At 62.4% G+C, this 226,943-nt stretch carries 209 protein-coding genes, 2 tRNA genes and 4 pseudogenes (2 of these 215 running past the window's edge); 66 read left to right on the top strand and 149 right to left on the bottom strand.

What is annotated here, in order from left to right; all coding sequences use genetic code 11:
• From ABIA45_RS05905 to ABIA45_RS05895, 3 genes are all read right to left on the bottom strand, one after another.
• A protein-coding gene (locus ABIA45_RS05905) for a CheR family methyltransferase (protein WP_404651354.1) crosses the window boundary here: on the bottom strand, positions 1-1,429 show its 5' portion. Its footprint begins 1,739 nt before the window's first position; the window shows 1,429 of its 3,168 coding nt (coding positions 1-1,429); the start codon lies at positions 1,427-1,429; its stop codon lies beyond the left edge, outside the window.
• Positions 1,430-1,625: 196 nt separating this feature from the next.
• Positions 1,626-1,901 (bottom strand): hypothetical protein, encoded by a 276-nt coding sequence (locus ABIA45_RS05900; protein ID WP_404540573.1) that lies wholly within the window; start codon positions 1,899-1,901, stop codon positions 1,626-1,628.
• A 10-nt stretch (positions 1,902-1,911) separates the two neighbouring features.
• A complete protein-coding gene (locus ABIA45_RS05895; protein ID WP_404651353.1) occupies positions 1,912-2,919 on the bottom strand; it encodes a chemotaxis protein CheB in 1,008 nt (335 codons plus the stop codon).
• Between the two features lie 92 nt (positions 2,920-3,011).
• On the opposite strand from ABIA45_RS05895, the gene ABIA45_RS05890 reads away from it, so the two are divergent.
• Complete coding sequence (locus ABIA45_RS05890) at positions 3,012-3,410, top strand: response regulator (protein WP_404540568.1); 399 nt, start codon at positions 3,012-3,014, stop codon at positions 3,408-3,410.
• Positions 3,411-3,755: 345 nt separating this feature from the next.
• On the opposite strand, the gene ABIA45_RS05885 is transcribed toward ABIA45_RS05890, so the two are convergent.
• Complete coding sequence (locus tag ABIA45_RS05885; protein ID WP_404540565.1) at positions 3,756-4,538, bottom strand: SDR family NAD(P)-dependent oxidoreductase; 783 nt, start codon at positions 4,536-4,538, stop codon at positions 3,756-3,758.
• A 153-nt stretch (positions 4,539-4,691) separates the two neighbouring features.
• Here ABIA45_RS05885 and ABIA45_RS05880 point away from each other — a divergent pair, with 153 nt between their 5' ends.
• The 6 genes from ABIA45_RS05880 to ABIA45_RS05855 all read left to right on the top strand — a co-directional run bounded on the left by ABIA45_RS05880 (position 4,692) and on the right by ABIA45_RS05855 (position 10,449).
• Entirely contained in the window at positions 4,692-5,867 is a 1,176-nt protein-coding gene (locus ABIA45_RS05880; protein WP_128265363.1) for a zinc-dependent alcohol dehydrogenase, read from the top strand.
• An 11-nt stretch (positions 5,868-5,878) separates the two neighbouring features.
• Complete coding sequence (locus tag ABIA45_RS05875; RefSeq protein WP_128265364.1) at positions 5,879-6,460, top strand: hypothetical protein; 582 nt, start codon at positions 5,879-5,881, stop codon at positions 6,458-6,460.
• A complete protein-coding gene (locus tag ABIA45_RS05870) occupies positions 6,441-8,045 on the top strand; it encodes an alpha-amylase family glycosyl hydrolase (RefSeq protein WP_404651351.1) in 1,605 nt (534 codons plus the stop codon). The genes ABIA45_RS05875 and ABIA45_RS05870 overlap by 20 nt, the downstream gene beginning before the upstream one ends.
• 161 nt (positions 8,046-8,206) lie before the next feature.
• Positions 8,207-8,386, top strand: coding sequence for a hypothetical protein (locus ABIA45_RS05865; RefSeq protein WP_027575113.1), 180 nt, complete (start codon positions 8,207-8,209; stop codon positions 8,384-8,386).
• Positions 8,383-9,537 (top strand): DUF305 domain-containing protein, encoded by a 1,155-nt coding sequence (locus tag ABIA45_RS05860; RefSeq protein WP_404651349.1) that lies wholly within the window; start codon positions 8,383-8,385, stop codon positions 9,535-9,537. The genes ABIA45_RS05865 and ABIA45_RS05860 overlap by 4 nt, the downstream gene beginning before the upstream one ends.
• 129 nt (positions 9,538-9,666) lie before the next feature.
• Entirely contained in the window at positions 9,667-10,449 is a 783-nt protein-coding gene (locus ABIA45_RS05855; protein WP_271540053.1) for a Crp/Fnr family transcriptional regulator, read from the top strand.
• A 50-nt stretch (positions 10,450-10,499) separates the two neighbouring features.
• Here the strand turns inward: ABIA45_RS05855 and ABIA45_RS05850 are convergent, their stop codons facing one another.
• Both ABIA45_RS05850 and ABIA45_RS05845 read right to left on the bottom strand, forming a co-directional pair.
• Complete coding sequence (locus ABIA45_RS05850; protein WP_404651347.1) at positions 10,500-11,108, bottom strand: cysteine hydrolase family protein; 609 nt, start codon at positions 11,106-11,108, stop codon at positions 10,500-10,502.
• Positions 11,109-11,501: 393 nt separating this feature from the next.
• Positions 11,502-15,512 (bottom strand): LuxR C-terminal-related transcriptional regulator, encoded by a 4,011-nt coding sequence (locus ABIA45_RS05845; protein ID WP_404651345.1) that lies wholly within the window; start codon positions 15,510-15,512, stop codon positions 11,502-11,504.
• 546 nt (positions 15,513-16,058) lie between these two features.
• Between ABIA45_RS05845 and ABIA45_RS05840 the strand changes: the two genes are divergently transcribed.
• Positions 16,059-16,850 (top strand): Crp/Fnr family transcriptional regulator, encoded by a 792-nt coding sequence (locus ABIA45_RS05840; protein WP_404540553.1) that lies wholly within the window; start codon positions 16,059-16,061, stop codon positions 16,848-16,850.
• A 153-nt stretch (positions 16,851-17,003) separates the two neighbouring features.
• Here the strand turns inward: ABIA45_RS05840 and ABIA45_RS05835 are convergent, their stop codons facing one another.
• A complete protein-coding gene (locus ABIA45_RS05835; RefSeq protein ID WP_404651343.1) occupies positions 17,004-17,276 on the bottom strand; it encodes a hypothetical protein in 273 nt (90 codons plus the stop codon).
• Between the two features lie 382 nt (positions 17,277-17,658).
• Positions 17,659-17,919 (bottom strand): annotated as a pseudogene (locus ABIA45_RS05830) (hypothetical protein); the annotation flags it as partial.
• A gap of 335 nt (positions 17,920-18,254) precedes the next feature.
• Here ABIA45_RS05830 and ABIA45_RS05825 point away from each other — a divergent pair.
• On the top strand, positions 18,255-18,506 hold the full coding sequence (locus ABIA45_RS05825) for a hypothetical protein (protein ID WP_404651342.1): 252 nt from the start codon (positions 18,255-18,257) through the stop codon (positions 18,504-18,506).
• 37 nt (positions 18,507-18,543) lie between these two features.
• Here the strand turns inward: ABIA45_RS05825 and ABIA45_RS05820 are convergent, their stop codons facing one another.
• The gene (locus ABIA45_RS05820; RefSeq protein ID WP_404651340.1) at positions 18,544-19,233 is read right to left on the bottom strand and encodes a response regulator transcription factor; all 690 of its coding nucleotides are present in this window, start codon (positions 19,231-19,233) and stop codon (positions 18,544-18,546) included.
• Positions 19,234-20,161: 928 nt separating this feature from the next.
• Here ABIA45_RS05820 and ABIA45_RS05815 point away from each other — a divergent pair.
• Positions 20,162-20,479, top strand: a complete 318-nt coding sequence (locus ABIA45_RS05815) for an H-NS family nucleoid-associated regulatory protein (protein ID WP_404540547.1) — start codon at positions 20,162-20,164, stop codon at positions 20,477-20,479.
• Between the two features lie 51 nt (positions 20,480-20,530).
• On the opposite strand, the gene ABIA45_RS05810 is transcribed toward ABIA45_RS05815, so the two are convergent.
• Positions 20,531-20,752: a hypothetical protein gene (locus tag ABIA45_RS05810; RefSeq protein WP_271540841.1), complete on the bottom strand. Its 222-nt coding sequence runs from the start codon at positions 20,750-20,752 to the stop codon at positions 20,531-20,533.
• 352 nt (positions 20,753-21,104) lie between these two features.
• Between ABIA45_RS05810 and ABIA45_RS05805 the strand changes: the two genes are divergently transcribed.
• Positions 21,105-22,202 carry a hypothetical protein gene (locus tag ABIA45_RS05805; RefSeq protein WP_404651339.1) on the top strand — a complete coding sequence of 366 codons (1,098 nt, stop codon included), beginning with the start codon at positions 21,105-21,107 and terminating at the stop codon, positions 22,200-22,202.
• On the opposite strand, the gene ABIA45_RS05800 is transcribed toward ABIA45_RS05805, so the two are convergent.
• Positions 22,183-22,581: a VOC family protein gene (locus ABIA45_RS05800; RefSeq protein WP_271540838.1), complete on the bottom strand. Its 399-nt coding sequence runs from the start codon at positions 22,579-22,581 to the stop codon at positions 22,183-22,185. The genes ABIA45_RS05805 and ABIA45_RS05800 overlap by 20 nt on opposite strands.
• A 76-nt stretch (positions 22,582-22,657) precedes the next feature.
• Positions 22,658-23,281, bottom strand: coding sequence for a GNAT family N-acetyltransferase (locus ABIA45_RS05795; RefSeq protein ID WP_271540837.1), 624 nt, complete (start codon positions 23,279-23,281; stop codon positions 22,658-22,660).
• A gap of 131 nt (positions 23,282-23,412) precedes the next feature.
• Here ABIA45_RS05795 and ABIA45_RS05790 point away from each other — a divergent pair, with 131 nt between their 5' ends.
• From ABIA45_RS05790 to ABIA45_RS05780, 3 genes are all read left to right on the top strand, one after another.
• Positions 23,413-25,287: an HAD-IIIC family phosphatase gene (locus ABIA45_RS05790; protein WP_404651338.1), complete on the top strand. Its 1,875-nt coding sequence runs from the start codon at positions 23,413-23,415 to the stop codon at positions 25,285-25,287.
• Positions 25,274-25,516, top strand: coding sequence for an acyl carrier protein (locus tag ABIA45_RS05785; RefSeq protein WP_271540833.1), 243 nt, complete (start codon positions 25,274-25,276; stop codon positions 25,514-25,516). Before ABIA45_RS05790 ends, ABIA45_RS05785 begins: the two co-directional genes overlap by 14 nt.
• 264 nt (positions 25,517-25,780) lie before the next feature.
• Complete coding sequence (locus ABIA45_RS05780) at positions 25,781-31,003, top strand: DUF4082 domain-containing protein (protein ID WP_404651336.1); 5,223 nt, start codon at positions 25,781-25,783, stop codon at positions 31,001-31,003.
• 112 nt (positions 31,004-31,115) lie between these two features.
• Here the strand turns inward: ABIA45_RS05780 and ABIA45_RS05775 are convergent, their stop codons facing one another.
• From ABIA45_RS05775 to ABIA45_RS05730, 10 genes are all read right to left on the bottom strand, one after another.
• Positions 31,116-31,952 (bottom strand): formyl transferase, encoded by an 837-nt coding sequence (locus ABIA45_RS05775; RefSeq protein ID WP_404651335.1) that lies wholly within the window; start codon positions 31,950-31,952, stop codon positions 31,116-31,118.
• Entirely contained in the window at positions 31,946-32,860 is a 915-nt protein-coding gene (locus tag ABIA45_RS05770) for a polysaccharide deacetylase family protein (RefSeq protein ID WP_157287847.1), read from the bottom strand. Before ABIA45_RS05770 ends, ABIA45_RS05775 begins: the two co-directional genes overlap by 7 nt.
• 6 nt (positions 32,861-32,866) lie before the next feature.
• The gene (locus ABIA45_RS05765) at positions 32,867-33,940 is read right to left on the bottom strand and encodes a glycosyltransferase family 2 protein (RefSeq protein WP_157287845.1); all 1,074 of its coding nucleotides are present in this window, start codon (positions 33,938-33,940) and stop codon (positions 32,867-32,869) included.
• A 361-nt stretch (positions 33,941-34,301) separates the two neighbouring features.
• Positions 34,302-35,105, bottom strand: coding sequence for a hypothetical protein (locus ABIA45_RS05760; protein ID WP_157287843.1), 804 nt, complete (start codon positions 35,103-35,105; stop codon positions 34,302-34,304).
• Between the two features lie 97 nt (positions 35,106-35,202).
• The gene (locus ABIA45_RS05755) at positions 35,203-35,724 is read right to left on the bottom strand and encodes a transglutaminase-like cysteine peptidase (RefSeq protein ID WP_333919223.1); all 522 of its coding nucleotides are present in this window, start codon (positions 35,722-35,724) and stop codon (positions 35,203-35,205) included.
• Between the two features lie 930 nt (positions 35,725-36,654).
• The gene (locus ABIA45_RS05750; RefSeq protein WP_404651333.1) at positions 36,655-37,968 is read right to left on the bottom strand and encodes an HlyD family type I secretion periplasmic adaptor subunit; all 1,314 of its coding nucleotides are present in this window, start codon (positions 37,966-37,968) and stop codon (positions 36,655-36,657) included.
• Complete coding sequence (locus ABIA45_RS05745) at positions 37,965-39,899, bottom strand: type I secretion system permease/ATPase (RefSeq protein ID WP_404651331.1); 1,935 nt, start codon at positions 39,897-39,899, stop codon at positions 37,965-37,967. Before ABIA45_RS05745 ends, ABIA45_RS05750 begins: the two co-directional genes overlap by 4 nt.
• A gap of 93 nt (positions 39,900-39,992) precedes the next feature.
• Entirely contained in the window at positions 39,993-42,422 is a 2,430-nt protein-coding gene (locus tag ABIA45_RS05740; RefSeq protein ID WP_404540520.1) for an Ig-like domain-containing protein, read from the bottom strand.
• 767 nt (positions 42,423-43,189) lie between these two features.
• On the bottom strand, positions 43,190-44,206 hold the full coding sequence (locus ABIA45_RS05735) for an aldo/keto reductase (protein WP_404651329.1): 1,017 nt from the start codon (positions 44,204-44,206) through the stop codon (positions 43,190-43,192).
• On the bottom strand, positions 44,203-45,867 hold the full coding sequence (locus ABIA45_RS05730; protein ID WP_404651327.1) for an FAD-dependent oxidoreductase: 1,665 nt from the start codon (positions 45,865-45,867) through the stop codon (positions 44,203-44,205). The genes ABIA45_RS05735 and ABIA45_RS05730 overlap by 4 nt, the downstream gene beginning before the upstream one ends.
• Positions 45,868-46,632: 765 nt before the next feature.
• Between ABIA45_RS05730 and ABIA45_RS05725 the strand changes: the two genes are divergently transcribed.
• Complete coding sequence (locus ABIA45_RS05725; protein WP_404651326.1) at positions 46,633-47,316, top strand: class I SAM-dependent methyltransferase; 684 nt, start codon at positions 46,633-46,635, stop codon at positions 47,314-47,316.
• Between the two features lie 4 nt (positions 47,317-47,320).
• On the opposite strand, the gene ABIA45_RS05720 is transcribed toward ABIA45_RS05725, so the two are convergent.
• The 5 genes from ABIA45_RS05720 to ABIA45_RS05700 all read right to left on the bottom strand — a co-directional run bounded on the left by ABIA45_RS05720 (position 47,321) and on the right by ABIA45_RS05700 (position 52,827).
• Entirely contained in the window at positions 47,321-48,046 is a 726-nt protein-coding gene (locus ABIA45_RS05720) for a polysaccharide deacetylase family protein (protein ID WP_404651324.1), read from the bottom strand.
• A complete protein-coding gene (locus ABIA45_RS05715; protein ID WP_404651323.1) occupies positions 48,043-49,209 on the bottom strand; it encodes a glycosyltransferase family 4 protein in 1,167 nt (388 codons plus the stop codon). Before ABIA45_RS05715 ends, ABIA45_RS05720 begins: the two co-directional genes overlap by 4 nt.
• A gap of 47 nt (positions 49,210-49,256) precedes the next feature.
• Positions 49,257-50,240, bottom strand: coding sequence for a glycosyltransferase (locus ABIA45_RS05710; protein WP_271540811.1), 984 nt, complete (start codon positions 50,238-50,240; stop codon positions 49,257-49,259).
• A 72-nt stretch (positions 50,241-50,312) separates the two neighbouring features.
• Positions 50,313-51,587: an O-antigen ligase family protein gene (locus ABIA45_RS05705; protein WP_404651321.1), complete on the bottom strand. Its 1,275-nt coding sequence runs from the start codon at positions 51,585-51,587 to the stop codon at positions 50,313-50,315.
• A gap of 226 nt (positions 51,588-51,813) precedes the next feature.
• On the bottom strand, positions 51,814-52,827 hold the full coding sequence (locus ABIA45_RS05700) for a glycosyltransferase family 2 protein (RefSeq protein ID WP_404651320.1): 1,014 nt from the start codon (positions 52,825-52,827) through the stop codon (positions 51,814-51,816).
• Between the two features lie 795 nt (positions 52,828-53,622).
• Here ABIA45_RS05700 and ABIA45_RS05695 point away from each other — a divergent pair.
• On the top strand, positions 53,623-54,537 hold the full coding sequence (locus ABIA45_RS05695; RefSeq protein ID WP_404655614.1) for a class I SAM-dependent methyltransferase: 915 nt from the start codon (positions 53,623-53,625) through the stop codon (positions 54,535-54,537).
• 71 nt (positions 54,538-54,608) lie between these two features.
• Here the strand turns inward: ABIA45_RS05695 and ABIA45_RS05690 are convergent.
• The 20 genes and pseudogenes from ABIA45_RS05690 to rfbC all read right to left on the bottom strand — a co-directional run bounded on the left by ABIA45_RS05690 (position 54,609) and on the right by rfbC (position 83,645).
• Positions 54,609-55,795, bottom strand: a protein-coding gene (locus tag ABIA45_RS05690; protein WP_404651318.1) for an IS3 family transposase whose coding sequence is annotated in 2 segments (ribosomal slippage) — positions 54,609-55,543 and positions 55,543-55,795 — 1,188 coding nt in all. Because the reading frame shifts where the segments join, the coding sequence is not laid out codon by codon here.
• A gap of 118 nt (positions 55,796-55,913) precedes the next feature.
• Positions 55,914-57,257 (bottom strand): glycosyltransferase, encoded by a 1,344-nt coding sequence (locus ABIA45_RS05685; protein ID WP_404651317.1) that lies wholly within the window; start codon positions 57,255-57,257, stop codon positions 55,914-55,916.
• Positions 57,258-58,415: a glycosyltransferase family A protein gene (locus ABIA45_RS05680; RefSeq protein ID WP_109143417.1), complete on the bottom strand. Its 1,158-nt coding sequence runs from the start codon at positions 58,413-58,415 to the stop codon at positions 57,258-57,260.
• Positions 58,416-58,530: 115 nt separating this feature from the next.
• Positions 58,531-59,679, bottom strand: coding sequence for a DegT/DnrJ/EryC1/StrS aminotransferase family protein (locus ABIA45_RS05675; RefSeq protein ID WP_271540800.1), 1,149 nt, complete (start codon positions 59,677-59,679; stop codon positions 58,531-58,533).
• Between the two features lie 506 nt (positions 59,680-60,185).
• A complete protein-coding gene (locus ABIA45_RS05670; protein WP_404540507.1) occupies positions 60,186-60,701 on the bottom strand; it encodes a UDP-N-acetylglucosamine--LPS N-acetylglucosamine transferase in 516 nt (171 codons plus the stop codon).
• Positions 60,702-60,871: 170 nt separating this feature from the next.
• The gene (locus ABIA45_RS05665; protein WP_271540797.1) at positions 60,872-61,729 is read right to left on the bottom strand and encodes a glycosyltransferase; all 858 of its coding nucleotides are present in this window, start codon (positions 61,727-61,729) and stop codon (positions 60,872-60,874) included.
• A 276-nt stretch (positions 61,730-62,005) separates the two neighbouring features.
• Positions 62,006-62,999, bottom strand: a pseudogene (locus ABIA45_RS05660) (NAD-dependent epimerase/dehydratase family protein).
• Between the two features lie 5 nt (positions 63,000-63,004).
• Positions 63,005-64,177 carry a DegT/DnrJ/EryC1/StrS aminotransferase family protein gene (locus tag ABIA45_RS05655; RefSeq protein ID WP_271540796.1) on the bottom strand — a complete coding sequence of 391 codons (1,173 nt, stop codon included), beginning with the start codon at positions 64,175-64,177 and terminating at the stop codon, positions 63,005-63,007.
• A gap of 90 nt (positions 64,178-64,267) precedes the next feature.
• Positions 64,268-64,795, bottom strand: a complete 528-nt coding sequence (locus ABIA45_RS05650; protein ID WP_271540795.1) for an acyltransferase — start codon at positions 64,793-64,795, stop codon at positions 64,268-64,270.
• 14 nt (positions 64,796-64,809) lie between these two features.
• Positions 64,810-66,282: a lipopolysaccharide biosynthesis protein gene (locus ABIA45_RS05645; RefSeq protein ID WP_404651315.1), complete on the bottom strand. Its 1,473-nt coding sequence runs from the start codon at positions 66,280-66,282 to the stop codon at positions 64,810-64,812.
• A 48-nt stretch (positions 66,283-66,330) separates the two neighbouring features.
• Entirely contained in the window at positions 66,331-67,395 is a 1,065-nt protein-coding gene (locus tag ABIA45_RS05640; RefSeq protein WP_271540854.1) for a Gfo/Idh/MocA family protein, read from the bottom strand.
• 284 nt (positions 67,396-67,679) lie between these two features.
• Complete coding sequence (locus ABIA45_RS05635) at positions 67,680-68,192, bottom strand: glycosyltransferase (RefSeq protein ID WP_404651313.1); 513 nt, start codon at positions 68,190-68,192, stop codon at positions 67,680-67,682.
• A gap of 689 nt (positions 68,193-68,881) precedes the next feature.
• The gene (locus ABIA45_RS05630; RefSeq protein ID WP_271540792.1) at positions 68,882-70,309 is read right to left on the bottom strand and encodes an HlyD family type I secretion periplasmic adaptor subunit; all 1,428 of its coding nucleotides are present in this window, start codon (positions 70,307-70,309) and stop codon (positions 68,882-68,884) included.
• The gene (locus ABIA45_RS05625; protein ID WP_404651312.1) at positions 70,306-72,525 is read right to left on the bottom strand and encodes a peptidase domain-containing ABC transporter; all 2,220 of its coding nucleotides are present in this window, start codon (positions 72,523-72,525) and stop codon (positions 70,306-70,308) included. The genes ABIA45_RS05630 and ABIA45_RS05625 overlap by 4 nt, the downstream gene beginning before the upstream one ends.
• Positions 72,503-72,823 (bottom strand): hypothetical protein, encoded by a 321-nt coding sequence (locus tag ABIA45_RS05620; protein WP_128265406.1) that lies wholly within the window; start codon positions 72,821-72,823, stop codon positions 72,503-72,505. The genes ABIA45_RS05625 and ABIA45_RS05620 overlap by 23 nt, the downstream gene beginning before the upstream one ends.
• A 10-nt stretch (positions 72,824-72,833) precedes the next feature.
• Positions 72,834-80,114 (bottom strand): DUF4082 domain-containing protein, encoded by a 7,281-nt coding sequence (locus ABIA45_RS05615; RefSeq protein ID WP_404651311.1) that lies wholly within the window; start codon positions 80,112-80,114, stop codon positions 72,834-72,836.
• Between the two features lie 110 nt (positions 80,115-80,224).
• The gene (rfbA, locus tag ABIA45_RS05610; RefSeq protein WP_157280437.1) at positions 80,225-81,112 is read right to left on the bottom strand and encodes a glucose-1-phosphate thymidylyltransferase RfbA; all 888 of its coding nucleotides are present in this window, start codon (positions 81,110-81,112) and stop codon (positions 80,225-80,227) included.
• On the bottom strand, positions 81,021-82,007 hold the full coding sequence (rfbD, locus tag ABIA45_RS05605) for a dTDP-4-dehydrorhamnose reductase (RefSeq protein WP_271544328.1): 987 nt from the start codon (positions 82,005-82,007) through the stop codon (positions 81,021-81,023). The genes rfbA and rfbD overlap by 92 nt, the downstream gene beginning before the upstream one ends.
• A gap of 7 nt (positions 82,008-82,014) precedes the next feature.
• Complete coding sequence (gene rfbB, locus ABIA45_RS05600; RefSeq protein ID WP_404651309.1) at positions 82,015-83,073, bottom strand: dTDP-glucose 4,6-dehydratase; 1,059 nt, start codon at positions 83,071-83,073, stop codon at positions 82,015-82,017.
• Positions 83,074-83,087: 14 nt separating this feature from the next.
• Positions 83,088-83,645 carry a dTDP-4-dehydrorhamnose 3,5-epimerase gene (gene rfbC, locus ABIA45_RS05595; RefSeq protein WP_404651308.1) on the bottom strand — a complete coding sequence of 186 codons (558 nt, stop codon included), beginning with the start codon at positions 83,643-83,645 and terminating at the stop codon, positions 83,088-83,090.
• A gap of 351 nt (positions 83,646-83,996) precedes the next feature.
• Here rfbC and ABIA45_RS05590 point away from each other — a divergent pair, with 351 nt between their 5' ends.
• The 3 genes from ABIA45_RS05590 (at position 83,997) to ABIA45_RS05580 (ending at position 90,041) form a co-directional block, all read left to right on the top strand.
• The gene (locus tag ABIA45_RS05590) at positions 83,997-86,333 is read left to right on the top strand and encodes an AAA family ATPase (protein WP_271545081.1); all 2,337 of its coding nucleotides are present in this window, start codon (positions 83,997-83,999) and stop codon (positions 86,331-86,333) included.
• Positions 86,334-86,621: 288 nt separating this feature from the next.
• A complete protein-coding gene (locus ABIA45_RS05585) occupies positions 86,622-88,424 on the top strand; it encodes a hypothetical protein (RefSeq protein WP_404651306.1) in 1,803 nt (600 codons plus the stop codon).
• A 147-nt stretch (positions 88,425-88,571) separates the two neighbouring features.
• Positions 88,572-90,041 (top strand): exopolysaccharide biosynthesis polyprenyl glycosylphosphotransferase, encoded by a 1,470-nt coding sequence (locus ABIA45_RS05580; RefSeq protein ID WP_404651305.1) that lies wholly within the window; start codon positions 88,572-88,574, stop codon positions 90,039-90,041.
• 41 nt (positions 90,042-90,082) lie between these two features.
• Here the strand turns inward: ABIA45_RS05580 and ABIA45_RS05575 are convergent, their stop codons facing one another.
• Positions 90,083-90,451: an H-NS family nucleoid-associated regulatory protein gene (locus ABIA45_RS05575; protein WP_404540485.1), complete on the bottom strand. Its 369-nt coding sequence runs from the start codon at positions 90,449-90,451 to the stop codon at positions 90,083-90,085.
• A gap of 706 nt (positions 90,452-91,157) precedes the next feature.
• Between ABIA45_RS05575 and ABIA45_RS05570 the strand changes: the two genes are divergently transcribed.
• Complete coding sequence (locus ABIA45_RS05570; protein ID WP_081493007.1) at positions 91,158-91,544, top strand: H-NS family nucleoid-associated regulatory protein; 387 nt, start codon at positions 91,158-91,160, stop codon at positions 91,542-91,544.
• 146 nt (positions 91,545-91,690) lie between these two features.
• Here the strand turns inward: ABIA45_RS05570 and ABIA45_RS05565 are convergent, their stop codons facing one another.
• The 3 genes from ABIA45_RS05565 to ABIA45_RS05555 all read right to left on the bottom strand — a co-directional run bounded on the left by ABIA45_RS05565 (position 91,691) and on the right by ABIA45_RS05555 (position 94,326).
• Positions 91,691-92,719 (bottom strand): nucleotidyltransferase family protein, encoded by a 1,029-nt coding sequence (locus ABIA45_RS05565; protein ID WP_404651304.1) that lies wholly within the window; start codon positions 92,717-92,719, stop codon positions 91,691-91,693.
• Between the two features lie 37 nt (positions 92,720-92,756).
• Positions 92,757-93,797, bottom strand: coding sequence for a serine/threonine protein kinase (locus ABIA45_RS05560; RefSeq protein ID WP_404651302.1), 1,041 nt, complete (start codon positions 93,795-93,797; stop codon positions 92,757-92,759).
• A gap of 283 nt (positions 93,798-94,080) precedes the next feature.
• Positions 94,081-94,326: a hypothetical protein gene (locus ABIA45_RS05555; RefSeq protein ID WP_271544344.1), complete on the bottom strand. Its 246-nt coding sequence runs from the start codon at positions 94,324-94,326 to the stop codon at positions 94,081-94,083.
• A gap of 695 nt (positions 94,327-95,021) precedes the next feature.
• Here ABIA45_RS05555 and ABIA45_RS05550 point away from each other — a divergent pair.
• Positions 95,022-95,237 (top strand): hypothetical protein, encoded by a 216-nt coding sequence (locus ABIA45_RS05550; RefSeq protein ID WP_074448160.1) that lies wholly within the window; start codon positions 95,022-95,024, stop codon positions 95,235-95,237.
• 997 nt (positions 95,238-96,234) lie between these two features.
• Here ABIA45_RS05550 and ABIA45_RS05545 read toward each other — a convergent pair.
• A tRNA-Leu gene (locus ABIA45_RS05545) sits at positions 96,235-96,319 on the bottom strand.
• A gap of 195 nt (positions 96,320-96,514) precedes the next feature.
• Positions 96,515-96,757: a FliM/FliN family flagellar motor switch protein gene (locus ABIA45_RS05540; RefSeq protein ID WP_018647371.1), complete on the bottom strand. Its 243-nt coding sequence runs from the start codon at positions 96,755-96,757 to the stop codon at positions 96,515-96,517.
• Between the two features lie 96 nt (positions 96,758-96,853).
• Between ABIA45_RS05540 and lipB the strand changes: the two genes are divergently transcribed.
• Together lipB and ABIA45_RS05530 are read left to right on the top strand one after the other, a co-directional pair.
• Positions 96,854-97,591 (top strand): lipoyl(octanoyl) transferase LipB, encoded by a 738-nt coding sequence (gene lipB, locus ABIA45_RS05535; protein ID WP_271544346.1) that lies wholly within the window; start codon positions 96,854-96,856, stop codon positions 97,589-97,591.
• 197 nt (positions 97,592-97,788) lie between these two features.
• Complete coding sequence (locus tag ABIA45_RS05530; protein WP_404651299.1) at positions 97,789-98,502, top strand: DNA helicase; 714 nt, start codon at positions 97,789-97,791, stop codon at positions 98,500-98,502.
• A 45-nt stretch (positions 98,503-98,547) separates the two neighbouring features.
• Here the strand turns inward: ABIA45_RS05530 and ABIA45_RS05525 are convergent, their stop codons facing one another.
• Positions 98,548-98,967 (bottom strand): 4-oxalocrotonate tautomerase family protein, encoded by a 420-nt coding sequence (locus ABIA45_RS05525; RefSeq protein ID WP_157280447.1) that lies wholly within the window; start codon positions 98,965-98,967, stop codon positions 98,548-98,550.
• Between the two features lie 111 nt (positions 98,968-99,078).
• Between ABIA45_RS05525 and ABIA45_RS05520 the strand changes: the two genes are divergently transcribed.
• Entirely contained in the window at positions 99,079-99,930 is an 852-nt protein-coding gene (locus ABIA45_RS05520; protein WP_157280448.1) for a LysR family transcriptional regulator, read from the top strand.
• A 57-nt stretch (positions 99,931-99,987) separates the two neighbouring features.
• On the opposite strand, the gene ABIA45_RS05515 is transcribed toward ABIA45_RS05520, so the two are convergent.
• Genes ABIA45_RS05515 through ABIA45_RS05505 form a run of 3 tightly spaced genes read right to left on the bottom strand, consistent with a single transcriptional unit; the run spans position 99,988 to position 102,660 of the window.
• On the bottom strand, positions 99,988-101,424 hold the full coding sequence (locus ABIA45_RS05515) for a TIGR01777 family oxidoreductase (protein ID WP_271544352.1): 1,437 nt from the start codon (positions 101,422-101,424) through the stop codon (positions 99,988-99,990).
• On the bottom strand, positions 101,421-102,086 hold the full coding sequence (locus tag ABIA45_RS05510; protein WP_271544354.1) for a DUF4166 domain-containing protein: 666 nt from the start codon (positions 102,084-102,086) through the stop codon (positions 101,421-101,423). Before ABIA45_RS05510 ends, ABIA45_RS05515 begins: the two co-directional genes overlap by 4 nt.
• A gap of 16 nt (positions 102,087-102,102) precedes the next feature.
• Entirely contained in the window at positions 102,103-102,660 is a 558-nt protein-coding gene (locus ABIA45_RS05505) for a GbsR/MarR family transcriptional regulator (RefSeq protein ID WP_404651296.1), read from the bottom strand.
• Positions 102,661-102,796: 136 nt separating this feature from the next.
• Between ABIA45_RS05505 and ABIA45_RS05500 the strand changes: the two genes are divergently transcribed.
• The gene (locus ABIA45_RS05500) at positions 102,797-104,314 is read left to right on the top strand and encodes an ATP-binding protein (RefSeq protein WP_404651295.1); all 1,518 of its coding nucleotides are present in this window, start codon (positions 102,797-102,799) and stop codon (positions 104,312-104,314) included.
• 129 nt (positions 104,315-104,443) lie between these two features.
• On the opposite strand, the gene ABIA45_RS05495 is transcribed toward ABIA45_RS05500, so the two are convergent.
• The 4 genes from ABIA45_RS05495 to ABIA45_RS05480 form a co-directional block, all read right to left on the bottom strand.
• Complete coding sequence (locus tag ABIA45_RS05495; protein ID WP_157280453.1) at positions 104,444-104,743, bottom strand: acylphosphatase; 300 nt, start codon at positions 104,741-104,743, stop codon at positions 104,444-104,446.
• Entirely contained in the window at positions 104,740-105,606 is an 867-nt protein-coding gene (locus ABIA45_RS05490) for an oxaloacetate decarboxylase (RefSeq protein ID WP_271544361.1), read from the bottom strand. Before ABIA45_RS05490 ends, ABIA45_RS05495 begins: the two co-directional genes overlap by 4 nt.
• A 164-nt stretch (positions 105,607-105,770) precedes the next feature.
• The gene (locus ABIA45_RS05485) at positions 105,771-107,786 is read right to left on the bottom strand and encodes an acetyl/propionyl/methylcrotonyl-CoA carboxylase subunit alpha (protein ID WP_271544363.1); all 2,016 of its coding nucleotides are present in this window, start codon (positions 107,784-107,786) and stop codon (positions 105,771-105,773) included.
• A 179-nt stretch (positions 107,787-107,965) separates the two neighbouring features.
• Positions 107,966-109,036, bottom strand: coding sequence for a putative zinc-binding metallopeptidase (locus ABIA45_RS05480; protein WP_271544365.1), 1,071 nt, complete (start codon positions 109,034-109,036; stop codon positions 107,966-107,968).
• Between the two features lie 217 nt (positions 109,037-109,253).
• Here ABIA45_RS05480 and ABIA45_RS05475 point away from each other — a divergent pair, with 217 nt between their 5' ends.
• From ABIA45_RS05475 to ABIA45_RS05460, 4 genes are all read left to right on the top strand, one after another.
• The gene (locus tag ABIA45_RS05475) at positions 109,254-111,731 is read left to right on the top strand and encodes a PAS domain-containing sensor histidine kinase (RefSeq protein WP_271544367.1); all 2,478 of its coding nucleotides are present in this window, start codon (positions 109,254-109,256) and stop codon (positions 111,729-111,731) included.
• 152 nt (positions 111,732-111,883) lie between these two features.
• Positions 111,884-113,134, top strand: coding sequence for an arsenic transporter (locus ABIA45_RS05470; RefSeq protein ID WP_271544369.1), 1,251 nt, complete (start codon positions 111,884-111,886; stop codon positions 113,132-113,134).
• A 145-nt stretch (positions 113,135-113,279) separates the two neighbouring features.
• Entirely contained in the window at positions 113,280-114,047 is a 768-nt protein-coding gene (locus ABIA45_RS05465) for a glucose 1-dehydrogenase (protein ID WP_404651292.1), read from the top strand.
• Between the two features lie 26 nt (positions 114,048-114,073).
• Complete coding sequence (locus tag ABIA45_RS05460; RefSeq protein WP_404651290.1) at positions 114,074-115,105, top strand: L-idonate 5-dehydrogenase; 1,032 nt, start codon at positions 114,074-114,076, stop codon at positions 115,103-115,105.
• On the opposite strand, the gene ABIA45_RS05455 is transcribed toward ABIA45_RS05460, so the two are convergent.
• Positions 115,095-115,979, bottom strand: a complete 885-nt coding sequence (locus ABIA45_RS05455) for a DUF2380 domain-containing protein (RefSeq protein WP_404651288.1) — start codon at positions 115,977-115,979, stop codon at positions 115,095-115,097. The two genes, ABIA45_RS05460 and ABIA45_RS05455, sit on opposite strands and share 11 nt — an antisense overlap.
• 186 nt (positions 115,980-116,165) lie before the next feature.
• Between ABIA45_RS05455 and ABIA45_RS05450 the strand changes: the two genes are divergently transcribed.
• Together ABIA45_RS05450 and ABIA45_RS05445 are read left to right on the top strand one after the other, a co-directional pair.
• Positions 116,166-117,548: a histidine kinase gene (locus tag ABIA45_RS05450; RefSeq protein WP_404651286.1), complete on the top strand. Its 1,383-nt coding sequence runs from the start codon at positions 116,166-116,168 to the stop codon at positions 117,546-117,548.
• On the top strand, positions 117,545-118,207 hold the full coding sequence (locus ABIA45_RS05445) for a response regulator transcription factor (RefSeq protein ID WP_157280462.1): 663 nt from the start codon (positions 117,545-117,547) through the stop codon (positions 118,205-118,207). The genes ABIA45_RS05450 and ABIA45_RS05445 overlap by 4 nt, the downstream gene beginning before the upstream one ends.
• A gap of 18 nt (positions 118,208-118,225) precedes the next feature.
• Here the strand turns inward: ABIA45_RS05445 and ABIA45_RS05440 are convergent, their stop codons facing one another.
• Complete coding sequence (locus ABIA45_RS05440) at positions 118,226-119,209, bottom strand: VOC family protein (RefSeq protein ID WP_404651284.1); 984 nt, start codon at positions 119,207-119,209, stop codon at positions 118,226-118,228.
• A 148-nt stretch (positions 119,210-119,357) separates the two neighbouring features.
• On the opposite strand from ABIA45_RS05440, the gene ABIA45_RS05435 reads away from it, so the two are divergent.
• From ABIA45_RS05435 to ABIA45_RS05420, 4 genes are all read left to right on the top strand, one after another.
• A complete protein-coding gene (locus ABIA45_RS05435; RefSeq protein ID WP_404651282.1) occupies positions 119,358-120,149 on the top strand; it encodes a DNA-binding transcriptional regulator in 792 nt (263 codons plus the stop codon).
• Between the two features lie 72 nt (positions 120,150-120,221).
• The gene (locus ABIA45_RS05430; RefSeq protein WP_271544383.1) at positions 120,222-121,745 is read left to right on the top strand and encodes a bifunctional 3-(3-hydroxy-phenyl)propionate/3-hydroxycinnamic acid hydroxylase; all 1,524 of its coding nucleotides are present in this window, start codon (positions 120,222-120,224) and stop codon (positions 121,743-121,745) included.
• 23 nt (positions 121,746-121,768) lie between these two features.
• Entirely contained in the window at positions 121,769-122,620 is an 852-nt protein-coding gene (locus ABIA45_RS05425) for a fumarylacetoacetate hydrolase family protein (protein WP_404651280.1), read from the top strand.
• A 42-nt stretch (positions 122,621-122,662) separates the two neighbouring features.
• A complete protein-coding gene (locus ABIA45_RS05420; RefSeq protein WP_271544387.1) occupies positions 122,663-123,874 on the top strand; it encodes an ABC transporter substrate-binding protein in 1,212 nt (403 codons plus the stop codon).
• A 63-nt stretch (positions 123,875-123,937) separates the two neighbouring features.
• Here ABIA45_RS05420 and ABIA45_RS05415 read toward each other — a convergent pair whose 3' ends face one another.
• The gene (locus ABIA45_RS05415; RefSeq protein ID WP_036013504.1) at positions 123,938-124,780 is read right to left on the bottom strand and encodes a hypothetical protein; all 843 of its coding nucleotides are present in this window, start codon (positions 124,778-124,780) and stop codon (positions 123,938-123,940) included.
• A 216-nt stretch (positions 124,781-124,996) separates the two neighbouring features.
• Between ABIA45_RS05415 and ABIA45_RS05410 the strand changes: the two genes are divergently transcribed.
• The 3 genes from ABIA45_RS05410 to ABIA45_RS05400 are packed head-to-tail and all read left to right on the top strand — an operon-like array spanning position 124,997 to position 128,128.
• On the top strand, positions 124,997-125,881 hold the full coding sequence (locus ABIA45_RS05410; protein WP_404651279.1) for an IclR family transcriptional regulator: 885 nt from the start codon (positions 124,997-124,999) through the stop codon (positions 125,879-125,881).
• A gap of 36 nt (positions 125,882-125,917) precedes the next feature.
• Positions 125,918-126,892 carry a Bug family tripartite tricarboxylate transporter substrate binding protein gene (locus ABIA45_RS05405; protein WP_404651277.1) on the top strand — a complete coding sequence of 325 codons (975 nt, stop codon included), beginning with the start codon at positions 125,918-125,920 and terminating at the stop codon, positions 126,890-126,892.
• Between the two features lie 21 nt (positions 126,893-126,913).
• Entirely contained in the window at positions 126,914-128,128 is a 1,215-nt protein-coding gene (locus ABIA45_RS05400; RefSeq protein WP_404651276.1) for an ABC transporter substrate-binding protein, read from the top strand.
• Between the two features lie 16 nt (positions 128,129-128,144).
• Here the strand turns inward: ABIA45_RS05400 and ABIA45_RS05395 are convergent, their stop codons facing one another.
• The 4 genes from ABIA45_RS05395 to ABIA45_RS05380 all read right to left on the bottom strand — a co-directional run bounded on the left by ABIA45_RS05395 (position 128,145) and on the right by ABIA45_RS05380 (position 130,081).
• Entirely contained in the window at positions 128,145-128,411 is a 267-nt protein-coding gene (locus ABIA45_RS05395) for a hypothetical protein (protein WP_271544396.1), read from the bottom strand.
• 129 nt (positions 128,412-128,540) lie between these two features.
• The gene (locus ABIA45_RS05390) at positions 128,541-129,038 is read right to left on the bottom strand and encodes a ferritin-like domain-containing protein (RefSeq protein WP_036013491.1); all 498 of its coding nucleotides are present in this window, start codon (positions 129,036-129,038) and stop codon (positions 128,541-128,543) included.
• Positions 129,039-129,200: 162 nt separating this feature from the next.
• Positions 129,201-129,692, bottom strand: coding sequence for an SRPBCC family protein (locus tag ABIA45_RS05385; RefSeq protein WP_128266320.1), 492 nt, complete (start codon positions 129,690-129,692; stop codon positions 129,201-129,203).
• 2 nt (positions 129,693-129,694) lie between these two features.
• Positions 129,695-130,081 (bottom strand): ArsR/SmtB family transcription factor, encoded by a 387-nt coding sequence (locus ABIA45_RS05380; protein ID WP_404651274.1) that lies wholly within the window; start codon positions 130,079-130,081, stop codon positions 129,695-129,697.
• A 280-nt stretch (positions 130,082-130,361) separates the two neighbouring features.
• On the opposite strand from ABIA45_RS05380, the gene ABIA45_RS05375 reads away from it, so the two are divergent.
• Positions 130,362-131,417 carry a serine hydrolase gene (locus ABIA45_RS05375; protein WP_404651273.1) on the top strand — a complete coding sequence of 352 codons (1,056 nt, stop codon included), beginning with the start codon at positions 130,362-130,364 and terminating at the stop codon, positions 131,415-131,417.
• 10 nt (positions 131,418-131,427) lie between these two features.
• Here ABIA45_RS05375 and ABIA45_RS05370 read toward each other — a convergent pair whose 3' ends face one another.
• The gene (locus ABIA45_RS05370; RefSeq protein WP_271544403.1) at positions 131,428-132,132 is read right to left on the bottom strand and encodes an SDR family oxidoreductase; all 705 of its coding nucleotides are present in this window, start codon (positions 132,130-132,132) and stop codon (positions 131,428-131,430) included.
• Positions 132,133-132,249: 117 nt separating this feature from the next.
• Here ABIA45_RS05370 and ABIA45_RS05365 point away from each other — a divergent pair, with 117 nt between their 5' ends.
• Positions 132,250-133,092, top strand: a complete 843-nt coding sequence (locus tag ABIA45_RS05365) for a GNAT family N-acetyltransferase (protein WP_271544405.1) — start codon at positions 132,250-132,252, stop codon at positions 133,090-133,092.
• Between the two features lies 1 nt (position 133,093).
• Here ABIA45_RS05365 and ABIA45_RS05360 read toward each other — a convergent pair whose 3' ends face one another.
• The 7 genes from ABIA45_RS05360 to ABIA45_RS05330 all read right to left on the bottom strand — a co-directional run bounded on the left by ABIA45_RS05360 (position 133,094) and on the right by ABIA45_RS05330 (position 136,644).
• Complete coding sequence (locus ABIA45_RS05360; protein WP_404651272.1) at positions 133,094-133,543, bottom strand: hypothetical protein; 450 nt, start codon at positions 133,541-133,543, stop codon at positions 133,094-133,096.
• A gap of 174 nt (positions 133,544-133,717) precedes the next feature.
• The gene (locus ABIA45_RS05355) at positions 133,718-133,999 is read right to left on the bottom strand and encodes a hypothetical protein (protein WP_271544409.1); all 282 of its coding nucleotides are present in this window, start codon (positions 133,997-133,999) and stop codon (positions 133,718-133,720) included.
• A 12-nt stretch (positions 134,000-134,011) separates the two neighbouring features.
• A complete protein-coding gene (locus tag ABIA45_RS05350) occupies positions 134,012-134,473 on the bottom strand; it encodes a curlin (protein ID WP_404651271.1) in 462 nt (153 codons plus the stop codon).
• Between the two features lie 45 nt (positions 134,474-134,518).
• Positions 134,519-134,929: a curlin gene (locus ABIA45_RS05345; RefSeq protein ID WP_404651270.1), complete on the bottom strand. Its 411-nt coding sequence runs from the start codon at positions 134,927-134,929 to the stop codon at positions 134,519-134,521.
• Between the two features lie 26 nt (positions 134,930-134,955).
• Complete coding sequence (locus ABIA45_RS05340; protein WP_404651268.1) at positions 134,956-135,348, bottom strand: curlin; 393 nt, start codon at positions 135,346-135,348, stop codon at positions 134,956-134,958.
• A 119-nt stretch (positions 135,349-135,467) separates the two neighbouring features.
• A complete protein-coding gene (locus ABIA45_RS05335) occupies positions 135,468-135,869 on the bottom strand; it encodes a hypothetical protein (RefSeq protein ID WP_036029057.1) in 402 nt (133 codons plus the stop codon).
• Positions 135,870-136,002: 133 nt separating this feature from the next.
• Positions 136,003-136,644, bottom strand: coding sequence for a response regulator transcription factor (locus ABIA45_RS05330; protein ID WP_157280488.1), 642 nt, complete (start codon positions 136,642-136,644; stop codon positions 136,003-136,005).
• 589 nt (positions 136,645-137,233) lie between these two features.
• Here ABIA45_RS05330 and ABIA45_RS05325 point away from each other — a divergent pair.
• From ABIA45_RS05325 to ABIA45_RS05310, 4 genes are read left to right on the top strand one after another with little or no spacing between them, the layout of a single operon-like run.
• Complete coding sequence (locus ABIA45_RS05325) at positions 137,234-138,658, top strand: efflux RND transporter periplasmic adaptor subunit (RefSeq protein ID WP_404651266.1); 1,425 nt, start codon at positions 137,234-137,236, stop codon at positions 138,656-138,658.
• The gene (locus ABIA45_RS05320; protein WP_404651265.1) at positions 138,655-139,380 is read left to right on the top strand and encodes an ABC transporter ATP-binding protein; all 726 of its coding nucleotides are present in this window, start codon (positions 138,655-138,657) and stop codon (positions 139,378-139,380) included. The genes ABIA45_RS05325 and ABIA45_RS05320 overlap by 4 nt, the downstream gene beginning before the upstream one ends.
• Entirely contained in the window at positions 139,377-140,600 is a 1,224-nt protein-coding gene (locus tag ABIA45_RS05315) for an ABC transporter permease (protein ID WP_404651264.1), read from the top strand. Before ABIA45_RS05320 ends, ABIA45_RS05315 begins: the two co-directional genes overlap by 4 nt.
• 42 nt (positions 140,601-140,642) lie before the next feature.
• The gene (locus ABIA45_RS05310; protein WP_198399585.1) at positions 140,643-140,963 is read left to right on the top strand and encodes a response regulator transcription factor; all 321 of its coding nucleotides are present in this window, start codon (positions 140,643-140,645) and stop codon (positions 140,961-140,963) included.
• An 829-nt stretch (positions 140,964-141,792) separates the two neighbouring features.
• On the opposite strand, the gene ABIA45_RS05305 is transcribed toward ABIA45_RS05310, so the two are convergent.
• The gene (locus ABIA45_RS05305) at positions 141,793-142,365 is read right to left on the bottom strand and encodes a hypothetical protein (protein WP_404651263.1); all 573 of its coding nucleotides are present in this window, start codon (positions 142,363-142,365) and stop codon (positions 141,793-141,795) included.
• A 393-nt stretch (positions 142,366-142,758) separates the two neighbouring features.
• Between ABIA45_RS05305 and ABIA45_RS05300 the strand changes: the two genes are divergently transcribed.
• Entirely contained in the window at positions 142,759-143,418 is a 660-nt protein-coding gene (locus ABIA45_RS05300) for a peroxiredoxin (protein WP_157280498.1), read from the top strand.
• Positions 143,419-143,540: 122 nt separating this feature from the next.
• On the opposite strand, the gene ABIA45_RS05295 is transcribed toward ABIA45_RS05300, so the two are convergent.
• Entirely contained in the window at positions 143,541-145,271 is a 1,731-nt protein-coding gene (locus tag ABIA45_RS05295) for a methyl-accepting chemotaxis protein (protein ID WP_157280500.1), read from the bottom strand.
• Between the two features lie 116 nt (positions 145,272-145,387).
• Between ABIA45_RS05295 and ABIA45_RS05290 the strand changes: the two genes are divergently transcribed.
• The 3 genes and pseudogenes from ABIA45_RS05290 to ABIA45_RS05280 all read left to right on the top strand — a co-directional run bounded on the left by ABIA45_RS05290 (position 145,388) and on the right by ABIA45_RS05280 (position 146,306).
• Positions 145,388-145,747 (top strand): deoxyribodipyrimidine photo-lyase, encoded by a 360-nt coding sequence (locus ABIA45_RS05290; RefSeq protein ID WP_404655612.1) that lies wholly within the window; start codon positions 145,388-145,390, stop codon positions 145,745-145,747.
• A pseudogene (locus tag ABIA45_RS05285) lies at positions 145,722-145,946 on the top strand (FAD-binding domain-containing protein); the annotation flags it as partial. The gene ABIA45_RS05290 and the pseudogene ABIA45_RS05285, both read left to right, overlap by 26 nt.
• Positions 145,947-146,012: 66 nt before the next feature.
• Positions 146,013-146,306, top strand: a complete 294-nt coding sequence (locus tag ABIA45_RS05280; RefSeq protein WP_404651261.1) for a histone — start codon at positions 146,013-146,015, stop codon at positions 146,304-146,306.
• Positions 146,307-146,422: 116 nt separating this feature from the next.
• Here the strand turns inward: ABIA45_RS05280 and ABIA45_RS05275 are convergent, their stop codons facing one another.
• Both ABIA45_RS05275 and ABIA45_RS05270 read right to left on the bottom strand, forming a co-directional pair.
• Entirely contained in the window at positions 146,423-147,295 is an 873-nt protein-coding gene (locus tag ABIA45_RS05275) for a DMT family transporter (RefSeq protein ID WP_271544432.1), read from the bottom strand.
• A gap of 99 nt (positions 147,296-147,394) precedes the next feature.
• Entirely contained in the window at positions 147,395-147,841 is a 447-nt protein-coding gene (locus tag ABIA45_RS05270) for a hypothetical protein (protein WP_157280506.1), read from the bottom strand.
• Between the two features lie 300 nt (positions 147,842-148,141).
• Between ABIA45_RS05270 and ABIA45_RS05265 the strand changes: the two genes are divergently transcribed.
• Complete coding sequence (locus tag ABIA45_RS05265; RefSeq protein ID WP_036041425.1) at positions 148,142-148,405, top strand: hypothetical protein; 264 nt, start codon at positions 148,142-148,144, stop codon at positions 148,403-148,405.
• Positions 148,406-148,664: 259 nt separating this feature from the next.
• Here the strand turns inward: ABIA45_RS05265 and ABIA45_RS05260 are convergent, their stop codons facing one another.
• Positions 148,665-148,940, bottom strand: a complete 276-nt coding sequence (locus ABIA45_RS05260; protein ID WP_271544435.1) for a hypothetical protein — start codon at positions 148,938-148,940, stop codon at positions 148,665-148,667.
• A gap of 257 nt (positions 148,941-149,197) precedes the next feature.
• Between ABIA45_RS05260 and ABIA45_RS05255 the strand changes: the two genes are divergently transcribed.
• On the top strand, positions 149,198-149,455 hold the full coding sequence (locus tag ABIA45_RS05255; protein WP_404655611.1) for a DUF3775 domain-containing protein: 258 nt from the start codon (positions 149,198-149,200) through the stop codon (positions 149,453-149,455).
• Between the two features lie 75 nt (positions 149,456-149,530).
• Here ABIA45_RS05255 and ABIA45_RS05250 read toward each other — a convergent pair.
• From ABIA45_RS05250 to ABIA45_RS05240, 3 genes are all read right to left on the bottom strand, one after another.
• Positions 149,531-149,607, bottom strand: a tRNA-Arg gene (locus ABIA45_RS05250).
• A 149-nt stretch (positions 149,608-149,756) separates the two neighbouring features.
• Complete coding sequence (locus ABIA45_RS05245; RefSeq protein WP_404651260.1) at positions 149,757-150,275, bottom strand: hypothetical protein; 519 nt, start codon at positions 150,273-150,275, stop codon at positions 149,757-149,759.
• Between the two features lie 162 nt (positions 150,276-150,437).
• Entirely contained in the window at positions 150,438-151,010 is a 573-nt protein-coding gene (locus ABIA45_RS05240) for a hypothetical protein (protein WP_036011161.1), read from the bottom strand.
• Positions 151,011-151,192: 182 nt separating this feature from the next.
• Here ABIA45_RS05240 and ABIA45_RS05235 point away from each other — a divergent pair, with 182 nt between their 5' ends.
• A complete protein-coding gene (locus ABIA45_RS05235) occupies positions 151,193-151,579 on the top strand; it encodes a VOC family protein (protein ID WP_271544441.1) in 387 nt (128 codons plus the stop codon).
• Between the two features lie 58 nt (positions 151,580-151,637).
• On the opposite strand, the gene ABIA45_RS05230 is transcribed toward ABIA45_RS05235, so the two are convergent.
• On the bottom strand, positions 151,638-152,135 hold the full coding sequence (locus tag ABIA45_RS05230) for a hypothetical protein (RefSeq protein ID WP_404651259.1): 498 nt from the start codon (positions 152,133-152,135) through the stop codon (positions 151,638-151,640).
• Positions 152,136-152,386: 251 nt separating this feature from the next.
• Here ABIA45_RS05230 and ABIA45_RS05225 point away from each other — a divergent pair, with 251 nt between their 5' ends.
• Positions 152,387-152,740, top strand: a complete 354-nt coding sequence (locus ABIA45_RS05225) for a GrlR family regulatory protein (protein WP_036011154.1) — start codon at positions 152,387-152,389, stop codon at positions 152,738-152,740.
• Here the strand turns inward: ABIA45_RS05225 and ABIA45_RS05220 are convergent, their stop codons facing one another.
• The 8 genes from ABIA45_RS05220 to ABIA45_RS05185 form a co-directional block, all read right to left on the bottom strand.
• On the bottom strand, positions 152,741-155,428 hold the full coding sequence (locus ABIA45_RS05220; RefSeq protein WP_275498895.1) for a PAS domain S-box protein: 2,688 nt from the start codon (positions 155,426-155,428) through the stop codon (positions 152,741-152,743). It abuts the gene before it with no gap.
• Between the two features lie 187 nt (positions 155,429-155,615).
• Positions 155,616-156,431 carry an NUDIX hydrolase gene (locus tag ABIA45_RS05215; protein ID WP_271544447.1) on the bottom strand — a complete coding sequence of 272 codons (816 nt, stop codon included), beginning with the start codon at positions 156,429-156,431 and terminating at the stop codon, positions 155,616-155,618.
• Between the two features lie 4 nt (positions 156,432-156,435).
• Positions 156,436-157,389 (bottom strand): dihydrodipicolinate synthase family protein, encoded by a 954-nt coding sequence (locus ABIA45_RS05210; protein WP_036011146.1) that lies wholly within the window; start codon positions 157,387-157,389, stop codon positions 156,436-156,438.
• A gap of 133 nt (positions 157,390-157,522) precedes the next feature.
• Positions 157,523-158,401 (bottom strand): SDR family oxidoreductase, encoded by an 879-nt coding sequence (locus ABIA45_RS05205; RefSeq protein ID WP_271544449.1) that lies wholly within the window; start codon positions 158,399-158,401, stop codon positions 157,523-157,525.
• A 152-nt stretch (positions 158,402-158,553) separates the two neighbouring features.
• Positions 158,554-159,414 (bottom strand): MaoC/PaaZ C-terminal domain-containing protein, encoded by an 861-nt coding sequence (locus tag ABIA45_RS05200; RefSeq protein WP_404540377.1) that lies wholly within the window; start codon positions 159,412-159,414, stop codon positions 158,554-158,556.
• A 214-nt stretch (positions 159,415-159,628) separates the two neighbouring features.
• A complete protein-coding gene (locus ABIA45_RS05195; protein ID WP_157280525.1) occupies positions 159,629-160,018 on the bottom strand; it encodes a Zn-ribbon domain-containing OB-fold protein in 390 nt (129 codons plus the stop codon).
• Positions 160,018-161,175 carry a thiolase domain-containing protein gene (locus ABIA45_RS05190; protein ID WP_057029662.1) on the bottom strand — a complete coding sequence of 386 codons (1,158 nt, stop codon included), beginning with the start codon at positions 161,173-161,175 and terminating at the stop codon, positions 160,018-160,020. The genes ABIA45_RS05195 and ABIA45_RS05190 overlap by 1 nt, the downstream gene beginning before the upstream one ends.
• Positions 161,176-162,099: 924 nt before the next feature.
• On the bottom strand, positions 162,100-165,591 hold the full coding sequence (locus ABIA45_RS05185; protein WP_404651255.1) for an indolepyruvate ferredoxin oxidoreductase family protein: 3,492 nt from the start codon (positions 165,589-165,591) through the stop codon (positions 162,100-162,102).
• 284 nt (positions 165,592-165,875) lie between these two features.
• On the opposite strand from ABIA45_RS05185, the gene ABIA45_RS05180 reads away from it, so the two are divergent.
• Positions 165,876-167,123 carry a c-type cytochrome gene (locus ABIA45_RS05180; RefSeq protein WP_404651253.1) on the top strand — a complete coding sequence of 416 codons (1,248 nt, stop codon included), beginning with the start codon at positions 165,876-165,878 and terminating at the stop codon, positions 167,121-167,123.
• A 54-nt stretch (positions 167,124-167,177) separates the two neighbouring features.
• Here ABIA45_RS05180 and ABIA45_RS05175 read toward each other — a convergent pair whose 3' ends face one another.
• Complete coding sequence (locus ABIA45_RS05175) at positions 167,178-167,822, bottom strand: trimeric intracellular cation channel family protein (RefSeq protein ID WP_404651251.1); 645 nt, start codon at positions 167,820-167,822, stop codon at positions 167,178-167,180.
• Positions 167,823-167,985: 163 nt separating this feature from the next.
• On the opposite strand from ABIA45_RS05175, the gene ABIA45_RS05170 reads away from it, so the two are divergent.
• On the top strand, positions 167,986-168,375 hold the full coding sequence (locus ABIA45_RS05170) for a hypothetical protein (RefSeq protein WP_157280529.1): 390 nt from the start codon (positions 167,986-167,988) through the stop codon (positions 168,373-168,375).
• 180 nt (positions 168,376-168,555) lie between these two features.
• Here ABIA45_RS05170 and ABIA45_RS05165 read toward each other — a convergent pair whose 3' ends face one another.
• From ABIA45_RS05165 to ABIA45_RS05155, 3 genes are read right to left on the bottom strand one after another with little or no spacing between them, the layout of a single operon-like run.
• Positions 168,556-169,365 carry an oxaloacetate decarboxylase gene (locus ABIA45_RS05165; protein ID WP_404651248.1) on the bottom strand — a complete coding sequence of 270 codons (810 nt, stop codon included), beginning with the start codon at positions 169,363-169,365 and terminating at the stop codon, positions 168,556-168,558.
• Between the two features lie 51 nt (positions 169,366-169,416).
• Positions 169,417-169,767, bottom strand: coding sequence for an antibiotic biosynthesis monooxygenase (locus ABIA45_RS05160; protein WP_271544454.1), 351 nt, complete (start codon positions 169,765-169,767; stop codon positions 169,417-169,419).
• A 24-nt stretch (positions 169,768-169,791) separates the two neighbouring features.
• Positions 169,792-170,100, bottom strand: a complete 309-nt coding sequence (locus ABIA45_RS05155; protein WP_036011128.1) for an NIPSNAP family protein — start codon at positions 170,098-170,100, stop codon at positions 169,792-169,794.
• A gap of 71 nt (positions 170,101-170,171) precedes the next feature.
• On the opposite strand from ABIA45_RS05155, the gene ABIA45_RS05150 reads away from it, so the two are divergent.
• The 3 genes from ABIA45_RS05150 (at position 170,172) to ABIA45_RS05140 (ending at position 172,486) form a co-directional block, all read left to right on the top strand.
• Positions 170,172-170,870 (top strand): metalloregulator ArsR/SmtB family transcription factor, encoded by a 699-nt coding sequence (locus tag ABIA45_RS05150; protein ID WP_404651246.1) that lies wholly within the window; start codon positions 170,172-170,174, stop codon positions 170,868-170,870.
• Between the two features lie 158 nt (positions 170,871-171,028).
• Positions 171,029-172,039 (top strand): alpha/beta fold hydrolase, encoded by a 1,011-nt coding sequence (locus tag ABIA45_RS05145; protein ID WP_271544458.1) that lies wholly within the window; start codon positions 171,029-171,031, stop codon positions 172,037-172,039.
• Between the two features lie 195 nt (positions 172,040-172,234).
• Entirely contained in the window at positions 172,235-172,486 is a 252-nt protein-coding gene (locus ABIA45_RS05140) for a GCG_CRPN prefix-to-repeats domain-containing protein (RefSeq protein WP_157280534.1), read from the top strand.
• Positions 172,487-172,642: 156 nt separating this feature from the next.
• On the opposite strand, the gene ABIA45_RS05135 is transcribed toward ABIA45_RS05140, so the two are convergent.
• A complete protein-coding gene (locus ABIA45_RS05135) occupies positions 172,643-172,930 on the bottom strand; it encodes a twin-arginine translocation (Tat) (RefSeq protein WP_109143375.1) in 288 nt (95 codons plus the stop codon).
• A 200-nt stretch (positions 172,931-173,130) separates the two neighbouring features.
• A pseudogene (locus ABIA45_RS05130) lies at positions 173,131-173,444 on the bottom strand (hypothetical protein).
• Positions 173,445-173,574: 130 nt separating this feature from the next.
• Between ABIA45_RS05130 and ABIA45_RS05125 the strand changes: the two are divergent.
• Positions 173,575-174,228 (top strand): glutathione S-transferase family protein, encoded by a 654-nt coding sequence (locus tag ABIA45_RS05125; RefSeq protein WP_271544463.1) that lies wholly within the window; start codon positions 173,575-173,577, stop codon positions 174,226-174,228.
• A 75-nt stretch (positions 174,229-174,303) separates the two neighbouring features.
• Positions 174,304-174,456 (top strand): hypothetical protein, encoded by a 153-nt coding sequence (locus ABIA45_RS05120; RefSeq protein WP_198399588.1) that lies wholly within the window; start codon positions 174,304-174,306, stop codon positions 174,454-174,456.
• 119 nt (positions 174,457-174,575) lie between these two features.
• Here ABIA45_RS05120 and ABIA45_RS05115 read toward each other — a convergent pair whose 3' ends face one another.
• From ABIA45_RS05115 to ABIA45_RS05105, 3 genes are all read right to left on the bottom strand, one after another.
• Positions 174,576-174,923, bottom strand: coding sequence for a hypothetical protein (locus tag ABIA45_RS05115; RefSeq protein WP_157280538.1), 348 nt, complete (start codon positions 174,921-174,923; stop codon positions 174,576-174,578).
• Between the two features lie 18 nt (positions 174,924-174,941).
• Complete coding sequence (locus ABIA45_RS05110; protein WP_271544466.1) at positions 174,942-175,304, bottom strand: hypothetical protein; 363 nt, start codon at positions 175,302-175,304, stop codon at positions 174,942-174,944.
• Between the two features lie 96 nt (positions 175,305-175,400).
• Positions 175,401-176,933 carry an acyl-CoA carboxylase subunit beta gene (locus ABIA45_RS05105; RefSeq protein WP_128264731.1) on the bottom strand — a complete coding sequence of 511 codons (1,533 nt, stop codon included), beginning with the start codon at positions 176,931-176,933 and terminating at the stop codon, positions 175,401-175,403.
• 140 nt (positions 176,934-177,073) lie between these two features.
• On the opposite strand from ABIA45_RS05105, the gene ABIA45_RS05100 reads away from it, so the two are divergent.
• The 3 genes from ABIA45_RS05100 (at position 177,074) to ABIA45_RS05090 (ending at position 178,831) form a co-directional block, all read left to right on the top strand.
• Positions 177,074-177,478 (top strand): DUF4260 domain-containing protein, encoded by a 405-nt coding sequence (locus ABIA45_RS05100; protein ID WP_271544468.1) that lies wholly within the window; start codon positions 177,074-177,076, stop codon positions 177,476-177,478.
• Between the two features lie 151 nt (positions 177,479-177,629).
• A complete protein-coding gene (locus ABIA45_RS05095; RefSeq protein ID WP_404651242.1) occupies positions 177,630-178,220 on the top strand; it encodes a hypothetical protein in 591 nt (196 codons plus the stop codon).
• 191 nt (positions 178,221-178,411) lie between these two features.
• On the top strand, positions 178,412-178,831 hold the full coding sequence (locus ABIA45_RS05090) for a hypothetical protein (RefSeq protein ID WP_404651240.1): 420 nt from the start codon (positions 178,412-178,414) through the stop codon (positions 178,829-178,831).
• A gap of 67 nt (positions 178,832-178,898) precedes the next feature.
• Here ABIA45_RS05090 and blaOXA read toward each other — a convergent pair whose 3' ends face one another.
• From blaOXA to ABIA45_RS05050, 8 genes are all read right to left on the bottom strand, one after another.
• Positions 178,899-179,717, bottom strand: a complete 819-nt coding sequence (gene blaOXA, locus ABIA45_RS05085; RefSeq protein WP_404651239.1) for a class D beta-lactamase — start codon at positions 179,715-179,717, stop codon at positions 178,899-178,901.
• Positions 179,718-179,791: 74 nt separating this feature from the next.
• Positions 179,792-180,055: an EscU/YscU/HrcU family type III secretion system export apparatus switch protein gene (locus ABIA45_RS05080; RefSeq protein ID WP_025036968.1), complete on the bottom strand. Its 264-nt coding sequence runs from the start codon at positions 180,053-180,055 to the stop codon at positions 179,792-179,794.
• Complete coding sequence (locus ABIA45_RS05075; RefSeq protein ID WP_404651237.1) at positions 180,052-181,653, bottom strand: flagellar hook-length control protein FliK; 1,602 nt, start codon at positions 181,651-181,653, stop codon at positions 180,052-180,054. Before ABIA45_RS05075 ends, ABIA45_RS05080 begins: the two co-directional genes overlap by 4 nt.
• A gap of 64 nt (positions 181,654-181,717) precedes the next feature.
• On the bottom strand, positions 181,718-182,503 hold the full coding sequence (locus tag ABIA45_RS05070; protein WP_271544481.1) for an ATP12 family chaperone protein: 786 nt from the start codon (positions 182,501-182,503) through the stop codon (positions 181,718-181,720).
• Between the two features lie 78 nt (positions 182,504-182,581).
• Positions 182,582-182,881 carry a hypothetical protein gene (locus tag ABIA45_RS05065; RefSeq protein WP_271544483.1) on the bottom strand — a complete coding sequence of 100 codons (300 nt, stop codon included), beginning with the start codon at positions 182,879-182,881 and terminating at the stop codon, positions 182,582-182,584.
• Between the two features lie 40 nt (positions 182,882-182,921).
• Positions 182,922-184,136, bottom strand: a complete 1,215-nt coding sequence (locus ABIA45_RS05060; protein ID WP_271544485.1) for an RluA family pseudouridine synthase — start codon at positions 184,134-184,136, stop codon at positions 182,922-182,924.
• 52 nt (positions 184,137-184,188) lie between these two features.
• Positions 184,189-185,526, bottom strand: coding sequence for a replication-associated recombination protein A (locus ABIA45_RS05055; protein WP_404651234.1), 1,338 nt, complete (start codon positions 185,524-185,526; stop codon positions 184,189-184,191).
• The gene (locus ABIA45_RS05050; RefSeq protein WP_198399590.1) at positions 185,523-186,929 is read right to left on the bottom strand and encodes a DegQ family serine endoprotease; all 1,407 of its coding nucleotides are present in this window, start codon (positions 186,927-186,929) and stop codon (positions 185,523-185,525) included. The genes ABIA45_RS05055 and ABIA45_RS05050 overlap by 4 nt, the downstream gene beginning before the upstream one ends.
• A 313-nt stretch (positions 186,930-187,242) precedes the next feature.
• Here ABIA45_RS05050 and ABIA45_RS05045 point away from each other — a divergent pair, with 313 nt between their 5' ends.
• Positions 187,243-188,856, top strand: coding sequence for an OprO/OprP family phosphate-selective porin (locus tag ABIA45_RS05045; RefSeq protein WP_275498933.1), 1,614 nt, complete (start codon positions 187,243-187,245; stop codon positions 188,854-188,856).
• Positions 188,857-189,008: 152 nt separating this feature from the next.
• On the opposite strand, the gene ABIA45_RS05040 is transcribed toward ABIA45_RS05045, so the two are convergent.
• Entirely contained in the window at positions 189,009-189,383 is a 375-nt protein-coding gene (locus ABIA45_RS05040) for a winged helix-turn-helix transcriptional regulator (RefSeq protein ID WP_404651231.1), read from the bottom strand.
• Positions 189,384-189,506: 123 nt separating this feature from the next.
• On the opposite strand from ABIA45_RS05040, the gene ABIA45_RS05035 reads away from it, so the two are divergent.
• From ABIA45_RS05035 to ABIA45_RS05025, 3 genes are all read left to right on the top strand, one after another.
• A complete protein-coding gene (locus ABIA45_RS05035) occupies positions 189,507-190,520 on the top strand; it encodes a zinc-binding alcohol dehydrogenase family protein (protein ID WP_404651229.1) in 1,014 nt (337 codons plus the stop codon).
• A gap of 97 nt (positions 190,521-190,617) precedes the next feature.
• A complete protein-coding gene (locus ABIA45_RS05030) occupies positions 190,618-192,111 on the top strand; it encodes an amidase (RefSeq protein ID WP_404651227.1) in 1,494 nt (497 codons plus the stop codon).
• Positions 192,112-192,136: 25 nt separating this feature from the next.
• On the top strand, positions 192,137-193,114 hold the full coding sequence (locus ABIA45_RS05025; protein ID WP_404651225.1) for a Bug family tripartite tricarboxylate transporter substrate binding protein: 978 nt from the start codon (positions 192,137-192,139) through the stop codon (positions 193,112-193,114).
• Between the two features lie 8 nt (positions 193,115-193,122).
• On the opposite strand, the gene ABIA45_RS05020 is transcribed toward ABIA45_RS05025, so the two are convergent.
• The 38 genes from ABIA45_RS05020 to rpoB form a co-directional block, all read right to left on the bottom strand.
• Positions 193,123-193,419, bottom strand: a complete 297-nt coding sequence (locus ABIA45_RS05020) for a DUF1330 domain-containing protein (RefSeq protein WP_404651223.1) — start codon at positions 193,417-193,419, stop codon at positions 193,123-193,125.
• Positions 193,420-193,428: 9 nt separating this feature from the next.
• Positions 193,429-194,217, bottom strand: a complete 789-nt coding sequence (locus ABIA45_RS05015; protein WP_404651221.1) for an SDR family NAD(P)-dependent oxidoreductase — start codon at positions 194,215-194,217, stop codon at positions 193,429-193,431.
• 189 nt (positions 194,218-194,406) lie between these two features.
• Complete coding sequence (gene rplQ / locus ABIA45_RS05010) at positions 194,407-194,823, bottom strand: 50S ribosomal protein L17 (protein ID WP_025036979.1); 417 nt, start codon at positions 194,821-194,823, stop codon at positions 194,407-194,409.
• A 148-nt stretch (positions 194,824-194,971) separates the two neighbouring features.
• The gene (locus ABIA45_RS05005; RefSeq protein ID WP_029674561.1) at positions 194,972-196,003 is read right to left on the bottom strand and encodes a DNA-directed RNA polymerase subunit alpha; all 1,032 of its coding nucleotides are present in this window, start codon (positions 196,001-196,003) and stop codon (positions 194,972-194,974) included.
• A 114-nt stretch (positions 196,004-196,117) separates the two neighbouring features.
• Positions 196,118-196,507 (bottom strand): 30S ribosomal protein S11, encoded by a 390-nt coding sequence (gene rpsK, locus ABIA45_RS05000; protein WP_007603045.1) that lies wholly within the window; start codon positions 196,505-196,507, stop codon positions 196,118-196,120.
• A 131-nt stretch (positions 196,508-196,638) separates the two neighbouring features.
• Positions 196,639-197,007 (bottom strand): 30S ribosomal protein S13, encoded by a 369-nt coding sequence (rpsM, locus tag ABIA45_RS04995; RefSeq protein WP_008549231.1) that lies wholly within the window; start codon positions 197,005-197,007, stop codon positions 196,639-196,641.
• A gap of 186 nt (positions 197,008-197,193) precedes the next feature.
• Positions 197,194-198,051 (bottom strand): adenylate kinase, encoded by an 858-nt coding sequence (locus ABIA45_RS04990; protein WP_275498945.1) that lies wholly within the window; start codon positions 198,049-198,051, stop codon positions 197,194-197,196.
• Positions 198,048-199,259, bottom strand: coding sequence for a preprotein translocase subunit SecY (locus tag ABIA45_RS04985; protein WP_404651217.1), 1,212 nt, complete (start codon positions 199,257-199,259; stop codon positions 198,048-198,050). Before ABIA45_RS04985 ends, ABIA45_RS04990 begins: the two co-directional genes overlap by 4 nt.
• The gene (gene secY / locus ABIA45_RS04980; RefSeq protein WP_157280554.1) at positions 199,256-200,587 is read right to left on the bottom strand and encodes a preprotein translocase subunit SecY; all 1,332 of its coding nucleotides are present in this window, start codon (positions 200,585-200,587) and stop codon (positions 199,256-199,258) included. The genes ABIA45_RS04985 and secY overlap by 4 nt, the downstream gene beginning before the upstream one ends.
• A gap of 148 nt (positions 200,588-200,735) precedes the next feature.
• A complete protein-coding gene (rplO, locus tag ABIA45_RS04975) occupies positions 200,736-201,221 on the bottom strand; it encodes a 50S ribosomal protein L15 (protein ID WP_036011044.1) in 486 nt (161 codons plus the stop codon).
• Positions 201,222-201,296: 75 nt separating this feature from the next.
• Complete coding sequence (gene rpmD, locus ABIA45_RS04970; RefSeq protein ID WP_025036984.1) at positions 201,297-201,491, bottom strand: 50S ribosomal protein L30; 195 nt, start codon at positions 201,489-201,491, stop codon at positions 201,297-201,299.
• A gap of 25 nt (positions 201,492-201,516) precedes the next feature.
• The gene (gene rpsE / locus ABIA45_RS04965) at positions 201,517-202,113 is read right to left on the bottom strand and encodes a 30S ribosomal protein S5 (protein ID WP_014494507.1); all 597 of its coding nucleotides are present in this window, start codon (positions 202,111-202,113) and stop codon (positions 201,517-201,519) included.
• Positions 202,114-202,160: 47 nt separating this feature from the next.
• A complete protein-coding gene (gene rplR / locus ABIA45_RS04960; RefSeq protein ID WP_024342458.1) occupies positions 202,161-202,523 on the bottom strand; it encodes a 50S ribosomal protein L18 in 363 nt (120 codons plus the stop codon).
• Between the two features lie 11 nt (positions 202,524-202,534).
• The gene (gene rplF, locus ABIA45_RS04955; protein WP_157280555.1) at positions 202,535-203,068 is read right to left on the bottom strand and encodes a 50S ribosomal protein L6; all 534 of its coding nucleotides are present in this window, start codon (positions 203,066-203,068) and stop codon (positions 202,535-202,537) included.
• A 16-nt stretch (positions 203,069-203,084) separates the two neighbouring features.
• Positions 203,085-203,483, bottom strand: a complete 399-nt coding sequence (gene rpsH, locus ABIA45_RS04950; RefSeq protein WP_024342456.1) for a 30S ribosomal protein S8 — start codon at positions 203,481-203,483, stop codon at positions 203,085-203,087.
• Between the two features lie 14 nt (positions 203,484-203,497).
• Positions 203,498-203,803, bottom strand: coding sequence for a 30S ribosomal protein S14 (gene rpsN, locus ABIA45_RS04945; RefSeq protein WP_028137018.1), 306 nt, complete (start codon positions 203,801-203,803; stop codon positions 203,498-203,500).
• Positions 203,804-203,849: 46 nt separating this feature from the next.
• A complete protein-coding gene (gene rplE / locus ABIA45_RS04940; RefSeq protein WP_025036988.1) occupies positions 203,850-204,407 on the bottom strand; it encodes a 50S ribosomal protein L5 in 558 nt (185 codons plus the stop codon).
• The gene (gene rplX / locus ABIA45_RS04935; RefSeq protein WP_011088142.1) at positions 204,400-204,714 is read right to left on the bottom strand and encodes a 50S ribosomal protein L24; all 315 of its coding nucleotides are present in this window, start codon (positions 204,712-204,714) and stop codon (positions 204,400-204,402) included. Before rplX ends, rplE begins: the two co-directional genes overlap by 8 nt.
• Positions 204,714-205,082 carry a 50S ribosomal protein L14 gene (rplN, locus tag ABIA45_RS04930; RefSeq protein ID WP_007603030.1) on the bottom strand — a complete coding sequence of 123 codons (369 nt, stop codon included), beginning with the start codon at positions 205,080-205,082 and terminating at the stop codon, positions 204,714-204,716. The genes rplX and rplN overlap by 1 nt, the downstream gene beginning before the upstream one ends.
• A gap of 84 nt (positions 205,083-205,166) precedes the next feature.
• A complete protein-coding gene (gene rpsQ, locus ABIA45_RS04925; RefSeq protein ID WP_024342452.1) occupies positions 205,167-205,415 on the bottom strand; it encodes a 30S ribosomal protein S17 in 249 nt (82 codons plus the stop codon).
• Between the two features lie 13 nt (positions 205,416-205,428).
• Entirely contained in the window at positions 205,429-205,635 is a 207-nt protein-coding gene (gene rpmC, locus ABIA45_RS04920; RefSeq protein ID WP_025036989.1) for a 50S ribosomal protein L29, read from the bottom strand.
• Positions 205,636-205,640: 5 nt separating this feature from the next.
• The gene (gene rplP, locus ABIA45_RS04915; protein WP_008136349.1) at positions 205,641-206,054 is read right to left on the bottom strand and encodes a 50S ribosomal protein L16; all 414 of its coding nucleotides are present in this window, start codon (positions 206,052-206,054) and stop codon (positions 205,641-205,643) included.
• 30 nt (positions 206,055-206,084) lie between these two features.
• Complete coding sequence (gene rpsC / locus ABIA45_RS04910; protein ID WP_036011029.1) at positions 206,085-206,810, bottom strand: 30S ribosomal protein S3; 726 nt, start codon at positions 206,808-206,810, stop codon at positions 206,085-206,087.
• Between the two features lie 17 nt (positions 206,811-206,827).
• Positions 206,828-207,214, bottom strand: coding sequence for a 50S ribosomal protein L22 (gene rplV, locus ABIA45_RS04905; RefSeq protein ID WP_008549264.1), 387 nt, complete (start codon positions 207,212-207,214; stop codon positions 206,828-206,830).
• A 10-nt stretch (positions 207,215-207,224) separates the two neighbouring features.
• Complete coding sequence (gene rpsS / locus ABIA45_RS04900; RefSeq protein ID WP_008136357.1) at positions 207,225-207,503, bottom strand: 30S ribosomal protein S19; 279 nt, start codon at positions 207,501-207,503, stop codon at positions 207,225-207,227.
• A 12-nt stretch (positions 207,504-207,515) separates the two neighbouring features.
• A complete protein-coding gene (gene rplB / locus ABIA45_RS04895) occupies positions 207,516-208,352 on the bottom strand; it encodes a 50S ribosomal protein L2 (RefSeq protein ID WP_404651210.1) in 837 nt (278 codons plus the stop codon).
• A 12-nt stretch (positions 208,353-208,364) separates the two neighbouring features.
• Positions 208,365-208,667 (bottom strand): 50S ribosomal protein L23, encoded by a 303-nt coding sequence (locus ABIA45_RS04890; RefSeq protein WP_025036992.1) that lies wholly within the window; start codon positions 208,665-208,667, stop codon positions 208,365-208,367.
• Complete coding sequence (gene rplD / locus ABIA45_RS04885) at positions 208,664-209,284, bottom strand: 50S ribosomal protein L4 (protein WP_018647243.1); 621 nt, start codon at positions 209,282-209,284, stop codon at positions 208,664-208,666. Before rplD ends, ABIA45_RS04890 begins: the two co-directional genes overlap by 4 nt.
• A 1-nt stretch (position 209,285) precedes the next feature.
• Entirely contained in the window at positions 209,286-209,999 is a 714-nt protein-coding gene (gene rplC, locus ABIA45_RS04880) for a 50S ribosomal protein L3 (protein WP_271544514.1), read from the bottom strand.
• Positions 210,000-210,051: 52 nt separating this feature from the next.
• Positions 210,052-210,360: a 30S ribosomal protein S10 gene (gene rpsJ, locus ABIA45_RS04875; RefSeq protein WP_002712302.1), complete on the bottom strand. Its 309-nt coding sequence runs from the start codon at positions 210,358-210,360 to the stop codon at positions 210,052-210,054.
• A gap of 81 nt (positions 210,361-210,441) precedes the next feature.
• Positions 210,442-211,632: an elongation factor Tu gene (gene tuf / locus ABIA45_RS04870; RefSeq protein WP_025036994.1), complete on the bottom strand. Its 1,191-nt coding sequence runs from the start codon at positions 211,630-211,632 to the stop codon at positions 210,442-210,444.
• Positions 211,633-211,672: 40 nt separating this feature from the next.
• Entirely contained in the window at positions 211,673-213,745 is a 2,073-nt protein-coding gene (gene fusA, locus ABIA45_RS04865) for an elongation factor G (protein ID WP_036027596.1), read from the bottom strand.
• Positions 213,746-213,778: 33 nt separating this feature from the next.
• Positions 213,779-214,249, bottom strand: coding sequence for a 30S ribosomal protein S7 (gene rpsG / locus ABIA45_RS04860; RefSeq protein WP_018647239.1), 471 nt, complete (start codon positions 214,247-214,249; stop codon positions 213,779-213,781).
• Between the two features lie 15 nt (positions 214,250-214,264).
• A complete protein-coding gene (gene rpsL, locus ABIA45_RS04855; RefSeq protein WP_007603006.1) occupies positions 214,265-214,636 on the bottom strand; it encodes a 30S ribosomal protein S12 in 372 nt (123 codons plus the stop codon).
• A gap of 901 nt (positions 214,637-215,537) precedes the next feature.
• Entirely contained in the window at positions 215,538-217,583 is a 2,046-nt protein-coding gene (locus ABIA45_RS04850) for an ABC transporter ATP-binding protein (RefSeq protein ID WP_404651206.1), read from the bottom strand.
• A gap of 134 nt (positions 217,584-217,717) precedes the next feature.
• Positions 217,718-219,772, bottom strand: coding sequence for an FAD-dependent oxidoreductase (locus tag ABIA45_RS04845; protein ID WP_271544519.1), 2,055 nt, complete (start codon positions 219,770-219,772; stop codon positions 217,718-217,720).
• 193 nt (positions 219,773-219,965) lie between these two features.
• Positions 219,966-224,162 carry a DNA-directed RNA polymerase subunit beta' gene (gene rpoC / locus ABIA45_RS04840; RefSeq protein ID WP_036011015.1) on the bottom strand — a complete coding sequence of 1,399 codons (4,197 nt, stop codon included), beginning with the start codon at positions 224,160-224,162 and terminating at the stop codon, positions 219,966-219,968.
• A 129-nt stretch (positions 224,163-224,291) separates the two neighbouring features.
• Positions 224,292-226,943, bottom strand: the 3' portion of a protein-coding gene (rpoB, locus tag ABIA45_RS04835; RefSeq protein WP_158668572.1) for a DNA-directed RNA polymerase subunit beta. Its footprint extends 1,473 nt past the window's final position; 2,652 of the gene's 4,125 nt are visible here — the last part of the coding sequence; its start codon lies off the right edge, out of view; it ends in the stop codon at positions 224,292-224,294.

Below are 226,943 nucleotides of genomic sequence, written 5' to 3'. Positions count from 1 at the left end.
GGCGGTCGATTGGCACGAACAGCTTTGGATGCCGCGTCACATTCTCCGAATTTCCGAGGAATAGATAGCGGTCGGGCAACAGCGCAAAGTGAAACAGCGGTATGACGCGGTTCTGAAGCTCCGCGTTGAGATAGATCAGCAGATTGCGGCACGAAACCAGGTCCAGCCTGGAGAACGGCGCGTCCTTGATGACGTTGTGCTGGGAGAAGATGCACATCTCGCGCAGCTCCTTGACCACGCAATAGGTGTCCCCCTCCCGCACGAACCAGCGCGCCAGGCGTTCGCTGGTCATGTCGCCCTCGATCGAGGTGCGATAACGGCCGACCCGCGCGGTGGCCAGCGCCCGTCCGTCGATGTCGGTGGCGAAGATCTGCACCTGCGGCAAGGAGTCCATCCGCGCCATGTGTTCGCGCAGCAGGATGGCGATCGAATAGGCCTCCTCGCCAGTGGCGCAACCGAGCACCCAGACGCGAACCTGCTGAGCGGCCCCCTTGCCCTCGAAGATCTTTGGAATGATCTGGGTCTCCAGAACCTCGAATTCGCGCTTGTCGCGGAAGAATTCGGTGACGCCGATCAGGAGATCATTGAAAAGGTGTTGCGCCTCATCCTTGTCGTTGCGCAGGAAATCCACGTAGGCGGGGATGTCCTCGATCTGGACGACCTGCATGCGCCTTTGCACCCGGCGCAGGAAGGTATTTTGCTTGTAGCCGTGAAAATCGTTGCCGGTCTTGTTACGCAGGATGTCGGCTATCCGCGAGAGCGAGGTCGCAGCGGCGGCGAGCACCTCGTCGAACCCCTGCTTTTCCTCCAGACGACGCAGATGGCGAGCATAGACATGGATGTGCTCGGGAATCTCCTCGGCCGGCAACACATAGTCGGCGATCGCCGCCGCCGTGTTGGCATCCTTGAGAGGAGCCGATTTTTCGCTGGCGACCCTTTCAGCGATGGCAAGACCGCCGTGATCTTTCAGCGTCGCAGTACCCAGCGTGCCGTCGCCGCCGGTCCCGCACAAAATCACACCGATGGATTTCTCGGCGTGCTCCTCCGCCAGTGATACCAGGAAGCTGTCAATCGTGGCTCGCTCGCCCGGTGCCTGCTCGGCCTTGCGGATCGCGAAACGGCCGCCCTGGATCGTCGTAATCATCGCCGGCGGGCACAGATAGATGTTCCCGCCTTCGATCGGTTGGCCGTGACGGGGGTCGGACAACCTGCAGCCGTTCGAGCCTTGCACGATCTGACGCAGCTGAGCCTCGTCGAACGCCTCGTGGTGCTGAAGCGCCAGCACGATCGCCTGGTCGTCGCTCAAGGTCATCTTGGCAAAGAAACGCCCGATGCTGTCCAGAGCGGCCGGTGAGGCGCCGACGCCGATCACGAGCGGGGACTTGGTCTGGCGCTCTCCTTCCGCCGCTTGCTCGCCGACTTCAGTCATGGACCTGGTAGCTCTCTCTCACTGGCCGGCACCAACGGGCGCCCGATCCTTGCAGATAGCAGAAATTAGCTCGATCCCAACAGTTGAAAGACAATGATGTCACAGAGCTTCCTTCGATCTCTCGCGAGTCTCGGCCCAGGGGGCTGCGCAGCATCTCGGCCAGCTAGGCGACGAGCGGCGTTGAACGCTGGGATCATCAACCAGCTTCCGGCTGTTCTGCAGCCAACTGCCGTTGCAGATACGTGATGCGCTGCGCGATCAGAACGCGGTGGCGCTCCCACTCGGCAAGGTTCTGCTTGAACACGTCGACCAGCCGTTCCGCCTCGCGGGTATCATGACCGCCGGCGCGAAGTTCGCGCACACGATCCTCCTGCTTGCGGATGCGCTGCGAGCCCTCTTCGATGTCCCGGTCGGCCTTGACCAAAAGGCGCTGCTCGACACCGAGCTGCTGGGCTTGTTCGGAGATGGCCATGGCAGTCCCTTCACGTCTCCCGCTTGCGGCCGGGAGCATCGAGCGATTGTAGCACCACCCGCCGGATCATATCGGCATATTCGCGATATTCGACCGCCCTCGCCTGGTACATCTCGGCGACCGCGGACCGGCCGCTGCGCCGGCCGTCGGCAGCCATGCGCTGGACCAGCTCTGCCCGTTCCTCGATGATGCGCAAGGCGACACGCAAGGCCTCGTCGACGCGTCCCTCCTGCTCCTTGGCGAGCGTATCGACCGAGAATCCATGGCCAACCTGGCAACGGAAGCGCATCGGACGCGACTCCTTCACCTCGGACAGAACGCCGCCGCAGGCCGGACAGGTCAGCGCGACGGGATCGGCGAATGCGAGCAGCTTGTCGCTGCCAATCCGGTCTCCGGCCGCGATCTCGACCTCCAGCCTGATCTCCGGCGGGATCGGCAGCGCCGCGCCGGCCTGCTCCCGGGTGAGCTCGGACAGGACGTCACCCATACTGGCGCCGGGAACGCAGAGGTCGACCGTGGTCTCCTCCATCGCGCGCCGCGGCATCTCGTCGGAGATGGCATCCGTGGGGTCCTGGACCACCGCCATCCCGCCGCAGCGTTTGATGGCGTTGAGACCCGCCGCGCCGTCGGACAACAAGCCGCTCAGGAGCACGCCAATCACCCGCGGCCCGTAAGCCATGGCTGCGGAACGAAACAGGGCGTCGATGGCCGGCCGGACCAGGTTCTCGCGCGGACCGCGCCCGAGCAACACCCGATCCCTGGACAGCAGCAAATGGTGGTCCGGGGCGGCTAAATAGATCTGCCCCGGCTCGATCTCCATGCCGTTTTCGGCCTGGCGGACCGGAAGCGGCCCGGCACTCCTGGCGACCGTTGACAGAATGCCGATGCCCTGCGCGGGAATGTGCAGAACGATGAAGACGGCTGCGGGCAAATCCGGCGGCAAGCGGCTCAGGATCTGCTTCAGTGGCTGGGTCGCTCCTGCCGAGCCACCGATCACGATGATGTCGCGGTTGCTCATGGAACCTGTTTTCGATTTGATCGTTTCGGATCAAGGCGGGGCCCCGTTTTATGTTCCTCCGGGGCCGAAGCGAAGGCTGAGGCATCATAACGATGTTGCGCACAACATCCGGTCAGCCTGCGCCTTTCACCGGGCGCAGGGTTTTCGTGGTCGAGGACGAGTATTTCCTCGCCGACGACATCAGCGAGGCATTCCGGGCGCTGGGTGCCGAGGTGGCAGGTCCTGCCGGGCACATCGAGGATGCATTCAAGATCCTGCGTGACGGCAGCACGCTGGATGCGGCGGTCCTGGACGTGAACATTCACAGCGAGAGGATCTTTCCGGTCGCTCGCGAACTAAGGGCGCGCAACGTGCCGTTCGTGTTCACCACGGGGTACGATAGGGTCACCGTCGGACCGGAATTTCAGGATGTACCGCTTTTTGAAAAACCGATCGATCTTGCCAAGATGGCGCGTCAGCTCGCGGCGCTGCTCGTTGAGCCTGGAAGCTGACGACGATCGACTACGATCAGAACAGATGCGCGAATGCGAGCCAGGCGGTCACCGCCAGGCAAAGGATGACTGCCGCATAGGGCAGAGCGATCCGCAAGACTGCCTCCTGCCCCATCAGCTCAGCATCATCCAGACGATCGCGGCCATCATCACCAGGAAACCTGTAATAGCGGTCGCCACAAAGGCTATTTCAACGCGGTCCATCGCCATTACAGCCCCGTCCTGACGAATGCAGTCTGGCCTGGCGGCGAACCCAGCGCATTAGGCTATGTGAATCAGCCGCCGCGCCTTGTCCAGCATTTCGTTGGGCGGCTGTTGGTCGCGGGGCTTGCGGCGAACTTCAGCTCACGACCTTGCCGTACCCGGCTCGGCCAACTTGCGATGCCGCTTGGCCAGCATCTCGTTCGGCGTGACATTGGCGACCGTGGTCTGGATCTTGTTCTTCAGCCCGGTGACGATGTCGGCCTCCCCGCGCAGCATGGCGTCGAAGCCGGCCTTGGCGACGTCGTAGGCGCCATCCTTCTTCTCGGTGCCGACCTTGGTGTCCATCATGTCGGCGCGGCGGAAGAACTCGGTGTCGGTCGCACCCGGCATCAGGCATGTCACCGTGACGCCGCTGTCGCGCAATTCCTCGCGCAGCGCAAACGAGAATGAATCGAGGAACGCCTTGCTGGCGTTGTAGGCGGCCTGGAAACTGCCGGGCATGAAGCCGGCGATCGAGCCGGTGATCAGGATGCGGCCGGCCTTGCGGCGGAGCATCTCGTTGCCGACGCGGTGGATCAGATACAGCGTGCCGGTGATGTTGGTGTCGATGAGGTGTTTCACTCTGGCAAAGTCCTGGTCCAGGAACGCCTTGCCGAGGCCGATTCCGGCATTGGCCAGCAGCGCATCCACCGGCCGGTCACTGATGGCGTCGCAGAGCTTGTCGACGCCCTCGGTGGTGGCGAGATCGGTCTCGACCGGCTCCACGCTGCCGCCATGCCGGCGCAGATCGACGGCCACCCGCTCGATCTGCGGCTCGTCCGCCGCGATGACGAGGTTGAACCCGGCCTGCGCGCAGCACCTTGCGAGTTCCAGGCCGATGCCGGTGGAGGCGCCTGTGACGACGGCGAGTTGATTGGCGGGCATGGCATAGGTCCTTGAGAGGAGGATGATGACGCCCAATCGCGCCGCCGCCATCTCGTTCCTATCGGGTGCGCTTGCGAAGAAATGCACGTCGATTAGCAACCATCGTTCATTCCTGGACTTAAGTGCCAACTGGTTCAGCCGAGAGGACGGAAGATGAAGGCGCTGGTTTGGCACGGCAAGGAAGATATTCGCTGCGACACGGTCACCGACCCCGAGATCCAGGACCCGCGCGACGCCATCATCAAGGTCACGAGCTGCGCCATCTGCGGTTCCGACCTCCATCTCTTCCACAATTTCATTCCGGGCATGCTGCCCGGCGACATCATGGGCCACGAGACCATGGGCGAAGTGGTCGAGGTCGGCTCCGGCGTCGACGGCAAGCTGAAGAAGGGCGACCGGATCGTGGTGCCCTTCACGATCATTTGCGGTGAATGCGACCAGTGCAAGCGCGGCAATTTCTCGGTGTGCGAGACCACCAACCGCAAGCGCCACCTGGCCGACAAGGTGTTCGGACACACCACCGCCGGCCTGTTTGGCTACACGCATCTGACCGGCGGCTATCCGGGCGGCCAGGCCGAATATCTCCGCGTGCCCTTTGCCGATGCCACGCACATCAAGGTGCCTCCGGGCATTCCCGACGAGCAATTGCTGTTCCTCAGCGACATCTTCCCAACCGGCTGGCAGGCGGCCGTGCAATGCGACATCGAGCCGACCGACACTGTCGCGATCTGGGGCTGCGGCCCGGTCGGGCAGATGGCGATCCGCAGCGCCATCCTGCTCGGCGCCAACCAGGTGATCGCGATCGACTGCCTGCCCGAACGGCTGAGCATGGCGGAAGCCGGCGGCGCCACCACGATCAATTTCGAGACCGAGAGCGTGGTGGAGCGGCTCCAGGAATTGACCGACGGCAAGGGCCCGGAAAAATGCATCGATTGCGTCGGCATGGAGGCGCATGTGATGCCGTCTCAGCCCGACACCCTGCTCGACCGTGCCAAGCAGATGGTGATGGCCGAGAGCGACCGGCCCCACGTGCTGCGCGAGATGATCTATGTCTGCCGTCCCGGCGGCATCATCTCGGTCGCAGGCGTCTACAGCGGCCTGTCCGACATGCTCCCGATGGGCGCCTTCATGAACAAGGGCCTGACGATGCGGACCGGCCAGACCCACGTCAACCGCTGGACCGACGACCTGCTCCGCCGCATCGAAGAGGGCGAGATCGATCCGTCCTTCGTCATCACCCATACCGTCCCGCTCGCCCAGGGGCCGGAGATGTACCAGGTGTTTCGCGACAAACGCGATTCCTGCGTCAAGGTCGTGCTGAAGCCCTGAAGGAGCCAGCTATGTTTCACTTCTCCAACATCGTCCGCACCAAGGGCGACCCCAAGATCGTCGAGGGCGGACCGAGCCTGAAGCAGCCGGCGGACCAGCTCGCGCGCGCACTCGGCTGGTTCAGCATCGGCCTCGGCGTCGTCGAATTGTTCGCGCCGAGGCGCGTCACGCGCACGCTGGGCATGGAAGGCCATGAGACGCTGGTCCGCGCCTTCGGCGTGCGCGAGATCCTCGCCGGGATCATGTCACTCTCCGTCGACAAGAACGCCGGCCTGTGGGCCCGCGTCGGCGGCGACGGCCTCGATGCCGCCGCGCTGCTGTCCGGACTGACGTCGGACAATCCCAAGAAGGGCAATATCGCGCTGGCGCTGCTGATGGTCGGCGGCATCGCCGTGCTCGACTACCGTGCGGCCCAGGACACCAAGCCGCGCCGTCCGCCGCGCGATGCGCGGCGCAAGCTCTATCCGAACCGCAGCGGCTTTCCCAAGGGCATCGAGAGCGCCCGGACTGCGGCAAGGCAGATCGCGGCCCATGCCAAGACACATGCCGAGACAAACGAGGTGAAGCAAGGTGATGAGCGTCGAGTCCCGTGACGAAGCTGTGTGGTGGGAATCCGCCGTCATCTACGAGATCGCGCTGATCTCATTTCAGGACTCGAACGGCGACGGCAAGGGCGACCTTGCCGGATTGATGTCACGCATCGACTATTTGAAATGGCTCGGCGTCGACGCGGTGTGGCTGACGCCGATCTACAAAAGCCCCTTCCGCGACCTCGGTTACGACATCTCCGACTATTGTTCGATCGATCCCGCCTTCGGCAGCCTCGAGGAGTTCGATCGCGTGCTCGAAGCGCTGCACGCTGCGGGCATCCGGCTTATCCTCGACCTCGTCCCCAATCACACCGCGAACGATCATGCATGGTTCGTCGAGAGCGCAAGCTCGCGCAACAGCGCGAAAGCCGATTGGTACGTCTGGGCTGATCCGGCCGAGAACGGCGGGCCGCCCAACAACTGGCTGAGCCGGTTCGGCGGCAGCGGCTGGGAATGGTGCGAGGCGCGCCGGCAATATTACTATCATTCCTTTCTGGTGGAGCAGCCCGACCTCAACTGGCGCAACCCGCAAGTGCGCGCCGCGGTCGCCGATTCCATGCGGTTCTGGCTCGACCGCGGGGTCGACGGCTTTCGCGTCGACGCCAGTGCGGTCCTGATCAAGGACCGGCTCTTGCGCGACAATCCGTCGAACCCCAACGCAGAGGGCAAGCCGCCGCCGCAGCGGCACACACCCGTGTTCACCGATGACCGGCCCGAGACGATGGATTGCATCGAGTTCATCCGTGAGGTGATCGACGCCTATCCTGGAAGGATGTTGTGCGGCGAGGTCCAGGGTAAGACCGATCGCATCGGCCACTTCTACGGCAATGACCGGCCGCGCCTGCATCTGCCGCTCAACTTCGCCCTGCTCGATTCCAAATGGGACGCCCTCTCGCTGCAGGCCACGATCGACGCCTATTTCAACGCCATCCCCGACGATGGCTGGCCGGTTTGGGTCATCGGCGGCCATGATAAGCAACGGATCGCGAGCAAGATCGGCGAGGCGCAGATGCGCGTGCTGGCGATGCTGCTGATGACGCTGCGGGGAACGCCGTTCTTCTTCATGGGCGACGAGATCGGCCGCAAGCGTGTGCCGATCCCGCCTGGCCGCGTCCGCGATCCCTTCGAGAAGCTCGTGCCCGGCTACGGCCTGTGCCGCGATCCCGAACGCGCACCGATGCGGTGGGATGACAGCCCCGACGGCGGCTTCACGGCGGGCCGCCCATGGCTGCCGCTCGAGCCGCCCGATGGTGCGGCCAATGTCGCCGCACAGCAGCGCGGCGAACGCTCGATCCTCGCTCTGTTTCGTGCGCTGATGACGCTGCGGCGCGAGCATGCCGGCCTGCAACGGGGCGGCTACGAACCGTTGCGGTCGCAGAACGATGTCCTGGCGTACAAGCGGAAGGATGGCCGTAACGAAATCCTGGTGGCGCTCAATCTCGCGGCCGAACCGCGGAAATTCCATTGGCAAGGTCGCGGCCGTCTTTTGATGTCGACGCAGCTGGATCGGCCTCCCGAGCCGGTGCCGGATGCGTCCATCCTGCTCCGGGGCAACGAAGGCGTGATCATCGCGCTCGAGCCTCGGTGACGTCAGGAGGAACCATCCGCGTCGCGAAGAGTCTGAACAACGCTTCCGGCGTCTCCCCCCGCCGCCGGAAGCAATTTGCAAGACCGCAGCCCCGGCGCCCACGCCCCTTCAGGCGCCGGGGTAGCGGCGTGAGCCACGGCAGGACATATCGGAGGCAGCTCATGGGCAAGACCAAAGGTCTGCAGCAGCGGATCGCCGGCAAGACCAAGCAGGCCGTCGGCGAGATCATCGGCGACCAGGATCTGCACGATGACGGCAAGGCGCAGGCCGAGCGCGGGCGCGACGAACAGGACAAGCCGAGCGAACTCAATCCGCTGAAGAAGCTCAAGCAGCTGACGTGAACGCGGAGCCGCGACCAGCACTCACGAGTGAGGCGCGGCGCACCACTGGCGAGCGGCGGCGTTCGCGCTGGATTGCCGCGGCCGCACTCGGCCTGATCAGCAGCACTTTTTCGACCATCGTCAGCCAGCTCTTCGCTGCCCGCATCGGCCGCGATGCGGCGGTCGACTGGATGACCGTCGCCGCAATTCCTGCGCGCGACTGGGCGATCAGCTCCGAGCCATCCTGGAGCGCGATCCTGGCCGGGATCGCCTTTCACCAATGGGCCGATTTTTCCTGGGCGTTGGTTTTCTTCGGCGTGCTCGGACGCTGGACGGCCGACTTGCGGCCGATGACGATCCTGCTGCTGGCGCTGCCTTGGGCCGTGTTCTCCTCGGGCATGGAATGGTTCGTGCTGGTGCCGCTGTTTCCATTCTGGCAACCGCTGTTCACGCTGCAACAACCCTACTGGATCGGGCTGCTGGTCCACGGCTCCTCGGCCGTGATGTATCCCCTGTTCGCGCGCCTGCGCTGGCGACGCGGGCTTGCGCCGGCGCGCGACGTGCGCTTCACCAACATGTGGACGACCGGCGCGTTGGCCGTGATTGCGCTACTTGGGGCGGTCGCATTGTTCGGCGGTCATGGCTACGAGCTGCCGTGGATGGGCCGCGACAGGGATCAAGACCAGGCCTACATCCGTCACATGACAACGCATCATGCCCAGGGCATCGAGCTGGCGCGGACGGCTGCCGAGCGCGCGCAGGATCCGCATCTGCGCAAGCTCGCAATGCTGATGGTCGCGAGCCAGAGCGGAGAGAACCGGATCTTCGAGAATTGGTGGCTGAGCTGGTTCGACACGGAGATGCCCGATTGCAGCACCGAGGAGCGGGCGGCGATGCCGGGCTTCCTGACGCCGGCCGAGATGCGCCAGGTCAAGACCGCGCCACCGGACCAGTTCGACATGCTGTTCGTCGAGGCGATGAGTCGGCATCACCGCGGTGCGGTCAGGATGGCCGACCAGATGTGGCACAGCCGCGGCGACCCTCGGCTGCGCATCATGGCGCACGCCATCCGCCACGAGCAGCAGGGCGAGATCGCGCTGATGCACGGCACGCGCGGCCTCGCCGCCGTGACCACAGGCGTCCGCAACATGCTCGGCGACAACGTCAATTGAACGTGAGGATCTTGTATCGGCAAGCGGCCTGCTGCCTCGCCGATACTCCAGACGAACCTATCAAACGTTAATGCTTTCCGCCGTCGTTATAGGCCACACTTGGAGCCGATGGGGGCCGTCGGAGATCAAATGCAGGCAGGATTTGCTTTCTCGAGGCTGGCCGACCGCCTGACGAGCCTCGTCGAACTGACCCCGGAACATCTCGATCTGCTGGCGGACATGCCGAGCAGCATCGCGCATTTCGGCGGGCATCAGACCATCCTGCGGCACGGCGATGAGGCAACGCAATGCTGCCTGGTGCTCCAGGGATATCTGTCCTGGCAGAATGACGAAAGCGCAGATGGCCAGATCACCGCGATCTGCGTGCCCGGCGACATCGCCAACCTGCAAAGCCTGTATCGCCCACGCATCGAGGGCAATCTGACCGCGCTCGGCTCCGCAATCGTCGCGCTCGTACCGCACCGCTTCTTTCGCGAGCTCGCGGCGCGTTCTCCGGCGATGTCGCACGCCCTGCTGTTGATGCTGCTTGCCGATCACGCCATTCAGCGCAACTGGACGGTCAATCTCGGCAGCCGGGACGCGTTGACGCGCGTGGCGCATCTGCTCTGCGAGATCACGGTGCGGCTGCAAACCGTCGGGCTTGCCCGGGATTTCAGGTTGTCCTCGCCCTTCACCCAGTCCGACCTCGCCGCAGCCTGCAGCATCTCCCCGGTCCATGCCAACCGCACCATCCAGGAGCTGCGCCGCTGCCATCTGCTGCAATGGCAGGGCAAGACCTTGACCATCGCGGACTGGCCGGGGCTGGTCCGGCTCGCCGGCTTCGACCCAACCTACCTGAGCATGCGGTCCGGCGCGGACGATGCTCGGCCGCCGCATGCGAGACCGGTGGCGGCAGACGTCGCGGTTGCTTGATCCGCCTCGTGGGACGCGAGGACCTTGCGCGGCTCAATGACGTCGGGAGCCTACTCCCGCCAGACCTCGGCCAGCTCTTCTGCTGTCATCAGGTCGACCTGGCCGTGGAAGCGGGTGCGGTACATCGTCATGAGCGCATCGTGGCCGACGTCGGACGAGCTGCACAGCGCGTCCTCGATGATGACGATCCTGAAGCCGAGATCGACGGCGCTCAGGACCGTCGAGAGCACGCAGACGTCCGTCTCCGCGCCCGATATCACGACGGTGCCGACGTTCTTCTCGACCAGCAGGCTCGCAAGACCGGGATTGCTGAACGCGGAATAGGCCGGCTTGTCGATCATTGCCGCCGGCGGAACGAAACGTGCCAAGGCCGGCACGAGCTCCAGAGCCGATGACGGCAGATGCCTGCGCGTCGCCTGGCGCCAGCGGCGGAAATAACTCTGCCACTGCCCCGGGCGATCCTCGGGATTCTGCGGGGTGATGAAGCGTGTGAAGATCGTTCTCTCCGCATGGCGCGCAACGACCGAGACGATCGTCGGCAGCACCCGCTCCATCCAGGGCGTCGCCCAAAGGCCATCGGGGGCGAAAATGTTCTGCATGTCGATGCACAAGTGAACGGCGCCGCGGATCTCGGCAACATCGGCCATAGCGTCCCTCATCGTCCTCCACCTTCAAGCGCATTCGGCGACCAGTTGCGAATGCGGGGCGAGGGCTTTGGTTCCGAATCGCGGCGTGCAGCGCGAACCCCGCCCAGAAAAGCTACAAAATGAAGGTGGTGCGCTCGGAGGGCGGTCGCATTTTCTGTGATTTCAATGAGTTATCGAGGACTATCAATGCATAAGGGGCATTTCAAGTCTAAGAATATCTTTCAGGAAGGCCACCCAAGGCGCGTCTTGTCGGGTGGCGTTTTTCGAGAGATCGCGCTGTCCCACGGCACGGTTTGGTCCCACGGCCGGCCACTCAAGGATCCAGGCCGCATATCAACCGACCAGTATACGGAGCAAGCTGTTCAACATCGGCCCTGCGTCCTGCTCGCGAGACAATGCAACATTTCAAATCAGCAGGTCATGATGCGCAGCTACAGGGGCGTGATGGGGACCGTTATTGCCATGGTTGGCCGCGGGATCATCCAGTCCGTTGGGCAGGATTTTGACGAGGATATCGAGGTTGGCCGCCTGACCGGGCTTGGCGCGTGGATCGAGCGGAATGTGGACCTCTCTAGGTTCAATCGTGACGATGGGAGTGAAAGGAGTTGCGTCGCTGTCGAAGCGGAACACCCGCTCTCGATCGGCGCCGCCGGCCTCGAACGCAGCTTTAGCCGGCTGTGCGGCCTCCGATGCGATTCCAGCAGGTTGCGCAGCGTGCTGCGAGTTTCCGTTCCCTGCACTATCGCCTTTTGTGGCGCTCGATTCGGCAATCTCGGCTGCTGCTGATGCCTTTGCGGAGGTCGAGTGTGACGAATGTGAATTGTATCCTGAATTACTGTGCTGCAGGTCAACCAATTTTGCCGTGGCCACTGCTGCCGACGCGCTTGCGTTCGATGCACGATGATTGTCGCCATCGCCGACACTCATCTCGGACATGAAGACAGTTTCAGCCAACTCGGTGGTTGTCGCCTTTACATGCTCCGGCTCCGCGACGTTTTGCGTACTACCGCGATCCGCGCTACCGGCCGTTGCAACACTTTCGTCAGCCTTCCGGCCGTGAGCAGAGGTCGAGTGCCCCCATTTGTTACTCTGCTCCATGCCGCTGGGCTCTGCCATTTTCGCTGGCCCAGGCGCATCGGCCAGAGTCCAGGAATGATGCTCATTGTCATTGCCGAGGCCATTGCCCGGTGTCGCCTTTGCTTCGGCCGTCTCGGTGGCCGTTGCCGCCCCCCGCTCCGACGCGTGCGAGTTGCTGTCGTCCAGACCGCCTGGTTCGGCCGTCTTCGCTAACCCCGACGAATCGTCCGAAGCCAGTGGGTCATGCGCGTTGTCCTTGCCGGCGCGATTGCCCGGCACGGACTTCGCTTCGGCCGTCTCCGTGGCTGCCTTTGCCGACCCTCGCTCCGACGCGTGCGAGTTGCTGTCGTCCAGGCCGCCTGGTTCGACCGTTTTCGCTGACCCTGACGAACGGTCCGAAGTCAGTGAATCATGCGCGTTGTCCTTGCCGGCGCGATTGCCCGGCATGGACTTCGCTTCGGCCGTCTCCGTGGCCGCCTTTGCCGACCCTCGCTCCGACGCGTGCGAGTTGCTGTCGTCCAGACCGCCCGGTTCGACCGTTTTCGCTAACCCCGACGAATCGTCCGAAGCCAGTGGATCATGCGCGTTGTCCTTGCCGGCGCGATTGCCCGGCATGGACTTCGCTTCGGCCGTCTCCGTGGCCTTTGCCGACCCTCGCTCCGACGCGTGCGAGTTGCTGTCGTCCAGGCCGCCTGGTTCGACCGTTTTCGCTGACCCTGACGAACGGTCCGAAGCCGGAGATTCATGCGCGTTGTCCTTGCCAGCGCGATTGCCCGGTATGGACTTCACGTCGGCCGCATCTCTGGCGCCGGCCATTGCAGACATTTGCTCGGGAGCGTGCTGCGTCCCTTCGCGGTCGTCCCTGTGCGCTGTCGCGAGGCTCGATTCACCAAAATCGGCTGCTTCCGGTGCGTTTTTAGAGGTTGAATGCACCGGCTTGCCATGTTCCGCGCTGCCTGTTTCTGCCGTCTTCCCTGACTTTCCCGAAGGGTCCGAAGCCGGGGATTGATGCTCGTTCTCATCACCGACATCACTCCCAGGTATGAAGCCACCGTCCGTCTGCTCCGCACCTGTTTCCTTTGCAGGCCATGGCTCCAGAACATGCTGTGAGTTACTGCCGCCCGCGCTACCGGCCGCTGCGATGCTGGGGCCGGTGCCTGCATCGTTCCGCTGACCCTTCAATGTAAGACTTTCAACTTCCGTTACCGCTGCAGCATGAGCAAGCACGATCGGTGACATGCGAGCCGCCCCCTCGGTCCCATCGACGCTCTCTTCCGTTGTGCGGGCCGGCGCGAATTCAGTCCTCAAGTCGGCATCAGCCAGACTGTCCCAAACTCCAGCGATCCCGAATGTGCTCTCTCTCGTCCCGATACTTGCATGGGCACTGTCGGTACTCAGAATAGCTTCGATTGCAATCACGGATGTCAGCGCTTCTTCGAGCTGCTCCAAGGTGAGAGCGGCCGCCGCGGCTGTCGGCTGGCCGACGACATCCGATTCTGCGATGGATACAATCCCCTGCAGATGGATTTCCAACAGGTCGCCGTCTCCGATCTCCAGAACACGATCGGTCGCATTCACATAGACGATCGTTTCATTGGTTGTGGAGTTGAAGATCCAAGCGACGGTGTGTGGCGGTATGGACTTGCTTGCTGCTGTCATATGAAGCCTGGCAAGGGCTCCGAAAGCCGCAAGATTGATCCTGCTCGGCCCAGACGCGAAGTTGAAGACAGAATCGGAAGAGGTAGAACTGGAATCGGTCGGGTCGCGATGAACAACGTTTTCAGCGACGTTGCCGCCCATCAGCTGATCATGGCTATATCCGCTACTGCCGGCATCGTGACTGAAGTGCACGAGGCCGGCAAGTTTTTGGAGAGTCTCCCCTACGATACCATCACTCGAGTGGCCCCGAGTACCTTCTCCGGCGGCGCTTTCGTTTTCAGCGGCCACAAACGCGGAAGGCAGGCGAGAAGCCTGCGCAAGGAAACCCGGGACTGAATCGTCTACATGATGATCGTCGGCATTGGTGATCGCAGCCAGTTTGGTGGCCGCATTGTATCCGGTAACGTCCACGAAGCTGTCGAGCGGCGCTTTGGCCGGGTCATGCGACAGCAATGCCAAATGGGGATCGCTGAGTGTGTAGATCAACGCACCGGTGAGAGTGGCGAAAGTACCATACCCTCCGTGAATCAACGTCGGATTGGATGTCAGCCGCGAGAATAGATGTTCCGCGGTGGAGTCACCTCCAATCTTCGCGTCGTTCATTCCTCGCAGGGATGGTATGGCCAAATCGGGCGTGCTTGATCCAACAGAACTGTAGTCCTTCCACGATTTCGAGCCTGCGGATTGCTCAGCGGTGCGAGGCGCTTCCATTGCCGATGCCGCGGTCGAGATTTGGCTCGCCCCGACAAGAACGCCTCTCTGAGTGAGCGACGGCTTTTCGTCGGAATCCGCGACGATGGCGTGACGGAGGATAGCTCGCTTCCAGAGCTCATATTCGGCATACTCCACCGCGGGGCCGGTGCTGTCGTCATGCGGAAGCATGTCGTTTGCCTCCGACGCTTTGAGTTCGTCCGCAATGGCGACCGCCAGGAGAGCCAGCGAGAGCATTCCGAACCCGGACGGGCGTTGCAGCAATGCGAGGGTGGCGAGCACCGTCCTGTTGGTTATTTCAAGCTTCTGAAATATGTTGTGCAGGTGTACTTTAACGGTTCCATCGGAAACGTTTAGCTGGTGCGCGATCTCCTTGTTCGACATTCCTTCTGAAACAAGTCGTACAACTTGACGTTCGCGCGGCGTCAATAGCTCCAGTAGGTTCTCGATTTTGCTGCTGTCGGTTTCCTCGGCGGTTGGCGTGAGATCGGACTGCTCCAAAAAGCTACGCTTCGTCATCAGTCGCAGCGATCGCAGCATAGCGTCCGGTGCGAGATCCTTCGCGATTGCATCACACGCGCCAGCAGCGATGGCCGAGGTTAGATCGCGGTCCGTCTCGGAATCGGTAAAGAACACCAGGCGCGTGGGTAGGCGCTCAGCTTCCGCAATGGCGAGAATCTCTGATGCCGTCAGATCTGGCAGCGTGTCAGCAAGAAAAGCAACGTGGGGTGCCAAATTCCGGATCGCTTGGATGCAGCTTGTCCCGTCGCTGCACGAGGCGACAACGTCGAAATCCGGCTGTGCCCCGAGTACCGACTTAAGCCCCTGCAGAACGATCGGCTGTCGGTCTGCGATCACGAGCCGGGTGCGCTTAAATATCCCCTGTTTCGCAGATGTGTCTAACATGGACCCTGCCTTGAGCCGGCCGTCTATGTCCTTCGGCATATAGCCGAGGCCGAGCGAGGGCATTAAAATACAACTAATCGAATAAAGAAAGAGATTTAATTAGTTTAACCATACCTAAAATCGCAAGTTTTCAGGCGGGAAATGCGCGCATTTGCCGAATGTGTTCATTTTGCCGAACGGAGCGACGCCATGCTGTGCTTCGAGTGGGCGTTCGACCGGGTCACAGCCGTCATCCAACAGCGTTCGATCCCTGAGACGAAACTTTCAGAGCGCGCTCGCGATCCGCACCTGGCGCTTCACCACTCGCAGCCGAACAGCTGTTCGGAGAAACGATCGGTGGCTGAGATGCTGTTCAGCCCCCGCGCAGGCTGTCATCGGCAAGTTGATCGCTTTAATTGTGCGTCCGCGACAGGTCTGCATCAGCGCAAGTTGAAGTCGAAGTCGGAGGCACAGCCTCGCGGTGCGATCTGCAGGCCAACGCATGCTCGGCCTTCTTCGCAGGAACCATATCTGTGGTTGCAAGTTAACTGCCGTTGAGCTGCACGCAAGAGAGCAACTCAACAAGCCGGCATGAGTCCTCGCGCCGGGCATCCGTCGGGGGTTGATCCCATGATGGACCACGCGACCAGGGTTGGTAATCGGTTGTTAGCAGCGTTGCCGCCGGCGGATTTTGCTTTGCTTGCACCTCATCTGCGGAAGATCGGGATCGAGCGCGATACGGTGCTCGTCCGATCAGGCGATCGGATCGAACATCTTCTCTTCCCTCTGAGCGGCGCGATAGCCACTATCATGGAGCTGCCGAACGGGCAGACGGTCGCCACGACGATAGTGGGCCATGAAGGGGCTGTGGGTCTGACATCAGCGCTTGGCGCCTCCCACTCGCCCGTGACGGCCATTGCTCGCATCGCCGGGACCGCGCTGCAGATCTCGCCCGCGCAATTCCTGACAGCGCAACATTGCAGCCCCGCCGTCGCAGCGATGGTGCAAGTGTTCACGAGATCGTTGCTGACGCAACTCCAGCACGTGGCTGCCTGCAACGCATTACATTCCGTCGAATCCCGCTTGGCGCGCTGGCTGCTTCACATTCACGATCGGGCAAATGGCAGCGATCTCCTCCCGCTGACCCAAGAAACGTTGTCGGAATTGCTGGGCGTCCGCCGCACCACCGTCACACATGTCGTGAGCACAATGCGGACATCGAGAGCGCTAAGATCCAATCGACGTGGCCAGCTTGAAATCGATCGGCCGCGGCTCGAAGCCATGGCATGCGAATGCTACAAGGTCATGAGCCGCAGAATCGATCGGATCGTCTCGCAGAGCACGGTCGGGCTCGTTCATAGGCCTCCAGCGCGGAGCGCCTCCCGCTCGCCTGGCAGTCGAATAGCCGGGACAGGCTCTTAGAACGAGTTCGTTTTCGCGAACCACCCGCATGTGCCCGCGCCATCCGGCCAACCGCGCGAAGCTCAGTCGCTGCAAACGTCCGATTCTGCGTGGCATTTTTTTCGACTTTGCGGCCGGCTCCCGGCAGAAGCGAACAATGGACGAAAATTCCTGTCATCCATTCGCCTTGGGACGCTCGTCACAACAGCCCGACTTCTTGCGAATAAGCGGTATGGCCATGAGCTTTGCCTGTGCAAAGCCGGAAGGCCCACCCGCGGTCCGAGCTGGGTTATTGGCACCACCCGCCTTACGCAGCTTGCGCTGAAGATTCTCCTCCCGACCTACCCGCTCTCTGAGTTTCTCAACTTCCGCGAGCTGCGCGACCAGCGCATCGAGACGTTCTCGAAGCAGCACCGCAGGACTCTCAGCTCCAACGCGGGTATTCATGACAGGCCTCCCGATCGAGGTCTTAAGGAAAAGTCGCTATCGATAGGCCCGGAAAACTATGTAATTCGACACATCACACTAACATTTGGCACGGTTTGCAGCCCAAACGGGCGTTGCGGCCGTGCAACAAGGGATCAGTCGCCCGGACGTTTAAGCATGGCAGGAAGATCAAGCCCTGCCAAACCATGCGGCGGCCCGCAGGCTCACGCATGGGCTGAGAACACGGCTATCCGCCGGATTCAGTCGCACTCGATATCCTCGTGTTAACTCCAGGGCAATCGACCTTGCGCTTTTCCTCATCTTCTTCTGCGCAATCGAGCCCACCTTGTGCGTTTGGAATTCCAGAGCCGCCGCCAGTTGCGAAAGGCCCTTTCGCATTGCCTCCGCCACCACCAGACCCGCCGCTACTGCCGGATCCGCCGCCGGCTGCCCCTCCTCCGGCGCGAGATGATTTAGCAGAGCCCCCGCCAGGGGCTCCCCCGCCCCCTGTTGACCCGCCGCTGGAGCTCCCCGGTCCCGATACGGACGACCGGTCGTTATCGAAGAACGACGATTGCCTCCCGTCCTTCTGCGTCACTCCACGCAGGCCCCCCGAGCTTGCAATGGCTCTTGAGGTCAGGGAAGTGGATAGAAGCAGAGTCATCACTGGGGGTGTGACGGCCGCAAATCTTCCGCAGGTTTTCAAGAACGCCCGCCGGTCGTCATCTTCGTTGCCGTCCCGGGTCACAATACGCTCTCCTCGGTTTAAAATATTAATTTATGGTATTATACATTAAATGTATTTTCAACCGATAATTTTCTTTATGCGAGTGGCGTTGCTTGACGTGCGCTGTCAATTGATCGTGGCAATTTCCGTACTCGTTCCTGTACTTCCTGGCCTTTCGGGCGCAGCTTCGGAGTTGCGCTCGCCATTTAATATGATTAATTTGCGTTTTAACGGACGTCGAGCGCAGGGCTCGATTGCAACGGATGATGACGATGCCACTGCAATTCCACCGGTCTGTCCGCGACATGGAGATCTGGAGCGCAACCAGCGAGGGCTTCTCGTTCGTGATCAGCTTCGGAAGCCCGAGAGGCCCCGGCTTTCATGGCCGCGCCGGCTATTTGGCGAGTTGGCGTCCGCTCCACAAAAACCAGGCCGCAATCAAGATCGGCGGTTCGCCCTTTCAAACGTTAGAAGAGGCCGAAGGGGCCTGCAGCGACATGGCTGGGCATCTGGCGCCACGATAACCCCCGCGCACTCCGGAGAAAGCCAGACGCCCCCCGGTCATTTCACGCCCGCCGGATCCTGACGCAACAGATCGGGGGAATCCATCTCACGTGACGTGGCATGTAGTTCGTTTCGCGAAATCGCCAATGCCGCGAGAACCGTGCGATTGCTGATGTCCAGCTTTTGGAAGATATGATGAAGGTGGACCTTGATCGTGCCGTCGGCAAGGTTCAACCGACGTCCAATTTCCTTGTTCGAAAGGCCCTCCGACACGAGCCGCATGATTTGCCGCTCCCGGTCGGTCAGTTGTGCCAGGGGCTTCTTATCGGGGTGCGCCTCATCATTGGCTTGCCAGGCGCCCGGCGCGGCCGCTGCTTGGCCCTGGGCGGCTTTCCGCAGGGTTGAAACCAGGATCTCGGCATCAGAATCCTTCGAAAGGACGATGCAGGCGCCGCTCAAGGCTAGCCTTTGCAACTCACAATCGGCCGCGATACCGGCGAAAAAGACCACCGCGGGAGCTGGGCCTGAGGCGTTCGCAGGAGCGAGGATCTGCTGCCGGCTTACATCGGGCAGTGCAGCATCGACAAGCGCGACGTCCGGCACAAGAAGTCGGATTGCCTCGTTGCAGCTTGCACCATCGCTGCAGGACGCAACGATCGCAAAATCGCGCTGCGCTGCAAGAACGCTCCTGATCCCTTGCAAAACGATCGGATGTCGGTCCGCGATGACAATTCTGGTGCGGTGCATGCTTCCCCTGCCTATCGCTAAAAACCCCCCGTGCAGCCGTTTAATCCAACAATTTCTTCGAAACGCGAGGATGACCAGTCCGCTCGGCCACAACGTCACACTGCCTCAAAACCATGACAGCCCAACATTCGGCGACCGCGCCACCGTAACTTGATGGGCAAGTATGCGCAGCACCGTAAGAATGCGGTCAAGATTCGAGGCCGCAAGCTCGACTAAACCGGCGTTCTTACGACAACGTCTGATAGATTCAATCAGCAAATTCTCCCAAAGAATGTCATCGGCGCGGGGATAGACTGCTGTGTTATGATGGTCAACATTCAATTAACTAGGGTGGCACTGTTATTACCAACGATATATTGGGTCATTCACGATTCAAATCTAACATTCGACGAAATTTCGACGAACGCGAGACCGTTCAACAAGCCGCGCTTCTGAAAGGAGGAAAAGTAATACTATTCACCAAGGCCGAGCTGGGTAAAAACGGCTGCGTCGCGCAGCCAGTGTAGCAGCGATGAAAACCGGTCACCCAAATTGGAGCTGCATCTTCGTAATTCAGCAACTTCAATGAGCGGTCATGGAGGGCATCGTTGGCAATGAGTAGGTGGTCACATGTATTCTTCAGCAGTTTTGCGTCAAACTCATCAGGCTCTCATCGTTCAATTCACTGAATTGCAGAACTTGCGTAACCGCGTGTTGAAGGCCGAGCACCGATTGCTTGCGCCGAAACGACGAGCCCGGGGGCGGGGGAAGCGACCGCTCGTTCGGAGGTACAGCCTCAGCCGGTAACTCCATTACCGCGTTGCACAACTCACGAAGCTGCGCGAGTGGATCGTGCTTGCCGGACCCCGGTTTGACCTGATAATCCCCCTCCTGATTTGGTTCGGAGGTAGTGGGGACGGCTTCCATGGGGAATGAGGACTGGGGATCCATGACCACAGCAGAGCTGTGGCAGCTCTATGATGAGGTCACGGCTGTTCTCAGTCGAAGGATGACCGCGGAAAAAGCCAAGCTTGAAGAGCGGCTTCGCAGGATTGAGGGGAAGGCCGGGGGGCAGAACGAGGGGCGTGCACGTCGCCCCTACCCTCCCGTGCTACCGAAGTATCAGAACCCTAAGAACCCGTCCGAAACCTGGTCCGGCCGTGGTAAGCAGCCTCGATGGCTGAAGGCGCAGCTTCGCGCCGGCAAGAAGCTGAACGATCTCCTGATCGACCGTTCGTCCGCACAACGGCGCCGCCGGGCCGGCTGAACCTCGGGCGGTCAACGCGGCAGCCTTCAGGACTTGGCCGCGGGCGCCACTCTAGCGAGTGCTATCTTCTTTCCCGTTAGGACTGCCGTCGCCACCACGGTTGCCCTTGCCATTGTTGCCCTGCACAAGTTTTCCGCCAGAACTAGCGATGGCGGTTGAGGTCAGAGAGGTCGAAAGCAGCAGCGTCATCACGGGAGGAGTCACGGCGGCAAACTTTCCGCAGCTCCTCAAGAACTCACGACGGTCTTCACTATTGGAGTCGAGTGGATTCATCGGCGCTTTCCCTGCAATGGTCGAGGACAGAAAATAAGCGGATTTGGATGCGCCGCAAGTTAAATATGTTAATCTCGAATTTTAAATTCCCCGCAAACGACACCTCGAGTGCTATTGCATGCCAGCATCCGTCACGACATCGGTGAAGTCCCGCGCAAAGCGAGATCCAGAGGCACTTATACCGAACGCATTATATGCACAGGGCGCGTTTGTAACTATTGTAATTTCAACTGCATTAAATGATGCGATATCGCTCTTTAGCCGCCGCTTCGGCACAGAACGGGGCTAGAGCAGTCGCCGCACATGCGCCCAAACGGCCGCTTTCCCAACTGGCGAAAACGAGAGGCGATTCATGATCGGGGCCGAGTCCGGTGCAGCATTCGGCCAATTGCGGTCTCGCCTCGACGCCACCTTCCGACCAGGCTTCTCATTGCCACGTTTGGGCGCCCTGATGAGCCGCGCCCTCACCGAAACTCTCTTAGACCTTTCGGAACTGACGGTTCTCACCGAGGCTGCGACCGGGGCGTATGCCGTGACGGCCGTTCTCGCAGCGATGGCCGGAGCCAGGCACGTCTATGCCTTTACGAAAACTACGCAGCACGGCACCTCAGCTGAAGCCAGGGACCAGACCCTCAAGCTCGCAGATTCCGTCGGCGTGGCCCATCGCATCGAGATCCTGGAGCAGATCACCCTCGATATCATCCATCAGACGGATATCGTAACCAACAGCGGCCATCTTCGGCCTCTTACCGCTTCGCTTATTGATGAGCTACCGAGGGAGGCCGTCATCGCCTTGATGTTCGAGGCCTGGGAATTTCGCTCCGAGGACCTCGACATGGACGCATGCTTGCGGCGCGGAATTCCAATCGTCGGCGTGAACGAACGTCACCCGTCAGTCGATATCTTCTCGTTCCTCGGTCCGCTGTGCGTGAAGCAACTGCACGATAGCGGCTTATCCGCTTACAAGAATCGCATTGCCCTGCTGTGCGACAACGACTTCATTGGCTCGCTTCGCTCCGGTCTCGTGAGCTCCGGAGCGAGCGTGGTCGTCTTCGAGGACGTCCGGACCTTGTATCATGACCAATGGGACGCAATCATCGTTGCGCTGCGACCGGCGGCTGAGCCTCGCATCGGCTCGGCTGAAGCAGCTCACCTCGTTGCGTGCGCGCCCCCTGGCGCCATTGTCGTGCAGTTTTGGGGCGACATGGATCGAACCGCATTGTCAGCAAGCGGGTTGGGTGTTTGGCCAACAACGCCTCCGGAACTGGGGCACATGGGCATTCTGCTGTCCGACCTCGGCCCCGAGCCGGTCGTGAGACTGCAGGCCGGCGGCCTGCGCGCTGCTGAATGGGTTCGGCGTAGCAGAGCTGTGTCGTCTGACGGACTCGCGCAAATCGTTACCCAGCATCGGGATCAATCGCCAATTCGCGCTAGGTCCTCGCCTCGATGAGCTCAACGAGCGTGAGCGTGGCGGAGGCAAGAAACACTATGCGGCGCATGTCGAACGCAACCGCCGGCGCGGGTGACGATACAGGAAGATATTGCTGCGCCCTAAAGCAAGCGATCGCGTCGTCGAAGCGAGCCGCCTCGTAAGCAAGATGATAGAATTTGCTGCCGCGCTTCAAGATACCCGCCACCGGCGATTGTGCGCCGGTCGGCTCAATGAGCTCCAGGCGCGGACCGCCGCCCGACACAAACTGAATCCGAACCTGCTGGATAGGGTCCTCAAACATGGGGCCTTCAGGACTGTAGCCAACGACCGCGAGTTCGGGCAGCTCCGCCACGATCTTTCGACACGCCATTCCCACGTGATGAAAGTGCAAATCCATGCGCTGCTCCTCCCTTCCCTGGCAGCCTAGGGAGACGGGCGGCGTCGAACGGAATCTGGCTGGTTGCTCCAACAGTTTAACCTTCTCGTGCATCGAGGAGCAGCGCGGACCAGACCTGTTTTAGCCGTGGATAGTCTGCGCGCGACATCCGAAACGTAATCACGTCGTCGCCGTTCCACCAAGCTTTCGGCGCAACCTTTTCAGTTTGGAAGCCGAGGCGAATATGAAAGTTCTTCGCGGCTTTATTCCTGCCTTGAACATTGGCCACGACGGCCGAAAGCCCCAGCTGCTCGAATGCGAATTCAAGTAGAAGGTCGAACATCTCTGCCAGAAAAAGGCGCGCGGCAGGATCAACGATCAACCGCGCAACTTCGCCCTGTCCCGCCGCGAAATCCAGGTTCGCAAGCGCGATGCTGCCAGCCGGCTTCTTCGAGCGCTTGAATTCGGCAATGAAATAGTAATCGTCGACCCTCGCCTGATAGTTCCGGAAAAACTCTTCCTGCTGAGCCAAGGTCAGCTTCTCGCGGGTCAGGAACTTGCCGAGAACGGGATCGTTCCGCCAGGCGATGACTTGCGCGGAGTCCTCCAGCCGAAGTTCTCGGAGAAGCAGGTTGTTTCCTGCGGGAAGCCGCTTCAGATTCTCAGCTTTGGTGGAAGGCGTACTTGGGTTCACCGGCTCCGGCCTGATATGCACCATCATCTATTTATTGTACCTTAATTTGCGCTTTAAATTCATTTAATTGACCCAAGCCATATCATCATTTAATGTAGGGGACAATCACATGATGTCGCTGTCCTGAATGGAGGCTCGCCATTCTAGCTGCAGTACCCGTGCCGGACCGGCCCATCAATGATGCCGAACTCAAGTCCCTGGCGTTGTCAGGCGATGCCACGTTCTGGGGGCATCTTGTCGCCCGCTCGCGGCAAGCGACGAGCTTCTCCGAGCTGTTCTTTCTGTCGACGCTTCGAAAAAAGACGAAGCTTTATGCACCCGGAAGCCTCCAGCCAAGACTCCGCCTCGCCCTGATAGGCGGCTACAACCTTTATCCGTTGCACGAACTGGTTGAACATCTCCTGGCCATTCGTGGAATCGAGTGCGAACGTTTCCTCGGCGAGTACGATAATTTCGTCTCGGAGATTCTAGACGGCTCGAGCTCACTGTACGCCTTCAGGCCGGATCTCGCCTTCATACTGCCGAACGCGAGCCACTGCCGGTTTTCCGGCTCGCTCCTCGATGCCGTCGAACATCAGCGCGAAGCCGCAGTCTGCGCCGCTGAGCACCTCCTCAACCTCGCGCGGACTTTCACCGCGCGCTCCGGCGCGGCGGCGATCCTCGCCAACCTTGCGCTGCCCGGCGACCTCGATCTCGGCTCGTTTCGTTCACGCACGCTTGGCACCGACTGGAGTTTCCGAAAGGCGGTCAATCTCGAGCTCGGGCTTCGGGCCCCAGCTGAGGTGCAGATCTGCGACGTCGAGTTCCTCTCGGCGCGGCGAGGGATCTCAGCCGCGGCGGATGCGCGAGCGTGGTATGAATCGAAGCAGCTCGGCTCACCTGACTTTCTCGTCGACATCGCGCAAGAGCTAAGCCACCTGATCGCCTCCCGGAAGCAGAGTCCCAAGAAGGTCCTGGCGATCGACCTCGATCACACGCTATGGGGCGGCGTGATCGCGGAGGACGGTATCGAGGGAATCGAACTTGGCGACTCGTCCCCCCGTGGTGAAGCGTTCAAGGCTTTCCAGAGATACCTGCTTGGACTTTCCCAACGCGGCGTCCTGCTTGCGGTATGCAGCAAGAACGATCATGCACGCGCAATCGAGGTATTCGAGAAGCATCCTGAGATGGTTGTCCGGCTCGAGCATTTCGCGGCCTTCAAAGCCAATTGGGACCCGAAGTCCGACAACCTGCAGAGAATCGCGGAGGAACTCCGCCTTGGCCTGGACAGCTTCGTGTTTGCCGACGACAACCCGGCGGAAATCGAGATCGTGCGCCAGTTTCAACCGTTGGTGACAGGTGTACTCCTCGGGCCGGACCCCGCCGAATTCATCGTTCGCATCCAGGCCGGACGTCATTTCGAGCCACGGACCGTCACCGAGGAGGATCTCGAACGGACTGCGCAGTACAGGCAAGAACGGCGACGCGCAGAACTCGCAGCGAGCGTCACCGACATGCCTGCCTACCTCGCCTCGCTTGAGATGCGAGGCACGATCAAAGAATTCGATTCGCTCGACGTTCCTCGCATCGCCCAGCTGATCGCGCGCAGCAACCAGTTCAACCTGACGACGACGCGTCGGTCCGAGACTGAGATCAAGGCACTGCTGGGAAGGCCGGACTACCGGTGCTTCACGATGCGGCTCGAGGACAAGTTCGGTGATTCCGGGCTCATCTCCGTAGTCATTGCAAAGGTCGATGGCGGCGTCTTCGTTCTCGATACGTGGCTCATGAGTTGCCGCGTGCTGAAGCGCCAGGTCGAGGACGAGATCATGAATGAGATTTTTCGACTCGCAGAGGTGGCCGGTTGCACGACAGTGCGCGGCATTTATCTTCCGACAACCAAGAACGGTATCGTCGCGGAAGTTTACGAGGAGTTTGGTTTCGCGCGCACGGAAGACTCCGCAACTCGAAAAGAGTTCGAGCTGGAGGTGAGGAAGTATCAGGTGCGTTCGACAAAGATAGATGTTGCCCGGAGAGCTTATGAAGCAGGCTGAAATATTGGCGAAGTTGCAGGAAGTATTCGACGGAATCTTCCTCGAGAAGGTCGCGGCCACCCCCGAGCTCTCGGCGGCGGACGTCGATGAGTGGGACTCGCTCATGCAGATCTCGCTCGTCATCGCCGTCGAGCAGAAGTTTCGCGTCCGATTTCGCGTTGGCGAGGTCGAGGCGGCGCGGAATCTGGGTGAGTTCGCCGACCTGATCGCGAAGCGGATGAAACCATAAGAGTTGGACATAGCGAGTGCGTTCGAAGCTGCGTCCCGCTGAGTGCACGAGATCCGCGCGCCGGCTTCTTCAAAGCTCAAGAGAAATTGACGAACGGCGCTACTCCCAAGGCAAAAACCGCTTTTGATTTAATATTTTTAATGGTATTTAATATTATCAATGTGAATAACATGACAGCCGCGACCGAAACTACAACCCGCACAGTTGGCGTTGCTACGTTAGATAGCATTTGATCACGCTGACTAGCTGGGGAGTGCAACTGACGTGCCGGTGAAGTCCAATAACCGCCCCGGTGTGGTAAGCGTCAGCGGGACGCCGACGCAGAACCAGACCTTGACCGCGACCGTGAGCGATGCGGATGGAGTGCCGGGCACCGTCTCCTATCAGTGGCAGCAGAGTGCGAACGGCAACTCGTGGAGCAACATCAGTGGCGCGACCGCGAGCACGCTCGTCCTCGGGCAGGCCCAGGTCGGCAGCTTCATACGGGCCACCGCCAGCTACACGGACCTCTCGGGCAGCACCGAGGCCCCGGTGAGCACCGCGACCGCCACGACAGTGGCCAACGTCAACGACCCCGGCGCTGTCACGATCAACGGCACCGCCGCCCAGAACCAGACCCTGACGGCCAGCGTCACGGACCCCGACGGCGCGCCCGCCAGCATCACCTATCACTGGCAGAGCAGCCCCGACGGCACCACTTGGACGAACCTGGCCGCCACGACCTCGAGCCTCACCCTCGACAGCAGCCTGGTCGGCAAGCGGATCCGCGTGAATGCCACCTACACCGACCTGCTCGGCGCCAGCGAGAATGTGACCAGCGCGGCCACGGCGACGGTTGCCGCTGCGAGTGCCACCACTACGCTGTTCACCACCCAGACGCCTGTCATCACCAATGCCAACGACGGAGTAGGTTATGAGCTGGGGATGCGCTTCACCAGCGACACCTCCGGCTCGATCCAGGCAATCCGGTACTACAGGGCCCCGGGCGAGACGGGCACGCATATCGGCCACATCTGGTCGGCCACCGGCCAGGAGCTGGCGACGGTCACGTTTACCAACGAAGGCGCATCGGGCTGGCAGCAGCAGGCGCTCGCCACGCCGCTGACCATCCAGGCCGGCACGACCTACATCGTCTCCGTCAACATCAACAGCTCCTACGTCTCCACCACGCAGGGCTTCGCCTCACCCATCAGCAATGGCGGCCTGAACGCCCCGGTCGGTGCCGGCGTCTTCGACCTGTCCAAGGGCGCCTTCCCCACCAACGTCTATCAGAATGCAAACTATTTCCGCGACGTCGTGTTCGCTGCGGGCTCGTCACAGCCCAATAACCGCCCCGGTGCGGTAAGCGTCAGCGGGACGCCGACGCAGAACCAGACCTTGACCGCGACCGTGAGCGATGCGGACGGAGTGCCGGGCACCGTCTCCTATCAGTGGCAGCAGAGTGCGAACGGCAGCTCGTGGAGCAACATCAGTGGCGCGACCGCGAGCACGCTCGTCCTCGGGCAGGCTCAGGTCGGCAGCTTCATACGGGCCACCGCCAGCTACACGGACCTCTCGGGCAGCACCGAGGCCCCGGTGAGCACCGCGACCGCCACGACAGTGGCCAACGTCAACGACCCCGGCGCTGTCACGATCAACGGCACCGCCGCCCAGAACCAGACCCTGACGGCCAGCGTCACGGACCCCGACGGCGCGCCCGCCAGCATCACCTATCACTGGCAGAGCAGCCCCGACGGCACCACTTGGACGAACCTGGCCGCCACGACCTCGAGCCTCACCCTCGACAGCAGCCTGGTCGGCAAGCGGATCCGCGTGAATGCCACCTACACCGACCTGCTCGGCGCCAGCGAGAATGTGACCAGCGCGGCCACGGCGACGGTTGCCGCTGCGAGTGCCACCACTACGCTGTTCACCACCCAGACGCCTGTCATCACCAATGCCAACGACGGAGTAGGTTATGAGCTGGGGATGCGCTTCACCAGCGACACCTCCGGCTCGATCCAGGCAATCCGGTACTACAGGGCCCCGGGCGAGACGGGCACGCATATCGGCCACATCTGGTCGGCCACCGGCCAGGAGCTGGCGACGGTCACGTTTACCAACGAAGGCGCATCGGGCTGGCAGCAGCAGGCGCTCGCCACGCCGCTGACCATCCAGGCCGGCACGACCTACATCGTCTCCGTCAACATCAACAGCTCCTACGTCTCCACCACGCAGGGCTTCGCCTCACCCATCAGCAATGGTGGCCTGAACGCCCCGGTCGGTGCCGGCGTCTTCGACCTGTCCAAGGGCGCCTTCCCCACCAACGTCTATCAGAATGCAAACTATTTCCGCGACGTCGTGTTCGCTGCGGGCTCGTCACAGCCCAATAACCGCCCCGGTGCGGTAAGCGTCAGCGGGACGCCGACGCAGAACCAGACCTTGACCGCGACCGTGAGCGATGCGGATGGAGTGCCGGGCACCGTCTCCTATCAGTGGCAGCAGAGTGCGAACGGCAACTCGTGGAGCAACATCAGTGGCGCGACCGCGAGCACGCTAGTCCTCGGGCAGGCCCAGGTCGGCAGCTTCATACGTGTCACCGCCAGCTACACGGACCTCTCGGGCAGCACCGAGGCCCCGGTGAGCACCGCGACCGCCACGACAGTGGCCAACGTCAACGACCCCGGCGCTGTCACGATCAACGGCACCGCCGCCCAGAACCAGACCCTGACGGCCAGCGTCACGGACCCCGACGGCGCGCCCGCCAGCATCACCTATCACTGGCAGAGCAGCCCCGACGGCACCACTTGGACGAACCTGGCCGCCACGACCTCGAGCCTCACCCTCGACAGCAGCCTGGTCGGCAAGCGGATCCGCGTGAATGCCACCTACACCGACCTGCTCGGCGCCAGCGAGAATGTGACCAGCGCGGCCACGGCGACGGTTGCCGCTGCGAGTGCCACCACTACGCTGTTCACCACCCAGACGCCTGTCATCACCAATGCCGACGACGGAGTAGGTTATGAGCTGGGGATGCGCTTCACCAGCGACACCTCCGGCTCGATCCAGGCAATCCGGTACTACAGGGCCCCGGGCGAGACGGGCACGCATATCGGCCACATCTGGTCGGCCACCGGCCAGGAGCTGGCGACGGTCACGTTTACCAACGAAGGCGCATCGGGCTGGCAGCAGCAGGCGCTCGCCACGCCGCTGACCATCCAGGCCGGCACGACCTACATCGTCTCCGTCAACATCAACAGCTCCTACGTCTCCACCACGCAGGGCTTCGCCTCACCCATCAGCAATGGCGGCCTGAACGCCCCGGTCGGTGCCGGCGTCTTCGACCTGTCCAAGGGCGCCTTCCCCACCAACGTCTATCAGAATGCAAACTATTTCCGCGACGTCGTGTTCGCCGCGGGCAACGTCATCTCGCTACTTAGCAGTTCCACTGTCTATGTCAGTGAGACGGGAGGGATGGCTACTATCACCGTCGTACGCTCCGGCGACCTCCAATCTCAAGCGACCGTGGAGTACACGACGAACGAAATCGGCACCGGTGGCACAGCTACGGCGGGCCAGGACTTCATCCAGCCCTCGTTTAATGGCCGGTCGAACACCGGTCAGGTCGTCTTCAACCCCGGGGAGAGCACCAAGAGCTTCACTATCCCAATTGTGAACGATCAGCTCACCGAGGGTAACGAGACGTTCGCGGTCGGGCTTCAGAATCCCGGTTCCGGCTCCCTCGGGACCCCGCGCACAGTGCTCGTGACCATCATCGACAACGACTCGCCCGTCGCGATCTCAATGGCGGACGCGGCGATAAGCTTTACCGAGAATACACAGACGGCAACGATTACGCTGCTGCGCAGCGGCAGCACCAGTCAAACCGCTACTGTCGGCTTCACGACAAGCAACGGCAGCGCCCTCGCGGGTTCCGACTACAGCGCCTCGTCAGGCACGGTGACTTTCGCTGCTGGCCAGGTGACCCGGACGATCACGGTCCCGATCATCAACGATGCGACGCCGGAGAATGACGAGACCTTCACGGTCACCTTGAGCAACCCGACCGGCGCCACTCTCGGCGCCGAGACGACGACGACCGTGAAGATCCTGGATAATGACAACCCCGATCTCGGCAATCTGGCGGGTGAGACGTACGTGACGGGACTGGGCCAGGGGTATGCCGGCGGGCCAACGGCGATCGATTGGACTCCAGACGGCCGCTACATGCTGGTTGCCCAGAAGGACGGCGTGGTGCGGGTGGTGGATAACGGAGAACTTCGATCAACTCCGCTGATCGACATTTCGAGCGAGGTAAATGGCGTCAATGATCGCGGACTGCTGGGTATCGCGGTGAACCCGAATTTCGCAACGAACCACTATGTCTACCTGCTCTATACCTACGATCCACCCGAGACGGCGGGCCAGCCCGGCCTTGCCGGCCCCGATCAGGCCGGCAACCGACCTGCTCGCCTGGTGAGGGTCACCGTTGACCCAACCACAATGATTGCCGATCCGGCGAGCGAGGTAGTGCTGGTCGGAAAGAACAGCATCTGGGCCTATACGAGCCGTCCAGACGTAAACAGCACAGGCGATCCGAGCATCGCCCCTTCCGGTATCGTCAACGGCACCACGATCACAGCTCCGGCGAGCCACATCGAGAGTGGATCGCAGGACAACGATCCGGACCGGACCGGCATCCAGAACCAAAACATTCGTGACTATCTGGCGACTGATAGCGATTCGCACGGCGTAGGCGCTGTTCATTTCGGCCCGGACGGCTATCTCTACCTCACCGTCGGCGATGGCGTGTCGTACAACTTCGTCGACCCCCGGGGAGTGCGCGTCCAAGACATCCACAATCTATCGGGCAAGTTGTTGCGGATCGATCCCGTTACAGGTGAGGGAGTGCCCGGCAATCCGTTCTATCAGGCAAGCGATCCAAACAGCAATGCGTCGAAGGTGTTCTACTACGGTGTTCGCAACGCGTACCGCTTCAGCTTCGATCCAGTTACCAATCTTCCCGTGCTCGGAGATGTGGGCTGGAACAGCTGGGAAGAGCTGAATACGGGGCCAGCCGGCTCGAACTTCGGATGGCCCTATCTCGAAGGCCCCGACAGGACCGGCAGCTACCAAAATCTCGCGCAGGCGATCACCTTCTATAACAATGGCAATCGGAACAATACGTCAGACCCGCCCGCCGTATTTCCGATCCTGTCTCTAAGCCACGGGGCTCCCGACAATGCCCACGTGATTACCGCGGGAGATTTCTACAATCAGAACACCATTTTTTTCGACGATGTCCAAAACGGAACGATCTTCGCTGCGACCTTGAACGCAAGCCGGCAGGTCACCAGCGTCCAGTTGGTGGACAACGTACAAGGCATCGTCGACATGCAGAAGGGTCCCGATGGCTGGATGTACGGGGCCAATTTGATTGATGGCACTATCCGACGTTGGGTCGACCCCTCAGCGGTTACGGCGCTGGGGCTCGCAGCGTCGTCCTAGTAGACGCCGGTCACGGCTTTCGTTCATCGATGACGATCTGCTGGGGCGGCTAGTCGGCGCCGCCCTCAACGACGACTTCGGCCGGTAAGGCGAGTTTTTGCACGATCGCCCGTCAGCGAACTGCCCTGTCGTTTTGACCAATGATCGAGGTTTCGGCGATGGACCTCAGACGGGCGAGCCGGCATCGCGCCACCAATTCCGGACCAATGGTTAAATCGGCTCCACGGTACTCGCGCCCAAGATTGAGATCTTGCGAAACTCCGCTCAAGGTGCCCGCCACATAGCGTTGAACCACTCGTACATACGCTTCGGCACCGACCATCACGGCTCGGCCAAAAATCGTATGCAAGTCGTCCCCTGGTTCGTATCTCGAATGCACTGTCTCAAAGATCGGCCCGCTGTCGACACCGGACGTGCATTCATGAATGGTCGCACCGAGCATGTCCAACTCGTCGTTGACTACAGGCCAAAAGCTGCACGCGGTTCCGCGATACTGGGGGCTAATACCTGTATGCAGGTTGACACACATATCGCTTGCAGAGTCGAGGACCGCATTCTTCACGACCGACGTGCCGTAAATAAGAATCGCATCGGGGCGCCTCTGCCGCAGGACTTCCAAGCTTTCGGCGCCGTTTATGCCTTCGACATAGTCGATTCGATCAGATGCATAGAATGCTTGAGCCTTTTGCCCCAACAGACTTTCAATTGACCGAGTTCGGGCCTCATCGTCTCGAATCAACTTGAGAAACACAGCACGGGTTGCTTTTCCTAAGAAGTGCACTAACCCTTTCCGTACGGCGCGCCGCAGTCTTGTCCTCCGTGTCGACCGGTCCACAATGATGCGGTCAATGGAGAGTCCAGCGCAAAGCATGTTTGCGACATAGCGATGTTCTGGGCCATCCCGCGTCAGAATCACTATTCTCTTTTGTTCGGGCTGCGCAGCTACCATAGCCAATCTCTCGCACACCGCAGTACAGGCATAATCCGGAGCTTGAAGGGAATCTCTTCTGGCGCGGCGTTCCCCAGGCTAATCCGATAGAAAATGTCAGCCGCCGGTTTAAAGCGGTTGCTTTTCGCATGCACCAGAAAGATCGCCTTGTGATTGCGCCGTGCGGCGCGCAGCGCACCTTCGGTCGCGTCCAATGCATTCCCATAAGGAATACTTAGGCATTGAACCGTTTGTCCGGATAATTTCTCCAGAAGCTCTCGGCTTTGCACGATCTCGGTCTCCAACTCGCTCGATGAAAGCGAACGGAAGAACGTGTGGCTCATCGAGTGGTTTCCTACTTCAATCCCTAAGCTCGCAAACCGCTTGATGTCGGTGATATCAAGAAAGAGCTTCGATGTACGCCGGAGCTCCAATTCGTTGGTGCCCATTGCGGTACACAGCTGCTGCTTCGCCTCCGCAATTTGCGCCTGAGTCCATTTTGAAATCACGTTGGCGATGAGCCTAGAGACTGATGTTGTTCCGGTTTCGTTGATGTTCAGGAGAGCTATCAGTTGCTGTTTACCGAGCACCACCGCTGCCAACGAAAGGATGTTATCCACTGGCAATCTGCTTCCGAGCAACGTTGTCGGATTGACGAAGAACAGCGAAGGTGCGTTTGCCGCTTTCAAGACAGTACTTGCGGTATCGAGGACCGAGCGATATGCGTCATCGAAGGTGATCAGCAAAGGTTTACGCGGCAGAGCGCCGCTTACAAGGTCCGATCCGCTCACCACGTCAAAATGACGCACGAAATACTTGACGTGCTTCTCAAAAACCTCTGGCCTTGTAACAACTCCAAGCTTGCTGGTTAACGGGTCTTCATAGTCCGCGATATGATGATAGACCACAATGGTAACGTCGCGCCGCATCGGTGGCTATCCCTGGCGCGAGCGGGATAACGCGTCCCCTGACGGACGTTCCACAGCAGCTATCTCCTCTGACAGGTTGTTGCGCGGATTGCCGCGCGCGCTCCTCACGCCGACATTGCTCCAGCCATTCACCCAGCGTTGACGATGCTGCCAGACATAGCGCCAGTTTCGCGCCTTTTCACGCAAATCACTTCTGCCGGAGACTAGGCCGGCCGTTCCGTACGCAAGCAAGCGCAGGAGGGGAAGCATCATGTACAGTGACTTGCCTGCGAGAATCGTCGCAGCGGAATTGTGACGCCGCAGCAGCGTGATCCGGCCGGCAAGGACCTTGATGCGTTGCTCTGCTTGATCGGGCTCGGAAGACTGGCCGTAGTGAATGATGGTAGCTGCAGGCGTGATGGTCGGGGATGCACCAAGCTTGCGCGCCCGGCGGCACAAGTCCGCTTCTTCACCGTACATGAAAAACTCGGGGTCAAAGCCGTCAAGTTGCTTCCAAAGTTCGCGGTCTATGAGAAGAAAGCAGCCCGTGACAATGTCGACTGCACGAATGCTGTCACGCTTCCAACCACCGTATCCTTCGGGATTGAAAACCGCGCTGCTGCGCTTCAAGCTGGTCAGACCAGTAGTAAAACAGAAGATGCTCCATAAGGTGGCATCTCCCCAACAGGAGCCAGGATTCAAACGGCCGTCAGACAGCACGGTGCGCCCGCCCCAGATCCCAAAGCGCGGATTCGCATCGGCGAACTCATGCAGATGATCGATTGCGTGATCCAAGATCAGGGTGTCCGGGTTGAGCAGCAGAAACCGGCGCCCCCGCGCCCTCATCGCGGCGATGTTGTTGGCGCCGGCAAACCCAAGATTTTCTTGCGACGCGATGAGCTCGAGCTGAGGGAAGTTCGCGCGAATGGCTTCCGGAGATCCGTCTGTTGAAGCGTTGTCGAAAACGATGACTTCGTAGAGTACCGTCGTTGTTTGTGCCAAGATCGATCGAATACATTCGAGCGTCATGGTGCGCGTGTTGTAGCTCACGATGATGATCGAAATGTCGGGCTCAGCGGCTCGATAAATGGCATCCGGCATGGGATTCAGTCTCGTGCGATACGTCAGGACCCACTCCCGCTCAATGTTCGACCGAACCCATCTTCGACAACCAACTTGCTCGAGCGCGACTTGTCAGCTCGTCCTTCCGAAGGTCGCCAACGCCGCGCGCGACCCCGGATCGCGTACCATTTTACCACGCGCCTCCACTCCAAATCCCAGCTCAAATGGAAACGACAGCTCTCCGTCTTCTGTAAGGCATAACCTACCGGAGCTCACGAATTAAACATTTATATTATTAAATTGGTTTAATTTGCAAGCTGATATTTCATAACGAGCGACCTTAATCCGAGGATGCAAGCCGCGAGCGTCCAAAAGCGCGGGGGCCTGGCAGGAAAATGGATCAGCGGATCCGAGGCTGAGGAAGCAAACTGCCCGGGACGAGCCGGCCATTGACGATGGTTGCACTCCTGACGTTCTCCCATTTGGTGATCGTCATCGTTCCGCCGCCCGCATTGTTGATCAGAAATGCGCCGTATAGGAACGGGCCAACGAAATACACATCCTTCAGGGAGACGGCGACGTTCATGCCATCGGGATGCATTCGCAACCCATACGGTCCACCCCAGAACAAGACGTTCTCAAAGCTAACTGAGCCCCCTAGTCCATCAGCATAGAAGAATCCGGCCGTTGCATTGGTGTTGTTATAGGTCTTGAATGTTGTATTGCGAACCGTGATGGTGTTGGTTTTGCCAGGATCATAACACTGAAGCCCGTCTGCGTGATCGCCCGGCAGACCTTTGGTCTCGATGTAAACGCCATCAATCTTGATGCCGCCAGCACCGTCGGTGCCAATACACCGGAATCCCTCGTTGGATCGAATCCGCGAATTTTTCAGAGTGCAATCGCCGCAAACGACCGAGCTTCCATCGTTGTTGTGATCCCAGGAACGATGCTCGACGACTTCACCGTTGCTGAAGAACTTCCCGTAACGGGTGTATGGCTCGGAGGCATTTCCAGCAAAGCGGGCGTCATCAAATGAGAGTGGAGGAGTCGACGCCGGAGCAGGAAAAGGCGAAGGCGAGGAGGCAGGACCTGGCGCTTGGCTGGTGGAAAGTGATTGATCCGCCAGTGCGGAACCGGCGTAACACAAGCCGGCGATTATCTGCGCCCAGCCAAAGCCTCGCCAACGCGTTACTTTCTTCACGGATTTCCCCTTCAAACGATTGCGACCATGCGGATTGCGCGTGCCAGAGACCGCAGGCGATCTTAACCAGAGACATTTCATTGAATGGCTGTCGGGCTCACGCTCCCTTCCCGTCGGTTCTCGCCCAAAGAATGTGCCGTGGCATTTGCACCCGAACCCAGCGATAGCGAACTTGCGACCATGGTTTGATTTCGGGTGAGAGATTGTCGAGGACGAAATCGCCATTTCGCGTGCGCACGAGAAGCACGAGGTGGTGCTCTCCAGAACTGACGACGACTTCGCTCAATAGCAGGACTCGCGCAGGCCAGCCGCGCCGAAGCAATTCGTGGCGCTTGCTCACCGCGTAGTCATTGCAATCGCCATGCTTGGGGTTGATGACCCATTCCTCGCCGGCAAGGCCGAGCTCGTTGCGCGCCGGCACGATGGCGAGATTGACCGCGCGATTGACCTCCTGCAGAGCCGCCCAGCGGTCCTCGGTCAGCCGGATCGGCCCGCCGCGGAACGAGCGCGGCGGAGGACATTCCGCCTCGTAGCGGAGGCAGAACACGGTGTACGCAAGGGGCGGCAGCGTCGGGTTTCCCAGTTCGATGTGCTGCACTGCCCGCGGCGTCGCCGGCAAAGACAGGCGCCCAGCTCCTGCCCATTGAACTCCTCCGAGCATGATAGCGACCGCCACGACGGAGCCGAAGGTTCGATACATCTGCCGATCCCCTCGCAAACGCAAGACTGAGGCTCGGATCCGCTGGCAGGGCTGACATTGTCAGCCCCGCGGCAACCACATTTCTTCTTTAATTTATTTAATTTAATTGTCAATTAAATATAATGGCCGAGCCAAAATAATCCGTTTTGCGCATTATCAATACGGCCACACCAGATCCCCCGCAGACGCATGCCGTTGCGGGCGCATCGCCGGCCGCTATGAGTTGCTCGGCTGCGCTCAGAATTAAGGCGACAATTTAACGATTCCGACGAATTAATCGTTGATTCAATGCGCCCCTCGGCAGATCGTATTCCGAACGACCCTCCCCCCTCACGATCGAGATTGCGCGCGCATGCCGGAAGAACTGCTCGTCATTCTGGGGGCTGAAGCCATCCTGCTTGTCTTCGTCACAGCGATGACTCTGCACAGCAAACGAATGGATGTGCTGAGCGGGCTGCATCGCCGGGCGGTTAGCAGGTCCGCCGGCCGACACAGCAAGCCTGCGCCATACTCGGTCCGTGCGCGCGCAGGGGCTTTGCTGCCGCCGCTGACGACGTGGGTCGGTACTGCCAGGCTCACCCCAGCCAATCTCTCGCGGCTGCTCAGACACGCCCAATCAAGCCTGACGAAGGTGCGAAAACTGTCCACCCTCGTGGCTCGTTCCTGGCGGCCAGAGGCCCCTCAAGCCACGCCGTCCACCTCCAGGCGCATTGCAGGGGCTCGTCGTCAGCTCGGTGCTCGTTGATGCGGCCAACGCATCACCTTTTTTGATCGCGACCTCGGTGGTCGCTGATCTGCAGCCCCGAGTGCGCGTGCACTCGGGGCTGTGTCATTTCACCCAGCAAGGGCTCAGCGCTCTTTGAATGCGCGCTGCGCCTGATCGTGTAGCGGCTTGAGCAGGTAGGACAGCGCGGTCCGCCCTGCCGTCTTGATGAAGACCTCGACGGGCATGCCGGGCAGCAACTTGGCCGAGCCGAGCTTCGCCAGCTCTTCCGTCTTCAGCAAGACGCGGCCTGTGTAGTAACTCGTGCCGGCACGCTGATCCTGCGTGATGTCTGCCGAGACCATGCTGACCTCGCCGTCGATTTCGGGCGTGGTCTTCTGGTTGAATGCTGCGAAGCGCATTGTCGCGGTCTGCCCCACGTAGACCTGGTCGATATCCTTCGGTGCGATCTTGACTTCGACCGCGAGCGAGTCCGCGTCAGGGACAATCAGCATGATTTGCTCGCCCGGAGAGATCACCCCCCCGACCGTATGGACGCTGAGCTCGTGGACCCGACCGGATTGTGGCGCCCGGATATCGACCCGATTCAACTGATCCACCGCCGCAGTCTTGCGCTCGCCCAGCTCGGAGAGTTTCGAGCGGGTTTCGATCAAGTCCTTGCCGACCTCGGTTCGGAGGTCCTGGTCGACCTGAATGATCTGGAGTCCGATTTCGGAGATCTTGCCCTTCGACTGAGCGATCATTCCTGCGAGCTGGCTGCGCTCGCCCTCGATGCGGGCGGAATCGCGCTCGAGGGAATTGAGCCGGGTGATCGGCACCAGGTTCTTCTGCCAGAGGCTGCGCACGCCCTCCAGCTCCTGTCGGATGAATTCTACTTCCTTCTGCTTGGCCTCCGTCTGCCCCATATAGCCCTTGATTTCGTTCTCCAACTGCGCACTCTTCTCCTGCAACTGCGCTTTTTGGCCGCTCCTCGCCTGACGACGCAGATCGAACAGCTTCCGCTCCGCGGCGATTGCACGGCTCGCCTCGGAGTTGCTTTCTTTGGCCCGGTCGAGCAGTACCTTTGGAAACACGACCTGCTCGGCACTATCGCGCTCGGCCTCGAGACGGGCCTGCCGCGCCAGCAGTTCGTCAATGCTATTCGTGACGATCGTTGCATTCGCGAGCGTCTGCGTCTCGTCGAGGCGGATCAGGATGTCGCCTGCATTCACCCGATCGCCCTGGCGCACGCGCAACTCTCCGACGATTCCACCCGTGGCGTGCTGGACCTTCTTGACGCTCGAATCCACCACGACCACGCCCTGCGCGATCACCGCGCCCGACAACTGGGAAGTCGTCGCCCAGCCGCCGACCCCAAAGGTCACCATAGCGAACATGATCATTCCGACGATCATGTAACGTTGGATGGACTGCAACGCCGGCGCTACCTGACCGTTCATCGGCCGCCTCCTTGAGCTTCCGCGACGACCTTCAGCGGCACCGGATTCCGCAGCACCCTCTTGAGAACCTCCTCTCGCTTGCCGAAGGACTGAACTCTGCCTTCGCCGAGGCACAATACGTGGTCCACACCTTCCAGCGCCTTCGGCCGATGAGCGACAACGGCCACAATCCCTCCGCGGCGTCGCACGTTCAGGATCGCCTCGGTCAGGGCCTCCTCGCCCTCCGCATCGAGATTGGAAGAGGGTTCGTCAAGCACGACCAGGAAGGGTTTGCCGTAAAAGGCGCGCGCAAGCCCGATACGCTGCCGCTGCCCCGCCGACAGCGCCAGCCCTCCCTCGCCGATCTTCGTGCTGTACCCGTCCGGCAGTGAGAGCACGAGGTCATGCGCGCCCGCGGCACGGGCGGCTTCCAGAACAGCGGCGGCGGTTGCGTCCGGGTCGAAGCGTGCAATGTTCATCGCAATGCTGCCGTCGAACAATTCTACGTCCTGGGGCAGATAACCGATGTGCTTGCCGAGGTCGTCCGAAGACCAGTGATCGAGGGCGGCGTTGTCGAGCCGGATCCTGCCTCGAATGCACGGCCACACCCCAACCAGCGCACGCGCCAGCGTCGACTTGCCGGATCCGCTCGGACCGATGATTCCGACCGCCTGCCCACTCCGCAGCTGGAATGACACGTCGCTGAGAGTGGGTCTTTCGGAGTTCGGAGCACCGATATAGAGGTTCTCGGCGCTAAGGGTTTCAACAGGCGCAGGCAATGCCAACCGCTCCTCCTCCTGAGGGAGAAGTTTCAGCAAGTAATCAAGCCGTTGTCCCGATTGGCGCGCCGCGACGAACCCCTTCCAGTTCGCAATTGCCATTTCGACAGGCGCAAGGGCCCTCGCGGTGAGGATCGATCCGGCAATGATGATGCCGGCCGTCGATTCCTGGTTGATGACGAGGACGGCGCCAACGGCAAGAACCAGCGATTGCAAGATCGCGCGGAAAATCTTCGAGGCACCACCGAGTCCGTTTGCGACATCGCTGGCCCGTTCATGGGCTGCGAGGTACTTTGCGTTGGCATCCTGCCAACGCAAAGCCGCTTGTTGCCGCATACCCATGGCCTGCAGAACTTCGGCATTGCGCCGTCCCTCAAGCGCGAGGGCCGTTCGCGAAATGGCAAGACGCGAGCTCGCCTTTGCCGGACCTCGGGTACGCGTTTCCGTGAGCATCGTAATGCCGACCAGCACCAACGCACCAGCCAGCGCAGTGATGCCAATCCAGAAGTGAAAGAGGAAGCAGACGCCGAGATAGATCGGCATCCAGGGCAGATCGAAGAGCGCCGTCGGCCCTCCGCTCGACAGGAAGCTGCGGACCTGATCGAGGTCCCGCACCGGCTGCAGGCCGTCGCCATCCGCTCGGGTCTTCAAAGGCAGGCGAACAAGAGCGTCGAAGATGCGAACCCCGAGACTTTCATCGAAATACCGTCCCACCCGGGCGCTGATCCTGCTCCTGACGAGGTCGAGACCGCCCTGAAACAGGTAAAGCACCGTCGCCAGAGCCAACAGGGCGACAAGAGTCGGTATGCTGCGTCCGGGCAGCACCCGATCATAAACTTGCAGCATGAAGAACGAGCCGGTGAGCATGAGTAGGTTGCTCATGCCGCTGAAGGCCGCTAGCGCCCAGAAAATCCGGCGGCAAGACCGCAGGAACGCCGACAATTCTGACTGCGACTCGTCATAGTGATCCACTGGCCGGGGTCGACCAGGGAATATCCGTGGCCGCAGCACTTCGATCAGGCCCTTTGCCCGGCCGATCAGTTGCGACGTCCGCCGTTGAGCGTTTTCCGCCCACTGCCGTCCGGCTGACCAGAGTCCTGATATGTGAAGAAATGGAATTCGATAGAGATTTGCGGGCGGGGGGAATACCCCCCGCCGTCCAAAGTCAATCATGGCTTCTGCCCCTGAAACGCGCCTTTGTTGGAAGATCCCTCAAGAGATCCCCCAAGGCAGTTGTTGAAGATTGCTCTCTGTGGATGCCGTCCCCTACGCGAAGTGGAAGTCGTTGCTGGTCAACGAGCCGAGCTTGGCGTTCTTCAGCGTGAGCGTATCGCTCCCCGTCGCGATCACGACATCGGTGCCGGACTGGGTCGCGTGGGAAAGAACGCTGGCAAAACTGTCGAACACACTCTTGCTGAACTCGATCGTGTCGTGAGCAGGTCCGCGGGCAACGAAGCCCTTGATGACGTCGTTGCCGAAGTTCGCGCCAAACACGAAAGTATCGGCCTGGCTGCTGCCAACGAAGGTGTCATCGCCGGAAGTGCTGGTCAGGGTCGTGTTGCCCGGCGAAGCGATGAACGTACTGCCCGCAATAGCCGCGTTGCTACCGGTTGCAGTGGACGACGTAGCTACGCTGGACGTACCGATCTGCCCGTCACTGTTCAGGTCCTGATGGAAGCTGGTCTCCAGCGTCTTGAGGCCAGAGTCCGTACCCGACACCGAGCCACCGTCTGTGGAGCCGGTCAGGGAGCTGACATGAGACACGTAGTTGCCGTTATTGTCGGTATTCCACGCCGTGTACTGACCGGTGCTCGTCTCCTTCCAGGCAACTTGATAGCCCGTCGCCGTCTTCTCCGCGCCAATGGGAGTCCAGGTGCCATCGGACCCGCCCACGAAATCCACGCCGTTATCCTTTAGCGTCGGGCCAGTGCCGGTGCTGCCGTTGAGGTAGTATTTTCCGCCACTCTCAACGAGACTTGTCACACCAGCCGATTCGACGACCTTGCCAGTCGTCGGGGTTGGCGACGTCGGGATGGTCGCAGTGGAAGTACCTACCTGCCCGTCACCGTTCAGATCCTGATGGAAGCTCGTCTCGAGCGACTTAAGGCCAGAGTCAGTACCCGACACCGAGCCACCGTCTGTGGAGCCGGTCAGGGAGCTGACATGGGACACGTAGTTGCCGTTGTTGTCGGTGTTCCACGCCGTGTACTGACCCGTGCTCGTCTCCTTCCACGCAACCACATAGCCCGTCGCCGTCTTCTCCGCACCGATGGGAGTCCAGGTGCCATCCGACCCTTTCACAAACTGCACACCGTTGTCCTTCAGCGTGGGGCCCGATCCGGTGCTGCCATTGAGGTAATATTTGCCGCCGCTCTCAACGAGAGTTGTCGCGCCAGCTGACTCGACCACCGTGCCGGCAGTCGGCGACGTCGGTGACGTCGGCGAGGTCGGTGTGGCTGGCGCCGAGGTGCCGGTGATGCTGGCGGTGAACGCAGTGGACGCCGGGCCGGTATTGCCTGCTGCATCCGTTGCCGTCGCGGTAAGGCTGTGCGAACCGGCCGCAAGGGCGCTGGTTGTATAGCTCCACCCGCCGGTGCTGTTGGCAGTCGCGGTCCCGATCTGGGTCGTGCCGTCGAACACCTTCACGACGCTGCTCGCTTCGGCACTGCCCGACATCACCACCTGATTGGCGGTGTTCACGGTATGGCTGGCAATGGTCGGCGCAGTCGGAGCCTTGGTATCGACAGTGATTGCCAACGCAGACGACGCCGCGCTGGTCTGACCCGACGAGCTGGTCGCCGTTGCGGTCAGCGTATGTTTGGCGTCGGTCAGGACCTTGGTGATGTAGTCCCAACTGCCGCTCGAGTCCGTAGTCGTCGAACCAATTTGGGTCGTACCGTCGTAGATCTTGACCGTGCTGCCGGCAGCCGCGGTGCCCTTGAGCTCGATGGTATTGTCGTTGGTAATCTTGTCGCCAGCGGTGCCGCTGTCGGTCGAGAACGACGCGATAGTCGGAGCATCCGGCGCGGTCGGCGTGCTGGGTGCGGTCGGTCCTTCTACCGGAAGGGGAGGCGGGATAAGATCGCCGGGGATGAGTTGACCGTCCACGATCGTGGCGTAACGAACATTCTCCCATTGCGTGATGTGTATGTTCGCATTGACCTCCTCCAACCAGAGCGCGCCATACGCAAATGGCCCCACAAAATACACGTCCTTGAGGGCGAGGTAGTCATCGTGACCGGCTCCTGCGTCCGCGGCAATGCGCAGACCAAATGGGCCACCGTCGAACACCACGTTATTGAAAGTGAACGTTCCGCTATAACCATCTGCGATGAACAGCCCAGCAGTGGCATTCTGGTCGTGCGATACAATCGTCGAGTTTGTAATGGTCAGATTCCCGGTGGCGCCGGGAGCATAGGCCTGAATTCCGTCGGCGTGATCGCCCGACAGTCCCGTTGTCTCGATGTACGAATTGTTGATGGTGACATCACCGCTGCCCCCAATGCGCACGCCTTCCCTTGAAGAAATACGGACGTCGTCGATGGTGAACGAGCCGCTCCCTCCGACGGCGACAGTGTCGCTCTGGTCGGAAATGCTCACACCCGAAATCGTCTCTCCATCTTGAAGCCAGACCGTCCCCGAATTGGTCTGGTCGCTAAACATCGGATCATTCCATGTCAGAGGAATGGATGCCATCTAGTTTTCTCCTGTTAATTTCAATCTAGTTTGCCCCTGGTACGCGCCCAATTGTTTCCCCAAGCGACGCGACCCCAAGTGCGACTCTGCTGGCGCAGCGCCGTTGGAGTGCGTCTTCCCGGCGGGTGGAGGCTTTTTTGCGACGACACGACGGCTCACCCAAGGTAATTTCCTGAGCTACCCTAGACACATTCGCATCGTGCGAATTAAATGCCGGAAATTTCTTCAGTCCGATCAACCACTCGTGCACCGCATTGAACGAGTGCCACACGGAGCGATCGAAGATATACAAAAGTATGCCGGAATCGATGTTACGCCTTCGCCACTCGACAACAGCTTACTAGGAGCGTCGTCGACGGCGCCACAGCAGAAAACCAATTAAATAGTTCGATCCACAAGATTATCTGCCGCTAAATGCGACATAACTTTTGTCTCGGACAATCAAGAGAGCGACCGTTCAGGAAGGGCATTTGAGCACACATCGCGCTGCGAACAATCCGAACCGTATGGCACGATTCAGGTAATGGCCCATCCAGCGCCATCCGCAAAGCGCCAAGCAAAGCGAATGCCGTTGCGGACACACCACTCAGATCGAGAGTTACGAGCGCGCGCCGATTATCCTGATCGTTGATGTCCCCGAGCCCAGCACACAACCACCTGCTGCCCCGGCAAAGTCGCAACGCGCGGACGTTCGATCAGGTCCCGCCGGCGACTACCGTCGCGTCCGACTGATGCAAAGTCAGGCCACTGTCGCCGGTCTGCACCGATCAGAAGCTCAGATCTCGGAAGCTCGCGTCAAGGAACTCGGCAACGTGCTTTCTCGCCAATAATGCGTTCAAGCCCGCGATCTGCTTCTCATCGATAGCTCGACTGCTGACAGATTTCACGTTTGCCACAACATTCGACGGATTGGACGAGAAAAAGATGACGATCCCGTTTTGATTTGCATTCAGCGCATGAGCCAGCAGTAGATGAGCCAGTTCTGTCGAATCGCGTGGATCTACCTGCGTCAGCGAACGCCATTCAGCTGCCATCCGCTCATCGGACAACAATCTATCGAGCAGTACTTTAAATCGGCTGGTAAGGGACGAATGCGTAATCACGAGGCGGTTGGTTGCCGGAACTTTCCTAACGTTCATATTCCAGATGGCACTTGGAATCTGCACAACGTCGAACAGGGCTGCATTCCTTTGGAGGATGGACATCGTCTCCTCCATGCCTGTCGCTATGCCAACGGCGCGAACCTTCCCTTCACGCTTGAGATCATCGAGAAAACGGATCAGGTCCGTTTCCTCTATGTCGGCAGCGCTGCACTCGTGCAGGAGTAGAATATCGAGATAGTCTGTACGCAATTCCTTGAGACTGGTCTCGACACTTCTTCGGAACTCCACGAGTCCAAAGGCTCCGAAACGCGGCAGATAGTTGGACGGCACAGGCAGGTAGTTCTTTGAACTTGGTGCGACATTGTGCAGAAGCCGAATGCTGCGACCCATTGCGCGGACATGAAGTGCGCGACTTTGTGGGACAATGCCCGCCTTGCTTGCCAGAACCAGGCGCTCCCGCTTTCGCGCCGCCAACTCTCCCAGAATGCCCTCTGCGCGACCGGCACCATACATTCGCGCAGTATCAAAATATGTGACCCCACAATCCATAGCTGCTTCGAGCAACTTAAGAGCCTCACGGCGGGTTCGTCGCTTGCTCAACAGTGCGCCGGATCCAAAACCTAGGGGGAGCATGTTTCGCGGAAGGATTTCTCGAAACGGCGCGGCAGCATCCACCGTCATGACGCGCCTCCGGCTAGTCCGAATGCAGCTTCTCGCCTTGTTTGGGCGACGGTGCTCACCGCGTGATGGCATGCGCGCGCGGTCAGAGCGAGGATGGTCAACGTGGGATTTTGCGTACCCTGGGACGGGAAACAGGCACCATCCGTAACGTACAATCCCTGTGCGTCCCAGCACTGGTTATTTGGATCGAGCACGGAGGTCGCGGGGTCGATACCCATCCGGGCGGTCCCGCACTCATGAATCGCGGAGCCAGGCGGGGCCGGCCGTTCATTGACGCGGCTCAACGTCACGCCAGCTGTTGCGGCGATCTCGCGTATGGCAGCTGCCTGATCGCGGGCACGCGCCAAATCCGCTTCGCTATAGCGGCAGTCGATATGCAATACGGGGATTCCCCATATATCCCGTCGTGTAGGATGTAGCGCTACTCGGTTTTCGGCACGAGGAAGCATTTCACCGAAGCTAACCGCAGTAAAATGGGAGCGCCCGTGCCCACCTGGAAATTGATACAACTGCACGCCAAAACCTCGCCCGCCGAGGGGCGCGGGCCTGTCGCGCGCATCGAAGCGTGGAAGGTAAATCGCGCACCCATCTTCGAGCACTGGGCTGGGCTTCAGCGGCGCACCTCCACCCCACCCAGTTACGACAATATGGTCCATCAAGTAGCGCCCCAGCGCGTCAGATCCTGCACCGAGCCCCTGGCCCCCTTTGGATGAACGCGAAAGCAAGAGTATTCGTGTCGACTCTAACGAGGACGCGCACAGAAAGACCAACGGAGCGCAGGCGTGTACGTCGGTTCCACTTTGTTGATCGAACCAGACTACGCCGCGTACGCGACCTGATCGATCAACATCGATTTGCCGTACGACTGCGCCCTCACGGCATCGAAGGCGCCCTGTAAGAGCAGCAGTTTCCAAGGCATCCAGCGGTGCGGCAAAGCGCGTGAGCATCGGCCGCGAGTGAGGCCACCGTACGCGGATAGCTGCCATCAGCGCGAACTGATTCAGTGAAGGTTCAAGTTCTCGCGAGAGGTGACTGTCAGGCTGCCATGGTACGCCATCCATGGCACCGGCAAGCGCTAGCCGTCGCTCGACCTTCGAATACCAGGGGTCCAACTCACCCGGCTCTAGCGGCCAAGGCGCGCTCAATCCATCGCACGGCGCAAGATCGGAGGAGTTCAGCCGATAGTATTGCCGGCCGTGCCCTGGAAGGCCCACGCGTCCGCCGAGCGTTCGCGCTCGTATCCAGACAAAAGGTTGGCTCCGTGGCGTCACGTAAGGCAGGTCATGATCGTCAACAAACGAGTCCGGTGCTCGGCCCCAGATGCTGCAGCGAGATTGGATGGGCTGGCGCAACATGCCGAGGCCTCTCAAGGCCATCTTGCCAAAGGGAACAACCGCAGGAGGGAGCAACCGAAGTGTCGCAGGGTCCGCGAGCCTACGGCTCATGCTGGCTATAGCTCGGCGTATCCCGGTCGTTCGCGGCGAATTCTGCCACCCGGCCTCAAGCACAAGCACGCGCAGGCCAGCCTCGGCGAGTAAGAGCGCCGCCAATCCCCCGGCGGCTCCCCCGCCGATCACGATCGCATCCTGCGCTCCCGGGCGCCGCAACTCCTCAATCGTCGTGGTACCTAATACACCTGAAAGCGCCGGCCCGATCTGCATGACAACTCCCTTCAGGCGAAAATTGGTCGAGGGCTAGCATGCCAAACGGATAGCGATGGGCCACCAGCTGTAAGCAGCGACTTAAGACAAATGCATCGACGAACCCGGTAACCGAGTGCCCCGGGTCTAAGCCTTAGGCGCAACCGCCCCGGCAATGCACGCAGTGAAAGGGAAATTATCGCTTGGGCAAGTTCAGCAAAACCATTGCTCATGGCTTTGATTTTCTGTGACAAATTGCAAAAACAAATAATGATAGGCGCAATTAAATATATCCGTCAACCGTTAATGGCATTTAATTTCTGCATTGCACAACCCGACCCGTTTCTCCGAATATCTGGGGTGTGTAGCTCCTGCCAGAAAGAACTACCTTTTCGCAGGCAATATTCCCGGTCGGCCATCAGCTAGAGGCAATGGTTGAGACCTGAATCCGCGGCACCGGAAGTCCCGATGTGGCAGCGTCCAGCCACTACCTAATGATGCTCGCGTGTTGGCAGCGGGGGCGAGTTACTGGGGACGTGCCGTGATTCTGCGGGCGTGGTACTCTCGATCCGATCACGGAGCGATACGAGCGCAAGACGTTCACGGTAACCGTTCCTTGGCGGCTCACGGACAAAGGTCCGAGATGCGCCAGCGAATTGGCCGAGCGACAGCTCACCTCACAGGACTATGAAATCTGCAGTTCTCGCCCGCCGTATACTCTTGATCTATCGATAACTTCACCTGTATTAAACTATCTGACGTCGAATACGCGTTGGCAGGTTGGGAATGCTCGCAGCACTTCACTACCACGCATGGCGCCGGGTGCGCGCCGCGTACTATGCCTTCGGATTGGCCCGGCTGCCTTTTGGCGACGCGCTGGGGCGCGCCGTTAGCGAGTGGGAGACTGCGCAGGGGTTCGGTGACAGCCCAAAAGCGAAATCCACTTGGGACGCCGAGTACAGCGATGGTCTCTGGACCTACATGCAGCGCGAAGTAGCTCGCTACTGGACACTCATTGGTTTCATGGACGCTTTTAGACGTGGCGGCGAGTACCTGGAAATCGGCTGCGGAGACGGCATGCTATTCGAGCGCTTCAAGCAGCTTGGATATGAACGCTATGTCGGAGTGGACATCTCTGACGTGGCAATCGAGAAGCTCCGTCTGTACAACGACGATCACACTGACTTTTCTCAGGCTGACGGCGACGTGTACGAGCCCGACGGCCGTTTCGATGTCATCGTCTTCAACGAGTCACTCTTCTATTTGCGCGACCCCGTTCGGTCGCTCGAGCGCTACGCACAATCACTCAAACCGGGGGGCTGCATCATCGTCTCGAACTACACCGCATCGCGGCGATCATTGGCAGTGTTGCGGGAGGCAAAGCGCGCATTCGAGGTGGTCGACGAGGCCAAGACGACTCAACGAGCGATGTCCTGGCTTTGCACAGCACTGAAACCGCCCAAATACTAAAGCGCTAGTGATACCGCAAGCGCATCAGTTGGCGATAGAGCCCGAGCTTTGTGCTGATTTTCCAGGAAACACCGCGCATCGCATCCGGATCGCGCAAGTGGCGGCGCATGTACTCCGCATCCATGTTGTTCGTCAGACAAAGGCGGGAGTACAGAAAAGATTCGAAGCCGCGATGATATCCAAGCTGGATTGTAAAGAGGTGTGTGTAGCCAGCCCTCAACGCCGCCTCCCAGACCCGTCGGGAAAACCGTCCATATGGGAAAGCGAAGAGAGCTACCTGTCGGCCAAGGCGATCCTCGAGCATCGACTTGGACACACCGAGCTCGCGCTCTAGCTCTGCGTCCGAGACAGTCGTCAAATCGACGTGGGCCATGCCATGTGAGCCGATTGCAACACCCCCCTTTGCAAGCTCTTCGATCATATCCCAACTCATACGTCCCGGCGAGCCTACAAAATCTACCGGGATAAAGGACATGAAACCCGGAATACGACCGGCCGTCATGTAACGGGCGTAGACATGCGTATAATCCGAAAGAAATCCATCGTCGAAAGTCAACAGGACCGTGCCGGTGCCGTAGGATGTCGGATCGGAGCAGTGCTCCAGAAAACTCCGAGGCGAGACCAGCGCTTCCCCGCAAAGTGCGAGATGCGCTTCGAACGTTTCATGAGTCAGGCACCACGCGTTCGACGGCGAGGCTTCCACCAGCTCATGATAGTTCAAGACGATCATAGAGTTTCTATCAGATCTGAAACCCGCCGGGCCCAAGCCTGCCAGTTCAATCGGGCCTCGAAGGCGTCGCGGCTTGATTGTCTCAGGCGTGCCAGCCGATCCTGGTTAGCAAAGGTCTCGAAGATGACCGCCGCATAGTCCGCCCTCGTCGCTTTCGGTGGCAACAACAAGCCCGTCTCCCCGTTTCGGATCGCGCAGGGGACGCCGCCAGTGGCCGGCGCAATGCTCGGTACTCCATGGGCCGCGGCTTCACAGAACACGATTCCATAGCAATCCGCCCGGGTTGGCAGCAGAAATAGATCCGCGTCCCGATAGAGTTGATCCAATCGGTCGCGCTGTTCGCGATCACGCTTGTCGAGATAAGGGATGATCGTCAGGCCATCCTGAGCGACTGGCTTCGGCGGAGTACATCCACAAATCACGAGCTCCGCTTCCATGCCCCTCTTCCTCAGTTCAGCGAGGACGCCGACCGCGATGTCAGCGCCCTTCTCCTCCCAGTTGGCGCCAATGAAGAGGAGACGGCAGGGACCCGGCTTGCGGCGACCTAGCACGGAGGCACGATCCGGCGCTTCTTCGAGGTTGGCGCCCCAAGGAATGACATGCACCCGGCTACGGTCGGCACCGTAGTCCCTGATGGCAGATTCGGCTGCCCATTCCGACGGGTAGAGGATCAGATCCGCACGCGCGATCGTGTCCCGCTCCACGCGTTCAGCGACGTCCCGAGCACCTCGCGACAAGTTTCGATAGTTGGGATGGTAGTTCTCAATGAGCCGAAAGGTCGCGTCGGACGCATAGACGAGCGGAACGCCGTTAGGCACACTCCATGCAAAGGTAGACCCGGCCGGCGCGAAGACGATATCGGGCGACACCGCTCGGATTTTACGCGCTGAGTCCGCTGCATATTGTGCAACGACCGCCCCCGCATGCAAAGGGGAACGACCGCGCCCGCGAAAGGCACGGCAAAGCCTGGAATACGCCTTGTAGAGAGGCAGTATCGGTGCGCTCAACGGACCGATATGGACCACCTCGTGACCCTCACCTGCGAGCGATCTCGACATGTGAAACGGGGTACCGGACCAGAACCTGACCAGGCGCCCATCCCCGATCGTGGCGAATGCAATCCGCCGTGCCGCCGGCCTGTCGGAAATGTGTTTCTGAGTCATTCTATTCCCGCACACACGGCCATCGACCACTTCGCCGGAAAGATCTCTCATGGAGCGAGCGAGCGATCGCTGGATAGAAGTAGCTTTTTCAAACCCGCAGTAAGCGACAGAGGTATAAGAGCCACGCCGGCTCTCATAACGAGAGGTACGTGCCCCGTTTCGGCAAATCCTCGAGCGTAGGTTGAGATCGATTTCATTCGTCTTCCCGAGTGCAGATAGATCCATCCCAGATCCTTGCAATGCCGAGCGATTGCACGATTTGCCGCCTCGAGTGCTTCGCGATCTCGCCGAAGCCCCTTCTTCTCGCTCACTGCCAGCTGCAGCAAGGACAACTTATCCTCCTCCTGGAGTCTCGATAGGGTTGAATCCTCGAGCACCCGCATAACTGCAAGCTTGCGATCGACGTATCCAAATCCGTAATGCTTCGAGATTCTCAGGTACAGTTCCCAGTCCTCGCCCGAACACCATGATTCATCATAACCTCTAAACTCATCCAGAACAGTACGCCGGATCAATACCGCAGTCGGTTTGATAGGCACTTCTTCCAACAAACACAGATACATCTCACGGCTGCTGAAGAGAACAACATCGAAATCAGAGCGCGCGCGCGATGCGAGCAGTTTCGGAAATGCACGCATGCTTGAAACAATTGACGAGACGGATTTGCCGCGATCGACCTCAACGTCACAGAACACCGCGCCAACCTGACGATGACGCAGCAAAACATCGACGAGACTGCTGAGCATCTCCGGCTTCCACAGGTCATCCGAATCCAGATGAGCAATGATATCGCCGTTGGCGGCCTTTATGCCCGTGTTGCCTGCCGCACTGACCCCGCGATTGCGATCGTGCCGAATGTAACGCACTTTATCGCTTCGAAACTGTTCCACCGCCGCGGCCGTGCCGTCTGTAGATCCATCATCAACGACGATTATTTCAAAATTCCCATACGTCTGATTCAAGGCACTCTCGATCGCTTCGCCGATGATGTACGCACGATTGAAAGTTCGTATGATAATGGAAACTTTCATGCTTTAGTCCTGCGCAGCGAGAAATCCTGATCGGCATCCCTGCCAGCGTAATGACCTCGCGGTCCACCGTCCTCAAATGCCTCCGCTAATGGGGTCGCACCTCGTTTGCGCCGCTGGTGCGGCTCTATCGCGCAATATCGCGGTCTCCGCGAGGTTCGCTCGCATTCCGGTAAACACGGCGATGAGGATCCAACAGATGCCCCAAAAGTGCACAATGAACCCTAGAAAAGCGATCGTCGTTATTACAATTCCGAGCGCCACTGATAGCCGTCGCTCTTCGGAAGTAAGACTAGGCGATTTGTCGATCGAGCCGAGCCAGCATGCGCTGGCAATTGTCAGAAGGATCAACGCGCTCCCCGGAATTCCATACGACATTGCGGTGGCAAGCCAAAAGGCATCCACGCTCGAACTCACGAGCGCGCCATGCGACTGCCAATTCCAGTCGCCGTTCAAACCAATTCCGAAGATCGGCGAACCGAGGACCACAGGCCCTCCCGTGTCCCAAATTGCTTGACGGGCCCAGGCCGCCTCCGGGCTTACTCCGCTGAGTCGCACAAGGGTTGCGACCGGGCTGCCCGAGAAAGTGAAAACAACAAGGAGTAGAGCGGTCACACACAACCCGACTAACTTCCATCGGGCAGTGAAGCGAGGGCTTGCAGCATAGAAACTCGCCAGCGCAAACCCGATCAGATAAGCCAGCAATGGACTGCGCGCCTGCGAAAACCACACACCGATGAGGGCGATGCCTGCCACACCCCAGCCGAGTGCCTGGTGCCTGAACGTAGTGAAGGCCACGACCCCAAACCAAACGCAAACAGCACCGAACAATATGGAATGCTCGAGCGGCCCCATGGCGCGAGCGACACCATCCCGGTAGAACGTGTCAGCCCTGATTGCCAATGGTCCATCGTAACTGAGCTTCGTATAGCCAGTAATACCTTTGATGAACTCATAGGTGAACAGCTTATCACTCAGCGGGTCGAGAAGCGCTATGCCGACGATCAGAATCATCAGCTTGCAGGAGAACCGTGCTATTCGAACGGAACTATCGACCGGACCGAGGAGAAACCGGAACGTCAAGTATGCGCCCACAAACGTAAGCGCCTCGATTCCGGCCCCTTTAAAACCCGCCGGACCATCAGTGACTGTGGCAGCCAACATCATCCAAACACCCGCAAGCGGGGCCAAGATGTCCGATGGGACGCAGACGACGGTTCGCGCGCCCAGACGCTGTCCAAGCTGCTGTAGCGCGGCGATGAAGGAACAGAAAATTAGAACTCGAGCGACCGAGAGGCGAAAATCGCCGACGAAGAAAGACAACCCTTCGGGCAAAAAAATCGCGACCAACAGTAGCTTCAGATACAGTTCGGTCCCCCAACGCGACGCCCCCGCCGCGCGAACAACTGGACTCCGCTGCCGACCGTACAGATACGTAAGCTGAGAACCCGGCTCCAATTCTAAGCTTTTGCGAGTCAACGCGAGTACCTCAAATATCTGAGACGTTTCTGCAAACAGCCAACGCGCTCGAAGCCGAGGCGCCGCACAAAGGGACGGTTCCTCGCTACGAGGCGCTTCATTTCGTCGTCTCCAGGGGAGTCGCCAGGAAGTCACGACGCAGGCGGCTCGCTACGCTGGGTGAAATCAAGGCGTAAACCAGCGCCTTATAGTAGTGCGGATCCGCTGGGTGCAAACACGCGCATTGCCAACCCGTCTTTAATGCAGACAACCGACGGTTCGACTTACGCCAATCCAGCACGCTCTTGATGAAATGGGCGGCGATGTTGTTGTCTAGTAAACTGTTGTTAGACCGTCTGTAGCCGCACATCGCATCCGCGCACCCCTGCTCAAACCGCAAACCGCGCCGCTCGCATGCTCGCTTGAAGACATCGACCTCAAACTGCTTCCGCCAGGTTGGCGCCCGCCGGCTGAGGGAATTGGGAAGAATGCGGTAGGCATAGAGGCACTCCCCCAATACGATCATCGGATGCACCTCCCCGATTCTCCATATGTAATCGCAGGTCTCGGCAACCATTAACGACGGCTCGAACCGGATATCGCCAACCAACGACATTCGAAACATTCCCGTGGGATCGAGAGCCGGCATTTGAAAGGCTCTGATCTCGGACTGGCAGTCGCTCTCGCTTTTCGGCGAAAACACGGGTGCCATGAATCTCTCGTTGATGATGAGCTCGTTACCGCAAAATACGGCAGCCAAATGCGGGCTGTTGAGCAGCGCACGAACCTGCTTTTCTATTCTTGTTGGATAGCTGATGTCGTCCGCGTCTTGAATTGCGTAAAACTCGCCGCGGATCTGATCGAGCGCTCGATTGACAGCAACAGGCTTGCCTGAGTTCGCTTGATGGATCACGCGAACGCGCTCATCTACCAGCAAATCCTGAACTGAGCTGAAGCAGCCGTCCGAACTACCATCGTCGACGATAAGAATATCGAGATTCCTGTATGTCTGATTAATTATGCTCAACAGCGACGGTCGAAGATACTTGCCGGCGTTGTACACGCACATCACGACCGTAACCAAGGGGCCTTCGGCCATTCCTCCAGCCTTGGGCGGATGTGCCTTGGACATCACGAAATGCTCCTGGTCAGTCGAGCCTGACACGCCAGCGCCATCTGCAAGACCTCCCGGTTCGCTGGCCCAGACTTTTGCAATGCTTCAGCGCACAAGCCAAGAATGCCTTTCTCGGGTTCCGCCGGTGACGCAGTCCGCAAGCACATCAAACTTCGCCTACTCACCGCTTTGTCTGCGCTCAAGAATGAACCTCGGCGTCACCTCGGGAGGCATGGCATACCGCCTGTCAGACCCGGAGCCCCTCGGAAGGCCCCCTCGCCGCCCAACATAATTAAATCGATTTTAAATTTCAATCGCCTTCTGATTAAATGCAGCAAAGCGTCTTTGGTTATATTATAACAGGGGGCTTCGACTGAAGTACCGGCCCCGCACCCCCGATCACGCTCCACATTCACGGGGTGCGGCCGGCGAAGCCCACGCCGGCGCAGCCTAATCCCCGGCAGCGCGGGCTTCGGTTGAACTGTAGCGAGAGTTCTCGGGTTAAAACATACGATCTCTAACGATTTAATTTGGACAACCTTCATTTTACTTATTATATTCATCGCAAATACAAGAAGGTTTGACCCGGGACACCAACGGAGTTCCGATTGATTGCCCGCGGGCCGCGACCCGGCGAGAACGACAGGCGGGGCCTGCAAAGTGACAGCCCAGTCAAAGCGTTGGACGGAGCGATCAGGCCGAAGGCATAGGCAAGTTCGTCAGTCTCGCATCATAGTTAGGACACTGCACCTCTACGGCCTCACCCATCGCTGAGCCGCAATTCGATCCGCCGTCGTGGCTAGGTACTTGAAGATGATTTGTAAAACTTGCTTGTCAGACCGCGAACACCGCCATCACGTGTTTACTGAGATGATGTTTGGCACAAGAGAGCAGTTTGAGTACCAGGAATGTAATGATTGTGGGACGATCCAGCGCCTATCGGATGTAGCCGATGAGAGCCGCCTTTACCCCGATGGGTATTACTCATTTTCCAAACCTTCGCGAAACTCGCGTATTGCCGCCCTCAGGGACGCGCACGCACTTGGCACCAAAAGCATATTGGGAGCCGTGACGTCCTTTGTGAGGTACGACCCCATCGTAGCGGTCATCGGATGCTTTGGAATTGATCCCAGTTCTCGGGTGCTAGACGTAGGCTGCGGGTCCGGGAAGCTTCTCTACAGAATGTCTGCGGCAGGGTTCAAGAACCTTACAGGGGTCGATCCCTACATTGTCGAACCAACAGCAGGTGCCGTGACGATCCAAAAATCGGATCTTCAGAGTATGTCCGGCGAGTTTGACTTCATCATGTTCAATCATTCACTAGAACACGTGCCTGAGCCGGACCACAGTCTTAGCAATGCAAGAAGGCTACTTGCCGCCGGCGGCCGCATTCTGGTTCGCATTCCAACCTCATCCTCGCATGCGTGGAGAGAGTACGGCCCGAACTGGGTGCAACTGGATGCGCCACGCCACGTTGTGATACCCTCTCGCAAGGGAATGAATGCATTGGCGGAACGCTGCGGTTTGCGCGTAAGGCAATCAATTGACGATTCGACTGCATTTCAGTTCTGGGGAAGCGAGATGTACAGGAACTCCAAGCCGCTCGCGTCATCCAGACCAAATGATGTGTTCAGCCGGCGGGAAATGAGAGGGTTTGCCAAGAGAGCGGCAAAGCTGAATATTGAACAACAGGGCGACCAGGTAGCTTTCCTGCTGAACGCTGCCTAGGGCCGGATCACCGTAAGTCCAAGCCGAGGCTCAGGCCTGAAGTGCAAGGGCATTGACCTGCCACTGAATTTTCATCCAGCGGGAGTTAGAGTCTCGGGGTTTTGTACGCCAAACGGCGCGGGTGGAGCAACGGACGATCGGCGGAGCTGGTCGGGGTTGCGCGGCCGATCGTCCGTTGCGGTGAGGTGGGCGGCATAGGCCGCGGGGGTCAGGTATTTCAGCGACGAGTGGGGACGCTGGAGATTGTAGTCAGCGATCCAGGCAACGATCTTGGCGCGGGCGTCGTCGAGATGGAAGAATAGGGTCTCATTGAGCAGCTCATCGCGCATCCGGCCGTTGAAACTCTCGACGAAGCCATTCTGCATCGGCTTTCCCGGTGCGATGAAGTGCCAATCGATGGCTGCGTCCTTGCACCAGGCGAGCATGGCGTTGCAGGTGAACTCGGTGCCATGGTCGGACACGATCATTCCTGGCTTGCCGCGTCGCTCGACGATTGTCGTCAGTTCGCGGGCTACGCGCCGCCCCGAGATCGACGTCTCCGGAATGGCGCCCAGGCATTCCCTGGTGACGTCGTCGACGATGTTGAGGATGCGGAAGCGTCGACCATTGGCGAACTGGTCGTGAACAAAGTCCAGCGACCAGCGTGCGTTGGGCCTCGCCTCCACCAGGATCGGAGCTCGGGTCCCCACGGCCTTGCGGCGAGCGCGCCGCTTGCGGACGGTGAGCCCTTCCTCGCGATAAAGCCGGTAGATCCGATTGATCCCCGACGGCTCGCCCTCCCGCCGCAGCAGGACGAACAGCCGGCGGTAGCCAAAACGTCGCCGCTGGTTGGCGAGGTCGCGCAGCCTGCCACGGAGAGCCGCTTCCGGAGGACGGCTGGAGCGATAGCGGATCATCTTCCGATCCGCGCCCACGATCGAACAGGCCCGCCGTTCCGACAGGCTCATGACGGCCTGCAGATGCGCGACCGCAGCGCGCTTGGCGGCGGGCCCTACCATTTTTTTGAAAGGAGCTCGCGAAGGGCGGCCGTATCAAGCATCTGCTCGGCCAGAAGCTTCTTCAGCTTCGCGTTCTCCTCCTCCAGGGCCCTCAGCCGCTTCGCCTCGGAAACGTCCATGCCGCCGAATTTGGCCTTCCAATTGTAGATCGTCGCTTCGGATATCCCATGCTTGCGAGCCAAATCGGCCGTCTTCGCCCCGGCCTCATGCTCCTTCAGCACCGCGATAATCTGCTCTTCCGTAAACCTTGCTCGCTTCATTTGTCCGTCCTTCGTCAGGTCGGACTCTAACTCCTTCTGGAGGAATTACTCAGTGGCAGGTCAGGTCCCATTGATCCGCACCAGGGCAGTGGCGCTGTGGACCGATGAGACCTCGTAGCTAATTGAAAGCTTCACCGGAAGGTTGCCCTGCGGAGGCGTGAGACCTCGGCGAGGACATTTTGGCCTTCCTTGAATCGATATATGCAACCACCTTGCTCATTGAGGCAAAAAGAGCACTGTTTGAATATTTTTCTAGAACGATGCTTTCGGCGCTTGCCACAAGCGCGTCATAAACCGTTTCGTTGCTTAAGGTTCTATACGCCTCGCAAAAGCTACGATCATCACTGAACTCCAAAAAATGGACGCCAGACACCACATCCAGCCCTTCTACACCTTTCCTTGTAGACATAATGGGCCTCTCCAAGAGTGCCGCCTCCAGAACCTTTAACCGCGTCCCGCTACCCTCAAGCAACGGCACAATAACCGCTCTACATTTCTTGTAATACTCGATCACATCAGGGACATCGGGATGCAACTCGACTCCCTTTGAGCGAGCGCAAGCTTCGATCACCTCTGGCAATGGCTCACGTCCAACAACCAAAAGAACGGCATCGGGGTACATATCCCTATAGAGCGGATACACGTTCTCCAAAAACCAAAGCAAGCCGCTGACATTAGGCTGATAGTGAAGCGCACCAATGAACAACAAAATGTGTCGCCTGGCGAACCCGCTCCCCATGGGGAGTTTTCCTGAACCTCTCATCCCCAACGTGTTTGGCACAACGAAGATACTTTCAGAGGCCTTTTCACCCCACAGATCTGATTTATCCTTCTCGGAACATACCAAGCAGGCGCCAAAGCCGGTCACACAACGCGTTTGATAGTAGGTCAGAAGCACCTTGTTTACGGCGCGGAACAGTTTCCTTAAGGCATTATTCGTCGGAGCAAAAAGCGTATCATAGAGCGAAAGGGTCAAGACATCATCAATATCAACGATGACCTTCATTTTCGCCGTCTGTGACAACCCAAAAAACCCGGCGGTATTCCGGAGGTATCGCACCAGCACAAAATCGTAGCCGCCAAACTCTATTAGCGCGACCAACTTCTCCATCGAGGCTTTGCTATACTCTCTAACGGGATACGGAAAGCCACGAACCGAAATTCCGAACCGTCCCCGCAAGGTTCTAGGGTACTCCAGCTTCTGTAAACAATACTTCCCAGAGAATACGTCATCCTTTTCGAGATGTTCCCCCGCTCCTGCCATCTGTCGCAGACTGGAGGGCAAATCCGAGAGATACGCAATATCGACGGGCCCAAGGCCGGCAAAGTAACGTGCGAGATTCATAGTTCTGATGTCAGCGCCAAACTTCTCAGGCAGAGGAAACCTGTCGCTGATCACTAGGGTCTTCTTCATCGAACTTACAGCAAAAGAGTCGGTTAAACTCGGAAACTGATCCTTCAATCAGCCTCGCACCAAATGCTCTCGAGCGGTTCGCAGCAACTCGCGAACCTGCCGGCCTGGACCACCGAATGAAAGAACAATCAACTTCAAGAACACCGGCAGCATGAAAGGCTTCAGCTTCAATCCCTTCAAATAATATGATCTCGCTGATACAGAATCGCCCTCTGAATAATAGATCTCAGCCAACGCCACCATGATGCGTGAACGGATCCACGCCTTCTCCTGCTCGGTATAAGGGCTGCGATCGAGTGTCGCTTCCACCTGCTGAAGATCTATAGTGGACCAGGATGTCTGCCCCATCCACGAATAGGGTTTTGAGGCACAATGTTTGGCATAGAAGTTGGCGAGCGCACCCAAGCAAGCCTTATATACTGTCAGGGCGCCTTTCTCCTTGGCAGCCTGCGATATCATCGTGATGACGGCCAACTCGGAGTGCCAGCAGATATCGATCTTCTCTTGAGTGATGGCGTTTGTCATACTGAGTTCATGTTCACGGTAACACACCATCGGCTCTGCAAAGTATGCGACGTGATAGTTCAAGGAGAACAATAGCCACATGTACCAATCGCCGCCCCATATGAAATCGACCGGAATTCCGGCCCATACCACGTCGACCGGATAGAGGCTCAGTTTCTCGTAACAGTCACGTCGAACAAGCACCGACGCAGCCAGAATCGCATTTCCTTTTACTTTCAATGAGTGCTTGATGATCTCCTCTCCCCTGACGATCGTATCGACGTCTCCATAGGTCGAGTAATCTATCACTGCACCTTCTTTTCCACGTCTCAGGCTAACCCCGGGGCAGAAGGCAAGGCCGACCTCCGGATGATTTTCCAGGGTTTCGACGTATCTTTGCAGTATGTACGGTCGGCGCAAGCGATCATCGGCCGATATAAGCCAAACGTACTTCCCTCGACTTAAAAGTATTCCCTTGTTGTAATTCCGGAGCGCTCCCAGATTCTGCTCGTTCCTGACATAGGTAACTCGGCTATCTGTGAATGTTCTGGCAACTTCTTCCGTGTTGTCCGGAGAGCAATCATCCATGATGAGGATTTCGAAATCCTCAAAGGTCTGCGAGAGGATGCTGTCGACACATTCTGGCAGGAAAGCAGCCAGTCGGTAGCAAGGGACGACAAAGCTAACAAGCGGCTTTTGCATTTGGAATAACTCGCCTATTGTGGATCCGCACTTTGAAGAGCCTAAGCCGTAACTTGCTCGATGACGCGCCATGAAGAGCGCACAGGGCGTCTTGGGCCTTGAGGAACGCGGCCTATTACAATGCAGAGGCTTGGAGCTCCCTTCGCAACGCGCAGGCGACCCGCTCCTGATCTTCCTCGTTCATCTGCGCGTAAATTGGCAACAGAATCGAATTGTCCTGCGCGAACTCGGAGTGCCGCAGATCATGGCGGTGCTTGTCCTTGGCGTAGGGCGCTTCCCGGTGCGAGCACATAATGCCGCGTCGAGTCGCGATGCCCTGATCGAGCAGGCTTTGCATGATCTTGAGCTGGTCGACGCGGTCCGGCAGCCCAACGCAATAGCTCTGCCAGTTGGACCGCGCCCATTCGGGCTCGATCGGCAGTCTCAGGCCTCTGAAATTGCCGAGCATTTCTCGATAGCGGGCCGCGATCGCGCGGCGTCGAGATACCAGTGCAGGCAGCCGCTCGAGCTGCTCGCGTCCGACCGCGGCCTGTATATCGGTCATGCGGTAGTTGTAGCCGACTACCAGATAGTCCTCGAAGATCACCTGCTGTGAGCCGTGCCGCACGATGTCCGGAACGCTCATGCCATGCTGGCGCAACAGCCTGAACTTATGGTCGAGCTTCGGATCGGAGGTGGTGAGCATCCCACCCTCGCCGGTCGTGATGACCTTGCGGGGATGAAAGGAGAAGCATGCGATCCGCCCATGCGGCTTGCCGACGCGCTCCCAGCCGCCATCCACTCGGATCTGGCTGCCGGCGGCGCAGGCCGCATCCTCGATCAAGATGATGCCCTGGCGATCGGCCAGCGTGGCGAGGGCTGTCAGATCGCAGGGCATACCCATCTGGTGGACGGCGATCACCGCGCGTGTGCGCCGAGTGATCGCTTCGGCAACCCGCTTAGGGTCGATATTGTATGTACCGGGATCGATGTCGACAAAGACCGGAGTCGCGCCGCAATACCGGATGCAATTGGCCGTGGCGATAAACGAGTGGCTGGCCGTGATGACCTCGTCGCCAGGCCCAATCTCCAGGGCGACGAGCGCCAAATGCAGGGCGGTTGTGCAGTTGGAAACGGCGCAGGCATAAGGCGCACTAACCAGGGCCGCAAAATCGCGCTCGAAGGCTGCCACCTGTGGGCCCTGCGAGACCCAGCCGGAGAGTACAGCTGCGCGAGCTGCGTCGGCCTCCTCCTCAGCAACGAACGGTAATGCGATTGGAATCATGGGATTATCGCCCTCCTGCTGGCGAGCCGCCCAGACCAACCCCCGCCCCCGGACCTGGCGCTACATCGATCTCAGAACTGGCCCGACGATCTTGAGCTTTCAAACCTGACAAGGGCATCAAGGACTATTCCTATCCTGGAGCGCGATGCGGTGTGGCGATTTATTTGTCATAGATTATTATATTAAGTCAATTAACCCAAAGATAATAAATCAATCTAATGTAGATGTCCGCCACTGTCGGGGGCAGCTTCAGGCGCCAACCTGCCTTCCTTGCAGCCGACGCGCACGCACTACGGTCGCCTAGCCGAACGTCACGCGACACCACCGCGTCAGCGCAGATGGTCGCCCGGGGGCAGCCGCGATCCAGTCCCCCTCGAGGAGGCATGACTATCATCCACTTTCAAGCTTGAGGTAATCATGCAAGCAATGCCGTCACGAGAAATCACGGTGCGCGAAGACATGGAGCTGCTGGTCCAGCTGCGACGGCATTCCGACCGCCAGGAAACTCATAGCACCGCGCCTGTGTAATGAGGTCCCTCAGGTCGCGCCAGATGGGGCCACTGCGTCAGCCAGAGGTCGGCGCAATGACCAATACGGTCGCCCGACATCGAAAGCTGCTCGATGTTGGCGATGCTGTCGAGCCAGATAGTGCGCGCACCCATCATTTGTCCAAACCGTAGTGCCAAATATCCCGGAGCGGCACCCGTCGAAACGACAATGTCCGGCCTTTCATTCCAAACGATCCAGGCCATTCTGCGCGCCGCCTTCAACAGCGCGAGTTTGGTCAACCGGTTAGCATCATTGACAAGGTAGAATTTGTGGTCGGGCACCTGCGCTTGATAGGAGTCGTGGACGGTAACGAACGTGACTTCGCAATGCTCGAAGGCGGGTTTGATTCGCAACAGCTGCACCCAATGGCCCCCACCCGAAGAGACCGCCAGCAGTTTCGGCCGAGTGCCGGGTGACCGCGGCGTGTTGTTCTTGAGCAACGGCTTGCGGTGAAAGACCGGGCTGAGAAGCATGGGCTGGCCTCCCTCGAACGCTGCAGGCTCGCAAGCTCCCATGAACGGATCGGGTCCTCGACGCCTGCATTTAATATTTAAATTTAAATTAACAGGCCGCCATTTATAATCAAGTGATTTATATGCCCGCAACGTCCGATTCCCTGCAATGCGGCCACTCAACTACAATCCTATTTGATTGAATCTGGTAGCATCGCGCGGGAAGTTTCGTCGCGCTGCCAAGGATGAGCTCCACGTCGGGAGCCCAGGGTAGCCTTACAGCGAGCAGCAATGTTGACCCCACAATAAATCAAGAGTCCGGCCCATAAGCGAGGTTCCTTGAACAGCGCAATGAGGGCCCGGCCATTCGCCGGTCCTTTGTTGACGCGCAATTCAGGAAAGCGCCGGGCGAGCTCGAATGTTCCCCTGTAGGCACGAGTTCTGACGGCGATAAGCTGCAGCAGAGTGCGTGGGGCGAATACCGTGGACCTAACGCGGGGCAGTGTCTCCCGCTCTTCTGGTCTGAACTGAAGTCGAACAAAGGTGTCATCAGCGGTGATGTCTGGAAATTGGCCGAACCGCTTGCGTCCCGCCTCAGATAAGGCATAGACGCCAGAACCGCCGATACCTTCCCGCGAAGATGGCAGCCGTGACCGGATTCCGAAGTATTTACGGACGAGCCAGGAACACCCTGCCAGATTGATGTCGGCTGTAGGCGCAACCGCCAGAACGTCACCTTCATCGAGGCGTCTTGCCAAAGCCAGAATGGCATCAACGGTAATCAGAATATCGGCATCAACATAAATCCGCGGAAAAGCGTCCGCGATTTGATCGCCAAGGTTCAGAGCGTGGGTCTTCCTTGCGATGTTCGATTCCACAACATTGACGGCTGGGCCGAAACGCCGGGCGACGTTCGCAGTGTCGTCTGAGCACCCGTTGCAGACGACGACCACACGGATCTGGTCCGAAGCTGGGTTGCCAACCCATTGCCTCAACGTCCGTGCGATCACAGAACTCTCATTGTGGGCTGGGACGACGATCGAAATCATGAATGGTCCGGTCGAGATCGATCAAATTTGCGTACCTCTCTGAGGCTGCCACAGGTTCGATCAGCCTCATGGGGTGGTTCAGCCTCACAGGCGATGGCTTTGCGGGGGCGCGGCACAGGCATCGACCGAGCCGACAACAGGGGCGAACCCGTGCTCACCCCCGTCTGCGGACTCTACCTAACCTAGCCGGATGGCAGGGCCGCGCGTTCCGCCTCGCCCTCGAACGCTCCGACGCCCAAGCAGAGAGAACGGCCGGGCGCGCCGCTGCGATCGGAATCACGATGCCGCCGCCTGCCGCTGATGATCCGAAGCGAGCTCGCGCTCGGATCGCCACCATTTCACGAGATCTGCGAGCCCCTGCTCCAGCGATACCGTGGTGCGGAAGCCCAGCAAACGCTCTGCCTTACCCGTCGAGGCCAGCCGTCGCGGTACCGGATTGACCGAGCGCTCCGGCGCGAATTCGGGCGTGAGGCCGCGGTGCCCCATCACCGAGGCAAGCACCTTGGCCAGCTCGGTCAGGCTTGTTTCAGTGCCGCTCCCGACGTTAAAGACCTCATCGGTAATCTTTGCCCTGGCGGCAAGGATGTTGGCACGCGCGACGTCACGGACGTGGACGAAATCCATGGTCTGACGGCCGTCGCCAAAGATAACCGGAGGCAATCCGGCTTCCAGCCGCTCCATCCAGCGGATCAAGACCTCGGTGTACCGTCCGTGGATGTCCATCCGGCTGCCATAGACGTTGAAATACCGGAATGCCACATAGTCGAGGCCGCATGCATCGTTGAAAGCCCGCAGTAGCCCTTCGTTAAACGCCTTGGCGGCCCCATAGAGGGTTCGGTTATTGTAGGCATTCTGCCCGCTCTGTCGTCGGAAACTCCTCGGCCATTCCATATACCGATGCCGAAGAGGCCGCGATGATCTTCTCAATATCGTGCTTGATGCACAGCTCCAGCAGGTCGTAGGTGGCATCCACCATGACCTCCTTGGCCAGGCGCGGTTCGGCCGCACAATGAGTGATGCGGAGCGCGGCCTGATGAAAGACGATGTCGGCAGCCTTGACTAACGCTTCCATCAGCTTGCGATCGCGAATGTCGCCGTGAACCAGCCTTACGGGCCCACGCCCGAGCGCCCGCCGGAGATTTTCCGGGCGGCCTCTGATCATGTTGTCGAGGGCAACAATCTCGATGCAGCCCTCGTCGCAGAGCAAATCAACGATGTGGGAGCCGATAAATCCCGCCCCGCCGGTGACCAGAACGCGTTTACCCTTGATATCGATCAAAACGCTCTCCTGTTGTGGGACCATGTGAAGCTTTGTGGATGCTCCGACCGGGTGCTGATGGCCGCGCTAGGCTGCAGCGCCCCACTCCTCAATATTCCGACAACCTCGGCCGTCCGTTCCGGCGGCAGCTCGGGATAGATGGGAAGAGAGAGGAAGTCGTTCGCGAGCATCTCAGTGACGGGGAGATCACCGGCCCGATAGCCGAGTTCTGCATATGCCCTCTGCAGATGCACCGGGACGGGATAGTGAATCCCGGCGCCAATCCCGGCATCACGCAATCGCTTCAGCGCGTCGTCGCGGCGCTCCGATCTGACCGCATAGACGTGATACACGTGGCGGGCGTACTGGGGCGGCTGGGGACGCGCGAATGGAAGACCAGAAAGCAGTGCATTGTATCGCTCAGCCAGCGACCGACGTGCATCCGTCCAATGCTCAATATAGTCCAGCTTGACATTCAGTACCGCACTCTGGATTTCGTCCATGCGATAGTTGTATCCGGCGATGACGTGGTCGTACTTCGCCTCCTGCCCCCAATCCCGCAACAGGGATACGCGGCGTGCGAATTCAGGCCGGTCGGTGACGACCGCCCCACCCTCGCCAAACGCTCCGAGGTTCTTGCCCGGATAAAAGCTGAAACATCCCAGATCGCCGATCGAGCCTGCGCGACGTCCGCGATATTCCGCGCCGTGCGCCTGCGCGGCGTCCTCAATGACCACCAGCCCGTGACGACGCGCTATGGCCATTATCGGATCCATGTCGGCCATCAGCCCGTGGAGGTGAACTGGCAGAATCGCCTTGGTTCGCGGCGTGATCGCAGCTTCGATCAAGCTGGGATCCATCGTCCATGTTACCGGGTCAACGTCGACAAATACCGGCCTGGCGCCGCTGTAGAGAATAGCTGCGGTTGTTGCGACGAACGTCATGGAGACCGTGATGACTTCGTCACCGGATCCGACGCCGGCCGCCAGCAGAGCAAGGTGAAGCGCCGAGGTGCCACTGTTCACCGCGCGACAAGCGGTGGTCCTGCAATAGTCTGCAAAACGTTCCTCGAAGGCTGTGACCTCGGGTCCGAGCACAAAGTGCCCGCTACTGACGACCCTCGCCACTGCGGCGTCGATTTCCGGCTTGATCTGGCTGTACTGCGCTTTCAGGTCCAGGAAGGGTATCAAGATTCAAAGCCTTGATTTGACCGAGATTATATTGGCCATTTAAATCCACCTATTAAATTTAATCAAGCGTTAATTCAAGCGGAATATATATTACCGGTGATAGTCTTTCTGAAGCGACTCTGCTGAGCTACGACCGCTTGGCACCCCGTCTTCAGCAGCGGACAGAATCCGAGCGGGCACGCCGGCCACGACTGCGCCGGGGGGAATGTCCTTTGTCACGACCGCTCCCGCACCTACGGAGGCCCCCTCTCCGATCGTCACGCCGCATAGAATGGTCGCGTTCGAGCCGATGGAGGCTCTCCTGCCGACGTGAGTGCGCTGAAGTGTCCAGTCCGAAGCCAGCTGAGGACGACCATTTGCGGTTGTCGCCTTCGGATATTTGTCGTTCGTGAACATCACGCCGTGACCCACGAAAACTTCGTCTTCGATCGTGACGCCCTCGCAGACGAAGGTATGCGACGAAATCTTACAACGCGCACCTATCTTTGCCCCCGCCTGAATCTCGACGAAGGTTCCAATTTTGCTCTCGTCGCCAACGGTGCAACCATACAGGTTGACCAACTCGGGATGAAATATCCTGACGTCACGGCCGAGCTTTACATCCTTCGTTATGGGCATGGTTGTTCTCCAGATTATGCCGGACGTGATCGACGCAGCCTCGGCGCACTCCGGAGGAGCCCGTCTACAAGGTGGCGAAGCTGATGCAGCAGCGGATGGTCGGTCATTATCAATCCGCACCACCAGCCGAGGCCGGCAATGGGGAACGAGAGTATCAGGCCGGTCAGGGAAGTTAGCATGCCCACTTCGATCAACGCGGCGCAAGCCAGTACACCGGGGGCCATAGTGAACGTCACCAGGCCGCTCTTCAGAGAGGCGCGGAAAAACTCCCCTGAACTGAAGGCCAGATGACGTTTGACGAAATATATCACCACGGCTGCCTGGAACGGCAGTGTTGCGAGGGCCGCGCTTGCGACAGCCTCTACGCCGAAAAACGACGCGCACAGAACCACCAGAAGCGAAGGTGGTAGCGAGATGAGCGAAGACACCAAGGCGTCGCGCACGCTTCCGACCGCGAGGAACACGGGATAGGTAAGGCAAGCCGCGAATAGCGCGAGATTTGCAATGCAGAGAATGCGGACCAAAGGAACTATTTCCAGCCACGTCTGCCCGAGCCAAATCAGAACGATCGGCCGAGCCATGAGCGCGACAAAAATCAAGAACGGCCACTGCACAGCCGAAAGGAGTTCAACGGCCTCGAGATAGACGGCCTTCAGATCCGCCCCTGCCCTGCGTTGTGCGACAATCGCCGGCATGATGACAGGACTTAGAGCCTGCGCGACGAGCCGGTCGAACATTTGTGTCAGATTGGTAGCCCGGGTGTACAGACCGACAGATCCAAAATCCAGGATCTTGGCGAGCAGCAGCTGCGGCGCCAGATTGTAGATGAGATTGATGACGCTGACCGCGCTGGAGTAAAGACCGAAGTTGACTACCTCGCGATGCCCGAGCAGCGATGGACGCAACGCGCCCCAGTCACGATGATTGGCTAGCAGCATCACGGTGAATACAATGCTCCCCGCCAATCCGCCCCAGATCGGCGCCATGTAGCTGAATCCCGCCATCGCAAGCACGATCGATGTGAGCGCAGTCGCCGCCCCGGTTGCCAGGTTGCACACGGCCAGCGTGCCGAATTTCATGTCGCGGCGGAGCAGAGCAGATATGGTTCCGTGAAACGGGACTAGAACGAAATTCAGCGCTGACACCTGTATGCCCTTTCTGAGACTGTCCTGGGCGAAGAGCTCCGAGAGCGGGCTCGCAAGCACGAACAGCAGAAGCGCAATTGCTACCGATATTCCGAGCGTGATGGTGAACGCGGAGCGAACGTCCGCCGTGGATAATTCACGCTTCTGAATCAGGTAGTTTCCGCCCCCGAACTCAAAAAAGGATGCGCCAATCACCGTCGTGATGGCAGTGACGACTGCGTAGACCCCGAATTCTGCCGGCGAAAGCAGACGAGCGAGGATAGCGGTGGCAACGAAGACCAGGATAAGGCTGCCATAGCGATCGGCCGCTGAAAACAGGATGGAACGTTCTACCGAACTCATCGCGAGACCGTCGCGCTGTTCGCGGATAGCGTGTCGCCTGCCAATGCTTCAGACCGTCGCCGTCGCACGATCCGGACTCCTGTACTCCTGCCGCTTCAGTAGGACTGGCTTGCCGTGTTCGGCGATCGACCGAGATGCAGCCTCCAGGACCTCGATCACCCGCAGTCCGGACATGCCGCTCGAGATCGATGGCGTCCCATTGCGCACACAAGCGACGAAATGCTCGACCTCGACCTGCAGCGCTTCCTTAGGGGCGACGTGGGGGGCCCACATATCGCCAGCCCGATAACCGATCCGGAATTGATGGGCGTGGTCGGAGGGGCCGTCCACGGTGATACCCTTGTCATACACCTTGATCTTTTCCGTCGGTTCAAGGTCGTCATAGACGATCATCTTCTTGCTGCCTCCAATGAACGTCTGGCGGACCTTGATTGGCGAGAGCCAGTTGACGCTGATATGGGCAACGCATGCGCTATCGAAGAACAATGTGATATGGGCCATGTTTTCCGGCGAGCCGGCCACATGGCACGATCCCGTCGCCGAAACTGCAACAGGCTTCTCATCCAAGATATGGTGGATAATCGAAATGTCGTGCACCGCTAAGTCCCAGATCACATTGACGTCGCTCTGGAACAGGCCAAGGCTGGCCCGCGTGCTGTCGTAGTAATAGACTTCACCGAGCTCTTTCTTAAGCAAGAGCTCGCGGATTTTCCGCACGGCTGGCGTATAGACGAAAGTGTGATCCACGCTCAATATCAGACCGCGCCGAGCCGCCTCATCGATCAGGCGTCGGGCCAAATCTGAATTCTGTGCCAGCGGCTTTTCAACCAGAACGTGCTTTCCTGCCTTGAGCGCGGATAGCGCCAATTCATAATGTGTATGAACCGGCGTAGCGATGGCCACGGCATCGATGGCCGGGTTCTTGAACAGTTCGTCGTAACAGGACGTCGTTATCGCTCCCGGATAGAGACGCTTGCTGGTCGCGAGCTTCTCCGGATCAAGGTCGCTTATGCCGATTAGACGTACCGAAGGATGAGCAGCGAAATTGCGGACCAGGTTCGGTCCCCAATAGCCGTATCCGATAACCCCAATTCCAACTGTATCGCTCGACATAATTGCACCAGTGATCAAAACTCGCGTGAGGTTTTCAACTTGCTTGGTTAGTTCGATAGTCCTGGCGATGGCCACACCGGTGGCCTACGCGGCCAAATGAACGCGGACAGACGCTCAGTGTGTCTAGGACATTCCAGCTCACGGTTGCCATGGCGACGCCGAGCATGGCTGTGCGCTTTTTCTGGCAATCTTCGTTGCTGGCTTAGGCGGAGGTCTCCGTCATCGTTACGGCACGACTGGAGAGGAGAAGAAGCTCGGCCGTATTGTAACTTCATATCCACCGCCTAAGCTGAAGCGCTGTTAGGTCCGGAACGAACATGTCCCGTTTCGATGAAAGTCCGAATTGCCATGATCAGCTGCGGCGATGCTTCACCACCGAGGCGTTCGCATCGACTGACGATGTCCAATTGATCCAATTTCTCCGTTAATTCCCGTTCTTCGAAAGCGACTTCGATACGGCCTTGCGCAGCGAACTGTTTTGCCGTTGCGATCTGATGATCGTTTCGGTGTTCACCCAGGCACGCACGACGTGGCATGACAATGATTCGTTTTCCGAGCTCGAGGGCGGTGATAATGGAGCCCATGCCTGCATGAGCGATCACCACGCTTGCCGCCTCGACGCAACTTTTGAATCGACTTGGGTCAATGAATCGTTCGGTACGGATGTGCCTGAATGGATAGTTTGATGGCCCGATCTGAGCGAAAACATCGCTTCCTGCGTGTGCACCGGCCCATTCGTCGACCGTTCGGATCAGACGGTCGAATTGCACTTGCGTACCGACTGTTACGAAGATCATAACGCGGATCCTTCATAGATGCGTTTGACATGCGAACGAGGAGACGTACCTCCACCACACGCGCCTTGGCTCCTGACAAATGCGGTCCCGCCATTCGCGGTCGAACTACATACGAGGCGACGCCCTCTGCGCCTGCGAAGATGTCGTACGCCGGCCAGCCCACAACCGCGCTCGCGAGATCGACCGTGCCGGCCATACCTTGAGTATCGAAGGACCATCGCACCATCCACGCACGCACCGCAGCCTCGCAGAAAACTGTTTCATTCAATTGAATTTCAGTTTAATTATTATTTTATAATACCGCGCGAGAGGCTATTTTCAAGAAGATAAATAATAATAATTTTAAATCTAGCCTGGACAGCGTGCGGCGCTCTTGCCGCAGCCGCCGCGACTCGCTCCGTCGGTTCGATGCAAGTTCCGACCACGCGCTCCCGACGCGCGCGCAGCATTCTTCGACAATTGCCTGTAACGCCACCCCGAAGGCATGCTTCGACTCCTGAAGTGGAGTCCAGCTGAGGGACGTTGGACGAAGTATTGCTAAGGCCGGTGCTCTCAGGCGGCGGGTAGACAGACAAGCAACACATTGAGCGTTTGGAGATCACGCTTCTGTGCGAGGGATTTTATTGGGCGAGGAACATCCATCCAGACGATGGACGTGCGACCGGCGGCCGGCATCTACGCTGAATTGCCTAGTATTCCCGGATGCTTTCATCCAATCCGCGCAGCAATGGGTAGAGGAAGTAAGAGATCACGGTGCGCTTGCCGACTTTCAGTTCGGCCGTCACCGCCATACCCGGAATCAGTTGAATGCGTTCAGCCGGCAGCCGAAGGTGCGTGTCCGACAAATCGACCAGTACGCGGTAATAGGGAGCTGGCGCGCGGCGCGCACCTTCGGCCTTCGTATCCGGCGAGAACGTATCCTGACTGATGACGCGGACTTCTCCCGTTGCGGTTCCATACTTCTGGAACGGAAACGCTTCGAACTTGATCCGAACCGACTGTCCGAGCGCCACCTGACCGATATCCCGCCCCTCGACGTTGACCTCCGCCTGAAGCGGCACGTCGCGCGGAACCAGCACAAACAGCGTTTCGGCTTCGCGAACAACCGAGCCGACTGTCCGGTTCGCGATATCCAGCACCACGGCATCTGCCGGCGCCTGCAGTACGATCAACTGTCGACGGAGCTCGGCCTTCTTCAACTCCTCTGCTGCGCTATTGCGCTTCGGCAACGTCTCCACCAGTTCCTGATAAGTGGTGCGACGCAACTCCTCGGCGAATACTTTTCGGTCGGCGCGGGCCTTCTCCAGCCGATGGGTACTATCGGCGATACTGCCGCGAACACGCGCCAGATTGCTTTCGACCTCGAGTCGTGCATCGCGAGACAGTAGGAAGTTCAGCCTCGAACCGACCTCCTTATCCATCAGCGTGGTTCGCATCGCTTCAATCGAACGCATCGTGTCGAGCCGCTGAAGGAGAACCGCCTCTTCATTCTGTGCTGTCTTGAGATTGGCTTGCGCGGAAGCGATCTGTGCGTCGTAGTTCTGGATCTGCGCCTCGTAGGCGACTCTCCTCTGCAGGAACAACTTGCCTTGCAGGATCTGATCCGCATTCGTCAGCTCTTTGGCGGTATACTCGATTCCATTCAATTCAGCGCTCAGACGATCGATCGACGCATCGAATCCAGCCACTCTGCCGCGCAGTTGGTCGAAATCCGCCTGCGAGAACGTCGGATCGAGGGTCGCCAGAACGTCGCCGCGGTTGACGCGATCACCGGCCTTGACGTGGATCTCGCGTATGACCGACGTTTCCAACGGCTGCACGACCAGGTTGGGACGCGTCGTGGTGAGTTTTCCCTGCGCCGTGACGATCATCTCCACCTGCGAAACGGAAGCCCAGATGACCGCGAAAGCAATCAGTGCAAGTACGCTGTAGAGGGTGAAACGCGCGAGCCGCGGTGGCGCTTGCTGCTCGAGTTCGGTCGCATCGGACTGGAATTCGGCGATGACTGGCGCTCGCCTCGGTCCTGGCCTGAATAGCTTGCGGCGGCGCTCGACAGATCTGGCCGGAACAAGTCCGTTCGGCTTCACATCCGCGCGTGATGGCCCTGTCTCCCTCATGCAATCTGCTTCATCTGTTGATTCCACAAATGCCTGTAGATGGTGCATTTCGATAGCAGGTGGTCGTGGCGATCCAAATCGACGATTCGGCCGCGGTCCATCACCAGGATCTGGCTTGCTTCGGTCAGCATCGACAACCGATGCGAAACGACGATAACGGTACGTCCTGCCGCCAAACGGCGGAGATTGCGCCTGATGATCATTTCGCTTTCGGCATCGAGGGCACTCGTCGCTTCATCGAAGATCAATATCCTTGGATTGACGATCAGAGCTCTCGCGATCGCGAGCCGCTGCTTCTGCCCGCCGGACAGGTTCGAGGCATCCTCCTCAAGCGTGGTGTCGAAGCCACGCGGCAACCGTTCGATGAACTCGTCGGCGCCTGCGAGCTGCGCTGCAGCGACGACCTCGGCAAAGGTGGCATCACGTTTCACGCAGGCGATATTGTCGCGAATCGTCCCACGAAAAAGGAAATTGTCTTGCAAGACAATCCCAAGGTTTCGGCGCAGATGCGCGAGGTCGAGCTCCCGCGAGTCATATCCGTCGATGCGCAGCAGTCCCTGCTGCACCGGATACATGCCCGAAATCAGCCTGGTGAGAGTCGTCTTGCCTGAGCCGCTCCGTCCCACGATCCCGAAGATCGATCCTGGCTCGACAGTGAAGGAGACATCATCAAGCGCCGGCGATCCCTCGGATCCGTAGCGAAAAGAGACACCTTCGAACTCGATTTTGCCGGCAAGGTCGGGCCGCAGCCCATCTTTCCGACCGTCGCGCTCAGGCTTCTGATTCATCACCTCGCCGAGCATTTTGACGGCAAGAGCCACTTCCTGGTATTCGTGCACCATGGTCACGAGCTGAACCAGGGGTCCGGAGACCCTGCCGGCCAGCATATTGAAGGCGACCAACGCGCCGATTGTCATTTCGCCGGCGAAGACATCGAGTGCCCCGACGGAGATGATTCCGAGCGTCATGATCTTCTCGAGAAGCCCGGTAAGTGCCTGAGCGCCTGCGGAGATCTTCTCGACACCGAATCGCATGGTCACGGACTGCGCGCAGCGGCTATCCCAAACCCTGCTCTGCGCTGGCTCCATCCCCAGCGATTTCACGGTGCGCATGCCGTGAACTGTTTCGACGAGGAGAGCCTGCCGCGCACCTTCCGCTTGGTACAGATCGTACAGTCGTCGCCGAAATGGACCCATAAGCAGGCCGACGACGGCGCCGCTCATGGCGGTGAAGGCCAGGACCATCAAAGTCAATTTGACGCTATAAAGCGCAAGGACCGGCAGGAAGACAAATAGCGAAAGCGCATCGAGGATCGTCAGAAACAAGCGCCCGGTCAGAAACTCACGGATCCTCGCCGCCTGCTGCATGTGCTTGACCAGGACCCCGGCAGCCATGTGCTCGAAAAACGTGACCGGCAGCCCGAGGAGATGACCGAACGTCTTCGTAGCAACGCGAATGTCGACCCTGTTGGTCGCATATAGCAACAAGTAGCGCCGCAGAAAGCCGAATATCGCGTCAAAGACGAGCGCTACGGCCGTTCCTGCCGCGAGTACGTACAGAGTGGTGAAGCTCTCGTGAACCAAAACCTTGTCGATGACGAGCTGGAAAAATATCGGGATGACGAGGCCCAACGCATAGAGCAGGATGGCGGCAATGGCGACGTCCCTGAACAGCCGCCATTGAAGAAGCAGTTCCGGCACAAACCACCGGAGGCCGAAACTCCCTCGGCCATCCTGTGTCAACTGCTCGCGCTTGATCAGGATCGTGTCACCGGCCCACTGCGCACAGAATCGATCGCGCTCGACAACCAAGACCTCGTGCTTGCGGTCGGCGAGCGGGTCGAAGATGCTGACGACCTCGGTGCCATCAGTTCGCCGTCCCGCACCAAGGACAGCGATCCAGTTGCCATTGGCGAGCCTCGCCAGCGCCGGATAGGCCTCACCAAGACCAATCAGCGCGCCCCAATCCAACTTCGTGCTCCTCGCGCGCAGGCCTGCATCCTTCGCCATGCGCAGCAGGAGATTCAACGAGAGCGGGCCGGCTACCGCATACGCATGCTTCAAGCGTTCCACCGGCAGATCTATGCCATGGTGACTGGAAACCTTGGACAGGCATTCCAACGCCGTCTGGGTCGACAATCCGGGCGCGGGCGCCTCCGCAACCCGGTCCTTCGGGCCGCCAGCGGCATCGATGTCAGCGGAAATTCGAAGAGACATTCAGAGACCGTGTGTTGGGCGCCAGCGCATCACGTACTCCCGACGCACCGTTGTGCGATTGAGCCGGCTGGTTCCGCCGGACCACGCCCGCATCAACCAGGCCCTGAAGCGCCTTCTGCATCACGTCGACCGAGTTGGCGAAAGATTCGACCGAAAAGATCAGCCGCTGAGAAAATACGCGCTTCGGGGCGTTGTTGGCGTCACGCTCCGTCGGTGAAAGACTGACCAGATCGACGCGGACGATGGTTCCGCTGACGGTAATTTCTTCGATACCATCGGTATAAAGTTCGGCGTGCATCTTACGTCTCCTATGCTGCTAGCTGAGGTCTGAATAGAACGTCTACGGCGTAACTCGTCGCGTTGAAACTGCTCGTCGGGAACAAACTGTCGGTCCCATACGCGTAAACGCCGTTGCCGCCGCTCGACGATGAAGACGGAGCCGTTAGCGGTCCACTAGTGAGGGAGCTGGCGAAGAGGTTTGGATCCGCAGAATAGCCTCCCGCACTGTGGTAAGACGCAATATACGTGGTCCCCGCCGCGATCGTGACCGGAGTGCTGAAGTTGACCTGCTGCCAGCCACTCGCCGTTTCGTTGGTGAACGTGGCCGTCGCCAGAAGCGTGCCGGTACTGCTCCACAGATCGGCAACGTGCGTCCCCGTGTTGGACGGTCCCTTGTAGAAACGTAGCCCGATGATATCACCTGGGGTGGAGGCCTGGAATTTCATACCAACCTCGATCGCCTGGCCATCATTGGCCGATACAACACTCGGCGTGGGATTGGAGCTGAACAGGCTAACGACGTTGGACGATGGGGCATGCACCGTCACGTTGACGGAGGCGCTTGCAGTGCCGCCCCGGCCGTCTGAGATGGAGTAGTCGAAAGAAGTCGGCCCGGTAAAGCCGCTCGCTGACGTAAACGTTACCGAATTGTTCTGGGCGTTGAAGCTGGCGGTCCCATTGGCGGCACCGCTCACGCCAGTGATCGTCAGAGCGTCTGCGTTCGGATCGGTATCGTTGGCAAGCAGTGCCGCCCCGTCGATAGTAAAAGGGACGCCTTGAGTGGCGTGGAAGCCGCTGTCCGTCGTAGCCACCGGTTGCTCGTTGCTGCCACTGGTTCCGTTGAAGACGACGTCGACCCAGTAGTTGCTGGCGTTGTACGTGCTGGTCGGGAACAGGTTACCGGTGCCGTAGGTGTAGACGCCGTTGGTGCTCGCAGGAGCCGTGAGCGGACCGCTGGTGCGCGCGGTGGTAAAGTAGTTGGTGGTGGACGCATAATGGCCATTGCTGTGAAAGCTCGCCACGTAGGTCGTGCCAGCCGAGATGGACACGGGATTGCTGAATGTGACGGTCTGCCAGCCACTGCTGCCCTCGTTGGTGAATGTCGCACTCGCCAGCAGCGTGCCGGTGCTGCTCCACAACGAGCCCGTATGAGTCCCGAGATCGTTTGCACTCTTGTAGTACTTGACGCCAGTGATCGTGCCGGCCACGGAGGACGTGAATTTCACGCCGAGATTGACTTGCGACGCATCGGAATCCGACAGGATGGCCGGCGTGTCCGAGCTCGAGAACAGGCTCACGGTTGAGGGCGTTGTCGTCACCGTGAGATCAAACGTCTCGCTGGCTGACAGGCCGCCGAGATCGGTGGCCGAGGCCTTGATGCTGAGGGTGCCAACATTGCTGGACGTTGGTGTACCGCTGAAGGTCCGCGTCGAGGCATTGAAGGTCAGCCATGCGGGAAGTGCCGTGCCGTCGGCGGCTGTCGCCGTGTAGGCGAGCGAATCCCCGGAATCGACGTCGGTGAAGGTACCCGCAGGCAGCGTCAAGGAGAATGGCGTACCGACCGTTGCGGTCTGATTGCCGGTCTGGGCGGCCAGCACCGGCGCGTCGTTGGCGCCATGGATTGTGACGGTGAGCGTGGTCGATGACGTGGCGCCGGCGGCATCGCGCATCGTGTAATTGAAGATATCGCTGAGCGTGTCGGTCGACTGCCGCAAGGCCTGCACGGCCGCATCCGTCTCGTTGACCGTATATGTGAAGCCGCCCGAGGCATTGAGCACAAGGCTGCCGTGGGCTCCAGACAGCGCTGAACCGAGTGTGCCGCCGGTCGAGCCGAAGCTGACGGCGGTGACCGTCTTGGTATCGCCCGCGTCGGGATCGGTATCGTTGGTCAGCACGTTGCCAGTCGCCGCCGTGCCACCGACGCTGTTGCTCACGCCGCCCTTTTCGGTGGCATCACCGCTGTCGGCGACCGCGGTTGGCGCCGTATTGTTCGGACTGGAGGAGCCGTTGAAGACGACGTCGACCCAGTAATTGCTGGCGTTGTACGTGCTGGTCGGGAACAGATTGCCGGCGCCGTAGGTGTAGACGCCGTTGATGCTCGCAGGAGCCGTGAGCGGACCGCTGGTGCGCGCGGTGGTAAAGTAGTTGGTGGTGGACGCATAATGGCCATTGCTGTGAAAGCTCGCCACGTAGGTCGTGCCAGCCGAGATGGACACGGGATTGTTGAATGTGACGGTCTGCCAGCCACTGCTGCCCTCGTTGGTGAACGTCGCGCTCGCCAGCAGCGTGCCGGTACCGCTCCACAACGAGCCCGTATGGGTTCCGGGGTCGTTTGCACTCTTGTAGTACTTGACGCCAGTGATCGTGCCGGCCACGGAGGACGTAAATTTCACGCCGAGATTGACTTGCGACGCATCGGAATCCGACAGGATGGCCGGCGTGTCCGAGCTCGAGAACAGGCTCACGGTTGAGGGCGTTGTCGTCACCGTGAGATCAAACGTCTCGCTGGCTGACAGGCCGCCGAGATCGGTGACCGAGGTCTTGATGCTGAGGGTGCCAACATTGCTGGACGTTGGTGTACCGCTGAAGGTCCGCGTCGAGGCATTGAAGGTCAGCCATGCGGGAAGTGCCGTGCCGTCGGCGGCTGTCGCCGTGTAGGCGAGCGAATCCCCGGAATCGACGTCGGTGAAGGTACCCGCAGGCAGCGTCAAGGAGAATGGCATACCGACCGTTGCGGTCTGATTGCCGGTCTGGGCGGCCAGCACCGGCGCGTCGTTGGCGCCATGGATTGTGACGGTGAGCGTGGTCGATGACGTGGCGCCGGCGGCATCGCGCATCGTGTAATTGAAGATATCGCTGAGCGTGTCGGTCGACTGCCGCAAGGCCTGCACGGCCGCATCCGTCTCGTTGACCGTATATGTGAAGCCGCCCGAGGCATTGAGCACAAGGCTGCCGTGGGCTCCAGACAGCGCTGAACCGAGTGTGCCGCCGGTCGAGCCGAAGCTGACGGCGGTGACCGTCTTGGTATCGCCCGCGTCGGGATCGGTATCGTTGGTCAGCACGTTGCCAGTCGCCGCCGTGCCACCGACGCTGTTGCTCACGCCGCCCTTTTCGGTGGCATCACCGCTGTCGGCGACCGCGGTTGGCGCCGTATTGTTCGGACTGGAGGAGCCGTTGAAGACGACGTCGACCCAGTAATTGGAGGATCTGAAGGTATTCGTCGGGAACGTGCTTCCGGATCCGTAGGCATAGACCCCGTTGCTGCCAGCCGGAGCCGTTAGCTGCCCGTTGGCAAGCGATGTCGTGAAATAGTTCTGGGTACCGGAATAATTGCCGTTGGTGTGGTAGGATGCGACATAGGTGGTGCCTGCCGTAATCGCCACAGGCGTGGAGAAGTTGACCTGTTGCCAGCCGCTGGCTGTCTCGTTCGTGAATGTCGCAGTTGCGAGCAGGGTTCCGGTCGAGCTCCAGAGATCCGCAATATGGGGACCCGTATTCAACGATCCCTTGTAGAAGCGCAGGCCGGTTATCGTCCCGTTTACCGATGCGGTGAACTTGACTCCGACTTCGACGGAGCTGGTATCCCCGGAATTGGGGACGCTTGGCGCATCATTGGTGCCGAACAGGCTCTGCGCGAAGACCGGATAGTTGACCTTGAGGGACACTTGGCCGGAACCACTTTGGCCGCTCGTGTCTGTGATCGTGTACGTGAAACTCGCCGCGCCGGCATAGCCATTGGTAGGAGCAAAGGTCACCGTCTGGTTCTGCGAGTTGTAGCTTACGCTTCCGTTGACCGGGTTACCGACGCTGGTGAGCGAGAAAGCCAGCCCGGAGGGATGGGTGTCGTTCGCAAGCAACGTCGATGCCGCAATATTCAGCAAGCCATTCTGGGTAACCGTGAAGCCACTGTCGCCATTAGCTTGTGGCGAAGCCACGCCTGAATCATCGAAAACGACGTCTACCCAGTAATTCGGGGCTTTCGTGGAGGAAACGTTGCCGGGGAAGGTCGGGCCGCTGCCATAGGCATAGACACCGTTAAGGCTGCTACCCGGCGCGGTGAGCGCACCTTTCGTAACGCCTCCATAACCGATGAAGTAGAAGTCGGTTGCGGAATAGTGACCGGTGTTCGCGTGGTAGGAAGCAACATACGTCGTGCCAGCGTTCACACTGACAGGCGTGGCGAAATTAACCTGCTGCCAGCCGCTCGCGGTTTCGTTGGTGAAGGTGGCGCTCGCAAGCAGCGTGCCGTTTGCGGTCCAGAGATTTCCGCTGTGGGTGCCAGTATTCTGAGGCCCTTTGTAGAAGCGAATGCCGGTGATTTTCCCCGACACGGCCGGGACGAATCTGACGCCAAGCTCAACCGAGGCGGAGTCGCTGTCTGAGAGCAACGCAGGCGTATCGGTGCTACTGAAGAGTGTCAGGTTGGAAGATGGTGTGACCGTGTAGGTTGCGCCCGCACCGGATGTTTCCAGGTTCAGGCTGTCGTCCACCGCCCTGGTTTTGAGATTATAGGTCCCTTGGGCCCCTGTGACGAACGTGTATGACCAGGTCACGGTCGCCGCGCCGACATTGCTGTTGGTTGGGTGCCAGGTGCTTCCACCATCTGTAGAAATTTCGACGCCGGCAATCTTTCCGCCCGCGTCATTGGCCGTTCCCGTCACCGTGATCGATTGCCCCTCGACAACGCTGGCGGCGGAGAGATTGCCGATACTAGACGTCGGCGCCGCTGTGTCGGTCGACCGAATCGCGGCCGTCAGGTTTGCTTGCAGCGTCGCCGGCTGAACGCCCATATCAGCGAAAAGGTTGACCATCGCCTGCTGGACATTAGGGTCTACCGGAGTCGCAGGTCCGTCGTGGTCGCTTGCAAGCGCCCACGGCCAGTTGATCGAACCTGCCGAGAATATCAGTGCGCCACTGACGGGATCCCGATGCAGCACGAGATTGTGGGTTGCCGTGCCGTTTGCGAACGAGTTGCCATAATCGAGGAGAAGCTGTCCATTCACCTGCAATGTGGTAGATGAGACACTCATCAACCCCGCTGGGCGAAATCCGTTGTCCGGCGCCGTGTCCCATTCAACGCCTAACAGGCCAGGTACCAGCGAGGCGGTCTGCCCGGGTGACGTTTGCGCGACGGCCGTATTGCGCCAGAAGCGCAATTGGGTCATCGGATACGGTATCGTGATCGTATCATACCGGAATGCATTGACCGCGAACAATGTACCGGTCAACTCGTTCGAAGGGAGAGGCGGACCGAACCGCGGGTCAGAGTAATTACCGGTCGCCTGTCCTGTTGGATCAATCAACGCATTTGCGTGCGTATCCTTGTAGCTAATGAGTGTGCGATTGGCTGATCCGCTGCCATCGATGCTGGGTGCCAACCTTGTTTTCCAATAGATCTCGTTGCCCGTGAGAAAGGCAAGGTTCACGCCAGCATGCGCTGCGGCCTGTACGTTGGCACGCTGAGCTTCGGTCCAATACTCGTCATGCCCCGCGTCCATGAAGACTTTGTGATTGAGCAACAACGAGCCGTTCGTCGCAGCATCGATTCCCGAAATGTAAGAAACGTCGTACCCGTTTTGCTCGAGCCACTGAATGGCTGCAAACTCAGCCGTGAACGGGGAGTCTCCCCCCTCGGAAAAGGTTCCCTCGCCGTCACGCGTTATGAGGGGGCGATTGTAACTGACCGCGTAGGCTGATCCACGGACGCCCGGACCATTCCCGAAATATAGGTTGGCCCCTCCCCAGCCGTTGTAGGCTTGCCAGTCCTGATCACTTGTCTGGAGGACGATGTCGCTGTGCGATGCGTCGTTCCTTATGATGAATGGGATCTGGAAGATCTCGTTGCCGTTGACGACGCTGGCGATGTAGACGCCCGAGACCGCATCGCTCGGTACGCTCCAGGAATCGGTCACGCTCCAATTGCCGGCATCGACGAGGCCGGTCGACGGATCGCGCAATGGATCGGGTTGGACGACCGCCGTTGCGGCCTGATGCTGCAGGCTCGTAACCAGCCTGGCACCATCGCCGCCGTAATAGCCCAGCCGGTAGACATCGACGCGATAGTTCGGATTGCCGGTCAAGTTGTTGATCTTGAATTGGACCGTCCCCCCGACATTGGTGCTGATCGCTGTCGCAAACCCTTCGGTCAGAGTTGAATTCTCGCCCGGCTGAATCTGCCAGACACTCTTCGGCGTACCTGGCTTCTGGTTTTCCAGCACGATGGGATTCGTGGGCGGATCGGAAACAATGGTGCCTCCCTGCCCATTGCTTTCAAACTTCCAGTTCGAGTCCATCCCCGAGAACAGCAAGGAGACATTGGCCGCACCATTGCTGAAATCGACCGTGCTGATATTCGAGCTATTGTCGTAGTGGACGGTCGCCGACATCGACGATGTAAAGGGGAGATCCTTCAAGTCGATGAGGTTGCCTGGCGCGAGCGGCGCTCCCGGCGACGGACCCGCGATCAAGCCGTGGAAGTTGGCCGACTGATCGAGGACAAGCGTGCCAGTTCCCGTTTCGAACGACACCGTTATGCCGGAGAACGATCCATTCAAGAATCGGCCGGAAACCGAACCCCCGATATCCAGGATCGCCTTGTCAGCAATCTCGAAAGATCCAGTACCGCTGACGTCACCCCTGAACTCCCCGGTCGGAATGCGATTGCCGAGGAACGCTCCTACCTCGACTGTCCCATTGTTCAGCACATCGCCTTCGACGATAAACGGCGAGCCGGCATCCAACGAAAGCGTCGCACCTGCATCGAGGATCAGACTCCCAACATCAACACCGGCCGAGCTCGTGACGACATACGTTCCTGCCGCATCGAGGAAGGCAGCGTCGATGGCGCCTGGGAGCCCGGCGCTCCAGTTCGCTGCGACATTCCAGGCGCCGTCAGTCGGATGGACCCAGTGAGTGGCGCCGGGAGTGGAAGCCGATTGTGATTTCTGCGCCGCTTCGCCCGCCACAGATGAGAACGTTGGCGCCAGGCCATTATGACCGCTCGTCAAAGACGTCGAAGATAGCAGCGCGGGCAATCGCGACCTGGAAGGTGCAGCGAAGAGAGCGGGCATAACGCCGCGCAAGCCCGCCGAGTCGGTCCGATGCGCCTGTTTGAAGAACGCGGCGTCACTCCCTGGAGCGAATGATCCGCTTACTGATCGATCAACAACCCGCGGAGCCCAGAGGCCAAGTGCGTCGAAACCCGCGAAAGCGCTCGCGAACGCCGATTCCTGCCAAAGGGCTGGAATATCCTGCTCCCAAAAAACGTGCCGAGTTCCCCGGCCGAAGGCGGTCGCCTTTTGAATCAGCATGAGCATACCGATTAAATTATTAATCGCCTCTTAATATTTTAATTGCATTTTAAACCACGGTCAATTCAATACATATAATTTAAGCCGGCATCGATATCGGCCGAGTGGTGCTAACGCGAGGCAAACTGCGGCAGTCGCGTGATTTCGCTCAGATATTTGCCGTAGCCGCTCTTCTCCAACGGTTGAGCCAACGCTAGAAGTTGATCGCGATCAATGAAGCCAAGTCTGAACGCGACCTCCTCGAGGCACGCAATCTTCATTCCCTGCCGCTTTTCCAGGGTCTGGACGAACGTCCCTGCGTCGATGAGAGATTCGACCGTGCCGGTATCCAACCACGCAAATCCCCGCCCCATGCGTTCAACGTGGAGCGTATTGGCCGAAAGGTAACGCATCTGAAGATCGGTAATCTCGAGCTCGCCGCGCGCCGATGGCTCGACACGGCGAGCGTAGCGGACGACGCGGTTGTCGAAAAAATACAGCCCTGTGATTGCCCAGTTCGAAGCCGGCCGTTTGGGTTTCTCTTCGATCGACACGGGGCGGTCCGCTTCATCAAACGCGACCACGCCGTACCGTTCTGGGTCTCGCACGTGATAGGCAAAGACGGTTGCGCCTTCCGCGCGACCTGCCGCCCTGGCAAGCAACTCGCTCAGGCCATCGCCGAAGAAAATATTATCCCCAAGCACCATCGCCACGCGATCGCTTCCGATGAAATCGGCCCCGACAATGAACGCGTCTGCCAGACCAGCGGGTCGGGTTTGTTCGGCATAGCTAAGCTTGATCCCCCATTGGCTGCCGTCGCCTAGCAATCCCTCGAACTGAGACCGATCCGAAGGCGTGGTAATGATCAGAATTTCGCGGATCCCTGCTAACATCAGCGTCGACAGGGGATAGTAGATCATGGGCTTGTCATAGATCGGGAGCAACTGCTTGCTGACCACTCGTGTGATCGGATAGAGGCGCGTTCCGCTGCCGCCAGCCAGCACGATTCCCTTCAGCATCGGTTTCTCCTCCGACCAGCTGGTCCAGACAAGCTTGGAGTGAATGGCGCCAAGGCGCCAGGCGAATCCCGAACACGCGTTCGGCCTTGGATGAGTCCAGGCGCGAGTTCCGAGGCCGACGCGCAGCGGTCGGAAACTCCTCAGTCGTTATCGCCTCGAGCGCCCGAATCCGCGCTCCACGACGGGAACACTCGTGGAAGATTGCCTGCGCAAAATCGTGCCAGCTTGCCTCACCTTGGCCACCGAGATGAAAGATCCCGGCGGTGGCCCTGCGATCTTCCGTTACTGACTGTTGTGCAATCCGGAGGACGGCTTCCGCGAGGTCGAACGCGTAAGTCGGGTTACCATGTTGGTCGCTGACAACCCTCACGACCTGCTGCGTCTCGCATAGCCGCAGCATCGTTCGGACGAAGTTGCTGCCATAGGGACTGTAAAGCCAGGAGCATCTGATCACGGTCGCGAGCGGGTGCGCTGCCAATACAGCAGCCTCCCCAGCAAGCTTGGATGCGCCGTAGACGTTCAACGGCGCCGGAATGTCGCTTTCGTCGTACGCCTCGGGTTTCGCACCGTCGAATACATAGTCGGTCGAGAGATGGATGAGCGGAATGTTCATTTGCCACGCGACATCCGCCAGCGCGGCCGCGCCATCGCGATTGATGCTGAAGGCCCTCGCCACTTCAGATTCGGCCTGATCTACCGCCGTATAGGCGGCCGTGTTGATGATCGCAGACGGCCCGATCGACGCAATGAGCTTGTCGATGCCTTCCCGGTTCTCTAGATCGAGTTCTGGGCGCCCGAGAGCGATCGCAGGCAAACCGCGCCTTGTGGCAAGATCACGAAGGCACATTGCCAGCTGACCATTCCGTCCGGCAAAGAGGATTGGTCGATCTGTCATCTCGACCTCAGCTTTGGGCGGCCAGGAGACCCAGACGCGAGCCGTCATAGACTCCGCTGCGAGCACGCTCCCACCAGGCACGGTTCTTGAGATACCATCCGACGGTTTCGGACAGGCCGTGTTCGAAGGTTCTGATCGGTTTCCAGCCGAGCTCGCGATGTGCTTTCGATGCGTCTATTGCATAGCGGGTATCATGCCCGGGTCGATCCGGCACGAACGTAATGAGAGAACGTCTGCACCCTGCGCCCGGAGATAAGCGATCCACAACGTCACAGATCCGGGTGACGACCTCCAGGTTGGATCGCTGGGCATCTCCGCCGAAGTTGTATTTCTCGCCGGGCCTTCCTTCGTGCAAAAGTCGTATCAAGCCCGCGGCATGATCATCGACGTGAAGCCAGTCGCGGATATTCCTTCCGTCGCCATAGACCGGCAGAGGCTTCCGGTCGATCGCATTGAGAATCGTCAGCGGGATGAGCTTTTCCGGAAACTGATACGGCCCGTAATTGTTCGAGCAGTTCGACACGATCACCGGCAGGCCGTAGGTCCGAAACCACGCGAGTGCGAGATGGTCCGCGGCGGCCTTACTCGCCGAATAGGGCGAGCTCGGCCTGTAGGGCGTATCCTCGCGAAATAGATCATCTGGTCCCAACGAGCCGTAGACTTCGTCTGTGGACACATGGATGAATCGAAAGTGCTTCCGCCTCGAAGGTGGTAGACGTTCATAGTAGGCTCTGGCCGTCTCCAAGAGCGTGTAGGTGCCAACCACATTGGTATTGACGAAGGCGTCGGGTCCGTTGATGGAGCGGTCGACGTGGCTTTCGGCGGCCAGATGAATGATCGCGTCCGGCTCATAGTTGGCGAACGCAAGATCCATGGCCGCGCGATGGCAGATGTCGGATTGCAGGAATGCATAAGTCTCCAGCTTCTCGATGCTCGCGAGCGAAGTCAGGTTGGCCGCGTACGTCAACTTGTCTATGTTGATCACTGCGGCACCAGTCTGTAACACCAAACGGCGACAGACCGCAGAACCGATAAAGCCCGCTCCGCCAGTCACCAAGATACGCATTCTACTCGTCTCCACTAGTCGAAAACGCAACCGAGCTGGCTGAGCGTAGGAAGAGTCTGGTCCTTTGGCGACACGTGGGCTTCTGAGGGCGTCACCGGCCACTCGATCGCTAACTTTGGATCAGCCCAATAAACGCCACCGTCATGACTTGGGGCATACACCTGGTCGACTTTGTATAAGATGACGGTCTTGGGCTGCAGCGTACAGAAGCCGTGCGCGAACCCCTTCGGAATGAACACCTGCTCGCCGCCTTCACTATCCAGCTGTATCGAGATGTGCTTGCCGAAGCTGGGCGATGAACGCCGAAGGTCAACTGCAATATCGAGAATCGCCCCGCTCAACACCCGTATCAACTTCGCCTGGGCGAAGGGCGGCCGCTGGAAGTGCAGGCCGCGCACCGTGCCGATCCAATCCGAGCTGGACTGATTGTCTTGAACAAAGTCATGGAGAATTCCCTTCTCTGCAAACGCTGATCGCTGGAAGGTCTCAGAGAAGTAACCGCGGGCGTCGGAAAACCGATCTGTGCGAATGACTTTGACATCAGGGATCGCCAAGGATCGCAGCTCCAACATTGGATACCCTTCTGCCCGCTCTCAATTCAGATCGGCTTCGATGAGGTCGACCATAATCCCCGTCGAGATTAATTCTCCACCCTCACAATCCACCGCGAAACGGTCGCACGATTTCGGCGAAGGTCATTGGATCAGCTGCAAGTCACGGAAATCGTTTGGAATATCAAACGCACCCTCGAACAAAACTGCCGCACTTGCATTTTTCATCTCCACTTCGATTAATATATTGTTTATTTAATTTGGCAAGCGGGTTTTTATAAGGTATATAATTTCATACTATCTCGCAGAACGCTTTAAATGACGCCTTCGGGCGGGCGGGCGCAACGTGACCAATCGTCGGACAGGTACGTGATGCTTCAGAACAATCTTCAACATGCGGATAGAATGCGGCTGCCGGTGAACGGACCGGCTCAACCCGCGCAGGCAGACGGCGGAGGGATCACCGACATCATCAATTTCGGCATCGGGCTTCTACGGCGCCAGTATCTCGTAATCCTTGTTACCGCCGTACTCGCCACTGCGGCCAGCTTGCTCTATCTCCGTTTGGTGTCCCCAACCTATACGGCGCAGGTTCAGATCCTGTTGGCCAATCCCAGGCCTCAATTTGTCCAGCAGCAATCACTCCTTGCCGAACCGGCCTTCGATCTCAGTCAAATCGAGACCCAGCTTCAGCTCCTGAGGTCAAAGGCCAATGCGGTTGCGGTAATCGACAAGTTGAAACTGGCCGACGATCCGGACTTTAGCGCGTCCGGCCTCACTTTGCAGGCGATCTGGCAACGAATTTGGCCATGGCCGTCGATCAGATCGAAGAAGGATGCGCCACACGAGACGAATGGCGAACCGTCGGACACTCTCGTAGACGCATTTCTCAGTCGGCTTTCCGCTGGACGTGTCGGGTACAGCCGGGTCATTGAGATCAGCTACAGTTCGAGCAACGCAGCTCGAGCCGCGGAGATCGTGAATGCGATAGCCGACACTTATGTTGCAGACCAGCTCAATGCAAAATTCGACGCCAATCGCAAGGCAACCAGTTGGCTGCAGGAGAGGCTGCGTGATCTCGGCGACCAAGCCCTCGCCGCGCAACGTGCCGTCGACGTCTACAAGGCTCAGAACAACATTGTTTCTCTGGGTGGAAAGCCCATCGACGAGCAGCAGATCACGGAGATCAACAATCGACTGGCCGCCGCACGTGCTCAGACATCTGAAGCCACCGCCAAGTTGGCTCGTTATGAAACTCTCCTTGCCGTCGACCCGAAAAGGCCGTCCTCGATAGACAATCTGGATGCTATCGGGACGGATGCGCTGAACAGCCAGATTATTACGGGGCTGCGCCAGCAATATCTGGAGCTCACCAGGCGTGAGGCCGAGTTGGCCGCGAGAGTCGGTCGTGACCACTTGGCAGTCGTCAATATCCGGAACCGCGCACGAGAGTTCCGCGTCTCCATTTTTGACGAGGTCAAGAGACTTGCCGAGGTCAGCCGAAGCGAATTCGAACTGGCTAAACAGCGCCAGGAAGAGATCGAAAAGCAATTGACCAAAGCCGTTTCGCAATCCCGTTCGGTCAATTCTGCTGAGCTGACCATCAAGGACTTGGAAAGCAGGGCAAAGGGCCTGCATAGCTTGTACGAGACCTTCCTTCAGCGTTACATGGGCTCTACACAGCAGGAGACGTTTCCCACCTCGGATACGCGGGTACTTTTTCCGGCTTCGCCGCCGGCGAGCAAGAGCAAGCCGAAAGCAAGGTTGATCCTGGCGTTTGGTATTCTCGGCGGCCTCGCGCTGGGCATCGGCTTGGCGCTCCTCAGAGACCTCATGGACCGCGTCTTTCGGACCTCTTCACAGGTGGAAACCGTACTGGAGTTGCCTTGTCTATCTTTGGTCCCGTTGCTGCCGGCCCGCAAATCTCCCAAACCACCAATCCGCCTTCAGAAGACCGATGATGATGTTCAGCGACGAATAGCCTCGTCTCCAACCGCAATTCATCAGACCGTGGTCGGGATGCCACTATCTCGATATACGGAGGCCATTCGTTCCATCAAGCTAGCCATCGACCACAACCCGGCGAAAATTTCCTCCCAGGTCATCGGCATTACCTCTGCGTTACCGAATGAGGGGAAGACCACGATTGCAGCCTCGCTCGCACAGTTGATCGGGCACACCGGCAAAAGAGTTATCATCGTCGATTGCGACCTCAGGAATCCCTCACTGACCGGCATCTTCGCGCCCAAGGCGGCCTGTGGGATCATCGAAGTTGCAAACGGTAGCCGGTCGCTCGCCGACGCTGTCTGGAGGGACCCGGCGACCAATCTTGCATTTCTGCCCGCCGTGCGCCGGGGACCTTTGCTTCACACCAGCGAAATTCTTTGTGCGGACTCGATAAGCAAGCTCTTCGACCGTTTACGGGCCGAGTATGACTACATCATCGTCGACCTTCCGCCATTGACACCGTTGGTGGATGTTCGAGCCACGTCATCCCTGATTGACTGCTACATTCTCGTTGTTGAATGGGGCCGGACCAAGATTGATGTAGTGCAACACGCACTGCACACGGCACCGAACATTCACGAATCTCTGATTGGGGCAGTTCTCAGCAAGACCGATACCAAGGCGATGGCTCGATATGACGGGCATCGGAGCTACTACTACCATGATAGCCATTACATCCGTTATGGCCTTTCTGGCTCTTGAGGCTGGCTCATAGCGGCCTGCCCCTTTAGCTGGCCTGAGGGACCAGCGGAGTGGCCGCACAACACCACGGGTGTTCACATGATGGTCCGGCTTGTCATATTGGCCGAGTTGGTGGCGATTGCCGCGGCGTTCGCAATGCCGGAGAGCCTGCAGGCCTGGGTATTGATATCGGTGGTACTCGCAACCGCGGCGCTAATGGTCGCGATCTTTCCACCGCCCTCCTCCCTCGGGCTCGCTAAACTACTCCGTCCTAGTCTCGTCGTTGTACTCGCGGCTCCGGCGCTCTGGATGGCTTTGCAGGCGGTGCCGATGCCGATTGGCAAACTCGGCAATCCCATTTGGGCAACTGCATCGGCGACCTTAAACGAGCCCCTCGCCGAAAAAATCACAGTCGACACCACGGCGACCATGGTCTCGCTCGTGCAGTATTGCGCCGTGCTTGCTGCAGCTCTCGCTGCAGCAGTCATCGCGCTTGACCGGTATCGCGCAGCGCAACTGCTACATATTCTGCTGTCGATAGCCACAATCGTTACCGCCTTGTGGTTCGGCAGGGAAATAGCCGGTGTGGCTGGGCCCGATGGCTCGACCGTCGCGGTGCTCGGTGTGTTGCTCTCCTGCGCAACGGCAATTCGTGCGGTCGATCAAATACTCCGACGCAGTCGACCAGGGACAATTGCGCTAGGCCCGCTCCCTGCGCTGTCAGTCGCGACCATCGCATTGATTGTCTGTATGGCGGCGCTGCTCATTCGGGGCAACGCGACTGCAGTCGTCTCGGCCATCCTCGGCTTAGAAATCTTGCTCTCGGTGTTCGCGGTTCGCAGGTGGTTCCCGGGATTGTGGGGTACTGCTGGCGTCCTTGCGACTGCCACGATTGTCTTCATTGCCACGGCTACGGTCATTCCCTTCAGAACGAACACCGACCTGACGATCGTCTTGTCAACGAGCAGTCAGGCCGCAACAGAACGGATGCTGCAGGACGTCGCGCCGGCAGGATCCGGTGCGGGTGCTTCGACGGTACTTTTGCCGATTTACCAGGACGCCGGCGTTGGCGACTCGCCAGAGAGACCAACCGCCGCCGCCACAATCGTTATAGACATGGGATGGGCTTTTCTTTGCGCCGTCGTGGTTGCTGCCTTGCTCTGCGCTACTGTGCTGATCCGACGTGCTCTGTTACGTGCTTACGATTACGTCTTCCCAGCGCTGGGCGCCGGCGCTTTGATTGCAGTGACGATACTCGCGTTCTCCGATCATGGAATTCTGGGATTGGGAGCATCGCTTTTGGTCGCTGCGCTTATTGGTCTGGCGTTCGGTCAAAGCCTCTCCGACGCAGCACGTGACGCCATCTCGTCTGGGTCGAAAGCGACGTCTGACCAAATTGCAGATCAAGCACCTGCGCCTCGCCGAACGTTGACCCCAACGCTAGTCGCCATTTGGCCCCGCGTTAGCCTGATGGTACTTGGTATTGTGCTGATCGTGGAAGCAGCGTGGATGGCTCTTCCTGAGCGGTATCTCGGCGCAAGATCGTCTTTGCCGTCAGTTCTGTCGACTGCAGCAGCAGGGCCGAGCGCGATGTCAAAGACGAGTTCCCTTGCGGCAGCGCGTGAAGATCTATGGATCCGAGGGGGATCAAGATTCAACCGGGATTCGGCTCTGGCTGCCGACGAACAAAGGACAGCTCCCCCCATGACTTCGGACGAGTTTGCCCGCGCATTGCGCTCTTCGCCACTCCGCGGTGACATTTGGCTCTTGCTCGCGGCGACGTCGAAGCACAGTTCGCCTCAGCCCAACACGGCAGCGATGCTTAGAATGTCATACTATACTGCGCCGAATGATTTGGACCTGCTTCCGTTGCGCGTATCGGTCGCACTCGCCGCAGATGTCATGGTGCGGGAGCCCGACCTGCGTGAATTGATCAAACGGGACGTCAGCCTCGTCGTTAGACATCGGCCTGCCCTCAAGCCAGCCCTTGTGACCGCGTACCGGTTAGCCTCGGCTGATGGGAAGATCTATTTCGAAGGCCTGATTTCGGAACTCGATCCGGCGTTCCTCGACCAGGTGCACGCGCAGAGTTCGCGAAGGGGTTCTCGCTAACTTCAAGAGCGCGCCTTCAGCCCAAGCCGCGATCGCAGATCGGCGACAAAGGGGCGCACGCCATTAAATGCGCGGAACCGGGGTTTTTGCTTGATAAGAGCGATTAATTAATAAATAATTAAATATTAAATAGCAGAGCCCCGGCACATGAACTTCGTGAACCGACATTTCCCCAATCGGGAGGTTACGGATCGTCTCAGTCCCGAACCGACGGTATCCCGCGAGCCCAAATGGCCCCTCCGTTATGACGCGGTCGAGCACGTGGTGCTCGGTGCTGATGTTGCGACTATTCTGTTTGCCAGCCTCGTCTCTACATTGCTTTACCAAGCTCAGTATGGGCAAGCCGCGGCCAACTTCGCCAACGCGCTTGGCCTGGCGCTGGTTAGCGCAGCTTATCTCGTTTGCCTGCTGAAGACCTACGGCCTTTATCAGCCGGTTGAGCTCCTCGTCCTCCGGAACCAGATGCGCGCGGTCTGTTTGGCTTGGATGTCCTCAGTACTTTTCATCTTGGCGGTGTACGGCTTCGCAATTCGCCCGGACACCTCTCAGCACCCAGTCCTGCTCTTCGCCGTCTTGGGCCTGAGCTTACTTTTGGGCGAACGGTGGGGAGTCAAGGTGCTTCTCGGAAGGGCCCTGAGCGGCAGGAGGTTCGCCACTACAAACATTGTTCTGATCAGCGATCAACCATTGGCGAAGAACGTGGGATTGTCCGAGACCTTGTCGATGCACGGGTATCTCATCAAGGGACGGTTCAGCTTGCCTCCGTTAGGCTTCGGTCCTGCCTGCCGAAGGCGGCTCACGACGCGCGTCATCGACTACATCCGCACCTGCAATCTCGATCAGGTGGTGGTGGAAGCTGAACCGGAGCGATGGCCCGAACTGCGAGCCTTTGTTGCCGATCTGCGCGTTTTGCCCTTCCCGATTATATTCGTGCCCGTTGGCACGACATCCGAATTGCTTCGACACCCCAAGCGGAGTCTTGGAAGCGCCGTTTGTGTAGAACTCCAGCGTGGCCCCCTCACACCGCTGGAGTGCGCGATCAAGCGGACGATTGACGTAATCGGTGCGGGCCTCGCATTGGTGATGCTCGCCCCGCTGCTTGCGCTCACCGCGGTGGCGATCAAGTTAGATTCCCCCGGGCCTGTATTCTTTCGGCAGCAACGCTGTGGCTTTAACGGCCGAATCTTCTTGATCCGTAAATTCCGGACCATGCGTGTGCTCGAGGACGGACCCGTAATCCTTCAGGCCAACCGCGCCGATCGACGCGTTACCCGCGTCGGCAAATGGCTGCGCCGAATGAGCTTCGATGAATTGCCGCAACTGTTAAACGTTCTCGATGGCAGCATGTCGCTCGTGGGCCCACGTCCTCACGCCGTGGCTCACGACAGTGAATTTGACAAGCTTGTGCGAAACTACGCGCTTCGGCATCGGGTCAGGCCAGGATTGACTGGCTGGGCTCAAGTCCATGGCTGCCGGGGCGCCACTCCCACAGCAGTCATGGTCGAAACACGTGTCCAATATGATCTCTGGTACATCGACAACTGGAGTCTTGGGCTGGATCTCGCAATCCTCCTGCGAACTCCGGTAGAGGTCTTGCGAGGGCGCAATGCCTACTAGAGCACAGATCATGCGAGTAGCGCCTGCCAATCGCCGACTAGTCACGCCCGCTGGCGAAGCTTCGGACTTGCTGCGCCAATGCGAAACTCTTCAATTCTCCGGCCAGACTTCATTGCGGCAACCAACCAGCGCGGCCGCTTACCACGTCCCGACCAGGTCTCGGCCGTCTGCGGATTCCGATACTTCGGCAGCACCCGAGGATATTTGCGTCTCGGCTTGCCGGTCGAAGACGCGCCTGCCGGGCTCGAATCCGCCAAAACAGCCATCCCGCCCCCAAGTGCCGCTAAGCGCTTTTCCAGCTCGTTCTTTTCCGCCTTGATCCGGTCAGACAGGATCCCGCTGATTTCCTCATGAAGCGACCAGAGATCGTCAAGGGACATCGCCTCTAACTCAAGTTTCTTAGCCGACATGGTCTCACCGTGTAGTTGCGCCCAATCAAATATCGCCTCTGTCCATATATTAATCAAGACAGAGAATCCCGATTATCCCAAGAGAATGTGGGGAACCGAACTGGAACTGTCGCTCCAGATAACTGGGTCCACGTTAATAATCAAGCCGGGAAAATGAGCGATCCGCACAATTTAACTACGGACAGGACATGAGCACATCTATTTGCTTAATCGCCGTGCGGGAACTGCTCAAGCCCCATCAGAGATGGCATATGAGCCGATCCCGTCAGGGACCTGCCACGCCGCAGCATTAGATGCTGACGCGCCGGACTGCTTTTTGTTAAGCCTCGGCTTGCCTACCGCCTTGCGGCCTCCCCCGAGACGCAAACGGCAGCTAATAATCCCAATCTCCTTCAGCGCGCGCCGTCTGAGCTCGATTTGGAAGCTCAGGGCCCGGATATTGGACAACACGGTCGGCGGAGCCGCAAACCGGCCGACTGAATCCTGAAGACGTTCAAGAGGATACTCTATCAAACCATGCCTCCTATACGCATCTTCGCAAGATTCTTTGCCACCGAGATCAATTAATAAAATAATCGTCGCAATAATTATTAAATAATATATAATAGATTTATTGCATGGTCAATTTGAGCACTGATTTGGTCAAACATTCATTCGTCACTGACGAAGAATGGCTGGATGACGACGGGTCAGTCGAGAGATGCTAATGCGAAGGCAAGATCTCGAAGCCATGGATTTTGAGGAACTTTGGCTCCTTCACGAGGAGCTGACAAAGATTCTCGCCGAAAAGATCACCGCCGAAAAGCGAGAGCTAGAAAAGCGTCTTGCGCAGCTCAACCAGCCGGATCAACTCGGTGGAGCTGAAAGCGGGGCGACTGAGGCGGGAACAGGCCAGCCGCCCCGTCGCAAATACCCGAAGGTCGTGCCGAAGTACTTCAATCCGCTCCAGCCAACAGAGACTTGGTCTGGACGTGGTAAGCAGCCCCGCTGGCTCGTTGCCGCCCTGCAATCGGGCCACACGCTCGAGGAGTTCAAGATCCCCGAGAACGGTGAATCGTCCGAACGGAATGCTGGTGGCCGAGAGCATTCCTAGATGCGCGAAAGTCGGACACACCGCATCGAGCTGGGAATTTCCACCGTGCGTCCCGAGCGGCGAATTCCGCCTCGAACAGGCGGCGGATCGAAAACCCGCTTGGCCAACCGACGCCTCAATCGCGAAAGCGCTGACGTTCGCTGGCCTTAGACCTTGCCCGCACGAGCTGCGGTCGTCGCGTTCAAAAGAAGTCGTAAGGTGCTAGCTCTTGGCACAGTCCACAATCCCCGTCGGTTCGCCCCTGTTTTTGTCGAGATGATAGTTGCCTCTCTGCGGTAGTTTCTGAAGTCCAGAAGGCTCATCGCCAGGAGAGGCACGCGCGTAGCCGGAAAGCGTGCTTGCATCAACTGACGCATGAACTGCAGGCGAGGAATCAGTCGGGAGCGCAACGCGTGTGGAATATCGACGCCAAGCAGCTCGGCAACGGCGATCAGCTGGGTTTCAACCGCGTTCTTCATCAAGTCGCCCGAGACACGAGAGGTAAGCTTCTCCCAATCGACAGGCTCGGCTGAATGGCTTAGGTCGCGCAATTCAACAAGGTGCCGCAGGTCGAGGTCGCCGAGCCAATAACCATAGTCTTGAAACTGGTCATGGATGATCAACATCAGCGCTTGGAAGGTTGGCGTAGGGATATATACGCGTGCCCGTCCGAGCGGCGCAGGAATACAATGGTTCAGCGCATGCCCGAAGTTCTGGTAGAGGTACGCAGGACCTGGAGCTGCCTGCTGCAGGTCGATGGACCCGACATCCTGGGGGCGATTCAGATCGGCATACCATCTATGGCTTTCGGGAGGGGTCTGGTTATGGATATCGTAACCAATTCCAGATAGCGCGGCGACAGCCGTTCTGGCCTCGTCCGGCATGACCATGATATCCAGATCGGACATTATCCGAACACCTCTTCGCGCCTCGGGCGCGGTCGCCAGTGTCGAAGCTCCCTTGAGTAGGACCGGCGTAATGCCATGACCGTTCAGCGCAACGACGGCCTCTTCGAGTTGAGCGACGAGGCGGTCATTGCGCAGCCCGTTTCGGCGGTGGATATGGCGAATATAGGCGCAGACGTCCTCCGGCAGCACCGACGCGAATTTGTCGACAAAGTCGATGAGCGCCGGCGTCGTCAGGGTCTGATTTGCGAGCCCGATGACGGAGGTCCACTCTACGTCGACGGGCGGCATGCCTCGCAAGCAGTTGCAGAGGCTCCTGACCGCGCTGCTATGCCTTGCCATTGCACAGATCCACAAGCAGGCGCCGAGCCTCTCCGGCCTCGCAGTAGGTGAGTTGAAGCGATCGCGCACCGGCGACAATCCGCCTTAAAGCAAGAAAGCCAGTCTGCGACAGTCTACCATCGCCGGCGAATGCGTGCTCGATGAGCCGCTTCATCGAATCCACACGATCTATTTCGGTTAGTTCGGTCGGACCGCTCGCGACCCGGTTCAAGAAGATGATCCAGCCTGCGGAGAAGCTTTCGTTCTGCGCATCAGGAATGGGTACGTACCGCACCCGAACGCCGTCGGAGCGGCAATGCGTCGCATCGTAGCGGTCGCCATGTAGTCGCGAGAGCAAGTCCCACGATCCTTCCTTGAGGGTGAGCGCAAACGGCACTCCGCAGATCGTTCCGTCACCGCCAACAAGCGCGACGTCATCGCCAGCGTACCGAAATCCGGCGTCCACCAGCTGCAGTGTGAGGGTAGACTTTCCTGCTCCCGGATGGCCGCATAACAACAGGCCCATGCCGTCGTTCACGAGAGAAGCGGCATGAAGGGAGAACACCCAACGAATGTTTCGAATAAGCCGCTCGGTGACGTGAGCTTTGATCGTAGGGGCTAGTGCATCGACTTCGCATCTGGAAATGCTGGAATCCTCTGCGCGCAAGAACACTTGCTCATCCAGTATCATTGCCTCGATCGCGATGTCGCCGTCGCCGCCGGCACTCTGGTCCGACACACTGAATGGCGACAGCAGCCGCCTCAAGAGGTCCGGATTTGCAGCCCGGATGTCTATTCTGTGGCGACCCAGATGAGCTGAGAAGCCGCAATCGGTCGGCATTCGCCAATCGACTTCGAGCAACGCTCGATCGATCCAGACATCTACGACCTGTCGCGTGAACTGGCGTGCCGTGTGCTCGTCAATGCCTTGCGCGGCAAGCCCCCGATAAATGTCTCCAAGCGAGGCGCCTTCCCCTAACTTACACCAGATGAATGCCCCTACTCGGTCGAGTTCAAAAATCTTCTGCCCCGCTTCGCTGAAGATCATTGGTCGACCATCCAACAGCGCGAATACTGCATCCGGAGCCGGTCTCAACACTATCTCTGCCGACGATCTTTCCAGCACGGCTTCCACCAATGTGAACCATTCTGCCTCGCCTGTACCGGCGAGGCGGCGACAGCCTCCGGGATGCGATGTTGTCGCGGCACCGGACAACCGGACCGCCGTCACCTGCGAGACTCAATCTAGCCCGGCCTGCGACGCCTGCGATTTCGTTCACACGAACACACACGACCCGGTCCGGCTCGTTTGGACATGTCAATCCGGCTGGTCATGCCGCGAGCTGACCGTCCTTGCCCCCGTCTTGAGGAGAAATGTTCAACCCCTGCTCTCCCATGAGGTTCGGCCTGGCGATCAACCGATGAGCATCCAATAGGTACCGATAAGCTTCGCGATCGGCACTCCGTTCTCTTAGAATGCGCTCCTTCTCGCCAATGCTGACCAATTCTGCGCGCATCTGAGCCAGCTGCAGCGTCTCCGAGGTGAGGTTGCACTGGTTAAGAATTAATTCCCACATTGTCTCCTCCAGCCGAAGAAACCTGGACGAGTGTACCTTACGTGATCGGCAGCAATTAACCAACGGATTTACAGATTTTGCTTATAATCAAAATTTGTTTCATATTTGAACCTCGGGCGAGCATTCAATACCGTGACAAAGCGCAACCACGTGCCGAACCGACTTGAATGATGGCCTGCAGAAGCCTACGAGAAAAGGGACTGACGTTTTTCGGTAATGCATCGCGCCGCGCAAAAAAGATAAATCAGCCGAGAGTCGTAAATCAGACCGACAAGGCGAGTTTTAATTTGCACAAATAATAAAAAAGAGAATAGTTAACGGACTGCACCGAGGGGAGTGACACCAGTGATGCGGTTGGCTGATCTGTCCGTCGAGAGGAAATTGATGGTTTCGTCGCAGGGGGAACGTTCGACACGAAGTCGCGGGTATTTCGACATGACGGTTATTAGGCGCCTCCCAGAAGCGTTCGGTTGAGGTCGGACATTATTCAGAGTTGCGGCGAAAGCCCGCAGCTATCCCAAGAATTCGCCAAGCAGGAATCCGGTCGGTTGGAGAAGCGTCGTCACGAGCAAGCTGCCCTTTTGCTCGAACAACGACCCCAGGTGCGATGCCCCCCAAGTCACCCGCACCGACGAGAGCGCACTCCAGCCGGCCGGCCCTTTTACCCGACAAATACGTGTTTCAGGGAGGCTCGTATGGGCATGATCATGGTCAAGTGTCCGCAATCCGGCCGCGCGATTCCGACCGGCATCAAATCCGATCGTGAGACTTTCCTGCGAAGCATCGTGTTTTTCGGCAATACTCTTTGTCCGGACTGTCGGGCCAATCACAACTGGTTTGCCCGCGAGGCCTGGGTCGAGGAGCCGATCGTCAGAACAGTAGAGGTAGCTCGTACAGCGCCAACGTGCTGATGCAAATGACGCGCGCGCTTCGGAGTGTGTGTCGATATTCCCCTTCCGATAGCGCGTTGCTGTTGCAACGCATTGCAACCATTTAGAATATTTTCGCGCATTGTCGTAAAACGAACCGACGCCCTCGGTGGCCATCGCTTAGACGTTGTTGGCACGTCGCCACAAATCCGAGCTTCCGTCACGAATTCGGCAAAGGCCTGTTTGGGGGTGTTGTAGTGAGTAGTGGGATTTCCAGCCTGGCTGTTCTGCGTGACACAAGAATCGAGCTCGTCAGCCTGCTGGCTCAATTGAGGCGGCTCCGCGAGAGAGTAAGAAGGGCGGAAGCACGGCGCTCGGGACAAAGACGATCAGCGTCGGCATCGCGCGCCCGAGGCCGCCGAGCATGAGACATCGCACGCAAGACATCCGCAGTTCAGGGCATTTGTGACGACTATGCTCCCTGGAGTTGAAGGCCAGCATGGAATTGCAAGCGCTCTTCTGGACCCCGTTAGTGTAGGACCACTTCATCGATACCCAACGGCCGAGGAGAACATTGGTGGCCCCCGGTCGATAACAAGCGACGGTATCGCCTCTTTCGTTGCCATTCTGTTCTAATTGGTATGTCTGACCGACCCGCGAGCTGGCGCATGCCCAACCCGCAACTGACAACCCCTCGCCAGGCACCTTCCGGAACCTGAACGTGTGCAACCTCTACTCGATAACGAAGAACGTGGACGCGATCCGCCGCTTGTTTGGCGAGCTCAACAGCAGCGTCGGCAACTTGCCGAGCATGCCAGGCATTTTCCCGGATTACCCCGCCCCCGATTGTCCGCAACGTGCCCGAGGGCGTGAGGTCATTGCGGCCAGCTCTCCGCTGAAACTCATCATTACTTAGGATGGGGGTGAAATCTTGAAGGCAACGAGCAAGCCACACAGTGAGCTTGCGTTCACTTTCGACAGCTCTGGCACACTCGTATTCACCGCCGCGGTGGGCAACCCGCCATCGATTTGCAAATTATGGTGCGCTCGGAGGGACTCGAACCCCCACGGTGTTACCCACTGCCACCTCAAGGCAGCGCGTCTACCAGTTCCGCCACGAGCGCTAGGAGATGCCGGCCTGAGGTCGTTCGGGCGGCCGGATCAGCGGCGCCGATCTAACAAATCCACCAGGGGGATACAAGCCTGCAAAAGCCCTGAATTCCACAAGCTTGGCAGGAAAAACGCCGCCCTCCCCCAGGAGATCGGCCTTATAGGATACCCTGGCCGCTACCGCTTGCCCGGTCCGTGTGACCCGGGGCCTACCGCGTCCCCGGCGAGCGCGGCAGCATCTGCTTGACCTCGACCGCGATTCTGTTGCGGTCGACCAGCACAACGCCGGAGGCGACCGGCAGATTATTGGCGAGCACCTTGACCTCGTCGGCCTCAGTTGCGTCCAGCTCGATGATGGCGCCGCGGGAAAGACGTAATACCTGATGGATCGGCATGGTGGTCGTCCCGAGGACGACCATGAGATCCACGGTGACTTTGTCGAGAGTGGGCACTGTCAGGACCGCCGTAACTTGAGACTTGGGACTTGGGACTTGGGACTTGGGACTCTTCATTTGCTCCAGAGATCATCACCACGTTATGGTTAGCCAATGGTTAATTCCCCTGAAAGCCACCGCCAACACCTCGATTTGACGTCGTTTTCCGCCGCAGGCGGCGAGGTCGTCGAATGGCGGATTTCGGACGCACCGGTGCCCTATCCGGAGGCCGTGGCCGCCATGGAGGCGCGGGTCGCGGCGATTGCCGCGGGCGAGGCGCCGGAGCTAGTCTGGCTGCTCGAGCATCCCCCCCTCTACACCTCCGGCACCTCGGGCAAGGAAGGCGACCTGCTCGAGGCCCGATTCCCGACCTTCGCGACCGGGCGCGGCGGGCAGCTCACCTATCACGGGCCCGGCCAGCGCGTGGCCTACATCATGCTCGACCTCAAGCGCCGCCGGCCGGACGTGCGGGCCTATGTCGCGAGCCTGGAAGAGCTAATCCTGAAGACGCTCGCCGCCTTCAACGTCCGCGGCGAGCGGCGCGAGGACCGGGTCGGCGTCTGGGTCAGGCGGCCCGACAAGGGACCTGAGCACGAAGACAAGATCGCGGCGATCGGCGTCCGCCTGAAGCGCTGGGTCTCGTTTCACGGCATCGCCATCAATGTCGAGCCGGAGCTGTCGCATTTCGCCGGCATCGTGCCCTGTGGTGTCGTCGATCCCCGTTACGGCGTCACCTCGCTGGTCGATCTCGGCCAGCTCGTGACCATGGCCGATCTCGATATCGCGCTCAGGCAGGCGTTCGAAGAGCTGTTCGGACCGACCCGCGCGCTGCTGCCGGAAGCGGCAGTCTAATACTTTTTTGTTTGAGCCGACCGCGCCGCTCTCCGCCCGCCGCGGAATCAGCTACGCTTCATTTCGGTGCCGCCCACGCCTCCCCCCTCCGCCGGGAAAGCAGACCTCATGCCGGGCGAGTTGATCATCGGCCGACTGTTCGAGCGCCAGGCATCAGGAGGGGTTGCGATCCATGCTCGCAATGGGAGGTTTTGACGATGAAACTGTCTGCGCCCATCTACCATCTGAAGCGCAAGGCCAGGCGCCTGTCCCGCGAGGCCGGCATTCCGCTCCACGACGCGCTTGACCGCATCGCTGCGACGGAGGGCTTTTCCGCCTGGAGCATGCTCGCGGCGAAAGCAGCCGCACTGACGCCCGCGAGCAAACTGTTCCCGCAATTCCGGCCGGGCGATTTGGTGCTGGTCGGGGCCCGTCCCGGACTGGGCAAGACGCTGATGAGCCTCGAACTTGCCGTCGAAGCCATGAAGTCCGGCCATCGCGCCGCGTTCTTCTCGCTCGAATATACCGAGAAGGATGTGTTGGACCGCCTCCGTGCGATCGGCGTGGAGCCTGCACAGTTCGTCAAGCTGTTCGAGGTGGATTGCTCGGACGCAATCAGCGCCGATTACATCGTCAAGCAGATGGAAGCGGCGCCGCGCGGCACCTTCGTCGTGATCGACTATCTGCAACTGCTCGATCAGAGGCGAGAAAACCCCGACCTGACGGTGCAGGTGCGCGCGCTGAGGTCGTTCGCGCGCGACACGGGGCTGATCGTCGTCTTCATCTCGCAGATCGATCGATCCTATGATTCCGCAGGGAAGCCCTGCCCCGATCTCAGCGATGTCCGCTTGCCGAACCCGCTGGACCTGAAGCTGTTCGATAAAACATGCTTCATCAACAACGCCGAAGTGCAATTCCGCGCGGCGAGCTGATGGCTGCAGGCCGCGGGTGAGATGGCTCACCCGCGGCCTCTCGCATCACGCCTGCAGCGAAACCTCGAGCTTGCCTGCGATGTAGCGCCGCTCCTGAGACAGGCCGCCAAAGCCGTAGGCGTCGCCCTTGACCTCGTCGACATGCAGATAAGTCTCGGGATGCAGCGGCCCCAGGATCTCGGCCATGCGCTTGAACATGGCGGCGAGATAGGTTGCCTTCTCGTCCTTGGTGTTGGTGCCTTCGGTGACGTGGATATCGATCCAGTAGCTTGCAAGCTTCTGCTCGGCGAGCGACTTGCCGCCAGCGAACCAGTCGCCTGCCTCGACCGACTTCACGATGATCGCGGTCACCTTGGGATCCTTGTGCAGGATACTTGCTGTGAGCGCGGATACCGCGCTCGCGATATCGGCCTTCAGCGAGGGGGACTGGCGGGACGTGGTGTAAGACACGGTGATCAGGGGCATTGTCGTTCTCCTCGATATGCCGCGCAACTTGCGCGGCGTCGGGAAGAAACTAGACCTGCCGCTGTCATTTTGGTATCTTATCAATATTGATAGCAGTGATAACAGATTATAATGACCGCCACACTCGACATCGCTACCGTCCAGGCCTTCCTTCTGGTCGCCGACCTCCAGAGCTTTACGCGTGCGGCCGAAGCACTCGGCACGACGCAGGCCGCGGTTAGCCTGAAGCTGCAGCGGCTGGAGACCGTACTGGACAAGCGCCTTGTCGAGCGCTCGCCGCGCGCAGTCCGCCTTACCGCCGATGGCGCCGCGTTCCTCGATCGCGCCCGCGCGCTGATCGCGGCGCACGATCTCGCATTGTCGGGCGGCGCGCCGGCCGCGCAGTCGCTCTCGCTCGGCATCTCCGATCACGCCGCAGGGCCCGAACTGGTGCCGCTACTTGAGCGCCTGCATGCGATGTCGTTGAACCTCACCCTCGCCGTCACCATCGGCTTCTCACGCGAGATGCAGGATGCCTACGATTCGGGCGAGCTCGATGCGGTAATCGTGCGCCAGGAAGGCAGCCGCCGCGGCGGCGAGAAGCTGGCTGAGGACGAGTTCGGCTGGTTCGCCGCACGCCGCTTCACGCTGCCGAAGGGCGAACCATTGCCGCTTGCGACCCTCGCCCCACCCTGCGGGGTGCGCGCCGTCGCCGTGCGCGCGCTCGACAAGGCCGGCATCGCCTGGCGCGAGCGCTTTATGGGCGGCGGCGTCACGGCCGTGGTCGCAGCCGCACTCGCCGGTCTCGCCATTGCGCCGCTGGCGCGACGGATCGCGCCACCTGGGTTGATCGACATCGGGCCCACGCACAAGCTGCCGAAGCTCGGCAGCTCGAAGGTGATGCTGCATTCGAAGGTCAGCGATCCCGCGAAACTTGCCGCGCTGCGTGCGGTGGCGGCGACATTCCGGAGCCTGGCAGCTTAGGGCGCCAAGCCAACCTCGCCTTGTTCGTGCGCAAGTCGCGCAAGGCATATCATCACCTCACAGGATCGCCTCGAACGCGCTGCGCAGCGTCTCGTGGCGGAACACGAAGCCGCGGCTCAGCGCCTTGTTCGGCAGCACGCGCTGGCCGCCAAGCAGAAGCTCGTCGGCAAAGCCGCCGCCGATCCGGCGCAACAGGCCGCCGGGAATGCGGAACACGACCGGCCGGTGCAGGCGGCGGCCGAGCTCTTCGGTGAATTTCGCATTGGTGACGGGGATCGGCGCCGTGGCGTTGACGGGACCCGACAGATCCGGCGTCGCGATCAGATAGGCGATCAGCCGGATCAGATCGTCGCGCTCGATCCAGGACATCCACTGCCGCCCGGTGCCGAGCGGGCCGCCAAGGCCGAACTCGAACGGCGTCAGCATGCGCGTGACGAAGCCGCCTTCCGTGCCGAGCACGAGGCCGATGCGCAAATACACCACGCGCACGCCGAGCTCCTCCGCCGGCCGCGCCGCTGTCTCCCAGGCCGCGCACAGCTCGTGGCTGAAGCAGGCATGCGACTTTGCCGATTCCGTCAGCACCTGGTCGGCCCAAAGGCCGTACCAGCCGATCGCGGAGCCGCTGATCAGCACCTCTGGCTTGCGCGCGAGCCGCGCGATCAGCCTGACGACCTCACCGGTCGTGTCGATGCGCGAGCCGACGATCTTCGCACGCTTCGCATCGGTCCACAGGCCGTTGCCGATCGGCTCACCCGCGAGATTGACTATGGCGTCGATCTGTGTGTCCGAGGCGAGCTGATCGAGGCTGGTGATCAGCGTCACCGGCAGCGGCAGCATCTCGGCTTTCGCAGGATTGCGGATCAGTGCGATGACATGGTGCCCTGCCCCGCTGAGGCTTGCCGCAAGCCGGCTGCCGATGAAGCCGGTGGCGCCGGTGATTAGCACGGTCTTGCGGCCTGGTAGCTGTTCGACAAGCCCGGCCGCCGGCGCGCTTCGCATGCGGCCGAGCCGGCGCATCGCCGCAAAATCCCTGATGCCGCACAGTGCCGCGCCGACTGCGCAGGCCGTCGCGGCGATGCTGAGCAGACCCTGATAGACGACGATCACGCCGACGGGCTGCATCGCCCAGGCGATCAGGACGGGCATCAACAGCACCAGGATGGCGCCGTAATTGATCGCAAGCAGCGTGTGATTGATGCGCTCGCTCGGCGGCAGCTTGCGGCTCAGATCCTCCTCGACGAAATCCATCAAGGTGATGACGATCTCGGCAACCAGCACCGCGACGATCAACAGCGCCAGCACGCCGTGCACCTCGAGCCAGCCGAGCACCAGGAACAGCAGCGCATAGAGCATGTTGCGGATGCCGTGCAGCTTCAGCTCGAAGCGCTGTGATGGCCGCCAAGCCAGGCGCTCGGTCAGTTCGTGATGATAGAAGGTGTCGAACACGCCCATCACGATCTGGATGGCGATGAGTGTCCACAACAGCGGCGTCATGATACGGCCTCCCTGAACAGGACGGATTGATGGATCAGCGCGCCGCGACGCGGGTGAGTGACATCGAGGGTGAAGCGGAAGGCGCCCTCGCCGAGATCTCGATGTGTCACGATGAGCTCGCCCGGCGTCAGCCAGCGCGGCACCGGAAGCCACAGCCGTCCAAGCTGGAGGCCGTAGCCGGCGCTGCGAAAGATTAGCACCTGATCCTCGACCGCGATGCGCAGCGCCATCGACACGCCGAAGCCGACATATTCCTCGAGCCCGGTTGGGCCGGCAAAACGCTTTGCGGAATGGATCACCTGAGGAAAGCCGCGCTTGCGCGCGCAGATGCGTGTCCAGGTCTGGCCGCCGGTCGCGCCGTCCTCGGTGACCGTGACGATCAAGGGCATGCCGATATCGCGGCCGGTCGGCAATGGTCCGCCGATCAGGCGTGCGGCCTGCGCAAACCACCAGCCGAAATCGCTGAAGGCGATCTCGTCGACCACGCCGACATAGACGATAGTGTCGCCGTCGGCGACGCGTTTCGAGAAGCGGCGCCAGGTCGCGAGCGGCAGGCGGCCCCAATCCTCGTCCGACAGCAGCGTGCGGAAACGCCGGTCGTCGAGCAGTCTTACGTGAGCGGAGGTCGATGCGTTGGAGCCCGATAGTCTTGCCGACGTCATCGCAACCTCCTCGATCCTATTTGACCTTGCCGATCGGCAGCAGGTTGGCGATCTTCTCGCCAAGCCGCATCAAGGCGACCAGCCGCGGCCGCGGCACCTTCAGCATCTGCATGAACCAGTGGTCGGCGAGTTCGGTGAACGCCAGCATCTCCTTCAGGCGCTTGGCAGCGACGGGACTGATGCCGGGATCGTCCGTGGCATCGGACACGCAGGCGCGAAGCGCCGCGATCGCCGGGTCGATCTCCCGCTCCTTGCGCCGCGCCGCGATCCTCGCGGCGATCTCCCAGATGTCGGTCTCAGCCTCGTAATGGTCGCGGCGGTCGCCCAGGATCGGCACCCGCCGGATCAGATTCCAGGCGAGCAGCTCCTTCAGCGAGTTGGAGACGTTGGACCGTGCCATGCCGAGCGTCTCGGCGATGTCCTCGGCCGTCATCGGCGCCTCGGCGAGATAAAGCAGCCCATGAATCTGGCTGACCGAGCGGTTCACTCCCCACTCGTCCCCCATGTCGCCCCAGTGCAGGATGAAGCGCTCGACGGCAGCAGGGAGTTTCTTCTTTCCGGATATTTCTGTCATGACAGAAATATCTGACGAACTCGCCTTCTTGTCAAGACGCCTTGCATGCCGCCCGTCAGTCCTGCCTAAAAATGTCCCACAGAGCGGGAACCATCCCGCAATTGGCGCGTTTGCTCCCGTCGAGGCGGGGTCCGGAATGGCCGAAAAGTTCAGTCAACAGAGAGACCTGTTCGAGAGCGAGCGCAGTTTCCGGCTGTTAGTTGAGGGGGTTGCCGACTACGCCCTGTACATGCTCGACCCCAACGGGGTCATTACGAGCTGGAACATCGGCGGCGAACGCATCAAGGGTTATTCCCCCGAGGAGATCCTCGGCCAGCATTTTTCCCGTTTCTACACCGAAACCGACCGCGCCAACGGCAAGCCGGCGCGGGCGCTCGGAATCGCGCGCGAAAAGGGCCGGTACGAGGAGGAAGGCTGGCGCGTCCGCAAGGACGGTACGTTCTTCTGGGCGAGCGTCGTGATCGACCCGATCTACGAGGACGGCAGGCTGATCGGCTTCGCCAAGATCACACGCGACATCACAGAGCGCCGCAATGCCCAGCTCAAGCTCGAGGCGATGCAGAGGCAGTTGGCCGAGTCGCAGAAATTCGATGCGCTCGGGCAGCTCACCGGCGGGGTCGCCCACGACTTCAACAATCTTCTGATGATCATCAGCGGCAGCCTTCACATCCTGAAGAAGGGCGCTGCCGACGATCCCAAGCTCGAGCGAGCCATCTCGGCGATCGACACCGCGACCAAGCGCGGCGCAGCGCTGACCAACCAGCTTCTCACCTTCGCGCGGCGACAAAGCGTCAACCCGCAGGCAATTGATTTTAGCGAACGCATCGCAGCCATTCGCGAGGTGCTCGACGCGGGCGTCGGCAGCTCCGTGCGTCTCGCTTTCGAGATCGACTCCGACACCTGGCCGATCAAGGCCGACGTCTCCGAGCTCGAGACCGCGCTGCTCAACCTCGTCATCAATGCGCGCGACGCGATGCCGGACGGCGGCACGGTGACGATAGGTGCGCGCAACATCATGCTGAACGAGGCCCCCCTCATCGGCGATTTCGTCGCAATCGACGTCCGCGATACCGGGCTCGGAATTCCTTCCGATGTTCTCGACAAGATCTTCGAGCCGTTCTTCACGACCAAGCCGATCGGAAAGGGCACCGGCCTCGGCCTTTCGCAGGTCCACGGCTTCGCCCACCAGGCCGGCGGCACGGTGAAGGTCGCGAGCGAGCTCGGCAAGGGCACGACATTCACCATCGTCCTGCCGCGCGGCACAGATGTGCCGTCGCGGGAGGTACCGGAAGTGGCGTTCCGCGGCAGCGGCACGGTGCTGCTGGTCGAGGACAATCCCGACGTCGCGCTGGTCAGCATCGGTCTTCTGGAGCAGCTCGGCTACCGGGTGCGCCGTGTCGCCGATGCCGAAGCGGCATTGCGCGAGCTCGAGAGCGATGGCGTCGATTTCGTGTTCTCGGACATTGTCATGCCCGGCAAGATGGACGGCCTCAGCCTCGCCCATCACCTCCGTCAGATCCGTCCCGGCCTGCCGATCCTGCTCGCCACCGGCTACAGCGAGGTCGCCGCCGGCGTCCGCGGCGATTTCCCGATCCTGCGCAAGCCTTATGAGATCCACGAGCTGAGCGAGGCGATCGCGAAATTGCCGAGGTGAATGTTCACCGCTTACCAAGGCCAACTCGCCGTCATGGCCGGGCTTGTCCCGGCCATCCACGCCTGGACACGTGCACCAAGAACGTGGATGCCCGGGACTAGCCCGGGCATGACGATCGCTTGTGAACTATCACACCGTCGGCAGCACCGAAAATGCTTCCCCTGCCCTGCGCAAATTCAGCTCATCCACGCTTGCCGTCTCGCTGGTGACACTGTCGACGCGCGAGGATGGCGGCCCGTGGCGGCACAGCGCGACCATGTCGGCAACGTGCGTCGGCGCGCCGGCGAACAGCGCTTCCACGCTGCCGTCACGGCGGTTGCGGACCCAGCCTTCGAGGCCATACGCGGTGGCCTGAGACTCCACCCAGGCTCGATAACCGACGCCCTGCACGCGGCCGCGGACCATGACTTGGAGAATCGCCCGGCTCATGGCTTCGATCCGAGCAAATCGGCGCTGCGCGCCTTGACCGCGGCCTCGCGCGTAACGCGGGCCATCAGCTCCGACGATGCCAGGCCCTTGAGGCTTTTTGGCGCCATACCCTCGCGCAACGCCTTCTGCGTCTCGTAGACGGCTTGCGTCGCGGCGGCGATCGGCGCATGGCCCTGCAGCGCGATGCGCACGCGCTGGCCCTGGAGATAATCGAGCCCACTCAATTCCTCCGGCGCGCCGCCGAGCACGATCGGCAGCCGCGTGGCGGAGACGATGGCCTCGAGCTCGGCGCGCGACTTGATGCCGGTGAAAAACAGCGCATCGACGCCGGCGGCCTCATAAGCCTGGGCGCGGCGCACCGCATCCTCGATCGAGGTGATCGCGGCTGCGCCTGTGCGGCCCATGATGACCAGCGAGGGATCGCTGCGGCCCGCGAGCGCCGCCTTCATCTTGCCGACGCCTTCCTCCAGCGAGATCAGCTGCGCCTTCGTCTCACCGAATGCCGCGGGCAGCAGCGTGTCCTCGATGGTGAGGCCCGCCGCGCCTGCCGTCTCCAGCTCCTGCACCGTGCGGCGCACGTTCAGTGCGTTGCCATAGCCGTGATCGGCATCGACGAGCACCGGCAGCGCCGAGGCCCGCGACATCCGCCGCATCTGCTCGGCGAGCTCAGTGAGCGTGATCAGCGTGACATCGGGATCGCCGAGCACCGCGAGCGAAGCCACCGATCCGCCGAACATGCCGAGCGGAAAGCCGAGATCCTCGGCAATGCGGATCGAGATCGCATCATAGACCGAGCCGGGATGGACGCACGTCCCGCCCGACAGGATCGATCGCAGTTTCTCGCGGCGGGAACGAAAGGCCATGGTTGCCCTCCCAATTATTGCGACGCAGCCGCAACGTACTCCGTCATTGCGAGCGCAGCGAAGCAATCCAGTGTCTTTCCCTAGCGGCGGTCTGGATTGCTTCGCTGCGCTCGCAATGACGGTGAGCTTGGGGCCCGGCAAGACCCCCACTCACATCTTTTATCTTACGCAAACTCCAGGATCAGCGCGTCGACCGCGAGTGTCGCGCCGGCGCTGGCGTGGATCTTCTTCACGGTTCCGTCCTGCTCGGCGCGCAGCACGTTCTGCATCTTCATGGCTTCGACCACCGCCAGCGTCTCGCCGGCCTTGACCTCCTGCCCCTCGCTCACCGCGATCGAGACGACAAGGCCCGGCATCGGGCAGAGCAGCTTCTTGCCGCTGTCGGAGGCCGTGGTCACCGGCATCAGACGCGCGGAGGCCGCCTCGGCCTCGGTCCAGACATAGACCGGCACCTCGACGCCCTGATGCGCGAGGCGGATGCCGTTGGCGATCGGGCGGGCCTGCACGGCCACGAACTGACCGTCGATGGTGCCCTGCCAGACCGGATCGCCCGGCTTCCACGGCGACTGCAACAGATGCGTGTTGCCGGCCTTGCCGTCGGCGTCGATGAAGCGGATCGCGATCGCCTCGCCTTCGCGCGCGACCTCGAGCAGGATCTCCTGGCGGTCGAGCCAGACCGCGCGACGCCGCTCGCGCTGCACGACGCGGCCGCCCATCTGGCCGGAAATCTGCCGCTTGCGCGCTCCGAGCACGTGATCGATCGCGGCGCCGACCGCGGCGATGCGACGCGCGACCTCGCCCTCGGGCACACGCACCGCAAAACCCTTGGGGAATTCCTCGGCGATGAAGCCGGTCGAGAGCCGTCCCTCGCGCCAGCGCGGATGATGCATCAAGGCCGACAGGAACGGGATGTTGTGGCGGATGCCATCGACATAGAACGAGTCCAGTGCAGTCGCCTGCGCCTCGATCGCCGCCGCGCGCGAGGGCGCATGGGTAACGAGCTTGGCGATCATCGGATCGTAGTGGATCGAGATCTCGCCGCCCTCCTGCACGCCAGTATCGTTGCGGATGGTGATGCCGTCGTGGCTCGCTTCCGCCGGCGGACGATATTTCACCAGGCGTCCGATCGAGGGCAGGAAGTTGCGGAACGGATCTTCGGCGTAGAGGCGCGATTCCACCGCCCAGCCGGTCAGCGTGACGTCCTTCTGCGCGATGGCGAGCTTCTCGCCGCTCGCGACGCGGATCATCTGCTCGACGAGATCGATGCCGGTGACGAGCTCGGTGACGGGATGCTCGACCTGGAGGCGAGTATTCATCTCAAGGAAGTAGAAGCTCTTGTCCTGGCCTGCGACGAACTCGACCGTGCCGGCGGAATCGTAGTTCACGGCCTTGGCCAGCGCGACCGCCTGCTCGCCCATCTTGCGGCGGGTCGCCTCGTCCAGCAGCGGCGACGGCGCTTCCTCGATGACCTTCTGGTTGCGGCGCTGGATCGAGCATTCGCGCTCGCCGAGATAGATCACGTTGCCGTGCTTGTCGCCCAGCACCTGGATCTCGATGTGGCGGGGATCGACGATGAACTTCTCGACGAAGACGCGGTCATCGCCGAACGAGGCCTTCGCCTCCGCCTTGGCGAGGTTGAAGCCCTCGGCAACCTCGGCCTTGGAGTGGGCGATGCGCATTCCCTTGCCGCCGCCGCCGGCGGAGGCCTTGATCATGACGGGGTAGCCGATCTCGTCGGCGATCCGCACCGCGTGCTTGTCGTCCTCGATGACGCCGAGATAGCCCGGCACGGTCGAGACTTTTGCTTTTGCGGCGGCCTTCTTGGACTCGATCTTGTCACCCATTGCGGCGATCGCGCCGGGATTCGGGCCGACGAAAACGATTCCTGCGGCCTCCAGCGCCCGCGGAAACGCCTCGCGCTCGGACAGGAAGCCGTAGCCGGGATGCACAGCCTCGGCGCCCGTCTTCCGGCAGGCCTCCACGATCTTCTCGATCACCAGGTAGCTCTCGGCCGCGGCCGGCGGGCCGATCAGCACCGCCTCATCGGCCATCTCGACATGGAGGGCATCGCGGTCGGCCTCGGAATAGACCGCGACCGTCTGAATTCCCATCTTGCGGGCAGTCTTGATGACCCGGCAGGCGATTTCGCCGCGATTGGCGATCAGAATGCGTTTGAACATGCTTTTCTTGAGTCTCGACCTTGGGCGGGACCCTTCCCTGGCCGTTGGGGCCTTTGGGAGGGGCCGTGTGGCTCCCGTGGTACATCAAAATGGGCCGGAGGCAACGGTCTAAATCGGGCCGCCTTTGGCGTACCAGCGCAAGACCGAAATGCGCCGGGCGCGCCCGCCGTGCGGCATCCCTAGGGCTTCCCGACCTTGGCCGCGTCCCGGACCAGGTCATGAATGAAGCCCAGCTTGCCGACCACCGCGGGCGACAGGATGAAAGGATAGAGGTCGCGCAGGCCCATGGCGCGGTTGACGCTGTTCATGGCGAAGGTGAAGGGCAGCCATGCGTTGACCAGCACCTCGACATCTCTCGCCTCGTACGGGTTGAAGCGGATGCGCGCCGTCAGCTCCCCGTCGCGGTCGACCTTGGGACGCACCTCCATGCCGAACTCGGCGGCCATTTCCAGGGCATCGACGATGTGGAGGTAATGCGCCCATGTCTCGGCAAAATCCTCCCACGGATGCGTCGTGGCATAGGCCGAGACGTAGTTCTGCTGCCAGTCCGGCGGCGCGCCCTCGGCATAATGGCGCTGCAGTGCCTGGCCGTAATCGGCGCTATCGTCGCCGAAGACGGCGCGGCACTGGTCGAGCTTGCCGCCATCGCGCACCAGAACATCCCAGAAGTAATGTCCGACCTCGTGGCGGAAATGCCCGAGCAGCGTCCGGTAGGGCTCTCCCATCTCGAGCCGGCGCCGCTCGCGCTCGATGTCGTCGGCCTCGGTCAGCGCGATCGTGATCAGGCCGTTGTCATGGCCGGTCATGACCTTCTCGCCGCTGTGCGGATCGTCGGCGAGGAAGTTGAAGATCAGGCCATGCTCGGGATTGTCCTGGCGGGTCTGGAGCGGCAGCTTCCAGCGGATCAGGGAATAGAACAGCCGGTGCTTGGCCACCTCCAGCTCGCGCCAGCCGGCGAGCTGCGCCGGATCCGAAAGGTTTGGCACTGTCCCATTGTGGCGGCAGGCGCGGCAATAGCCGGTGCTATCGCCTGCGTCGGTCAGCCAGTTGCAGGCGTCGTACTCGGCATTCCGGCACAGCATCCGGCTCTCGCCCTTGTCGGCGAGGATGCTCCAGGCCTCTCCGTCGGCCTCAATCGCCGACATCGTCTCCTTCTCTGGCAGGAAGGCGATCCGATGGCCGCAGCGTTCGCAGGCGCGGTTCTCGAAATAAAGGACGTTGCCGCAGGCCTGGCAGATAAAGAGCTTCAAGATTTAGCCTCGTGGGAAAGGAAAGCTTATGAGCGCGCTGGTACGTCGCGACGACGCCTCAATCCGCCGATCGTTCCAGTATTCGGAACAAATTGCCATACCGGACGTTACCACCGCGTACTTCTCCGCGTTCAGGCGCGCGCCCCCATTTCCCGGCACCACCTGCCCTCTAAACAATGGCCATCACGCTCCGTCTGTGTGAATATCGGTCCGGCACGTGCGCACCTGCATGACAACGGCCGATGCCTTGAACGATCCCTTGCCCGAGACCATCGCCGCCGAAAGGTTGCGCCAGCACCTCGAAGACGTCGCGCGCGAGCGCGACAACGCCTATCGCGCGCTGCAAGAGCGCGAGGCCGAGCTGGCGCGCATCCAGCGCATCGGCAAGGTCGGCGGCGTCGAGGTCGATTTCCGCGAAGGCTTCAAGAACCGACGTTCGCCCGAATATCTGATGATCCACGGCCTTCCGCCGGAAGCCGCCGAGGAGTCGCACGAGGATTGGGTCAACCGTATCCATCCCGACGACCGCGACGCCACCGTCAAGCATTTCTTCGAAGCGCTCGCCGGAGCGAGCGAAGACTATAGCGCCGAATACCGCATCGTCCGCCCCAGCGACGGCGAGACCCGCTGGATCCGCGTAGTCGCAAAGATCGAGCGCGACAAGGACGGCCGCGCCATCCGGCTCGTCGGCGCTCATATCGACATCACCGATCAGGCGCTGGCGCGCGAGACGCTGCGCGAAAGCGAGGAGCGCTTCCGGCTGATCGCCGACAGCGCGCCGGTGCCGATCTGGGTCACCAAGCTCGACCGCAAGCGGTCCTTCGCCAACCAGGCCTATGTCGATTTCGTCGGCCTGCCCTACGACCAGGCCATCGACTTCGATTGGCGCAAGGTGCTGCATCCCGACGACCTGCCGCACGTGCTGCAGCAATCCGTGCAGGGTGAAGCGTCCCTCAAACCCTTCGTGCTGGAAGCGCGCTACAAAAACGCCGGCGGCGAATGGCGCTGGCTGCGCTCGGAATCGCAGCCGCGCTGGGATGCGACAGGCAAGCATATCGGCTTCATCGGCGTCGCCCACGATATCACCGTCGCCAAGCAGGCGGAGATCGAGCTCCGGCAACTCAACGAGACGCTGGAAGAGCGCATCGCCCAGCGCACCGCCGAGCTCGAAGCCAACGAGGCGCGGCTGCGCGCGATCCTGGAGACCAGCAATCAGTATCAGGGCCTGGTCAATCTCGAGGGCCAGCTGGTCTACGCCAACAAGACCGCGCTCGCCGGCATCAAGGCGAATTCCGCGGACGCGGTCGGAAAGCCGTTCTGGGACACACCCTGGTTCACCGGCACGGAGGGCATGAGTGCCGCCGTGCGCGAGGCCTTCGACACCGTGCTCAAGGGCGAACCCGTGCGGCTGGAGATGCGCCTGCGCCTTCCGATCGGCGAGCGCGATTTCGACTTCGGCATGCGCCCCGTGCTCGACCGCCACGGCAACATCACCGGCGCCGTGCCCGAGGCGGTGGACATCACCGAGCGTCGCCGCGGCGAGGAAGCGCTGCGGCAGTCGCAGAAGATGGAGGCGATCGGCCAGCTCACCGGTGGCGTCGCGCATGACTTCAACAATCTCCTCACCATCATTCGTTCCGCGACCGATTTCCTGCGCCGGCGCGAGCTGCCGGAGGAGCGCCGCCGACGCTACGTCGATGCCATCTCCGAGACGGTCGAGCGCGCCTCCAAGCTGACCGCTCAGCTTCTGGCCTTCGCGCGCCGGCAGCCGCTGAAGCCGCAGATCTTCAACGTCGGCAGCCAGGTCGAGGGCGTGGCGCAGCTGGTGCGGCCGCTGGTCGGCGCCCGCATCGATATCGCCGTGGAGCTTCAGGATGCCGATTGCTTCACGGTGGCCGACATCGCCCAGTTCGAGACCGCGCTGATCAACCTCGCCATCAACGCCCGCGACGCCATGGATGGCGAAGGCCGCCTCACCATCGCCGTGCGCAAGGTCTCGGGAATACCGAGCCTGCGCGCACAATCGGCGCGCCGCGGCGACTATGTCGCGATCTCCGTCACCGACACCGGCAGCGGCATCGCGCCGGAACATCTCGACTCGATCTTCGAGCCGTTCTTCACCACCAAGGAGGTCGGCAAGGGCACCGGCCTCGGGCTCAGCCAGGCCTTCGGGTTCGCAAAGCAGTCCGAGGGCGACATTGCGGTGACGAGCACGCAAGGTGAAGGTACCACCTTCACCATCTACCTGCCGCAGGCGCAAAGCCCCATCACGGAGAAGGAAGCCGCGGCCCTGAGCCACGAGGCGGCCACGACCGGGCGTGGCTATCGCGTGCTCGTGGTCGAGGACGACGACGAGGTCGGCCGCTTCTCCACCGAGCTCCTGGAGGATCTCGGCTATGTCGTCCGTCGCGTCGCCAATGCCAACGCGGCGCTGGCGATCCTCGGCGAGAATGAATTCGCCGTGGACCTCGTGTTCTCCGACGTCATCATGCCCGGCATGAACGGGGTCGAGCTCGCCGGCATCATCCGCGAGCGCTATCCGGGCCTGCCCGTGGTGCTCACTTCCGGCTACAGCAACGTGCTGGCCGAGAACGCCCACCGCGGATTCGAGCTGATCCAGAAGCCGTATTCGGTCGAGTCGCTCTCGCGAATCCTGCGCAAGGCGATCATGGAGAAGTTATCGGTGGCAAGGTGAGCGTGGGGTTCTCGCCAAGGTGCCACATACTCCGTCATTGCGAGCGCAGCGAAGCAATCCAGACTGTTACCGCGGCAAGACTCTAGGGGAAGACAGCCGTTCCCGCATCGGTTATCGATGCCGAATGACTGACCGAATCTCAAGGACTGACCGTGCCGTCTGACGCCATCTGGGCCTGGAGCATCATCGCCGTCGCGACCGCCTGCGTCATCATCCGGCCCTTATCCCTGCCCGAAGCGATATGGGCCGCTATCGGCGCGAGCGCCCTGGTGCTATCAGGCCTGCTGCCATGGCAGGACGCGCTTGTCGGCATCGAGAAAGGCCTCGACGTCTATCTCTTCCTAATCGGCATGATGCTGATCGCCGAGCTCGCGCGGCTCGAAGGCTTGTTCGACTATCTCGCCGCGCTTGCGGTGGAATACGCACGTGGCTCGCCGCAGCGGCTGTTCCTGCTGATCTATCTCGTCGGCACGCTCGTGACCGTGCTGCTCTCCAACGATGCGACCGCGATCGTGCTGACGCCGGCCGTCTATGCCGCAACGCGCGCAGCCGGCGCGAAGCCGCTGCCTTATCTGTTCGTCTGCGCCTTCATCGCCAATGCCGCGAGCTTCGTGCTGCCGATCTCCAACCCCGCCAACCTCGTCGTGTTCGGCGCGCGCATGCCGCATCTGACGGAATGGCTGCGCCTGTTCGCCTTGCCCTCGGCGGCGTCGATCCTGCTGACCTACATCGTGCTGCGCCTGACCCAGCACCGCGCGCTGAAGGAAGAGACGATCGCGCACAGCGTGCCGCATCCCAAGCTCAGCCGCGGCGGCAAGCTCACCGCAATAGGCATCGTCGCGATCGGCGTCGTGCTGGTCACCGCGTCTGCGCTGGACAAGCAACTGGGCCTGCCGACCTTCATTTGCGGCGTGGTGACAGCCGCTCTCGTGCTGCTGCTCAGCCGCCAGTCACCACTGCCTATGCTCAGGGGCGTATCGTGGAGCGTGTTGCCGCTCGTCGGCGGGCTCTTCGTCATGGTGGAGGCGTTGATCAAGACCGGCGTGATCGGGCAGCTCAGCGCGTTGCTGCACCAGGCGGTGGCTCAATCGGTCCCGCAGGCGGCCTGGAGCGTCGGTATTGCCACCGCGCTCGCCGACAACATCGCCAACAACCTTCCGGTCGGCCTCGTCGCCGGCTCGGTCGCCGCCAGCGATCATCTGCCCGCGCCCGTGGTCAGCGCCATCCTGATCGGCGTCGATCTCGGCCCCAATCTGTCGGTCACCGGCTCGCTCGCAACAATCCTCTGGCTGGTGGCGCTCCGGCGGGAGAAGATCGAGGTCGGTGCCTGGCCGTTCCTCAAGCTCGGCTTCCTGGTGACGCCGCCGGCCCTGATCGCGGCATTGGCGGCTGCAATCTGGTGAGAGATCGCCCGTGCGCTCGAGCCCTACAAGCCGGCCTGGTACCAAAACCCGATGGAAGGACCCGGCCTTGGCGTCGACCTCCTGCTTCCGTTTTCGAGCGCACCGATCTACCGTGCGCCGCTCCAACGTCTGAGGAATTCTTGAGATGAGCACTTCCCTCTTCGATCTCTCCGGCCGCACCGCGCTCGTGACCGGCTCGTCCCGCGGTCTCGGCCGCGCCATCGCCGAAGGCATGGCCAAGGCCGGCGCGAAGATCATCATCAACGGCGTCGATCCTGAGCGAGTCGAGCAGGCCGTCGCCGAGTTTCGCAGCGCGGGCCATCAGGCCGAAGGTGCCGCCTTCAACGTCACCGATGAGCCCGCAATCGTCGCCGCCTTCAACGAGTTCGACAAACAAGGCCTCGCCGTCGATATCCTCGTCAACAATGCCGGCATCCAGCACCGCAAGCCGCTGGTGGAGTTCACCACCGACGAATGGCGCAAGGTGATCGAGACCAATCTCACAAGCGCCTTCGTGATCGGCCGCGAGGCGGCCAAGCGCATGATCCCGCGCAAGCACGGCAAGATCATCAATATCGGCTCGCTCGGCAGCGAGCTCGCCCGCCCCACCATTGCGCCCTACACCGCGGCCAAGGGCGGCATCAAGAACCTGACCCGATCGATGGCGGTGGAATGGGCCCAGCACGGCATCCAGGCCAATGCGATCGGCCCCGGCTACATGCTCACCGACATGAACGAGGCGCTGGTCAACAACACCGATTTCAACAATTGGCTGATGGGCCGCATCCCCTCCAAGCGCTGGGGCAAGCCGGATGAGCTGGTGGGCGCCGCGATCTTCCTCGCCTCGGATGCCGCCACCTACGTCAACGGCCAGATCATCTATGTCGATGGCGGCATGATCGCCGCGATGTGACCGCCAAGACTATGAAGGAGCAAGCCATGCGCGCCGTCGTCATCCACGCCCCGAAGGACCTACGGATCGACAACTATGCCGATCCCGCCCCCGGCCCTGGCGAGGTCCGCGTCAAGATCGCCAATGGCGGAATCTGCGGCTCCGATCTGCACTACTATCATCACGGCGGCTTCGGTGTCGTGCGGATTCAGCAACCGATGGCCCTGGGTCACGAGATCGCCGGCATCGTCGCTGACGTCGGTGACGGCGTCGCCAATGTCAGGCCGGGCACGCGCGTCGCGGTCAACCCGAGCAAGCCGTGCGGGGCTTGCCTGCATTGCCAGGAAGGCATGCGCAACCAGTGCCTCGACATGCGCTTCCTCGGCAGCGCGATGCGCTTTCCCCATGTGCAGGGCGGCTTTCGCGAGTTCATCACGATCGACGCGACGCAGGCCGTGCCGATCTCAGACAAGCTGTCGCTGGCGGAAGCCGCGGTCGCCGAGCCGCTTGCGGTGTGCCTGCATGCCGGCAAGCAGGCCGGTCCCCTGCTCGGCAAGCGCGTGCTGATCACCGGCTGCGGTCCGATCGGCGCGCTGATGATTTTGGTCTCGCGCTTCGGCGGCGCGTCGGAGATCGTTGTCACCGATGTGGCCGACGCCCCGCTCGCGGTCGCGAAAAAGCTCGGCGCCACGCATGCCATCAACGTCGCGACCAATGCCACTGCGCTCGATTCCTGGCGCGCCGGCAAGGGCGTGTTCGACACGCTGTTCGAGGCCTCCGGCAACCAGGCCGCGCTCCGCACCGCGCTCGACGTGCTGAGGCCCGGCGCGACGCTGGTGCAGCTCGGCCTCGGCGGCGAGATGACGCTGCCGATCAACTCCATCGTCGCCAAGGAATTGCAGCTGCGCGGCACATTCCGCTTCGATCCCGAGTTCGAGCTGGCGGTGCGCCTGATGGGCGAAGGCCTGATTGACGTCAAGCCGCTAATCACGGCCACCATGCCGTTCGAGAACGCGGTCGCCGCCTTCGAGCTCGCCAGCGACCGCGCGCAGTCGATGAAGGTCCAGCTTACCTTCTAGGCGCGTCGTTGGCCTGTTGCCCCTCGATCAGCCGGTCGGTGACCAGCCGCACGGCCCCGCGCTTCCACGAATAGTCCGCGCCCATGCGCAGTCCGCTGTCGCCGCGCGCCAGCACCGCGCCTGTCCTGGCATCGCGCACCTGGAAACCAAGCGTGTATTCGGTGCGGCTGACGCGGCGCACCACGCCGATCAGTGATTGGTCCGCGCCGAGCTTGCGCGCAATGGAGGCCTCGCAGCCGCCGCAATCCCGCAAAGCGCCGGCCTTCCCCGCCTCTGCGCCGACCTCGACGATGCGGTAACGGCCGGATTGGCCGAGCGCCTCGCGCACACCGCCAGTGACCTCTGCGAGATAAGACGCATCTGACGCAGCAGATGCCCCCGCTGAGGCGGCCGTCATGTCCTCGAGCTCGAAATCGAACACGGCCAGCGCGACCGGCGCAGGCGCGCCGAGCGCGGCCATGATCTCGCGGGACACGAACATCTGGGCGCGCTCCCATGCTTGGTCATTGTCGCCGCGGAAGCTGTAGAGCTTGTCCAGCACGAGCGTCTTGGCGCCGACGTCGATCACGGCGACCTTGGCCCATTGCACCAGCGTGCTCGTCTTCTGAATGCCGCCGACCACCTTGAACACCGCTCCGTCCTGGGCGGATCGCACCAAGCGGTAGCGCTGGTCTGCCTCAATGTCCCTTCGAAGCGCGGCCATGAACGCCGCCAGCCGCCGCTCGTGGGCCGCGGTCTGGTCGGTCGGCTCGCCCGAAGTATCGGTGTAGCTGAAATCGTCCATGGCGACGCCGATGGCGGCCTGCGCAGCGAGGGGCGAGCAAGAGAGGACGAGGAGGAGACAGGCAGAGAGAACCAGCCGGCAGCGGTGCATGAACGGACCTCGTGGATGCAACGCAAATCTGGATGGGCCGCCTGAGGCCCCGCAGCTGCCACTATCCCGACCAATGCCGGGAAATTTTCACGACATTGCGGTGCGGCAAGTCGGGAACGCTTCCCGCCGCCGGCGTTCTGCCCTTTAATGAGGCGCGACAAGCCCGTTCGCACCAGGTGCAAGCCGATGTGGAATCGCCCGAGATTCGATCTCAAGGTCCGTCTGACGCTGCGCGTGGCCGCGATCTCGGCTGCCTGCTTCGCCGTGATCTCGACCTATTTCCTCGTCGCCGCCGATAACGCCGCGCATGCGCGGATCGACGGGATCGCCGCCATCGTGGCCAAGACGCTGGAGCTGCAGCAAGGCAAGGTGCAATGGGGGGCGAGCGCCCGCTCGGACTTTCCGGACCTCGACCCGGTGTCGGCCCATGTGATGACGCCCGGCCTCTGCCTCGGCTTCCGCAGCGCGAGCGGCGACATGCTGCAGCGCTTCTGTAGCGGCGCGCCTGCCCCGGCGAGCCCGCCGCCGCAAGCCTTCTCCGCCTTCTATCGCAGCCTGTTCGACCCCGGCCGCGAGGCGGCGCGGCCCGTGATCGTGCGCGGAACCAAGCTCGGCGAGACCGTGGTCTCGATCGATCCGGCGGTGCAGACGGCGGAGGCCTGGCACGAGGCCGGCCGCCTGATGATCGCGCTTGCGATCGCGCTGCCGCTGCTCTGTGCGCTGGTCTATGCCGCACTGGCCCGCGCTCTGCGGCCCACCCGCATGATCGGCAGCGGCCTCGAACGCATCGCCGCCGGCGACCTCACCACGCGGCTGCCGCCGTTCGATCTCGCCGAGCTCTCCGCTATCCGCGACGTCTTCAACCACCTCGCCGAAAGCCTCGACACGGCGCTTGCCGAGCGCAACGAGCTGACGCGGAAGCTGATCGCGCTCCAGGACGAGGAGCGCCGCCATCTCGCCCGCGAACTGCACGACGAATTCGGCCAGTCCCTCGCCGCGATCCGCGCGCTGGCCGCATCCGCCCGCCAGACTGCGGCGCAGGACTGTCCCGACCTGCTCAGCGAATGCGACAGCATTGCCCGCACCGCGACCGGCATGATGGAGACGCTGCGCGGCGCACTGTTCCGGCTGCGGCCGCCCGATGTCGACGAACTCGGCCTCGTCGCCAGCCTCGAAGGTCTGGTCTCGGGGTGGAACGGCCGCAGCCGCGGCCAGCCCCGCTTCGAGATCCGGTTCGACGGCGCCTTCGACAGCGTGCCCGCCGACGTCAGCGCCAATCTCTATCGGATCGTGCAGGAGGCGCTCACCAATGCGGCCAAGCATGCCGGCGCAACAAGGGTCAGCCTGCATCTGACGGCGACCGGAAGCGAGATTGCCCTCGTGGTCGAAGACGACGGCCGGCCGAACGAGGCTTCGGCCAAATCGGGCATGGGCCTGCTCGGCATGCGCGAGCGCGTCGCCGCGCTTCGCGGCCGGCTCAGCTTCGAGACCAGCCCAGAGGGCTCCTCGCTGCGCGTATTTATTCCGCTCGCGGCTGCCGCGTCTGAGGCCCTGGAGCACGCGGCATGAGTGCGGCGGATGCGACCATCCTGCTGGTCGACGACCATTCCGTCGTCCGCGAGGGCTATCGCTCGGTGCTGCAGAAGCAGCCGGGCCTGCGCGTCGTCGCTGAGGCGGCCGACGGAGCGGAAGCCTATCGCCTCTACAAATCCGAGACGCCCGATCTCGTCATCATGGACCTCAGCATGCCCGGCATCGGCGGCATCGAGGCCGTCAGGCGGATCCGGCAGTGGGACAAGGCGGCGCGAATCCTCGTTTTCACCATGCACGAGAATGCCGGCTTTGCCGTGCAGGCGATCCGCGCCGGTGCACGGGGTTACGTGACCAAGACCAGCCCGCCCGAGACCTTGGTGCGCGCGGTCAAGGACGTGCTCGCCGGCAAGATTGCCATCAGCCCTGACATCGACCACGAGCTTGCGCTGAGCCGCATCAGCGGCGAAACCTCCGCCGCCGACGTCTTGACGCCGCGCGAATTCGAGGTGCTGCGGTTGCTGCTCGCCGAGAACACGACGGAGGAGATCGCCGAGACGCTGCATGTCAGCCCGAAGACGGTGGCGAACCTGCACTCGCTGATCAAGGACAAGCTCGGCGTCGGCTCCGACATCGAGCTGGTCCGCCTGGCGCTGCGCCAGGGCATCTTGACCGAGGTCGATCTCGGCGAAGCCTGATCGCGGCGTCGCCGCAGATCACTCACGCGCGACCACCGAGTCCAGCCACGCGCAATTGAGCGGCGGCACGCGCGGATCGGCGACGCGCACGCCGCGGGCAGCCGCGTCGAGCCGCATGTCGCGCAATCGCGTGCGCTGCTCTTCCGGCATATGCAGCCGCTCGTGGCCCCAAAGGGAGGGCCCATCAAAGGTCTCGTGCGGCTGCCAGTTTTCGGGATCGATGACGCGTCCGCCCCAGCCATATTCGATGAAGAAGCCGGACGGCGTATTCACGTAGAACGAGGTCATGTGGTCATTGGTGTGCCGGCCCAGTGTGTAGGCGATGCGTCCCTCGTCCATCTGCGCGAGGTCGTAGCCCTGCCCGACATCATCGAGGCAGCCGAGCTCTACCATGAAATGATGCATCGCCTTCCGTCCCGAGCCGACCATCGCAAAGGAGTGGTGGCGGCCGTTGACGTGGAAGAAATAAAGCCCGTAAGGCTTCAGCGCGAAATCGGAGACGTGAAAGCCGAGCACGTCGCGATAGAACGGCAACAGCATCTCGACATTCTCCACGTTGAGCACGACATGCCCCATGCCGAGCGCCCCGGTGCGGAAGCCCGAGATCGGACGGCCTGGCCTGAACGGCTCGCTCGCAAGCTCCGGCTTGCAAAAAGCCTCCAGCCGGTTGCCGGCGGGGTCAGTGAACGCGATCAGCTCGGCGACATGCCGCTCGTCAGCGAGTGCGCGCGAGCCCTTCGCCACCTTGATGCCATGGCTTTCGAGCCGCCCTGCCAGCTTATCCAGTTCGGCGGTCGAAGGAACTTCCCATCCCATCACCGCAAGACCGGCATCGCTGCCACCGTCGACGATCAGCCGCTGCTTGCGGTCGTCCATGCGGAAGGCCCGCATCTTGCCGCCGCGATCGACCTGCTGCATGCCGAGCAGGCCGGTCGCCATCCGGCTCCACTGGTCGAGCTGGGATGAACTGATTCCGATATAGCCGAGCGCTGCGATTTCCATCGAATTCCTCCCGGAGGCATCGCGGTCGCCGTACTGCGGCGAGCTTGATACCGGCCGCGCGCGATCCTACGGTGGCGTTCCGCAATCGCCTCGCGTTCGCAGGCGACAATAAGCGCGCCGCGATGTGCCACAAGGGAGGAAATAGGAAGTGTCCAAGGAGCGGACGCGGAACGGCCAGCCTCGGCAGTCTGAGGGCGTCCGCGCCTTCAAGCGCGGGCTCGACGTGCTGCACGAGGTCAACCGCTCCGGCGGCATCCGCGCCGGCGACGTCGCCCGCGCGCTCGACCTGCCCCGACCCACCGTCTACCGCCTCCTCGAAACCCTGGAGGAGCTCGGCTATATCGCCCGCAGCGCCAGCGACGACCGGTTTCGGGTCACCCGGCGCGCATTGAGCCTTGGCGACGGCTATGATCCCGGCGTGGTGATCTGCCAGGCGGCGGCGCCTTATCTTGCCGATCTCAGCAAGAAACTGGTCTGGCCCGTTGATCTCTCGACTTACGAGAACGCGGCGATGGTGGTGCAGGAGACCACGCACTCTCGCAGCCCGCTTTCGATCGATCGCGGCATGATCGGCAAGCGCCTGCCGATGCTGCGCACGTCTGCGGGCCGCGCCTATCTCGCCGCCTGCCCGGCGCGCGAACGCGATCTCATCATCAATCATCTCCGCCGCATCGATGAGGCCGACGACCGCCCCTTCCTCGACCAGGGCCGGCTCGACCGCATGATCGCTGAGACCGCCGCGCGAGGCTACGCCATCCGCAGCGAGGGCGAATACAATCCCAAGACGGCGTCGATCGCCGTTGCCATCGTGCGGGACGGCGTCGTATTCGGCTGCATCTCGATCATCTGGATCCGCTCGGCGCTGGGGATCGAGGAAGCGGTCGCGCAGTTTGCGAGCCAGCTGCTGGAAACGGCGTCGGCCATTCCTGTTGCGGAATAGAGGCCGTCCGCTGGGCGGACACTTGCCACGCCGGCGTTGAAGCGCTGGCCCTGCTTGGGGAAGAGATACCCCATGCAAGATAAATCCACATCTGAAGAGTTTGACGTCGTGATCGTCGGCCGCGGGCCGGTAGGCGCCACGCTCGCCAACCTGCTCGGCCTGTGCGGCGTGCGGACGCTGGTGCTGGAGCGCGAGGCGCGGACCTATCATCTGCCGCGCGCGGTGCATTTCGACGATGAATGCATGCGCGTGTTCCAGACCATCGGGCTTGCCGAGGCGATCCTGCCGCACGTCATTCTCAGTCCCGGCATGCTGTTTCTCGATGCAGCCGGCCGCATGCTGCTGGACTGGTCCCGTCCGCAAACGCTGACGCCGATGGGCTGGCATCTCAGCTACCGCTTCCACCAGCCGGATCTGGAGGACGTGTTGATCGGCGGCCTCGCCCGGTGGCCGCACGTCACCTTGCGCAATCGCTGCGAGGTGTTCGCGCTCGATCAGGACGAGCACGGCGTGCGCGTCCGCTGTGAAGACCTCTCCAACGGGAGGCTCAGCGAGGTCCGGGCCGGTTACGTGATCGGCTGCGACGGCGCCCGCTCGCTGGTGCGCCGCTTCATCGGTTCTGGCATGGACGACCTCGGCTTCCACGAGCGCTGGCTCGTGATCGACGTTCTGCTCAAGCGCGCGCGCGACGACCTCGGCGACTACAGCCTCCAGCATTGCGATCCCCGCCGGCCCGCAACCTACGTGCGCGGCACCGGCACGCGGCGGCGCTGGGAGATCACGGTTCTCCCGGACGAGGATTCGCAGGAGGTCGCGCAACCCGCGAAAGTCTGGGAGCTGCTGTCGCGCTGGATCACGCCCGACGATGCCGAGATCGAGCGCGCTTCTGTCTACACGTTCCATTCGGTCATCGCGCAGCAATGGCGGAACGGGCGATTGCTGCTTGCCGGCGATTCCGCGCACCAGACCCCGCCCTTCCTCGGCCAGGGCATGTGCGCCGGCATCCGCGATGCCGCCAACCTCGCCTGGAAGCTGGCGAGCGTGATCCGCGAAGGCGCCGCGCCCGATCTGCTCGACACCTATCAGAGCGAACGGCTGCCGCATGTGCGCGAGTTCATCGCGCTCGCCATTCGCCTCGGCGGTGTCATCAACACCAAGGCGATCGAGGCCGGCCTTGCTGCCGGCGAAGCGCGCGAGAACGCGCCGGTCAAGCTGGACGTGAAGAAGCCCCTGCTCGGCCCTGGACTCGCGTTCGGCGACCCGCCGCTCGCCGGACATCTCGCGCCGCAGTTCACGTTGACCGACGCCAGCCGCAGCGATGACCGGACCGGCTACAGCCACGTGCTGCTCGTCGAGACGGCGGCGGCACTCTCATCGCGTCTCGCGCTGTCGCAGACGGAGATCAAGATCCTGACCAGCGACGATACCAACGGCCTTGGGCCCTGGCTGCGCGAGCACGGCATCATTGCCGCACTCGTTCGCCCCGACCGTTACATCCGCGGCTCCGCCCGCAACGAGACCGAGCTCGACCGCCTCATCGCCGCCATCGCGCCTCCAACCCAAATTCCCTCAGCCCAAGCGCCCTCCGCGGCCTGACCGAACCCTCTCAAGGACATTTCATGAAGCTGCTCTCATTCAGTGTGGATGGACGCCCCACCTTCGGCGCCGTCAAGGAGAATGGTGTCGTCGATCTCGGCGCGCGGATGGCGGGGTGCGCCACGCTGCGGCAGCTGTTCGAAACCGGTCGGCTCGCCGAGGCGGCAAGGCTGGCCGCCTCCGCGGCCCCTGATCATCCGCTCGACAAGATCAGCTTCGCGCCCGTGATTCCCGATCCCGGCAAGATCATCTGCGTCGGCCTCAACTATCGCGATCACGTCGCCGAAACCGGCCGCACCGTCACCGAAAAGCCGGCGCTGTTTGCGCGATTTGCCTGTAGCCAGGTCGGCCATCTCCAGCCCATCGTCAAACCTGGGGTGAGCGACGACTTCGACTACGAAGGCGAGCTCGCGCTCGTCATCGGCAAAGCGGGCCGTCACATCCCGGCCGACCGCGCGCTCGATCACGTCGCCGGCTATTCCTGCTACAACGAAGGCAGCATCCGCGACTGGCAGCGCCACACCAGCCAATTCCTCGCCGGCAAGACCTTTGCCGAGAGCGGCAGTTTCGGTCCGTGGCTGGTGACGACCGACGAGATTCCGGATCCGTCGAAGCTCACCTTGCAGACAAGGCTGAACGGCAATGTCGTGCAGGACACCACGACGGATCTCCTGATCACCGCCATCCCCGAGCTGATCGCCTACATCTCCACCATCTGCCCGCTCGTGCCCGGTGACGTCATTGTCACGGGCACGCCGGGCGGTGTCGGCGCCAAGCGCACGCCGCCGCTGTGGATGCGCCCCGGCGACACTGTCGAGGTCGAGATTTCCGGCATCGGCATCCTGCGCAACACGGTGATCGCCGAACCGGCCTGACCGTCAACATCGATCAATCAACGATAACATCAAGGAAACGCCATGGGCACGACCCGCACCACCTCCGTCGCCACCCTCCTGATCGCACTTGCGCTCGCGCCCCTCCCCGCGCGGGCCGAGATCAAGGGCGAGGCCATCCGCATCGGCGTCCTCACGGACATGAACGGCGTGTTCGCGACCGCCATGGGTCCGGGCTCGGTCGAAGCGGCGCGAATGGCCGCCGAGGAGTTCGGCGGCAAGATCAACGGCAAGCCGATCGAGATCTTGCAGGCCGATCACCAGAACAAGCCGGATCTCGCCGCATCGCTGGCGCGAAAATGGTTCAGCGACGGGGTCCAGGCCGTCGCCGATGGCGGCAGCTCCGGCTCGGCGCTGGCGGTGCAGGAGTTGGTGCGCAGCAACGGCAAGATATTCCTCATCTCCGGCGCCGGCGCGAACCAGCTGACCGATGAAGCGTGCGCGCCGACCAGCGTGCAATGGACCCAGGACGCCTATTCCACCGCGACCGCCGTGGTCTCCGGCATCATGCAGACCAGCAAGGAGCCCTGGTTCTTCATCACCGGCGACTACGCCTTCGGCCATTCGATCGAGGTGACCGCACGCGAGCGCATCGCCGCACTCGGCGGCAAGGTCGCCGGCAGCGTCAAGGCGCAGCTCGGCACGCCCGATTACAGCTCATTCCTGCTCCAGGCGCAGTCGTCGGGCGCCAAGATCCTGGCCATCAACGTTGCCGGCGATAATGCAACGGCGATCAAGCAGGCCGAGGAATTCGGCCTCGCCAGCCAAGGCATGAAGATCGTGCCGATGTCGTTCCAGAACGTCGACATCGAAGCGGTCGGGCTCAAAGCAACGCGCGGCGATCTCATCGTCACCTCCTTCTTCGAGGATGTCTCGCCGGCCGCCCGGAAATTCTCCGATGCGTTCTATGCTCGCCGCAAGGCGATGCCCTCGCAGATCCAGGCCGGCGTCTACTCCGCCGTACGCCACTATCTGCAGGCTATCAAGGACACCGGTTCCGACGAGAGCGCCATCGTGATGGCCAAGATGAAGGCGACGCCGGTGTCGGACGCCTACACCCCCAACGGCCGCATCCGCGAGGACCAACGCATGGTGCACGATCTCTATCTGGTGCAGGTCAAGACACCCGAGGAATCCAAGGGCCCGTGGGACTTCGTCAAGCTGGTCGCGACGATCCCGCCCGACCAGGCCTTCCGCCCGCTCGATCGCAGCAAATGCAGCCTGGTCGGCAAGTAAGCCCTCTGATGCGAAGTGGATACCGCTTCGCTTCAAAGAACGCGTCAAGTTGGAATCTGACCGTCAGGCGAGATAGCGCGTCAGATAGCCTTCCATCGCGTAGAGCGCGCAGAGCGCGAGGCTCGACCACACCGCCGCGCTGAAATACAGGAACATCCAGGTCAGCTCGCCCTTCCAGTGCGCGATGTCGTGGGTCACCACCCAGCGCGTCGAGACGTCATGCAGCCCTTCGAGGAAGCCGAGGAATGTGTTGCCCTCTTCATGCCCTGCCCGCCAGCGGCTGAGATACATCGGCACGTCGACTGTGATGAGGAAGGCAAGGAAGCAGGCGATGCCGACGATACCTGACATCAGCGCCCAGCGCACTACGCCCTGGAATTCCGGCATCAGACGGCACAGCGCGATGCCGGCCAGGAAGAAGGTCACAGCCCACAGCGAATTCTCGATCGCGTTGTAGAGGAAGTTGGTCGTCACCACCGCGTACCAGGAGAAACATTCCGCGATGATGATGATCGGCACGATCACGAGCGCGATGTTCACCGCGGTCTCCGCGCCCGTCATCTTGCCGAGCTGATGCAGGATGATGGCCCATTGCGCGGCGAAGCAGAGCTCGGCCACCGTCGCCACCGTCCGGCCGACGGCGACGCTGGAGAGCCAGGTGTCGAACAGGCAGATGCGCTGCACGTCGGCGCGCGGCAGCACCGAACGGAAGGCGCAGCCGAACACATAGCCGGCGCACAGCAGGAACATCAGCCCGATGTCCGAGCCGCCACCGAGGCTGGCCGAAGGCGTCGGATAGAACTCACGATAGAGCATGAACCAGACGAGGATATTGGCGCTGCTCACAAGCGTGAGGGATCCCCACCACCACGCCAGGGGATTTGACCGCGCCTGCCACTGCAACATGAACCGCTCCGCAAAAATTATCGATCTGACACGTCGTCGTAATAATCCTGTCAAAGAACGGCATGCAATCACGACAAAAATCTGTGTGCCCAGTCGTTCCAGCGGTGCCCGGAAGGCGCAAGAAGCGCTGCGAGCCGAGTGTCCACATATCGGACAATTTTGTCGCAGATGGCGAATCTATTGGACATTCGAAATCTGTCCGTCTGATATTCCGGGATGGCTCCGACTGACTCACCCAAGCCGCAGCGCCCGCTCTCCTCTGCCGCAGCCGTGCTGGCCGAGAGCGCCGATGACGCCGCTTTCGCCACGACGCTGGCAAAGGGGCTCGTCGTGCTCGAGGCGTTCAAGGCCGGGAGCACGCTGCTGGGCAATATGGAGCTGTCGACGCTGACCGGCATCCCGCGCCCGACGGTGGCGAGGCTGACCCATACCTTGGCCGAGCTCGGCTATCTCCGTTACGACGCCGAGCGGTCGAAGTACCGCGTCGGTGCACGGGCGCTGCGGATGGCGCATCCCCTGCTCGCCGGAATGCAATTCCGCCAAGTAGCGCGGCCGATGATGCAGGAGCTGGCGCACAGCGTCCGCGGCACGGTCTCGATCGGCCTGCTCGATGCGACATCGATGATCTATGTCGAGACCGCGCGCTCCGGCGATGTCGGCCCGCACGTGCCCGACATCGGCATGCCCATTCCCGTCGTGATGACCGCCATGGGCCGCGCTGCGGCGGCGAGCCTGCCGCCGGCCGACGCAGACCGGCTGGAACGCAATCTCGCCGCCGAGGATGCCGGATTGTGGTCGGCGCTCCGCGACAAATACCGCGCCGGCATCGCGCAATGCAAAAGCCGCGGCTTTTGCACCTGCTGGGGCGAGTACATGGCCTCGATCCATGCCGTCGCCGCGCCGCTGTTTCACATCAGCGAAGCGAAACAATCATTCTCGATCAATTGCGGCATCCCCGCCTTCCGGCTCCAGCCCGGGCAGCTCGAGGGCGAAATCGGTCCGCGCATCGCGGCGCTCGCCGATAGCATCCGGATCATGGTCGACGCGGCGATGCCGACGGCCGAGACGCACAAGCAAAACAAGAAGAGCGCCAGGACATGAACAAACAAGCTGGCGCCCCATCCCCGGGAGGCCGTCATGACCATCACACGCCGAGCACTGCTGGGCGCCGTCGCCGCCGGCGTATCGGCCTCACCATTTTCCTTGCGCGCTGAGGAGGTCTGGCCGTCGCGGATGGTGCGGCTGATCTCGCCTTACGGGCCGGGCGGCTCCAACGACATCTCGCTGCGCTTGCTGGCCGAGGAGTTCGGCCGCAGCCTGCGCCAGCAATTCATCGTCGAGAACAAGCCCGGCGCCGGCACGCGCATCGCTAACGACATGGTCGCCCATGCGCCGGGCGACGGCTATACCATCCTCTATGTCGCGGCGCCCTACGCGACCGCCGAGGCGCTGTTCGGCAAGCTGACCTATGAGCGCAAGGATCTGCAGCCGGTGGCGATGGTGGTGATCGCGCCGCTCTTCCTCATCATCAGCGCCGACGCGCCATTCAAGACGCTTCCCGACCTGATCGCCTACGGCAAGTCGAAGCCGGACGGACTGACTTTCGCCTCCCCCGGCGCCGGCTCGCAGCCGCATCTCGCCGGAGAGCTCCTGTTCCGCGATGCCGGCGTCAAAGGCCTCAACATCCCGTTCCGGGGCGATGCGGCTTCTTACACCGAGTTGCTCGCGGGCCGCGTCGACGCCACGCTGACCGCGCTGCCGACCGCCTTGCCCTACATCCAGAGCGGCAAGTTCACCGTGCTCGGCGTCGCCTCGGCCGAGCGCAGCGCGCTCTACCCGCAGGCGCCGACGCTGCGCGAGCAGGGCTTTCCCAACGTCGCCGCCGCCGGCTGGTACGGCTTCATGGTGCCGTCCACGACGCCGCGCGCCATCGTGGACAAATTTCAGGCCGAGGTTTTGCGCGCGCTCGCCGAGCCTGCGATCAAGGACACGCTGACCGCGCAGGGGCTCGAAGTGCGCCCAGGCACCGCCGCCGAGTTCGGCAAGTTCATCGACGCCGAAACGCAGAAATGGACCAAGTTGATCCGCGACGCCGGCCTCAAGGGCGAATGAGGATTGCTGGGGGAGACCGACATGAAAAACGTCGTCACAAAATTCGTCGCAGCCTCCGCGCTTCTCCTCTCGGTCGCGGCAGCGCAGGCACAAAAGAAATACGATCCCGGCGCGTCCGACACCGCAATCAAGGTGGGCCAGACCGTCCCGCTCAGCGGCCCGGCCTCGGCCTATGCGGTGATCGGCAAGACCCAGGCCGCCTATATGAGGATGATCAACGACCAGGGCGGCGTGAACGGCCGCAAGGTCGAGCTGATCCAGTATGACGATGCCTATTCGCCGCCAAAGACGGTGGAGCAGGTCCGCAAGCTCGTCGAAAGCGACGAAGTGCTTTTGACCTTCCAGATCATCGGCACCGCGCCGAACGTCGCCGTGCAGAAATATCTCAACGCCAGGAAGATCCCGCAGCTCTTCGCCGCCACCGGCGCCGCACGCTTCACCGACCCGAAGAACTTCCCCTGGACCATGGGCTTCAACCCGTCTTACCTCGTCGAGGGCCGGATCTACGCGCAGTACCTGCTGAAGAACCATCCGAACGCCAGGATCGGCGTGCTCTACCAGAACGACGATCTCGGCAAGGATTATCTCGCTGGCCTCAAGGCGGGCCTCGGCGACAAGGCGAGCATGGTCGTGGCCGAGACCTCCTACGAGATCAGCGAGCCGACGATCGACTCGCAGATCCTGCGGTTGAAGGATGCGGGCGCCGACGTGCTGTTCAGCGCGACGACGCCGAAGCAGGCGGCGCAGGCCATCAAGAAGGTCGCCGAGATCGGCTGGAAGGCGCTGCACATCATCGACATCAACGCCTCCTCGCTCAGCGCCGTGCTGAAGCCCGCCGGGCTCGACAATTCCAAGGGCATCATCAGCGTCGGCTACGTCAAGGATGCCGCGGATCCCGAATGGAAGGACGACCCGGGCATGAAGCGCTATCTCGCCTTCATGGCCCGGTACTATCCCGAAGGCGACAAGGATTCAAACCTGAACGTCTACGGCTACATCACCGCGCAGCTCCTGGTGCAGGTACTGAAGCAATGCGGCGACGATTTGACCCGCGAGAACGTGATGCGACAGGCGGCCAACCTCAAGAACATCGAGCTCGACCTGACGCTCCCCGGAATCTCGGTGACGACCACGCCAACGGACTATCGCGTCAACAAGCAGTTCCAGATGGTACAGTTCGATGGCGTGCGCTGGCAGAAGCTCGGCAACATCGTCACGGACGAAGCCAGGGAGTGAACCCGCTTCGCGGCGCTCAACGCCCTTCGGCGTAACGGCCGCCGCCACGGATGATATCGTCGCGTTCCGCGGCATGGCGCTGAAATTCGGAGATCGCGCGGTTCGCCATGCGGATCCGATTCGTGTGTCCCTCCTCGACCATCACGGTGATACGCTGCGCCAGGAACACGCAGGCGTCGAATTCGTCGCTGATGGCGCCCGTTCGCACCAGAAAGTCCCAGGCGATCTCGTAGGCTTGCTCCGCCGCGGGGTTGCGGTAGTCGCTGAAGATGATGTGCGTCATCACTGCCAAAGCCTGATCGCAGCGATCGTTCCTAGGCTCACGCGCAGATGGCAGGGAACCCGGCGGAGCAAAAAAGCCACCGGCCGCTGTGCGTGCCGGTGGTTCGCTGTCGGCGAGGAACGCGAAGAACTACGCGGCCTGGCGCTGATGCGTCAGATACTCCATGGTGACCTTCTCGACATTGGAATCGATCCAGGCGGCCATGCGCTGCTCCTCCTTCAATGACGTCTCGAGCGGCTCCTTCGCCTCCGGCATGCCGGCGGCGCCGCACAGCGCGAGCAGCGACTTGTAGGCGGCGATCTCGAAATTCTCGAAGGCGTTGTTCGCGAAAGTGTTCTTCAGAATCTCGTCGCCGGCAACCGAATGCGCCATGGCCATCATGTTGGCCATCACCGACTGCGCCGTATCCTTCAGGCTCGACGTACTCTCGCCACAGGCTTCCAGGCACTTTTCGAGGCGACGCAGTTGCTCATTGGTCTCCTGAAGGTGCGCCGTGATCTTCGCCTTGACCTCGGGATATTCGTCCAGCCGCTCCGACTGGCGCTCCATCAATTCTCGCGCCTGCACTTCCATCGCATGCGCATTGCGTAGTCCCACCACGAACGTATCGCGGGCTGCATTGGCCATTTTCCTGTTCTCCATTTGACTGGCGTCGTTCGCGCAACCGGCAAGCACAGGCGATTGTTCCTAACAATGCCGCGCTGATTGCCGCAGGAGAGACGACCGTCTTCATCGCCTGTTCCGGCCGAGGGATCCGGCGCTAACCTGCGATAGTAACGATCACCCGTATCACCGCTTCATGCCCGCCACATAGGCCGCCAGCTTGTCGAGCGTCTGGTAGCCGTATTCGACGGCGCCGAAGCCGATCATGCCATCGCGCTGCTCGGTGCTCGAGGCCAGCTGGCGCATCATCAGCACGGTCTTGCCGTTGCTCTGCTCGGCAAAGGTGACGGTGAAGCGGAACATGCGGGGATCGTCATCCTGGTCGGTACCGTGATCCATCTCCATCAGCGACGGCCGCTCGATGCGCCGGAAGCGCATCCGGTTCGGATAGACCGTGCCGTCGGGCCCGATCATGTTGAAGCGCCAGACGCCGCCGACACGAACGTCGATCTCGAAGGTCTCGACCTTGAATCCCTTCGGGCCGAACCATTGCGGCAGATGCTTCGGGTCGGACCATGCCTCGAACACCAGATCGCGCGGCGCGTCGATCACGCGCGACATCACGATCTCGCGGTCGAGCGACCATTGCGACAGAGCGGGGTTGGCAGAACTCGTCATTGTCAGGAACCTTTCCGTTTGGTTGTTCGGGCCGGCCGCTTGGCGGCCGCCCTTTCCTTCTCTTTCTTGAGCTTCATCACGTAGGCCTCGAACCGGTCGAGCCGCGCTTCCCAGACCGCGCGCTGCTGCTGGAACCAATCCTCGGCGCCGACAAGCGCATCCGCGCTGAGACGGCAGGTGCGCACGCGTCCCGATTTCTCGGACTGAACGAGCCCGCTCGTCTCGAGCACGTGGATGTGCTTCATGAAGCTCGGCAGGGCCATGTCGAAGGGATCGGCGAGCTCGCCGACCGACGCCTCGCCCGCGCACAGCCGCATCACGATCGCCCGCCGCGTCGGATCGGCCAGCGCGGCGAAGATATGGTCGAGATTGGATAATTGGTTAGCCATGAAGCTAACTATACACGCCGGGTCCCGGACGTCAACAATTGTTAGCCGAACGGCTCAGTTTTGTGATCTGGATTGGCGGGAACCCACAACGCGCAATCGTGAATTGGGACCTCGCGCCCTCCTCGCTAAAACCATCCCGGGGGCGCATCAGCATGATCGATCAGAGCACGTGGCGCCTGTTGTCATCTCATCCCCGATCACCCGGCGAGTCTTCGCCCAGGCCGCATCCATTGCTATGGCGATGGCGCTTTGCCCCCGCCGCGCCTCGGCCGATTCCGACATGATTGCGCAAATGCGCGACATCGTCGCCGGCGAGCTGGCGCCGACCGCGACGGCGGACCATGCGGGCGGCCTCGCCGCAGCCATCTATGCCGGGCGCCATGTCGAATTCTTCAGCTACGGTTTCGCCGATGATGCCACCAGGCGGAAGGTGACGCCCGACACGCTGTTCAACCTCGCCTCGTTGCGAAAGCCGTTCGAGGCCACGCTCGTGGCGCTCGGCGTGCTGCGCGGCGAGCTGCGGCTCGACGATCGTCTGCCGAAATACCTGCCTGAGCTGAGCGGCAACTACATCCGCAACGTCACTGTGGGCCAGTTAGCAACGCACACTTCGGGCCTGCTGCTCCCAACCGATCATCCGCCCTGGCCCAACGAAGAGTATACGCGCGAGCAGTTCATCGCGATGCTGAACGCCTTCACGCCGGCGCCTGGCGTCGCACCCGGCCGGCAACGCGTCTACACCCATGCCGGCTATGTGCTGCTTCAGCTCGTGCTCGAGCGTTGCTACGGCAAGCCGATCCATGCGCTGATCCAGCACCGCATTCTCCGCCCCCTCGCCATGGGCTCCACTTTCGTCCCCGAGCGCGGCCCGGACAATCGCGCCGTCATGGATGCGGCGGCGATGCAGCGCGCGGTCCAGGGCTATTCCGACCAGGGCATGGCGATCGGGCCGATCGGCAATCAGCAAAGCTACTTTGATTTTCCCGGCACGGGCCAGATGTTCGCCTCCGTCCGGGACCTTGCCGCCTTCGCGGCCGCCTGCGTCGATGGCCGCGCGATCGATCCGCATCTGCGCGAAGCCCTGCGGCTGACGCAGCGCGAGGCCTTCCGCGTCGACGAAAAATTCGGACAGGGCCTGGCCTGGGAGACCGTGCGCCTTCCAGGCATCACCATCGTCGACAAGCCGGGCGGCCTCAACAACGCCTCCGGCTATATCGGCCTGGTGCCGGCGCGGCGGATCGGCATCGTCCTGCTGGCCAATCGCGGCGAGTATCCGCACGAGATCGCCCGCTACAAGATCCTGCCGGAGCTGGCGCAGCTTATCGCCTCACATTGAGGCGGCCGCCTCAGACCGAGCGCGTCAGCCCGCCGTCGACGCGGATGTTCTGGCCAGTGATGTAGGCGGCGCCGTCGGAGGCCAGGAACGAGATTGTCGCCGCGACCTCTTCGACCTTGCCGTAGCGCTTCATCGGCACGCTGTCGCGCCGCGCGTCCTGTTGCGGCAGGCTGTCGATCCAGCCCGGCAGCACGTTGTTCATGCGGACATTGTCGGCCGCGTAAGTGTCGGTGAAGATCTTGGTGAAGGCGGCGAGCCCTGCGCGGAACACCGCCGAGGTCGGGAACATCGCGCTGGGCTCGAACGCCCAGGCGGTCGAGATGTTGATGATGGCGCCGCCCTTCTGTGCCTGCATCAGCGGCGTTACCAGCCGGGTCGGACGGATCACGTTCAGGAGATAAGTGTCGAGGCCGGTGTGCCATTGCTCGTCGGTGATTTCGGTGATGGGGGCACGCGGCCCGTGCCCGGCGCTGTTGACGAGAACGTCGATCCGTCCCCACTTCGCCAACGCAGCCTCGACGAGGCGCTTCAAGTCGTCGTTCGACTGGTTCGAGCCGGTAACGCCGAGCCCGCCGAGCTCGGCCGCCAGCGCCTCGCCCTTGCCCGAGGACGACAGGATCGCGACGCCAAACCCGTCCGCCGCCAGCCGCCGCGCAGCCCCCGCCCCCATGCCGCTGCCGCCGGCGGTGACGAGCGCAACCTTCTCTACTGCCATGATCCGATGATCCCTTCAGTTGAGGCGAGCCGCAGGCTCGGCCTATCATGAGGCCTTCTACAGCCAGACCCGTCGTCAGGTCCATGGCCGAAGGCATCCATCATGAGGCGCTTGAAAATGAGTGATTTGCAGATCCGCAATTTGCGCCCCGACGAAATCGCCCTCGCCGTCGACTGGGCCGCGGCGGAGGGCTGGAATCCGGGGCTGGCGGATGCCGCCTGCTTCGCGATCCCCGACGCCCGAGGCTTCTTCGTCGGCGAGATCGAGGGCGAGCCGGTCACGACCGTCTCCTGCGTCAATTACGACGACCGCTTCGCCTTCCTTGGCTTCTACATCGTGCGCGAGCGCTTTCGCGGCGCAGGCCATGGCCTGCGCATCTGGAATGCCGCGATCGCGCATGCAGGCGCGCGCGTGATCGGCCTCGACGGCGTCGTGGCGCAGCAAGAGAATTACAAGAAGTCGGGTTTCCAGCTCGCCTACGCCAATATCCGCTATGGCGGCACCGTCGCGGGATCGGTGAAGCCGCCCGCCGATGTCGTTGCGCTCGACAAGGTCCCGTTTGCGCTGGTGGAAGCCGATGACGCCCGTGTATTCCCCGCCGCGCGCAGCGCCTTCCTGCGCGCCTGGATCAACACGCGAGGTCATGTCGGCCGCGCGTTGCTGCGCGAGGGCAGGCTCGCTGCATGGGGCGTGATCCGCCCCTGCCGGACGGGCTACAAGATCGGCCCGCTCGTAGCCGACGATCGCGCCGCCGCGGATGACGTCGTGCAGGCCCTAATGGGAAGCGCGGGCGCCGGCGAGGTCTTCCTCGACGTCCCCGCCGTCAATCCCGCCGCGATCGCGCTCGCCGAGGCGCTCGGCCTCGAGCCGGTGTTCGAGACGGCGCGGATGTATACGGGGCCGATCCCGCCGCTGCGGCTCGACCGCGTCTTCGGCGTCACCAGCTTCGAACTCGGCTAGCTCAGTAGCACCGCATGATGTTGACGGTGTGCTCGCTGCCGCCGCGGCCGGGCACCGTCACCTGCTCGGTCGGGCAGCTCGGCACGTAGGGCCGATTGGACGGCACGACGTTCGGCGGATAGCGATGCGTCCAGTCCCAGGGCACATCATACGTGTAGGTGTAGCGCACATCGGCGGAGAGCGACTGGTTCACATCGGCGAAGTGCTGGCTGTAGCCGGCGCCGTCGTAGAAGTAGCTGCCGCCGCCCGGCCAATAGACCCAGGGAGCGCCGCGGCGGTGGAACCTGGCGCCCGGCCCAACGTGCGGACGTGCCGCAGCCGGCGGGGCAGCAACGGCTGCGACGCCGGACGCTGTGGCGCCAGCAGGTCCGGCAGGACTGTCACTGGAGCTAAGCAGCAGCGCAGCTGCGCTGAGCGAGGCGAACAACGCCCCATATGATCTGGCAATCATGATACGCACCACACTCGTTTGGCTTCGCGATAGCGGCTCCCCGGAAGGAGGCTAGGCCGGGCTGTCGCCCACCCGCAAACGTATAATTAATTATTGGTTAAGGCACGCGAATAACCGTGAACAAGGTGCGGCAGAACGCCCGGAATTCCTCTCTCATTTCAATGGCTTCGTCCGTCAGTGGCCCTGCAGCTTGCGCAGCCAGTCGAGCATGTCCTGCGGGCTTGCGCTGCCCTGTGTCACGATCGCGGTGTTGCCGCCGCTGCGGCGAGTGACCGTCGTGCGCCCGGGCTCCTTCTCGATCTTGACCTCGGCCTCCGCCGGATCACCGCTCTGCGTGATCACCGAGGTGCCGTTCTCGTCCTGGACCACGGTGGTGTGACCGTCGCCGGCGCCGGCCGGCGCCATTGCAACCACGGTCATGAATCCCAGTCCGGATGCGAGCAGAAGCAGCTTCATGTTACACCTCCATCATCGGCCGAACTGGAAGATCGCCAGCCAGTTGAAACGCCCGAACTGCCTCACCGCTCCCGTGTTCATGTCGCCGATCTGGAGCAGGAGCGCATTGGTGGAATTGCCGATCTGGGTGATCTCGGCGGTGTTGCTTACACCGGATTGACCGATCGCCGCATTGGTGGTGCCGCCGACCTGGATCACATTGGCATAGTTGCGCGTGCCGTTCTGGATGATGGTCGCGTCCACCGTGCCGGTCCCGCCGATCTGGATCACCCGCGCGATGTTGATGCGGCTGTTCTCCTCGATCGTGACAAGCTCAACATTGTCGCCGAACTGCACGACCGTTTGGATGCTTACGTTCCGGTTGGTCACGCTGCGCTGGACGGTTCCCGCGCTTGCCGGCGTCGTCGCACCGACGGCGGCGAGCATCGCCGCCAGGGCCAAAGCCCGCCTCAGAACCTGTCTGCCGCCTCGCATCGCGCTTCCCCGTTCGTTGCCGATACCGACGAGACCGCTCGCGCGTCAGGGACCGGTCTGGACGATGGTCGAGGCGTTGACGGTGCCGAACTGCGCCACCGTGCCGGCATTCATCGTGCCGAGCTGCGATATCAGGCTGGTCGCCGACTGGCCGGCCTGGCCGACATAGGCGAAGTTGTTGACGCCGGCCTGCCCGATCGATGCGGAATTCGTTCCGCCGAACTGCAGCACGCCGGTGGCGTTGTTGGTGCCGTTCTGGGTGACCGTCGCGCTGGTCGTGCCCCCGATCATGAACACGCCCGCCATGTTGAGCTGGCTGTTCTGATTCAGCACGACGGGGGGTCCGCCGATCGACACGATGGTCTTGATGTCGGCCGTCTGCGCTTGCGCCGAAAGGGCGCCGGCCAGGTACAGAGCGAGCGTTGCGGCACATGCGCCGCCCAGATGACGTTTCATGACATGCCTCACCACTTCGGACCTGCTCACTGAGCCTGCTGGAGGACAGTCGATCCATTCAGGATCCCGAGCTGTCCGACGCCGGCGGTGTTGTTCGCGCCGATCTGGCCGATCAGGCTTGAATTGGAGCCGCCGACCTGGCCAGCCAGTGCGGTATTGGTCGCGGTCGCAGTGGTGCCGCCCTGCCCGATCACGGAGGTGTTGACGGTGAGCAGCGAGCCCGTCTGCAAGGTCGTCGCGGCATTGGTGGTGCCGAACTGCATCGTGGTGGCGCTGTTGCTGGTGCCGCCGCTCTGCGAAATGAACGAATTGTTGGTCGTGCCGAATTGCAGCACGCTAGCCGAGTTGCCGGCCCGGGCATCGGCTGCCGTCAGTGCACCGAATGCTGCGAGAGTTGCAATGAAATAGGTGATCCGCATGTCCTGTCCTCCGCGAGAATGAGCCGGCGTCGCAATTGACCGTCCTGCCCGGTAGCGGTGCTCTAGAGAGTGGCCCGGACGCACCAACCTGGGTGCGTCCGACCCAAACCAACCGTGGCTCAGTTCGCCGTCTGCGAGACGGTGCTGCCGTTGATGCCGAACACGCTGAGCTGGCCGACGGCGGCGGAGTTGTTCTGGAGCGCGGCAGGCCCGAACGAGTTCTGGGTGATCGCGCTGCCGTTGTTGCCGAGCGCCACCTGGCCGGTGGCCGCCGTGTTCTGCACGCCGATCTGGTTCACGGTGCTGCCGTTGTTGAGCGAGGCAGCACTGGTGCCCTGCATCGTCGTCGCACCGTTGATGATGCCGAGCTGGCTGGTCGACGAGGTCGAGTTGGTGAGTCCCTGCTGGGAAACGCTCGAAGAGTTCACGACGCCGACCTGCACGGTGGTGGAGGTGTTGGCGGCCTGAGCTGCGGAGGACAGAGCGAACACGGCAACGGAAGCAAAAAACAATTTACGCATGGAGTATCCCTTTCTGGCCAAGTTGTCTGACTGGTTTCGGATGCCTTCCCGGAAACAGGCCGACATCGTAGGGGTGAGACTGAACCGATCGCGGCCGGCGCGACAGACTGCAGTTCATGCTAGTCGCTACGGACTAGACGCTGCGTGTCGTCTCGGCTTGGCGCCCCATGCTGTCGACCAGCCGCACCACCTCGATCGGCGTACGCAGCTGCAGCTTTCGCATCATCCTGGCACGATGAACCTTCGCCGTCACTTCGCTCACGCCGAGTCTCGCGGCGATCTGCTTGGCGACGAGCCCTTCCGCCATCAGCAGCATGATCTCGCGCTCTCTGGCCGTCAGCGTCTCGACGCGCTGGCGGGCTTCACGGACGCTATCCTCGCGTTGCAGCCGCCTGCGGTCGCGCTCGATGCCGTGCCTGATCGCATCGAGGATCTCCTGCTCGCGAAACGGCTTTGGCAGAAACTCGACCGCGCCTCGCTTCATCGCCTCGACCGAGACGCGGACGTCGGAGTAGCCGCTGATGAAGACGATCGGAATGGATACGCCCGTCTCGGCCAGCCGGCGCTGAAGCTCGAGCCCGGTCGGCGACGTGCCGGGAAACCGCACGTCGAGCACGAGGCATGACGGCCCGGGCGAAACGGTCTCGGTGAGGAACTCGTCGGTCGAGGCGAACAACTTCACCTGATGCCCGGTCTCCTCGCAGAGACTTCCGATCGCGGCTCGAATCTGGGCTTCGTCGTCAACGACATAAACTGTGGCTTGGTCCGAACTCATGGCAATGGGCTCCCCGGCTTGGGGCTCGATGAAAAGACAACGAGCTATCCATTCTTCTTGCAAGCGAGATCAAGGTGCTTGGATGATTCGCGCAGATCGAGCCAAGCGCGTCGGTCTGCCGGTTCGATGTCATAGGGCCAACACGCTCCGGAGGCGAGTGAAGGCGTTCACATATCGGGCTTCGTGATGGGAGGGCGTCGATCTTGCCGCCGGCGGCATCGGGGCGCACCGACATCGAGAATGCGGCACTGCTGCGTCGTGGTCTCGCCGGCTGCATCATGGCATCGCCACCCATGTGTCGGCTCGACGCCAGCTGCTGGCCGCTCCGGCCGGATCAGACGGGACGTTCAGTCAGCTTATCGAGTTCGATACCGCGCGCCTCATATCGATACGCTCCGTATGCATCCTGATCAAATCACGAAAAGTAGCACCCCACCTGCTTTACCACTGGATGATGCGCCACGCCCGACCGTCAGCCCGGCGAGGACGACATACTGACATTCGATACAACCTTAGACGTTTTACAACCATAGCGAGCTTGCCAGTTTTTCCTGATTCCCCGAAATCAATTCAATCGGCGAGTTTTGATATGCGATTTGTGCCAGCATTTGCCTTGCTCGGAGCTTCATGCGGCCTCGCTGCGATCCTCTACGCCGGTCCGGGCACGATCGCCGGCGCTGCCGGGAGCGCGGCGGACACGGCGGCTCGCGCCTATGAGCAGACCAGGCGGCTGCTCGTGCCCGGCGGCCACGAAGCGCCGACCTTCGAATCGGATGCCCCCTTGTTCCGCTATGCCTCGATCCAGCGCGGCAGCATCGAGCAGACCGTCACCGTCACCGGCGCCCTGCAGCCGGTCAAGACGATCGAGGTGGGATCGCAACTGTCGGGGCAGCTCGCCCGCGTCTATGTCGACTTCAACGACGCCGTCGCCAAGGATCAGCCGCTCGCTCTGATCGATCCGCGCAGCTTCGCGGCCAAGGTCGACGAGGCCCGGGCGTCGCTGGCCGTCGCCAATGCCCTGGTCGACATCGCCAGGGCCAAGCTCGACCGGGCCAGGATCGATCTGCAGAACGCGAGGGGCAGCCGCGACGTGCTCGCGGCCAAGCTCGAGAGCGCGCAGGCGGTGAAGTCCTCGGCTCAGAAGACGCTGCAGCGCAAGCTGGCGCTGCAGTCGCAGAACGTGGTGGCGACGACCGCGGTCGACGACGCGCAGACCGAATTCACCGCGCGCCTCGCCCAGGAACGTGAAGCCGAGATCCTGATGTCCCTCAACTCCTATTCGGTGGAGGGTGCACAGGCCGACGTCCGCCGCATCGAGGCGGAGTTGCAGCAAGCGCGCATGGCGGTGCCGGAGAAAGCCGCCGTTCTCGCCGCAGCCCAGGCCGATCTCGACCGCACCATGATCCGTTCACCGATCGACGGCGTCGTGGTTGGCAGGTTCGTCAACGAGGGGCAGACGCTCGCGGTCGGACTTGAAGCGCGCACCACCTTCATGGTGGCGCACCGCCTGGAGGACATGGAGATTCACGCGCAGGTCGATGAAGCCGATATCGGCCGCATCGCGCCCGGGCAGCACGCGCATTTCACCGTCGACGCCTACCCGGACCGCCGCTTCGAGGCCGTGGTGCGCCAGGTGCGCAAGGCGCCGCAGACCCAGCAGAACGTCGTCACCTACACCGTGGTGCTGGCGACCGCCAACCTCGACGGCGCGCTGCTGCCGGGAATGACTGCCCTGGTGAAGATCGTCATCGAACGCCAGGACGACGTGCTGAAAGTGCCGCTTGCAGCGCTGCGATTCCAGCCGACCGGCACGCGGCCGGACATCGGACGCAGCGGCGTGTGGGTGCGCACCGCCAGCGGCGCGCTGCAGCGCGTCACGGTCACGGTCGGCGCCGCCGGCACCGAGCAGGTCGCGCTCCGGAGCGGAGACCTCGTCGAGGGCAGCGAGGTTGCCGTCGGCCAAGCCATCCGCCCGGCGGGCATGGAAATTCTCGGAATCAGGTTCGGGTCATGACCGCCGCTGCGCCCCTCATCAGCCTCCAGTCGGTCAGCAGGACCTATCGCACCGAGGGCGTCGCGGTGGCCGCGGTGCGCAATGTCAGCTTCGACATCGCGCAAGGCGAGATCGTCGCGGTGATGGGACCGTCCGGCTCCGGTAAGTCGACGCTGATGAACATGATCGGATTGCTCGACCTGCCGAGCGAGGGCGCGGTCTATCTTCAGGGCGCCAACGTTGCCGATCTCACGGAAGATCGCCGGTCGTCCCTGCGCGCTCGCAGCATCGGCTTCGTGTTCCAATCCTACAATCTGCTCGCGCGCCACGATGCCATCGAGAACGTCGCATTGCCGCTGGTCTATTGCGGCATCGCGCGCAAGGAACGCCTGGCGCGCGCGGAAGCGAGCCTTCGGGCGGTCGGCATGCTGCAACGGGCCCATCACTTCCCGCGGCAGCTCTCCGGCGGCGAGCAGCAGCGCGTCGCAATCGCGCGGGCACTGATCGCCTCTCCCCTGATCGTGCTCGCCGACGAGCCGACCGGCGCGCTCGACAGCCGCACCGGCGCCGAGATCCTGTCCCTGTTCGCCGCGCTCAACCGGACCGGCCAGACCATCGTCATGATCACCCACGATCCCGGCATCGCGGCCCAGTGCCGGCGCACGATCCACCTGCATGACGGCGAGCTCGTCGGCGACGAAACGCAGGCCCCTGCTCTGCCGAAACGGAGCGCTGTGTCATGACGATGCTGCAGGGCTTCCAGATCGCATTGCACGCCCTGCGCCTCAATCCGCTGCGCAGCTTCCTCACCATGCTCGGCATCGTGATCGGCGTCGCCTCGATCGTGACGGTGTTCGCGATCGGGGCCGGCGCGCAGCTCCGCCTCCAGGAGCAGATCCGTTCGATCGGGGCCAACGTGCTGATGATCACCCCCGGCGCGGTCTACCAGGGCGGCGTGCGTCTCAAGGACGGCAGCAAGCTGACGATGACCGAGAGCGACGTGCAGGCCATTCTCGAGCAGATCCCGGAAATCCAGGCCGCAGCCGGCTCCATCGCGGGAACGGCGCAGGTCATCCACGAGGGCAAGAACTGGAACACGACGATCAACGGCACGACCACCGGCCACTTCATGGTGCGCGACTGGCAGCTCGCGGCCGGGCGCTATTTCTCCGCCACCGAGGAAGCCGGCGCCGGCAAGGTCGTGATCCTCGGAAGCACGGGCGCGCGCGAGCTGTTCGCACCCGGCGACGATCCGATCGGCGCGCAGATCAGGATCATGAAGGTCCCGCTCGAGGTGGTCGGCGTGCTCGACCGCAAGGGACCGGCTCAGGACGACGTCGCCTTCGTGCCGCTCACCACGGCCAAGCTGCGCTTCCTCGGCAGCGCCAGCAAGATCAACCGCGACGCGGTCGCCTACATCATCGCCAAGGTGGCCGCAGACGGTCAGATGGCGGGCGCGCGCGCGGAGATCGCGAACCTGCTGCGGCAGCGCCACCGCATCCCCGCCGGCCAGGACGACGACTTCAAGGTCCAGGATCCCGCCGCCGCCATGGAGGCGCAGCAGGGCGCGATCCGCACCGTCGCGCTGCTGCTCGTCGCCATCGCCTCGGTTTCGCTGCTCGTCGGCGGCATCAGCATCATGAACGTCATGATCGTGTCGGTCACCGAGCGCACGCGAGAGATCGGCATCCGCCGGGCGCTCGGCGGGCGAATGCGCGACATCCGTCTGCAGTTTCTCTGCGAAGCGCTCGTCCTCTGCCTGCTCGGCGGCGCCATCGGCGTCGCCGGCGGCATCACGCTCTCGATGACGGTCGCCCGCATGGCCGGTTGGGTCACCTCGATCGACGGCCAGGCGATCGGCCTGTCTCTCGTCTTCTCGATCGCGACCGGCCTCGTCTTTGGCTTCTATCCAGCCCACAAGGCGTCCAAGCTGAGCCCGATCGAGGCGCTCAAGACGGAGTGAGAGCATGCCGGGATGTTCGCAAAGGCCAGGGAGGCATCAGCCATGAGCTCGGATCCGAAGGACTTGATCGCACCGACGCCGCGCGAACGGGAGCTGATGACGCTGATCGCGCGGGGGATGCAGAACAAGAACATCGCCTACGAGCTCAACATCTCGGAGAACACGGTGCGGGCGCATATCGGCAACATCATGCGCAAGTACCGGCTTCAGAACAGAACGCAGATCGCGATCGCCTTTGCCCTGCACACCGCACCATCGTCGCTCCGCCGTGATCTCGCCAAGACCGAACTCTATCCGGCCGCGACGAAGCCGGCGCAGGCGCTTGCACCGAATCCACCGGCGGCGCAGACCGCGCCGGATTGAATGGTTGCAGCTACCATCCCTTGCGTTGCCCGACGGGCAAAACATTCAATCTATGGGTCAACGCACGCGGCCTAAAATATTCCACTTTACCGAAATTCGGAAATCACATATGTGTCGCGCAACCCGGCCCAAGGAAGAGGGGCGTATCGCGATCGTCACGAACGCGGGCCGGGGGGCGGTGGACGCTGATGGCGTTGGCGCGAAAGGGTTTGCAGGGCGGAGAGCCGTGAGCAAAGACCTCGCGCATACGACCGGTGTCATCGGCGTACGGCAAAATCGTGTGGTCCTGGCGCCCGGGGTCTGTGCGCCAAGTCTTGCGGTGATGTGAGCGGCCCAACCGGGCCCACGCATCAGCCATCCGCAAGGCGACGGGGGCAATAGTGCATCGCTCCCCGGGGAGAGCACGACATAAGCCGTAAAGCAACTGCGCAGGGAAGGCCGGATGTTTGGCTTCACCTGTATGCCGCTGTGCAAATTCTTCGTTGCCACCTTTCGCACAGTGGACCGTGGGTGCCCGGCCGGCACCCGGTCTTCCCTGCGCCCTCTTTCAATTGAGGGTGAGCAAGAAGCAAAGCTCGGGCGAGTCCGCCGCGAGGATGCGAAGGCGTGTCCACGAGCAAAATGCGAATTGAGGAACGCGCTTCCCACCGCACACTCCGTCATTGCGAGCGCAGCGAAGCAATCCAGAGTCTTTCCGCGGAGGGATTCTGGATTGCTTCGCTGCGCTCGCAATGACGGTGTTGAGACAGCGGTGTCACAATGCAGTAGTCTCGTGCGCTGGACACGAGCGTGAAACGAAGCTGCGAGCCGCGACCGCGGCCCATTTGCCTTACATCCCGATGTCGAACACGTTCGGCAATTGGCCCGCCAGAGGCAGTGCGGTGGCGCCGAGGAAGGTCGCCACCATCGCCATCAGGCGACGGTTGTTCTGGCGCTTGCCGCGCATCTGGCCGGCGATCCACTCCAGCATCTCGCTGTTGACCTTGGAAGCATAGGACGGCGCCCAGCTCTCGATCTCGGTGTCGGCCGACAGCGCAACGCTGCGCGGCGGCACCTTCAGGCCCGAGGCGCTCGCGGCATAATGGGCGACCGCCTTGGCAAGCAGGTCGTCGAACCGGCCGCCATCGGTGCGCTCGGTCGCGGCCTCGTTGATCTCGAACAGAACTTCGGCCTCGGCGCGGCTGACCGGCTGGTCGTTGACGGCGGTGGCGGTGAGGATGCGCATGCACCAGGCGGTGTCATCAGCGTCGAGCGAGCGGGAGAAATGCACCCGTCCCTTGGTGGTCGGGCCTTCGCCCGTGATCACGCCGTCGCGCACGACGGAAAGGGCATGAGCTGCAGTATCGCGGCAGGACGGCACGAGGGACGACGACTCGGTAGGCTTAGGCGCAGCGGCGGACATAGTTCACTTCCAGACTTCTTCTGATCGACCAGCATTTCCATGCCGGCGTAAAGGGGTGGTTAACGATTCGATACGGGGATCGCGACTTTTCTAGATGGTTGCCAATTGGTCGCTATCAGGACCAATCTGGTTCTAGAACGCGCCGGGCGAGCGTGATGAAAGTCATAAAAGGCATTATCGGGGCGAGCGAGACCGTGTGACCCCGGGTGGAGCTGTTTCGCCGCAGCTGCCGCTGTAACAATAAGTTGCTAGAAAATCGGCCCTTCAAAGAAGAAATTCACATTCTACTTGAGCCGGTTCAGTTGGCGTTCACTTAGGCCGGCGAAGCCCTTATAATGGATGTGACGGCCGGAGACGAATTCTCGATTAGATTCAATGAGATGAGGTAAGATCATGACACTTCCGATCGGCGCCACCGCCCCTGACTTCGAAGCCGAAACCACCGAAGGGAAGATCAAGTTCCACGACTGGATCGGCGACAGCTGGGCCCTCTTGTTCTCACACCCGAAGGATTTCACGCCGGTTTGCACCACCGAGCTCGGCGCCCTCGCCAAGCTGAAGCCGGAATTCGACAAGCGCGGGGTGAAGCTGATGGGCCTCTCGGTCGATCCGGTCGACCGTCATGCCAAATGGTCGGAAGACATCATGGAGACCCAAGGCGCCGCGCCAAACTACCCGATGATCGGCGACACCGATTTCAACGTCTCCAAGCTCTACGGCATGCTGCCGGCCTCGACCTCTGGCGATCCCCTCACCCGCACGCCGGCCGACAACCAAACCGTCCGCAACGTCTTCATCATCGGCCCGGACAAGAAGATCAAGCTGGTGCTGGTCTATCCGATGACGACGGGCCGGAACTTCCAGGAGATCCTGCGCGTCATCGACTCGCTCCAGCTGACCGCCAAGCATCGCGTCGCCACCCCGGCCGACTGGTCGCAGGGCGACGACGTCATCATCGCGGGCTCGGTCTCCAACGACGAGGCCAAGACGATCTATCCGCAGGGGTGGAAGGAGCCGAAGCCCTACATCCGCATCGTCCCGCAGCCCAGATGACTTTTGGCGGTCGCGGATAGCGGCCGCAAAAAGTCATCCCGGGGCGATGCGTCAGCATCGAACCCGGGATCTCGAGATCCCGGGGCTGGTCCTTAGGACCATCCCGGGATGACGACCCAGAATCACGCCGCGTGCACGCGGTCGAGGAAGCTCTCGACCTCGGCCTTCAGATGCAGGCTCTCGCCCGACAGCGCCTGGGCGGAAGCAAACATCCGGCTCGACGTTTCGCCCGTCTCGCTGGCGCCCTTGGCGGCGTGACGGACATTGACCGCGACATCGGCCGTGCCTGACACCGCGGCGCGCACGCTGGCCACGATGTTGTGCGTCGCGCTTTTCTGTTGCTCGACCGCCGCCGAGATCGAGCCTGCGATGCCGCTGATGCGCTCGATGGTCTGGCTGATCGCCTTGATGGCTGCGACCGATTCCTCGGTCGCAAGCTGCATGCTCTCGATCTGGTTCGAGATCTCGTCGGTCGCCTTCGCGGTCTGGCCGGCGAGCGTCTTGACCTCCTGAGCCACCACCGCGAAGCCGCGGCCGGCATCGCCCGCGCGCGCAGCCTCGATGGTCGCATTCAGCGCCAGCAGATTGGTCTGCTCGGCGATCGAGGTGATCAGCTTGACGACGTCGCCGATGCGCGAGCCGGCCTCCGAGAGCTGCGCGATGCGCTGGTCCGTCGCTTCGGCCTGCCGCACCGCCTCGGCGGAGATCTCGTTCGATTCCTGCACCCGGCGGGTGATCTCGGAGATGGATTGAGACAGCTCGTCGGAAGCGGACGCGGCCGAACGCACATGCTCGGAGGCGCTTTCGGAAGCTCCCGCCGACTGCGCCGACAGATCTGCCGTGGAGCGCGCGGCGTCGGTCAGTTGTCGCGCGGCGCGCTCGAACTCGCCGGACGATGCCAGCACCTTGTCGAGAATGCCGCCGACGCTGCCGCGGAACCCCTCGACGAAGTTGCGCAGCTCGGCCTTGCGCTGCTCGGCTGCGGCAGCGGTTGCCGCCGCCTGCTCGGTGCGTAGGCGCGCCCGCTCCTGCGAGTTGCTCTTGAACACCGCGAGCGTGCGGGCGATCTCGCCGATCTCGTCGGCACGGTCCTCGCATTCGATCGCGACGTCGCCCTGGCCGTTGGCAAGCGCGGTGAGCGAATGCGTCACCGAGGTCAGCGGCCGCGTGATGCGGCGGACGACCAGCAGGGTCAGGACCAGCACCAGAAGCGCGGCAAGGCCGGCAGCGGCAGCCATGCTCTCCATCGCCTGGGACAGCATGCCCTCGAACTGCGTCATGGGGATGCCGACATAGAGAATGCCGGCGACCTTGCCGGTGGCATCCGCGATCGGGAAATAGGCGGTCATGAACGTCTTGCCGAATAGCGTCGCCGGCCCCTTATAGGGCTCGCCACGGCGCAGCGGGGCCTGCCCCGGATGATCCGCGGCCAGCTGGGTCCCGACGGCGCGGTCGCCGTTTTCCTTTTTCACGTTGGTCGAGCGGCGGATGAACTGCCCGCTCGCCGCGTCGAACACGAACAGCGTCGCGTTGCCGCCGACATAGGACACCGCCCGGTCGACGATGGCGTGATCCCTGAAGTCGGGCATTTTGGGGATCTCGGCGCGGACCACCGCGCCATCCCGGATCGTGATCTTGGCTTCGGGAACGGTCTCCGCAAAGGCCAGCCCCAGCGTGCGCAGATTGACCTCGATGTCGCGCAGGGCGCGGTCATTGAAGGCGGATGTCAGTGACCAATAGCCTGCGCCGACCACGAGCGCCGTGTTCATTGCGATCAGCAGCACCGCGCACAGGACCGCCTTGGTGCCGAGCTTGAAACGCGGCAGGAACTTCGCCGTTAGAAGATTGGACATGGATGGAATGCCCCCCGTAATTCCTGCATATTGGTGCAATTGACTTACAGCCCGATTAACGACGGTTCCCGCGGGCAGCACGCGGGATGGTTTCCAAGTGGTAAACGCGGCCTTCCCTGACCCCGCCCAGTCAGCCGTCCATCATCGTCTGGTTTCGCGACGATCTCCGCCTGTCCGACCACCCCGCCCTCCACGCCGCCGCCAAGTCCGGAGCGCCGGTGCTTTGCCTCTACGTACTGGACGAGGCGGCGGGGCGAGCGCCGGGCGGCGCGGCACGCTGGTGGCTGGCGCAGTCGCTGCGGGCGCTCGGCGCCGAGATCGCCGCGCGCGGCGGCTCGCTTGTCCTGCGCAGAGGGCCCGCGGCCAAGGTGATCCCTGAGGTGGTGCGACAGAGCGGTGCCCGCGCCGTCTATTGGAAGGAGATCGCGCAGGCGCCTCATCAGGCGGTTAATCCAGGGCGAGAAATTCGATCCTGACGGAGCCTATGTTCGACGCTGGGTTCCGCAACTGAAGGCCCTGCCGGCCAAGCTGATCCACCGGCCCTGGCAGGCAACGCCGATCGAGCTTGCGAGCGCGGGCATCACCATCGGCAAGACCTATCCGCAGCCGATTGTCGATCATGCCAGCGCACGCGAACGCGCGCTCGCCGCCTACGCAAAGATCCGCAAAGGTTGAGCGGCGCTTTGACACGATTTCGAAACCCGCTATCGTCATCGCTCCATGCAAACCGTGGGGGACGATATGGACGACGAGAAGCCGATCACCGAACAGGCGATGGAGACGATCACCACTGCCGTGGAAACGACCAAGGACGCGGCAGTCGCCGCAGTCAAGCAGGTGAAGAAAGCCGCCAAGAAGGTCGCGAAGAAAGTAGCGCCGAAGAAGGCGGCCAAGCAGAAAACCAAGAAGGCTGCGAAGAAGACGACGAAGAAGGCCGCAAAGAAGTCGTCCAAGAAGGCCGCGAAAAAGTCTGCGAAAAAGGCAGCCAAGAAAGCCGGCAAGTCGAAGAAGAAGGCCAAGAAGGCCAAGCGCTGATCGCACCGGAAGACGTCTCCGGGTGCGGGCGCGCCCGGAGACAGCCCGCATCTATCCTCGCCGCTTGCTCGGCGTTGAAGCACTTCCGCGTTTCCGGCGAGCCGAACTGCGTGCCGTCAGGACCGCCAATTGACCACAAAGACCGCCGCGGCGCAGAGCGCCATGCCTGCAATGGCAATCGCGTCCAGCGTTTCTCCGAACAGCAGATAGGCCATCAGGGCCGTGACGGCCGGAACCAAATAGAACAGGCTTGCGACCGAGGTCGCCGCGGCGTGGCGGATCAGCCAGTACAACAGCCCGATCGATCCGATCGAGAGCGCGACGGCGAGCCAGGCGAGTGCAAGCACGAACTCCCGCGTCCAGTGCACCACGCGATCCTCGAACAGGAAGGCGCCGACCGCGAAGAAGATGGTGACGGCCACATACTGCACGAGATTGCCGGCGCGCCAGTCGATGTGATTGCAGTAGCGGCGCTGATAGAGCGTGCCGAGCGTGATGCTGACCAGCGAGACCACCGAGGCGAGCCAGCCGAGCCCAGCTTCGCCGGTCATCGGGCGGTTGTGCAGAATCAGCACCACCCCACCGAGGCCGAGCACGAGCCCGGCCCATTGCAGCGGCGTGACCCGTTCGCCGAGCCAGCGATTGGCGATGGTCGAGGTCAGAATCGGCTGCAGACCTGGAATCAGCGCCGACAGGCCGGCCGGAATCGAATGCGCGATCGCAATCGCGGTGCCGCCGAGATAGAAGCCGTGGACGAGGATGCCAGCGACCGCGCTGTGCGCGATGCCGGCGCTATCAGGCCATTTCGGCCGCGCGATGCCTGCGATGATTGCCATCAGCCCGACCACGATCGCCATGCGAATGGCGAGATAGGTCAAGGGATCGGCATTGTTGACGACGTATTTGGTCCCGATGAATCCGGTGCTCCAGAGCAGCACGAACAGGATCGGCGCGGCGCGGGCCGCCAGGGTTTCTTGATTATGGTTCATTGCCGCCCTCATTGCCCGACCCTCGGCCATGCGGCAATGCGAATTTCGTGGTAACAATATGCTGCGCTGCGACGGACGATCGCGGTGCGTCTCAGCCGCTCACCATTCTTCCGGGCAGGGATTGACGATCTTCCAGAGCTCGACGCCGTTCTTGATCTTCTTCATGTCGGTGGTGAGCCCGCCATTGCGGCGAATCCAGTCCTTCACCGTGTCGGGGTAGTAGGACATGAGATCGGAGGTACCCTCGGCGCTGGTGACCTTGATGCCGAAGGTGAACGCCTTGTCGTAATAGGCCTGGTGGAAGCCGAGGCTCGCGCGCGGCGTCACGCAGATCTTGTTCATCGGCACGATGCCGAGCACGAGCGTGCAGGCCGAATTGCAGATGCCGTCGATGATGACCCGCTCGCCCTTTTCGCGCACCCGCTTGTACTTGGCCTTGTACTCCTCGACATAGCCGCCGTGGTCGCGCGTGATGTGCAGCTCGGCGCGCGCGGGCGTGGCGGCGGCGAGGCAGAGCAACAGCAGACTCGGAAGCGTGATGCGCATGGCGAGACGACGACGAAGGCCTTCAGGAATGTACCGGACTCGAGGGGCCGGCAAATGATCCCCCGGGGCCGGCGGCAGAATTCTTAACCGAATAGTCTTTGGTCATACTTGTGTGGGGAATTCGTTAAGCATCCCGAAAAGGCCAAAAATGGGCAGCTTTCGCCGCATGTCCGGCAATTCTGTCACACCCACCCGGAAATCTGCGGGATTGGCCGTGATTTCGGGCCTCCGGAGCGATGCTTGGCCGCTCGAAATTGCTATAACAGGCTGACCTATTCGAGCGGGTTCCGGAGAATCGAGATGAGCAAGTTGACGCGTGTCGCCGCGGTTGCGGCCTTGACGGCTGCGGTCTTGGCCCCCGCCCTCGCGGAGGCGAACGGCCGCCACCGGTACCACCGCTCCTACGCCAACCCGCTGCCCTACCCGATCAGCTACCTGCACAATTACGGCCCGGGTATCACCCCCGGCACCTTCGCCTACTATGACGGCCCGGCGACCAACCACTGCTACCGCAGCGCGGCCGCTTATATTGGTCAGGACGGCCGGCGGCACCCCTGCTACTGAGGGGCCGCGGCCGCTGCTGCTCCTCTATTTGGCCAGCGGCAAATTCGCCGGGATGATGGAAGCCTTGGGCACGTGCGCAGGATGATCGTCGGATCATGGCCGGCTCGAGATGTTTGCACTTTCATGTTGATGGTACCGGTCAAGTCACGACAAGTGGCCTTATCCGCTGACCTCATCTTTTGATGCTGCAGGCCAGTGATCATTGCGCAAGACATGACCTCGCAAAAGCGAAGGGGCCCCGAGGGGCCCCCTTCAAACGTTACCAGCGGCGATAGCCGTAGTACCCATAAGGGCGCGGACCGTAATAGCGCGGCGCGTAATACCGCGGGCCGTAATATGGCCGCGGCCTGTAGTAGCCATAGTAGCTTGGCCGCCACCAGCACCGTCCCCAGGCGTCGCAAACCATGCGGACCTGCTCGATGCCGGAGACCTGCGGTGTCGCAGGCGCAGGCGCGATGGGCATGGCGGATGCCGTCGATGACGCAACGAGAGCGCCGAATAGGGACGTAGCCAATCGGCCAGTATTGAGTTTCATGATGTCTTCCTCCGCTTGCGCGATGCAGGATATCGAGGTCGTTCTGATCAAATTGTGGCCGAACCGAAATGTAATACAGATGAACAAACCTTCGGCGAGCTGACCGGGACATCACGGCTCGGCAGCCGCTGAATGCCAGTCATCCATATCTGTCGATCTCGCCGGAGAAGGTCTTCTTCATCATCTCGAAATCGAGTGATCCCACCGCGAAGCGGGCGGAGTGGCGTCGTTCTGGACATCGGTGACGACGACTTGAGCTGCGGCGGCGGTGGGCGCGGCGAAACCACCGTGCGGAGTTCGCGAGCTTCATCCACACGCTCTCAATGTTGAGATCAATCTGGGTGGCGCTGACCCGGATTGGCCACGGCGACGGTGATCTCTCCGATTGGCGTCGACTGCGCGCTCAGGCCGCGCAGACGCACAACCAGGGGGACCGCCTCTCACCGAACTACGAGATCGAGAAGCAATTGCTGCGGTCGGGCGCGCGGCGGCAAACCGGCATCCCGGCAAGCTGATGCACGCGCGCCGCGGGCCCATCGGCGTGATCCGCCGCCCGCGCCGCTTTAGAACATATATGGAACAAAGAAGATTGGCGCGCTCGGAAGGATTCGAACCTCCGACCCTCGGAATCGAAATCCGATGCTCTATCCAGCTGAGCTACGAGCGCCCTGGCCCGAGTAGCGAGCCACCGAGATCCGCCGGCCGGCGCTGGCGAGGAGCCAGCACACCCGACAGCGGTCGGATTGGTTCGAATTAGCAGAGAGGCCGGCCAATAAAAAGCCCTTCCCGCCTCGATCGAGGCTACCGAAGGCGCTGTTACCAGGTCGTGTTGAAGAGGCCGAAATGCGGCTGCTGAGCGACCAGCATCATGGGGCGGCCCGGCTGATGCACCGAATAGGTCCTGACGATCTTACGCTTGGGCTGGGCCTGGACCGGAGACGCTTGAGCCGGGGACGTCTGCGGCTGAACGGCCTCGGACTTCCTGGCTGCGGCGGTCCCGGCCCTCGGCTCTGGCGTGAACTGGGCGAAGGTCTCGCGCACCCGCGTCTTGGCCGACATCTCGGCCAAAGCCGGCGACAGGCTCTCCTGTACCGGTGGCTGGGGAGCCGCAACTGCGGCAGTCTGAACCGCGGGTGCGGCAATCGTCGGCTGGCTCGTGTCGAGGACGACGCGCTCAGGCAGATGACGATCGGACCGGATTCGGATCAGCGGCTGGTCGTTGCTTGCGGTCGCAAAGGCCTGCGCTAGGGGCGCCGCCGGGAAAACGAAATCCGCCGCGAACAGCAGTGTGAGCAAAGCTCCACCGACAAAGATGAGATACCTAAAGATGGGCATTGGCCGCGCTCCGCCCCCCGCATCCCCGCGTGGGCTCTGCTCGCCTCAACAGGCGATCTTCCAATTGGTTCCTGGCCCAGCCGTTCGGTTCAAATGGTGATGCATGGTTTTTCGGCCAAGGACCGCAGAAGGTAACTTTTCAGCTACCGGGACAGGCCGCTTTCAAGCGCGGCGTGCTGCAACCGGGGAACATTTTGCCTGATCGGCATTCACGTTAACGAAGCCGATTGGGATACGCACGAAGGTCTTGCGGCTCTTCATGCTGACCGGATCCGCCAGCACGCGGCTGCGGTCGGTCAGATGACTTCCGTCGCGCCGCGTGAAGGCACAGACGATCTCGACATCTTTTACGGCATAGTCGTTGTCGTTTCGCAGCGTGAACGTCACCAGGGCTTTGGAGCCGAGGCCGCCGCGACGCCAGGTCTGTGATGAAATCCTGAGACGACCAAGTTCTGCTGTCGCCGGCACCTGAGCTTCGGACACAGGCGAGGCCACTTTGGACGCATCGCCGGAGGGAGGCGCTTCAACAGCCGCCAGCTCAGGCCTCACCGGCTCAGCACTGTTGCCCTTGGAGAGAGGTAGCAGCATCCAAATGCCGCAACCGACGATGATTGCCGCCAGCAGCCATAGAAGGCTTCGGCCAAATGAGACGCTCGCAATCGTCACGGCCCGCGCCAGTCGTTCGCCGGTGCCGGCCAAGCGCCCCAATCCGAGTCGGTCGAGCCTCGCATTCATGGTTGCACACCGATCGCGACCGCAAGCAGCATCGAAGATGGACTCAGTCACAGCTTACCTTAATTCGGGCGACGAACTAAGGTTCCCCCAACTTCATGCGAGTCGGCAACGGCGGTGGTGACCACCGGCGATACTGCTAGCATGCGCCGTAGCATCGAATAGACCCGTTGGGAGATTATGAAATGCCGTTCGCCGTCGCTTGGGATCACGTCCATCTGCGCAGCCCCGATCCGGAGGCCACCGCGGCCTGGCTGCGGGACATCCTTGGTGGCGAGATCGTGCACGCGCCAGGACGAATCGACGTGAACCTCGGCGGAGCCAGGATCTTCATCGCGCCACTCGAGGGCGACAGCGCCGTCAGCCCGCCACCTCCGCACCCACATCAGGGCCTTGACCATTTCGGCTTGACGGTGAAGGACATCGACGCGGTCGCCGCCGAGATCAAGGCCAAGGGTGTCACGTTCACGCGCGAGCCGACGACCATTCGTCCCGGCGTACGCATCTGCTTCATCCGCGGGCCCGAAGGCATCTCGATCGAGCTGCTCGAGCGCGACAAGAAATATACCTGACGCGACGGGGCGCCCCGCCGTCCAGGCACCGAGCCGGCGACGACGTCACGCCCGAACGCTAAGTCATGCTACCGGGCATAAAGCAGCGGATGGTGACACCCATGTAGCCGTAGATCGGCCAGACCATGGTGCGTCCCACCCGGTTCGGCTCCGAGATCACGGCCTCCGCGGGCACGTCGAGCCAGACGAGCTCCTGCTGCTGGCCATCGAGCGCATAGCCATAGCGCGGGACGCGGACGCGATAATGCCCGTCCTTGCTGTCCCAGTCAGAGTCCGAGAGCGCCGAACCGTCGGCATCGGAGCAGCAAGGCCCCTTGCCGCTGCGCAGACTGTCGAACCAAGCCTTCAATTCGGGATTGGTGTTGGCGAACTGCCCGCGGTCGCGCGCGTGCCCCGAGGAGGCTGCGAGCGCGATCAAAGCCAAGGCGGGCGCCAGCCTCGTCAGGTTTGCCCGGCGTATCGCATCGCCAATCCGCCGTTGTTCGCTTCTGCAATTCGTGGGACGCGCACTGTACAGACGCGGCTCATTGCCGCCGGAATCGATCCAGTTGGTCACGTTCGTCTTGCTCCAGCACCCCGCGGCCAGTGCAGCAATGGTTATGCATTTCGCGGGCCAACTCTGATTCGCAACGTCGGGCCTCGCCTCACCATCAGAGCGTCACGACGGTGTCATGGACAAGCCGGAACAACTACGGCTCGCAGGCCGCCGCGACCGGCAAACTGCCTCGTTGCGCGCAGGGATGGGCTTTGGCATAAAAGCGGGACCGGTTGCGCCATTGGGCGATGGCGGCCGGCCTACGGGACGTTATGAAAAACGGCCTCTATTCAATTCACGTCACCCTGCTCGATGGTCGAGTCGGCAAGGGCAGCGGCGTGATTCTCTTCCGCGACGGCAAGATTCTCGGGGGCGATGCCTACCTGTATTACACCGGCAGCTACACGGTGAAGGACAACAACAGCTTCAAGGGCGAGGTGCTGGTGCAACGGCACACCTCGCCTCGAGGCGATGACAATCCGCTGTTCGGCGGCCCTGCCCCGGTCGGCATCGGCGTCACCGGCACGTTCACGGACACGCGCGGACAGATGACCGGCACCGCGCTGGTCGGCAAGGCCAGCCAGATCTTCGGCGCGACGCTGCACAAGCTTGCAGACGTCGATTAGCTATTCCGCGGCCTGTTCGAGCGGCGCCACACGCGGCAGGATCATCTGGATGCGCGTACCGCCACCCGGTTCGGAATCGAGATCGAGCCGGCCACCGAGCCGGTTGGTGACGATGCTGTAGACGATGTGCAGCCCGAGGCCGGTGCCGCCTTGGTCGCGCCGCGTGGTGAAAAACGGATCGAAGGCGCGGCGACGGACGTCGAGCGACATGCCGCAGCCATTGTCGGAGAAGATGATCTCGACGTTGTCCTTGCCGGACTCGCGCACCTGGATCTCGATCGTTCCGGGCCGGCCGTCCGGGAAGGCGTGCGCCACCGAGTTCAGAAACAGATTGGTCAGCACCTGGCCGTACGGGCCGGGATAGCTGTTCATGGTCAGGTCCGGCTGACACTCGACGTTGAGCGTCAGATTGTGCTTACGCAGGCCCGGCCGCAGGCTCATCACCACCTGCTCGGTGAGGTCACCGAGATCGAAAGTGCGCTGATCCGAATAGTTGCGGTCGGCGGCGACCTGCTTGAACGACTGAATCAGCTCGGCGGCGCGGTTGAGATTGGAGACGAGCTGTGAGGACGCATCGCGGCTGGTGCTGAGGAAGTCGTTGAGCGTGGAGCGGCGCAGCTCGCCGCGCTCGACTTCGGCAGTGAACATGGCGGTCTTGCGCTCCAGCGCGGAGGCAACCGTGAGGCTGATGCCGACGGGATTGTTGACCTCGTGGGCGACGCCGGCGACGAGGCGCCCGAGCGCGGCCAGCTTCTCGGCCTCGATCAGGGAGGCCTGGGTCTCGCGGAGATTGCGCAGCGCGGTTTCGGCGGCTTCCTTGGCCTTGCGCATCTCCTGCTCGCCGCGCTTGCGCTCGCCGATATCGAGCGCAACGGTCACGATCCGCTCGATCTCGCCCTCGGCGTCGAGCAGCGGCAACTTGTTGACCAGCCATTGCCGCATGTTGCCGGAGGCGTCCTGATACTCCTCCTCATAGAAACCGAGACCTTTTCGAAGCTTGAGCACCCGCTTGTCGCTCTCGTCGGACTTGGATGCGCCGTAGCGCGACATCAGGTCGGCCGTGGTGCGGCCGAGCGCCTCGCCGGGCTCGATGCCGAAGATGCCGGCCATGTAGCGGTTCATCAGCACGTAGCGCAGATTGCGATCCTTGACGTTGATCACCGCCGGCACGGTGTCGATGACCTGCTGGAGCAGGCGCCGGCCTTCGGCGATGGCTTCCTCCGCCCGCTTCTGGTCGGTGATGTCGCGCAGCGTGCCCTCGTAGCGGATGATGTTGCCCGCTTCGTCTCGCACGCCCGTGGCGCTGTCGGAGAGCCAGAGGATGTCGCCGCTGCGCTGGCGCACCTGATACTCGAACTCGCGCACCATGCCGTCGCGCGCCATCAGCCGCTGGTATTCGGCGCGCGCCTCGGGGTGGACGTAGATCGTGTGGGCGATGTCGCTGATGCTGTCGATCAGCTGCTGCGGGCTGTCGTAGCCCATCATGCGCGCCAGCGCGGGATTGGCGTTGAGGAGGTCACCGGCCGGCGTCGTCACGTAGATGCCGTCGATAGAGCCTTCGAACAATTTTCGATAGCTCTCCTCGGCGAGCCGCTGCTCGGTGAGCGCGCGCACCGCCGCCTCGCGCGCGGTGTCGGCCTCCTCCAGCGCGCGGCGAAACACTTCGGCCGCCCGCGCAATGTCGCCGATCTCGTTGCCGAGGTCGGCGGACGGAATTGAGACGTCTTTCCGGCCGGCGGCAAGCGCGCGAATGGATCGCGCGATCTGGGCGAGCGGACGCACCGTCCTGCGCACCACGAACCAGGCAGCGCCGATGCCGATCAGCACGCCGACCGTGCCGAGCACGATGCTCTGCCATCGCGCCTCGGTCAGTGTCCGGGCGAAGTCGCGCGACAGCACGTGGCCGCGCCGGGAGCTGACCTCGCGCAGCAATTCGGTCACGCGGCCGATCAACCGGCCTTCGGTTCCCAGCACCTCGCGATCGATGTCGGCGATCTGCCGCTCGCGGACGGCGACGGCCATGATCGCCTCTGCATAGTCGTTCACCGCCGACTTCAGCTTGGCATCGGCAATATCGAGCCCCCGCATTCCCTGTGCAGCCTGCTCGGCTGCGGACGGGTTGCGCGCGAGCAGCCCGATCGCGATCCGGCCCTGTGCCTCGGACAAGCGGGACGCCAGCTCGCGGTCCGCGGTGCCTTCAACCGCTGCGTCGAATTGTTCGCGCAGCGGCGGCAGTCCGGCGAGCAGCTGGGCGCGGCGGTCGATCAGCGTGGAGATCCGCTCCAGGCCGGAGCGATAGGTTGCGAGCCGCTCGGTGACCCCGTCGAGCATGTCCTGCTGCTCGGGCGCGAGCTCGATGCGGGTCTTCTTCAGGATGTCGCTGAGCGTCGAGGCCGCCTCGCCGACCTGCTGGAACTGGATGCCGGCACCGGGATCCGTGACGAAGTCGCGCGCGGCAAGACGCAGTTCGTTCATGCGGCGATCGATGTCCTCGGCGAGGTCGCCGACGCTCTGCAGCCGCTGCAGCTCCGCGAATGTTGTATCGATGTGCCGGATCGCGATCACGCTCGCAGTCGAGGTGACAATGATCACCGCCAGCACCAACAGGAAGCTACCGAAGGTGAGCTGGCCGATGGAGAGCGAGAAGGTTCGCCTTTTCTCAGGGGACGGCGTCAATTCGGCGGACATTGGTGGTTTGAGGACCGGACTGCTGGAGGTCCAATATACGACGTATTCCTGCCCGGGGGGAACATGCCTCGGGACGCGGAATATCGTTAATATCAGGACCTGCCGCCCGCTTCAGGTTTACGACAGTTTGACGCTGGCTGCCCTGCGGGCCGGGATTCGTCGATACTTCGTTGCGTGTCGAAGTGTACTAGCCGACGGCCCCGACCTCGAACACCTCGCCGTCATAGCCGGCCTCGCTGGGGATGCGGAGCTGACGGCCGGTTTCGGTCTTGGTCATCACCGGCATCACCGTGACGATCGAGAGGCCGCGGGCGTGCTCCAGCGCCGCGCTCACGCTTCCCTGCTTGGCGAGCCGGATCAGGTTGCGTGTGGTCGGGAACGGCAGCTTGAAGCGGCCGCTCTCCCCGCCCTCCACCGCCTCGCGCGGCGAGACCCAGATCGAATCGGTGGATTCCCGTCCGTCATGGGCACCGAGCTGGTCGGGCGGTGCCGCGGCCAGGAAGAACCAGGTGTCGAACCGCTTCGGCATGCCCTCCGGCGTGATCCAGTGCGCATAGGGCACGAGCGTGTCGAGCGCGAGCTGGAGGCCGTTGTCGTCGAGGATCTTCAGGAAACTGATCTTGTGCTCGTTGAGGGCGACGCGGTGAGCGTCCGCGATCTCGCCGGCGCGCTTGGCGTCGATTGGCGCGCCGGTGTCCTTCGACCGCGCCAGCAGGATGCCGCTTTCCTCAAAGGTCTCGCGGATCGCGGCGATCCGGAAGCCGCGGTCCGCTTCGCTGAGGCTTTCGCCGCCCGAATAGAGGTCGGCGCGAGCAACGATCTCGTTGTCGCCGGCATCGACGCTGCCACCGGGAAACACCAGCGCGCCCGAGTTGAACTCGATCTGATGATGGCGGACCATCATGAAGACTTCGATTTCGCCGCGGCTCTTGCCATCGGCCTTCGCGCCGTCGCGCAGCAGGAGGATCGTCGAGGCCGGGCGTGATGCTGATGATTCGGCCATGCAACTAGCCTGCGGCGCTGGATTGCGGGCCGAGATTGGCGCGCTTGTCGAAACGGGCGACGCGCGACAAGAGATAATCGACCTCGGCCTTCGCCGTCGCCGTCATGGTCGCACCGGGCTTGCGCTGCGCACTGGAAGCGATGATGCCACGCTTCTGCAGCACGTATTTGCGCACTGTGAGGCCGACGCCGGGCTGCTGCTCGTAGCGAATCAGCGGCAGATGCGCGTCGAAGATGTCATGCGCGGCGTCGCGCTTGCCGGCCTTGGAGAGGTTCACGACATCGATCAGGAGCTCCGGGAAGGCGTAGCCGGTCATGGCGCCGTCGGCGCCCCGCTCCATTTCGAAGTCCAGGAAGGTGCCGCCATTGCCGCAGAGGATCGAGAGCGGACGGAGCGAGCCGTCCTTCTGGAAGCCGCGCAGCGTCGAGATCTTCTCCAGGCCCGGCCAGTCCTCGTGCTTGAGCATCACGCAGTTCGGATTGTCCATGACGATCTTGCGGATCACGGCGGGGGTGAACACGACCTGCAAGGTCAGCGGATAGTCCTGGAGCACCCAGGGCACATCAGGGCCGATGGCTTCCGCCGCCTGCTTGAAATAGCCGATGATCTGGTCGTCGGTGCGAAGCGAGGGCGGCGGCGCGATCATGACGCCGGCCGCGCCCGCATCCATCGAGGCCTTGGCCAGCGAGCGCATGGTGGCAAAGCCCGGCGCGGAGACGCCGACGATCACCTGCATCTTCTTGGCACGCTTGACGTAGCGCACCGCCACCTGCTCGGCCTCGGCGGCGTCGAGCTTGGGGGCCTCGCCCAGGATGCCCAGCACCGTGACGCCGTCGCAGCCGACCTCCTCGTAGAAATCGGTCAGGCGGTCGATCGAGCGCTCGTCGATCCGGCCGTCGTCATGGAACGGCGTCGGCGCGATTGCGAAGGTGCCCTTGGCATCGGCGGTGAGTTTCATTGGGTCTCTCTGTCCTATCAATTGTCGTCATTCCGGGATGGCCCGAAGGGCCAGGCCCGGAATCCATAACCCCGGCTAGTGGTTATGGATTCCGGGTTCGCGACTTCGTCGCGCCCCGGAATGACAGTTTTGGCTAAAACCGCCGCGCCCCCATCTTGATCTGCTCCTCGGAGAAGAAGATCTCCTTGGCGTGATCGACGATGTCCTGGGCCTTCCAGCCCGAGTGCGGCGGCTTCCAGCCTTCCATTTCCATCATCCGCATCTCGCGCACGCCGCGGGGCCCGGACACGCCCAGCACCTTGCCGGTCTGGTCGCCCGACAAGTCGCTGACCATGTATAGCACGGCCGGCGCGATGCCGTCCGGCCCGAGCGCGGCGCCGGGGTTCTCCTTATAGCGGGGCAGGTCTGCGGTCATGCGGGTCAGGGCGCCCGGGGCCAGCGTCCAGATCCGGATGTTGTACTTGCGGCCCTCTATCGCGAGCACGTTGGACAGGCCCCAGATGCCGCCCTTGGCCGCGCCGTAATTTGTCTGGCCGAAATTGCCGATCAGCCCCGACGTCGAGGAGGTGTTGACGATGACGCCGCCGCCGTTTTCCCGCATCCAGCGAAACACCGGCAGGGTGCAACAAAAGGTGCCCTTCAGATGGACCTTGATGACCTTGTCCCAGTCGGCTTCCGAGGCTTTTGCGAAGGTCTGGTCGCGCAAAATGCCGGCATTGTTGACCAGGATGTCGGCGCGGCCAAAGTGCTTGATGGCATCGTCGAACACCGATTGGCCGCCCTCCATGGTGGAGATGTCGGCGCCGTTGGCGACCGCCTTGCCGCCCTCGGCCTTGATCGCATCCACCACCTGCTGCGCCATGGACTTGTCGGCGCCGGAGCCGTCGCGGGGACCGCCGAGATCGTTGACGACGACCGAGGCCCCTTCCCGCGCAAACAGCTTTGCGTAGGCCTCACCGAGCCCGCCGCCCGCGCCGGTGATCAGCGCGACCTTGCCGTCGAGTAGTCCCATGGTGGCGTCTCCCTGTTTTTGTTTCTTGCTCCGTCATGGCCGGGCTTGTCCCGGCCATCCACGAACTTGAGCGCCAACTGCACGAAAGAACGTGGATGCCCGGGACAAGCCCGGGCATGACGAAATAACTCAGAGCCGCGCAAGCGGCCCTATCACCCCAGCACCGTCTTGCCGTTCTTGATCACGGTGACCCCGCGCGACTTCACCTTGGCTTCGAACGAGATCACGTTGCCGTCCTTCCAGAGGTCCATGGTCACGGTCTCGCCGGGATAGACCGGCGAGGAGAACCGCGCGACGTGCTGACGGAAGGCGCTCGCATCGTAGTCGGCATAGGTCTGGAGCACGCCGCGGCAGGTGATGCCGTAGGTGCACATGCCGTGCAGGATCGGACGCGGGAAGCCGGCTTTCTTGGCGAACTCGGGATCGGAGTGCAGCGGGTTGCGGTCACCGCAGAGGCGATAGACCAGCGCCTGGTCGGGGCGCGTGGTGATGTCGATGGTCATGTCCGGCTCGCGCGATGGGATCTTGTGCGGATCCGGCTGGGTCAGGTTCGGCCCGCCGAAGCCGCCGTCGCCGCGGGCAAAGCGCGAGGCGACCAGGGTTGCGAGCTTCTCGCCCTTCTCGTTCTTCAGCACGGTCTGGTGAACGATGACCACGCCCTTGTCCTTGCCCTTGTCGTAGACTTCGAGCACCGAGGAGTCGGCAGTGATGTTGGCGGCGACCGGCAGCGGCTGGTGGAAGGTGATGTCGCGCTCGCCGTCGACCACCATGACGCGGTTGAGGTTCATCTCGCCGGGCCCCGAGCCCCAGGCAGCGACAGAGGCGAAAGTCGGCACCACCTTCAGCGGCCGCGGCGTGAACGCGCCCTCGTTGACGAAAGCGAGCTCCTTCTCGTCCATGGGATCGGCGCCGAGGCCGATGCCGTAGGCGTAGAGCATGACTTCGCGATCGGTGTAGGCGTATTTCTGGCCGAGATTTTTCAGGCCTTTGAGCTCTTCGTATCTGGCGGACATTCTTCTGGTTTCCTCTCCGGATTCTTGTGCGCCGCTGCCAGTCGAAGTGCCCTCTCCCCTTGTGGGAGAGGGCTGCGAGAGCCGTGCGGCAAACTCGTTTGGGTGAGGGGTTGGCTCCGCAGTGACACTTCTCGTGTGGAGAGAGACCCCTCACCCGGCAGCCTTCGGCTGCCACCCTCTTCCACAAGGGGAGAGGGTCACATCTTGCTTCGCGTCAGGCGATCGTGAAGAACGGCAGCGGGGCGCCGTCGGTCGGCTTGAACACCACCTTCACCTTCAGGCCGATCTTGAGCTTCTCCAGATCGCAGTCGACGAAATTGGTCTGCACCGACGGCCCCTCCTTCAGCGTGACGTAGCCGATGGCGTAAGGGCCGGTCGGCGATTTCCGCATCAGGCTGTAAGTGTAGATCGTGCCCTCGCCCGATGCCTGTTCCCACACCGTCTTGTCGGAGTAGCAGAACGGGCAGATCGAGCGCGGGAAGTAATGCGCTTCGCCGCAGGCGGTGCAGCGCTTGATCATGAACTTGCCCTCTTTCGCGGCGTCCCAGAACGCTGATGTCTCGGGATTCGTCACCGGGGCCGGATACTTTTTCACTTCGCTCATCACACGCGCTCCAGAATGGCGGTCGAGGCGGCGTGGCGAACACCCAAGAGGCCGCCGGTGCCGTGGGCGATGGCAAGATCGCAGTTCTTGACCTGCACCTTCGGATGCGCCTCGCCGCGCAGCTGCCTGACGGCCTCGAGGATCTTGGTCATGCCGCCGCGGTTGACCGGATGGTTGCTGCACAGGCCGCCGCCGTCGGTGTTGAACGGCAGCTTGCCGACGCCCGAGATCAGATTGCCGTCGGCGACGAACTTGCCGCCCTCACCCTTCTTGCAGAAGCCGAGGTCTTCGAGCTGCATCAGCACCGTGATGGTGAAGCTGTCATAGATCGAGGCATATTTGATGTCCTTCGGCGTGATGCCGGCTTCCTCGAACGCACGCGGGCCGGACCACACGCCGGCGGAGTACGTGAGATCGAGATCCTTGCCGCCGCGCGGGCCCTTCATGGCCTCGCCATGGCCGATCAGGCGCACCAGCGGCTTCTTCAGGCTCTTGGCGATCTCCGGCGTCGTCACGATCAGCGCGCCGCCGCCGTCGGAGACGACGCAGCAATCCATGCGATGCAGGGGATCGGAGATCATCGGCGAGTTCAGGACGTCCTCGACGGTGACGACGTCCTTGAGCATCGCATGCGGATTGTACTGCGCGTGATGCGAGGCCGCGACCTTGATCCAGGCGAGTTGCTCGCTTGTGGTACCGTAGTCGTGCATGTGGCGCATGGCACACATGCCGTAGGCATTGTGCGTGGTCGCCCCGTAAGCGGTTTCGAAATCGACCTCGGCGCCGGCGGCGCGCGGCGGCATCGCGCCGGTGCGCGGCTTGCCAGCGAGCGTCACGAGCGCGATCGAGCATTTGCCCGCGGCGATCGCCTCGGCGGCATGGCCGAGATGGATGATGTAGGAGCAGCCACCGGTCTCGGTGGAATCAATGTGGCGAAGCTTCTTGGTGTTCAGGCCGAGATAGTCGACCATCGGCCAGGCGCCGCCGGGCGCGTCGCCCGCGCAAAAATAGCCGTCGATATCGTCCTTGCTGATCCCGGCATCCTCGATCGCGCCCTTGGCGACCTCGGCATGGAGCTGGGCGGTGGATTTGTCCGGCGCATGCCGGGTCGGGTGTTCGTAGATCCCGGCAATGTAGGCCTTGCCCTTGATGGTCAAACTTCAGTCTCCGCTCGCGTCTCGTCGTGGCTCTTTTTTTGGCTCTTTTTTCTGAACCGCACCGGGCTGATTGGCAAGCGCGGAAATATTCCGCCGGGCGAGAGGGTGGCGGGTTGGTGCCAGGGAAGGATACTCTCGTGTCCCGGACGCGCTGCAACGCTTAAGCGTTGCTGCGTAGAGCCGGGACCCAGGAGGCCGCGGACTCAGTGCGACATGGGCCCCGGCTCCGCAGCGCATCACTTCGTGCTGCGCAGCGTCCGGGGCACGAGGCTTTAACTTGCAGCCACAGCGCCGCGTCCCCGCGGCGTATCTCGCCCGAGCTTTGCGTCCGTCTTGCTACCCTCCCAAAACAGAGGGCGCAGGGAAGACCGGGTGCCGGCTGGCACCCACGGTCCGCTGTGCGCGAATTGCGCGAAGAACAGATGCACAGCGGCATACAGGTGAAGCCAAACATCCGGCCTTCCCTGCGCAGTGGCTTTACGGCTTATGTCGCGCTCTCCCCGGGGAGCGATGCACTATTGCCCCGGTAGCCTTGCGAGCGACCCGCAAGACTTGACGCACAGACCCCGGGCGTCAGGACCACACGATTTTGCCGTACGCGAGACCGCGCCCGTCGTGCACGAGACAACCGCTCGCGCGACGCAGCCCGCGTCCACCGCCGCTCACCCCGCGTTTCGTGACGATCGCGATAAGCCCCTCTGAGAGGGATGAGGTGGCGGACAGATACGATAATTCCGAATTTCGGTAAAGCGGAATGTTTTTGCGTGCCCGGATTGACCATGGCGTGGGTGTTTCGCCCGACGGGTAGCGCAAGGGGTGGTGTCGTAGGGTGGGCAAAGCGAAGCGTGCCCACGTCTTCTGGCTCGACTTGGAGAGATGGTGGGCACGGCGCAAGCGCGCCTTTGCCCACCCTACGAGACCTCCCTACTCCGCCGCGATCTGCCGTGGCGCCGGCGGCGGATTGGCGAGGTCCGCGGCGAGCTGGGCGTAGCGGGCCTTGGCGTCGTGCACCGCCTTCTCCTTCACCGGGCCGTAGCCGCGAATGCGGTCGGGCAGCGAGAGCAATTCGACCGCGGTGTCGATCGTGAGCGGCGACAACAGGCCGAGCACGGTGGCGACGTCCTTCTCGTAGCCGGCGATGAGATCGCGCTCGAGCTTGCGGTCGGCGCTGCGGCCGAAGATGTCGAACGGCGTGCCGCGCAGGAACTTGAACTTGGCCAGGACGCGGAAGACCTTCAGCATCCACGGGCCGAAGGCGCGCTTCTTGGGACGGCCCATGGCATCGACACCGCTGCTGAGGATCGGCGGCGCGAGATTGAAGTTGAACTTGAAGTCGCCCTCGAACTGGTCGCGGAGCTGCTGCTCGAAGGCGCCGTCGGTGTAGAGGCGCGCGACTTCGTATTCGTCCTTGTAGGCCAGGAGCTTTGCATAATTCACGGCGACCGCGCGCGGCAGTGCGTCGCCATAGCCGCCCTTCGCGGCGGCATCGCGGACCTGGTCGACCAGCTTGCGATAGCGCTTGGCGAGACGAGCGTTCTGGTAGGCGGTCAGATGCTTGGCGCGGTGCTCGATGACCTCGTCCAGCGTCATGGCATCCAGCGCCTTCGGCGCGACCACTTCGTCCCCGCCCTTCAGCATGTCGGCCAGGCGCTTGGGATCGGCGACTGCGAGGCGGCCGAGACGGAAAGCTTCCTTGTTCATCTTGATCGAGACGCCGTTGACCTCGATCGCCTGCTCGATTGCTTCCGCGGAGAGCGGCAACAGACCCTTCTGATAGGCGTAGCCCATCATCATCATGTTGGTGGCGATGGCATCGCCGAGCAGCTGCTCGGCCGGCTTGGTGAAGTCGAAGAACACCGAATCCTTGTGCAGCGCCGTTTCCAGGAGCCCGTTCAGCTTGCGGGTCTGGAAATTGAAATCGCGATTGAGGATGAAATCGGCGGTGGGAATGACGTGGCTGTTGATGATGCCGTGGGTGCGGCTGCTGTCACAAAGGGTGATCGTGTCCTTGGCGACTGCGACGACTTCGTCGGCGGCGAGCACGAGATCGGCCGTGCCGGTGACGATGCGCGAGCAGGTCACCTCGGCCGGATGATCGGAGAGGCGGACGTGGCTGAGCACCGCCCCACCCTTTTGCGCGAGGCCCGACATATCCAGGATCATCGAGGCCTTGCCCTCGATGTGGGCGGCCATGCCGAGCAGCGCGCCGATGGTGAGCACGCCGGTGCCGCCGACGCCGCCGACGGCGATGTTATAGGGCTTGTCGAACGTCGGGCGCGAGGCCGGCTCGGGCAGCGCGCCGATTTCGGCGAGCTCGGCTGGCGCGCGGTGGCGCGGAGCGCCGCCGTCGATGGTGACGAAGGACGGACAGAATCCCTTCAGGCAGGAATAGTCCTTGTTGCAGGACGACTGATTGATGGCGCGCTTGCGGCCGAACTCGGTCTCCAGCGGCTCGACCGAGATGCAGTTCGACTGCACCGAGCAATCGCCGCAGCCTTCGCAGACGGCCGGATTGATCATGACGCGGCGCGCCGGGTCGTCCATCAGGCCGCGCTTGCGGCGACGGCGCTTCTCGGCGGCGCAGGTCTGCACGAACACGATCGCCGAGGTGCCCTTGAACTCGCGGCACATCTTCATGACGTTGTCGAGTTCGTCGCGGTGATACTTCTTCACGCCGGGCGCGATGGTATCGGCGGGGTAAGCGTCGGGGTTTTCCGAGACCAGATAGAGCTCGCGGATGCCTTCGGCGTACAGCTGCTGGGTGATCTGCTGCGGCGAGAGATCGCCGTCGTGACGCTGGCCGCCGGTCATGGCCACCGCGTCGTTGTAGAGGATCTTGTAGGTGATGTTGGCCTTGGAGGCGATCGCCTGGCGGATGGCGAGAATGCCGGAGTGGAAGTAGGTGCCGTCGCCGAGATTGGCGAAGATGTGGTTCTCGTTGGTGAAGGGCGCGATGCCGACCCAGGGCACGCCCTCGCCGCCCATATGCGTGAACGTCTCGGTCGAGCGGTCCATCCACAGCGCCATGAAGTGGCAGCCGATGCCGGCAAGCGCGCGGCTGCCTTCGGGGACTTTCGTCGACGTGTTGTGGGGGCAGCCGGAGCAGAAATACGGGGTTCGGGAGACAGGAGCGACCGCCTGCATCTGGGTCGCCTGGCGGCCGTTGAACCAGTCGGCCTTGGCGCGGAGCATCTCCGCGATTTCAGGGTTGAGATCAAGTCGAAGCAGGCGCTCGGTGAGCGAGGTCGCGAGCGAGGCGACGGTGAGTTCGGCGGCGAAGGTCAGGAAGCGCTTGTCGTGCTCGTCCATCTTGCCGACGATGCGCGGGCGCACGTCGTCGCGCCAGTTGAACAACACCTGCTTGACCTGGTTCTCGACGATCTCGCGCCGCTCCTCGACGATGAAGATCTCTTCCAGGCCGACGGCGAATTCATGCACGCCTTCCGGCTCGAGCGGCCAGGGCATGCCGATCTTGTAGAGACGAAGGCCGATTCGAGCGGCGACCTCCTCGGTGATGCCGAGCTCGCGCAGCGCCTGGCGCACGTCCTCGTAGCTCTTGCCCGAGGCCATGATGCCGAAGCGCGCATTCGGCGAATCCATGGTGACGCGGTTGACCTTGTTGGCGCGCGCAAAGGCGATGGCGGCGAAGCCCTTGTAGTCCTGCAGGCGGCGGTCCTGCTCGAAACGGTCGTCGGGCCAGCGCAGGTTGAGGCCGCCGGGGGGCAGCTCGAAATCGGTGGGGATGATGAACGGCTTCATCTCGTCGGTGAGGTCGATCTCGGCGGTGGTCTCCACCGTCTCCGTGATCACCTTCATGCCGACCCAGCAGCCGGAATAGCGCGACATCGCGATGCCGAGCAGGCCCATCTCGATCATCTCGTGGATGCTCGAGGGATAGAGATACGGCATCAGCGCGGACATGAAGGCATGGTCGGACTGATGCGGGACGGTGGAGGATTTCGCACCGTGGTCGTCGCCGGCAAGGCAGAGCACGCCGCCGTTCTTGGCCGAGCCCGCGGCGTTGCCGTGACGGAACACGTCGCCGCAGCGGTCGACGCCCGGGCCCTTGCCGTACCAGATGCCGACCACGCCATCGTATTTGGCGCCGGGCGAGAGGTTGAGCTGCTGCGAGCCCCACACCGCGGTCGCGGCGAGGTCCTCGTTCACCCCCGGCTGGAACTTGATATTGTATTGCTCGAGATGCTTGCGGGCGGCGAAGAGCTGCTGGTCGTAGCCGCCGAGCGGCGAGCCGCGATAGCCGGAGATGAAGCCCGCGGTGTTGAGGCCGTTGGCGCGGTCGCGCCGGATCTGGGCCATCGGCAAGCGGACCAGAGCCTGGATGCCTGTAGTGAAGACGTGTCCAGTCTGCTGGGTGTACTTTTGATCGAGACTGATCGGACCCTGGTTGATGCCCATGCTGTCCTCGCTTCGCGCCCTGTTCAGGTCTTCCTGACTTAAGTCGTTGCCTGCCCGTTGGTTTTAGCTAGGGCGCGCCGACCACCTCCGCCACTCTATGTCGGATATTTCATGATCCGCATCACAATTCTGGACCAAAGGAGGCCTCGGGTAAAAATCGCAATTTCGTGGCCTGAAACACGTTGGCGATTTTCAGTTTGTGTCACCATACCCCCATCGTTGCGAAATGAATCGACGCTTCCCTTCACGCAGGTAGGGTCGATGGGTCGCAGGAGAGGCTGTCGATGCGGACGATTCTGACGGGCCTGGCGCTTGTGGGCCTGGCATTGTGCAGTGCGGTTGCAAGTACGGCCGCAAGCGCGGCCGGCGCCGCCGGACCATCGCCCGAGCTGATCGCCTATGGCAAGGCGCTGGCCGAGGCTGGCGACTGCGCGGGCTGCCACACCGCCGATCCGGCAAAACCGTTCGCGGGTGGCAAGCGCATCGACACGCCCTTTGGCGCGATCTATGCACCGAACCTGACGCCGGACCGCGACACTGGCATCGGCGGCTGGACGGATGCCGATTTCACCCGCGCCCTGCGCTATGGCATCGCGCCCGACGGCTCAAACTATTACCCGGCGTTTCCCTACCCCTACTTCACGAAGATGACGAAGGACGACACGCTGGCGATCCGCGCCTATCTCGGCACGGTCGCGCCTGTCGTGAACCGCAACAAGCCGCCGGAGCTGCGCTGGCCGTTCGGCTATCGCGGCCTGATGCGGCTTTGGAACGCGATGTACTTCAAGCCCGGCCTGTTCGCGCCGGACCAGACCAAGAGCGCGGCCTGGAACAGAGGCGGCTACCTGGTCACCGGGCTCGGCCATTGCGGCGCCTGCCACACGCCCAAGAATTATTTCGGCGCCGACCGGGATGCGCAGGCGCTGTCCGGCAACGCGGTCGGCGGCTGGTTCGCCCCGCGGCTCGACGGCGCCCCGCGCACCGGGCTGAAATCCTGGAGCGAGGCTGATATCACGGAGTACCTGCAAACCGGGCGCAATGCCAAAAGCCACGCCGGCGGGCCGATGGCGGAGGTCGTCGTCAACTCGACCTCGAAGATGAGCGATGCCGACGTGCGCGCGATCGCGATCTATCTGAAGAGCCTGCCGCCGGCCCGGCGCGAGACCATCGTGACGCCGCCGGACGCAGCCGAGATGAAGGCCGGCCAGGCGGTCTACGCAAAGCTCTGCATCGCCTGCCACGAGGCCGACGGCACGGGAGCGCCACGGATCTATCCGCCGCTGCCGGGCAATGCGCTGCTGCAATCGAACAATCCGTCCTCGACCTTGCGCATCATCCTCGACGGTGCTCACACCGTGACGACGCCGCGCGCGCCGAACACCGGCGAGATGCCGGCTTACGCCAAGCAGCTGTCCGACGCCGAGATCGCCGCGGTGACGAACTACATCCGCAATTCCTGGGGCAATGCAGGCCCGCTGGTGACACCGGCCCAGGTGGCGAAGGCGAGGAAGCGGGAGGCGAATGGGGAATAGCGAGTGGCGAATGGCCCAGAACCATTCGCTATTCGCCATTCGCGCGCGACAGCGCTACCGCTCTTCATCCCCCGTGAACACGAATTTCGGCATCTCCCATTTGTAGCGCACCGCAAGCAGGCGGAAGCTGATGCCGAGGACGAAGGTCAAAATGGTCCAGAGCTCCGCGTTGAGCTTGAGACCGAATGCGGTCGCATAGAACAGTCCCGTCACCACCGACACGCTGGCATAGAGCTCGGAGCGAAACAGCAGCGGCACGTCGTTGCAGAGCACGTCGCGAAGCACGCCTCCGGCGCAGCCCGTCACCATGCCCGAGACGATGACGATCGGCAGCGAAGCACCCATCTGCCAGGCCACGTCGCAGCCGGTCATGGTGAAGACGACGAGACCGATGGCATCGAGCACGATGAAGGCGACCTTCAGCCGGTGCACAAGACGCGCAAACAGGATGGTGAGGAAGGCGGCGCCGCCGGCGAGCGCGAGATAGATGGGGTTCTGCACCCAAGCCAGCGGATAATGTCCGAGGAAGAGATCGCGCAACGTGCCGCCGCCGAGCGCGGTGATGCAGCCGAGGAAGCAGACGCCCAGCCAATCCATGCTGCGGCGTCCCGCGGCGAGCGCAGCCGTCATGCCCTGCGCGGCCACCGCGACCAGGGACAGGAAATGCAGCACGCTATCCGTAGGCGGCAGGCTCCACATCGCGAGTTCCCTCCTCCGCGTTCCTCGAACTCAGGCGCGGGTTCCCATGGAACAGGTTCCCGATTCCCCACACGGAGGCAACATGCGACGAAAGCATTAAGGAGGCGGAACAGAATCTCGCACCTGAGGGTTGTCCCGGGGTCACAACCGAGGAGACCAATCGATGGCAGACGACCGTTTTCCCAACGATCCGTACCGCCCGAACCTCGCCGACGATGAGTATTCTCGCGCGGCGCGCCGGGATGCCGACCTACAGGCCGATCCCGAGCTCGGGGAAGGCCCCGCTTCCAGCGGCAAGATCGCGATGTTCGCGGTCGCAGTCGCCCTGGTGCTGGGCGCGGTGTTCTACGGCTTGAATAATTCCAGCACCACCAACGAGGCCAGCAACACTCCGGCCTCACAGACTGCGCAGACGCAGCCAACCAATCCGGCCGCACCTCCCGGCATGCGTGACGTGACGCCGCGTAGCAACACCGAGCCGGGCGTGACCACGGGTGCAGCGCCGAGCAGGCCGGCCCCGAATACGCCAGCTCCCTCTGACGGCGCGAAGTAACATTGCGCAATGAAGCGCGAGAGCGGCGGGATGCAACATCCCGCCGCTTTTCGTTTGGCTAGCGCGCGATGGGATTAGGATGAATCGTCATCGCGCTTTAGGTTATTGTTTGAGCATGATCTTTTCGGAAAACCGCTACGCACTTTGCGCTAACGCGGCCCTTCGGATCCGGATCATGCTCTAGCCGAACATCTTGTTGAGCTCGCCGCCGGGATAGCCGCCGCCGAGCTCGGTGAAGGTGCCCTTCTCCGCCATCTCCTTGGCCGCGCGCATGAAGCCGCCCCAGGCGGCGCGGGCGAGCGAGCCGCCGACGCTGATGCGGCGCACGCCGAGATCCTGGGCTTCCTGCAGCGACAGGCCGGAGCCGCCGATCAGAAGATTGAACGGCTTCGGTGCGACCGCCTTGACCACCGCCGCGATGTCCTCGCGGCTCTTCAGACCCGGCGTATAGAGGCAGTCGGCGCCGGCATCAGCGTAAGCGGTGAGCCGGTCGATGACGAGCTTGAGATCTGTCACGCCCCACAGATGCGCCTCGCAGCGGCCGACCAGCAGCGTGCCGCTGTCGCCGATCGCCTTGCGCGAGGCCTTGATGCGCTCGACGGCGAGGGCACGATCGTAGAGCGGCTTGTCCTTGTCACCGGTGGAATCCTCGATCGAGAGGCCCGCAACGCCGGTGCGCACACCGCGCTCGACATTGTCCGCAACCTTGTCGGGCTCGACCGCAAAGCCACCCTCGAAATCGGCGTTCACGGGGATGTCGACAGCCGAGCTCAATGCTGCCAGATGCTGACAGACGTCCTCGACGGTGACCTGATTGTCGGCCTTGCCGATGGTCCAGGCAAAGCCGGCACTCGATGACGCGATCGCCTTGAAACCGAGATGCTGCAAGGCTTTCGCACTGCCGACATCGACCGGATTGGGCAGAATGAAGCAGCCGCTCTCGTGCATCTTCTTGAACGTCGCGCGCTTGTCAGCGGTCGTCACGTGCATGTTTCTCTCCCTTGTTGGCCGCGCAGAGATAAGGCTGCGTTTTCGAGTCCGCTAGTGCGCGTCGTGCACGACGCGGCTGTCCTTCGGCGCCTCGTCGCGATCGTTCATGCCGTAGTCGCGGATGACGCTGGCGATGCGTAAGTGATAATCGGCGAAGATCTGCGCCCTGCCCCTGGCCTGGGTGCGGCGGTGCTCCATCGTGTTGCGCCAGGCCTGGACGGCCGTTTCATCCCGCCAGAACGACACCGACAGGATCTTGCCCTTCTCCGTCAGGCTCTCGAAGCGCTCGACCGAGATGAAGCCGTCGATGGTCTGCAGCAGCGGCTTCAGGTCGGCTGCGAGGTCGAAATAGGTCTGGCGGTGTTCCGGCTTGGGCCAGACCTCGAAGATCACGGCGATCATGGGCGTCTCCTGCTGTTGGTGGGCCTACAATACCACCTTGCGCAGGAAGGTGCGTTCTTCGGCGAGGATGAATTTCTCCGCCTCGGCAAAGTTGAAGTTTGCCATGCCGTCGAGATCGGCGCGCAGCCGTTTGCGATAGGCCTCATAGGCGGCCAGGCTCTCGAACGAGATCAGGGCGGACGCGATGTTGTTGGTGCCCTCATGCGGCATGAAGTAGCCAATCAACTCGCCGCCACATCTCGGGATGATGGTGAGCCAGCGCTTCGAATATTCCTCGAACTGCGCGCGCTTGAAGGGATCGAGCTGGTAGCGGATGAAGACGGTGACGGACATGACGGCTCCTGTGTTTCGCCGTCCTTGGTTACGCCCTTGCCCGACAGCAACGCTTCGGTTACCATCGAAGCATGAAATCAGGACCCGACATCGCCATGGTCGCCTCGCTGGTCGGCGATCCCGCCCGCGCTAATATGCTCACGGCGCTGATGAACGGCCGTGCGCTCACGGCGAGCGAGCTTGCGCAGGAGGCCGGCATCACGCCGCAGACCGCGAGCTCGCATCTGTCGAAGCTCGAGGCCGGCGGCCTGATCGAGCCGGAGAAACAGGGCCGCCATCGCTATTACCGCCTCACCGACGACGACGTCGCCGGCGTGCTCGAGGGGCTCGCCGGCCTTGCCGCGCGGACCGGCCATATGCGCGTGCGCACCGGTCCGAAGGATCCGGCGCTGCGGCGCGCGCGGATCTGCTACGACCATCTTGCCGGCGATCTCGGCGTGCAGATGCTGGACTCCTTGCGCGAGCGGCATCTGGTCAGGCAGAGGAAGCAGGAGATCGAGCTGACGGCCGAGGGCGAGCGCTTTCTCGCCAAGCACTTGCAGATCTCGCCCGACATGCTCAGCCATCCGCGCCGCCCGGTGTGCAAGGCCTGCCTCGACTGGAGCGAACGGCGGCACCATCTCGCCGGCACTTTGGGGGCCGCCATGATGCAGCGCTTCGCCGAGCTGAAATGGGCCGCGCGCGATCCCGCGCCCGGCAGCCGCGTCGTGAATTTCACCCGCACCGGCGAGAAGCAGTTCGCCGCGCTGTTCGGCGGCGGCAAGGACTGATCACACTTTTGCGTGTGTCCTCTCGCTTCGGTCATGGCCGGGCTTGACCCGGCCATCCACGTCTTTATTGCGGCTGGCATGTGGATGCCCGGGCCTTCCCTCGCCGAAGCGGCTTCGGCCGCGCAGGCGGGACAAGCCCGGGCATGACGGAGACTGTGATGAACCGCATCTTCCTGGCCGCGCTCGCCGCCGCCCTTCTTACTTCCCAACTCACCTCGACCCACGCCGCCGATGCCGCGCCCCGGGAGCCCTATGGCATCGCGCTCGAAGGCTTTGCCTATCCCTACCCCGTGCACATGCTCCCCATCGTCAACGACGGCGAGCAGCTCAGCATGGCCTATATGGATGTCGCCGCGGCGCGGCCGAACGGCCGTACCGTCGTGCTGCTGCACGGGCGCAATTTTCCGTCGAGCTATTGGGCGCCCGTGATCAAGATGCTGAGCGAGGCCGGCTTTCGTGTCGTGGTGCCGGACCAGGTCGGTTTCGGCAAGTCTTCCAAGCCGGCGGGCGAGCTGCATTTCGACAATCTGACGCGCAACACCATTGCGCTGCTCGATCACCTCAAAATCGACAAGGCCGAGATCGTCGCGCATTCGCTCGGCGGCATGCTCGGCGTGCGCATCGCTCGCGCCTATCCCGACCGCCTCGTCCATCTGGTGCTGACCGCGCCGATCGGGCTCGAGGACTACCGCCTCTACGTGCCGCCGACGCCGACCGAGAAGATGATCGAGACCGAGGACAAGCTCACCGCCGACGGCTATCGCAAGCAGCTCCAGACCAATTACGCAATCAAGCTGCCGGCCGAGGCGATCACGCCGTTCATCGAGGCCCGCTTCAATATCAAGGGCAGCCCGGACTATCCGCGCTGGCTGCGCGCCTTCGTCTCTTCCGGCCAGATGATCTATCGTGAGCCGGTGGCGCACGAGATCCCCCTGATCGCGACACCGACTCTGTTCATCATGGGCGCGGACGACCACAACGCGCCGGGCCGGCCGCTTGCGCCGGAGGCGCTGCGCGCCAAGATGGGGCAGAACGCAGAGCTTGCGAAGCAGCTCGCCGCGAAGATGCCGAACGCGCGGGCCGAGGTGATCCCCGACACCGGCCACCTCGTCTTCCTGGAGGCGCCGGAGACGTACAGGGAACTGGTGCTGAACTTTCTCGGCCGCTAGCGACACCTGCGTGTCGTCCGAGGCAGGACGCGGGGAACGTTCATGCCGCATTCAGGTCATGATTGGCAGGTTTGGATCGCGACGTATCGGCACGAGTCTCCCAGATTTAACGTGTCGAATCGTGTCTGTTGATTCATTGTGCGTCTCAAGCGCCGTGCCCCAAGAATCTGCCCCAAGGACGAGAAGGAAGATCAAATGAAATATCTCTTCGCTGCCGTGATGCTCGCGAGCGCGGTCGTCGGTTTCAGCGAGGTGGCAAGCGCCGCCGGCGGTTGCGGCCCGGGCTGGTATCGCGGCCCCTACGGCAGCTGCCGCCCGATGCGCGCCCCTGTCGTCGTTCGCCCCGCCCCGGTGGTGGTCGCGCCGGCGCCGGTCGTCGTCGTACCCCGTGCGCGCGTATGCCCCTACGGCTTTCGCTGGTACGCCGGCCGCTGCCGCCCGTACTGATCTCCTCCATTCCGTTGCAAATGGCCGCGCGGCGAAAGCCTGCGCGGCCGTTTTTTATTGCTGATGATCCATCCGCCGCGGAACCCGAGCGCTCCCCAAAATCGAAACGGGGATCGGCAGTGGCGATCCCCGTCGAGTCCGCGAATGGTCGCGAGCTTACCAATAATGACGGCGGTGCCAGCGCCGGCGATGCCGGCGCCAATGACGGCGGTGCCAGCCCCAATGGCGGCCACGCCCACGCCAGTGGACCTGCTCGGGAGCGAGCTGCGCAGCTTCCTCGCTGGTGGTGACGGCGGGATGAGCGTCGGGATTGCCTTGCGGCGTGCGGGCGGGATCAGCGAGCGGCTGCGGTGACAGCGGCGCGGCCTGCGCGGCAGTCGCAGCGAAAGCGGCGGCGCCCGCCGTCAAACCCAAAGCAAGTTTCAAAAAGTTCCGGCGCTCCATGGCTCTTCCTTCTTGGATCATCGTGCTTGTGATGCAGAAGGAGTGTCGCCGCGACGCCATGAACCGAGGCTGAATCCGGCGTTCAGATTAGGCGAGCCCAGATGAGAATTTCGTAACCTGGATGGAGCGCAGCGCAATGCGGGATTTGTGCGCGAAGACCCCGGATTACGCTTGCGCTCCATTCGGGCTACAGGACCTCGCTACGTCGCGAACTCCTGCGCCAGCACCAGCGTCTCGCGCGAGCGCCTCACGTCGGGCCAGTCGCGGTTGAAATCGGCGACGAGCTTTTTCAGCGCGTCGCCTTTCAGCATCGCGTTCAGCTTGGCCTCGTCGTCGAACTGATACATCGCCTGATGCAGCGAGGGATCGTCGAGACTCCAGAACCGCCACGCCTTGCTCACGCCGAAGGCTTCACTGCGTCGGGCAAGTGTTCCGTCTCGTACCACCGGTCGAACGCAGCGCGCTTTTCGGCGTCGGAGACGACGGCGCGAACGACGAAGAAGGCTGCTGGCATCGGATTTCCTCCTGTTGTTTGGGGCGAGCCTAGCCGGTTAAGCCGCCGGCGACAAAAAGAGTTGGCTTGGGTGTCGGAATGAACGACCTTCGTTCGTCCTTTGCATCGAACCAGGACACGGAGACAGCAAATGGCCAACCTGACCCTGACCACCTTCGATTGGGTTCCCGCAGCGCCGCGAGGCTTCGTGCGTGACTTCCGCGTGCGTTGGGCCCTCGAAGAAGCCGCCTTGCCCTATCGCGTCGCCAGCGTGCCGTTCGACGACCGCGGGCCCGCGCACTTCGCCCACCAGCCGTTCGGCCAGGTTCCGTGGCTGACCGACGGCGACCTCTCGATCTTCGAGACCGGCGCGATTCTGCTGCATCTCGGCGGCCTCAGCGAGAGGCTGATGCCAAAGGACCAGCGCGGCCGCACTGAAGCGGCGGAATGGGTGTTCGCGGCGCTCAATTCGGTGGAGATGGCCAGCCTGCCATGGGGCATGTCGAAGTTCATGGGACATCCGACCGACACGGCAGCATGGAAATTCGTGGACGACTTCCTCAAGCTTCGGCTCAAGCATCTCGAGCCGGTGCTGGGCAGCCGCGAATGGCTGGCGGGCTCCTTCTCCGTCGCCGACATCCTGATGGCGGACGTGCTGCGCGTCGTCGATGGTTTCAACGGGCTGACGGACAGTCCTGCCTGCCGCGCCTACGTCGCGCGCGCCACCGGACGTCCGGCGTTTGCCAAAGCCCACGCCGACCAGCTGGCGCATTTCGCTGCGGCGGACAAGGCGCGCGGGGCGTGATGTGCCTCACATAGTCGATCCCGTGCTTGGCGTACAGTCGCCACCATCGGAACGATTCAATTCGACAGGTGACCCATGGTCCGCATCGAATATCTCAAGCGACAGATCGCCCGCGCCGAGCGGCTAGCCAAGGCCATCCTCGACCGGCAGACCGCCGAGCGGCTCCAGGCCTACGCCGCCGAATGCCGCGCCGAATTGTCGGAGCTGACGCTCAAGTCCGCCGCGTGAGGCGCGCTGGCGCTGGAGGCGTCTGATGCGTAGGGCGGATGGCGATAGCGTGATCCGCCACTTCTCCATCCGATGACGCATACCTTGGTGGATTACGCTTCGCTAATCCACACTACGCCTCACATCAGTTTCAGCGGCGCATCGGCGACGAGGCGCAGATCGATGCTGCCGATCAACGCCGCCCGCCGCGCCTCCGCAACACTGATGGCCTCCTCTGTCTGCCGCAGCGTGCTGATGTTCGAGCCGAGCGAGACGATCCCGCCCAGCACCAGGGCGATTGATCCAAGCGCTGCGGTCTGACCGAATCCGAACACACCGAGGATCGTCACGAGCAGCAGCGCCGCCCCGCCTCCGACGGCGATCTTGGACGCCAGGATGTACTTGCGGCACCGCTCGGCGGTCTCGGCGAGCGCCTCAATTCGATCTTCGATATCGGAGATTTCGTCGGTCGGATCGTCTTCGGTCATCGTGTCTCAACCGGGACGCTAGCGGCGATAGGGAAAAGGCTTGGCCATGCCAGCGTCGACCAACTGCAAATACTCTCGCTGCAGAATTGGACCCAGCAACTCCCATGCCCATTGCGCGTTTTGCAAGTTCAGGTGCTCGAGGAAGGAAACGCCGATGGCATTTTGCAAATGATCATTCCCATCCCTGAAGTACTTCTCGGCAAGCTTGAAGCACGAGGCGACTTCCTTTGCATTTCTCGCGGCGATGCCTCGCTGCACGAGGTCGGTAAACACGTGCATCTCTAGATTCAGCAGGCCGTGCTGCGCGTCAATCTCGGGCCTTAAGTCCGGAAAGGAGTCCTTCAGCTCCTTCAGGAAGACACTTCGATGAAGATCGCCCACTTGGTATCCTTAGCGAGTAGCCCGCATGAGCGAAGCGACATGCGGGACCTGGGCAAATACCCGGATGTCGCTGCGCTTATCCGGGCTACACTTCGCTCACAACGGCAAATTGTCGTGCTTCTTCGCCGGCATTTCCGTCTTCTTGTCCTTCAGCATCGCCAGCGCCCGCGCGATGCGCTTTCTTGTCGAGTGCGGCATGATGACGTCGTCGATATAGCCGCGCTCGGCGGCGATGAACGGCGACAGGAAGCGGTCCTCGTATTCCTTGGTGCGGGCGGCGATCTTGTCGGGGTCGCCGATGTCGCTGCGGAAGATGATCTCGACCGCGCCCTTGGCGCCCATCACCGCGATCTGGGCGGTCGGCCAGGCGTAGTTCATGTCGGCGCCGATCTCCTTGGAGGCCATGACGTCGAAGGCGCCGCCATAGGCCTTGCGGGTGATGATGGTGACGAGCGGCACGGTGCATTGCGAGTAGGCGAACAAAAGCTTGGCGCCGTGTTTGATTAGGCCGCCATATTCCTGCGCGGTGCCGGGCAGGAAGCCCGGCACGTCGACGAAGGTGACGATCGGAATGTTGAAGGCGTCGCAGAAGCGGACGAAGCGTGCCGCCTTGCGCGATGCGTCGCTGTCGAGCACGCCGGCCAGCACCATCGGCTGGTTGGCGACGAAGCCGACGGTGCGGCCCGCAATGCGGCCAAAGCCGGTGACGATGTTCTTGGCGAAGGCTTCCGCAATCTCGAAGAAGTCGCCCTCGTCCACGACCTTCAGGATCAGCTCCTTCATGTCGTAGGGCTTGTTCGGATTGTCCGGGATCAGCGTGTCGAGCGACATGTCGACCCGCTCGATGTCATCGAAGCTCGGCCATTCCGGCACGCCGTCGGTGTTGTTGGAGGGCAGGAAGTCGATCAGGCGACGCATCTGCAACAGCGTTTCGACGTCGTTCTCGAAGGCGCCGTCGGCGATCGAGGAGCGCGTCGCATGCACCGAGGCGCCGCCGAGCTCCTCGGCAGTGACGACCTCGTTGGTCACGGTCTTCACGACGTCGGGACCGGTGACAAACATGTAGCTGGTGTTCTTCACCATGAAGATGAAGTCGGTCATCGCAGGCGAATAGACGTCGCCGCCGGCGCAGGGGCCCATGATGACGGAGATCTGCGGGATCACGCCCGAGGCGAGCACGTTGCGGCGGAACACGTAGGAATAACCGGCGAGCGCGGCGACGCCTTCCTGGATGCGGGCGCCGCCGGCGTCATAGAGGCCGATGATTGGCGCCCTCGCCTTCATCGCCATGTCCTGGAGCTTCGTGATCTTCAGCGCATGCGTTTCCGAGAGCGAGCCGCCGAACACCGTGAAGTCTTTGGCAAACACAAAAGTCTTGCGGCCGTTGACGGTGCCCCAGCCGGTGACGACGCCGTCGCCCGGCACCTTGCTCTTCTCCATGCCGAACTCGGTGGAGCGGTGCTCGACGAACATGTCGAACTCCTCGAACGATCCCTTATCGAGCAACAGCTCGATACGCTCGCGCGCCGTCAGCTTGCCGCGGGCGTGCTGCGCCTCGATGCGCTTCTCCCCGCCGCCGAGCTTTGCGCCGGCACGACGATCTTCAAGGGCGTCCAGGATGTGTTTCATTTGCTCCCGCCAGTTCTTAAGTGATGGGCGGGTTCTAACACGGCATTTTGCGGCCCGGAAAGCCGGTTTCGCGGTCGCAGGGCTGCCCTGCCGTAGCGGGAAAGCGCAAGGAATTACAAAGTTTTGCCCGGGAGGCAAGCGTGAGCGAAGGAACGGCCGAGACGGGCGCTGCGACAGGCGGCGTCAACATCCTGCTGCGGCTGGAGGGCCTCACCCTGTTTGCTGGGATGGTGACGCTCTATGCGGCCTGGGACGGGTCGTGGCTGGTGTTTGCGCTGCTGTTCTTCGTACCCGATCTGAGCTTCCTGGCCTACCTGTCCGACACCAGGTTCGGTGCGATGGTCTACAACGCCGCCCACAGCTACATGGCGCCGGTGGCGCTGCTGACGCTGGGCTTCGCCCTCGCCTCGCCCCTCACCCTCTCCATCGCCTTGATTTGGCTTGCCCATATCGGCATCGACCGGGCGCTCGGCTACGGCCTGAAATATTCCGCCGGATTCGGCTTCACCCACCTGGGGCGGATCGGGCGGCAGAAGGACTCCTGACCTCAAATTTGGCAGCCCGGCAGGTTGACCGGGCCGACCGATTCAGGCTTGCTCCGAGTCAGATCAGGCGCCGAATGTTGCGTGAGCCCAGTCGGTACGGCGGTGATCATCATGCCCTAGCTCCAGCATCTACCTACTGGCATCACGCAAGATGTCCGCGACGGTCGTCCCCTTGCCGCCGAACCCAGCGTCCGAAACGATCGACTTCCTGCGTCGCATGGCCGGCATGGTGTCGGGGCGGAACGGCGAGATGCTGCTGCGTGCGGCCAGCATGATCGAGCAGCTCGGCCAGCGGGCGATGTCGGCCGAGCGGCTCTATCATGAGGCACAGGAAGAGAGCACGCGCAACGCCGAGCTGCGCGAGTCCGCCGAACTCGCCTCCGACGCCATGGTCGGCCAGATCGCGGCGCTGCGGGCGCAGCTCGCCGAGTTCACCACCGCGACCGCAGCCGAGCGCGCCGCCTTCGATGCCGAGCGCGGCAAGCTGCTCGAGCTGATGCAGCATGCCGAGAGACATATCGGCAAGCTCACGACGGAGCTCGACAGCTTGCGCGCCTCCGTCGACAGCTTCAACGAGAGCGCGGTCTCGGTGCCGATCGAGGTGCTGCGGCTGGCGCGGACGCAGTTCGATTATCTCTCCAGCGGTTTTGCCCGGCGCGGCGATCCGATCTCGCAGGCCATGAGCGAGATCGGCGGCTTTGCGATTGACCGGGCGCTCACGGCAAAACCCGACAACGCCTGAACTCCGTCCTCGAAATCGTCGACTTTCAGCTCGAGCTGGACCGCCGGGTTGGCGCTCAGAATTGCCGAGGAGTTGCCGATGGCTGCGTGGTGTTGCCATGACGTCATCATAGCGGTGACACCGAAACCACTACAAGGCCGGCCGTTCGAAAGCGATATCAGCACAGCAAGAACCCACGACCGGAGAGAACAATGTTCGTCGATATCGATCATGCATCACTCGCGATGGCAGGCTCGAGCCTGCCCGGAGATCAACCCATCTTCATGATCAATCTTCTCCGTTATCGGGATGAGGCCTTGTACCGGGACAAGTCCGAGCTTCCGGCCTGTAGCGGCCGCGACGCCTATTTCACGCGCTATGTCCCCGCATTTCGCAAGATCGCGACTCCGCAAGGGGTCAGGCCAACTTGGCTTGGATCTGTCGGAGCTCTGCTGGTGGCCGCGCAAGGCGAAGCCTGGCACGACGCCGCAATCGTCCGTTACCCTGACTTCGCGACCTTTCGAGCGATCGTCTCGAGCTCCGATTACCGGCGTGAGGCCGAGCCCCACCGTTTGGCCGCGCTCGCCGATTGGCGCCTGATTGCGACGACCGAGGTTCAGGTGCCGGCTTGATCTGCAACCGCGCGCTTAAGCTGACCGTGTGGGATCGGGTTGCTTCTCCATCAACCACACGGTCGCGCTAGATCGCGCCGATCTCGGCAAGGCAGGCTTGGGTCAGCGTCATACGAGCCTCGATGTGGCGCGGCTCCTTGCAATCCATGTTGAGCGCGAACACTGTATGTGCCTCGCCCTTCTCGGCCCAGCCGACCATCCAACCGAGCGACGGCTCGCCGCGCTCGGCGCCCAGGAGACCAGACTTGGCGCGAATGACGGCGTCGCCGACCTTCGTCGCCGGCAGGATATCGGCAACGAGATCCTGGCTGCGCTTTGAGATCGGCAGCGTACGGCGGCGCAGCCGGTCGACGAAATCGATCTGCTCGACCGGATCGATCCGCAAGGCCCCGGTGAGCCAGAACTGGTCGATGCCGCCGCCGATGTCGCGATTGCCGTAGTCGAACGCGTCGACATATTGCTGCATGCGCACCTCGCCGATGCGGCGCGCGATCTCCTGATAGACCGGCACCGCGCTCACGAGAATCGCGCTGCGCAGCGTGTGATCCTTGTTCCAGGCCTCGATCGGGCGCTTGACGCCGTCCCAGACAAACACGTCCTTGTCGGGGTCAGTGACGACACCGGTCTCGAGCGCAATCAGCGAGTTGGGAATCTTGAAGGTGGAGGCCGGCAATTTGCCCTCGCCCGAGCGCTCGTTGTCGCTGGCGACGATCAGATAATCCTCGACCTTGTAGCCGACGAAGGTGCCCGACGTGCCGAGCTCGGTGAAGCGCTTTGTAAGAGCGTCGCGGATTTCATTGCGCGGCGGCGCGACATGGGCGCGCGCGCGTCCAGGCAGGATCGCGGTTGCGGCGAGGAGGCCGAGGGTGGAACGGCGGGTCAGCAAAAGCGATATCCGTGAGCAGCGAAAACCAGCGCGACCATGCAGCCGCTAAGTGTTGAAACGATGACAGGTTGTTTTTACCGCCCCCGGCCCGACAGCCGTAGGACGAACACCAGCACCTCGGCGACGGCCTTGTAGAGATCCGGCGGAATCTCGTCGCCGAGCTCGACCTTCGACAGCGCGCCGGCCAGAACCTCGTTCTCCTCGATCGGAATATCGTGGGCCTTGGCGATCTCGACGATCTTTTCGCCGATCGTGCCCTTGCCTTTGGCGACGACGACGGGCGCGCCGGATCCCTTCTCGTAATGCAGCGCGATCGCGAGCTTGGAGGGATCGCTCATGTGGCGCGATCCAGGAAGTGGCCGGCGCGGGCCGGCGCCGGTGGCGGCGGCGTGCCGTCGCGGACCACGATATCGCCGGGCTTGAGCTCGGCCTTCGTCAAGGCCTGGCTGAGCTCACCGATGCCGGCGCGGAGCTGCTGCGCCGTGGCCGGCCGCTCCGCCCACATCCGAACGAAGGTCTTGTCGCCGTTCAGCGTGATCAGCGCATGCACGGGTCCGGCCGGCTCGACATCAAGAGAGAAGCGTGCGCGCCAGGCGCGCTTGGCGAAATCGGCCGATTCATTGCCGCCATCGCGCGAGATCTCGAACTGCGCCATCGCGGTGCCTTGCGGAGTCGCGAACGGAATCTCGAAATTCCACTGCGGCGCGGCCGGATCGATGCGGTGGCCGCTGGCGTCGCTGCGATCGGGAAGCGATGCGATTTGCAGCAAAGTCTGCCGCGCGATCGCCGCATCGGTGTCGTCGAGCAGACGATGCACGGTCGCAGCCAGCGGCGCGTCCGGCGCGAGCGCCGGCGCGGCGATGGACTGAGGCGCCGGCAGCGCACCGCGGACCGGCGGAGGTGTCGGATGTGCGGCCGCCTCGAAGATATGAGCGTCCGGCACGGACTTGTTGGAGCCCGGCACGTTGCCGGTCAGGCGCGGCAGATTTTCCGTGACCTCCTGCAGCAGGCTCGCGGCAAGACCCGCGGACATGGTGCGCGACGTCAAAGCTTGCGGATTGTTGCCCGCCACATCGGCCAGCAGAGCGGCAGCAAGTGCACCGCGCGACGCTTGCGCCGGCCGGGCCAGTTCCGGCAACGCCGCTTGGGCCGTTTCGCCCGCCAGCGCGGAGGCTGCGGTCTGCGTCGTGGCCGCAGCACTCGCCGGCAGCGCCACACCTTGCGCAGTTGCCTGCGGCGCGCCGGAGGTCGATGCCAGAGTCTGGCGCAACACCAGCAGTGCGGCCTTCAAGTCCGGGATCGCGCCGGAGGACGGCGTTGTGCCTGCGGCCAACGAGGCCTCGAGAAACAGTCCGGACTTCTGGAACGCGGATTCGATATCGCCGCCGTCGAGGGCTGCGTTGAGCGGCGTCTGCTGCGCCAGCACATCGAGCACGGCCTGCTTCAGCCCAGCGGGCAGATTGCTGCTCGTCACCACGGAGGCCAGGTTGGCGAACAGCGGCGCCTGGCTGCCCTGCTTGGTCGCGGCCTCGGCGGAGGCCGTTGCAACGGCGACCTGCTCGGACGGAGTGAGGGTGTTCCGTGCCGTGGCCACCGGCGGCGCCAGCGGCGGGCTCTCCACCAGCGAGGCCGCCCGCGGCGTCAGCGTGACCTGATCTCCCGCCGCCTCGCCTGCCCCGCCCATGACCGCGAGGCGAATGGTGCCGTTGCTCTGCGAGACCGCGAGCTGGAGATTCTGCCCCGGCGTCAGCGCCACCTCCGACATCACGTCCATCGAGAGGTTGGCGATCGCGATCCGCACCAGATTGTCGGCGAGCACGCTGACCACCCTGGCATCGACCACACTGCCGGCCTGAAGTACGAGATCCCGCGTCGCCGCATCAGCCGGGCGGCTGGCAGCGTTGACGGGAGCAATGGAGGTGACCGGCGTCGGCATCTCGGCAGCCTTAGGGAATGCCGGCCACCGTAACCGCTGCGTCGTAAACCTCTCGTTAAGGACCTCAGATGGCCGGCTGCTTCACCGCCGCCAGAACCGTCACGGCGGCCTGGAAATCCTTCAAGCGGGCGGCGCGGCGGGCGGCCGCCTCCTCGTCCACGCCCCATTGCTCCACGTTCCAGTCCTCGTCGACATGGGCGGCGGCCCAGACCTGGTCGGCATCGCGCACGCCCTGGTCCAGCGCCAGCGCGAGCAGCGCCGAGCCGGTCAGGGTGGTCACCATGTGGAGCGCGGCGACCGACCAGGGGTCGCCGGGCAGCGCGGCCCGTGCGGCCTTCACCGCCTCGTCCGGCTGCTTCACGTGCATGACGCCTTCGGACAGGATGAAATGCGCACCCAACGTCTGCGCCGCCCAGAACAGCACGGGATCCCAATGCGCGGCCTCGCGGGCGACCAGTCCCTCGGGATGGCCGGCACGATAGAACAGCAGGTCAGACTCGAAATATTTGGCGAGGTCGTCGCTGACGAGCTCGACGCGATCGACGACGCCCTCGACCACACTGTTGGCGATGCGCGTCAATGGCATGGTCACCGGATCGATCGTGTCACCTTGGGCGGCCCATTCCGCTGCGACGCAATCTGCGAGCGCGCGCGTCGGGATCACCACCTGGCGGCCGGAGGGCGTGCGGATCGGCTTGCCGTCGAGAGTGATGGCGAAGCCGCCCTCGGCATCGGCGATGCCGGCTTCCTTGTAGAAGCGCTTGCGCAGCGGCGTGCGCGCGGACACGCGCGCCGATTCCCGGGGATCAGGCGGGGGCTGACTTGCTGCTTCTTCGAACAATTCGCGCATGTCGGATTTTGGTTCCTGTCGTCAGTCGAATTACCAGTGTCGTCACGGCCTCGCCAGTAGGACCAGGAGTGCTGCTAGCTAGTTCGCACACATGCGCGCGTACGTGCCGCGATCGGCCGGGCCCAGTCCTGCGGCTGCGCCGTCGTGGAGACATTTCGTGACCCGATCGCTGAACGAATTGCGCGGGAGCGGCTGGTAGTTGTAGCGCGGCGGCGCGTCGAATTGCGGAACCTTGGGCACCGCGATCTTGGGCGGCGGTGGTGGCGCAGGCAGCGGTGGAGCAAGCCGCGAAGCGCCCGGCGACACATACTGGGCGTGGGCAGGCTGGCCTACGAACAGCGCGGCCAACAGCGCAAAGCAGATCGACACTCGTCTCATGGGGGAGATGTCGTACGCCTGCCACCCCTATTCAACCTCACTATTCTTCCGGCGCGTTCTCGATCGGATCAAATCTGGTTGCGTCCAGCCCGAGCAGGTTCCACGACTGCTGCATGTGCGGGGGCAACGGCGCGGTGGCGTCGATCACGCCGCCGCGCGGATGCGGAATGACGATGCGGCGTGCGAGCAGATGCAGCCGGTTCTGCAGGCCGCCCGGCAGCTGCCAGTTCTCGATGTTGAAATATTTGGGATCGCCGACGATGGGATGGCCGATATGGGCCATGTGGGCGCGCAGCTGGTGGGTGCGGCCCGTCACCGGCTTCAGCGACACCCAGGTCAGCTTGTTGCCGGCGGTCTCGACCACGGCGTAGTACGTCACCGCGTGACTGGCGCCCTCATCGCCATGCTGGGCGATGCGCATGATGGTGTCGTCCTCGCCCTCCTCCTTCGCAAGGAAGGTCGAGATGCGGCCCTGCTTCGGCTTCGGCAGGCCCGGCACCAGGGCCCAATAGACCTTTCGCGCCGAGCGCGAGCGGAACGCGCCGGTCAGGTGTGAGGCAGCGAAGCGCGTCTTGGCGATCAGCAGACACCCCGAGGTCTCGCGATCGATGCGGTGCACGAGGCGCGGCTTCTGGCCCTTGGCATCGCGCATCACCTCAAGCATCTGGTCGATGTGCCGCGTCATGCCCGAGCCGCCCTGCACGGCAAGGCCGGCAGGCTTGTTCAGGACGAGAACGTCGTCGTCCTCCCAGATCGTCATCTCCTTCAGCGCCTTCAGCGTCTTCTGCGCGGCCTCCGAGAGCTCGCCGGCGACCTTCGGCGAATCGAGCTTGAGCGGCGGAATGCGGACGCTCTGTCCCTCCTCCAGCCGGTCTTTGCTGTCGACGCGCTTGCCGTCGACGCGCAGCTCGCCTTTGCGCACGACACGCTGGATGTGGGAGAACGACAGGCCGGGAAAGCGCGCTTCCAGGAAACGGTCAACGCGCATGTTGTTCTCGTCCGCCGTGACCGTGACGGTCTGCACCTTGGTCGGCAGCAGCGCCTCGACGGACTTTTCAGGCGCAGGCCTCTCCTGGACCGCTTTGGGCGGACGCCGCTCGGCGCGCTCGCCGACAAAGCGCTGCGGCTTCCCGCCGGGCTTGCCGCCCGGACGCGGCCCGGCCCTCTTCGCGCTACGCGCCTGATGCGCCTGCGAGTCGTCGCGTTCGTCACGCGACCGCGGCTTTGGGTTCATTCTCTTGATGCGGCGGCTCATGGTTGCCTGCGTACCCTAAAAGCGGCCTTCCGTCACGACGAAATGGCCGCTTCTAGGGCGAGCCGCCCCGTTCCTTGCGCAGCTTGGCCCAGTAATCCAGCCGTTTCCTGATCTCGCGCTCAAAACCGCGCTCGGGCGGGTCGTAGAAGGTCTGACGTCCCAAGGCCTCCGGGAAGTAGTCCTGGCCGGAGAAGGCGTCCGGCGCATCATGGTCGTATTCGTAGCCGGAGCCGTAGCCTTCGGACTTCATCAGCTTGGTCGGGGAATTGAGGATGTGCTTTGGCGGCAGCAGCGAGCCGGCCTGCTTGGCGACCTGCATCGCGGTGCCGAAGGCAGTGTAGACCGCGTTCGATTTCGGCGCGGTGGCGAGATAGACCACGGCCTGGGCGATGGCGAGCTCGCCCTCGGGATGGCCGAGGAAGTCGAAGGCGTCCTTGGCGGCATTGGCGATGACGAGCGCCTGCGGATCGGCCAGCCCGATGTCCTCGACCGCCATGCGCACGACGCGGCGGGCCAGGAACAGCGGGTCCTCGCCGGCGTCGAGCATGCGCGCGAGGTAATACAGCGCGGCATCGGGATCGGAGCCGCGCACGGATTTATGCAGCGCCGAGATCAGATTGTAGTGGCCGTCGGCCGATTTGTCGTAGATCGGCGCGCGGCGCTGCAGGATCTCCTGCAGCTGCACGGCATTGAAAATCTCGTCCGCCCGCGCCGAGCGCCAGACCTCTTCGGCGAGCGTCAACGACGCACGGCCATCGCCGTCGGCCATGCGCACCAGCACCGCGCGCGCCTCCGCATCGAGCGGCAGCTTCCTGCCCTCGACGGCTTCGGCATGCAGGAACAGCTTTTCGATCGCGGCGGCATCGAGCGAGCGAAACACCAGCACGCGCGCACGCGAGAGCAACGCCGCATTGAGCTCGAAGGACGGGTTCTCGGTGGTGGCGCCGACCATGACGACGGTGCCGTCTTCCATCACCGGCAGAAAGGAGTCCTGCTGGGCGCGGTTGAATCTGTGCACCTCATCGACGAACAGCAGCGTGCCCTTGCCCATCTCGCGGCGGGCGCGCGCGGCATCGAACGCTTTCTTCAGGTCGGCGACGCCGGAGAACACCGCGGAGATCTGCTCGAAATGCAGATCGGTCGCGTCAGCCAGGAGCCGTGCCACCGTGGTCTTGCCGGTGCCGGGCGGGCCCCAGAACACCAGCGAGCCGAGCGTGCGCGTCTCCAGCATGCGCGTCAGCGCACCGTCCGGGCCGAGGATGTGATCCTGGCCGACGACTTCCGACAGCGTGCGCGGGCGCAGCCGGTCCGGCAGCGGATGCGGAGCATCGTGATCGAGCCCCGCCGCGGCGAAGAGCGTCGGTGTCTCCGTTGGTCGCTTCGGACTCATCCGCCCAGTGTGACGTTGATCTGCTGGCCGCCGCGGACCAGCGTAATGCGCCAGATCCGTGCCCGTTCACCTGCGGCCTTCTCGAGGTCACCGGTCTTGCTGATCTTCTGGTTGTTGACGGCCAGGATGATGTCGCCCTTCTGGAAGCCGACACTCGCAGCCGCGGTATCGCCGCCGATATCGGTGATCACGACGCCTTCGGTGTCGGCATCCAGACGCAGCTCATCGGCGACGGCCGGCGTGATGGTCGAAACCTTCGCGCCCTGGAACGGCGAGCGCGCGGTGACGACGAGCTCGTTGCGCCCGGTGTCGGGCGCGGTCTCCAGCGCTACCGTGAGCTTCACCGACTTGCCGCCGCGCTGCACGTCGAGCTGCGCGGTGCCGCCGAGCGGACGGGTTGCGAAGCGATAGTCGAACGCGTTGGGATCATCCACGATCTGGCCGTCGATCCCGGTGATGAGGTCGGAGGATTTCAGGCCGGCTTTCGCCGCCGGACCGTTCGACACCACGCTCGCGACCAGCGCACCGGTCGGCGAGCGCAAGCCGAGGCTCTCGGCGATGTCGGGCGTCACCGCCTGCAATCTCGCACCGAGCCAGGGCCGCTTCACCGCCTTGCCGCCGCTCTTGGCGGAGGCGACGACGACACGCACCATGTTGGCGGGAATCGCAAAGCCGATGCCTTGCGAGCCGCCGGAGCGCGAATAGATCGCGGTGTTGATGCCGGCGAGCTTGCCCCCCATGTCGACCAGCGCGCCGCCGGAATTGCCGGGATTGATCGCCGCATCGGTCTGAATGAAGAACTGATAGTCGGTGATGCCGACTTGCGTGCGCGCCAGCGCTGAAATGATACCCTGGGTCACGGTCTGGCCGACGCCGAACGGATTGCCGATCGCGAGCACGACGTCGCCGACCAAGAGCTCATCGGAATTGGTGAAGTCCAGCGTCGGGAACTTCTCCTTGCTGTCCTTCAGGCGCAGCACGGCAAGATCGGTCCGGGAATCCTTGAGCAGGATCTCGGCCTCGAACTCGCGCTTGTCCGACAGCGACACCTTCACCTGGTCGGCACCCTCGATGACGTGGACGTTGGTGACGACGAGGCCGGAGGCATCGACGATGACGCCGGAGCCGAGCGAGCGCTGCATCTGCTCGGGCTGCTGGCCCGGCACACCGAAGAAGCGGCGGAAGATCGGATCGTCCAGTAGCGGATTGCGGTTCTGCACCACCTTTGCGGCATAGACGTTGACGACCGCCGGCTGCACCCGCTGCACGATCGGCGCATAGGACATCCGCAGCTCGGCCGGCGACGACGGGACCCGACGGTCCTGCGCAGCAGTCGGATTGAAGGTGGCCGAAAAGGCTACGCACAGCGCCGTGAGGGCCGCAGTCCAGGTCGCTCGAAACATTCCTACCTCTTGGAAATGACGCCGGAATATAGGCGCGTTCGCCTCCCAATAGAAGAGCGCCGGAGGGCAATATTCGGCCGCCTCGAAGCCGTGTCCGGGATGCAAGGGTGCCGTGCGACTCGGCAATTTGCCCAGCGGCGGATTGGCATGATGTGCGTCATCTTGCATGGTGGTGTGAGGCGGATTCGGTTGCGGCGAATTTGCATCAGTAGGAACCGACGCAACCGCTCGCAGCGTCGCGGGGCAGTCATCGATCACACCTAGGCTCTCCGTTCGCGACTTGGGGAAAACAGTCAAACGATGGAGGCGTAACGTGAGCAAAAAAAGAATTGCGGCCGCAGCGATTGGTCTCGCCGGCGCGCTGGCGGCCTCGCAGGCCCAGGCCCAGTCGGCAAGCAGCAGCGAGCAGGAGATCGCGCTGTTGAAGCAGCAGTTGAAGATGCTCGAACAGAAGCTCGACAAGCTGCAGAGCCAGACCGCGGCGAACACGGCCGCCGCGGCAAAGGCGAAAGCCGAAACCAAGGCAGAGGCCAAGGCCGAGGCGCGCGCGGAGGCAAAGGCCGCGGTGGCCAATGCCAACGCGGCAATCCCCGTCAAGGGGCCCGCGCCGGCATCCGGCGTCGTCGTGACGATGCCGAACAACCGGCCGACGATCTGCACCGCCGACCAGGCCAACTGCGTCGCCATCACCAGCCGCCTGCATTGGGATGTCGGCGGCTACGACTATCGTCCCAACACCGCGGCGACGGTGCCGCAGAAGCTTGACAGCGGCCAGAACGTCCGCCGCGCGCGCATCGGTGTCACCGGCAAGTTCTTCCACGATTGGAACTTCGCCCTCGTCTACGATTTCGGCGGCTCGTCCGACGGATTTGGCGGCGCCGCGCCGGGATCGCTGCCCGGCGGCGGCGTCTCCGGCGTCGAAAACGCCTATATCAGCTATACCGGCCTGAAACCGTTCGGCGGCAAGATGGCGATCGAGGCCGGCATCATGGATCTGCCATACACGCTCGACGAAGCGACGAGCTCGAACGACATCATGTTCATGGAGCGCGCCTCGCCCGGCGTGATCGCGACCAACATCGCTGCCGGTGACTTCCGTTCCGCGGCCGGTGCGCGCTGGTTCAACGACCAGCTCTGGATCGGCGGCTATGTCACGGGACCGACGACCGGTGCGATCCATTCCGCCTCGAGCGCGGCGCCGCCCGGCACCAGCGAGCAATATGGTGCCGTGGCGCGCGTGGCCGGCAATCCGATCAGCACCAAGGACTACTCGGTGCATATCGGCGCCAATGCGCAATGGCTGATCCAGCCGCCGCGCAATCTGATCGCCAACACCCAGACGGTCACGCTCAGCGATCGTCCGGAATTGCGGCTCGACCCGACCACGCTGATCTCGACCGGCGCTATCGCCAATGCCTCGGGCGCGCAGGTCTACAGCGTCGAGGCGGCGGCGACCTACGGTCCGTTCATCGTCCAGGGCGAGTATTTCTGGTACAATGTCGATCGCACCGCCAACACAGCCGTGCCGCTGACGGGTGCACCGAGCCTGAAATTCCAAGGCGGCTACGCGCAGGCCGGCTATGTGCTGACCGGCGAAGGCCGGTCCTACAATGCGGCGAACGCGGCCTATAGCGGCGTCAAGCCGGCGCATCCGTTCTCGCTCGACGGCGGCGGCTGGGGCGCGTGGGAGATCGCAGGACGGTTCTCGACGATCGACCTCAACGATCAGCTCGCGACGGCGAGCGGCGTCGCAGGCGGCCGGCAGACCGTCTATACGCTCGCGCTCAACTGGTACGTCAACGGCAACGTGCGCTTCATGCTCGACTATCTGCACGGCACGGTGTCGCGACAGGCCTCGCCGATCTCGACCGCCGACGTCGGCTCGAAGTTCGACGCGGTCGCGATGCGCACGCAGTTCGCGTTCTAAAATTTACACCTCTCCCGCAGGGAGAGGTCGCGCCGAAGGCGCGGGTGAGGGGTTACGCTCCACTGAGGATGCCGCGCCCCCTCACCCGAATTGCTCCGCAATTCGACCTCTCCCCGTCGGGGAGAGGTGACGGCACCGCCCCCTCACCTTCATCACGCCGCGCGCTTCTTCTTCACGACCATGGGCGGCGGCGCGCAGGACAACCGCTCCTGGTGGCTCTCGCCCCAGGCCTTCAGGATGTCGATCACGGGCCTCAGGCTCTCGCCCAGCTCGGACAGGCAATACTCCACGCGCGGCGGCACCTCGGCATAGACCTTGCGGATGACGAGCTTGTCTTCCTCCAGCGCGCGCAGCTGCTTCGTCAGCATGCGCTGGGTGATGCCGGGCATCCGGCGGCGCAATTCGCCGAAGCGCTGGGTGCCGCTCTGCAGGTGGTAGAGGATCACGCCCTTCCACTTGCCGTCGATCAGGTCCAGCGTCGCCTCGACCGAGCAGCCTGGACGGCGGGCGAAATTACGGCGTTTCATGCAGCTTTTTCCCAATAGTATCCAAACAGGGACTATATCCCCGAATTTACAGTACTTGCCAAATCGGAGCCAGAGCGACAGTTAGGGCAGCGGGCGAACAAAGCCATCTGATGGAGACACGCCATGAAAGCCGTCGGCTACAAGAAATCGCTTCCGATCGAGGACGCGGAATCACTGTTCGATTTCGAGACCGCTAAACCCGACCCCAAAGGGCGCGACATCCGCGTCGCGGTGAAAGCGATCTCGGCCAATCCGGTCGACTACAAAGTGCGCAAGCGCGCCGCCCCACCCGAGGGCGAGACGAAAATCCTCGGCTACGACGCGGCCGGCGTAGTCGATGCGGTCGGGCCCGAGGTCACGCTGTTCAAGCCGGGCGACGAGGTTTTCTACGCCGGCTCGATCCTGCGTCAGGGCACGAACGCCGAATTCCACCTGGTCGACGAGCGCATCGTCGGCAGCAAGCCGAAGAGCCTGTCGTTCGCGCAGGCTGCCGCCCTTCCCCTCACCTCCATCACCGCCTGGGAATTGCTGTTCGACCGGCTCGGCGCAGTGCCGGGCAAGAGCGTCGATCCGCGCACCCTCTTGATCATCGGCGGCGCCGGCGGCGTCGGCTCGATCCTGATCCAGCTCGCCCGGCGCCTCACCGGGCTGACGGTGCTTGCCACCGCCACGCGGCCGGAATCGCAGAAATGGTGTCTCGATCTCGGCGCGCATGCGGTGATCGACCACGGCAAGCCGATGAAGGAGCAGATAGAGAAATTGAAGCTGCCGCCGGTCGCGCTGGTCGCAAGCCTGACCTTCACCGACCAGCACTACAAGGCGATTGCGGAATTCATGGCACCGCAGGGCAAGTTCGGCCTGATCGACGATCCCCCGGAGTTCACGATTGCCGCATTCAAAGGCAAGGCGATCTCGGTGCACTGGGAATCGATGTTCACGCGCTCCTCGTTCCAGACGGCGGACATGATCGCGCAGCATCATCTGCTCAATGATGTGGCCGACCTCATCGACAAGGGCGTGTTGCGCACCACGCTGGACCAGACCTTCGGCACGATCAACGCCGACAACCTCAAGCGCGCGCACGCGCTGCTGGAGAGCGGCCAGTCGCGCGGCAAGATCGTGCTGGAGGGGTGGTAGGCTTGGCACTCCGCATCAATTGAGGCATCATGCATCTGCGGTCCCGGAAAAGAGGGTCGCCCCCCGCCCTCCGGGACCAGCAACAAGCAGATTGATGATGACCGAACCATGCGACCTGTCGGCGGTCGCGGCACGCGCGCTGATCGGCCAACGCAAGCTATCCCCCGTCGAGCTCACGGATAGCTGCATCCGCCGCATCGAAGTGGTCGATCCGGCGGTCAACGCCGTCGTTGCGCGCTCGTTCGAAACCGCGCGCAAGTCGGCGCGCGAGCGCGAGGCCGCCGTGATGCGCGGTGACACCCTCGGCGCCGTGCACGGGTTGCCGCTCGGTGTCAAAGACCTGATCGACGCCGAAGGATTGCCGACCAGCTTCGGCAGCGTGCTGTTCGCGGACAATGTCGCCTCGCAGGACGAGGCCATCGTCGCGATGCTCAAGCGCGAGGGCGCGATCGTCATCGGCAAGACGAACGTGCCGGAATGGGGCGCCGGAGGCAATACGCGCAACGCCGTCTATGGCGCGACCGGCAATCCCTTCGATCCCAATCGATCCGCCGCCGGTTCGTCGGGTGGATCGGCCGTCGCACTCGCCACTGGGATGGTGCCGCTCGCGACCGGATCCGATACCGGCGGCTCGGTACGGAATCCGGCATCCTTTTGCGGCGTGGTCGGATTCCGGCCCTCGCCAGGACTGATCGCCAGCAACAGCCGCAACATGGCCTGGCTGCAGATCTCGCAACTCGGACCGATGGCGCGAACCGTGTCGGACGCTTGCCTCATGCTGTCCTGCATGCTGGATCGTGACGCCCGCGATCCATTATCGGCGATCCTTCATGCGGGCGGTGCGCCTACGCCGGTGCTCTATCGCAATCCGCTGCGCGTCGATCTCTCCGCGCTCCGCATTGCTGCGACCACCGATTTCGGCTTTGCGCCGACCGAGGGGGCGGTCGCCCGCGCCTTCGCGCAGAAGCTCACTTCGTTCGAAACTGTATTTCGCGGAGTCGAATGGACCCATCCTGATTGCACCGGCGCCGACGAGGTGTTCAGCATCCTGCGCGCCGTCGCATTCCTCGGCCGCCACCGCGAGCTCGTGGAGAAGTTTCCGGACAAGGTCGGGCCCAACGTTCGCGACAATGTTGCGGAGGGGCTCGGCTATTCCGCTGCCGACGTGGCGCGTGCGCTCTCGATGCAGACCGACCTTTACCGGCGCTGGCAGACCTTCTTCGCGGATCACGATTTCATTCTCGCGCCTGCGGTCACCATCAGCCCACGGCCGTGGTCGGAGCTCTATCCAGCGGAGATCGACGGCCGGCCGACCAAGAGCTATTTCCACTGGCTCGCGCTCGCCTATGCCGTCACCAATGTCGGCCATCCCACCGTCGCAATCCCGGCCGGACGGGACGAGGCCGGCCTGCCGTTCGGCGTCCAGGTGATCGGCCCACGCGGCGGCGATCTCTTAACGCTCGCGGTCGCGCGCGAAATCGAAGCGGTGCTTGCCGCCAATCCGGACACCGCCCGCCCCGTTCCCGACATTGCATGGCTTGCCAAACAGCCGCCAATTGCGGGCAAGCCGGGATTTCTCGCCTTCGATTGAACCTCACCTGCGGAAAAACGACACGATGAAAACAACCTTCCTGGCGCTCGCGCTCGCCGCCATCGGCTCGATCAGCGTCAACTCGCTAGCAACCGCGCAATCGACCTATCCCGAGAAATCCCTGCAATTGATCGTCCCGTTTCCGCCGGGCGGAGCCTCCGACGTGGTGGCCCGCATCATCGGCGGCGAGCTCGAAGCGCGGCTCGGCAAGCCCGTGATCATCATGAACCGTCCCGGCGGCGGCACCACGATCGCCGCCAAGGAGGTCGCGCGCGCGGCGCCCGATGGATACACGCTGTTCTTCAGCTCGAATTCGAGCTTCACTTTGCCGGCCGCCGTGAAGGAGAGCGTTCCTTACGACGCGGCCAAGGATTTTGAACCGCTCGGCCGGGTCGGCAAGATCACCCTGGCGCTGGTCACCTACAAGGACAATCCGGTCAAGGATCTGCCCGCGCTGGTCGCGGAGGCAAAGGCCAATCCGGACAAGCTGTCGCTGGCCTCCTTCGGCGTCGCCACGGTGTCGCATTTCGCCGGCGAGTTGTTCAAGTCGAATGCCGGAATCAAGATGGTCCACCTGCCCTACAAGGGCAGCGCGCCGGCCATGAACGATCTCATCGGCAAGCACATTCAATACCATGTCGACACCGTGATCGCCGTTAAACCGCAAATCGAGGCCGGCGCCGTCAAGGTGATGGCCGTGTTCTCGAGCCAGCGCACACCATTCCTGCCCGACGTACCGACATTGGCAGAGCTCGGCTATCCCGCCATCGACTTCTCGTCATGGGGCGCGGTGGTCGCACCCAAGGGGCTGCCGCCACCGGTTCGCGACAAGCTCACGGCGACGCTGGAGGAGATCATCAACAGCCCCTCGGTTGCCGAGCGCTTCGTCAAGGTCGGTTTCGAGCCCGGCTTCGCACGCTTCGACGACTGGGCCGGTGCGGTGACCAAGGAGACGGCCAAGATGAAGGAGATCGCGCAGAAGGCCGGGATCAAGGACGAGTAGCCGATCGCCTACGGCGTCAATACGCCTTCGACAAGCAGCAGCCTGCGCTCCAGTGCGCTCGCGCGCAGCTTCAGGGCTTCAGCATACTCGGAGGAGGCGTACCACTCCTTCAGCCGCGCCATCGTCGGGAACTCCGCGATGACGATGGCGTCGGGTGGTGGACCGCCCTCCAGCAGCTCGGCCTGACCGCCGCGGACGAGATAACGCCCGCCGTACTGCGTGATCGTCTTGGCAGCCAGCGCGCGATAGGCTTCGAATGCGGCGGGATCGCGCACCTCGACCTCCGAGATCACATAGGCGGCCATGCGCATCTCTCAGGCGATCGTGTTGACGATGCCGCCTTCCGCGCGCAGCGCTGCGCCGTTTGTGGCGGATGCCTCCTTCGAGGCGACATAGACCACCATGTTGGCGATCTCGTCGACGCTGGCGAAGCGCTGCAGCATCGAGCTCGGGCGATGCTGCTTGACGAAGTTGGCGGCGGCTTCATCCACAGACTGGCCGTTCTGCCTGGCGAGATCCTTGACGAACGTCTCGACGCCCTCCGACATGGTCGGGCCCGGCAGCACGGAATTGACGGTGACGCCGGTGCCAGCGGTGAGCTGCGCCAGGCCGCGCGCGACCGAAAGCTGGGCCGTCTTGGTCATGCCGTAGTGGATCATCTCGACGGGAATGTTGAGCCCGGATTCCGAGGAGATGAAGACGATGCGACCCCAATTGCGCACGAGCATGCCCTTCATGTACGCGCGCGACAGGCGCACGCCGCTCATCACATTCACCTCGAAGAATCGGCTCCAGTCCTCGTCGGGGATGTCGAAGAAATCCTTGGGCTCGAAGATGCCGGCATTGTTGATGAGGATGTCGACCTCGGGCAGCGCCGCAACGAGCGCCTTGCAGCCTGCCGCGGTCGAGACGTCGGCCGCGATGCCGCGGACCTTGGCGCCCGTCCCTTCCAGCCTGCGCACCGCCGCATCGACTTTGTCCTGGCCGCGGCCGTTGATCACGACGCTGGCGCCGGAGCCGGCGAGACCCCTGGCGATGGCGTGGCCGATGCCGGCCGTCGAGCCGGTGACGAGGGCGGTCTTGCCGGAAAGGTCGATGTTCATGCGTTATCTCCATGGATGTGGCTGGAGATATCGGAAGCGGCTCCTTCAGCCGCAATCAGGGCTCACCGACGCGTGAGGAGCGTGAATGCCGGGCACGGCGCGCGAAGAGCGCGCCTTTGCCAACCCGACCGTTCCAACAAAAAAGCGGCGTCGAAGACGCCGCTTTTGAAACTTTCACGCCGGTCGGGCTTACGCCGCCTCGGCTTCCTTCTCCTGCACCGGGCCGGAATCCTGGCCCTTGGCATCGACATCGCGATCGACGAACTCGATCACGGCCATCGCGGCGTTGTCGCCGTAGCGGAAGCCGGCCTTGATGATGCGGGTGTAGCCGCCCTGGCGGTCCTTGTAGCGGGTCGCGAGCGTATCGAAGAGCTTCTTGACCATGTCGACGTCGCGCAGCTCGGAGATGGCCTGACGGCGCAGCGACAGGCCGCCCTTCTTGCCGAGAGTGACGAGCTTCTCGACGATCGGGCGAAGCTCCTTGGCCTTGGGCAGCGTGGTGACGATCTGCTCGTGCTTGATCAGCGCGGCCGCCATGTTGGCGAACATCGCCTTGCGGTGCTCGGCCGTGCGGTTGAGCTTCCGATGAACCTTGCCGTGACGCATGTGTGTAGTCCTTCTTCGATTGTGTCGCGGTGGTTCAGCGACTGGTTTTCAGGTGGGCTTCCTGCGTTCGCCCTAGGCTGCGAGTGGCGAATGGTGAGTAGCGAATAGATCTTCTTCCCCTATTCGCCACTCCCACCTCGCCATTCGCTCAGTAATGATCCTCGAAGCGCTTGGCGAGCTCGTCGATGTTCTCCGGCGGCCAGCCCGGCACTTCCATGCCGAGGTGCAGACCCATCTGAGCCAGCACTTCCTTGATCTCGTTCAGCGACTTGCGGCCGAAGTTCGGGGTGCGGAGCATTTCCGCTTCGCTCTTCTGCACGAGGTCGCCGATGTAGACGATGTTGTCGTTCTTCAGGCAGTTGGCCGAACGCACCGACAGCTCGAGCTCGTCCACCTTCTTGAGGAAGGCCGGGTTGAAGGCGAGGTCCGGGATGATCTCCTGGGCGACTTCCTTGCGCGGCTCTTCGAAGTTGACGAACACGTTGAGCTGATCCTGCAGGATGCGGGCGGCGTAGGCCACCGAATCATCCGGCGTGATCGCGCCGTTGGTCTCGATCGTCATGGTCAGCTTGTCGTAGTCGAGGATCTGGCCCTCGCGGGTGTTCTCGACCTTGTAGGAGACCTTGCGGACCGGCGAGTACAGGCTGTCGACCGGGATCAGGCCGATCGGCGCGTCCTCGGGACGGTTGCGCTCGGCGGGCACGTAGCCCTTGCCGGTCGAGACCGTGAACTCCATGCGGATCTCGGCGCCCTCGTCGAGCGTGCAGATCTGCAGATCGGGGTTGAGCACGACCACATCGCCGACGGTCTGGATGTCGCCGGCGGTGACGACACCCGGGCCCTGCTTCTTCACGACCATGCGCTTGGGGCCTTCGCCCTGCATCTTGATCGAGATGTCCTTGATGTTGAGCACGATGTCGGTGACGTCCTCACGGACGCCCGCGATGGAGGAGAACTCGTGCAGCACGCCGTCGATGTGCACCGACTGCACCGCCGCACCCTGGAGCGAGGAGAGCAGGATGCGGCGCAGCGCATTGCCGAGGGTCTGGCCGAAGCCACGCTCGAGCGGCTCGGCGACGATGGTCGCGAAACGCGAGGGATCGCTGCCGGGCGTGACCTGGAGCTTGTTCGGCCGAATCAGTTCTTGCCAATTTTTCTGGATCGTCACTGTTTCACCCATACAGGCCAGTCAATTTGACGGTGCAAATACTGGCGTTGGAGAAAGGCCGCAGATCATTCCCGCGGCTTCTTGCAAAGTCGCCGCGGGCGCCGACGCGCCCGCAGCTCGTCAAAATCAAACGCGCCGACGCTTGCGGGGACGGCAACCGTTGTGCGGGATCGTGGTCACGTCGCGGATCGAGGTGACGGTGAAGCCGGCGGCCTGGAGCGCGCGGAGCGCCGATTCGCGGCCCGAACCGGGACCGGCGACCTCGACTTCCAGCGTGCGCATGCCGTGCTCCTGCGCCTTCTTGGAGACGTCCTCGGCGGCGACCTGCGCGGCATACGGGGTCGACTTGCGCGAGCCCTTGAAGCCCATCGTGCCGGCCGAAGACCAGGCGATCGTGTTGCCCTGCGCGTCGGTGATGGTGATGGTCGTGTTGTTGAACGACGAGTTCACATGCGCGACGCCGGAGGCGATGTTCTTGCGCTCACGACGACGAACGCGGGTGGCTTCCTTGCCCATTGAGTCCCTTTCCTGAAGATCTCAAACGCCGCCGTAATGCCAGCGGCTACACCTATGGAAGCGAATAGCGAGTAGCGAGTGGCGAACAGGGAAGCCCCCTACTCGCCACTCGCCACGTCCAATTCGCCAGTTTACTTCTTCTTGCCGGCGATGGCCTTGGCCGGGCCCTTGCGCGTGCGCGCATTGGTGTGGGTCCGCTGACCGCGCACCGGCAGACCGCGACGATGACGCAGGCCGCGATAACAGCCGAGGTCCATCAGACGCTTGATGTTGATGCCGACCTCACGACGCAGGTCGCCCTCGACGAGATAGTCGCGGTCGATCACTTCGCGGATCTGGAGCACTTCGGCGTCGCTGAGCTGATTGACGCGACGATCCACGGGGATCTTCACCTTCTCGAGGATCTCACCAGCGATCTTCTGGCCGATGCCATGGATGTACTGGAGCGCGATCAGCACGCGCTTGTTGGTGGGAATGTTCACGCCGGCAATACGGGCCACGGCCTTCTCTCCTGTTGCCGATCCCTCGTCAGGGACCGGGCTTTAAGTGCTTGCTTTCTCGGGCAGGTGTTCACAAACGCGAACACGACGCCCACCCCGGTCTTCCTGGGGCCCGGCATCGTCTGAAACTATCCGACTTGGATGCGGGGCTTATTAGGGGATTCCGGGGGCTTTCGTCAACCGCTGCTAGCGCTTGGCTCGCTTTTTCGTGACCTTTTTTGCGGCCTTTTTGGCACCCTTTTTGACCGTCTTCTTGGCTGCTTTCTTGACGGTTTTCTTGGTGGCTTTCTTGGCCGCCTTCTTTGGGCCTTTCACCGCCGATTTGGTGGCCTTTTTTACCGATTTTGCGCCCTTTTTGGCCGTTTTTGCCGGCCTTGCCGCCGCCTTCTTCCCCGCCTTGGCCTTTTTGGCCGGCGCCGCCTTGGCGGCGCTCCTAGCATGCGTCTTGGGCTCGACCGCCCCCAGAGCCAGCAGCTGGCGGTGGATGGCGCGGGTGACCTCGTCGATCGTCATCATGCCGTCGATGGTCGAGAGCTTCCGCCGCTCGGAATAGTAGTGAATCAGCGGTTCCGTCTGGCTGCGATAGCTGGCCAGCCGCTTGGTCAGGACCTCCGGCGTATCGTCGAGCCGGACCTCCTCGCCGCGCTCCCGCATCTGGGCGACGCGGGTCTCGACGCGGCTCAGAAGCGCGCTCTCATTGACCCGGAGCTCGATCACGGCGTCCAGCTTGAGGTGCTTGCGCTTGAGCAGCTCGTCCAGCGCCTCGGCCTGCGGCACGGTGCGGGGGAAACCGTCGAGGATGAAACCGCTCTTGGCGTCCGGCTGCTCGATGCGGTCGGAAATGATTCCCACCACGACGTCATCGGGCACGAGGCCGCCGCTCGCCATGATCTCCTTGGCCTTCAACCCGACCGGGGTGCCGGCCGCAACCGCGGCACGCAGCATCTCGCCAGTCGAGAGCTGGACGATGCCATAGCGCTGCACCAGGAGCTGGGCCTGGGTCCCCTTGCCCGACCCCGGCGGTCCCAGAAGTATAATTCTCATCGGCGTACGCCCCCCGGATTGGTGAGCGACACCTCGCGCACCTGCGTTTTGATATCAAGAACGGTGCAAACCACAACCAGCACTGCACCACCATTGACGACCATACTATAAGGCAGCCCGATCCCGTAAAGCTCGAACACCTCCGGAATCAACTGCAACGCCGTCAGGTAGACGGCTCCGACGACTGTCGTCAATGACACGACGCGATCGAGATAGTCCGCGGTGGCCTCGCCGGGAGCGACACCGGAAATTGCGCCCTCGTGGCGGCTCAGGGATTTGGCGGTGTATTCGGGATCGATCACATAAGCAGTGTAGACGAAGGCGAGCACGAACACGGCGATCGACACGAGGATGAGGTACGCCGGCTGCCCCAGCTGGAGATGCCGGTAGGTTGCGGCAACCAGGGGATGATCGCCTCCCAGGATGAAGCCCGCAAAGGCAAGCGGCAGATAGAATATCCACGGCGCTACGGTGACGGGAATCACGAACCCGGCGCTGTTGAGCTTGATCGGCAGCATTGCATCGCGCACAGGCAGTTGCCGCGTACCGACACTTTGTGCTGCGAACTGGACCCGGATATCTCGCCGCGCACCTTCGACAAGCACGATCACGACGACGATCGCGATCCAGAACACGACATGGCCGAGCACAAGATTGCCCGAGATCGTCCCGCTCCGCACGAGATCCGCGATACCGCCAATGTTTTGCGGAATGGCGACGATGAAGCCGGCACTCAAGATCAGCGCCAAGCCATTGCCAATGCCGTAGCGGGTCATCTGTTCGCTGAGCCACACCAGCACGAAGACGCCGCCGACCATCGAGGCCGTAGCCGTCGTCACGAACCAGCCGTCGGGATTTTTGACGAGGCCCGGGATCGACGTCAGTGCCGAGGCGATGCCGTAGGCCTGGAAGGCCGCAATTCCGAGTGTAAGCCCGAGCGTGGCACGCGCGACCTTACGCCGTCCGCCCTCGCCGGACCGTTCGAGCGAATTCGGGCCGCGCCACACCACGGCCAGCAGCCGGATGAGGATTGCCGCAGTCAGATAGGGAATGAGGCCGAGCGCAAAGATCGAAAGCCGGGAGACGATATCCAGCGTCGGCGAGACGGCGGGGAGATTCAGTCCCGCAATCGGGATCTGCGTACCGAGCCTGAAAAGGAGCAGCGCGCCGATCGTGAAAGCGATACGGCGCGCGAGCTCCCTGCTCATCTACGGCGGCCTCGCAGCTTGGACTTGCGGATCAGACCTTCATACTGGTGCGCCAGCAGATAGCCTTGCACCTGCGCCACCGTGTCCATGGTGACGCTGACGACGATCAGCAGCGAGGTGCCGCCGAAATAGAACGGCACCGAGGCGTAGGAGATCAGGATTTCCGGGATCAAGCAGACGATGGCGAGATAAATCGCACCCAGCACGGTGATGCGCGACAGCACGTAGTCGATGTATTCCGCGGTGCGTTCGCCCGGGCGAATGCCGGGAATGAAGCCGCCATGCTTCTTCAGATTGTCCGCGGTCTCGGTCGGGTTGAACACGATCGCGGTGTAGAAGAAGGCGAAGAACACGATCAGCGCCAGATACATGATCAGGAACAGCGGACGGCCATGGCCGAGCTGGGTGGTGATCCACTGGAACCATTCCGGCCCGCTGCCCGTGTTGAAGTTCGCAACCGTCGTCGGCAAGAGGAGCAGCGAGGATGCGAAGATCGGCGGGATCACGCCGGACGTGTTGAGCTTGAGCGGCAGATGCGAGGACTGGCCCTCGAACATCTTGTTGCCGACCTGGCGCTTCGGATACTGGATCAAGAGGCGGCGCTGGGCGCGCTCCATGAAGACGATGAAGGCGATCACGACGACGGCCATGATGATGACGACCAGGATCAGGCCGGTCGACATCGCGCCCTGACGGCCAAGCTCGAGCATGCCGGCGAGCGCCGCGGGCAACTCGGCGACGATGCCGGCGAGAATGATCAGCGAGATGCCGTTGCCGATGCCGCGCGAGGTGATCTGCTCGCCGAGCCACATCAGGAACATGGTGCCGCCGGTCAGCGTGATCGCCGTGGACAGGCGGAAGAACATGCCGGGCTCGCTGACGACGTTGCCGGCACCTTCGAGGCCGACGGCGATGCCGTAGGACTGGAATGCGGCCAGGATGACGGTCAGATAGCGCGTGTACTGGTTGAGCGTCTTGCGGCCCGCCTCGCCTTCCTTCTTCAGCGCCTCGAGCTGCGGCGAGACGGTGGTGAGGAGCTGGATGATGATCGAGGCCGAGATGTACGGCATGATGTTCAGCGCGAAGATCGCCATGCGGTGGATGCCGCCGCCGGCGAACATGTTGAACATGCCGAGGATGCCGCCCGCCTGGGAGCGGAACACCTGCTCCCAGATGTTGGGATCGATGCCCGGCAGCGGGATATAGGTCCCGAGCCGATAAACGAGCAGCGCACCCAGGGTGAACCAGATGCGCTTCTTCAGTTCGTCGGCCTTGGCAAACGCGCCGAAATTGAGATTGGCTGCCAGTTGTTCCGCTGCAGAGACCATCTTGGACTTTCTCCCGCCGCCTGTTGCGCCGTCATGCCCGCGGCCGGGCTAGTTTAGCGGACGCCGGACATTATCTGGGGCTCGGCTTCGATAAGTCCACGTCCCGCATGCGTAAAGGCCCGCGCGCCGCGGGCCAATGACGCAGTTGTTACGCCGCCTCGCCTTCTTCCTTGGGCTGGGCGAGGATCTTCACCGAGCCGCCGGCCTTCTCGACCGCAGCGATCGCGGTCTTGCTGGCGCCGTGCACTTCGATGTTGAGCTTGGACTTGAGCTCGCCTCGGCCGAGCAGCCGCAGGCCGCCCTTGGCGCGGCGCAGCACGCCGCCCTTCACCAGGGCCTCGACGTTGACGACGCTGCCGGCGTCGATCTTCTTGGCGTCGACCGCTTCCTGGAGCCGGTCGAGATTGATCTCGGCGAACTCGACGCGGAAGATGTTGTTGAAGCCGCGCTTGGGCAGACGGCGATGCATCGGCATCTGGCCGCCTTCGAAACCCTTGATGCGCACGCCCGAGCGCGCGGTCTGGCCCTTGCCGCCGCGGCCGGACTGCTTGCCCTTGCCGGAACCGATGCCGCGGCCGACGCGCATACGCTTCTTGCGCGAGCCGGCGTTGTCGGCGATATCGCTGAGCTTCATCGCCCTTCTCCTTGTGTCTTGCGCACGATCTTCACCGAAAACCGCTTCCCGCTCTCCGGGACCGTGCGCCTTTGCTTACTTCTCGTCGATGATGCGGACGAGATGGTGAACCTTCTCGATCATGCCGCGGACCGCCGGGGTATCCGGCAGTTCGCTGGTACGGCCGATCTTGTTGAGCTTGAGCCCGATCAGGGTCGAACGCTGCGAGTGATGGCGGCGGATCGCGCTGCCGGTCTGCTCGACCTTGATCGTCTTTGCGGCCTTGGCCATGGGAGTCTACTCCGAAAAGCTTCCGTTAGTCGGCGGCCGCCTCGGCATCGCCGCCGATACGACGGGACTGGAGGGTGGACACCTTGATGTTGCGGCGGGCTGCGACCGAACGCGGCGAATCCTGGTGCTTCAGCGCGTCGAAGGTCGCGCGCACCATGTTGTACGGGTTCGACGAGCCGATCGACTTCGCCACCACGTCCTGGACGCCGAGCGTCTCGAACACGGCGCGCATCGGGCCACCGGCGATGATGCCGGTACCGGCGGGAGCTGCACGCAGATAGACACGGCCCGCGCCATGACGGCCGGCGATGTCGTGATGGAGCGTGCGGCCCTCGCGCAGCGACACCCGCGTCAGGTTGCGCTTGGCGGACTCGGTCGCCTTGCGGATCGCCTCAGGCACTTCGCGCGCCTTGCCGTGACCGAACCCGGCGCGGCCCTTCTGGTCGCCGATCACGACCAGCGCTGCGAAACCGAAGCGCTTGCCGCCCTTGACGACCTTGGCCACGCGGTTGATGTGGACGAGCTTGTCGACGAACTCGCTGTCGCGCTCCTCGCGCTCCCTGCGTTCACGTCCGCCGCCGCGTTGATCGCGTCCACCACGTTGTTCGCGTTCAGCTGCCATGGTTTTTCCAATCCTTCAGAGGCTTACGCCCCAATCCTCAAATTCTGTTAGAAGCTCAGCCCACTCTCACGCGCTGCATCGGCAAGAGCCTTGACGCGCCCGTGATAGAGATAGCTGCCGCGATCGAACACGACTTCCTTGACACCCTTCTCTGCAGCGCGCTCAGCCAGCAGCTTGCCGACCGCCTTCGCCGCATCGATGTCGGCGCCGGTCTTGCCGCCGTCGCGCATCGACTTCTCGAGCGATGAGGCAGAGGCCAGCGTCTCGCCCTTCAGGTCGTCGATGACCTGGGCGTAGATGTGCTTGGACGAGCGGAACACCGACAGGCGCGGACGGCCGCCGGCGGAACGGCGCAGCTTCAGCCGCACACTCCGCTTGCGCCGGGCATTCGTAACCTTGGCTTTCGACATGACCGGCTCCGTTACTTCTTCTTGCCTTCCTTGCGGAAGATGAATTCGCCCACATACTTCACGCCCTTGCCCTTGTAGGGCTCCGGCGGACGATAGGAGCGGATCTCGGCGGCGACCTGGCCGACGCGCTGGACGTCGCTGCCCGCCACCGTGATCTCGGTCGGCTTCGGGACGGTGATCGTGATCCCCTCGGGGATCGGATAGATCACGTCATGGCTGTAGCCGAGCGCGAGCTGCAGGTTTTTGCCCTGCATCGCGGCGCGATAGCCGACGCCGGTGATCTCGAGCTTCTTCTCGAAGCCCTTGGTGACGCCTTCGACCAGATTCGCGACCTGGGCGCGAGCGGTGCCGTACAGCGCCCGCGCGCGGTTGGTCTCGGCCCGCGGCTTGACCTTGACCTGGCCGTTCTCGAGCTTCACCTCGACGTCGTCGTGGACGATGAACTGAAGCTGGCCCTTCGGCCCCTTCATCTTGACGGTCTGGCCGTCGACGGTCGCGGTAACGCCCGACGGCACCGTCACAGGCTTTTTGCCAACACGTGACATGGATGAAAAATCCTTCTCAGAACACCGTGAAGAGGACTTCACCGCCCACATTCGCGTCGCGCGCGCTGTGGTCGGCCATGATGCCCTTCGGGGTCGACAACACCGAAATGCCGAGACCGTTGTTCACCCGCGGCAGGTTCTTCACCGAGGCGTAGACTCTGCGCCCGGGCTTGGAAACGCGCTCAATCTCGCGGATGACGGGCTCGCCGTCGAAATACTTCAGCTCGATCTCGATCTCGCTGCGGCCCGAGGAGTGCTCGAGCGTGGCGTAACCGCGGATGTAGCCCTCGGCCTTCAGAACCTCGAGCACGTTCTCGCGCATCTTCGAGCCGGGCGTGGAGACCTTGGTCTTCGAACGCATCTGCGCGTTGCGGATACGGGTGATCAGATCGCTGATTGGATCGTGCGTAGACATCTAAACGACCCTCCTTACCAGCTGGACTTCACGAGGCCCGGGACCATGCCCTTGGAGCCAAGTTCGCGCAGCGCGATACGGGACAGCTTGTTCTTGCGATAGTTCGAGCGCGGGCGGCCCGACAGCTCGCAACGCAGGCGGATGCGGGTCGCCGACGAGTTGCGCGGCATTTCCGCCAGCTTCAGGGTCGCGGCGAACCGCTCCTCCATCGGCAGCGTCTTGTCGGCGATAATCGCCTTCAACCGCTCGCGCTTGGCGGCGGCGTTCTTCACCATCCGCTTGCGCCGGTTGTTCTTCTCGACTGAACTCTTCTTTGCCATGCTTGGCTCCTGGGTATCCGCGTTTGAGAGGCTCTAAGTCAGCGTCTCACTGCCGGAACGGGAAATTGAAAGCGGTCAACAAGGCCCTCGCCTCTTCGTCGGTCTTGGCCGTGGTGCAGACGGTGATGTCCATACCGCGGGCTTCCGTGACCTTGTCGAAGTCGATCTCGGGGAAAATGATGTGCTCCTTGATGCCGAGCGAGTAGTTGCCGCGGCCGTCGAAGCTCTTCGGATTCAGGCCGCGGAAGTCGCGCACGCGCGGCAGCGCGACGTTCACCAGGCGATCGATGAACTCGTACATGCGGGCCTTGCGCAGCGTGACCTTGCAGCCGATCGGCTGGTTCTCACGCAGCTTGAAGGTCGCGATCGCGATGCGCGAATAGGTCACGATCGCCTTCTGGCCGGCGATCTGGGTCAATTCGGCGGCGGCGGTCTCGGCCTTCTTGCGGTCGTTCACGGAATCGCCAACGCCCATGTTCAGCACGACCTTGTCCAGGCGCGGAACCTGCATGACGTTCTCGTAACCGAACTTCTCGGTCAGAGCCGTGCGGATCTTCGCGTCATATTCCGCGCGCAGGCGCGGCGTGTAAGCGGCCTCAGCCATCGATCTCAGCTCCCGAGCTCTTGGCGATGCGGACCTTCTTGCCGTCCGCCAGAATCTTGAATCCGACGCGGGTCGGCTTCCCGTCCTTACCGACATACGCGATGTTGGACAGTTGGATCGGCGCCTCTTTCGAGATGATGCCGCCCTCCTGGGCCTGCGTCTGCTTCTGGTGACGCTTGACCATGTTGATGCCACGCACCAGCGCAGTGCCGGCGTCGGGGCGAACCTCGAACACTTCGCCGGTGCGGCCCTTGTCGCGGCCGGTCAGCACGACGACCTTGTCGCCCTTGCGGATCTTCGCAGCCATCACAGCACCTCCGGCGCGAGCGAGATGATCTTCATGTGGTTCTTGGCGCGCAGCTCGCGCGGCACCGGCCCGAAGATACGGGTGCCGACCGGCTCGGACTGGTTGTTGATCAGCACGGCGGCGTTGCGGTCGAAACGGATGACCGAGCCGTCGGCGCGGCGGATGTCCTTGCGGACGCGCACCACGACGGCCTTCATCACGTCGCCCTTCTTCACCTTGCCACGCGGAATGGCTTCCTTGATCGACACGACGATGATGTCGCCGATCGTGGCGTAGCGGCGCTTGGAGCCTCCGAGCACCTTGATACACATGACACGGCGTGCGCCAGAATTGTCGGCCACGTCGAGGTTGGTCTGCATCTGAATCATTGATGCACCTCGTCCTCTTTCTCTTTGCGCCAGCCCAGCCGGCGCTCAACATTTCCCTGAAGTCAGTCGGCTAAAGCCAACAGATCAGGCGCTTTTCTTGTGTTCGCCCCGGATCACGACCCAGCGCTTCAACTTCGAAATCGGCTTCGTTTCCTCGATCCACACCATGTCGCCCGGCTTGAACTGGTTGCTCTCGTCGTGCGCGTGGTAGTTCTTCGAACGGCGGATCGTCTTCTTGTAGATCGGGTGCGTGAAGCGGCGGTCGACGCGCACCACGATGGTCTTGGCTTGCTTGTCGCTGACGACCACGCCCTGCAAAGTACGTTTCGGCATCTTCGTAAGCCTCTTACTTCTTCTTCGCGCGCGTCTGCGCGGCGATGGTCTTGATCCGGGCGATGTCACGGCGGGCCTCGCGCAGGCGCGAGGTGTTCTCGAGCTGCCCGGTGGCGCGCTGGAAGCGCAGGTTGAAGCGCTCCTTCTTCAGGTTCAGGATGGCCTCATCCTGCTGGTCGGGGCTCATCGCGCGGATGTCTTCGATCTTCATCTGTGCCATGGCCATTACTCCGCAATGCGCTCGACGAAGCGCGTCTTGATCGGCAGCTTGGCGGCCGCCAGGGTCAGCGCCTCACGCGCCGTCTGGGTGTTGACGCCGTCGATCTCGAACAGCACCCGGCCCGGCTTGACGCGCGCGACCCACAATTCCGGCGAACCCTTGCCGGAGCCCATGCGGACTTCGGCCGGCTTCTTCGACACCGGAACGTCGGGGAACACGCGGATCCAGACGCGGCCGGCGCGCTTCATGTGGCGGGTCAGCGCGCGGCGGGCGGCTTCGATCTGGCGCGCGGTGACGCGCTCAGGCTCGGTCGCCTTCAGGCCGAACTGGCCGAACGCCAACGTCGCGCCCGAAGACGCAACGCCGTGGATGCGGCCCTTATGCGCCTTCCGGAACTTCGTTTTCTTAGGTTGCATCATGGCTTTAAGCCCTCAAATTCCTATCTGGCCTTAGGCAGCGGCCGTCTCGCGGCGCTGACGGCCACCGCGATCGCCACTGCCGCCGGTCTCGCCTTCGGCCATTCTCTTGTCCTGGGCCATCGGATCGTGCTCGAGGATCTCGCCCTTGAAGATCCAGACCTTGACGCCGCAGGTGCCGAAGGTCGTGAACGCGGTCGCAACGCCGTAGTCGATGTCGGCACGCAGCGTGTGCAGCGGCACGCGGCCTTCGCGGTACCACTCCATGCGCGCGATTTCCGCACCGCCCAGACGTCCCGAGCAGTTGATGCGGATGCCCTCCGCGCCGAGACGCATCGCCGACTGCACGGCGCGCTTCATGGCACGGCGGAACGCCACGCGGCGCTCGAGCTGCTGCGCGATCGATTCGGCCACCAGCGTCGCATCGAGCTCCGGCTTGCGGATCTCGACGATGTTGATGACGACGTCGGACGAGGTGATGTCCGCGACCCTCTTGCGCAGCTTGTCGATGTCGGCGCCCTTCTTGCCGATCACCACGCCCGGACGGGCCGAGTGGATGGTGACGCGGCACTTCTTGTGCGGACGCTCGATCACGATGCGGGCGACGGCCGCCTGCTTGAGCTCCTTGTGCAGGATCTCGCGGATCTTGACGTCCTCGTGCAGCAGCTTGCCGTATTCCTGCTTGCCGGCGAACCAGCGGGAATCCCAGGTCCGGTTGATGCCGAGACGCAGACCGATCGGATTGATCTTTTGACCCATCGTGTTCTCCTGCGCCCTTAAGCGGCGGCTTCAGCTTCGACCTGACGAACGATGATCGTCAGCTGCGAAAACGGTTTGTAGACACGGCCCGAGCGGCCGCGGCCGCGGGCGGCGAAGCGCTTCATCACGAGGCCGTTGCCGACAAAGGCCTGCGCCACGACGAGATCGTCGACGTCGAGGTCGTGGTTGTTCTCGGCGTTGGCGATCGCCGATTCCAGGCACTTCTTCACGTCGACCGCGATCCGCTTGCGCGAAAACTGCAGGTCGGCGAGCGCGGCAGACGCCTTCCGGCCGCGAATGAGCTGGGCGACCAGGTTGAGCTTCTGCGGGCTCACCCGCAGCATCCGGGCGACCGCCTTGGCCTCGTTGTCGGCGAGGCTCCGTTCGCGCTTAGGTTTGCTCATCGTTTAATCCTCAAGCCTTCTTGGCTTTCTTGTCGCCGGAGTGGCCATGGAAGGTCCGGGTCGGCGAGAACTCGCCGAACTTGTGACCGACCATTTCCTCGTTCACGGCCACCGGCACGTGCTTCTGACCGTTGTAGACGCCGAAGGTCAGGCCGACGAATTGCGGCAGGATCGTCGAGCGACGGCTCCAGATCTTGATGACGTCGTGACGGCCGGACGCGCGCGCGGCATCTGCCTTCTTGAGCAGAGAACCCTCGACGAACGGGCCTTTCCAGACTGAACGAACCATGTCCGGCGTTCCTTACTTCTTCCGCTTGTGGCGGCTTAGGAGAATGAATTTGTTGGTCGACTTGTTGGTGCGGGTCTTCTTGCCCTTGGTCGGCTTGCCCCACGGGGTGACCGGGTGGCGGCCGCCCGAGGTACGACCTTCACCACCGCCGTGCGGATGGTCGATCGGGTTCATCGCAACACCGCGGTTGTGCGGCCTGCGGCCCATCCAACGCTTGCGACCGGCCTTGCCGATCGAGGTGTTCATGTGATCCGGGTTCGACACCGCGCCGATCGTGCCGCGGCAACGACCGTGCACCAGGCGCTGCTCGCCCGAGTTCAGGCGGATGATGACGTAGTCCTGGTCACGGCCAACGAGCTGGGCGTAGGTACCGGCAGAGCGCGCCAGCTGGCCGCCCTTGCCGATCTTGACCTCGATGTTGTGGATGATCGTACCGACCGGCATGTTGCCGAGCGGCATGACGTTGCCCGGCTTCACGTCGACGTAATTGCCGGCGATGATCGTGTCGCCCACCGCCAGGCGCTGCGGCGCCAGGATGTAGGCCTGCTCGCCGTCCTGATACTTGATCAGGGCGATGAAACCGGCTGTGCGATTGGGATCATACTCGAGACGCTCGACGGTCGCGGGCACGTCGATCTTCTCACGCTTGAAGTCGACGGTACGCAGCGTCTGCTTGTGACCACCGCCGCGGAAGCGCACGGTGATGCGGCCGGTGTTGTTGCGGCCGCCCGAGGACTTCTTGCCCTCGGTGAGCGCCTTGACCGGCTTGCCCTTGTAGAGGGCCGAACGATCGACCATGACCAGCTGGCGCTGGCCCGGCGTCGTGGGATTGAATGTCTTCAGTGCCATCGTCGTACGACCTTACAGACCGGTGGTGACGTCGATCCGGTGACCCTCTTCGAGGGTCACGATCGCGCGTTTGCTGTTCGACTGCGAGCCGATGGTGCCGCGGAAGGCCTTGACCTTGCCCTTGCGGACCAGCGTGTTGACGCTCTTGACCTTGACGTCGAACAGCTTCTCGATCGCTTCCTTGATCTGCGGCTTGGTCGCCTTGGCGGCCACCTTGAACAGCACCTTGTTGTGCTCCGAGGCGATCGTCGCCTTTTCGGTCACGACCGGCGACAGGATCACGTCGTAGTGGCGAGGCTCGATGTTCTTGCTCATTTGAAGCGCGCCTCCAGCGCATCGATGGCGGCCTTGGTCAGAACGAGCTTCTGACGGCGCAGGATGTCATAGACGTTGATGCCCTGGATCGGCAGCACGTCCATGTTCGGGATGTTGCGAGCCGCAGCGGCGAAGCCGTTGTTGAGCTCGGCACCGTCGATGATCAGCGCGTTGGTGAGGCCGAGGCCCGAGAAGTGGCCGAGCAGCGCCTTGGTCTTGGCGGCTTCCAGCGCGGCCTTCTCGATCACGACGAGATCGCCGTCCTTGGCCTTGGCCGAGAGCGCGTGCTTCAGAGCGAGCGCACGAACCTTCTTCGGCAGGTCGGTCGCGTGCGAACGCACCACCGGACCGAAGGCACGACCGCCTCCGCGGAACTGCGGCACGCGGGCCGAGCCGTGACGAGCACCGCCGGTGCCCTTCTGCTTGTACATCTTCTTGCCGGTGCGCCAGATCTCGGCGCGGCCCTTGGCCTTGTGCGTGCCGGCCTGGCGCTTGTTGAGCTGCCACTGCACGCAGCGCGCGATGATGTCCTCGCGCGGCTCGAGGCCGAAAATGGCGTCGGACAGCTGGACGGAGCCGGCTTCCTTACCTTCGAGGGTGGTGACCTTCAATTCCATCTCACGCCTCCTGCGCAGCCGGAGCGGCTTCCGCGTCGCCAGCAACCTTGAACTTGCCGGGCTTCGGGGCTTCCTTCGGCAGCGGCTTCTTGACGGCGTCGCGCACGCGGATCCAGCCGCCCTTGGAGCCTGGAACGGCGCCTTCGACGAGGATCAGGCCGCGCTCGACATCGGTCTGGACGACGCGAAGGTTGAGCGTGGTGATGCGGTCGACACCCATGTGGCCGGGCATCTTCTTGTTCTTCCAGGTCTTGCCGGGGTCCTGGCGGCCACCGGTCGAACCGATCGAGCGGTGCGAGATCGACACACCGTGCGTGGCGCGCAGACCGCCGAAGTTCCAGCGCTTCATGCCGCCGGCGAAGCCCTTACCGACCGAGGTGCCGGTGACGTCGACGAACTGGCCGACGACGAAGTGGTCGGCCAGGATCTCGGCGCCGACCGGGATCATGGCGTCCGCGGTGACGCGGAATTCCTCGACCCGGCGCTTCGGCTCGACCTTGGCGACCGCGAACTGGCCGCGCTCGGCCTTCGGCATGTAAACGGTCTTGCGGCTGCCAGAACCGAGCTGGAGCGCGACGTAACCGTTCTTCTCTTCGGTGCGGTGGCCTACGACCTGGCAATTGCCGAGCTTCAGCACGGTCACGGGGATATGTTCGCCGGCCTCCGTGAAGACCCGCGTCATCCCGACCTTTTGTGCGATCACTCCGGAGCGCATCGGCTTGCTTCCTGTTCTCTTTGTCCGCTTTTGGCGAACGGGATCCAAAATCTTAGAGCTTGATCTCGACGTCGACACCGGCGGCCAGGTCGAGCTTCATCAAAGCGTCGACGGTCTGCGGGGTCGGATCGACGATGTCGAGCAGGCGCTTGTGAGTGCGCATCTCGAACTGTTCGCGGCTCTTCTTGTCGACGTGGGGCGAACGGTTGACGGTGAACTTCTCGATGCGGGTGGGCAGCGGAATGGGTCCGCGGACCTGCGCGCCGGTGCGCTTCGCCGTGTTCACGATCTCACGGGTCGACGTATCGAGGATACGATGGTCGAACGCCTTGAGACGGATACGAATGTTTTGGCCGTTCATTGCCGAATCTTTCTTAGTGAGTGGCGAGTAGCGAATAGCGAATAGAAACTATTCGCCACTCGCCATTCCCTATTCGCGTTGTTACTCGATGATCGAGGCGACGACGCCGGCGCCGACGGTGCGGCCGCCTTCGCGGATCGCGAAGCGGAGCTTCTCTTCCATCGCGATCGGCACAATCAGGTGCACTTCCATCGCGATGTTGTCGCCCGGCATCACCATCTCGGTGCCTTCCGGCAGGTGCACGACACCGGTCACGTCGGTGGTGCGGAAGTAGAACTGCGGACGGTAGTTGGTGAAGAACGGGGTGTGGCGACCGCCCTCTTCCTTGGTGAGGATGTAGGCCTCAGCCTTGAACTTAGTGTGCGGCTTGACCGAACCGGGCTTGGCCAGAACCTGGCCGCGCTCGACGTCCTCGCGCTTGGTGCCGCGGAGCAGCGCGCCGATGTTGTCGCCGGCCTGGCCCTGATCGAGCAGCTTGCGGAACATTTCGACGCCGGTGACGGTGGTCTTCTGGGTGGCGCGGAGACCGACGATCTCGATTTCCTCGCCGACCTTGACGACGCCGCGCTCGACACGGCCGGTCACGACGGTGCCGCGGCCCGAGATCGAGAACACGTCTTCAACCGGCATCAGGAACGGCTGGTCGATCGGACGCTCGGGCTGCGGGATGTACTCGTCGACGTTCTTCATCAGCTCGAGGATGGCGTCGTGGCCGAGCTTCTTGTCGGAGTCTTCGAGAGCGGCGAGCGCCGAACCCTTGATGATCGGGATCTTGTCGCCGGGGAATTCGTACTTGGAGAGCAGCTCGCGGACTTCGAGCTCGACGAGCTCGAGCAGCTCCGGATCGTCGACCATGTCGCACTTGTTGAGGAACACGACGAGCGCGGGCACGCCGACCTGGCGGGCGAGCAGGATGTGCTCGCGGGTCTGCGGCATCGGGCCGTCAGCGGCCGACACAACCAGGATCGCGCCGTCCATCTGGGCAGCGCCGGTGATCATGTTCTTGACGTAGTCGGCGTGGCCGGGGCAGTCGACGTGGGCGTAGTGGCGGTTCGGCGTCTCGTACTCGACGTGCGCGGTCGAGATGGTGATGCCGCGGGCCTTCTCTTCCGGCGCCTTGTCGATCTGGTCGTACGCGGTGAACGTCGCACCGCCGGCTTCGGCGAGAACCTTGGTGATCGCCGCGGTCAGCGACGTCTTGCCATGGTCGACGTGACCGATGGTGCCGATGTTGCAGTGCGGCTTGGTACGTTCAAACTTTGCTTTGGCCATTTGACTCTCCGTTCAATCGTCAGCTTTCAACCGACGACAATCAGGCAAACTTCTTCTGGACTTCTGCCGACACGTTGGCCGGCGCTTCTGCGTAGTGATCGAACTGCATGGTGAAGGTCGCGCGACCCTGGCTCATCGAGCGCAGATTGTTCACGTAACCGAACATGTTCATGAGCGGCACCATCGCGTTGATGACGTTGGCGTTGCCGCGCATGTCCTGCCCCTGGATCTGACCGCGCCGGGAATTCAGGTCGCCGATGACCGAGCCGGTGTAGTCTTCCGGCGTCACCACCTCGACCTTCATGATCGGCTCGAGCAGGACCGACTTGCCCATCTGCAGCGCTTCGCGGAAGCAGGCGCGCGAGGCGATTTCGAAGGCGAGCGCCGACGAGTCGACGTCGTGATACTTGCCGTCGACGAGCTGCACCTTGACGTCGACCACGGGGAAGCCCGCGACCACGCCGGACGACAGCACGCTCTCCAGGCCCTTCTCGACGCCCGGGATGTATTCCTTCGGCACCGCGCCACCGACGATCTTCGATTCGAACTCGAAGCCCTTGCCGGCTTCGTTCGGCTCGACGATGAACGACACCGCCGCGAACTGGCCGGTACCGCCGGTCTGCTTCTTGTGGGTGTAGCTGTGCTCCACCCGCTTGGTGATGCGCTCACGGAACGCCACCTGCGGCGCGCCGATGTTGGCGTCGACCTTGTAGGTGCGCTTGAGGATGTCGACCTTGATGTCGAGGTGGAGTTCGCCCATGCCCTTGAGGATGGTCTGGCCGGACTCGTGGTCGGTCGACACGCGGAAGGACGGATCCTCCGCGGCGAGCTTGGCCAGCGCCACGCCCAGCTTCTCCTGGTCGGCCTTGGACTTCGGCTCGATCGCGATCTCGATGACCGGCTCGGGGAATTCCATCTTCTCCAGGATCACCTGCTTGTCGGGATCGCACAGCGTGTCACCGGTGCGCGCTTCCTTCAGGCCGGCCAACGCGACGATGTCGCCAGCATAGGCTTCCTTGATGTCCTCGCGGTTGTTCGCATGCATCAACAGCATGCGCCCGATCCGCTCCTTCTTCTCGCGGGTCGAGTTCACGACGCCGGTGCCGCTCTGCAGAATGCCGGAATAGATGCGGCAGAAGGTGATGGTGCCGACGAACGGGTCGTCCATGATTTTGAACGCGAGCAGCGCCAGCGGCTCCTTGTCGTCCGCCTTGCGCACGACCTCGTTGCCCTTGTCGTCGGTGCCCTTGATCGCGGGCACGTCGAGCGGCGACGGCAGATAGTCGACCACGGCGTCGAGCAGCGGCTGCACACCCTTGTTCTTGAAGGCCGAGCCGCACAGCACGGGATAAAACGCGCCGGTCAGCACCGCCTTGCGGATCAGGCGCTTCAGGGTCGCCTCGTCCGGCTCCTTGCCGTCGAGATAGGCGGCCATGGCATCGTCGTCGAGTTCGACGGCGGCTTCCACCATCTTCTCGCGGTATTCCTTGGCCTGGTCGGCAAGGTCTTCCGGAATATCGACATAATCGAACTTGGCGCCGAGCGATTCATCGTTCCAAACGACGCCCTTCATCTTCACGAGGTCGACGAGACCCTTGAAGTTGTTCTCGGCACCGATCGGAAGCTGGATTGCGACGGGCTTGGCGCCCAGACGGTCGACGATGTCCGCCAGACACTTGAAGAAGTCGGCACCGATCTTGTCCATCTTGTTGGCGAAGACGATGCGCGGAACCTTGTACTTGTCGCCCTGGCGCCAGACGGTCTCGGTCTGAGGCTCGACGCCCTGGTTGGAGTCGAGCACGCAGACGGCGCCGTCGAGCACGCGGAGCGAACGCTCGACTTCGATGGTGAAGTCGACGTGACCGGGCGTGTCGATGATGTTCAGGCGCTTGCCGTTCCAGAACGCGGTGGTCGCAGCCGAGGTGATCGTGATGCCACGCTCCTGCTCCTGCTCCATCCAGTCCATCGTCGCGGCACCTTCGTGCACTTCGCCGATCTTGTGGCTCTTGCCGGTGTAATAGAGGATGCGCTCGGTCGTCGTGGTCTTGCCGGCGTCGATATGCGCCATGATACCGAAGTTACGGTAGTCCTCGATGGCATGTTGGCGGGGCATAGGGTGTTCCTTGCGAGTCCGTTTGTTTCGCCGTTACCAGCGATAGTGCGAGAAGGCGCGGTTGGCTTCCGCCATCCGGTGCACGTCTTCGCGCTTCTTGACGGCGTTCCCCCGGTTGTTCGATGCGTCCAAAAGCTCCGCCGAGAGCCGCTCGGTCATCGTCTTCTCGTTGCGCTCGCGCGCAGCCGCGATCAGCCAGCGAATGCCGAGCGCCTGCCGGCGGGTCGAGCGGACCTCGACCGGAACCTGATAAGTCGCGCCGCCGACGCGGCGGGAGCGAACCTCGATGGTCGGCATGACGTTCTCGAGCGCCTGCTCGAACACGCCGAGCGGGTTCTGCTTGGTCTTGGATTCGATGATGCCGAACGCACCATAGACGATGCCTTCCGCAACCGACTTCTTGCCGGCGTACATCACCGAGTTCATGAACTTCGTGACGATGATGTTCCCGAACTTCGGATCCGGAAGAACTTCGCGCTTTTCCGCAGAGTGGCGACGAGACATAGGCTTGGTTCCCGCTTACTTCGGACGCTTGGCGCCGTACTTCGAACGACGCTGCTTACGGTTCTTGACGCCCTGGGTGTCCAGAACGCCGCGGAGGATGTGATAGCGCACGCCCGGCAAGTCCTTGACGCGGCCGCCGCGGATCATGACCACCGAGTGCTCTTGGAGGTTATGGCCCTCGCCGGGGATGTAGCCGATCACCTCAAAGCCGTTGGTCAGGCGCACCTTGGCAACCTTACGAAGCGCCGAGTTCGGCTTCTTCGGGGTCGTGGTGTAGACGCGCGTGCAAACACCACGCTTCTGCGGCGACTGCTGCAGCGCGGGCACCTTCTTGCGCGACTTCTGCACTTCCCGCGGTTGAGCGATCAGCTGGTTGATCGTCGGCATACTGGCCTTCACCCTTTTTCTGCCGCGGCCCCTCGCGGGTCCGCTGTCTTGCCGCGGCCCGTCACCGGGTCCGCAAATTCTGCTCGAGCTACCCGCCCGAACGGGCCGCCTGGCGCGAATGACCCGCGCAAAGCGAAATTGCGCCAACCGCTCCATCAACGAGCGGAAAGCGCTTCGACGCCACAGAGGACCGCAGTCTCGAAGCCGTTCAGCCTAACGCCGCGGCCCGCGCACTGAGGTCATGCATCCGAATTCGATCTCAAGAGAACGTGCTCGAGAGAACTAAAGTCGCACTGGCATTGCCTAGCTATGATCGACAGCGTTTGAGCGGCATTCGTCGAGGTTGGTGCCCGTCTTTGCGACCCCTGGCAGATCTAGTCTTTGGGGATCAACGGGTGGCCCGTTCCGACGCTGGCGATGCTCACCGCCTGTCGTTAAGTGAGGCGCTTTCTATAAGTGAGAATCGGTCAAGTCAAGGTGAAACGACAGTCACAAAGCGCTTCATGCGCCTGCAAAAAATAGCCTCTTGGCCGACTCCCCGCACCTGCCTGATATGGGATCGAGGCGATTGACCTGCCAGATCTGAAAACAATTATATCCGGGCTTAATGTAGTTTTATTACCAGGCTCAGGGGTTTTTCTCCTGCCTGCGCTCAGTTTGCTGGCTGGTGGCCGGTCAACCAGGCCTTCCCGGCCCGCCGCGATGCCCGGTGTGACGGGGCTTCAGCCCGGACTGGTCGATCCGCGAATGGCTCTTGCCCCAAACCATGCGTGCGAAAAGAAACGCGGCGTCGCGGCGGCCGAACGCCTTGCATCAGAGAATCGACGAGTCGGCGCTGAACCGCGCGTTGCCTGTGAGACGAGACGATCAGACGCGGCCCCTCGAAGCTGACCGCCCGCGGTTACTCCTCCTCGTCGTCCTCATCGTCATCGAGGTCTTCGTCCTCGTCGTCATCATCGCGGTCGGCGTCGGCGTGAGCTGCCGCGGCATGGGACTGGTGGATCTGGTCGTTCCACAGCTTGCGATAGGTGCCATTCTTGGCGAGCAGCTCGGCATGGGAACCGCGCTCGATCGCCCTGCCCCCTGAAATCACGATGATCTCGTCCATCTCGACCACCGAGGTCAGGCGGTGGGTCGACCAGATCATGGTGCGACCCTTGGCGACCCTGAGCAGCGTACGGTTGATCGCAGCCTCGGTGGTCTGGTCCAGCGCCGAGGTGGCTTCGTCCAACAGCAGCACGGAGGGGTTACGGATGATCGCGCGCGCGATCGCGATGCGCTGGCGCTGGCCGCCCGACAGTGTGTCGCCGCGCTCGCCGACCGGCGTGTCGTAGCGCTGCGGCAGGCTCATGATGTAGCGGTGGATCTCGGCCTTCTTGGCCGCCTCCTCCACCTCCTCGTCGGTTGCGCCCTCCTTGCCGAGCCGGATGTTCTCGCGGATCGACATGTTGAACAGCATGTTCTCCTGGAACACCACCGCCATGCTCCGGCGCAGCGAGTCCAGCGTCACCTTGCGGACGTCGACGCCGTCGATGGTGACGCGGCCTTCGTCGGGCACGTAGAGCCGCAGGATCAGATTGAGCAGCGTGCTCTTGCCGGAGCCGCTCGGACCGACGATCGCGATGCGCTTGCCGGCATCGAGCTTGAGGCTGAGATTGTCCAGCACCGGCGCCTGACTGCCCTCGTACTGGAAGGTGACGTGATCGAAGGTAATGTCGTGGGTGATGCGCGGCAGATCTGGCGCGCCCGGCCGATCGGCGCTGCGGGTCGGCTCGTCGAGCAATTCCTGGATGTGGCGGATCGCGGCGGCCGAGGAGATCGACACCGGGATGAAATGCATCACATGGGCGATGTTGTAGGAGACCTCCCAGAACGCGCTCTCGAAGGTGACGAAGGTGCCGATGGTGATATGGCCCTTGGTCGCCAGATACGCGCCGATCGCGAGCACCACAAGGTGCAGGAGGAGCACCGAGATGGTGACGGTCCGCTCCACCATGGTCGAGAGGAATGTGGCCGAGGCCATCTTGTTGCGGGTCTCGTCGTTGCGCAAGCGGAAGAAGCCGAACATCTTGCGTTGCAGGCTGAACGCCTTGATGACCGCCTGGGCGGCCACGTTCTCCTGGACTTGGCCCAGCAACGCCGATTCATTGAGCTTCTGTTCGTAATTGGCCTGCACCGCCTTCGGCGTCAGGATCCGCGGGCCGATCAGCGTGATCGGGAACACCAGCAGCGCGACGACGGCGAGCTGCCAGTTGAGGAACAGCATCAGGATGATGCCGGCGATCAGCTCCAGGAACGGCAGCGCGGCACTGTTGGCGAACGTCTTGACCGAGCCTTCGAAGGCCGAGAGATCGACCGAGAAGCGCGATAGGATCTCGCCGCGCCTGGTGCGGCCGAAATAGGCGGCGGGCAGGTCCTGGACGTGCTCGAACAGGCGTTTGCGAACATCGGAGATGACGCAAGCGGCGAGTCGCGCGTCCCAGCGTTCGTACCAGACCGCAACGATCGAGGTGAAGATGCCGGCGACGGCGAGCACGCCGAGAATCTTGTAGAGCGCCTGAAAATCCTCCTCGCCGAGTGCATCGTCGATCAGGAACTTGAGGCTGAGCGGCATGATGACGTTGAACAACGTCTCGACCACGACGCCGAATGCCACGAATGACAGCATCCGCTTGTAGTTGGAGAGATAGGGCTTGACGAACCCGACAATGGTCGCAAGGGCCCCGGCGGCTTCGCGCGCGGTAAAGACGACGAGGTCCTCGTCCTCATCGTCCTCGTCGAGCTCCAGCTCGTCATCCCCCTCGTCTTCGGCGTCCTCGTCGTCCTTGAGATCCGGCTTGGCAGCGTCGGCGAGCTTGCCATCGAGCCCGGCCGCCTCCTCCGCGGCGAGCTTCTGTTGATCGGGAGATAGAGGCTTGTCGCCAGGCAAGAAAGGCTTGGATGCCATGAAACCAACCGATGCTGACGGCCGGCATGACCGCAGAGAACGCAGGAAATAGCGGCAACCGCTATTGCACCGATTTTATGCGATCAAGATGAATTCGGCAAAACAATTGGCGGATTCGGTTGGCGTCCCCCAGGCTAGTCCTCGTCCTCGACCTTGTCGAAGAAGGAATAGCGCAAGCTGTCCGCGTCGGCGTACCACTGCCCCGGCCCCTTGTTGGCGGCGAGCGTCGCCTCCCACAGCGCATCGGTGCAATCCTTGCGGTGCATCGACAGGTCGAAGCCGTTGCCGAAAAACAGTTCGGACCATTCCCACCAGGTGCCGAGCTTCTTGACTCCGCGCAAGAGGTCGTAGCGGTCGATCAATGCCGGCGCCATGTCCGAGGTGATGGAGCCGAACACGAGGCCGGTCTTGACCACGCGGTTGAGCTCGCGGATCGCGCGGACCACTTGCTTCGGGGAAACGTGGCAGAGGCTGGTCTCGAACACGAAGTCGAACGTGCCGTCCTTGAACGGCATGTCGGTGATCGTGCCGAGCTTGTTGTACTTCTTCAGCGATTTCGGCGTCCTGGCGTGGATCGCGCGGTTGTTCTCGATTCCCCATGCATCGATGCCGCGATCGCGCAGGGCGCCGACCAGTTCGCCGCTGGCGGAGCCCGCGACCAGCAGCTTGGCGCCCGCCGCCCTGCCCCAGACAATGCCAATCAGCGTCGTCAGGTAGTCGGGATCGGTGAAGTGCCGCCACGCCTGGTGATAGGGGCCGAGACCGCGATAATTCTCGAAATATTTGCGATCGATCTTGTCCGAGAGCGGCTTGTCGTCCTGCGCGCGCTGGCGGCGCAGGCGCATCATCTCGGTCAGGATGATGTCGGTCGCCGCGTCCGAGGAATCGAGCAGGCCGTTGAGCGTCGAATCGAACAGATAGTCGCCAACCACCACGATGCCGGGGTGCTCCTTCGGCTCGGGCCGGTGATTGGTCATGACGTCGCGCGCGGGCAAACCACCAGGCAGCGCGTTCACCGAGGACAGCCAGCGGTGGATCTTGCCTTCCATGAAGTGCAGACGCGCATCGCCGAGAGAAGCCGGCAGCGATTTCAGGGCGGCCTCGATCAGCTCCTGGTCCGACAGATTGGCAAAAGCCAGCGCATCGGAGCCGGGAATGAGCCAGTTCAGAACACCATGCTTGCCGACGTCGTGACGTGCGCCCTCGTTGTAGACGCAGCAGCCGCCGAAGGCTTCCGACATGAACCAGGCGCCCGGAATCTTGTCGCCCCAGAACGGCTCGTCGAACAGGATCGAGACGCGCAGATAGTGCGCGGGCCGGTCGAAATAGGCGACGTGCTTGACCATCGACCTGCGCAGCTGCTCGCCCTCCCACCCGAGAGTGGCGAGCCAGGAATGCGGCAGGCAGACCAGCACGAGATCGAAGTCACGGGTCTCCGGCCCCTTGCCGTTCATCATCTTGAGCTGATACCGGCCGGTCGGCGCCTTGCCGACGGTGAGCACGCGGTGATTGAGCTGGATGTCGGCATTGACTTCCGACTGCAGGCATTCGATCAGCTGCTCGTTGCCGTTCTGGATGGAATAGAGGCCGATATAGCCGTCGACGTCCATCAGATAGTTCTTAAGCGCGTTGAGCCCGTTGGTGTTGTGGCTCTCGGTCGCGATGTCGGAACGCGCCATCACCTTGAAGAAGCGCTTTGCGGTGATGTCCTCGACCTCCTCGTCGAGCACCTGCTCGGCGGTCTTGTAGGCCCAGGGATGTTCGTTGTCGTGCGCGCCGACGCCCTCGTAATATTCCACCGGCGACATCACCTCGGCGCAGCGCTTGCGGAAGGCTTCGATCGCGGCGGCAGTCTTGGCGCCGTATTTGCGGCGCATGCCGGGAACGTCGTTGAGCAGCTCACCGCCGAACTGCACCTGCTCGGCATCCATCGGAATGGTCTGAAGGCCGAAATGCTGGATCAGCTCGCGCAGAGGATCCGGGCCTGTCATGGAGTAGTCGTAGATCTCGGCAACGCCGGCCTCGTACATCGCGGGCGCCGAATCGAACTTGCGGGTGACGATCTTGCCGCCGAGCCTGTCGGAGGCCTCGTAGATGGTGACGCGGCAGAGGTCGCCGAGCTTGCGCTTCAGGTACCAGGCGCTCATCAGCCCGCCGGGGCCGCCGCCTACGATTGCGAGATCAAGCATGAAAGTTCCGTGGTCTTCCGGCCCTGCCCCCTTGGCGGGACCACCGGTCTAAGGCGCCATAGCACAAGCGCTTTTGCGGCTGAAGGAAAGATGAACAAAGGTTGATCCCGCATCGCAACAAGCAAACAAAGCAGCAAAAAGGCCGGCGAAAGCCGGCCTTTTCATTGTCCTCGGTATTCCTACGGATGACCGATCATTCCGCCGGCGGCAGCGCAGGAAGCTCGGCTTCCGGCGCCGGCGACACGACGGCGGCCTGCTTCTCGCGCTCGTCCAGGATCAGCTTGTCGCGCTTCATGGCGACTTCGCGGATCTTGGCCATGGAGGCGCCGGTGCCCGCCGGGATCAGCCGGCCGACGATGACGTTCTCCTTGAGGCCTTCGAGCGGGTCGATCTTGCCGTTGACCGCCGCCTCGGTGAGGACGCGGGTGGTCTCCTGGAACGATGCCGCCGAGAAGAAGGAGCGGGTCTGGAGGCTCGCCTTGGTGATGCCGAGCAGAACCGGCGTTCCCGTGGCGGGCTTCTTGCCCTCTTCCTTGGCCTTCACGTTGAGCGCGTCGAACTCGATCTTGTCGACCTGCTCGCCGGAGATCATGTCCGTGTCGCCCTGGTCGGTGATTTCCACCTTCTGGAGCATCTGACGGACAATCACCTCGATGTGCTTGTCGTTGATGAGCACGCCCTGAAGCCGGTAGACCTCCTGAATCTCGTTGACCAGATAGGCCGCGAGCTCCTCGATGCCCTTGACCGCGAGGATGTCGTGCGGCGCCGGGTTGCCTTCCACGATGAAGTCGCCCTTTTCGACGACGTCGCCGTCCTGAAGGTGGATGTGCTTGCCCTTCGGGATCAGGTACTCGCGCGGCTCGTCGGTCTTGTCCATCGGCTCGATCGAGATGCGACGCTTGTTCTTGTAGTCGCGCCCGAACCGGATGGTGCCCGCGATTTCGGCGATGATCGCCGCATCCTTCGGGCGCCGAGCCTCGAACAGTTCCGCCACCCGCGGCAGACCGCCGGTGATGTCACGCGTCTTGGCGCTTTCGGTCGAGACACGGGCGAGGATGTCGCCCGGCTGGACCTTGGCTCCGATGTCGACCGAGAGAATGGCGTCGACCGACAGCATGTAGCGGGCATCGCCGCCACGGGCGAGCTTGAGCACCTTGCCGTCCTTGCCCTTCACCACGATGGCCGGACGCAGGTCCGAGCCGCCGCGCGTCGAGCGCCAGTCGATGACCACACGCTTGGCGATACCGGTGGCCTCGTCGAGCGTTTCCGAGATCGACTGCCCCTCGACCAGATCCTCGAAGCCGATGGTTCCTTCGACCTCGGTGAGCAGCGGACGGGTGTAGGGATCCCACTCGACAATGCGCTGGCCGCGCTTGACCATGTCGCCCTCGTCGACGTGCAGACGCGAACCGTACTGGATCCGGTGCGTCGCACGCTCGGTGCCGTCGGCATCGACGATCGCGACAACCATGTTGCGCACCATCGCGATCAGGTGACCTTCGCTGTTGCGGGCGATGGCCTTGTTCCTGATCACAATCTTGCCGTCGAAGTTGGCTTCGACGAAGGACTGCTCGTTGAGCTGCGCCGCACCGCCGATGTGGAAGGTGCGCATGGTGAGCTGGGTGCCCGGCTCGCCGATCGACTGCGCCGCGATGACGCCTACCGCTTCGCCGTGGTTGACCGGCGTGCCGCGGGCGAGGTCGCGGCCGTAGCACTTGCCGCAGATGCCGTTGACGAGCTCGCAGGTCAGCGCCGAGCGGATCTTCACCTCCTGGATGCCGGCCTGGTGGATGGCATCCACGTGGCTCTCTTCCATCAGCGTATCGCGCTTGACGATCACCTGGCCCGAGCTGTCACGCACGTCTTCGCAGGCCGTGCGCCCGAGGATGCGCGAGCCGAGCGAGGCGACCACGGTACCGGCGTCGACGATGGCGCGCATCTTGATGCCGAGCTTGGTGCCGCAGTCGCTCTGCGTGATGATGCAATCCTGCGCCACGTCGACGAGACGACGGGTCAGGTAGCCGGAGTTCGCGGTCTTCAACGCGGTGTCCGCGAGGCCCTTGCGGGCGCCGTGGGTCGAGTTGAAGTACTCGAGCACCGAGAGGCCTTCCTTGAAGTTCGAGATGATCGGCGTCTCGATGATCTCGCCCGACGGCTTGGCCATCAGGCCGCGCATGCCGGCGAGCTGGCGCATCTGGGCCGGCGAACCGCGGGCACCGGAGTGAGCCATCATGTAGATCGAGTTGATGTCGGCGTCGGCTCCGCTCGCCGTCTTCTTGGTGGCGGAGATCTCCTTCATCATCGCCTTGGCGATTTCTTCCGTGGCCTTCGACCAGGCGTCGACGACCTTGTTGTACTTCTCGCCATGGGTGATCAGGCCGTCGTTGTACTGCTGCTCGAAATCCTTCGCCAGCGTACGGGTGGTGTCGACGATCTTCCACTTGCCGTGCGGCACGACCATGTCGTCCTTGCCGAACGAGATTCCGGCCTTGAACGCGTTGTAGAAGCCGAGCGCCATGATGCGGTCGCAGAAGATCACCGTCTCCTTCTGGCCGCAGTGGCGGTAGACCTGGTCGATGACGCCGGAGATCTCGCGCTTGGTCATCAGCTTGTTGATGATCTCGTAGGAGATGCGCGGGTTCTTCGGCAGCAGATTGCCGAGCATGACGCGGCCCGCCGTGGTCTCGATCCAGCGCTTGGAGACCTTGCCGGTCTCGTCCATGCCTTCCCACCGGTACTTGATCTTGGTGTGGAGGTGGATGACCTTCGCGTGCAGCGCATGCTCGAGCTCGGCCATGTCGCCGAATACCTTGCCCTCGCCGGGCAGGCCTTCGCGCATGATCGAGACGTAGTACAGACCGAGCACGATGTCCTGCGACGGCACGATGATCGGCTGGCCGTTCGCCGGATGCAGGATGTTGTTGGTCGACATCATCAGGACGCGCGCTTCCAGCTGCGCTTCGAGCGACAGCGGAACGTGCACGGCCATCTGGTCGCCGTCGAAGTCGGCGTTGAACGCGGAGCAGACCAGCGGGTGAAGCTGGATCGCCTTGCCCTCGATCAGCACGGGCTCGAATGCCTGAATGCCGAGGCGGTGCAGCGTCGGTGCGCGGTTGAGCAGCACCGGATGCTCGCGGATCACCTCGTCCAGGATGTCCCAGACCTCGGGCCGCTCCTTCTCGACCAGCTTCTTGGCCTGCTTCACGGTGGTGGACAGGCCCTTGGCGTCGAGCCGCGAATAGATGAACGGCTTGAACAGCTCGAGCGCCATCTTCTTCGGCAGGCCGCACTGATGCAGGCGCAGCTCGGGACCGACCACGATCACCGAACGGCCCGAATAGTCGACGCGCTTGCCGAGCAGGTTCTGGCGGAAGCGGCCCTGCTTGCCCTTGAGCATGTCGGCGAGCGACTTCAGCGGACGCTTGTTGGCGCCGGTGATGACGCGGCCGCGGCGGCCGTTGTCGAACAGCGCATCGACCGCTTCCTGAAGCATGCGCTTCTCGTTGCGGATGATGATGTCGGGCGCGCGCAGCTCCATCAGCCGCTTCAAGCGGTTGTTGCGGTTGATGACGCGGCGATAGAGGTCGTTGAGATCAGAGGTCGCGAAACGGCCGCCGTCCAGCGGCACCAGCGGACGCAGGTCCGGCGGAATCACCGGGATCACGGTCATGATCATCCATTCCGGCTTGTTGCCGGAATGGCGGAACGCTTCCACGATCTTCAGACGCTTGGCGAGCTTCTTGTGCTTGATGTCGGAGTCGGTCTCCTGCATCTCGGCACGCAGCGAGGCCTCGAGCTTCTCGAGGTCCATGCCCTTGAGCAGCTCGCGGATCGCCTCGGCGCCGATCATGGCGGTGAAGCTGTCCTGGCCGTACTCGTCCTGCGCCTTCAGATACTCGTCTTCCGACAGCAACTGACGGTCCTTCAGCGCGGTGAGGCCCGGCTCGAGCACGACGTAATATTCGAAGTAGAGGATCCGCTCGAGATCCTTCAGCGTCATGTCGAGCAGGAGGCCGATGCGCGAGGGCAGCGACTTCAGGAACCAGATGTGCGCGACGGGAGCTGCGAGCTCGATATGGCCCATGCGCTCGCGCCGGACGCGCGACAGCGTGACCTCGACCGAGCACTTCTCGCAGATGATGCCCTTGTACTTCATGCGCTTGTACTTGCCGCACAAGCACTCGTAGTCCTTGATCGGCCCGAAGATGCGGGCGCAGAACAGGCCGTCGCGCTCGGGCTTAAAGGTACGATAGTTGATGGTCTCCGGCTTCTTGATCTCGCCGTAGGACCAGGACAGAATCTTCTCTGGAGACGCGATCGAGATCCGGATCTGGTCGAAGACCTGAGCCGGCGTCGTCGGGTTGAAGAGATTCATAATTTCTTGGTTCATCGTCTTCTCCTCGCGTGCCGGTCGCCTCCGGCCGCAAATTCGAAAATCACTTCTGCATGGCGCCCTGCCCTCAAGGCCTCGGGCGGGGCGCCGATGCCCGGCCGCGGAGGCCGGGCATGACAGGTCGAACTACTCGGCCGCTTCCGACGTCGGCGCCGGTCCCATCTTGGAGTTGTGCAGGTCGACGTTGAGGCCGAGCGAGCGCATTTCCTTGACCAGCACGTTGAACGATTCCGGAATACCGGCCTCGAACGTATCGTCGCCGCGCACGATCGCCTCGTACACCTTGGTACGGCCGGCGACGTCGTCCGACTTCACCGTCAGCATCTCCTGGAGCGTGTACGCCGCGCCGTAAGCCTCGAGCGCCCAAACCTCCATTTCGCCGAAGCGCTGGCCGCCGAACTGCGCCTTGCCGCCCAGCGGCTGCTGGGTGACGAGCGAGTACGGACCGATCGAACGCGCATGGATCTTGTCGTCGACCAGATGGTGCAGCTTGAGCATGTAGATGTAGCCCACCGTCACCTTGCGATCGAACGGATCGCCGGTGCGGCCGTCATAGACGGTCGACTGACCCGAAGCGTCGAGACCGGCGAGCTTCAGCATCTCCTCGATATCGGCTTCCTTGGCACCGTCGAACACCGGGGTTGCGATCGGCACGCCGCGGCTGAGGTTATGGCCGAGTTCGAGCAGCTCGTTGTCGTTGAGTGACTTGATCGTCTCGTCCTCGCCGTAGACCTTCTTCAAGGTCTCCTTCAGCGGCTTGATGTCCTGCTTCGACAGGTACGCATCGACAGTCTGGCCGATACGCTTGCCGAGGCCGGCGCAGGCCCAGCCGAGATGGGTCTCGAGGATCTGTCCGACGTTCATGCGCGAAGGCACGCCGAGCGGATTGAGCACGATGTCGGCATGCGTGCCGTCTTCGAGGAACGGCATGTCCTCGATCGGCACGATCTTCGACACCACGCCCTTGTTGCCGTGGCGGCCGGCCATCTTGTCGCCGGGCTGGATCTTGCGCTTCACCGCGACGAAGACCTTGACCATCTTCATCACGCCGGGCGGCAATTCGTCACCGCGCTGAAGCTTCTCGACCTTGTCGAGGAAGCGCTGTTCGAGCCCCTTCTTCGACTCGTCGTACTGCTTCCGCATGGCCTCGATCTCGGCCATCAGCTTGTCGTTCGGCGAAGCGAACAGCCACCATTGCGACTTCGGATACTCCTCGAGCACCGCACGGGTGATCTTGGTGTCCTTCTTGAAGCCCTTGGGACCTGCAATGCCCTGCCGCCCCTCGAGCAGCTCGGCAAGACGGTTGTAGACGTTACGGTCCAGGATCGCCTGCTCGTCGTCGCGGTCCTTGGCGAGGCGCTCGATCTCCTCCCGCTCGATCGCCAGCGCACGCTCGTCCTTGTCGACGCCGTGGCGGTTGAACACGCGGACTTCGACGATGGTGCCCTGCACGCCCGGGGGAACGCGCAGCGAGGTGTCGCGGACGTCGGACGCCTTCTCGCCGAAAATGGCGCGCAGCAGCTTCTCTTCCGGCGTCATCGGGCTTTCGCCCTTCGGCGTGATCTTGCCGACCAGGATGTCGCCGGCGCGCACTTCCGCGCCGATGTAGACGATACCGGCTTCGTCGAGGTTCTTCAGCGCTTCTTCCGAGACGTTCGGAATGTCGCGGGTGATTTCCTCAGGTCCGAGCTTGGTGTCGCGGGCCATCACCTCGAACTCCTCGATGTGGATCGAGGTGAAGACGTCCTCCTTCACGATCCGCTCGGAGAGCAGAATCGAGTCTTCGAAGTTGTAGCCGTTCCACGGCATGAACGCGACCAGCACGTTGCGGCCGAGCGCGAGCTCGCCGAGATCGGTCGAGGGACCGTCGGCGATGATGTCGCCCTTCTTGACGACGTCGCCGACCTTCACCAGCGGACGCTGGTTGATGCAGGTCGACTGGTTGGAGCGCTGGTACTTCATGAGGCGGTAGATATCGACGCCCGACTTGGTCGGATCGAGATCTTCCGTGGCGCGGATGACGACGCGGGTCGCATCGATCTGGTCGATCACGCCCGAACGGCGCGCCGCGATCGCAGCGCCCGAGTCGCGGGCAACCACGCCCTCCATGCCGGTGCCGACGAACGGCGCCTCGGCGCGAACCAGCGGCACCGCCTGGCGCTGCATGTTCGAGCCCATCAGCGCGCGGTTGGCGTCGTCGTTCTCGAGGAACGGGATCAGCGCCGCGGCGACCGAAACGAGCTGCTTCGGCGACACGTCCATGTAGTCGACCTTGTCGGGCGTCATCGGCACGACGTCGCGGGTGCCACTCGAGCGGCAGACCACGAGGTCTTCGGTGAAGCGGCCCTTGGCGTCGACCGGCACGTTGGCCTGGGCCACGGAATAGCGCCCTTCCTCCATCGCCGACAGGTACACGACCTCGTCGGTGACACGGCCATCCTTGACCTTGCGATACGGCGTCTCGACGAAGCCGTACTTGTTCACGCGCGCGAAGGTCGCGAGCGAGTTGATCAGGCCGATGTTCGGACCTTCTGGCGTCTCGATCGGGCAGATGCGGCCGTAATGCGTCGGATGCACGTCGCGCACCTCGAAGCCGGCGCGCTCGCGGGTGAGACCGCCCGGTCCGAGCGCCGAGAGGCGGCGCTTGTGGGTGATCTCGCTGAGCGGGTTGGTCTGGTCCATGAACTGCGACAGCTGCGAGGAGCCGAAGAACTCGCGCACCGCGGCGGCCGCCGGCTTGGCGTTGATCAGGTCCTGCGGCATGACCGTGTCGATGTC

The sequence above is a fragment of the Bradyrhizobium sp. USDA 336 genome (assembly GCF_044908355.1).
GTDB lineage: Bacteria > Pseudomonadota > Alphaproteobacteria > Rhizobiales > Xanthobacteraceae > Bradyrhizobium > Bradyrhizobium yuanmingense.
Note: the sequence above shows the minus strand (reverse complement) of the source record. Positions and strands in the feature narration are given on the sequence as shown.

What these genes read in the sequence shown, in the direction of transcription:
- ABIA45_RS05900 (WP_404540573.1), bottom strand. Translation starts at nt 1,901, where the DNA reads ATGGCCATCTCCGAACAAGCCCAGCAGCTCGGTGTCGAGCAGCGCCTT.
- ABIA45_RS05895 (WP_404651353.1), bottom strand. Translation starts at nt 2,919, where the DNA reads ATGAGCAACCGCGACATCATCGTGATCGGTGGCTCGGCAGGAGCGACC.
- ABIA45_RS05890 (WP_404540568.1), top strand. Translation starts at nt 3,012, where the DNA reads ATGTTGCGCACAACATCCGGTCAGCCTGCGCCTTTCACCGGGCGCAGG.
- ABIA45_RS05885 (WP_404540565.1), bottom strand. Translation starts at nt 4,538, where the DNA reads ATGCCCGCCAATCAACTCGCCGTCGTCACAGGCGCCTCCACCGGCATC.
- ABIA45_RS05880 (WP_128265363.1), top strand. Translation starts at nt 4,692, where the DNA reads ATGAAGGCGCTGGTTTGGCACGGCAAGGAAGATATTCGCTGCGACACG.
- ABIA45_RS05875 (WP_128265364.1), top strand. Translation starts at nt 5,879, where the DNA reads ATGTTTCACTTCTCCAACATCGTCCGCACCAAGGGCGACCCCAAGATC.
- ABIA45_RS05870 (WP_404651351.1), top strand. Translation starts at nt 6,441, where the DNA reads ATGAGCGTCGAGTCCCGTGACGAAGCTGTGTGGTGGGAATCCGCCGTC.
- ABIA45_RS05865 (WP_027575113.1), top strand. Translation starts at nt 8,207, where the DNA reads ATGGGCAAGACCAAAGGTCTGCAGCAGCGGATCGCCGGCAAGACCAAG.
- ABIA45_RS05855 (WP_271540053.1), top strand. Translation starts at nt 9,667, where the DNA reads ATGCAGGCAGGATTTGCTTTCTCGAGGCTGGCCGACCGCCTGACGAGC.
- ABIA45_RS05850 (WP_404651347.1), bottom strand. Translation starts at nt 11,108, where the DNA reads ATGAGGGACGCTATGGCCGATGTTGCCGAGATCCGCGGCGCCGTTCAC.
- ABIA45_RS05845 (WP_404651345.1), bottom strand. Translation starts at nt 15,512, where the DNA reads ATGCCCTCGCTCGGCCTCGGCTATATGCCGAAGGACATAGACGGCCGG.
- ABIA45_RS05840 (WP_404540553.1), top strand. Translation starts at nt 16,059, where the DNA reads ATGATGGACCACGCGACCAGGGTTGGTAATCGGTTGTTAGCAGCGTTG.
- ABIA45_RS05835 (WP_404651343.1), bottom strand. Translation starts at nt 17,276, where the DNA reads ATGAATACCCGCGTTGGAGCTGAGAGTCCTGCGGTGCTGCTTCGAGAA.
- ABIA45_RS05825 (WP_404651342.1), top strand. Translation starts at nt 18,255, where the DNA reads ATGCCACTGCAATTCCACCGGTCTGTCCGCGACATGGAGATCTGGAGC.
- ABIA45_RS05820 (WP_404651340.1), bottom strand. Translation starts at nt 19,233, where the DNA reads ATGCACCGCACCAGAATTGTCATCGCGGACCGACATCCGATCGTTTTG.
- ABIA45_RS05815 (WP_404540547.1), top strand. Translation starts at nt 20,162, where the DNA reads ATGACCACAGCAGAGCTGTGGCAGCTCTATGATGAGGTCACGGCTGTT.
- ABIA45_RS05810 (WP_271540841.1), bottom strand. Translation starts at nt 20,752, where the DNA reads ATGAATCCACTCGACTCCAATAGTGAAGACCGTCGTGAGTTCTTGAGG.
- ABIA45_RS05805 (WP_404651339.1), top strand. Translation starts at nt 21,105, where the DNA reads ATGATCGGGGCCGAGTCCGGTGCAGCATTCGGCCAATTGCGGTCTCGC.
- ABIA45_RS05800 (WP_271540838.1), bottom strand. Translation starts at nt 22,581, where the DNA reads ATGGATTTGCACTTTCATCACGTGGGAATGGCGTGTCGAAAGATCGTG.
- ABIA45_RS05795 (WP_271540837.1), bottom strand. Translation starts at nt 23,281, where the DNA reads ATGATGGTGCATATCAGGCCGGAGCCGGTGAACCCAAGTACGCCTTCC.
- ABIA45_RS05785 (WP_271540833.1), top strand. Translation starts at nt 25,274, where the DNA reads ATGAAGCAGGCTGAAATATTGGCGAAGTTGCAGGAAGTATTCGACGGA.
- ABIA45_RS05775 (WP_404651335.1), bottom strand. Translation starts at nt 31,952, where the DNA reads ATGGTAGCTGCGCAGCCCGAACAAAAGAGAATAGTGATTCTGACGCGG.
- ABIA45_RS05770 (WP_157287847.1), bottom strand. Translation starts at nt 32,860, where the DNA reads ATGCGGCGCGACGTTACCATTGTGGTCTATCATCATATCGCGGACTAT.
- ABIA45_RS05765 (WP_157287845.1), bottom strand. Translation starts at nt 33,940, where the DNA reads ATGCCGGATGCCATTTATCGAGCCGCTGAGCCCGACATTTCGATCATC.
- ABIA45_RS05750 (WP_404651333.1), bottom strand. Translation starts at nt 37,968, where the DNA reads ATGAACGGTCAGGTAGCGCCGGCGTTGCAGTCCATCCAACGTTACATG.
- ABIA45_RS05745 (WP_404651331.1), bottom strand. Translation starts at nt 39,899, where the DNA reads ATGATTGACTTTGGACGGCGGGGGGTATTCCCCCCGCCCGCAAATCTC.
- ABIA45_RS05740 (WP_404540520.1), bottom strand. Translation starts at nt 42,422, where the DNA reads ATGGCATCCATTCCTCTGACATGGAATGATCCGATGTTTAGCGACCAG.
- ABIA45_RS05735 (WP_404651329.1), bottom strand. Translation starts at nt 44,206, where the DNA reads ATGACGGTGGATGCTGCCGCGCCGTTTCGAGAAATCCTTCCGCGAAAC.
- ABIA45_RS05730 (WP_404651327.1), bottom strand. Translation starts at nt 45,867, where the DNA reads ATGCAGATCGGGCCGGCGCTTTCAGGTGTATTAGGTACCACGACGATT.
- ABIA45_RS05725 (WP_404651326.1), top strand. Translation starts at nt 46,633, where the DNA reads ATGCTCGCAGCACTTCACTACCACGCATGGCGCCGGGTGCGCGCCGCG.
- ABIA45_RS05720 (WP_404651324.1), bottom strand. Translation starts at nt 48,046, where the DNA reads ATGATCGTCTTGAACTATCATGAGCTGGTGGAAGCCTCGCCGTCGAAC.
- ABIA45_RS05715 (WP_404651323.1), bottom strand. Translation starts at nt 49,209, where the DNA reads ATGACTCAGAAACACATTTCCGACAGGCCGGCGGCACGGCGGATTGCA.
- ABIA45_RS05710 (WP_271540811.1), bottom strand. Translation starts at nt 50,240, where the DNA reads ATGAAAGTTTCCATTATCATACGAACTTTCAATCGTGCGTACATCATC.
- ABIA45_RS05700 (WP_404651320.1), bottom strand. Translation starts at nt 52,827, where the DNA reads ATGTCCAAGGCACATCCGCCCAAGGCTGGAGGAATGGCCGAAGGCCCC.
- ABIA45_RS05695 (WP_404655614.1), top strand. Translation starts at nt 53,623, where the DNA reads ATGATTTGTAAAACTTGCTTGTCAGACCGCGAACACCGCCATCACGTG.
- ABIA45_RS05680 (WP_109143417.1), bottom strand. Translation starts at nt 58,415, where the DNA reads ATGCAAAAGCCGCTTGTTAGCTTTGTCGTCCCTTGCTACCGACTGGCT.
- ABIA45_RS05675 (WP_271540800.1), bottom strand. Translation starts at nt 59,679, where the DNA reads ATGATTCCAATCGCATTACCGTTCGTTGCTGAGGAGGAGGCCGACGCA.
- ABIA45_RS05670 (WP_404540507.1), bottom strand. Translation starts at nt 60,701, where the DNA reads ATGCTTCTCAGCCCGGTCTTTCACCGCAAGCCGTTGCTCAAGAACAAC.
- ABIA45_RS05665 (WP_271540797.1), bottom strand. Translation starts at nt 61,729, where the DNA reads ATGATTTCGATCGTCGTCCCAGCCCACAATGAGAGTTCTGTGATCGCA.
- ABIA45_RS05650 (WP_271540795.1), bottom strand. Translation starts at nt 64,795, where the DNA reads ATGCCCATAACGAAGGATGTAAAGCTCGGCCGTGACGTCAGGATATTT.
- ABIA45_RS05645 (WP_404651315.1), bottom strand. Translation starts at nt 66,282, where the DNA reads ATGAGTTCGGTAGAACGTTCCATCCTGTTTTCAGCGGCCGATCGCTAT.
- ABIA45_RS05640 (WP_271540854.1), bottom strand. Translation starts at nt 67,395, where the DNA reads ATGTCGAGCGATACAGTTGGAATTGGGGTTATCGGATACGGCTATTGG.
- ABIA45_RS05635 (WP_404651313.1), bottom strand. Translation starts at nt 68,192, where the DNA reads ATGATCTTCGTAACAGTCGGTACGCAAGTGCAATTCGACCGTCTGATC.
- ABIA45_RS05630 (WP_271540792.1), bottom strand. Translation starts at nt 70,309, where the DNA reads ATGAGGGAGACAGGGCCATCACGCGCGGATGTGAAGCCGAACGGACTT.
- ABIA45_RS05625 (WP_404651312.1), bottom strand. Translation starts at nt 72,525, where the DNA reads ATGTCTCTTCGAATTTCCGCTGACATCGATGCCGCTGGCGGCCCGAAG.
- ABIA45_RS05620 (WP_128265406.1), bottom strand. Translation starts at nt 72,823, where the DNA reads ATGCACGCCGAACTTTATACCGATGGTATCGAAGAAATTACCGTCAGC.
- ABIA45_RS05615 (WP_404651311.1), bottom strand. Translation starts at nt 80,114, where the DNA reads ATGCTGATTCAAAAGGCGACCGCCTTCGGCCGGGGAACTCGGCACGTT.
- rfbA (WP_157280437.1), bottom strand. Translation starts at nt 81,112, where the DNA reads ATGCTGAAGGGAATCGTGCTGGCTGGCGGCAGCGGAACGCGCCTCTAT.
- rfbD (WP_271544328.1), bottom strand. Translation starts at nt 82,007, where the DNA reads ATGACAGATCGACCAATCCTCTTTGCCGGACGGAATGGTCAGCTGGCA.
- rfbB (WP_404651309.1), bottom strand. Translation starts at nt 83,073, where the DNA reads ATGCGTATCTTGGTGACTGGCGGAGCGGGCTTTATCGGTTCTGCGGTC.
- rfbC (WP_404651308.1), bottom strand. Translation starts at nt 83,645, where the DNA reads ATGTTGGAGCTGCGATCCTTGGCGATCCCTGATGTCAAAGTCATTCGC.
- ABIA45_RS05590 (WP_271545081.1), top strand. Translation starts at nt 83,997, where the DNA reads ATGCTTCAGAACAATCTTCAACATGCGGATAGAATGCGGCTGCCGGTG.
- ABIA45_RS05585 (WP_404651306.1), top strand. Translation starts at nt 86,622, where the DNA reads ATGGCTTTGCAGGCGGTGCCGATGCCGATTGGCAAACTCGGCAATCCC.
- ABIA45_RS05580 (WP_404651305.1), top strand. Translation starts at nt 88,572, where the DNA reads ATGAACTTCGTGAACCGACATTTCCCCAATCGGGAGGTTACGGATCGT.
- ABIA45_RS05575 (WP_404540485.1), bottom strand. Translation starts at nt 90,451, where the DNA reads ATGTCGGCTAAGAAACTTGAGTTAGAGGCGATGTCCCTTGACGATCTC.
- ABIA45_RS05570 (WP_081493007.1), top strand. Translation starts at nt 91,158, where the DNA reads ATGCGAAGGCAAGATCTCGAAGCCATGGATTTTGAGGAACTTTGGCTC.
- ABIA45_RS05565 (WP_404651304.1), bottom strand. Translation starts at nt 92,719, where the DNA reads ATGCCGCCCGTCGACGTAGAGTGGACCTCCGTCATCGGGCTCGCAAAT.
- ABIA45_RS05560 (WP_404651302.1), bottom strand. Translation starts at nt 93,797, where the DNA reads ATGATCTTCAGCGAAGCGGGGCAGAAGATTTTTGAACTCGACCGAGTA.
- ABIA45_RS05555 (WP_271544344.1), bottom strand. Translation starts at nt 94,326, where the DNA reads ATGTGGGAATTAATTCTTAACCAGTGCAACCTCACCTCGGAGACGCTG.
- ABIA45_RS05550 (WP_074448160.1), top strand. Translation starts at nt 95,022, where the DNA reads ATGGGCATGATCATGGTCAAGTGTCCGCAATCCGGCCGCGCGATTCCG.
- lipB (WP_271544346.1), top strand. Translation starts at nt 96,854, where the DNA reads ATGGTTAATTCCCCTGAAAGCCACCGCCAACACCTCGATTTGACGTCG.
- ABIA45_RS05530 (WP_404651299.1), top strand. Translation starts at nt 97,789, where the DNA reads ATGAAACTGTCTGCGCCCATCTACCATCTGAAGCGCAAGGCCAGGCGC.
- ABIA45_RS05525 (WP_157280447.1), bottom strand. Translation starts at nt 98,967, where the DNA reads ATGCCCCTGATCACCGTGTCTTACACCACGTCCCGCCAGTCCCCCTCG.
- ABIA45_RS05520 (WP_157280448.1), top strand. Translation starts at nt 99,079, where the DNA reads ATGACCGCCACACTCGACATCGCTACCGTCCAGGCCTTCCTTCTGGTC.
- ABIA45_RS05515 (WP_271544352.1), bottom strand. Translation starts at nt 101,424, where the DNA reads ATGACGCCGCTGTTGTGGACACTCATCGCCATCCAGATCGTGATGGGC.
- ABIA45_RS05510 (WP_271544354.1), bottom strand. Translation starts at nt 102,086, where the DNA reads ATGACGTCGGCAAGACTATCGGGCTCCAACGCATCGACCTCCGCTCAC.
- ABIA45_RS05505 (WP_404651296.1), bottom strand. Translation starts at nt 102,660, where the DNA reads ATGACAGAAATATCCGGAAAGAAGAAACTCCCTGCTGCCGTCGAGCGC.
- ABIA45_RS05500 (WP_404651295.1), top strand. Translation starts at nt 102,797, where the DNA reads ATGGCCGAAAAGTTCAGTCAACAGAGAGACCTGTTCGAGAGCGAGCGC.
- ABIA45_RS05495 (WP_157280453.1), bottom strand. Translation starts at nt 104,743, where the DNA reads ATGAGCCGGGCGATTCTCCAAGTCATGGTCCGCGGCCGCGTGCAGGGC.
- ABIA45_RS05490 (WP_271544361.1), bottom strand. Translation starts at nt 105,606, where the DNA reads ATGGCCTTTCGTTCCCGCCGCGAGAAACTGCGATCGATCCTGTCGGGC.
- ABIA45_RS05485 (WP_271544363.1), bottom strand. Translation starts at nt 107,786, where the DNA reads ATGTTCAAACGCATTCTGATCGCCAATCGCGGCGAAATCGCCTGCCGG.
- ABIA45_RS05465 (WP_404651292.1), top strand. Translation starts at nt 113,280, where the DNA reads ATGAGCACTTCCCTCTTCGATCTCTCCGGCCGCACCGCGCTCGTGACC.
- ABIA45_RS05460 (WP_404651290.1), top strand. Translation starts at nt 114,074, where the DNA reads ATGCGCGCCGTCGTCATCCACGCCCCGAAGGACCTACGGATCGACAAC.
- ABIA45_RS05455 (WP_404651288.1), bottom strand. Translation starts at nt 115,979, where the DNA reads ATGCACCGCTGCCGGCTGGTTCTCTCTGCCTGTCTCCTCCTCGTCCTC.
- ABIA45_RS05450 (WP_404651286.1), top strand. Translation starts at nt 116,166, where the DNA reads ATGTGGAATCGCCCGAGATTCGATCTCAAGGTCCGTCTGACGCTGCGC.
- ABIA45_RS05445 (WP_157280462.1), top strand. Translation starts at nt 117,545, where the DNA reads ATGAGTGCGGCGGATGCGACCATCCTGCTGGTCGACGACCATTCCGTC.
- ABIA45_RS05440 (WP_404651284.1), bottom strand. Translation starts at nt 119,209, where the DNA reads ATGGAAATCGCAGCGCTCGGCTATATCGGAATCAGTTCATCCCAGCTC.
- ABIA45_RS05430 (WP_271544383.1), top strand. Translation starts at nt 120,222, where the DNA reads ATGCAAGATAAATCCACATCTGAAGAGTTTGACGTCGTGATCGTCGGC.
- ABIA45_RS05425 (WP_404651280.1), top strand. Translation starts at nt 121,769, where the DNA reads ATGAAGCTGCTCTCATTCAGTGTGGATGGACGCCCCACCTTCGGCGCC.
- ABIA45_RS05420 (WP_271544387.1), top strand. Translation starts at nt 122,663, where the DNA reads ATGGGCACGACCCGCACCACCTCCGTCGCCACCCTCCTGATCGCACTT.
- ABIA45_RS05415 (WP_036013504.1), bottom strand. Translation starts at nt 124,780, where the DNA reads ATGTTGCAGTGGCAGGCGCGGTCAAATCCCCTGGCGTGGTGGTGGGGA.
- ABIA45_RS05410 (WP_404651279.1), top strand. Translation starts at nt 124,997, where the DNA reads ATGGCTCCGACTGACTCACCCAAGCCGCAGCGCCCGCTCTCCTCTGCC.
- ABIA45_RS05405 (WP_404651277.1), top strand. Translation starts at nt 125,918, where the DNA reads ATGACCATCACACGCCGAGCACTGCTGGGCGCCGTCGCCGCCGGCGTA.
- ABIA45_RS05400 (WP_404651276.1), top strand. Translation starts at nt 126,914, where the DNA reads ATGAAAAACGTCGTCACAAAATTCGTCGCAGCCTCCGCGCTTCTCCTC.
- ABIA45_RS05395 (WP_271544396.1), bottom strand. Translation starts at nt 128,411, where the DNA reads ATGACGCACATCATCTTCAGCGACTACCGCAACCCCGCGGCGGAGCAA.
- ABIA45_RS05390 (WP_036013491.1), bottom strand. Translation starts at nt 129,038, where the DNA reads ATGGCCAATGCAGCCCGCGATACGTTCGTGGTGGGACTACGCAATGCG.
- ABIA45_RS05385 (WP_128266320.1), bottom strand. Translation starts at nt 129,692, where the DNA reads ATGACGAGTTCTGCCAACCCCGCTCTGTCGCAATGGTCGCTCGACCGC.
- ABIA45_RS05380 (WP_404651274.1), bottom strand. Translation starts at nt 130,081, where the DNA reads ATGGCTAACCAATTATCCAATCTCGACCATATCTTCGCCGCGCTGGCC.
- ABIA45_RS05375 (WP_404651273.1), top strand. Translation starts at nt 130,362, where the DNA reads ATGATTGCGCAAATGCGCGACATCGTCGCCGGCGAGCTGGCGCCGACC.
- ABIA45_RS05370 (WP_271544403.1), bottom strand. Translation starts at nt 132,132, where the DNA reads ATGGCAGTAGAGAAGGTTGCGCTCGTCACCGCCGGCGGCAGCGGCATG.
- ABIA45_RS05365 (WP_271544405.1), top strand. Translation starts at nt 132,250, where the DNA reads ATGAGTGATTTGCAGATCCGCAATTTGCGCCCCGACGAAATCGCCCTC.
- ABIA45_RS05360 (WP_404651272.1), bottom strand. Translation starts at nt 133,543, where the DNA reads ATGATTGCCAGATCATATGGGGCGTTGTTCGCCTCGCTCAGCGCAGCT.
- ABIA45_RS05355 (WP_271544409.1), bottom strand. Translation starts at nt 133,999, where the DNA reads ATGAAGCTGCTTCTGCTCGCATCCGGACTGGGATTCATGACCGTGGTT.
- ABIA45_RS05350 (WP_404651271.1), bottom strand. Translation starts at nt 134,473, where the DNA reads ATGCGAGGCGGCAGACAGGTTCTGAGGCGGGCTTTGGCCCTGGCGGCG.
- ABIA45_RS05345 (WP_404651270.1), bottom strand. Translation starts at nt 134,929, where the DNA reads ATGAAACGTCATCTGGGCGGCGCATGTGCCGCAACGCTCGCTCTGTAC.
- ABIA45_RS05340 (WP_404651268.1), bottom strand. Translation starts at nt 135,348, where the DNA reads ATGCGGATCACCTATTTCATTGCAACTCTCGCAGCATTCGGTGCACTG.
- ABIA45_RS05335 (WP_036029057.1), bottom strand. Translation starts at nt 135,869, where the DNA reads ATGCGTAAATTGTTTTTTGCTTCCGTTGCCGTGTTCGCTCTGTCCTCC.
- ABIA45_RS05330 (WP_157280488.1), bottom strand. Translation starts at nt 136,644, where the DNA reads ATGAGTTCGGACCAAGCCACAGTTTATGTCGTTGACGACGAAGCCCAG.
- ABIA45_RS05325 (WP_404651266.1), top strand. Translation starts at nt 137,234, where the DNA reads ATGCGATTTGTGCCAGCATTTGCCTTGCTCGGAGCTTCATGCGGCCTC.
- ABIA45_RS05320 (WP_404651265.1), top strand. Translation starts at nt 138,655, where the DNA reads ATGACCGCCGCTGCGCCCCTCATCAGCCTCCAGTCGGTCAGCAGGACC.
- ABIA45_RS05315 (WP_404651264.1), top strand. Translation starts at nt 139,377, where the DNA reads ATGACGATGCTGCAGGGCTTCCAGATCGCATTGCACGCCCTGCGCCTC.
- ABIA45_RS05310 (WP_198399585.1), top strand. Translation starts at nt 140,643, where the DNA reads ATGAGCTCGGATCCGAAGGACTTGATCGCACCGACGCCGCGCGAACGG.
- ABIA45_RS05305 (WP_404651263.1), bottom strand. Translation starts at nt 142,365, where the DNA reads ATGTCCGCCGCTGCGCCTAAGCCTACCGAGTCGTCGTCCCTCGTGCCG.
- ABIA45_RS05300 (WP_157280498.1), top strand. Translation starts at nt 142,759, where the DNA reads ATGACACTTCCGATCGGCGCCACCGCCCCTGACTTCGAAGCCGAAACC.
- ABIA45_RS05295 (WP_157280500.1), bottom strand. Translation starts at nt 145,271, where the DNA reads ATGTCCAATCTTCTAACGGCGAAGTTCCTGCCGCGTTTCAAGCTCGGC.
- ABIA45_RS05280 (WP_404651261.1), top strand. Translation starts at nt 146,013, where the DNA reads ATGGACGACGAGAAGCCGATCACCGAACAGGCGATGGAGACGATCACC.
- ABIA45_RS05275 (WP_271544432.1), bottom strand. Translation starts at nt 147,295, where the DNA reads ATGAACCATAATCAAGAAACCCTGGCGGCCCGCGCCGCGCCGATCCTG.
- ABIA45_RS05270 (WP_157280506.1), bottom strand. Translation starts at nt 147,841, where the DNA reads ATGCGCATCACGCTTCCGAGTCTGCTGTTGCTCTGCCTCGCCGCCGCC.
- ABIA45_RS05265 (WP_036041425.1), top strand. Translation starts at nt 148,142, where the DNA reads ATGAGCAAGTTGACGCGTGTCGCCGCGGTTGCGGCCTTGACGGCTGCG.
- ABIA45_RS05260 (WP_271544435.1), bottom strand. Translation starts at nt 148,940, where the DNA reads ATGAAACTCAATACTGGCCGATTGGCTACGTCCCTATTCGGCGCTCTC.
- ABIA45_RS05245 (WP_404651260.1), bottom strand. Translation starts at nt 150,275, where the DNA reads ATGCCCATCTTTAGGTATCTCATCTTTGTCGGTGGAGCTTTGCTCACA.
- ABIA45_RS05240 (WP_036011161.1), bottom strand. Translation starts at nt 151,010, where the DNA reads ATGAATGCGAGGCTCGACCGACTCGGATTGGGGCGCTTGGCCGGCACC.
- ABIA45_RS05235 (WP_271544441.1), top strand. Translation starts at nt 151,193, where the DNA reads ATGCCGTTCGCCGTCGCTTGGGATCACGTCCATCTGCGCAGCCCCGAT.
- ABIA45_RS05225 (WP_036011154.1), top strand. Translation starts at nt 152,387, where the DNA reads ATGAAAAACGGCCTCTATTCAATTCACGTCACCCTGCTCGATGGTCGA.
- ABIA45_RS05220 (WP_275498895.1), bottom strand. Translation starts at nt 155,428, where the DNA reads ATGTCCGCCGAATTGACGCCGTCCCCTGAGAAAAGGCGAACCTTCTCG.
- ABIA45_RS05215 (WP_271544447.1), bottom strand. Translation starts at nt 156,431, where the DNA reads ATGGCCGAATCATCAGCATCACGCCCGGCCTCGACGATCCTCCTGCTG.
- ABIA45_RS05210 (WP_036011146.1), bottom strand. Translation starts at nt 157,389, where the DNA reads ATGAAACTCACCGCCGATGCCAAGGGCACCTTCGCAATCGCGCCGACG.
- ABIA45_RS05205 (WP_271544449.1), bottom strand. Translation starts at nt 158,401, where the DNA reads ATGGGACTACTCGACGGCAAGGTCGCGCTGATCACCGGCGCGGGCGGC.
- ABIA45_RS05200 (WP_404540377.1), bottom strand. Translation starts at nt 159,414, where the DNA reads ATGTCCGCCAGATACGAAGAGCTCAAAGGCCTGAAAAATCTCGGCCAG.
- ABIA45_RS05195 (WP_157280525.1), bottom strand. Translation starts at nt 160,018, where the DNA reads ATGAGCGAAGTGAAAAAGTATCCGGCCCCGGTGACGAATCCCGAGACA.
- ABIA45_RS05185 (WP_404651255.1), bottom strand. Translation starts at nt 165,591, where the DNA reads ATGGGCATCAACCAGGGTCCGATCAGTCTCGATCAAAAGTACACCCAG.
- ABIA45_RS05180 (WP_404651253.1), top strand. Translation starts at nt 165,876, where the DNA reads ATGCGGACGATTCTGACGGGCCTGGCGCTTGTGGGCCTGGCATTGTGC.
- ABIA45_RS05175 (WP_404651251.1), bottom strand. Translation starts at nt 167,822, where the DNA reads ATGTGGAGCCTGCCGCCTACGGATAGCGTGCTGCATTTCCTGTCCCTG.
- ABIA45_RS05170 (WP_157280529.1), top strand. Translation starts at nt 167,986, where the DNA reads ATGGCAGACGACCGTTTTCCCAACGATCCGTACCGCCCGAACCTCGCC.
- ABIA45_RS05165 (WP_404651248.1), bottom strand. Translation starts at nt 169,365, where the DNA reads ATGCACGTGACGACCGCTGACAAGCGCGCGACGTTCAAGAAGATGCAC.
- ABIA45_RS05160 (WP_271544454.1), bottom strand. Translation starts at nt 169,767, where the DNA reads ATGATCGCCGTGATCTTCGAGGTCTGGCCCAAGCCGGAACACCGCCAG.
- ABIA45_RS05155 (WP_036011128.1), bottom strand. Translation starts at nt 170,100, where the DNA reads ATGTCCGTCACCGTCTTCATCCGCTACCAGCTCGATCCCTTCAAGCGC.
- ABIA45_RS05150 (WP_404651246.1), top strand. Translation starts at nt 170,172, where the DNA reads ATGAAATCAGGACCCGACATCGCCATGGTCGCCTCGCTGGTCGGCGAT.
- ABIA45_RS05145 (WP_271544458.1), top strand. Translation starts at nt 171,029, where the DNA reads ATGAACCGCATCTTCCTGGCCGCGCTCGCCGCCGCCCTTCTTACTTCC.
- ABIA45_RS05140 (WP_157280534.1), top strand. Translation starts at nt 172,235, where the DNA reads ATGAAATATCTCTTCGCTGCCGTGATGCTCGCGAGCGCGGTCGTCGGT.
- ABIA45_RS05135 (WP_109143375.1), bottom strand. Translation starts at nt 172,930, where the DNA reads ATGGAGCGCCGGAACTTTTTGAAACTTGCTTTGGGTTTGACGGCGGGC.
- ABIA45_RS05125 (WP_271544463.1), top strand. Translation starts at nt 173,575, where the DNA reads ATGGCCAACCTGACCCTGACCACCTTCGATTGGGTTCCCGCAGCGCCG.
- ABIA45_RS05120 (WP_198399588.1), top strand. Translation starts at nt 174,304, where the DNA reads ATGGTCCGCATCGAATATCTCAAGCGACAGATCGCCCGCGCCGAGCGG.
- ABIA45_RS05115 (WP_157280538.1), bottom strand. Translation starts at nt 174,923, where the DNA reads ATGACCGAAGACGATCCGACCGACGAAATCTCCGATATCGAAGATCGA.
- ABIA45_RS05105 (WP_128264731.1), bottom strand. Translation starts at nt 176,933, where the DNA reads ATGAAACACATCCTGGACGCCCTTGAAGATCGTCGTGCCGGCGCAAAG.
- ABIA45_RS05095 (WP_404651242.1), top strand. Translation starts at nt 177,630, where the DNA reads ATGTCCGCGACGGTCGTCCCCTTGCCGCCGAACCCAGCGTCCGAAACG.
- ABIA45_RS05090 (WP_404651240.1), top strand. Translation starts at nt 178,412, where the DNA reads ATGTTCGTCGATATCGATCATGCATCACTCGCGATGGCAGGCTCGAGC.
- ABIA45_RS05080 (WP_025036968.1), bottom strand. Translation starts at nt 180,055, where the DNA reads ATGAGCGATCCCTCCAAGCTCGCGATCGCGCTGCATTACGAGAAGGGA.
- ABIA45_RS05075 (WP_404651237.1), bottom strand. Translation starts at nt 181,653, where the DNA reads ATGCCGACGCCGGTCACCTCCATTGCTCCCGTCAACGCTGCCAGCCGC.
- ABIA45_RS05070 (WP_271544481.1), bottom strand. Translation starts at nt 182,503, where the DNA reads ATGCGCGAATTGTTCGAAGAAGCAGCAAGTCAGCCCCCGCCTGATCCC.
- ABIA45_RS05065 (WP_271544483.1), bottom strand. Translation starts at nt 182,881, where the DNA reads ATGAGACGAGTGTCGATCTGCTTTGCGCTGTTGGCCGCGCTGTTCGTA.
- ABIA45_RS05060 (WP_271544485.1), bottom strand. Translation starts at nt 184,136, where the DNA reads ATGAGCCGCCGCATCAAGAGAATGAACCCAAAGCCGCGGTCGCGTGAC.
- ABIA45_RS05055 (WP_404651234.1), bottom strand. Translation starts at nt 185,526, where the DNA reads ATGAGTCCGAAGCGACCAACGGAGACACCGACGCTCTTCGCCGCGGCG.
- ABIA45_RS05050 (WP_198399590.1), bottom strand. Translation starts at nt 186,929, where the DNA reads ATGTTTCGAGCGACCTGGACTGCGGCCCTCACGGCGCTGTGCGTAGCC.
- ABIA45_RS05040 (WP_404651231.1), bottom strand. Translation starts at nt 189,383, where the DNA reads ATGAAACGCCGTAATTTCGCCCGCCGTCCAGGCTGCTCGGTCGAGGCG.
- ABIA45_RS05035 (WP_404651229.1), top strand. Translation starts at nt 189,507, where the DNA reads ATGAAAGCCGTCGGCTACAAGAAATCGCTTCCGATCGAGGACGCGGAA.
- ABIA45_RS05030 (WP_404651227.1), top strand. Translation starts at nt 190,618, where the DNA reads ATGACCGAACCATGCGACCTGTCGGCGGTCGCGGCACGCGCGCTGATC.
- ABIA45_RS05025 (WP_404651225.1), top strand. Translation starts at nt 192,137, where the DNA reads ATGAAAACAACCTTCCTGGCGCTCGCGCTCGCCGCCATCGGCTCGATC.
- ABIA45_RS05020 (WP_404651223.1), bottom strand. Translation starts at nt 193,419, where the DNA reads ATGGCCGCCTATGTGATCTCGGAGGTCGAGGTGCGCGATCCCGCCGCA.
- ABIA45_RS05015 (WP_404651221.1), bottom strand. Translation starts at nt 194,217, where the DNA reads ATGAACATCGACCTTTCCGGCAAGACCGCCCTCGTCACCGGCTCGACG.
- rplQ (WP_025036979.1), bottom strand. Translation starts at nt 194,823, where the DNA reads ATGCGTCACGGCAAGGTTCATCGGAAGCTCAACCGCACGGCCGAGCAC.
- ABIA45_RS05005 (WP_029674561.1), bottom strand. Translation starts at nt 196,003, where the DNA reads ATGGGTGAAACAGTGACGATCCAGAAAAATTGGCAAGAACTGATTCGG.
- rpsK (WP_007603045.1), bottom strand. Translation starts at nt 196,507, where the DNA reads ATGGGCAAGGAAGCCACCCGCGTTCGTCGTCGTGAGCGCAAGAACATC.
- ABIA45_RS04990 (WP_275498945.1), bottom strand. Translation starts at nt 198,051, where the DNA reads ATGAGAATTATACTTCTGGGACCGCCGGGGTCGGGCAAGGGGACCCAG.
- ABIA45_RS04985 (WP_404651217.1), bottom strand. Translation starts at nt 199,259, where the DNA reads ATGAGCAGGGAGCTCGCGCGCCGTATCGCTTTCACGATCGGCGCGCTG.
- secY (WP_157280554.1), bottom strand. Translation starts at nt 200,587, where the DNA reads ATGGTCTCTGCAGCGGAACAACTGGCAGCCAATCTCAATTTCGGCGCG.
- rplO (WP_036011044.1), bottom strand. Translation starts at nt 201,221, where the DNA reads ATGAAGCTCAGCGATATCGCCGACAACGCCGGCTCGCGCAAGAAGCGT.
- rpmD (WP_025036984.1), bottom strand. Translation starts at nt 201,491, where the DNA reads ATGGCCAAGGCCGCAAAGACGATCAAGGTCGAGCAGACCGGCAGCGCG.
- rpsE (WP_014494507.1), bottom strand. Translation starts at nt 202,113, where the DNA reads ATGGCAGCTGAACGCGAACAACGTGGTGGACGCGATCAACGCGGCGGC.
- rplR (WP_024342458.1), bottom strand. Translation starts at nt 202,523, where the DNA reads ATGTCGAAAGCCAAGGTTACGAATGCCCGGCGCAAGCGGAGTGTGCGG.
- rplF (WP_157280555.1), bottom strand. Translation starts at nt 203,068, where the DNA reads ATGTCACGTGTTGGCAAAAAGCCTGTGACGGTGCCGTCGGGCGTTACC.
- rpsH (WP_024342456.1), bottom strand. Translation starts at nt 203,483, where the DNA reads ATGTCTACGCACGATCCAATCAGCGATCTGATCACCCGTATCCGCAAC.
- rpsN (WP_028137018.1), bottom strand. Translation starts at nt 203,803, where the DNA reads ATGGCAAAGAAGAGTTCAGTCGAGAAGAACAACCGGCGCAAGCGGATG.
- rplE (WP_025036988.1), bottom strand. Translation starts at nt 204,407, where the DNA reads ATGGCTGAGGCCGCTTACACGCCGCGCCTGCGCGCGGAATATGACGCG.
- rplX (WP_011088142.1), bottom strand. Translation starts at nt 204,714, where the DNA reads ATGGCTGCGAAGATCCGCAAGGGCGACAAGGTCGTCGTGCTGACCGGC.
- rplN (WP_007603030.1), bottom strand. Translation starts at nt 205,082, where the DNA reads ATGATTCAGATGCAGACCAACCTCGACGTGGCCGACAATTCTGGCGCA.
- rpsQ (WP_024342452.1), bottom strand. Translation starts at nt 205,415, where the DNA reads ATGCCGAAACGTACTTTGCAGGGCGTGGTCGTCAGCGACAAGCAAGCC.
- rpmC (WP_025036989.1), bottom strand. Translation starts at nt 205,635, where the DNA reads ATGGCACAGATGAAGATCGAAGACATCCGCGCGATGAGCCCCGACCAG.
- rplP (WP_008136349.1), bottom strand. Translation starts at nt 206,054, where the DNA reads ATGATGCAACCTAAGAAAACGAAGTTCCGGAAGGCGCATAAGGGCCGC.
- rpsC (WP_036011029.1), bottom strand. Translation starts at nt 206,810, where the DNA reads ATGGGTCAAAAGATCAATCCGATCGGTCTGCGTCTCGGCATCAACCGG.
- rplV (WP_008549264.1), bottom strand. Translation starts at nt 207,214, where the DNA reads ATGAGCAAACCTAAGCGCGAACGGAGCCTCGCCGACAACGAGGCCAAG.
- rpsS (WP_008136357.1), bottom strand. Translation starts at nt 207,503, where the DNA reads ATGGTTCGTTCAGTCTGGAAAGGCCCGTTCGTCGAGGGTTCTCTGCTC.
- rplB (WP_404651210.1), bottom strand. Translation starts at nt 208,352, where the DNA reads ATGGCACTGAAGACATTCAATCCCACGACGCCGGGCCAGCGCCAGCTG.
- ABIA45_RS04890 (WP_025036992.1), bottom strand. Translation starts at nt 208,667, where the DNA reads ATGAGCAAGAACATCGAGCCTCGCCACTACGACGTGATCCTGTCGCCG.
- rplD (WP_018647243.1), bottom strand. Translation starts at nt 209,284, where the DNA reads ATGGAATTGAAGGTCACCACCCTCGAAGGTAAGGAAGCCGGCTCCGTC.
- rplC (WP_271544514.1), bottom strand. Translation starts at nt 209,999, where the DNA reads ATGCGCTCCGGAGTGATCGCACAAAAGGTCGGGATGACGCGGGTCTTC.
- rpsJ (WP_002712302.1), bottom strand. Translation starts at nt 210,360, where the DNA reads ATGAACGGCCAAAACATTCGTATCCGTCTCAAGGCGTTCGACCATCGT.
- tuf (WP_025036994.1), bottom strand. Translation starts at nt 211,632, where the DNA reads ATGGCCAAAGCAAAGTTTGAACGTACCAAGCCGCACTGCAACATCGGC.
- fusA (WP_036027596.1), bottom strand. Translation starts at nt 213,745, where the DNA reads ATGCCCCGCCAACATGCCATCGAGGACTACCGTAACTTCGGTATCATG.
- rpsG (WP_018647239.1), bottom strand. Translation starts at nt 214,249, where the DNA reads ATGTCTCGTCGCCACTCTGCGGAAAAGCGCGAAGTTCTTCCGGATCCG.
- rpsL (WP_007603006.1), bottom strand. Translation starts at nt 214,636, where the DNA reads ATGCCGACGATCAACCAGCTGATCGCTCAACCGCGGGAAGTGCAGAAG.
- ABIA45_RS04850 (WP_404651206.1), bottom strand. Translation starts at nt 217,583, where the DNA reads ATGGCATCCAAGCCTTTCTTGCCTGGCGACAAGCCTCTATCTCCCGAT.
- ABIA45_RS04845 (WP_271544519.1), bottom strand. Translation starts at nt 219,772, where the DNA reads ATGCTTGATCTCGCAATCGTAGGCGGCGGCCCCGGCGGGCTGATGAGC.
- rpoC (WP_036011015.1), bottom strand. Translation starts at nt 224,162, where the DNA reads ATGAACCAAGAAATTATGAATCTCTTCAACCCGACGACGCCGGCTCAG.